This is a genomic window from Pedobacter alluvionis, assembly GCF_003664035.1.
GTDB lineage: Bacteria > Bacteroidota > Bacteroidia > Sphingobacteriales > Sphingobacteriaceae > Pedobacter > Pedobacter alluvionis.
In genome coordinates, this window is record NZ_RCCK01000014.1 from 332,981 (window position 1) to 563,666 (window position 230,686).

Consider the following 230,686-nt stretch of genomic DNA (forward strand, 5'->3'; position numbering starts at 1 on the left):
GTAGAACCAGAGGTATAGATTACATAGGCCAGATCAGCAGACCGGTTTGCACGCACAGGATTACTGGAAGGATAATTCCCTTCGAGCAACAGAAACTTCGCCAATTCCTGCGCATCAATCAGCACTTTACAGCCACTGTCTGCCAGCATATAATCAATCCGGTCCTGCGGATATTCCGTATCAATGTGGACATAAGCCCCGCCCGACTTTAAAATCCCGAGCATGGCCACTAAAGACCAGTGGCTCCGTTCGAGGCAGATGCCAACCAGATCATCGGCAAGCAAACCATATTCGCTGCGCAGGTAATGGCCCAAACGGTTCGCCTGTGCATTCAGGGCAGAATAACTCAGCGAATGCTCCTCAAAAACCAGCGCGATGGCAAGTGGAGTGCGTTTTTCCTGATCTTCGAACAGCGAAACAACCGTATCCTGATCCCCAACATGAGCCCCCGCAACAGGCCAGTGACCCATCAGTGCCGACTGCTCTTCTGCAGTCAGAAAATCAAGGTTCTTCAGCGCAACTTCAGGAAAACGGAGAACTGCTGATGCCAGCTGCTCGAGATGGGTACACATCGCTGAAACACGCCCTTCACTGTAAATATCACTATTGTAAATCAAACTCAACTGAAGTTCTTCACCTAATTCCTGAAAACTAAAGGTCAGGTCAAATTTACTGGCAACCTTCAGCTCCTCCTGATAGAGAGACAGGCTAGCATTGCCTGGTTTTTCTTGTACATTATTTTCTGCCAGTAACATCATTACATTGAACAACGCACTCCGGCTCCTGTCCTGTTGAAGCGGAAGTAAATTAACGAGCTCATCGAATGGAAATGACTGGTGTTCATAAGCATCTAAGGTTAGCTTTTTTGTTGCAGTAAGTAGCATCGAGAAATTGTCCTTTCCGCTAAAACGCATTCTCATTGCCAGCGTATTCAGGTAACAACCAATCTGATCTTCTAAACTTTCATGCTCCCTTCCGGCAATTGGGCTGCCAATTACGATATCTTCCTCGCTAGTATATTTATACAGGAGGGCACTAACCAGCGACAATAAAGTCATATACAGCGTACATCCCCTCTCTTTAGAAAATCTGATCAGCTGTTTTGCGGTAGCAGCATTTATATTTTTGCGAACTACTCCCCCATTATGGGTTTTTATCGCAGGCCTATTGTAATCTCCATGGAGTAAAAAAACAGGTATGTTCTCTGAGAATTGGTTCAGCCAGTAAGTTCTGGAGCCGGCCATTATATCAGTGTTTAACAAATCCTGCTGCCACACGGCATAGTCCTTATAATGAATGCTCAGTGCTTCTGGTCTATAGGCATTTCCGGAAATTTCTGATTGATAAAACAAGAGCAACTCCCTGTTCAGAATCTCCATTGACCAGCCATCGCTCACGATGTGGTGCATTACTGTTACAATAACCCATTTATCTGCAGAAATCCGTATTACACCGGCTCTTAACAAAGTATCTGCAGCAAGATCAAAAGGCTGCTGCCTTATTTTTTCTACAATATCGCCTAAAGAATTTCCAATTTCCAGAACAGCTGTAGAAATTTGAAAATCTACTTCTTCAGGTAAACGGATATACTGAAAAACATTTCCATATTCGTCTTCTTTAAATACGGTCCTCAAACTTTCGTGCCTTTCGATTAAAGCAGAAAAAGCTGCTGTTAAAGCGGCTATATCCAGTTCTGCTTCGTATACATGGATATCTGAAATATGATATGCAATACTGGTATCCGAAAACTGGCTCAAAAGCCAAAGTCTTCTCTGAGAGGAAGACAAGGGATAATGGGGATTAGGGCTGGTTGGCACAATGCCCAAATATTTTGTTTGCAGGTTTTTTCTGATAAATAAAGCCTGATCCGTCAGAACAGAATGATCAAAAATGTTTTTCAGCCCTATTTTTATTTTAAAGCTGCGCTGCATCATTCCTATCAGTCGCATTGCTTTAAGGCTATTTCCGCCCAGTAAAAAGAAATCATCATTGGCACTGATTTCCTTCCTGCCGAGTACTAATCCCCAGATGCCCGCCAGTTCTTTCTCCAGTTCATCTGCCGGAGCAACATATACCAATCCTGCTCCTATATAGGATTCCGTATTTCCCGCAAGGTACTGCCGGTCTATTTTTCCATTCTGGTTCAGCGGCATAGAGGCCAGCTGCACATAATATCCGGGAATCATATAAGCAGGGAGTTTCTCTGCCAAGAATGCCTTCAGAACAGGCACACTTACAGTTTCTTCGCCAACGAAGCAGGCAATCAGTTCCCTTTCACCGAAATCGTTTGCATCTGTAGCAATTACAGCAACCTCCAACAAACCTTCATAAGTGTTAAGCACACTCTCGATTTCGCCCAGTTCAACCCGGTTTCCACGGATTTTTACCTGGTTATCTTTCCTGCCCAAGAATTCAAGGTTACCTGAAGGTAGCCATCTGCCATAGTCGCCGGTTTTGTAAAGCATCCCCTCATGATGAAAAAGATTAGGTACAAATTTTTCTGTAGTTAGCTCCGGATTATTTAAATAACCCGAGGACAAGCCTGAACCAGCGATACAGATTTCGCCAGGTATATCTACCGGACAAATCTCATTACTGCCATTTACTACATAGATGTTAACATTGGCAATGGGTTTACCTATCGGAATATTAGGCAAGTATTCTGACACAAGAAAACTGGTGCTAACCACCGTGTTTTCTGTAGGACCATAATTATTAGTAACCTGATATTTTTGTTTAGTAAAAGATTTTAGTCTATCTCCTCCAACCAGTAAATGTCTTAAGGAGGAATGGTCAGCCTGCATAAATTGTTCAGCAATCTGTGTTGGTAAAAATGCGATACTAACCTGATGCAATTCCATGTATGCCCTCAGTTTTTCCATATCCAGCCGAATCTCTTCAGGTACCATAAAAAGGCCTGCACCTGTTAGTAAATAAGGGAACAACTCCCAAACGGCAGCATCAAAACCAAGGCCTGCATATAAAGTTGCGCGATCTTCGTTGTTCACCGAAAAAGCATCAATATGCCAATAGCATAAATTAACAAGTGCATCATTGTGAACCACTACTCCCTTAGGATTTCCGGTAGAACCTGAGGTATAAATCACATATACAGGAGTGGAAAGACTTCGTGAAGATGGGATATCAGCTATATCAAAGTCGTGCTGTTTAAGTAAAAAATCAGTTAATAAAGCCTCGTCTATGACCAATCTGCAACAGCTGTCGTTAATCATATAATCAATCCGTTCGGCCGGGGTATTGTGGTCTATAGGTAAATATGTAGCCCCGGATTTTAATACGCCGAGTATCGCCGCGACTACCCAGGCTGTTCTTGGCAGGTTAATGCCCGCCAGTTCTCCTGGTTGAAGATGAGCAGAAAGGCGCAGGTAGGCAGAGAATTGATTCGAGAGCTCATTTAATGTCCGATAGGTGAATGTTGTTCCTTCGTAAAAAATGGCTGTATTGTCGGGCGACAACTGCACTTGTTTATCAAATAAGCTGAGGATACACTGGCCCTTAGGGAAAGGAGCTGCTGCAGATGTAACCTGCTTTAGCATGCGCTGCTTTTCTAGCTCGTCAAATAAAGAAATCCTCTCAATAGAAACATCAGGTTTATTAGAAAGCTGCTCCAAAACAAAAGAAAAACGTGAAGCAAAACGTTCCATAGTTTCTCTGTGAAAAATAGCAGAGTTGTATTCAAAATGAGCGGTCAGCATGTCCTCTGATTCCGTGAAAGTGAGAACCAGATCAAACTTATTGTTTGGCACAACAACATCACCGGTATAATTGCTGATTATCAGATCGTCTGGCGTTTTCTGAGCAATACCCTTACCTTCCTTGTCTTGTTGGAGGGTAACCATCACATCAAAAAGAGGATTTCTACTTTTATCGTAGGGCAGATTAAGCTCTTCAACCAATGCCTCAAAAGGATATTCCTGATATTTGAATGCTTCCATTGAGGTATCGCTAACCTTTGCCGAAAGCTGACGATAGCTTTCGGTTTTACTAAATATGATTCTCAGTGCCAGCGTATTCAGGTAAATACCGATCTGATTCTCAAGATCAACATGTGACCTGCTTGACACAGGAGTGCCAATAATAATATCTTCCTGTTCGGTGTATTTATATAATAAAATGTATACGGCCGTAAGCAAACCAGTAAATAAAGTGCCGCCGTGTTCATGGCTAAGAAGTTTTATCTTTTCTACGGTACGCTGATCGACAAAACTTATAACGCTCCCCCCTTCATTCGTTTTAATTGCCGGCCGGATTTTATCTGTTGTTAACTCGAGTACAGGTAAGGCCCCTTTAAACTGTTTGAGCCAGTAAGACTTATAGCTGGTTAAAGCCGCTTCAAGCTGCTGGCGCTGCCAGGCGGCGTAATCTTTATAATGTATCATTAAGTCCGGACGCGAGTCTGGTACTTCATTTCCATGCACATGATAATAATACAACAGTTCATTGATCACCACATCCATTGACCATGCATCGCTAATGATATGATGCATCACAAATACAAAAATCCATTTGTCTTCTGCAAGTCTGAACAACACAGGCCGGAATAAAGGACCGTTCACCAGATCAAACGGAATTGAGGCACATTGCCCCAATAAATCAGGCATATCCGGATTTTCAATATTTCTGAGATCACTGTGCAGAATTTCTACATTACAATCCTCGGAATTCCGAATGAATTGCTTTGGCTCTCCCTCTTCATTTACAATAAAAACAGTCCTCAGAATTTCATGTCTGTTCAACAGGCTTTTCAAAGCAAGCTCCAGTTGCCCAGTTTGTAGATTTCCTGACAAATCCTTTACGAGGAAAATATTATGGGCAATATTTCCCTCCTCTAACTGACTCATCAACCAAATCCGCTTCTGACTGAAAGAAAGCTCATAATCTTCCTGAACACCAGTTTGAGGAATTGTAGAAGAACTCTTCTCCTTGCCTTTGAGCATCAGGATAATGCCCTCTTTATTTACTTTCAACGCTGTTTTCTCTTCCTCAGAAAGAAGACCTACCTGTCCTGATATTTTTAAATTATTCCCCGCAGGATCGGTATGAATTCTCACGCCCTTTTCCTTACAGCTTAATAATAATGCTAACAAGTGCTTCATTCTAAAAAATTATTTCATTGTCACCATCAACGATGGATTCATTTTCAGTTTCCATCCATTGTACAGTCTCCACATAGTCAGACAGATGTGCGATTGTGGCTTCTGTAAACAGGTTTTTCAGATCTACTTTTACACCAAACACCTCATGTATACGTGACAGTACCCTGGTTGCTTTAAGGCTATTTCCCCCCAGATCGAAGAAATTATCTTTGATTCCTATTTTTTCCTTTCTGAGCACCTCTTCCCAAATCGCCGTAATCCGCAGATCAAAATCATTGCGCGCAGGTGTATATTCAACAAGGTTCGACTTGGTTAGTTCCGGATTAGGCAAGGCTTTCTTATCTAGTTTTCCGTTCTGATTAATAGGAAATGCAGGTAGGTTGACTAAATAAGCAGGGATCATGTAAGAAGGAAGTACCTCAGCTAGTTCTTGGCGAAGAGGCAAATCGACTTGCTGAACGCTGATATAATAAGCTACCAGCTCATATTCTTCTTCCGCATTTTTGACCGGCAATACTATCGCGTCCGATACTCCCTCAATACGTTTCAATGCGGTTTCAATTTCTCCAAGTTCAATGCGATGACCAGCTATTTTTACCTGATCGTCCTGACGTCCGATGTATTCAAGATCTCCATTGGGCAAAATTCTTGCGAAATCTCCCGAACGGTACATCCTGTCGCCTTCTGTCAATACATTCCGGAGAAATTTCCCGGCCGTAAGTTCGGGTTTATTTAAATACCCCCTGGCAAGACCCGCACCACCTACATATAACTCTCCAATTACCCCGATAGGTACCTTCTTTAAATCACTATCCAAAACATAACAACTCAGCGTCGGAATAGGTAAACCCACATTACTTATATTTTCTTTAATGTCCTGAGACAGGATTTCCTTAAAGGTCACGTGTACAGTGGTTTCCGTAATTCCATACATGTTTATATTTTTACATAGGGGTACGAGATCATGCCATTCCCTCAATATTTCCGGAGCTAATGCCTCTCCACCAAAAATGAGGTACCTCAAGGTAACAGGGGGTACCGAAAGCCGGTCCCTGTTAATCTGCATTAAACTGCGAAAGGCAGTTGGCGTTTGATTCAATACCGTAATCCCCTGCTCCAGCAGGAATTCATAAAATGAAGCACTATTCTGTGCCACCTCTTTTGGTACAATAACCAATGTACCACCGGTTAACAAAGCACCAAACATTTCCCATACAGAAAAATCAAAGGCATAAGAATGGAATAAAGACCAGTTGTCGCTGACGTTAAAATCAAAAATATTTTCTTCATTATCGATCAGCCTGGTCACATTTCTGTGCTCAATCATTACTCCTTTAGGTTTTCCTGTAGTGCCTGAGGTATAAATAATATAGGCAAGGTTTTCCGGTTGCACATCGGCCTGGCCACCTTCACCGGTATATGATAAAGCTGAAATATCCAGGTACTGGATCAGCTCCTGATATGGCGTTAATTTTTCAGGAAACGTGGCGTCAGAAAGGATCAGTTTACTAGAACTGTCTTCCATAATGTAATCAATTCTGCTCAGCGGATAAGAAGGATCAACCGGAATGTAAGCTGCCGCCGACTTTAGCACTGCGAGGATACCGATGATCATCCATTCATTTCTCTCAAAATAAAGTGCCACCAACTGCTCAGGTTGTACCTTATACTCGTTAATTAGTACTGCGGCAAGTTGCCCGCTTTTCTCATCCAGTTCCCGGTACGTTAGTTTGATATTGTCTGCGATTACTGCGATATTCTCAGGGAAAAGCCTGGCCTGATGTTGAAAAGTGCTCACGATGGTGGCCGTTTGATAATAATTCACCATTGTCCGGTCGCAGGAAAGGTAAACTTCATTATCTCGGGCATCTGTTACACTAAGATCTTTAACCGCTATGTCAGGATTTTCAGTAACCTTTTCACATAAAGAAGCAAAATGCAGTGCCAGCCTGCTAATGGTTTCTTTTTTAAAAAGATCCCTGTTATATTCTACTTCCAACGAAAGCCCCTCGGCCGACTCCGAAAAAGAGAAAGTAAGGTCATATTTGGCAATGCCTGAAGGATAAAGAATACGTTCAAATTTAAGGTCATCTGTTATGCGCTGGGAAGCCGCTTCCATCAGCGTATCCCGATTCTGCAGCACAAGCATCACATCAAATAATGGTGATCGGGACTGGTCTCTTTCTAATTCAAGCGCTTCGATCAACAATTCAAAAGGGAGATCCTGATGATCAAACCCTTCAAGCATCAGCTCTTTCTCCAGCTTCAATAAAGACAAGAAAGAGTCCTTAGGATCTATGATGGTACGAATCGCAAGTGTGTTGACAAAGAAGCCGATTTGGTCTTCCAGTTCTTCATAATTCCGGCCCGCCACCGGAACGCCAATTACAAGGTCGTTCTGGTTGGTATACTTTTTAAGTAATACATTCATCACTGCCAATAAGGTCATGAAAAGGCTAACTCCCGAATTCGAGGATAATTGATACAAGCTGTTACTCAAGGCTGTTGTGAATTCGAGGTAATGAGTAGAGCCATTATAGGTTTTGACAGCAGGTCTGTTAAAATCAACAGGCAATTCAATTACTGGAAGCACTCCTGCAAACTTATTTTTCCAATACGCCAACTGCTTTTGGATCTGCTCAGCCTGCACTGCTGTTTTTTGCCAAACTGCATAATCTTTGTATTGCAGCGGTAGCCCAAGTAAACCTGCTATGCCATTTACAGATAGGTTATGATAGGCCTGAATAATATTCTTATACAATACCAAAACAGACCATCCATCGCTGATGATATGGTGCATGTTGAAGGAAAGTATCTGACGGCTACCTGTTGCTAATACAAAACAATTCAGTAAGGGACCTTTTTCTAGATCAAATGGGGTTTGCCACCTATTCTGCAGAAAACGTGCTTCTTCTTCAAGAGAGAGAGTACTTTCCAGAACTATCTCCTCAACAGAAAATCGGATGGCTTCAGGTTCAAGAATAATTTGCTCCGGTTCAAGTCCCTTATTCGAAAAAATGGTTCTTAATATTTCATATTTTCTGATCACCTCGCGAAATGCATCTTCCAGCAGATCAATGTTTAACTTACCAATAATTTTGAACGCAGCAGGCATGTTATAGGCCTTTGAAGCTTCTTCAAAGCTAATTAGTACCCACAAACGCTCTTGAGCATAGGAGATCGGATAATGATCAACAGCTGCTGCCCTGGATAGTATAACTCCGGCTGACTTCGGTTTTTGATCTATAATCCTGGCCTGCTCTTCTACAGTAGGGTAACTGAATAACTCGTGTAAAGTTAAGTCTTTGGCAAACGTTGCTGCAATCATCGTTCTTAATCTGGTGGCCTTTAAGCTATGTCCTCCAACGTCAAAAAAATTATTATTGACTCCCAAATCCCGAAAGCCAAGAATCTCTTTCCACAAATTAAGGAGTAGAACTTCAGTATCAGTCTCCGGTGATTTGATCACCAAATGTTCGCTAACAATTGCAATAGGATCCGGCAGCTGGCTTTTATCAACTTTGCCATTTGTATTTAAGGGTATGCTGTTCAGGTTGATGATATAATCAGGAACCATATACACTGGCAGCGTTTGTGTTAGAAAGTCTTTCAGCAATACCGAAGAAGGCATTTCATCTGATACACAATAAGCTACCAGATATTTATCCTCGCCTATTTGCCTGATTGCAACTACCGCTTCAGAAATTAAGGGATGTTGTTCCAGTTGAAACTGTATCTCTTCAAGCTCAATACGAAACCCTCTTAACTTAACCTGATCGTCTTTTCGCCCAAGAAATTCAACATTTCCATCGGCTAACCAGCGTCCGAGATCACCGGTTTTGTACATTTTAAACTCTGGAAGGAAAGGATTATCCAAAAACCTTTCAGCCGTAAGCTCCTCTTTATTAAAATAACCTTTCGCTACAGATTGCCCGCTAAGATAAATTTCACCCTCAATTCCGGGCGGAAGCAGGTTCTGATCTTTATCAAGAATGTACAGATGTGTAAAACCAACCGGCTTTCCAATTGGTACAAAATGATAATCATCCGGTTCAAACCGATAAATGGTACTGTAGGTCGTATCCTCAGATGGCCCATATAAATTTCTGACCGCTATATTTGAGTAATCAATTTCTTTTTTCACTTTAAAAGGAACTGCTTCTCCCGCCATATTGAGCGCAGCCACACCTGCCCAGTTGACCCCTTCCTCCAGTAAAGTTCTCACAACAGAAGGAACAGTATTGATCATCACCCTGTTCTCTCGTTTCAGATATTTGGGGATTTCTGTCCCTGACTGCAATATCCGAATCGTCTTACCATGAAGTAAAGGGAGGAAGAACTCGAATACCGAAAGGTCAAAGCAGTAAGAGGTTGCCGCATACAAAATTTCATAATCAATGGCTGCAAACTCGTCCATCGCCCATTTTAGGAAAGCAATAGTATTCCGCTGACAAATCTGAACACCTTTAGGTGTACCTGTCGAACCAGAGGTATAAATTAGATAAGCGGTATGCTCTCGGAAATCGGAGGAATCATTATTAATTTCACCAACGTCTCCTGACGTCTTCAGATAGTCAATATGTAATACCTTTCCCTTGTAATCTTTAGGAAGAAGTCCCATACCTTCATCATCTACCAGAATCAGGTCAAGCTCTGCATCCGCAATCATATAGTTAATTCTAGATGCAGGATAACGGATATCAATCGGTACATAAGCCCTTCCCGTCTTGAGGATGGCCATAATGCTGATAATCATCCATTCAGAACGGCTTAGTAACAAACCGATGTGTGCATTCATCGCTAATCCATCTATTTTTTCAAGATATCCTGCAGCGCGATGATAACAGGAAGCAAGTTCCTCGTAGGAAATGCTCCGTTCATTTGTTACAATAGCATTGTTGTTTTTATATCGCTTAAGCGAAGGCTCAAGTAATCCTGCTATATTTTGCTCATCAATAGTGTCTATCGGAGTATTATATTGATGAAGAATCCTTTGTTTCCATTCACTTGAAATGATTTCAATATTTTTAACGCGGCCTTCTGGATTGGCCAGTACCTGATAAATGATATGGACAAAAGCTTCAAAAAGCAGATTAATCTTATTTTTTTCAAAAAGCCTTGTGGAATATTCAATTTCGAGAAAATATTCGTTTTCCGGATCCTTGTCAAAGTAAAAACTGAGATCAAATTTCGCTGCTCTTTTTTCACCCTCAGACTTGTGATCATCATCATCCAAATAAGCATCTAACATGCCAAGCTCAAAACCATATTGCTGGGTAATATTAATCGTTCCGTCACTAATCGCGGTATTTTGAAGTACCATCATCACATCGAATAAGGGATTTCTACTGATGTCCCTTTTTAAATTCTGATCGTCGATAATTTTGTCCAGTGGATATTCTTGGTAATCAAAAGCTTTAAAAGAATGCGTAGAGATCCTGTTCAGAAAATCAATAAATGATTCATCTGGAATAATGGAGGCAGACAAGGGCAGGGTATTGATGTAAAGACCAATCTGATTTTCCAGTTCAAAATGGTTTCTTCCCGACACAGGAGTGCCTATAACGATGTTTTTCTGACCTGAAACTTTGTATAACAATACAGTAAGCACAGCGCGAAAGAAGTTAAAAACAGTGACGTGTTTAACTTTACAAAAGTCGCTTATAGAATTATAAAAATCCGCAGCGAAAAAGTATTTTGAGAAAGCACCTTCATAACTCTTAATATCCGGTCTGTTAAAGTCAACTGGCAAATTTATTGGCTCGGTTATTCCCTCAAACTGGCTCTTCCAGAAATTTTTAAAATCGGCTCCTTTTATACTGTTAATTTTTTGATCCAGCCAAGCGCTGTAATCTTTGTAATGCACTTGCAATTCCTCTAGAACAGGTTCGGTTTTTTCACAACACACCTCATAAAAATGCATTACCTCCTTTACAAGCACCCCTACCGACCAGCCATCTGAAACAATGTGGTGGATCCCAAAAATCATGGCGTATTCTTCAGGAGAAATCCGAAATAGTTTTACGCGCATCAAGGGACCATTTGCTAGATCAAAATCCCAGTTAACAGATTTTTCTACTTCGTATCTGAGGTATGACTTAATAGACTCCAGCTTACTAACGTCCTCATATTCAATTTGAAATTTCAAATCAGGTAAAATCACCTGTCTAGGTTCTCCGTCAATTACTCTAAAAACCGTTCTCAAACTCTCATGCCTCTGAACAGACATATGAAATGCTGCTTCTAGATGATTGGCTTCTACAAAACCTTTCAAATAAAATCCTTTTGTGATTGTGTAAGCAGTATGTCCCCCCTCAAATTGATCCATAACCCAAAGCCGATACTGTGCATTAGACAAGGGATAACTTTCCTGCACAGCAACTCGTGAAATTGGTGTATAAAGCAACTGATCGTTAGAATCTTTTAAAAAAGTAAACAATACATCTTTATTCTTCTTAATTTCTTCAATCAGTTCTTTCGTTAAGGACCTGGTTTCTCCAACCAACTTGAGTTGCCCATCCTCAAGCTTTGGAACTACCTTATGTTTTTTTAATATGGCGATGATCTCTAGTGCATTCATAGGATGATTTCCTTACCTGAAGATTGTTCATTTTTCAACCACAACATATTCTCAATTAAACCGATTAGACCTGGCAGTGTATTCGCCTGGAACATCAAGGTAGTATCGATATAAATGTTCAGATCTTTGTTTATTGTATTGATCAGTTCCATTGCCCTCAAAGAATCGAGTCCGGATTCTGTCAGATCCGAATTTTCATTCAAATCACTAATATTTAATCCATTTACCTTAAGTCTGATTACGAGCAAAAGGTATTTTTTTATACTTTCATAGTCCCCAAGCTGCTTTACTTCTTCGATTAACAGTCCAATCCCCGCTTCGGAAACAGGTTTTTCATGTTGATCAATCTTTGCCTTAATTATTTTGAAAAGGTTTTGATGATACAACTCGGCACATTTCGTTCTCTGTAGTTTCCCACTAGTTGTTCTGGGGATCCCAAGCGGGGAAATCAGCAAAATGTTATAGGGGTCAATCCCAAATATACCATTGACAATTCCATCGGCTTTTTTGATCAATGCCACTTTATCAAGCTCCTGAATTGCTGTTCTTTTAATCTCAATAGCAATTACCAACCTACTTTCGGTACCCGGAAGAAGAAATGCAGCTACTCCGTTTAAGCCAATAGCCTCATTGAGTTTGGACACATGCTGTTCTATGTCGCCAGGATAAAAATTCTGGCCACGAATAATGATCATTTCTTTTAAACGACCACTGATAAAAAGCTCATTATGAATAAGAAAGCCCAAATCACCCGTCCGAAGAAACCGGATTCCTTCAGCATGGTAAAACAAATGCTCTTCAGGTTTGTTCCAATATCCTTTAGTTACACTCTTCCCAGCGATACATACTTCTCCTTCAAGGTTTTCATCTGTTATTGACGAGCCTTCAGGAGAAAACAACCGTACATCCATCTCAGGTGCAACTGTTCCTGAACTAATTAGCAAACGGGTATTTTCACCAATAGTATCCAAAAGCGCTTTTCTATTATTTTTCGTATTCCTTGTGACGCGGATCATCTCCTGAGGCGATTTTTTTGCGTTCCTGCCAGATACTAAAAGAGTTGCTTCGGCAAGACCATAACAAGGATAAAAAGCATCATAGTCAAATCCGGAATCTTTAAAATGTTTAGAAAAGCGTATCATCGTATCATTAGAAACAGGTTCGGCTCCATTGTAGGCGACCTTCCAGCTGGATAAATCAATATCCTTACATGCAGATGCTGCAATTTTATCTACACATAAATCATAAGCGAAATTGGGTCCTCCACTGTGCGTGACTTTGTACATAGAGATGTACTGCAGCCATTTTAATGGCGTTTGAATAAAATCCATTGGAGGCATGAGAATACAGGTCGATCCTGTATAAATTGTATGTAGTATATTTCCAATCAGTCCCATATCATGGTGAAAAGGTAACCATGAGAAAATAACGGACTGTGCATTGCAGCCAAATGTTTCCTGTAGCAACTTTTGATTGTGTAACAGGCTTTCAGTTGAAACAATAACACCTTTAGGATTTCCAGTAGAACCGGAGGTATATTGAACAAACGATATTTCGTGATGAGGTACTGCAATCTCCCGGCCAACCAAACTTGAAATACTCAATTCATCTGTAGCAAGCAACAGCAAATCTTCTATTTCCTCAAACTTGAAAAGGCTGGATTCTATCGAATCACGGACTTTGGCATTACAAAGTATAGCAGCTGCATTGATGTCATGTTGAATAGGAACTAATCTTTCCAATTGCCTATCTCCTTTGAGATAAGGCAGAGGAACCGGAATCAAGCCTGCCTGCTGACAGGCAAGAAATGTAACTAGAAATTCATACGCGTCTTGATAGATCAGAAATACAGGCTTACCAACGCCAACAATTGCTGCAATTCCCATCGAAAGCCGACGTACTTTCAGGTACAGTCCAGCATAAGAAATACATTCTTCAGTAGCAATTGCTGATTTTAGAAATACGAATGCCTTCTTCTCCGGAGTCTCCTCAGAAAAATAGCTCAGACAATCAAGAATACTTTTACAGTTAACAGAAGTAACAGGCATTAATAAAATGGAATAAAAACTAATCGGCAACCGTTAAATATTCATATGGTAATGTTGCGGTAAGGCTCCTCTGCAAGACATTGAGTTGTACCAGAGCCAATGTGGAACCGTTCACTTCTATGAAATCGCAATACCTGCCCACAAATGGTCCTTTTTGTATCAGTAACTGCTGACCTGTAGAAAACCTGCTGTTTGAAACACTGATATTCTCTCCAAAATCCAAAAGCATTTGTATATCATTAATAACTTTTTCATTAACTCTTGATACGTTTTTTCCGGTTTTAAGAAAATAAATCACACCGTCGAGACCCGTGGCGGTATAGTATTGAGCCAGTTCCTTGATATAAACAAAGATATAAGAAGGGAAAAGTGGTGTTTTTACCATCTTCTTTCGATCACTCCAAGTCTTTATCTCATTTCTTACCGGAAGAAAGGACTCGATCTTTCGCTCTTTAAGTTGGTCTTCTACTTTTTTTTCGTGACGAGGCCTAGTATAAATAACGAACCAGCCGGGATTAAAATTATTCATAAAATATACAATATGGATGTTGGCTTATGATAATTTAAGGAAAAACCTGCTATTTTGACATAGCTATCGCTAGATCAAGTCACAATATAGTTCATAATTATGCGACACTTGACCTGTTTGGGATTCTGATTTGTATCAAATTTCTCCAAACGCCCTACTTTAAAAATTGCAATAGTATAATTCCTTATTTCTAATAAGACTATTATTTATTACCTGATAAATAGATTGTATTTTAACACAAATTCTTCTTGGCAACATTTTATTATCTAGTATTCTTAAACACGTTACATATTGTTAACCGAATCTAAATTACACGATGTTCCCATCGTAACAATATTAGTTAATCTACGTTTACATACCAGGTTTAGAGACAGACATAACTCCCAATTTAATAAAGTTTAAATTATCTAAGATATTTGCTTTTTTCAATTTTTAATATTATTTAATATTGCGCTAATGTTTCTCTCAGTTAACATATTGATTCATTATTCCCAAATTTCTATTCTTAAATTTTTTATTTTTGAACCTTTAATCAAATGAAAATTGTAAATAAAGAATACATAATAATTAGTCAATTAAAGATATTTTATGAATACAATTTATATAGTTATTTTTTAATAATGTTAAATGCATATATTTATACATTTCTTAAATTAAATTTAGACATTAAATAATAAGATATCCATTTAGATTTATCAAACGGGTCAAATCCGGTACGTAATGCTATTTTTTGGGGACGAAGCAAATCGATAGATTTTAATTAAAAAAAATGGAGCCTTAAATTATTTTTCCTGAGATTATCCAGCCGAATTGGTTTAATTAAAATGGAAATAAATTGATTACACCTATGCTAATAAAAATGAATTTACGGTTAAATACCGTGTATTATTAATCTTGACCAATTAGAATTTATGCCTCAAAGATGTATTGTGATTGATGACGATTTAGATGCGATAGAAGAAATAAATGAGTATATTATAAATACGCCGGAACTAAAATTGGTTAAAGCATTTTCCGATTCAATCGAAGCACTAAACTATATTAAGGAAAATGGTATGTTCAATCTGGTCTTTATGGATGTTGACATGCCAAAAATGAATGGTATCGAACTTTCGGGTATTATCAGAAATCAAACTGAAAAACTGATTTTCACTACAAGTCATGCAAAGTATGCGCTTGAGGCATTCGATGTAGAAGCCGATGCTTTCTTGTTGAAGCCTTTTAACTACTCAAAGTTTTTTTCCGTGGTCTCTAAGTTTCTAAAGCCAAAAGAACTGAATAAAAACATTGAAGAGGATTATTTATATATAAAAAACAAATCAGAAGATTTGAAGATGGTGAAAGTGAGGTTTGCTGACATTGTTGCCATAGAAAGTTTAGCTAACTACATCAAAATCTACACTGTTGATTCTAATATCGTAACCCATCTTAAACTGAAAGAAGCCAAAGAAATTTTTAGTAAATATAATAATTTCATGCAGCTGCACAGGAGTTTTCTAATTTCGAAGAACCATATTAATTCAATCGAAGGGAATATACTCACCATGAGCAACGGAAGTAAATTTACTATCGGGGAAATTTTCAGAAAAACACTAAGTAACTTTCTTCTTGAAAAAACATTAAGACCCATCCAGAATAAATAATGGATGGATCTTAGCTTTTAGCCTTGCAAAAGCCACCCGGTTGCAGTGTATGTCAAGGTATCAAGGGTAGGATCGGACAATAACCTTTTTTTCGTTCTAAAGGATTTAAAATAAAACAATGTTGTTTTTCTGATTTTCTTTGTTTTCATGGCGTTTTTTTTGAAACTTAAATGCTAAGAAGAATTAAGTCAACAAGAAGTGACAGACAGGATAGATTTTGGTATGAAACACTATATTACTGGGATGAGTAGATCCCTACGAAATTGGTTTTTGTTGCATAGAATACACATCTTTTTTTGGGCTGTGTACATACTATATGAATCGGGGCTGACAGGTATATTTGTTGGCAGATTTGGAAAAGCAGAAAATTATATTGTGCATTATCTATTAAACATTTCGCTCTTCTATTTTCATTCCCGCATGATGGATACTTTTGCAAAAGTACGCTTCTATATACTGGCAGTATTTTGCTTAATAATCGTAGAGATAACAATATATATTCCTGTATTAGCCACTTTAAATCACATTTTCACAGAATACAATCAATCAACTCCTTTAAGTGTTTTAGGGATAGATAAAAAATTTGTTGGCGGCGCTGTTTATAGATCAATATTTTTCATTATTGTTTCGACAGGATATTGGTTCTTGAGACAGTATCTTAAGGAGAGAAAAAAAGCAGAGGAACTTGAATGGGACCGATTGCAGCAGATTTTAAAAAAAGAAATTGCAGAAAGAAATTTTTTAATCGCAAAAAACGCACATCTGCGAGCGCAGGTTAGTCCACACCTACTCTTTAATACATTGACCTTTATCTATCGCCGGGTAAGAAGAAACGATGTGTTAGCTGGTGAGGCAATCATTTCATTAACATCATTGATGCGATATTCAATAGAAATAAACTATAACTCAGAATTAGTACCATTATCCGAAGAAGTTGCCCAGGTAAGAGATTTGAGTAAAATTCTTAAAATCCTTAAAGGCGATAAGTTTTATTTTGAGTTGAATATTGAAGAATGTGTTCTGGAAATTAAAATTATACCTTTACTCCTAATCACTCTTATGGAAAATATGTATAAGCACGGAGATCTTTCAAATCCAGAAAATTATGGAAAAATGAATATTTTTCAGAAGGATGATATGATCTGTATTCAGACCAAAAATATAGTTTCTAATGAAACTAGCACATCAAGTCTAAAAACAGGCCTGAATAATCTTCAGGCTAGGATTTTCGATTACTATGGAAAAAATTCAGGAGTTACTTTTGGAAAGTTTGAAGGGGCATTCGATGTTTCGATTAAAATACCTGTTTAAACGTATCCGTCCTACCAAGTACATCGTGATTAGCTAATTTTCCGGATTTAGCTTTGCCCATATGAATAATTTGAAAGAAAAGCACAACGCTATGACAGCCATGATTGAAGATTGGCAATCCAGAGGTAAGTCAAAGAAACAATATTGCTTAGAAAATGAGATCAATGAGGCGAAGTTTTATTACTGGTATTCGCGGATGAGGCGAAAAGAAGATACCCCGTTGGATTTATTCCAATAGAGAAGCCTTCAGGCACCAAAGAGATAGAAATATCTTACCCCAAAGGGGTCAAACTGAAATTTAATGGTGGCCTGTCACTTTTAGTTCAGTTGATCCGTCTTTACTGACATGTTCTCACTAGGATCTCCTCATCGTTTCTACCTTTATTCGGGGCATTGTGATATGCGCAAGAGTTTTGATAGGCTGTGTGGGTTAGTTAGCTTCGGGATGCAGCGCAATCCTACTAGTGGTGAAGTATTCGTCTTTTTGAACCGCAGTCGCACACATATCAAACTAATTGGAGCGGGACTTTGTCTTCTACAAGCGGAGGGAACAAGGTACTTTTCTTGCTCCAAAAGGCGGAGGGAATGAAATGTCATGGAGCGATCTGGTACTGATGGTGGAAGGTATCCATGTTGTGCAGCGTATTCAGAAAAAACGTTATTCATTAGTATAAAACAGGCTTTTTCCTTGTTAAATCACGGGTAAACCAGTATTTTTAACCTATGGAAACGGTACTGAAAAACCTATCGAAAGAGGATCTTCTAAAGGTTATTTCCAGTCGTGATGAAAAGATAGGTTATCTTGAATCCCAACTCGCCATGTACAAGCGGATGCAGTTCGGACAGGAACATGAGCGCTTTGAAGGTGACCCAAACCAAACGATGCTACCTTTTGAAGCTGATGCTACAGCTGTGGTGGAACAACAGGCAGAAAACAGGGAAAAGATTGAATACGTCCGCAAGCGCCCCAACCATCATGGCCGTGCAAAATTGCCAAGGCATTTACCTGTTGAAGAAATCGAAATACACCATGAAGGTAACCTCTCTGATATGGTGTGTATCGGTAAGGAAGTTACCGAAGAACTGGAATGTGAACCTGCACGGTTCTTTATCAAAAGGTACAACACCCGGTTGACACCAAAATAACATAAAGATACACAATACAATGAATTATATTTTTATGCCAATTCTCGTCGGGAGCACTAAACGAGACAAATCAGATTTGAGCTGTTTGTCTCGTTTTTTATTTTAAGCAAATCGCTATTATCAGATATATACTAAGAGCCTGTTTAAAATTAAAATAAAATTTATTTCATATGTCAATCTGCGCGTAGTCGAAGACCATTTCAACACATTAATAAAACAATCGACTACGCTCAGTGTGACAGCAAAAGACTATTGATATTTGTTGTAAAAATTTAAACAGGCTCTAAATGTTACTAACTGAATCGGCAACTCAGAACAATGAAGTTATAAAAAAAAGCGCCAGAATGTATCTGGCGCTCAGGAAACCTGCCTAATTAGTTTTGGGCAAATATTTCAGGCGAACCTGACTAATTCTCCAGAATGTACCATCTCCAGCCCCTTTATTTGGAACATTGCCAACGAAACCAAGCGACACTTTCTTTTCGGTAGACAATGTAAAGGTAATCTTATGCGTACCTGGTGCATTGGTCTTAGCGTAGGCCAATGAAGACGCGATGTTGCCTGTATTGGGTATCCCATCTCCGTCTGCTGCCACGGTGTAAAAGTCTCCCCCTGCGGTACAATCGGGGATATCCATTTCGAAGGTGTACAACCCAGCCGGTAAAACAGGACTTTGGTAAATTTTACCATCAGTAATTGTAACCATATTATCTGCTGACCATCCTGCTTCCATGGCCAGTTGAGGGCCGCCAAACCAGGCATCTACCCCACCATAAAATACGCCTGCTGCCTGCCTGAAATTTCGCACAGCATCGTTGGTTGTCCAACCAGTTGGGATTCCCCATCTGTCTCCCTTCACACTGGCGGTAAAGGGTATCCTGGTATTTAACATATACTGAGCAGTAACATCCTTTAAAACACCAACCTGAACAAATTCCGTATAAAAAGTATCTATACTTGATTTAGTGGGCAGATACAAGGTCCTGGTGCTAATTGTAGATGCCGTGCCTGCAAGATCATTCAATACGGTACGTTCGCTTGCTATAGGTACCCTGACCGTTTTTAATCCGGTTGTCGAATTGTACCGGATTTCAGTAGCGAAAGGTCCGGCCGAAGGATCAATGGTTAGCCAATCAATGGCAGTTTCACCATTGGCTTGGGTTGCGCTGCCAATTACACGATTGGTTAATGAAGCAGCATAACGTGGGCCATAAACCCTCCCTACAGCATTAACAGCAATAGAACGGTTCCCTTCAGCATCAAAAGTGTACACTAAAAAGCTGCGTACCCCTTCTTCAACATTAAAAATCTGACTGAATTTCCGGGAATCTGTATTCATATTTACCGAATATTCGATCGAATCTTTTTGATCATTCCAGAGGATTTTAATCCTGTTGATTTTCGGATCGGCTTTTAAAAGACCGGTCAACTGTACACGATTGTTACCTGGGTTAATTTTAACAGAATCCAATTTACCCGAGTAAAGGATATCTCCTCCATCCAGGTATTTTTTATAATCATCCGGCTTAGAGCAACCAAACAGCATTACTGCTGTAAGGAAAACAAGGACGGTTTTCTTTATTTTGTATTTCATCTCCTTAGTTCTAATAATGAATCAAATTGTTTACTGTACCGAGCCATAAACCTCTATTTCATTGATACTTTGCGCGGTTCCGCCTGCCCAATTTTCCAGGCATCTGATTCTCAGATAGCGTACTTTAGGTGCAGCGAGATTAATGTCCCAACTAAAACCAGCTGCAGCAGTGGCCTGATCTTCTGCATTATCGTTACCGTAAGGCAATCCAGAAGGTTTTTTAACCTCGTAGCTACCTAGCAGAATCCAGCTTGAATCTAAAGCTCCGTTTAGATTTGGGCTATTAGAACCATAGATTTCGAACCTTTTCATCGTAGTGAGATAATAATACCTTATTCCTTCAGGGAAAGGGCGAATCCAGACCCGGCTTAATTTCGCCGAAACGCCAGTATCAAAACTAACCATATGCGGCCCATTACCACCATTGATCTGATGGGTAAAACTTGTATAGGGCCATCCGAGCCTGCCATCCCAGGCATAATTCAGCGCAGCACCGTTGGTAACCTGAGGAGCGTCGCCAGGTAATACCAAAGCCCGGAAAAGTGATGGATTAAGCTTGGCTTCAAATATTGGATTTATTGTTTTGTAAAGCGTGTCGGAACTGTTTCCCCATTTGTCTTTAACAAAAATTGCCAATTCCTGCTTTGTGGTACTCAGCCCCCTGATTTTCGATAAAATTGAGTCAGTACGGGTAAATATGCTCCTAAAATTATCGACTTCAAATTGCTTAAAAACATTCATCTTCATTACAATTATGGAAATATTATCCCGTGTTGGATTTGTAGCCGCCAGATTATATCCACCAAAGGCATCGATAACCTGAATGCTTTTAAATGCTTTAAGGAATGGGGCTTCCAGGGGTTTTACTTTTACCATAGTTGGTTGCGAAAGTACTTCGCTCCTGCTTACAGAATACAGTGATACCTGATGCTCCAGCGTATCGGCAAATCCTTCAACTACAACAGTATCTTTATAAAAAGAGGATTTGGCTTCAAAATTAGTCCCATTGGCCAGTTTAAAAACTGCTTTTACATACAATAAATTCTTATCGTTTGGTAGCTTGTAGGTAATTCTGGCTTTACCGTTCAGATTCTCAACACGGATATTACTTACCATTTGCGGAACAGTTCCGTCATGCTCTGTTGGACCACCAAGTTCTTCCTCTTTACAGGAAAACAGAGCAAATACCAATGTGAACAGCAGTAAGTAATTTATTATTTTCTTTAATTTCATAATTTTTATCTTTAAAATAAATACTACCATCCAGGGTTCTCTACTAGTTTGGGGTTCTTTCTGATTTCATTGTCTCCAACCGGCCAAAAATAATCCCTGGGCGCTATAAATGTTTGGCTGAAAATAGTTCGTTCGATATTATAACTCTCAGCTGTCTTACCCAAAACACTTAGTCCCGTGATATCCTTATTGAGTTCCTCGCCAGATAGTTTCCATCTGCGGAGATCCCATAATCGTTGACCTTCGAATGCCAGTTCGATCAGGCGTTCTCTACGAATAATTTCCCGAAGGCCAGCCTGGCTGGTATACTTAGATGGACTCTTGGAATAATTTGTCCATGATTCTACAACACCTTTTAATCCGGCCCTGGTTCTCACGCGGTCTACATAGCTGATTGCAGTAACGGAACCGGGTTCCACTTCATTTAAAGCCTCAGCATACATCAAATAGAGGTCAGCCAGTCTTATTTCCGGCCAGGGATAGCTCTTCCAGCTTGGGGCATTACTGGTATTCGTAGTGGACTCCCAATGAACAAGTTTTTTAATAAAATAACCTGTCTCATTCCAATTGGTAAAATGACCAAATCCAGATCGCTCTGCATTTTTTGACTGGACGTATACCGAGTTTACGTCGCTACTTGTGCTGGTCGCATCCTTCATATACCATTTACTTCCATCAAACCCCAGATCAGCATAAAACCTTGGTTCACGGTCATAATTAAGTCTTGCTGTAGCAAATCCAGGTTCAATTGTAAAACGCTCTGAAGTATTGGCTACCCTGGTTTGCATATAATTGCCAAAATCCAGTGTTTTATCTTCTTCAATGGGTACACCGTTTTTGCTGTAAAACATTTTCGCAATTTTCAACGGCGCTCCCCAAACACCTTGTAACTGGAATCTATCCACATTTTCGATGCCTGCCATTGGCGGCATACAAAGGGCTTCATTCACAAAATAACTGTTTGAAAGTGCCCAAACATGTTCAGTACTCCATCTGGTGGTTACCGAATTGCGGATGTTCAATTGAGTTTTTGTTTCTGCGCTTAAGCCATACGAATCGTTAGTATAAGTATAAAGGGCACTGCCATTTAACTCCGCAGACTCTATTGCTGCTTTGGCTGCATCCCTTGCCTTTTCCCATTTTTTAAGATCGAACACCGGATTGAAAAACGTTGTATTTTCTTTATCCTTAAAGCCCGCATAATCCGAATTCCCATTAAATAGCGGACTTGCTGCCATTAAAAGGAGTTTTGCCTTGACAGCAAGCGCAATTGGTTTGGTTATTCTACCCAACTCTTTATTCTCATCAGAAATCCGTTGTGGCAGCTTTTCAGTCGCCGCATCTAAAAGTGCTGAGAGATAATTTACAGTCTCATCTATTGGGGCACGTTTATAATAAAGCCCTTCAGGGTCCGAGGATTCGAGTGTATTTACATCAATAAGCGGTATAGGGCCATACATCCTCATCAGGTAATAGTGGTAATAGGCCTTTAAAAATTCTACTTCTCCGATCCATCTTTCCCGTTCAGCTATTCCCAGATCGGGCGCTTTTGTTTCGTCTTTGATATTTTGAAGAAAGATGTTGCAATGGCGTATGGCCCTGAACATCTTGAGATAATTATTTCCTCCATTCGCTCCTTTTAAGTCTCCACCCCATTCGTTAAACAAGGGTCTGCTTCTATTTTGTTCCCCCTGGGCAATCTGAAAGGCTGGATGCCAATGTGCCTTGTCTGTTTGGGGCAACCAGATTTCATCACCCGACATCATTCCGGCATTGAACCAGCCATCTCCATTTTTGGGTAAGTAAGAATAACAGGTAAAGAGATATTTTTCGGCTTCGATACGAAGTTTGAATGCATTTTCGATCACGGCAACGTTATCAGGAACAATGTCCAGATACTTTTTGCAGGATGTTATGCTACAAAAGACTGTGAAAACGACAGCTAATGCAATTATTTTTTTCTTATTCATTTCCGTTAGATATTATATTATAAACTCACCTGTAAGCCTAGGTTATAAAGCGATTGGAGTGGATAGTTCATTCCATTGCCACGCATTTCTGCATCCCACATCTTGAACTTACTCAACATGAAAAGGTTAGTTGCCGACAAATAAAAGCGGATATTTCTCACATTCAGTTTTTTAATCTCCGAGGTGTATCCAAATTCCACATTTTTTAACCTAAGGAAATTGCCATTCCTCATCCACCAGGTTGATGTTACATTATTACTCGGCACCCTCCAGGTGCTTAATCTTGGCCAAAAGGCATAAAGATTAGGATTTGTCTCAGTCCAATAATTATCGGCAACTGCCTTTAGCAAACCTGTCTGATAACCACCACTTTGATAAAATGGCTGAACTTGTTCCGAGTTTATGAAAAACGAAAAGCGGGCCGATCCCTGGAAATAAAAACTAAAATCAAATTTCTTATACCTAAAGCTTGATCCGAAACCATAAGTAATTTCTGGTTCTGTAGGATAACCAAGAGCAACCTGATCATCCGTGTTGATGACCCCATCGCCATTTATATCCCTGTATTTAATATCACCTGCCCTGAGACCACGATCGCCAAACTGAACAGGTGAATTGGCAACTTCTTCATCATCAACAAACAACCGTTCAGCAATATACCCGTAGGCTTGATTAAATGCTGTTCCTTTTCTCGATAGGTAAGATAGTGATGCAGGGTAAGGAAGTTCATCAACCCTACCTATCTTAGTTGTAGCATAAGTAAAAGTACCCCTGGCATTGATCGAAAAATCACGGGAAATATTTGCCCGATAGCTTCCAGACATATCTACACCTTTGGATGTACCTTCTCCGAAATTAGAAAAAGTTGTTGCCATCAGGCCCGCTGCATTATCAATATTTGCTGCAGGTTGCAAGATGTTGGTTCGTTTTTGCTTGTAAACATCCACAATTACATCAATTCCTTTTCCTACTGTCAAATCCATCCCAATATTTAACTGCGTTGACCTCTCCCAAGAAATATCAGCATTTGCATATCTGGATATGGAAACACCAGGACGGCTATATAATGCAGCTCCGTCATTTCTACCAAAAGAGGCGCCATAACTATAGTCGTTTAAACTTACCCGCGACATGTAAAAGAAACGGTCCTCTACTCTTCCAATGGCATCATTTCCTGCAACACCGTATGTAGCCCTAAATTTAAGACTAGAAATTACACCTCTCAGTGGTTCGAAAAACTTTTCATTCGAAATCCGGTAGCCAATACCGGCAGAGGGAAAGAATCCCCATCTGTTACGCGTATCAAAACGCTCAGACCCGTTGTAACCAAAGTTAAATTCCGCGAGATATCTATCGTCATACCCATAAGAGAACCTTCCTGAAACACCTGCGTTTCTCGAAGGTAAAGACTGGATCAGCTCGTCAACATTGGCATTTTCATAATCTGAAAGATAAGAAACAAGCATCCCTCCAACCGCATGTTTATTATTAAAAGTCCTGTTATAATTAACCGAACCTTCCAGCCACATCCTTGAGTCAATATCTTTTGCATCCCTGCTAAAATTTAGTACTTCTGTTCCAACGGTACCTATCGAATTCTGTCCACCATCGTTTAATGCAGTTAAATTATAGGATTGATCCTGGGCATTAATCACTGCAGAATAAAAAAATGGATCGTAATTTCTATTTACCCTGTAAAAGGAAGTCCTCCGCAAATACCCCATTGCCCGTGCACTTAAGCCCGTTGTTAAAGCAGCCAGGTCCTGTTTTAATTCCAGCTGGGGCTGCAGGTTCGAGGTCTTATAAACCTGATACCCTTTTACCATCTCCGCATAAGGATTGGTATACAGGTTAGAACTTAAACTCAAGTCGGTATTGCGTGTTTGAGCAGAACCAAAAAGCGGATGCTCAATGAAGGGCAATTTGCCTGATGGATACACAGCCGGGAACATGACCGGATTTGCGTTTAACGCATTTCTAAAAGTTTGCTCACCGCCAGAGATACGCCTTGAACCATCAAACCCACCGATCGGCCCCTGGTAGTCATCAAACTGGCCATACATACGAATAACTAATACGGTTGATTTGGTGAGATCAAAATCTATATTCGTCCGGATTGAATAGTTTTTCAGGCGAATATTATTATTAAAATCATTAATCGGGTTCACTTTTAAGTTACCGTTATCCTGGTTTAAGGTACCTGCAATGTAATACCTGGCACGGTTGGTACCACCTGATATATTCAGGTTGTAGCCCTGGTTAACCGTTTGCTTTTTGATAAGCTGGTCTAACCAGTTATTGTTCGGGTATAGATATGGATCTTCACCAGCTGCAGTACTGTTTATTTTATTTTGAGAATAGGGCTCAATTCCATTTGGAGTACGTGTTATTGAAGCTTCATTCGCCATTTTCATATAGGTGATATTATCTGCAAACTCATAATCCCTGGTATTCCTCGATATTCTATTCTCTACCCTGAAATTAAACTGGGGCTTTCCGTTCACTCCCATTTTGGTATTAATAAGGACAACCCCATTTGCCCCCCTTGCACCGTAAACTGACGAGGCCGCAGCATCTTTCAGTACAGAAAAATCCGAGATATCATCTGGTTGCAGGCGCGCCATATCGGTAGCCGAGGATTCCACTCCATCAATTAAAATGAGTGGATCTCTTTTACCTGAGCCAAACGTAGATAAACCCCGGATATAGAAGGTCGAGTTATCAGTGCCCAATCCTGGCTCACCACTATTCTGGAAAGCGATCACTCCGGCAATACGCCCGGCAAGGGCATTAGTCAGGTTTGATGAAGGGGTTTTTAAATCCTTCACATTTACCGTCGTAATCGAACTAACCATACTCGCTTTTTTCTGGGTATTACCAAATCCCGTTACGGCAACTTCCTGTAACTCTGTGGTAGCACTTTCAAGTTTGATATCCAAAGTGATCACATTGCCTGCATCGACTGATTTTGAAGCAAGTGAAATTTGCCTTGGCTTGAATCCTATACATGTTATGGTGAGCATCGCCGACTTTGCAGCCCTAATTTCAAATCGGCCAAAATTGTCTGTAGCGACTCCTTGATTAGCAGCCCCTACAATTTTGATCACGGCGCCAGGGAGTCCACTTGTCGTATCCCTAACAATACCCTTTACCGTTATTGAATTCTGGGCCATGGAATTAATACTCAAAAAGATGAGAAAAAGCATGACATATTTTGCTAATCCCATACTGCTAAAACCCGATTTAATTTCCTTCATTTTTTGCTGCCTGTTCATCACTGGTGATAGCATTATTTTGAAAGACCCGGTCAATAAATCAGGCAGATTACGAATTTTTGGGCTTAACCCTTGTTTGTTACTCATAAAATTATTTGGTTAGTGGTTTAGATGGATTTAAACAGGCATAACATTCCCCATTCCTTTTCAAGATTAATTTTAAATGTCAAAACGACATTTATTATAATAAGCAAAGAAATATGGCATAAGACGAAATCTTAACCCATTTCTGTTTAAACATATCCCTTATCTGAAAAAATGATAGTGCTGACTTTTAAATAGGTGCTTGCCTATAGAGGATTCGACTTTGGTTCATATTAGTTATATTTGGTTAATAGTTAGTTATACTCATTATCACTTCAGAAGATAATAAGCATTTAATAAACGTCTGAAAAACGTTTATTAAATGTAAACACAATTGCAACATAATACTGACCGTATTTTAACATAAAATAACCGTATTTTAACCCATCTATATAAAATCACATGAAGTTGTTTAGCGTTTCTACTGGGTACGGGATTTTCTGCTGACATAATTAGACTGATGGTTAAGTTTAACAATAAACAATTATGTAAGTTGAATGATGTTACCTTCTCGTCCCATTATTTCCTGAAAATAAACTAACTCAAAAGCCATCTGTTGGCTCCCACCCTACAATCCTATATTTTTTTTAAAGAAAGAATGATTTATGTAAAAACTTGAACCAGTTGCAACCACAGATATCCGAAATTGTTAAATATTGTCAAGAAAGTTAAAAAGGGTTAATGATTACGCAGACGAAAAGGAAGTTAATACTTTCGGAGTATGAAAACTAAAATTACACTTCTTCTTATGTTATTTGGCGCACTGGGTGTGGGCAAAATAATGGCTCAAGACTCATTGCTTAAACATTCTGTTTACGTCGCTCCGTTTGTCGGTCTAAATTCAACAATTAAGGCCCCCGTATACGGAGCCGAGGTTGGATATGAATATCGGCTCAATAAACATTGGGGACTTACTGCCGGCGTAAATATCGCTTATACGCAAAAGAACAATCCTGCAATTTATGATGGTAATAATGGGGGGAAACAAGCAATAAATTCTAAACTCCTCCAAAATGCATTCTATGCTGGTGCAAAGTATTATATGGGTAAGTTTTATTTGGCTGCTGATTTTGGCTATCAGGACGCTTACACAACAATAAACTATCAGTATATGGGTACAGGATCCAGTTACAATTATGGCACCACAGCGTCAAACGGATTTTATCAAGCTTATGGTATTGGCTATCAAATGCCGCTTGCAAAAGGTGATAACATCGAGTTTTTTGCAAAAGGAACCAACGCAAATAGTAATACGAGTTACCTGATTGGCTTTAAGTATAATTTCGGGCTATTTAGAAGAAAATAACTCTTTGCCACTTAAACTTACCCAGGTATCGTTAATTAACCTGGGTGAGTTTAGGCAAACTTAAAAATAGAAATTCTATATCCTGCTAAAAAATTTTTAGCATGCATATCTGTAGTACTTATGGCAACTAAAAATAAGCGTCTCAAAAAACGAAGAATTCCTTATGCTTAAATAAGGAATCTGTTTTCTCAACCAGCCTGACCAACAAGGCTGTTAAGTGATCGCTGGTTTCGTATATGGAGATAACGATCAATTCGCCTCTTATTCTGTTGCTGCAACAAACTTGGATATAGGTTCATTAAAATATTAATCAGTAACATCACAATTGCAAATAAGTACAAGCCCTGTGATAATTTAATTACGATGAAAATCATCACAAATAGAAAAGCAAAAAGATGGTTTAGTTCAGCCTTTGTCATTTCCAATCTATATTCTCCCAGCTCATTTGCCAGGATTTTTTTAGTGACTGATAACCTGGGATTGAAATATTTAAAGAAGCTATGCATGATGATCCATTTGAACGGTGTTAGTCCAACTAATCCGTTAACCTTTTCATTTTTTATAAAATTTAGGTTGGCTAATCCATTCCTGTAAAAATTTGTTCTTGAAAGTAAGGCAGTTATGATCATGCCAACTATCCAGGAAATAAAAGCAATCGAAAAACTAAATGTAAAATACTTAATCATAAGCTGAGGCGTCGCTTTTATTCTATAAGCGTAACTTTAAATAACGAAAATAATAAATAACTATGAAATTGCATTGCACATCAAAGATTGCATAGCTTTTGCAGTCCATGGTGGCAGAATTAACAGTTCATCAATTTAAGATTGGGGATTTCAGGGATAGCGGGTCATCTTCAAATCCGCAATTCTCCTAAAATCTTCTATAAAAATTTTGTTATTGGTCTTGCCTGGTCCATCAACAAAAAACTATTCTTGAAATTTAGAGCCTGTTTAAAATTAAATAAAATTTATTTCGTATGTCGTCAGTCTGAGCGTAGTCGAAGACCATTTTATATTTAAGAGAAGCAATCGACTTCGCTCTTGTGACAAATTAGGAGAAGTAATGTAATTGAATAAAAATTTAAACAGGCTCTTAGAATAGTTTTAAAAAAAATTTAAAGAAGAGTTGTATTAATTAAAGCAATGATACATCACTTTTAGTTAAAATCACGATCTTTATTAACTCAAATAAAACAAACAGATATGAAAAAATTATTTTTAATATTCCTGCTGCTGCCTTTTATTGGTAGTGCACAGGTTAAAGGCACCCATTTTGAACATGGGCTTTCCTGGCAGCAGGTGAAGGAAAAAGCAAAGAAAGAGAACAAATTCCTTTTGGTCGACTGCTTTACTACCTGGTGTGGCCCTTGCAAATATATGGCCAGTACCATTTTCCCACAGGAGAAAGTTGGTGAATTCTTTAACAAAAACTTTGTAAATGTTAAGGTACAGTTCGACCAGACTAAAAATGACAGTGAAGAAGTTAAAAGCTGGTATGCAGATGCCAAGTCTATGAGCAAAGAGTTTAAGGTAAATGCCTATCCTACCTTTCTGATCTTCTCTCCACAGGGAGAGCTTGTTCACCGTATTGTAGGCGGCGGTGAGGCAGATGAATTTATTGCCAGAGCACAGATGGCGCTTAACCCTGAAACCCAGTATTATACACTGCTAAAAAAAAGCGAGTCGGGAAATCCTACTCCTGAAACCCTGAAACAATTGGCCGTTAGTGCAGAGGCCGCTTATGATGAGGAAAACTCCGAAAAATTTGCCAACGCTTATATTGATACACAAAAAGACCTCTATACAAAAGAGAACCTGGAGTTTATCAGCAGATACACCAGAAGCACTAAAAGCAAGGGATTTGAGCTGATGCTAAAAGATCCTGAAAAAACAGATGCGATTTTGGGAAAGGGAAAATCAAATAAAATCTTAAGCACTATTATCCTGGAGGAAAATATCTATCCTGCGCTTAGGAAACCCAACGCAAATATAGATTCGTTGGCTGCTTCCGCACGGGCGAAATACCCGACAGTAGACATAAGCGAACCTGTAGACCTGATGAAGATCCAGATTTTTCAGAGCGAAAAAAAATGGGACAAATTTCAGCCGGCAGTGTTAAGCTACATGAAAAAATATGGTACCGAAGTAACTGCTGAAATGCTCAATTCTTTTGCATGGACTGTTTTTGAAAACTGTAAAGATCCTGACTGCATTGCTGAGGCGTTGAGCTGGAGTAAACGCAGTGTAGATGAGACCCAGAGTAAAGAGCCTTCCTACCTTGACACTTATGCCAACCTGCTGTATAAGCTGGGTAAGAAGGACCAGGCGATCGCCATGCAACAAAAAGCAGTAGACCTGGTTGCAGCTGAAAATAAAGCGCAGTACCAGGTTACGCTTGAGAAAATGAAAAAAGGTAAATAATCCTTAAGACTAATGAAAAGGGGATGTAGCTATCGTGCTGCATCCCCTTTTTTGCTAATGCCCTGATATAAAGCATGAGCAACGAAGTTTCCTGTAAGCTAATTAAGTTAAGGGATAAATCGCAAAATGATGTCACCCTGAGGGATAATTTATTTATAAAAATCAATACAAGTAACATTTAATTGATTTCTTTTCCCCTTCGGCGCAGTCTTGCCTCGGCTCGCCGCCGCCGAAGGGCTCTTTCTTTTTGGCATCAAAAAGTAACAAAAAATGCCGGCTGAAAATTTTTCTTTCGAAGCTAGTAGGTTGGCTTAGGCAGTGCAGCCCGAAAAATTTATTAGGCCGGATTTAAGTAGAACGGGGATACTGTGCTATGGCCTAGCTGGATGGAAATGCGAAAGCCGTTAAAATGTTTATTTGCGAGGTCGGGATCATTATCAAAAAGTCTTCGACTACGCTCAGACTGACGACCCTAGTGCTTAACTTAATGACATTAAGCTAATCGCCTACCGAACTACGCAAAGAATAATCCTACTGTTAAGCAGTATACTACTTTAAAAGGCAATTTAAGTATCGCGGCGTTTGAACGCAAACAGACGAAAATCCATTAATTGCCGTTCTTTCAATTCACAGGATTTCTATGTCGCTAATATAATATGCTATGGGCGTGCTGGTGTCTTTTCAAAGCAAACCCTCATATGCATTTCGGCATATAAGGGTTTGCTTGAATAATGGTTTATCCATCCTGGGATAATTACATTTTATCTGGACATCTCTATCATGGTTGAAAGTTGCCTCACAGCAACCTCATTTGGCCAAAGCAATCCCAATTCTTTAAAGCGTATTTTACCATTGCCATCAATAATAAACTTTGCGGGAATTCCGGAAACACCAAATGATGATACCGCAGGATTCTTTTTTGTAACCGGATCCTTAGTATCCATATATAAAGGCAAATCCAGGTTATGGGTTAACAAGTAGTTTACAGCGTCAGGTTTTGGGTTTGGAACCGTTTCCCAGGTGTGTATAAACAAAAACTTTACCGTCGGGTCATTTTTATATTTGTTAACCATCATTTGCATCGCTGGTAACGACTTTTTACAAGGTCCGCACCAGGTTGCCCAGAAATCAAGAACAATTGTCTTTCCTTTAAAGTCTGACAAGGAGACTTCCTTACCGTTTATATCTTTTACCTTAAATTCCGGTGCCTGCTCCGACAGCATTTTGGCTGCTATTTCCGCTTTATATTTGTCATCAAACTGCTTGGTTAAGGCATGGAGGTAAGCATTTGCATCTTTCCCTGGATGCACCCTTACATAAGCATTTTTTAGTTCTGTCTTGACATCATCATTGGCCAGGCCTGATAAAACTGCTTTCTCCAATTCAGGAAGCGCTTCCTGATACCTGCCGCTTTTGCTCATCAAATAATAATACTGTGCAGTTAATCCTGCACTTTTTTTGCTAGCCTGCTCATAGCATTCTTTTATAGCAGCGAAAGCTTTCTCATGGTCGCCCAGTTTATCCGCCACCTGACTGTATAATTGTAGCAAATACAACCGCTCTTCCTTTGCGTTTGTTGAGTTGTTTAATTCTTGCTTAACCAAAGTTTCAGCTGCTTTCAAATCATAAGCCATTAAACCGGTAGTAACATTTTCAACATACATAATTCTTGCAGTTTCCTGGATCTGGTTGAAATAATATAAAGCCTTCTCAGAATTTTTTGCCACTACAAAATTATCTACGAGTATAGCCCTGTATTGATCAAAACTCTCGTTCGGATGGGCTTTGACCAGGCGGTTGAGAATGTCTTCTTTTTTTGAAAGATCGATAAAGAGTTTCATAGAATCGAGACTTGCCTGATAAGGTGGTTTTGCCTGCTGAGTAAATGCAGACTCTCCTATAGCCAGGATTGCTAGGAGTAAGACTATCTTTTTCATAGTAATATAATATTAAATAATTATCTAAAATTCATTGTGTTTACAAATTTTTCCTGGCAGGCGCAATTTGTACAATTTCACCAAAGCCGGTAAACTTCTTGGCATAGGTACTATTGTTAAATTCTCCCTGCGCATTAATGTCGAAATAATAAACTTCACCCGCTGCACCATTATTCACACCGATCACCAGTCGTTTACTGGTCGTCCGTTGCATTTCGATATCTTTTATTACATATCCAGCCGGGAAAGTGTAGATAAGTCGTGCAGAATTTGCAAGCATATCGTATAAATACACCCTATTATCAACAGTATAATAAAGTTGTTTTAAGATGGAGGAGGTTGCAAAGTTAGTTGCACTACCAATTTCCGGGCTATTTACCATTTGTTGATTAACCCCAACAAGGGTACTGCCAAATTGATCATACGTTAAAGACATTAGGTAGCGTCCGTTATTATCTTGCATGATGAAATACCACTCAATTTCTTCTTCGAATATCGTTGATATGCCACGATCAGACGCAATCATTTTTCTTCCCACATTTGCCATGTCAAATGAGCCCGTTGTTTTAGGTGCATCTTCCAGGATTCTGGAAAATATAGCCATCCGCATAAAGCGCATTTTAGCATTATCATAAAAATAGGTCAGGTCATAAGTGTTAGGAAACACACCCGGGTATAGGTCATAGTCGCCAGGAATGCGTTGGGTGAAGGGCTTGACGTTTTCCGAAGTCGAGCCTGAAATACCAGCATATAAGCTGCCATCGGCAACAATGAACTGGTCAAATTTGGAGGCGTCTAAGATAAAAGCAGGTGCACTTTTAAACGGAAGCGGTGTAGCCAAATTCGGAAGTATAGAACTTTTATCGCCAAGCTCCAGCCAGTCGTTCATATTAAACCGATATACATTTTGATCGCTGAAATAATAGAAGAAACCACCTTTACCAAAATTATATACGGCTAGTGCCTTACCTGGATAGCTTTTATTATTGGCCACTTCCATAGGGTTGTCAAAAAAGACATCATCTGTCCGGATGAGTGAAACTTTGCCTTTCCCATCCTTGTTATTCACGATATACCAGCCATCTGGATAGATTCCAGTGACGGTAACGGTATAACGCTTCAGCGTATAAATACCGTTTCTATTACTTGTTACTCTGTAAGTCATTAAATAGGTACCAGGACTTAAGGTTACTTTGATGCGCAAATTTTGAGATGTGGATATCACATTTGAGTCAATTTTCCAACTGTAGGTAAATGAATCACCCGCAGGCATTGTTTGTGACAAAGTTGGTGTAATGATCAGCGAATCCCGTTGAGCTACCGTAAAACTGGTGGTTGCATCCGTAATCTTAATGTCGTTGATTTGATCATATTTAAGCGATTGATTGTCTTTTTTGCAGGCAGCAAATGCGAGCACGATGACAATAAAAACCGGGCTGAGTTTAAAAAAATGTTTTAAATGCATAATATTTTAATTAAGGGAACGATATCTCTTGACCGTTCTCATCTAACAATGGACCATTTGCAGCTTCATAATCGGCCAGTGCATTTCTCAGTGTCACGGGGAAGTTGAGCAGACCGTCAGAACCGATACTATCTAAAGAGAAATCTGTTATACCCAGTACCTTAACCATGAACTTGTACTTAACAGCGCTAAATTCACCAAAATCTTCATCAAGAATATCCCAATAAGCAGGTCTAACATACATGCTGGATACATCGATCTTCAGATATCTAAAGTTTTCCTCGGTACGCAGATTGGCGGTGGTTGCTGGAGTCTGTCCGAGCGTACCTAAAGTAAAATCCTTGGTTTCTGCTGGCTCCAACACGATTCTATAAACATGGCTTGCCATTCCAACAGAGTTGATCAGTACAAGTGGATAATTAAATATGTATACTCCAGGTGGAATGGTCACTTCTTTTAGCTCAAAATCCACGCCAGCCGTTGCAGTTGTTCCTGCAGCTGTTTTTAGCAATACGGTACGTGGCTTATCGGAAAGCTTTCCGGTAAGCCTCAAGGGTATATACATGGTATCCCTTGTTTTTACCGTTTTTTGAAAGGCAAAAGAGTAACTTCTTACCGCTGTGGTATGTAATTGTTGATCGGTGTAAGCAAAAAAACTAACGCCATCTTTTCCCTGATAGGTTTCTACCGTTTCTTTCTTACAAGAAAACAGTGATAAGACTATCGTCACATATAATAGGTATTTCATAATACGAGTGTGATTAATTAGCATAATTCGGATTAAATTGAAGTTCAGAAGGTGGAATTGGGAGTATATATTGACTCTGTGCCATAGCAGGACCAAATTGCATTCTGGAGGCTTTAATACGCTTATAGTAAAAGAACAACTGCCCCTCTGCATAAAATTCCTTCTGATACTCTTTGGTAATTTCGGCTTTAAGCGTCGAAGCAGTGATCGTATTCGGTAAAACGCCAATTCCTCTGTTCAGGCGTATTGTATTTAAATAGCCCACGCCAATAGCAGGTGTTGATGCCGTTTCAGCCAGGATATAATACATTTCCGAAAGACGGATACCTGGTACATACTGATCCAGTAAATTGTCACTAATAGTGGTTGTAGACGTAGATGCCTGCCAGAATTTAGAAGGGAACGTGACTCCTCCTCCATCCTGCTCAAGGCGATAAGCATACCTAAAGTCTGTACCTCCGCCGCTGCTGGTTTCATAAAGTGTAGCAAAATTAGCAGCGCTACGTGTAAGCGTTTGGCTTGCCGACCCCCTGAATCTAAAGTAACGTTGTACCGTGGGCAGTATATCCCTAACCCTGATCATGAACACCTGCTCATTAAAATACAAGCGGTCACGTACCAACAATCCCTGATTAACAGCACCGGCTTGTGCCTGGGTTACAAAAGGATATTTCCCCGAATTGACCACCACAGTTGCAGCAGCAGCCGCACCGGCATTGTCGCCGCTATACAACATGATTCTTGCTTCCAGTGCTTTTACACCGTAGTAATTAAGCTTATTCCTCCTGGTCCGCAAATCGCTGGTCACAATCGGATCAACAGGCAACAGTAAACTTTCCGCTTCCTTAAGGTCGGCCAGCGCAAATTTTACCACATCCGCAGTTGTTGCTGGTGGATTTGCATTTTGATTAACTTCTTTTTTGTAGGGGATGGCTTTTAAATTGGCACCCGCAGTATATTCCGGCCCAAACATCCGTAATAAATCAAAATGCAAAAATGCTCTTAAGGCTAATGCCTCACCACGCAACAGTGCGTACGAATTATTGGATAGCACAGATCGGTTTGTTTCTGTATTTTCAATTATTTTATTTGCTGCAGCAATTGCACTATAACTGGACGACCAGATGGAATCGGTATAGCTTACGACTTCCGTTGAAGCATAGTTCAATACTTGTGTCTGTTGCAGCTTAACTGCCGATGCTTGATCAAGTGTCGCGTAATTTTGAGCAAGTGCGGAAACGAAGCCCATGGAAAGGTTATCTCCATAGAGTTTGCTACTAGCAAGCTGGCCATATACACCTGATAAAGCCTGTTGAAAACCAACTTCTGAAGTAAACAGCTGTTCTTCAGATAGGTTCGTTTTGGGTGTTACATCCAAAAATTTCTTACAACCGGAAAACATCGCAACTATTGCCAGAATTCCTATAATTAATGTTGTTCTTTTCATTGGGATATGAATATGTTTTTTGAATTAAAATCTTGCACTTAAACCAAATGTATATTCTCTGGCAAAAGGATTATCTGTACCACGTTCTATTTCAATGGAGCTAAAGGTGGCCAGGTTATTGGTTGTGGCACTAACACTTAAGTTCTGCAAGCCTAACTTTTTTACAAATGCAGTTTTGAACTGATAACTCAAATTAATCGAGCTGAGCTGAATGTTATTATCGCGTTGAACAAAGCGTGAAGTCAGCTTTGTAGGCGTCGGCGAGCCGGTAATTCTTCTGTACGGACTCACACTGCCAGGCCCAGTCCAACCCAGGTCATACGCCCTCCGGTCCACATTGTTGCTCGCATCCACCGCCTCTACCCGGTTTAATAAGGTACTGTTATACAAATCAGCACCATAATTATAATTGAAGCTGAAATTTAAGGCAAAACCTGCGTACAGGAAGTTTGAATTAATGGCTCCAGTCCATCTGGGGCGGGTATCGCCAACATAGGTTTTATCGTTAACGTCCCATACAAAGGTTGGGGTACCATCTGCTTTCAGGTAAACTTCCTGGCCGGTAACCGGATCAATGCCAAGTGACCTCACCGCATAAATTGCCGTTGTCGATTGACCTTCAATAAACTGCGCATTTTCAGCTGTTTGATCAGGATTATTCGCATTCAATGCGGCGTTGAAGGCTTTGAGTTTATCAGAAACTTCTTTTAACACCGATTTATTAGTGGCTGCGTTCACAGAAACATTCCATTTTAAGCCTTTACGAGGGTCAGATAGTATAGTATAACCGAGGTCGAGTTGTAATCCCCTGTTCTGAATTTTACCTAAATTTTCAGTGTACGAAGGGAAACCGGTACTAGATGCCAGCGAAACTGTAGTCAGCGCATTCTGCGTTATTTCGTTATAAAATTCTGCATTAAAAGTTAAACGGTTGTCCAGAAATGCTGATGCAATACCAATGTTAGACTTTAATACTTGTTGCCAGCTTAAATTCGGGTTTCCAAGTGCACCGGGAATAGCACCTACCTCGCCGAAATAACCGGTCGATGTACCCAGGTTGTACCTGAATTGTGCTGCATAAGGGTCCTGTACAGATGTACCTGTAGAACCGTAGCTACCACGAATCCTCAACAGGTTAACTGTTCTGCTATCCTTAAGGAATTGTTCATTATTGATGTTCCATCCTAAACCTGCAGACCAGAAATTACCAAATTTATTATTCGTTCCATAAGCAGAAGAACCATCTCTGGTATAAGTAAAATCGGTAAAATACCGGTTATCATAAGAGTAGTTTGCGCTTCCAGTATAGGAAAGATTATTAATTGTACTTTCCGTTCCGGTAGGCCTGCTGTTTAAATATTGTGCGGCAAACAGGATGTTGTCCAAACGATCAAAAGGGAAACCCTGTGTAGATACATTATATGAATTTAAACTTGTGCTGGCAAGCCTGAATCCTGCATATACCGTAACGCCATGCTTTCCAAAATTCTTGTTGTAGTTCACAGCACCTGTTCCGTCCATGGTAAAGGCCTCACTGTTGTCTTTCGAATAGGAACCCCGTGCACTTAAATCTGTTATACCATCAAACCGGCTATCTAAAGCGGAATAGAAATTATCTATCGTCCCATTCACTTTGGTGATGCCCAGTGCACCAGTAAACCACAAAGACTTACTATAGTCGTAACGAACAGTAGTGTTATTTCTTAAATTAAAGTTCTTATTTCTGTTGTTAATGGTATTGTATGTAATATCCATTAATGGGTTTAATACAACGGAACCAGGTATACCAAAGCCCGGGTTGATATTTTCGAGGTATTTGTTTACATTACCATTTTCGTCATAAGGTTTCCAATATGGGTTTAAATTCAGATATTGACTAAATTCCCCATAGGGTGAGTCATTGGAAATAACCTGGGTTGCGATCGTGTTATTCTGGAATGTTAAATTATTGGTTTTGTAACTCAGCTGAAAACTTCCCGAATAATTTTTCCGGTCCTGTTCTTTCATTACCCCTTGTAAAAGGTTTCCGCTAAAAGTAAGGTTGAAGGTCAAAGACTGATCACCTCCGCGTAATGATAAATTGGTTCTGTTGTTGATACCTGTTTGAACCGGAATAGATTTCCAGTCTGTATTCACACCGCTCAAAACGGCTTTATATCTTTCCGCATTAATAAATTGCCCGCTATAACTATTCAAAAAACCTACGCGGCGCTCAAAATCCAGTTTTTCTGATGCATTCAACATGTGGTATACAGAAAGATCAGGAGATGATAATGTTAAGTTATTAGTTATGGAAACTTCTACTTTTCCTCTCGGCGGAAGGATTGTTGTAACAACCATCACACCATTACCCCCACGAGATCCATACATTGCAGTAGCAGAAGCATCTTTTAATAACGTTACTGATGCAATTTGATTCATGTCCAAATCTGTGATGGCTTGTAATGAAACCTGAAATCCATCAAGAATAAACAATGGCGTGTTGGGATTTCCAACAAGTTCTGAACCCAGTGTTGGGTAGGAGTTTTGTCCACGCATGCTAATTTCAGGTAGCGCATTAATGTTACCCCCAATCTTATTGTTGGGAATAATTCTGAAAGAAGGATCAAGGGCAGCAATACCAGCAAATACATTTACCGGACTTACGGCCTTAAGCTCAGCTCCGGTTATGGTTTTGGCTGCTCCGGTGTAGGTGCTTACCTTCCGGTCGACCATTCCTGTGATCACCGTTTCATTTAGCGTCAACTCATTCTCCTGCATATAAATGGTATAATTCGAATTAGAGGAGATAGGCACCTCAACGGTCTTATAACCAATAAATCTGAACTCCAAAGACGTTGCACCCTGTGGTATGCTGATGGTAAACTTTCCATTCTTATCCGTCTGAACCGCAGACTTTGTTCCCTTGATTGACACTGTAACTCCCGGGATTGGCTTGTGTTCTTTGGCATCGGCAACAAAACCAGTAATAACTTCCTGGCTAGCCTTTGCACCTGCTTTAATAACTACCGTCTGGTTACGTATGGTAAAGTCTAGATTTTGTGCTGCAAAAATTTGCTTAAGCACAGCAGGCAATTCAGCGTCTTTAACATTGATGGTTACAGGTATTGAATTTTCCAATAGATTGTCCGCATAAAAGAAATTATAACCAGTTTGTTGGTTAAGTTCCTTAAAAACGGATCGAAGTGAAGCATTTGACTTGGTTAAAGTCACTTTTTGAGCGAGACTTGATGCACTTACCTGCATAAGGCACGCTATTATTATTACAATGGTTAGGCGCATGGTTAACAATAATTTGAGGTACAGCCGATTAGGTATACCAAATTTCCTTGATTTTTGATACATTTAGTAGTTGGTTTGTTTAAACAGTCTCTGATGCGTTGGTCCGTAGCAAGACTGTGGTTGTAAATTGATTTTCAATCGAATATTCCAGACTATGATCAGGTCCCGGCAGTTAAACGGGGCCTGTTTTTTTTGGATATCTTTAGTTATCGTATTTCTTTTATCATCTAGTTTGTTTAAAGGTTAAAATTCAGTTTATTATTCGTTATTTATTATTTTGATACATATACGGTTCGTCCTTTTAAATCGAAACGAGCTTCCCCTGTTGATTCCACGATTTCAAGCACCTTTGACAATTTATCAAACCTCGACACTTGACCACTGAAACGCTGGGTGGTTTTTTCACCGAGGTAAACAACCTCCAAATTATACCAGCGACTGATCATTTTCATAATTGTTTCTATGTTTTCACTTTCGATTACAAATTCATTATTTTTCCAGGCAACAGCCAGATCGGTATCCGTTTCACTAATCGTTATTTTGCCAGCGGATAGCTTTGCTTGTTGCCCTGGTCTTAGCAATTTGTAGTTACCCGATGCTGAGAGCTTCACGCTTCCTTCCAGCAAGGTGGTTTTTTCTACTTCATCATCTGCATAGCTGCTGATGTTAAAATGAGTTCCTAATACTTCTACTTCCTGCCGGCCTGTCTTTACAATAAAAGGATGTTGCTTATCCTTAGCCACTTCAAAATATCCTTCACCACTAAGGGTAACTATCCGTTTTCCGTTTTGAATGAGGGAGGTGGTATAGGTGAGGCTGGAAGCGGCATTTAAATATACAAGCGATCCGTCTGGCAGTCGCACCTGATAGGTTTCGCCACGGGCGGTAGACAGGGTATTGGTAGCATTTGGATCCGAAATATTTTCACTAACCTGGTACACCAGTTCGCCGTCGTCTGATTTAGTGATGATTATTCCGGATTCTCTTCCTATTTCACCTTTAGACGCATTTGCTAAGCTGACCTTCCTGCCATTTGCAAGGGTAAGTGTAGCACCATAGCCCCCTGACTTGATATCATATAAAGTAACTTTGGGAACAGAGGCAACCTTTTCCGGTTGGTTATTGAAGAAATAAACACCCAGGTATACTACAGCTAAAACTGCAGCAACAGCAACAATTTTTATCCAAAGTTTAAGTATTTTACTCTTACCTTCTGGTACGGCATGTGCTGATTCCTGAATCTGAACAAACAAATCCTGGTCAACCTTTTCCAATACCCCGGCAATGGCTAAATCATTTTCATAGTGCTCATCCTGGATTGCTAAGGCGCCAATGATGAGCTCTTTCAATACTTCCTGATCTTCATCAAGTTGAAAATAATTCATCAGATGCTGGGTTTCTTCGGGACTACAGGTATTATCCAGGTGTTTTTTGAAGAGTATATGAAGTTGTTCAGATGGTTTCAAGGTTCGATTTTTACAGCTAATACGGAGCTGCGCAAAAATATCCTTAGTCTGTTAACAAAAAATTAACAATTAATTTCCAAAAACAACGATCAGGATCAAAAGCCTTTGAATAAAACAGCCAAAACTATCGAAATGGTAAGTGTGGGAGAATCTCTAAAATAGGTTTTAAGAAATCTATTGGCCTGCAGCATGTGGCTACTGATGGTTTTAGCATTAATGCCCATAATCTGCTCTACTTCTTTATAAGATTTACCCTCTAATTTGCAGAGTGTAAATACCATTTTACGCTGTGGGGGCATCAGGTCTATGGCTTTCTGCAATTTTTGAGCATCTTCTTTACTCAGCAAATCTTCTTCAACGTGAAGATATAATTCTGAACCTGAAGCAACCATTTTAGTCAATAAACGTTTGTCTTTGGCTACTTTCCGAAAATAATCATGTACCAGGTTCTCTCCTATACGAAAGAGATAAGATTTAAAAGATTTTTCAGGGTCAATCTGCGTCCTTACCTCCCATATTCTAAAAAAAAGTTCCTGCAGCACTTCTTTTACCAGGTCGTCAGATTTGAGGAGTTTAAATAAATTTCCAGCAATCCGATATTTATAGTTATTGTATAGGATTTCAAATGCCCGCTCGTCACCATTTTTTAATTGAAGTAATAAAGACTTTTCATCGGTGTGATTAACGTTGATCATTCGTCTGGCAAATATACATTAACATGAAAAGACAAGGTAGTTATAATTTTGGAAACGCAGTACTGCGTTATTTAACTATAGTTATTTTTAAATTGATCAAATATTCCTCGCAATGGAGATGAAAGCCTAAACAACCTGGATATGCCTGAAGATCTATTTTTTGTGATCTTAGGCTAAGTAGTGAGGTTAATTAATGAACTTTAAAAAGCCAGTTCAAATTTGATTGTACACTTTAAATCCAATTTGGAATTAATTAATTTTTAATTGGGCATAGTGTTTAATAAACCAGATTAATGCCGTGTTTTTGTTCGATTCTTTATAAGCCAATACCACCTCTGTATTAACAGGAATGGCATTAATCTCAATAAAAGACACCTTTAACTGCGCGTATTGCTTTTTTAGTGATAATGGCAAAATAGATACACCCAGGCCCGCTTCTACCAATTGTAATATGGAGTGCACGTTGTTAGCCTCGTGGGTAATATCCGGACTAAAACCCATCCGCTGACAAATCTCGATGAGTTTCTGGTTATACTGGGGTGCAAAATCTTTATTAAAGAATATAAATGGACTTTTTTTCAAAAAATCTGCAAGTTCTTGCTGGTCATCAATTTTTTGTTCTGTTAAAGGAATAACCACCACAAATGGATCAAAAAATAAAGATTCTACTTTCAATTTCTCGGATAAAACCGGAGCTCTTAAAATCCCAACATCCAGGCTGCCATGTTCCAGTGCTTTAATTTGGGTGAGTGTAGGTACTTCAAACAAACTCGTTTTCAGATAAGGAAATTCCTGATGCATCAATTTTAAAATTTCTGCAAGGTGCGATTGGTAAACCGAACTGATATAACCGATCCTTAATTCGCCGCTAACGCCTTCATGAATTTTACGAACCACTTCTTTACTTTCTTCCTGCTTGTTAAACATGGCATCAACCTCACTCTTAAAATATTTGCCGGCGTTTGTTAATGCCACCCGCTTATTATTCCGAACAAACAGCTGTACACCAAGCTCTTCTTCCAGTTCTTTAATCTGCCTGCTTAAAGGCGGTTGCGAGATAAAAAGTTTGGATGCTGCTTTGGTAAAATGAAGTTCTTCTGCAACAGTTTTAAAATACAACAGGTGTCTGAGTTCCATAACTATAATACTTAACAGGTATTGATATATGCAAAAATTGATATTTTACAAATATGATCAACAGCACTAACTTTACAAAAAATTAAAGCAATGAATAAAGATTATTCGCATAAAGCAACCAATGAAGAAATCAAAACAAGGTTTGATAATGATGTAGAACGTTTCTCGAACTTAGAAAGCGGTCAACAAACCACGATCGACGCACCACTTACTATGGAGCTTTGCACCGGAGCAGCCAAATATATTAATCCGGATGCCCAGGAACTGTTGGATATTGGATGTGGTGCAGGCAATTACACATTAAAAATGCTCAGCAAAATCCCAAACCTGAACTGTACCCTTAACGACTTGAGTTTACCGATGCTGGAACGCGCAAGTGATAGGGTATCGGCACAAACTACCGGAACAGTAACCGTTATACAGGACGATATGCGTAACCTTAATTTACCAGATAACCATTTCGATATTGTACTGGCTGCAGCAACATTTCATCATTTGCGTACTGATGCCGATTGGGAACTTGTTTTTACTAAAGTTTACAGCGCCTTAAAACCCGGTGGCAGTATCTGGATTTCAGACCTCATTGCCCACGATTCTGCATTGATCGATAATCTTTTTCAGGATCAATATGGCGCCTATCTTGAAACACTTGGTGGTGAAGCCTATAAGCAAAAGGTATTTGATTATATTGAATATGAAGATACCCCCCGTTCTTTAAACTATCAGCTGGCATTATTACAAAAAGTTGGTTTCAGCGTTACTGAGATACTGCATAAAAACTCTTATTTTGCAGCCTTTGGTGCGATAAAATAAAACGATTCTGCCAGGTAATATTACAATCATTACCTGGCAGAATCTCCACTAAGATTAATGAATAGCAAGAATAATTCTATTTAAAAAAAAGAGAATCCCGGGTTTATTTTTAATAAAGGATTTAATTGACCTCCTACCAAATTAAGGGTAGCCAGGTTTAAAACTTTTAATTAATACATTTAATTCATCTTGATTGATCAGATTCGGATCTTCGAACTGTAGCTTTAAAAAGTTAACCGGAACTTTTAAAGTACCACTTGTAGTACGCGATATGCAAGCTTCTTCATTCGTAGTGGAGGATACATAATGACCGATTTCAGATTCAATTTCAGATAAACGGATTAACAATTCGTAATAGATGTAGAGTGGGATATTCACAACGCAAAGTTACCACAATAAAAAGCAAACATTTAATTATTGTTACATTAACGTTAATTCATCTGCTAACCATAAATTAACAGTAAGCATTTTTTCATTTAAGCTCATCAACCGGGGTTTAAAACTTAATCCCTGCTTAACAATAGTAGTTTTAAGTTTGCTGTTAAAATCCAGAAAGGTTATGAAAAAACGCTCAACTCACTTAATCAACTCACTTAAAAAGAATGGTTTATTTCGGATAACAATGCACCTGCAGAAGAGTTAAAAAACAACCACCCACTTTAACGTATTGATAACAATCATTTAACATTCAAAATGATTTAAATCAGTTACTTATTCATTTATTTACATCGCAGATATTGATCTGCACCATGAATATCCAAACTGATTTTATGCTGTCTTTCTGTACCGTTATACCCTTTTTAGGGAACACCGATTTAAGTACCCCTCTTGCCATCGTATTTATCGTTTGTCTGCTTGCCGTAGTCGGATTTGAGTTTGTAAACGGTTTCCATGATACGGCCAATGCTGTAGCTACTGTAATTTATACCAAAGCGTTAAAACCTGTTGTCGCCATCCCCTGGTCGGGATTTTGGAATTTCATGGGTGTATTTACCGGAGGAATAGCCGTAGCAATGGGTATTTTAAAACTCGTTCCGCTTGATGCTTTAATGAACCTTCCCGTTGGTGTTGGCGCCGCAATGGTTTTGGCAGTTTTACTGGCCTCTATCGCCTGGAATCTCGGTACCTGGTACCTGGGCATCCCCTGCTCGAGTTCGCATACGATGATCGGTGCCATGATTGGTGCCGGTTTGGCTTTTACCTGGTACTACGGTGGCCAGGGCGTAAACTGGGGCAAGGCCGAAGAAATCGGTTTATCGCTCATTTTATCCCCTATTATCGGCTTTGGTCTCGCCATGTTGCTGATGTACTTTTTAAAACATGTGGTTAAATACCATGCCCTTTTTCATATCCCAACGGGCGAGAACGACCGTCCACCCTTATTGATCAGGGGTTTACTGATTACCACCTGTACTTTGGTAAGCTTTTTCCACGGCAGCAACGATGGACAGAAAGGTGTGGGTTTGTTGATGCTGATCCTCATTGCTTTTCTACCTGCAAAATTTGCCGTGAACCACCATATCCCCAATGATAAAGTATTGTTCCAGCTTAACCAAACTGAACAACTGCTGCAAAAAACAGCAAAACTTAATCAGGGTAAAATACTCAATATTACCGCTCTTGTAAAGGAAATAGACCAAGCGAAATTCCACCTTTCCCTTAAAAATGAAACCGACAAGAAAAACACTTATCTTTTCCGTAAACAGATTGAAGAGGTTATTGTTGCTATAAAAACAGTAAGGGAAGATAAAACATTAGTAATTAACGCAACCGACGATCAGCTGCTTCATGATAATGCTTCCGAGTTATCGAAACTGGTCGAATTTGCACCACTTTGGGTAATTCTTGTCATTTCGATTTCACTCGGACTGGGTACCATGATCGGCTGGAAACGCATAGCGGTTACCATTGGCGAAAAAATCGGTAACGAGCATTTAAATTATGCCCAGGGCGCTACTTCAGAGATTGTGGCAGCTTCTACCATTGGCCTGAGCACTGCTTTTGGCTTGCCGGTAAGTACCACACACGTATTATCGAGCGGTATAGCCGGTGCAATGGTGGCCTCTGGCGGACGAAAAAACCTGAACAGTAACACGCTTAAAAATATTGGATTGGCCTGGGTGCTTACCTTGCCGGTATCGATTATATTGGCTATTTTGTTATTCATGCTTTTTCACCTGTTTATTTAACAGTTTAAAATATTATTCTCCAAAAAATGAAACAGATACTTGTAGCAACGGATTTTTCAAGAAGTGCCGGAAATGCCCTCTCCTATGCACTTGCCATGGCAAAAACGCTGAAAATGGAAGTTGTGGCTATTCATGCCATCCATCCTACCGAAGGTATAAATAACAGTACCTACAATGCCATTTTTATCGAATCTTATTACGGAAATAAAAGAGCTGCTTTAAAAGAATGGGCTGAAAACATCCGCGAAAGGGAAAACCTTAAAGATGTAAAGCTCGAAACAATATGTGATGTTGGTTTTTTAAAAACAGTAATTACCAAACATACCGAAACCAATCCGGTAGAGCTGTTGGTAATGGGCATTACAGGTGCCACCGGGATTAGCGGAATTGTAGGCAGCAACGCCAGCATGGCGGTTACCAAAATGCGGATCCCAACATTGATTGTTCCTTTGGAGAGCAGTTTTACCAACTTCCCGATTATTACGCTGGCCACTGACTACGAAACTGTATTATCGCCAAAAGATATTACTGCCCTTAGCGAACTGTTAAAAGCCTCTGGAACGAGGAAAATGCAGGTACTTTATGTAGCCGAAAAATCGGATGAAGTACATATACAGACGGGAGAAAAAAGGATCAGGGATCTTTTACCAGATACGGAGATCGAATTTAACTACATTATGGACAGCAGTGCCCCAAATGGCATTATGGATTTCATTAAAAGTAACCATACCGATATCCTTTGCCTTGTTAAACACCATCACAATATTATTTACCGCTTATTTACCAGCAGCACGGTTAATCAGGTAATGAACAAAACGGTGAAGGCTATTTTGGTGTTGCACGAATAGTTTTTTAGTCCAAAGTCGGGAGTCCGGAGTCTTTAGTTGATTGACGCTAAAGCAATGATAAAAAATCAATAAGCAATGAATGTTCTCCCTGGATACATTTCTTTCCACTCATTTGTCATCCTGAGCGCAGTCGAAGGATCTTTCAACATGGAAAATGTAAGAGGGATGATGGAAATGAATCACCAATGAGCAATTTTCAATGAGCAATTAGCAACCGCCATTAGAACATTACATCCTTTTTCGGCACAATCCCATCGATCAATTTGTCATCCTGAATGCAATGAAGGATCTTTAAGGATGGAAAATATAAGAGGGATGATGGAAATGAATCACCAATAATCAATTTTCAATGAGCAATTAGCGAGCGCCACTAGAACATTACATCCTTTTTCGGCACACTCCCATCGATCAATTTGTCATCCTGAATGCAATGAAAGATCTTTTTATAATGAAAATAATTAAATAGATCTTTTCGCTTTGCTCCGGTCGAGATGACAACTTTTCTAATGAAATCTCCAGCTTGTAAATTTTTAAATAAAATCTTAATGTCCTTAATTTCTTAATGGTCAAAACGATTAAGAACCATCAAATTACAATGACTAAATGGCAACTACTGCTTCAACAATTTAACAATGAAACAAATTGGCAATTTTCAGCTCCTGATAAACCAATGACTAATGAACATCTATCTCCTCACCTTCTTATAAAGCCTCTCGATTTTTTTAGCATCCTTTTTAAAGGTTTCGACATAATCTTCTATTTCCTTTTTAGATAAGGTTTCTACTTTCGCCTTAACGTCATCCTTAAAACGGCCTACAGCAAGTAGTTGGTTTTTATTATCGCGAAATTTCACATTAGGAAAAAGTTCTGTGATGTGGCGCTTATTCCTTTCCCTGATCTCGCTCAGTTTAGTAAAGGATTTTGGATGTTTGTCGCTGTTAATGTCTGTAAGTGAATCATAATAGTCGTAATCGCCGATATAATTGATAAGATTTAGGGTAACAATGTTCGGATCCATATTGTACATTTGTTTCAGTTAAATATAGGATTTTGTGTTCAGAATACAAGAAGTAACAGCATTTTTATAAGATAATTGGAGTTAATAATATGAAATTAGCAATGTCTATTATTGGGTGGTCTGGAGTGGTATTTTGCACCCTCGGATACCTTTTATTAAGTATGAAATTAATCCGCGCAGACTCAATCTTCTTCCAGACACTTAATATTATGGGTGGATTATGCCTCGCAGTTACTGCCCTTGATACCCAAGACCTTCCCAATGCGGCAGCAAATGTACTCTGGATGTCCATTGGTTTATTCGCTTTAAGCCGTCAGTTTAGCAAACGGGAGCAGAAACAACCTTAATTGGAGGTATGCAAAGCGTATCGTAGGCTTTTTGCTTATAATAGGCTAAACGTTCAGAATAAGCTTTTTTATCACTTTCCATCGAAAGATAAAAATAAGCCCCATCAACCATTACAAAAATAAAATCTGCAGCAACCTGTGGGTTATCAACATTTGTTATGCACAGTGCATTGCACTGTTCGATCAAAAGCGCAAGTCTATTGCGCAACGAATCCAGGATCAACTTATATTTTAGCTTGATTTTTTTTTCCCTGAATGCCAAAGCATAAAAAGTATAAAATAAACCGTCATCAAAAAGCAGGTTCCATTTTTTAGAAAACAACATTTCTATAGTTTTCTGTAAGTCATCCAGGCTTGCTTGTCCTTTATGTTTGAGGGTATAAATCAATAAATATCGGTCTAGTATGTGGTCGATCAATTCGTAAGTGAGTCCTTCCTTGGTTTCAAAATAATGAATAATAAGGCTTGGGTTAATATCCATCACTTTGGCAATCTTGGCAATAGATGTATTTTCATAACCTTCTTTTTTGGCTACCTGATAAAATACTTTAATAATTTCCAGTCGTCTGGTCTCTTTTAGGCTTTTGCGTCCCATTATGCAGTTAATTTAATTGAGCAAACTACTCAAAAATAGCTTGATTCTGCAAATCTATTTTAATTAATAGATTGAATGAACGTTCAATTAATATATTAATTGAATCTTAACTTAACCTTAATATGATATGTTCAATTTAGCACCGCTGAAAAGCACCTATCATTCCAAAACAAACAACTAAATATTAAGTAAAATGAAAAAAAAGCTACTATGGATGTTCACCCTGCTGATCCTATCCGCTAGCGCATTTGCTCAGGGGATTGCCATTAAAGGAATGGTCTCTGATGCAAAGACGGGAGAAACGCTAACAGCGGTAAACAAAGGGCTATGTTAGGAGTAGGCCAAATGGAAACCAAAAGAACAGGGTTCCCGATAATAGCTCCGAAAAACATTTAAAATTTTAACAAACAAATTAGCTTTTATGAAAAAAAGATTTACTTATCCAGCTTCGTTTAGCCTGAAGAAGAGTTTATGGGTAACCTGCCTATTTATCGCTATTTTCAATTCTGCTTTTTCCATTCCAAAAACGAATGAAGAAGGTGTTCCAAAGCCTTTGCAGCAGAAAAAAACAGCAGAAAACGCCAAGGTTATCAAAGGCCATGTTACTGATGAGAAGAAAATGGGTATTCCCGGCGTATCTGTATTGATAAAAGGAACCAATACAGGTACGGTTACTAACCAGGAAGGCGATTTTTCAATCAAGGCTGACGATGGCGATGTACTTGTTTTTAGTAGCATTGGATATGTGAACAAAGAAATCAAAGTTGATCATTCCGATACCTACCAGATCGTAATGACCGAGGATGCAAAAGCATTATCTGAGGTGGTAGTTACCGCTTTAGGTGTCAAAAAAGAACGATCAAAATTAGGCTATGTGGCGCAAACGGTGCAAGGCGAAAGTTTAGTGAAGGCAAGAGAGGCAAACCTAATCAGTTCGCTTACCGGAAGGGTTGCCGGCCTTAATATCACCAATTCTACTGATTTGTTCCAGGATCCGGGTATTTCATTAAGGGGCAGAAAGCCTCTTATTGTTATCGATGGAATACCAGACCAGTCTGCAGATCTTTTCCGTGTAAACGCAGATGACGTCGAATCGGTAACCGTATTAAAAGGTGCCAATGCATCTGCATTATATGGCTCTATCGGGCAAAATGGTGCAATTATGATTACCACAAAACGTGGCAAAGGGAATAATCTTAGCATTGATGTAAATAGTTCTACGCAAATACAGCCAAGTTTTATCAGGATTCCGAAGGTACAAACAGAGTATGGTGCAGGTTATAAGGGAAAATATACTTATGTTGATGGTTCAGGAGGAGGACCAGAAGGTTCTGGATGGATTTGGGGTCCGAAACTCGATCAACCCGATCCCACTACGCCGAGTGGCTTTTTTGAAACGCCTCAGTTTAATAGCCCAAAAGACCCGATTACCGGAAAATTGGTTCCGCTTCCATTCCTTTCGAGGGGAAAAAACAACGTAGAAGACTTTTTTCAAACCGGACTAATTTCAAGTAATAACATTAGCATTACCCAAAGTTCGGAGAAAGGTTCCTTCCGGGCTTCAGCTTCGCATATTTATCAAAAAGGTATTGTGCCGAATACCGATTTAAACAATAGTTCCTTTAATGTTTCTGGTAATTATAAACTCTCAGATGCATTTACAATTGATGCAAGATTGAATTACAACCGCCAGTTTACCAAAAACTTTCCAGAAACAGGATACGGACCAACCAACTACCTTTACAATTTAATTTTATGGACAGGGGCCGATGTAAGTGTGCAGGATTTAAAAGACTATTGGGTGCCGGGCAAAGAGGGGATTCAACAACGCAATTATAATGTCTCTTACTATAATAACCCATATTTCCAGGCTTATGAATATTTGCGGGGTTATGATAAAGACAATACTTATGGTTCATTAAACCTGAATTATAAAATCAGTCCGGCTTTTAGTGTTCAGTTTAGAAATGGACTAAACACTTATGGCCTAAACCGAACCTATAAAGAACCAATGAGTTATATCGGTTATGGTAATAAATCCAGAGGACAATTTACCGTTGCTACCCAAAACTATATTGACCTGGTTACAGATTTGATCGGAGACTACAACCATACTTTCAGCGATAAGTTTAAGTTACACGCGCAGGTTGGTGGTTCTAATTATTATAGAAATCACAAATACGGTTCTACAAATACTGATGGATTAAGCATTCCCGGTTTTTATAACCTTAGTAATTCTGCAAATCCTCTTCAGGGCAGTAATGCTGTTGAAGAAAGAAGAACAAGCAGCGTTTATGCAATTTTAGATCTGGAATTTTTAAATGGAATTTATTTAACTGCTACTGGCAGAAATGACATAATTTCTACGCTCCCAACAAATAATAACAGCTTCTTTTATCCTTCAATAGGTTCATCGGTCGTTGTTTCTCAGTTAACTAAACTGCCAGATTGGTTTAGCTATTTAAAAGCACGCGGTTCGTGGTCAAGAGTTTCAAGCGGTACGCTTGGTGATGATACTTATACCTATGGTTATCTTCCGGCATTTGATAAAGGAACGAGCTGGAACAGTACTCCCGCGCTAACTTTTGGCCGTTTGCTTAAACAGGTTAACCTTACGCCACAAACGTCCGACAGTTGGGAGGTAGGTTTGGATACCAAGTTTTTTAAGAACAGGTTAAGTGTTGAAGCCACTTATTACCAGACAAGCGACTTTAACAATATCGCTTCTCCGGATATTTCAATCACAAGCGGTTATGGTAGTCAGTTGGTTAACGGAAACGTTTATCAACGTAAGGGAATGGAGTTTGTGGTTAATGGAACCTTGTTAAAAAGCAACGATTTTCAATGGGATATGGCCGTAAATCTGAGCAAGTACCGCAGGTATTTAAAAGAAATTTATGGGGGTGCCGAAACATTGGGCAATCTGCGTGTGGGTGATAGGACAGACAGGATCTATGGTTCAGTTTATCAGACCAACAACCAGGGACAGATTATTTACGGAAGCAATGGTTTTCCATTAAATGATAATTTTTCAAGATTTATTGGAAATGAAGCTCCAGACTGGACTTACGGTATCGAAAATACTTTTAATTATAAGAGCTTCACACTAAAGTTTCTGGTTGATGGGCGAATTGGCGGATTGATGTACTCGACAACCAACCAGAAAATGTGGTGGGGTGGTACACATCCGGGTACAGTTAACCAATACCGCATTGATGCCAATGCAGGGAAAGCAACCTTTGTTGGCGATGGTGTTGTGGTTACTAGCGGAGCAGCTACCTATGATGCCAAAGGTAATATTACAAGCGATACCCGTGTTTTCGCCCCAAATGCTAAAGCCGTAAACTATATCGATTATATGATCGAGACCAGTAATGGTGCCTACAATAACTACAACTATTTTTCGCAAACCTTCCTGAAACTAAGAGAAGTAACATTAGGATGGCAAGTGCCAACTAAGCTGCTGGGCAAATCATTTGTTAAAGGTTTAGATTTTTCAGTAGTTGGCCGTAATCTTTTATTGTTCTCAAAAATGCCAAATATCGATCCTGATCCCGCAAAGGATAACCTCCAAACGCCTTCGACCCGTTCATTTGGTTTTAACGTTAACCTTAAATTCTAATCTGAATGTATATGAAAAAGACATTATATATTGTATTATTTGCAGCGATTGCACAAATGGGCTGCAAAAAATTTAGCGAATTCCAGGTAGACCCTAACAAAACTACTGCTGCAACACCCGATCTATTATTGAATGCCATTGAGCAAAAAGCCTTCCAGTCAACTAATCTTGATGTAGCGCTTGCTTCCCGTCAAATGATAAATACAGATGAAATTACCTTAAACCAATACTATGGCTGGAACCGGGGCAGCTATGCTACTTATGATACCCTGCGCCAGGTCGTGAAGATGGAACAAGCTGCCATAAACACAAACAAACCTCAGTATTTGCCACTTGTGAAGTTTTTTAAGGCCTGGAATTTTTTACAATTAACCCAGACTTTCGGCGATATTCCTTACAGTGAGGCTTTAAAAGCCGAACAAGGTATTGTTGCGCCAAAATATGACAAGCAGGAAGACATTTACTTAAGTATTTTAAATGAGCTTAAATCTGCCAACGGAATGATTGACGGAAATACTGCAAATTTACAGGGAGACATTGTGTTCGGCGGGAATATACAACAGTGGAAACGCGCAATCAACTCACTTTCCTTAAGGGTATTAATCAGTTTATCGGTTAAGGAAAACGACTCCAAATTTGAAATCAAGAAACGTTTTGCCGAAATTGTGAACAATCCAACGGATTATCCACTGTTTACTGGAAACTCGGACAATGCCCAGCTTAAATTTTACGATCTCCAGGGAAACCGCTATCCATATTTCAATAGTAACAGTATGCAAACCGCATATTATATGGATGAAACTTTTATCAATTTACTAAAATCGCTCCAGGATTCCCGTTTATTCCGCTTTGCCGATAAAGCACCAAAATTTGCATCGCTTGCCGCAACAGATTTTAAGGCTTACGGCGGGGGAAATGGTAGCGCACCAAAAGATGAGAATACGGCTCGTACGCTTTCGGGAGAAGTTTCTAAAATCAACCCTCGCTATTATAATAGCCCGGCAAATGAAGCAAGTATCGCACTGGGTTATGCCGAGCAGCAGTTTATTCTTGCGGAAGGCGTTGTAAAAGGATGGATTTCCGGAAGCGCAAATGAGTACTATCAAAAAGGTATCAGGGCATCTATGCAGTTTTATAATATCGACGAGGCCACTATAAATGCCTATCTGGCTCAGGCAACAGTGCAATTAAATGCTAATGCAAATCCTCTGGCGAACATTATTACCCAAAAATACATCGCATCTTTCATGAACAGCGGCTGGCAGCCATTTTTTGAGCAGAGAAGAACTGGTTTTCCGGTTTTTGATACGACAGGGGCCGGTGTGTTAAACAACAAACGCATTCCAAAACGTTGGATGTATCCGGAAGCTGAATTACGATTGAATCAGCAAAATGTTAGCGGGGCAATAGCAAGACAGTATCCCGAAGGTGACAACATTAACGGGGTAATGTGGTTATTGAAACCGTAAAACAGACCATAACAGCACCGCCAATTTTGCCGGTGCTGTTTATTTAACCGCAATCTCTAATTTCTACAAAACATAAAATGATTAAAAAAATTCTTTTCCTCTTCCTGATTTTGGTATCAGTAAATGGCTGGGCGCAGAAAATAAAAACTAAAAAAGTGGTGTATGTTATCGCCGACGGCATTCCTGCCGACGTATTGGAACGCTTAGAGCTGCCAAATTTTAAAAGGATAATTCAGGCCGGGTCTTATTCGCGCATGCACGTGGGTGGCGATAAGGGTACTTACAATGAAACACCGACTATCTCTGCCGTAGGCTACAATAGTTTGTTAACAGGCACCTGGGTTAATAAACACAATGTGCCTGATAATGCAATCAAAGCGCCTAATTATAATTACCAGCATATTTTTAGGCTTTTTAAGAGTCAATATCCTGCAAAGAAAACCGGCATATTCTCGAGCTGGACAGATAACAGGACAAAGTTACTGGGAGATGGACTTAACGAAACAGGTAATTTTAAACCGGATTATGTTGCAGATGGCTTTGAGCTGGATACGATGCGCTTTAAGCACGATAAAAAGGCCGATTATATGCATCTGATTGATGAGGAAGTGGTTAAGCAGGCTGCTGAAACGATTCAGACTAAAGCGCCCGATCTTTCCTGGGTTTACCTGGAATACACGGATGATATGGGGCACCAGTTTGGAGACAGCCCTCAGTTTTATAAGGCTGTAGGTATGCTTGACAAACAAATGGGTAAAATCTTCGATGCGATCAGCTACCGTCAGGCTAAATTTAACGAAGACTGGTTAATGGTGATCACGACCGACCACGGAAGAGATGAGCAAACCGGTCGCGCGCACGGCGGGCAATCTGAGCGTCAACGTTCTACCTGGATGGTGAGCAATTATAAAAACCTGAATACTTACGCCCATTATTTCGATGTTGGCATTGTCGATATCATGCCCTCAATTGCACGTCACCTGAATTTAAAATTCCCCCGGAACGTAGAACAGGAGGTAGATGGAACACCGTTTATTGGCCCTGTATCAATCACCGCTTTAAAAGCAAATTATGTTCAAAACCATTTAGACATTAGCTGGAAAGCACTGGAAAAGAAGGGAAAAGTAAAAATTTGGCTGGCAACCACCAACGCGTTTAAAACAGGAGGAAAAGATGATTATCATTTATTAGGCGAGGTTGACGTTAATCAGCAACATTATTTGGCAGACCTTAAAAACTACCCATCCTCTTTCTATAAACTCGTAATTGAAGCACCAGATAACATGCTCAACAAATGGATAAATGTTAAATAATTAGCTTCATTCTTATATTTTTTACGTCTAAGCCCAATAGCTGATTCTTTAGGATCGGATATTGGGCTTTTTTTTTTAATTACTTATTGCACTTATCTTAATTGAATAACACAAACAAAAAACATATTTTTAAACTTCGGGATATCGTACTTTTCAGCCAATTTTTAGGATATATAGACCTTTTTTAACAATACTTCTTGAGCGAAATTTGTACTAATTATCGGCAGAATCACGCTTATTGATTTTTCTAGCTGATGACAAATCCAAATTCAATAAAAAATGGTCAGTTCCACAATCTCATCAAGCCCCAGCGGTTTAAAAACTGCTATTATCCGATTTCTTGTTTATGGTTCAATAATGGTTTTATTGTCTGAATTTTTAAAGTGGAATGTGCAGCACGAAACAGGAAGTAATAAATTCAATGAAGAATCAATTGTAGAATATGTGCAGAGCTTGCTACTACTGCTAAGTGCCCTTACTTACCTTTATATTTCATTCAAACATAAATCATCATTCCCACTTGCTTTTGCGTTATTTAGCTTCACAATGGCATCTTTCATCAGAGAGCAAGATGCTTTTCTTGATGAACACGTTTATGATGGAGCGTGGCAAACCGGCGCTTTTGGTCTGCTTTTTCTTGCAGTTATTATTGTATACAGAAATAAAGGACTCTTTTTTGCTAACCTAAACGGTTTCGTAAATAAATTTTCCTTTGGGATACTGCTATCAGGAATCTTAACTACTTATATTTTCGCGCGTTTGTACGGCAGAAAAGTGTTTTGGATGGCCGTTATGGAAAATCAATATATCCGTGATGTGAAGAATGTATCAGAAGAATCGATCGAACTTTTTGGTTATACACTTATCCTTATCGCTAGTGTAGAATTTTATCTGCTTGCGAAAGCAAAAAGCAATAACCAGGCATTAACAATGCGCAGCAGCCAAACGAAATTTAACCTTTCCGCATAATATACTTAATATATCATTTAAACCGATCAATGCCTGATTACCTACCTAATGACTAATGGCATTGATCAGGTTTTTCCTAAGGCGCTTTAAACCTGTATTCCGCATTAAATAATTGAAAGAAATAATACCCAATATAGCGCAGCTTAGTCCGGCTAATACATCAAGCGTATAATGATGACTGGTATAAACAGCCGAAAACCAGATCCCGAGCATTACCGTAAAAAAGAAAATATTAATTTTCCCCAAACGGTTCTTTAAGCCATAATAAACAACAATAACGGGATAAGATGAGTGCAACGATGGCATTGCCGCAAATACATTAGAACCTTTGCTATATATCCCATGAAAAAGGGTAATGTTAAAATAATGATCGAAACGCGCCAATCCGGCTGTATTGCCAGCTGTTTTAGCTATAAACTCAAAGCCATGCTCCTGCACATACCATGGTGGTGCAGCCGGAAAAGCATAATATACCACAAAACCCAACAGGTTTACCCAAACAAAAGTGAGCGAGAACTGAACAAACTGTTCTTTATTTTTAAAGAACAGGTAAGTAGCAAAAGCCAGTGGAACAGGCACCCACATCAAATAGAAAAGCCCTGTTAATACATCTAAAAATGCAGTACTATTTATTTTCCAATACTCGTTAGGTGTAAGTATTAAGCCGTGATAGTGAATGCCAAACATTTTTCTTTCCAGCTCATATAAATCTTCAATATGCACTTGGTTAAAAAGATAGTTCGGGAAAGCTTTCATGTAATCAAACAGGATCCAGTAAACAATATAGATTGAAAAGCCGAGGATAAACTGCCGGGTTCCTTTTGAAATAAAGAACAATGTATTAAAAATAAAAATCAACACCAGCTGATCGGTTTTAAAGCCAACCAGCAGTACTGATAACAATAGATACGCAACAGATATAGCAACTGTCAGATAAATATTCCGAAGATTATAAAAACTTTTTTTAAGCAATACTTCTTGCTGCATATTATTTTTTATCAAAATTAGACCTAAAAATATGGTCCCAAAAAGTCCAGCTTACCCCATAACCTTTGGTCGAATCGGAATAGTGGTGAAGCATGTGGTGTTGCTTTAGCTGTTTCCAGAAACCGCTTTTAAAATTGGCATGATGAAGTGCGTAATGCACCATATCGTAAAAGAGATAACCGATCATAAAACCTGAGAAAAATGGATAAACTATTGTATCTGGCAACAACCAATCGAAAAGAAAGTAAAAACCCAATGCCATCGGGATACTGGCTGAAGGCGGCATGACCAATCTTTTGGCATCATTGGGGTAATCGTGGTGTACACCATGAAAAATAAAATGGATTTTCTTGCCCCATTCTACATCTGGTTCGAAATGAAAAACATAGCGGTGCAGGATGTATTCGGTGATGGTCCAGATGGCTAAGCCCAACAAAAACCAGCCTGCAAAATTTAAAACAGGCATCTGTATTTCTGCCAATGCTTTCCAAAAAAGAAAACCGATAACAGGTACATATACCACCAAAGGCACGTAAAATTGCACTTTTGAGAGGCTTTCTAAAAAGTCGTTTTTAAACATCCTGATGGATGATTTCGAATTTGAAACAAAATTCTTTTTCATTTGGTAAAATTATTTAACTCGTCGTGCTTTTATCTTTAACAATAGCCACGGATTCTCAGAGAACACGGATTATCATCTCTACTTTTAAGTATCTCCTGGGTTACGTCATCCTGAACTTGTTTCAGGATCTTCATAAAAAATTGTCCAACAGCTTCTATGTTCTTAGGTGGCTCAGGTGGTCAAGTTTAAACAGCGCATTTTATGACCACCTTAGTCACCTGAGCTCACTTTAGCTTTATACGTAGCGTTTTTCTAATGAGCCTTAACAAAAGATTCTTCGACTCCGATCAGACTGACAGAACGATATAGATTTTAATAAAAGGGTCGTCATTGCGAGGCACGAAGCAATCTTACAACGATCGCTATAACCCATAGTTTAAGATTGCTTCATCAGCTGAAAAGCTTTCTTATAATGACGGATTTTTGTCATTCTGAACGCAGTGAAGAATCTCTAATCTATAAAATACAGAACCTAACCTCATCCTTAAAGATTCTTCGTTTTACTCAGAATGACAATCAACGCCACCCGCAACACGCCCTTCGCTACACCTTAATTCTTTCAACTAACACCTTTGAAGGCTCTGAAGCATCAAAACCTTTTATCTCTACATATTTTACATTCGGAAACCAGAATGTACCACCTTCAATCCGAAGGAATATCCGTTCTAACTGCATTTTTTTATTGTTAATTGTCGCAAAAACATGGTATTTTTTGTCTGCACCCGATTTATTCAGATACATTGGCAATTTTTTATGCGAGGTAAACCGCAGTTCGAACTGTCCGTTACCCAGATTTTTGCTGATAATGCCATAGGCAAATTTCCGTTGGATATAACTCAATTCTTTCTTCTCGCCATTATCCCCATAACGCATCCAGAATACATTTACAGGTTGATCTTTATTCACTACTCCATGTTTGTCTATATTTAACTGGCAAATAATGGTATTGGTATTCGGATCGCGCTGTAGATAAAAAAGTTGGTTGCTGATGTCTTTAGGCGTTGGAAAAGTAATCGGCGAAGGATCACTTCCCTGTGCATTTGCATTAAAAGAAAGCAGACCACCTAAACTCGTCATCAAAACCAGTCCCGCAATTAATGCTGCCCTGTTATTTCCTTTTCTTTCGTTAAACTCTTGCGCCTCGAGACCTTTTTTGGCTTCCTGCAGCCGTTTTACTGCGGTGATGTTGGTTAATAAAGCCATTATGGTAATCGGCATGGTAAAAATCGACATCGTTTCAAAAACATGGAAGGATATGCCCGGCACATAAATTTTATAATCGCCACCAATAAAGTGCCCTGCGATACCACAGGCAATGGCAAAAACACCGATGGTGACCACGCGTTCCGGCCTTTGCATTAAACCACCTTTACACTCCACACCTAATCCCTCTGCCCTTGCCCGGGTATAACTCACCATCATTGAACCGATGAGTGCGATAAAAGCAAACAATGAACTTAAGAAATAATGATGTGCCACAAGGTAATAACAGATACCTAAAAACATGATCATTTCACTGTAACGGTCGAGTACCGAATCGTATAAGGCACCAAATTTCGAACTCATGTTTCCTAAACGGGCCACCTGACCATCAAGCATATCAAAAAGGCCCGCAAAAAGCACCAATGCACCTCCCCAACCGATATACGACATATCGCCACGGTTTGACTTTTCGGCACCTAGCACAAAAATGATTGCCACACCGATATTCAGGATCAAACCAATTGTGGTGACGGCATTTGGGGTTAAGCCAATTTTAATCAAGCCCTTAACAAAAGGATTGATCACTTTATAAATGCCCAGTTGCAGGCTGTCCCTTAATTTTTTTTCCATTGCATTTTTCTTAAAAATCAAATTTTACCCTTGCCCTTATTCCCCACTCCGAAACCTCCGGATGATTGAGGTAATTGAAGCGTTTTACCAGATCGACCCTTAACAGTTTAAAGATATTACCTACCCCAATACTTCCTTCCATATAAGGATCATTGCCCAATGCATAAGTCCGCTGTGCACCATTTTCATAAACAGGAAGTTGGTATAGACCGGATTGAAAATTCGGATTGTTCTCGTTCCTCAAACCACCATATAAGGCTTTGAACGACACCACTTCTCTCAACTTTAATTTTTTGATCAATGGCACTTTGTTAAAAAAGAAACCATTAAAATTATGGTCGATATTGATGCTCACATAATGATCGCTCACAAACTCAAGGAAGTTCATCAGGTTGTATGAGTTAAGCTGATAGGCGTAAGTTTGGTTGGCCCGGTGTATATCTAATAAAGGAAAAGGCACTTTTCCGGCAATATAACTGCCCTCTACCGTTACATCGCTATAGCCAAGTTGTGATAAATAAAAACGTTTATCAATGCTTCCCAACAGGTTGTGATAATTGTATTCGCCACCCAAAACACCTTTTAAACCAGCGGTATAACGTAAATTAAATACCGGATAACGATCGGCAATGGGCACACGGTATATTTTTCCCTGGTAAAATTTCTCATTCGGTGCGTATCTTAACTGTAGCGAAACTTCGCTGGTGGTTAACCTGTTTACCAGCTGATTATTTGAATTTAAATAATTCAATCCTCCGGCTGGTGTCTGACTCCATTTTTTAAAACCCAGGTTATAAGAAAAGTGGTTTTCGAACTCTTTAACATAATCCAGGCGATAAAAATCATTATAGAGCAACATATCATTTACCCCCCTTTTAAAAGACAGTAAAAAGTTGTCTTCCTGCACAAACTGGAGTTCTTGTCCGGGTATTTTGGTATCACGCTGAAAACTAGCCCTGATGTAGTTTTGAGGAAACTCGTAGATCGATTTATTATTCAGCGAATAGGTTCCGGAAAGAAAAAACTTCCATTTCTCATCTTTGATGCCGTATGCTAGGTAATTTTCGAAATAATAACGTTTGCTGAGTTCAGGTGTTGTTCGCCCTCCAAACCGCAGCCTTAAACCTTCTACATTGTTAAAACTATAAAACGTATTTACCGGACCAATTTCATAAGGGCCAAGATTCTGATAACCTGCAAATAAGAGAGTAACGATTTTCATCGTGCGTTTAAAAGATGGCAGATTTTGCAGGGTATCAATATTGCCATAAATCTTTAATTGATTCTTCGAAATGGTATCCAGTCTGTTTTTCTCCCAAAATTTGTCGTCTTTTTTTGCGGCATCAGCCAACACAACAGTGCTTTTCCCTTGAAAGATCGTATCAGGTAATACCGTATCGAACTGATAATTTTTGAAGGTCACGGTACGCTCGCCCGTAAAACCTATGCCCTTTGTTTTGCCAATACCGAAATCGGCCAATAGATTACTTTTGCTTAAACTGTATTTACCTTTGCTGTTGGCTTCGAAATCGAGATCGACTTTGAGTGCACGTACAAAGTTGAGGTTAATGTTTTTGTTAACGCCAAATGAAGCGCCAGTAACAGCATAATGACTATCATTGGTTACATAAATTTTCCCCTCGAACAACATATCATTTGTATTTCGGGGAGTAAAAGATAACTCAATGACTTCAGGTTTTTGATTTTTTAGCGTATCGGTGATAAAGAACTTATAAAAAGCAGGCGCACCGTCTGCAATCGGGCTTAAAAACTCGTTACTGATCACCGAAATGTTGTTTTTATAGATATCGATATCCTGATACATCCTATCGAAATAAGTTTTCATTCCTTTATTATCGATGTACCTGCTATCGAAGTTTACCTGCTTTTCGGCAATAACAACAGTTTTATTCTTTTCAGGATCTTTACTGAGGTAATGATCGGCCAGTTTCTCCTGAATATATACCGGTAACAGGTTTTTTCCGCCAATTAAGGTAGAATCCTGCTCCTGAAACAGAAACTGGTAATTCCTGAACATTCTTTTGCTCTTAAACTTCTCTGAAACATTACTCAGGGAGAACAACATCTTCTCATATTCCCTGAAAGATGCCGTATTATAACTTTTGATACGGTTTTCATCTTTATGGGCAATCACCTGGCGGATCAGCTCAACGGCAGGATTATCTTTATTCCGGTACTTCACCTTTTTACCGCCCACAATCACCACTTCATCCAGCGCCCTTGCATCGGGTACCAGGGAAATATCAAGTTCTTGTGTTGCAGCAGATACAATATTCTTAAAAACAGTTCGGTAGCCCACATAGTTGAAACTGAGTTCACTTTGTGGATTAGACGAAACGAGTGTATATTTTCCGTTCACATCGGTCTGTGTACCAATTTGGGTATCTTTAAAAAAAACAGAAACGTTAGGCAGTGTTTCTTTAGTTGCGGCGTCGCGTACTGTTCCCGACACTGCGGTTCTTTGGCCAAAAGCATTTACCTGCAAAATAAAACTGAGCACCACGAATAGAAAAAATGAATAGATCGGTTTCATTTAACTTGAAAAAATAAACTGCTTTTGCATGATATAATTGTAGCTTACCCCTGTTAAAATTGAGCTAAGCACTTTAGCGAGAACATAATTGAGATTAAAAAAATGGGTGAGCATAAATACACCCGCGGTTACGATAATCAGATTGCCTGTCCATACCAAAACGTATTTCAAGATCTGCCATTTAATTGCTGTAGATTTACTTTCAAAAACCCATTTCCGGTTCACATAAAAATTAACAGCTCCACCTGTAACCGTACCCGTAATACTTGCTGCCAGATACCACCAGCCAAAAAGATTTGCAGCAATAATAGTCATACCGAAATCTGTTGCCGAGGCCACTAATGATGATGCCTGTGCTTTTAGATAAGTGAACATCATGGTTAAAACAGTGCTAAAACAACAACCAGTTGCAGTATAACATTTGCATAAATCCCGGCCAGCACATCATCGGCCATTACACCCCAACCACCTGGCAATTCTTCAAGGTTTCTGATGTAAAGCGGCTTGAGGATATCAAAAAATCTAAAAAGAACAAGTCCAATAATGGTATACTGCCATTTTAAAGGCACAAATAACAGGGTGATGCACATTCCGGCTACTTCATCAATCACCACCCTGCCATGGTCTTTTCCCCAGATCTCTTCCACCCGATCGGCACTCATCACCCCCAACATCACGATGAGCATAGTGAAAAGTATCGGCCATAAATAAGGGTTGGTATAAGGGCTCTGGAAAAGATGCCAGCAGATGCAGGTTGCTATAGCAGCATAAGTACCTGCGCCCTTGCCGATATACCCGATTCCCAGAGCCGTTGAAAGAATTTTGTGGATAAACACTATACCGTTTCTATCAGTTCTTCTTCGTAATCCTGACCTAAATGGGTGATCAATTCTTCGCCCATAATGTAACGTAAGGTGTTCTGAAGTTTCATTAACTGTTTAAAAATGTCGTTCTCTGCAGGTACACCTGGAATAGTTTGTGGCGATTTTAAGTAGAATGATAACCACTCCTGAATACCCGACATATTTGAGCGTTTAGCCAGATCGATAAACAAAGCAAGATCCAGCACAATTGGTGCAGCTAAAATTGAGTCGCGGCAAAGGAAATTGATTTTGATCTGCATTTTGTAACCCAACCAACCGAAAATATCGATGTTATCCCAGCTTTCTTTGTTATCACCGTGAGGCGGATAATAGTTGATTCTGATTTTGTGGTACATATCGCCATATAAATCCGGGTTAACTTCTGGTTTAAAAATATCTTCCAACACACCCAGTTTAGATACTTCTTTGGTTTTAAAGTTATCAGGGTCGTCTAATACCAAACCATCGCGGTTACCTAAAATGTTATCAGAAAACCAACCATTTACGCCCAACGAACGTGCCGCCAAACCAGGTGCCAAAATCGTTTTCATCAAAGTTTGACCGGTTTTAAAATCTTTACCCGCAATTGGGGTATTGGTTTCTTTAGCCAGCTCGATTAATGCAGGGATATCTACTGTTAAATTTGGCGCACCATTAGCGAAAGGAATGCCCAATTTTAATGCAGCATAGGCATAAATCATGCTTGGCGCAATGCGTAAATCGTTATCTCTTAAACCTTGCTCAAACGCAGCCAGCGATTCGTGCACTTCTGATGCTTCAAAATAGATTTCAGTAGAACCACACCAAACCAGCACAATACGGTCGCAATTATTTTCTGCTTTGAAGTTTTTAATATCCTCCATTACGGCTAAAGCCAGTTCGTAACGGTTATCGATGTCTTTTACATATTTACCATCCAGGTTTTTTACATAGTTTCTGTCGAAAGCGGCACGCATCGGTTTAATGGCCTGCAATTCTTCACGTACATCTCGCAAAAGGTTTGCATCCAGTACACGGGCGTTTAACGCGGCTTCGTAAACATTATCTTCGTACACATCCCAGCCACCGAAAACTAAATCTTCCAGATTGGCTAAAGGCACAAAATCTTTAATTTTTGGCTCTTTTTTTTCTGTTCTTTTACCCAAACGGATGGTGCCCATCTGTGTTAACGAACCAATCGGTTTTGATATCCCTTTTTTAATTGCAGCAACTCCTGCAATCATGGTTGTTGCTACAGCGCCAAGTCCTGGCATTAATATTCCCAGCTTACCTTCAGCTGCTTTTACTTGTTGTTTCATTCTGTTTTTTATTTAAAATCTTATAACCAATTGTTTTTACGGTACCAGTTGATGGTTTCGTTTAGTCCCTGTTCCAAACCGAAACGGGGAACAAAACCAAAATCGTTCTGAATATTTTTAATGTCGCAGCCCCAGTTAAGGGCCGTGAGTTCTTTTATTTTATCTACATTTAAAGCAGGTATTTTATTAAATACGCCATACAGATGTTCCATCGACCATGCCAAACCTTTAATCAACGGCACAGGTACATTTACCCTTACCGTTTTTTTACCTAAAGCCTTACTTACATAATGAGCGAGCGATGAGCGGTTGTACACTGCCCCATCTGATATATTGTAAGCCTTGCCCGCCACTGCAGAAGCAAGCGCTTTAATGATGATATCGGCCAGATCAGTAGCATATACAAAACTGAGTTCCTGTTCCTGCTTGCCGATGTAAAGCTCCAGCCCAGCTTTAATGGTTTTGATCAGTATGAAAATGTCTTTCTCCCGTGGGCCATAAACCGCTGTAGGCCTGAAAATGATCAGTGGCAGATTGGAAATTTGCGCCAGATAAGTCTCAGCCAGCGCCTTACTGATGCCATACTGGGTTACCGGATTGGATGCACTTTTTTCCGTCAGTTTATCGTTTTTCTGCTTTAACGGACCCAGAGCCGCCAGACTACTGATAAATATAAATTTCTCTATCGCATGTGTTGATTTCGAAGCAGCTACAGCTAAATTCCTGGTATATATTGCGTTGATCTTATTGTAATCTCCTAAATTCTTTGCCTTAGTTACTGCAGCGGCATGTACGATATAATCGTATTTTTTCTCTTCAATATTTTCTTTTAACAGGTAAATCGATTCAAAATCGAGATCCACATAATTGATCTCAAAATCTTTAAGGTGAACTGCAGCAGCCTTTTGACGCACATTTGCATATACTTCCAATCCATTGTCTAAAGCAGATTTAATCAGGTGGTATCCTACAAATCCTGTTGCCCCGGTAATCAACACCCGCTTTTTCATATCGCTTTCTCTAAAATCCTGTATTTTCGGTACAGTTTGCCGCCGATGTCTTCTATCGGTTTATTGATCAGGTCGTTATGATCCAAAGTCCAGCTCGCCTCCGCATATTTCATTTTTTTAGCTTCGAAATGTTTGATAATCCGGCCATATAAACAGGCTTCGATGCCCATTTTGCGGTAACCATCAACCACACCAAGCAGTAAAATGCGGATACCATCTATTTTCTTTTTATTCGCTAAAAGTTTGATCAAACCTGTAGGAAACAGCCTTCCACGTTTAATTTTGATCAGAATTTGGTTGATGTCGGGAATGGCCAGTGCAAAACCCACAATTTTACCATGCTGCTCGGCCAGGATGCAAAATTCAGGATCGAGGATCATTTTTAGGTCTTTTGCCGTATAATCGAATTCTTTATCCGTCATCGGTACAAAACCAAGGTTTTTGTCCCATGCTTTGTTATATACGTCTCTTACCGCATTACATTCTTCCTTAAATTTCTTCATGTTGATTTTACGCAGAATGATATCGTTCCGTTTCAAACGGTCCTCTATCCTATCCATCAGCTTTACCGATCGGTCGCTGTAAGTGCCAGCAGTATACCTGTAAGCCCTTAAATCAACATTTTTTTGAAAACCCATTTGCTCCAAAAGTGGGAGGTAATATTGGGCATTGTATGGCATCATGGCTACAGGCGGACCATCAAAACCCTCAATCAGCAAGCCACATACTTCGTTAGTAGAAAAATTAACCGGGCCTAAAACTTTGGTCAATCCCTTTTCTTTTAACCATTCCTGCGCTGCTTCAAAAAGCTGTTTAGCTGCCGATGCATCATTGATACAATCGAAAAAGCCAAAAAAACCGTCTTTAGATTCGTAGACTTTATTGTGGTTGGTATTGTTGATTGCTGCAATACGTCCAATTACCCTGCCTTCATCATAAAGCAGAAAAAGCTGGATTTTGGAATGTTCGTAAAAAGGATGTTTGCCAGGGGTAAGCAGATCGCGCTGCGCAATAAAAAGTTCAGGAACGTAGTTTACATCACCTGCATACAGTTCGTGCGGAAAATCTACAAATGCCGCCAATGCTTTTTTACCAGAAACCTTTACCAGTTCTCTCATGATTGGCTTCCTACTAATTCTACGTTAACGGCCTTAAAAGCAGCACTTAATTGCTCAATCGCCGATTCAATCTGTTCGAAGCTATGTGTGGCCATTAAAGAAAATCTGATCAAAGACGAATCGGAAGGCACAGCTGGCGAAACCACCGGATTAACAAAAACCCCGTTTTGCTGAAGGATATTGGTGATCATAAAGGTTTTGGTGTTATCGCGGATGTAAATGGGTATAATCGGACTGTTGCTGTGCCCAATATCGAAACCTGCATTGAGTAAAAGTTTCTTCGCATATTCTGTATTGGCCCAAAGTTTATCAATCCGTTCAGGTTCCGATTCGATGATATTCAATGCAGCAATCACACTTGCCACGGCTGATGGCGGCATACTGGCACTGAACATCAACGAGCGCGCACGGTGTTTGATATATTCGATAGTCTCGGTACTGCCCGCAATAAAACCACCAAGAGAGGCAAGCGATTTGCTAAAAGTACCCATAATCAGGTCTACATCCTCTGTAAGATTGAAGTGTGATGCCGTTCCCGATCCATTAAAGCCAATTACCCCGAGGCTATGTGCATCATCCATCATGATGTTGGCACCGAATTCATTGGCAATTTCTACCATTTCAGGAAGATTAACTAAATCGCCTTCCATACTGAAAATACCATCAGAAACAATCAGTTTGGCGGCATCTTCAGGTAATCTGCTCAATTTGCGGCGAAGATCCTGCATATCATTATGCGCGTACTTAATGGTACGGGCAAAGGCCAAACGGCTACCATCAATGATAGAAGCATGATCATACTCATCAAGCAAGAGGTAATCATTACGATCTAACAAACAGGATATTACCCCTAAATTCACCTGAAAACCAGTGCTAAAAAGCACCGCAGCTTCTTTGCCTACATACTCGGCCAAACGGTTTTCCAATTCGAGGTGAATATCGAGCGAACCATTTAAAAACCGCGAACCAGCACAACCTGTACCATATTTTTCGATGGCGGCTTTTGCGGCTTCTTTTATTTGGGAATGATTGGTGAGGCCCAAATAGGAATTTGAACCAAACATCAATACCTTTTTTCCATTGATCACTACCTCTGTGTCCTGGGCAGATTCTATCGACCTGAAATAAGGATATAATCCCTTTTCTTTTATCACCGCCGCATCCTTAAAAGAGGCAATTCTATCTTGTAATTTTTTACGCATGCTGAACACTTATATTCTTCAGTTTTTAAACCCTGTTCTGAAAGTTTAGCCAGCAACTTGAATGCTACTTGTAGAGATTGAAATCAACCAGGTAGATTAAGACCGCATTAACCAAACGATTTGATAACACAATTTTAACGCGGAAATGAAGCCAAAAAAAGGTTCAAATGTAGGATATATTGGTCAAAAAGTAGGATCGACGAAATGTGACATTCAGATGAATTGACCAATTGACATTCTGACTTTTATTATAAAATAGTAAAAAGGTTAAAAAACAGGTAAAAACCTCCTAAATACGATATAAATACCTGTAATTAAACCGATTAAAATACGCAAAATTCTTAATCAAAACCACTAAAATCAATCAGAAATTAGTCATTTTAAAAAAATATTCTTTGAAAATTCATTACGAACATTACATTTGCCACAACAAAATCCGACAGATAAAGGGCGAAAAACTATCCGAAATAGGGTGGCTGAAATTGTTGTGCGAAAGAAGATGGAATCTGTTAAGAAATTATTAAAAAACGCTGAACGATTTTATGCAACAAGAGTTACTCAATAAAACTTTTTCAGAAAAAAACCATGAGGAAGCACTTTCTTTGAACGATGGCCTGATGGCAAAAATACACCACAGTAGCGATCCGAATTATTGCAGTTCGGAGCCTTTCCGTGTATCGAGTTACGCCCTAATCCTCATTACTAAAGGCAAGCTAAATATTAAGATCAATTTTGAAGATTATGTGCTCAACCACAGGGATATTTTACTGGTTTTGCCACATTCTGTTTATGAAATTGCAGATAATAGCAGTGTTTCGTTTATCAGTATCCATTTTAATAAGAGCTACCTTAAAAATAAGGGCATATTTTTTAACAATGGCGAAACATACCGGATGTCGAAAGATGTTCAATCACATAAATTTTCATTATCGAAAGAGGAATATACCTTTATCTATTACGATATGCTGGCACTCCACAAGAAACTTAATGTTTCAAAAGATACGCCACAGATCAAAAATATTGTACACAACAGCTTTTTGGAACTTCTTTATGATATTTTCCTCCTTAAAAACAAACAGAAAGATTCTAAACCATTAGTACATAACAGTCGCACGGAATTAACCAACCGGTTTTTATCGCTGGTCTCGGAAAACTTTAAAAAGGAAAAGCGTGTAATTTATTATGCCAATTGTTTGCGTATTACACCAAGGCATTTATCGCAGGTGGTGAAACAGGTTACAGACAGGACTGCTGGAGAAATTATTGATGAAATGGTAATCAGGGAAGCCAAATTGCTGTTAACCAGCCATGTAATGAATATTTCAGAGGTAGCCATGGAATTGCGCTTTAGCAACTCCTCTTTTTTTGGCAAGTATTTTAAAAAACAGACGGGAATTACGCCTTCTGAGTACAAAATGTCGAATAATATCGCTGTTTAGACCGATCTCATCACACTAATACAATAATTTCTTGAAGGAGCCGTCATAAGACTGTATCATATTTGCATTTCACTTCGAATTTGTCACGTTGAGCCCAGCCTGTGCTGAGTTTGTCGAAGCATCAAACGCCTTGTAAGACATTTAAAAGGTCTGTGGAATTGCAATTCCACTGGACTCTAATAGAGTGGTCGTCATCTCGACCGGAGCAACGCTAAGTGGAGAGATCTTTGTACCAAGTTATTGAAATCAAATTTAAAAGATTTCTCCACTGCGGTCGAAATGACGATACTTCGAGACCATTCACTTTCTTTATCCATCTGTCCATTTATATGGATTTTTATAAAATAAATTATCCATCAAGATGACAATTCCATACTTATAGGAAACAGACTCATCTTTTTTTGCTACAAAGACCCTGAAATAAACCCGATAGCTCCGGTTCAGCGTGACGACCGCAATCGGGAATAGCATTTCCGGCCGGGTTTATTTCACCCATAACAGCAGCACTATTCATGCCACCTAAACCCGATCGAAGCGAAATGCCAATTTCCTTCAAATTGGCAGAAGCGGGAGCGGGACTGAACCCACCCAAATGCTCCTGCAATTGCTTTCCAAAAAAAATAAAATATTTATCTTATGGATGTGCACTAGTTAATTTTTTACCAGCTATATCTTCCCACCTATAAAAATGAAAGGTTTTATCATCGCTCATCGCCACCAGCAAGCCGTGTTTAAAATCGCTATTCAAAGGAACGGAAACCACATCAATGCCATCTGTTTGATTAGCCGAATATTTAACTGTGGTTAACAGCGGGTGGGGCTGAGCAGTATTGGCTTTAGCTACCCTATCGTACACTTTTAATTGCCTGGCGCCCTGATCGGATACCAGGATATATCCTTTATTTCCTGAAGTTTTATAAATAGCTATTCCCTCATTATCAACAGCAAAATCGCCTTGTCCGAATAGCGCCAATTCTTTATTTCCTTTGGCGGGGTCTGCATAGTACTTGCGTACCCCTACCTGCTCATCGCAATAATAAACATACCCAAGTTCGTTATCAACGGCAATGGCTTCAATTTCTTTTTTGCCACTATACAAGCCGAATTTTCGCACCAAGTCTGCTTTAACATTGCCTTTTCCATCATCAGTTAACAAATATTGCCAAAGATAACCTCCATTTTTAGGTCCGGTTTTACGACCAACAATTGCATAAATTTTTCCGCTTGGATCGGTATACATCGAAATCCCCATCAAATCGCGGTACTCTGCTCCTGTTTCACCTACAAAAACCGGAATTCCGCCATTGTCGATTGCTTTCATATCGGGAAGAGAAAATATCCGCAGTTTATGCGTGTAACGTTCTGTTGTAACCGCAATATCTGTCTTTTTCCCAGCTAACTGTAAACCATAGGCAATATCAACGTTGTTAGGTCGCTTTAAGCCTTTTATGGTTTTTGATTTGATGATTTTACCTTTCAGATCGAAAACATACAAGCCTCCGCTGCTATCTTTATCGGTACCGATCACCAACGACTGTGCAGGATCTTTCGGGTTTACCCAGATGGCAGGATCATCGGTATCAAAACCAACAGGATCAGATACATATAAAGGTTTTACGGCTGTACTATTTCCGTTTTGCGCGCCTCCATTACAAGAAATGGTCAGGCTTAGAACCGCAAAAGCGGCAAGTTTTAATATATTATGCTTCATTTTATATCTTAGTTCCGTATGCACCAACAAATGTTGATGGTGAAGGTGAGCTATAGGTGATACCATTTTTCATTGTAATTCCGGCCTGGTAATGGCGGATAAAGTTAGTGGTGCCTTTACCCAAAGCCGGTGAGTTGCCTTGCAGGTGAAAATCCCATGCGGTATTAAAATCGGCATTGGTAACTGCTGTGTTTAAAGGATAGTTCACAAATTTAGGATCATTAGCTCCGGCAACATTGCTAATCACATCGTTTTTACCGCCCACAATATCACCAGTTGGCTGAAATTGATTTACAGTCGCCTGATCGAAACCATAATACCAGTTATTGCTATAAGCAGAACGGCTATCTTCAGGTTTTTTCGGGTCTCTTTTCACACCAAAACGGGTATTGGCGAAAAGGTTATTATACAGATCGGCACGTACTGTGCTCTCCAGCCAGATTGATCCGCCTTTGGCCGTTGGCCTTCTCCAGCCCGTATTCACCATGGTATTGTTATAGGCAATAATATAGGCTTGTGGTGTTTTATCTCCAGTGTTAGATAATTTTAAGGCATTGGTATTGGTGCTATAAACCAGGTTATAGGCCACATCTGCCAAACAGCCCGATTTAAAGTTCATGGCTTCTCCTCCTGTTACGCCAGTGGTATAAAACACATTATTGGCAAAAATAATCTTTCCACCATCAATGTAAGTACAATCTTCCTGGAGGTTTCTGAAGATGCTATTTTGAACCACTAATTTACCATTAGCATTGGCAAACCAGAGCGCGGGTAAGTTTTCTCCGGCCCTTGCTTTATAAAGCCCCATTTTAACCGATGTTGAAGCATCTGAAGTAGTTGATCCTGCATATTCGAGAATTACGTGATCAAGCACCAGTTCCTCACATGTTTGGCCGGCCAAAATACCTCCCCAAAGCTTTCCGAATTTTTTTGATGAGGTTTTATAGAATTCATTTACCGTAAATCTGATCGGATTTTCTGCAGTTCCAAGTGCATACAGATTACCTTTTATAATAATTTCTGGTTTCGCAACCGTATCCATCAGCACCGTTACGCCCTCTTCAATCGTTAGTGTTTTACCTTCCGGGATTACAATATCGCCTTTAATTACCTGCGTACTGCCTTTTGCCCAAACCCCGGAAACCTCTCCAATTGCCGAGCCATCAACAGCTGTAGTATCAACATCTATATTGGCTTTTTTACATCCTGCTAAGGCCAGCACAACAAGGATTAGTAATTTAAAAATCTGGTTTGATTTCATGTCTTTATTTCTTTAAATGCTATTAATTGAATTTATACCTAAAGCCAACAAGATAATTCTGGCCATAATAATCGCTTCTGATCAAGGTATTTCCATTTTTAACCAAATCTTCTTTGATATCGTTATTTGCCGGGTTTGTACCTTTTATAAATAGTTTTGTTGGTGTATTTAAGATGTTATTGGCTTTTACAAAAACACTGATCCCACCTTTAAAACGTTTCTCTGCAGATGCATCCACTTGAACAAATCCTTCCTGCCACAAATCGTTATTTAAGAATTGTGAAACGGTGTTGATGCGTGGTCCCGTATAGGCACCGGCAACCTGAGCATCCCAGCCTTTTTTGGTGTCTTTAAATAATAAAGACAGGTTGGCAATATGTGCAGACTGACCATAAAGCGGACGTTCCTGGTTTACATTGGCAGGCTCGGTATCTCCGGTAGTGCTATTAATAACCCTGGTGGTTTTGGTGGTGTTAATGCGAGAATGGGTGTAGGTATAATTGGCCTTTACACCTACTTTACTAAAATATTTGATGTAATCTACCTCTGCTCCATAGTTATTGGCTGTACCAAAGTTCCCTGGACTATAATAAATATCCTGACCGCGAACGGCATCGGCTTGAAAAGTATATTCAATTGGATTTTTTATCCTTTTGTAGAATGCACCAACCAATAATTGTTCTGAAGCGCCAGGAAAAAGCTCGTACCTTAAATCAAAATTATCAGCCAGTGCACGTTGCAGGTTAGGATTACCACGTTCTTGGAATTCTTCATTTACAACTTTTCCGGGTACAATTTCGTAAAAACCAGGGCGATTAAGTGCTTTGTAGTAAGAAGCATGCAACTGAGCTTTTTCAGTTAAAAAATATTTTGCAGTTAAACTCGGTAATACATCGGTATAAATCTGGTTTCCTTTTGGAAAAGATTCTCCTGCCGGAAAAAGAAGATTATAACCCTGATTGGTATGTTCTACTCTTGCACCACCAATTACTTCTAACTTAGCTGAAGTATATTTAAACATTCCATAACCGGAAGTAGTTTGCTCAGTTGCATCGTAGGTAAGGGAATTGGCTACTGCACCTGTTGGATTGCTTACTACCAGATTCAGGTCGGTATAATTTTGGAAATTTACACCATAAATATCATTTGCATGATCTGCTCCCTGAGCCAAATTGTAATTATTAAAGAAGCTGCTCCTTTGTTTATCGCGGTATAAACCTCCTGCCATAATATCAAGCTTATGGTCTCCTGATAAAACACGGTAAGTCAAATCAAGATAACCAGCTAAGTCCTCGTCGGTATTGCGTTCCCATCTGCGCGTAACCGGATTGGTATTGACTAAACTGGTACGTTTGCGTTGAAAATTCTGCTCCAATCCATTCAAACTGATACTGGTATTTTCCGGCACATCATTTTTGGCAGAAGAATAAACAGCCGACCATTGCACCTTAAATTTATCATCAAAAAATTTATGGTCGCCATGCAGCGTAGAATTGTAAATCTGCTGCTCCGTTAAACGGCTACGGGTATCAAAAACCAACTGTGCGTTTCCTGCTATAGGATCATAATCCTTGTTATAAGTTGTGGTTACGGCATCTCTAACCTGTTGGTTTTTCAGATTAACGTACACATTGTAAAAACTAATCTGATGGTCTTTGTTAAAAACATAATCAATTTTCCCGTGCAACCCGGTACGCTGCTGTTGTTCAGAAAACTCACGGTAACTTTTACTGGTAATTGTAGCATAAGCATCTGTACCAACAACCGAATTGTTGTAGAAAGTGCTATTACTTCCACGGTAGGTATTTTGATAACTTCCTGCTAACACTACGCCTAATTTGTTATCTAAAAAGCGTTTACTTAAAGATAAACTTCCGATTAAATTAGGTGCAGGGTTTTTATACTTATAATCGAGTGTACCCTTGCTAAAATCGTTCTGTGTAGCACTATAGTTTTTTCCGTTTACTTCGTAAGGAGATTTATAATTAATATCTGAAGCATTGTAACTGGTAAACTTACGATCGAAAAACAATTGGCTATAACCGGTAGAAACGTTGGCATTTACCTGCAACTGGCCGGGTGCATTCTTCATCACCATATTAATCGCACCGCCAATGGCATCGCCCTCTAAATTTGGCGTAAGTGTTTTGTACACCTCTAAACGGTCGAGTAAATCAGCAGGGAAAAGATCAAGCGGAACATAACGGTATTTATTATCAGGACTTGGGATTTTAACGCCATTTACCAAAGTATAATTATAGCGTTTATCCATTCCCCTTAATATGGCGTACTGTCCATCGCCGTTGCTATTGCGCTCAATAGACACCCCCGAAATGCGCTGCATTACATTGGCTACCGTTAAATCTGGTGAAATTTCAATTGCCCTCCCTGAAACGATATTCATTAGCTGAGGGGCATTTTTTTCTAAACGTCTTGCCCCCTGATCGGTAGAACTCACGGCATTTGACTTAATGGTGATATCGTCAAGGCTTTTCGAATCGCTCTCCATGTAGAACTTTAAGTGATCGTTATCCTCTTTCAATACCACTAAGGTCTTCTCAATGGTTTTGTAAGTAATGTAGCTTACACTAATTTTAGCAGCACCTGCTTTTACATCCTTAAATTCGAAGGTCCCATCTAATCCGGTATTCGTTACGCGCCTTGGGTTTTCTAAAACCACTGTTGCACCTACAATGGCTTCTCCAGTTTGCTTATCGTAAACGTGGCCTTTCAGTTTTGTGGCATTTGCTGTGCCTGCACAAAAAAGAAGTAAAAACAGAATTTGTAATAGTTTATTCATTGTGTTTGGTCATGTCTTTTTATTATCGACTGGGCAAAGGTGTATACACCATTTTACACAAAGAAATTATTGAGGTTACATAAAGGCAACAGCGTTACAACAAGCATATATCAAAAGGCAACACAAAATCACAAAACAATGATTATCAATAAACTAGCCAATCATAAAAGCGCCGTTATGCTTTCATTACCGTTACATTAACAAATTGTTAAGCCTTTAAAATCAAAAAACAGGTACTAATATTACAGCTGATGTAACGGTTATAATGCCTGGATAAATGCTGATAAATTATCGCCTTGTGCCAGATTCAGCTTTTTCCTTAGCCTATATCTTGATACCCTTAAGCTATCGGTAGATATACCGAGCAAGGTTGCAATATCAGCTGAATCGAGGTTCATTTTTAACAGTGCAATTAAGCGCATATCGGCTGAGGTAAGCTCGTGGCTATATTTTTTTAAGCTTTCGAGAAACTGATGGTGCACCTGTTCGAAAGCCAGCGTAAATTCTTTCCAGTTGCGTTCGTGGTTAAAACTCTGATTAATCTCGGCGAGAATCTGGTTCATCTGTTTTTTCTGATCCCGTTTATCCTCTTTCACCATCGCTTGTAAGGTACTTCTGAGATTTTCTAAAAATTGGTTATGCTTAATCAGATTTAACGTGTGGGTAGATAGTTCCCTGCTTTTAACCTCCAGCAATTGTTTCAGATTTTGTTCTTCGAGCTGAAGATTTTTAAGCTCGAGACTGGTCATATCGTGTTCTATCGCCTTCTGCCTCGCCAGCATCTGTTGATCTCTTAATTTTAAACGTTGTCTGCTGAAAATAACAAAACCTAAAACAACCAACAATATCACTACGATTGTGGCAGAAAAAGCAATAATCCTGTTCACCTTCCGGTCGTTTTTCAGTTTATTAATCTCCTCCGATTTTTTATTGATATCGTAAAGCACCTGCAAAAAGGCCACCTGCCGGGCACCATCTTCCGAATACAGATCAATGGTGTGCTTATAACCAAGTTTTACATAGTGGTAGGCGCTGTCCATGTTGTTCAACAGTTCGTATGCCTTGCCCAAATCTCTGCAGCAGGAACTCAACTGGTAAATATTCCCCATCTTTTGGGCCAGTTTCAAGGCTGTTTCGGTTTGCACAATGCTTTCTTTATAACGGCCGGTTTTACGCAGGATATCGCCGAGATTATTAATTACCTCAATACTTCCCAAATTATTATGATCTTCCTGGTAGAGATTTAACGACTGTTTAAAATGCACATAAGCAGAATCGTAACGCTCCAGGTCTTCATATATACTGCCCAGATTTTCGTGTATTTTTGCTGCTCCGCTTTTATCGTTAACCTGTTCGTTGATTTTTAAAGCCAATTTTTGATAGTAAAACGCACTGTCGTACAATTGCCTTTTTTCATATAGCTGTCCAATATTGCCCAAAACGGTTGCCTGACCGGTTAAATTATTCGATTTTTTATAAATACCAATGGCTTTGTTATAGCTATTCATGGCTTTATCTTTCTGCTTCATATAATAGTAGAGTACGCCAGCATCGTTAAGGTTAGCGGCCAATAAAAGCGATTGATTGGCATTGTTGAATATTTTATCAGCTTTTAAAAAGAACTCTAACGATTGACTGAAATGCCCCTGTGTATAACAAACCTTGCCCATTTGCTGCAAACATTTACCCTCCAAAAGTTCATCATTATCGTCGATGGCTTTAGCATATATTTTTTTTAATTGAGCCAGGGCTGCAGTCGGATCTTTTTGATTCAGCGCAATAATCGATTCGAATCTGTCGCCCCAGGCATAAGTATTCGAAATGAAGAATAGAAAAAATACAAGGACACAAATGGTTTTGATCATGTTAAAAGCAATTATATCAGGCAATTCCGGACAAAGAAAGAGCACCCATGTTAACTTAAGGTTAAGTTGAAGAATTAACCAGTAATGATCAATATCACATATATATTTCTGATGTCGTTTTTATTATCCTCTATAAGTATATTTTGTAATTTAGAGGATATGAATATTACCTATAAGTTAGATATTATCCCTCAGGCAGAAGAGGTGATTACTTTATTCAGCAAGGCGGGCCTTAAACGCCCTACTGAACCTGAAAGAATAACATTGATGCTAAAAAATGCCGATGTATTGGTTACTGCATGGCAAGAAGAAAAACTTGTGGGCATTTGTAGAACCATTACTGATTGGGCCTGGTGTGCTTATCTGTCAGACCTTGCAGTATTTACAGATTTAAAAAATTCGGGAATTGGCAAGGAAATGATTTCGATAACACGAGAAAAAATTGGTCCGCAGTGCATGCTCATTCTCTTATCGGTTCCTACTGCTTTTGATTATTATCCTAAAGTGGGTTTCAATAAAGAAGACCGCGCTTTCAGTATAGAACGTAAACAATAGTTTTATACGAATGAGAAAATTATCTTAAACCTTGCCGTTAAATTAGATGAATATAATGAAAGGCTTAATTTTTATCCTGTATTAACTGTTTTCATGTCAGATGGAAACATCCGACACCACAGATAAGTTTTTTTAACCACAGATGTACACAGATAAACACGGATTTTTATATCTGTGTGCATCCTTTTTATCTGTGGTTAAATATGCCTACCTGCGCGCTGCGGGCTTAACTTAATGACATTAAGCAGAGGGCAGAACTGATTTAACCGAAGCACCACCGGGTATTGCTTTCCTAAAAATAAAATGATTAAGCCTAACATTTTATAACTGCTTTAACCCTAATACCAAACATTTTTTCCGTGTCAGATGGAAACATCAGACACCACAGATAAGTTTTTTTAACCACAGATGTACAAAGATAAACACGGATTTTTATATCTGTGTGCATCCTTTTTATCTGTGGTTAAATATGCCTACCTGTGCGCTGCGGGCTTAACTTAATGACATTAAGCAGAGGGCAGAACTGATTTAACCGAAGCACCACCGGGTATTGCTTTCCTAAAAAAATGATTAAGCCTAACATTTTATAACTACTTTAACCCTGAATATCAAACATTTTTTCCGTGTCAGATGGAAACATCAGACACCACAAATAATCATCAGATTCAAAACCAAGCCTAACAAAAGGTTTGATTTTAATTTTTTAAATGTAACTTTGTTGCATTGAAACATTCAACGTACAAATATCGCCGCGAAATTTTTACCCGTATATGGGCGCTATTGGTATTGGCGGTATTTCTTAATGCAATGTTGTTAGAAAGCCTGCACCACCACGGAGCGAAAGAAATAACACATCATAATTCTCATTCAAAATACAATACGCAACTTGGCTCGGCAAAGTTAAAATGCAAACTCTGTGAGGTGCTAAAACACCAATCGCACTTTTTCTATCTGCCAGCACCCTTTGCATTGCTTTTACCACTAAATAAACCAGGTGTTAAACCTTGCGCTTATTTGATCAAGCACACAGTTGCTTATATCCTATCTTACGCAAATAAAGGGCCGCCAGGTTTATTGGCCTAATCATTAAAACCAGTTTTTTTTATTTATCAGACAAATTCATTTTGTTTAATGTGCAGCTGTGCCGGCATGCGCTATACTCTTATATTTTATGCTTCAAGCGATTTCATTATCTAAAAATTACGGGGCTTACCAAGCCCTGAATCAACTTAACTTAACAGTTAACCCTGGCGAGGTATTTTGCCTCTTAGGCCAAAATGGTGCTGGAAAAACAACGACCATTAATTTATTTCTCGGTTTTATTGAACCAAGTGCCGGTAAAATTTTAATTGACGGTAAGGAGTTGGACGCACATGATAGCGAGCGCCGCAAACACCTGGCTTATATCCCTGAAGTGGTGATGCTTTACGGTAACTTGTCGGCCATTGAAAATCTTGATTACTTTTCGAAACTGGCAGGTTTTGATTATGGCACCAAAAGCCTGATCGGTTTTTTAAACCAATGTGGCCTACAAGAATCTGCTCAACACAAACAGCTATCTGGTTTTAGCAAGGGGATGCGCCAAAAGGTAGGTATTGCAATTGCCCTGGCTAAAAATGCAAAAATCATTTTAATGGACGAGCCCACCAGTGGCTTAGATCCAAAAGCAACAGCAGAGTTTACACAATTGGTTAAACAATTGGCTGCCGAAGGTAAATCCATCCTAATGGCTACGCACGACATTTTTAACGCGGTAAATGTGGGTTCTCACATTGGCATCATGAAACAGGGCGAACTGATCCATACCCTTAAAGCCAGCGAAATTAATGCAACCGACCTTCAGGAATTATACTTACAAACCATCTAAAAAAATCCATTTCATGTACCCAAAATATAAGGCCCTTCCTGGTGTCGTTACAATTTGTTTGCTTTTTTTACTCAATTTATTTAACCTGCAGGCCAATGCCCAAATTAAGGTAAGCGGAAAGGTGATTAATGCCCAGGATCAAGGCGTCCATAAAGCCACGATTAAATTTAAAAATGGCAAAGATCAGTTAAATGCAATTAGCGATTCGTTAGGAAATTTCTCGCTTATCTTACCTAAAACTGCAAATTATGCTGTCACCGTTAGTGCCATTGGTTATAGCAGCTTTAATCAGATTTACCCTATCAATCAGACAGGCGATTTAAATCTTGATGCCATTGTATTGCAAACTTCAAATGAAGAACTACAAACTGTTGAAGTAGTAGGTACCAACGGCAAAAAATATTACGGCAATTATTCCTTCTCAGCTACAAAAACGGCCACTTTGAACAAAGACATTCCTCAGGCTATTTCTTCGGTCTCAAAAGAACTGATTGCCGACAGGCAGGCAGCTGTACTGGCTGATGCTGTTAAAAATGTAACAGGAGTATCGCAAAGCAGTTATTATAATCAATTCTCTATCAGAGGAATTAATCAGAATGAAGAAGGTGCTATTATTAATGGCATGCGTACCCATCAATATTATTTTAACCAACCGTTAACAAATAACCTCGAACGGATCGAAGTAATAAAAGGCCCTGCAAGTGCCACGTTTTCGAGTGTAGACCCAGGGGGAAGTATTAATCTGGTTACTAAAAAACCACTGACTGAAGACCGCAAGGAAATCAGCATCTCGGCCGGAAGTTTTAGTACAGTACGCGGAGCATTAGATTTTACTGGTCCGTTAAATTCGGATAAAACACTGCTTTACCGGCTCAACCTCGGCTATGAAGACAGCAAAAGTTTCAGAGACCTGCAATATAGAAAGGGTTATATTATTGCTCCTTCATTTTCATACATCCCAAATGACCGAACCAGTTTAAATGTAGAGGTTGTAATGAACAACAGCAATTCGAGATTAGACCGTGGACAAGCTATTTTTGGCGCCATCGCCAGGCAAACCGATTTAAAAAGCACACCAATCAGTTTCAATATGGGTGCCAGCAACGACCGTTTTAACAGTCAGGATTTAATGCTGATGACCAATTTTTCTCATCGTTTTAACCAGGATATTGTTTTCAATGTGGCTTATATGAAGCAAAACTGGAACGAAGATCTTCTGGAACATCGAACCACCAATGCTTTTGGTGTTGATGAAAACAATCAACCTATCCCTACCCTTGCGGCCATGCGGGCAGTTCAGCGTCAGCAAAAGTGGCGTACCGATAATCTAAGCACCTATTTCAGTATAAATGCCAATACGTTTAGCTTAAACCATAAACTGGTAATCGGCTACGATCGGATTAATACCCAGAAACTGCGTGGCGGTGGTGAAAATTCTGCACAGGGTTACCGGTTAAAAGACGGAACCATTGCAGCAAGGTACGATCCCACAAAAAAAGATCTCTATTTATTTAAAGTGGTAAACGGCGTAAATGCACCTGTGCCCAACGTAGAGCATTTTAACCTAGCCAACCCAAGTTATACGATTAAAAATTTAAGCGATTATATTTTTACCAAAACTGAAATACCACCGGCCTACAATTTAGTTAATGCCGTTTATTTTCAGGATCAGATCAAATATGACAAGCTTGCCTTAACCCTGGGCCTGAGACAGGAATGGTACGAAGATTACAGCAATTATGAACTGGCGACCCAGAAGAAAATTTATCAACATAAACTCTTGCCAAGAGTTGGGATAACCTATGCGGTAACCACGAACATTAATCTTTATGGAACTTATTTGCAAGGTTACCAACCGCAGGGCAATACTTCAACTCTGGTAATTGTTCCGCCGCCTGCAGGTTCCAATTTTAAACCATTAGAAAGTGATTTGAAGGAAATTGGTGCGAAATCTGAATGGCTGAATAAAAACCTGATGGTAAATGTTTCGGTTTTCGAAATTAACCAGAAAAACCTATTGATGAATGCAAACGATCCTTTAGATGTAAACCGCTTAATTGAACGTGGCGCACAACGCAGCCGTGGTTTCGAATTCGAAGCTTCAGGTTTCATCAGACAAAACTGGCAGTTTAATGCAGGTTATAGTTATGTAGATGCCATTATTAAGGATGATTTAAACCCGGCTTTAATCGGTCAGCGTGTGCAGAACACACCAAAACACAGTGCCAGCTTATGGACGCGTTATAATTTTGAAACGCAACAGCTGAAAGGTATTGGTTTTGGCACAGGCTTACAATATAGTGGTACTAAACTTCCATTATACATCAGAGATTTTACACTTCCGGCCTATACCCTTGTTGATGCCGCAGTTTATTATTCTCCTGCAGGTTCTAAAGTACAGTTGGCCATAAACATGAACAACATTTTAAATAAAACCTATTGGGTTGGGGCACAAAACTACCTACGCCTTTTCCCTGGCACACCAAGAAATGTAATGTTTAACGTAACTTATAGAATATAATGTCAGCTAGAATAAGCACTATTGCGAAACAAACTTTTAAAGCCGCCTTTAACAATAGCGCCACCTTAGCCTTAACCCTTTTATTGGGTTTATCGCTCTGTTTGGCCACTTATGTTGGCTGGCAAAACTTTAAAACGCAAAATAATCAACGGCTCCATTATAAGGAGCTGGTAAGGGCACAATGGTTAGCCAAACCAGATAAACATCCTCACAGGATGGCGCACTATGGCTACCTCGCCTTTCGCGAAAAACATGAACTCAGTTTCTTCGATTTTGGCATAGAAAGTTTCGCCGGGGTATCGATTTTTTTAGAGGCACATAAACAGAACACCGTCAATTTTAGTGAAGCAGGTTTTACGAACGGCATGTTAAGCTTTGGCGAAATCAGTGTAGCCATGGTATTACAACTGTTGGTACCCCTGCTCATTTTCTTTTTGGGTTATAACAGCATATCGGCAGAACGCGAATCAGGGACATTAAAAATCCTGTTGTGCCAGGATGTAAGCTGGAAACAACTCCTTTGGGGCAAAACTATAGGTATTATTGGCGTTTGCCTCTCCATATTTATCCCACTTATATTGCTCACCATCTTGTTATGGGCATCTTTAAGTCACTGGCAAATTAGTATGGATTCAGCCTTACGCCTGTTACTCCTGGTTTTGTCTTATGCCATTTATTTTTTCATTATTTCGGCCATTACCGTTTTGGTTTCGGCCTTTGCGCGCAGTTCTAAATCAGCCTTAATTACCTTATTGGCCTGCTGGATATTTTTCATGGTCATTATGCCCCGTATTACTCAGGCGGTTGGTGTAAAGATCCATCCTTCGCCTTCTAAAATAGAATTTGCCGATGCCATTGCAGCTGATGTTCATCGGCAAGGCGATAGCCACGATCCCAATGACCCACATTACGCGGCCATTAAAGATTCACTGCTTAAAGCTTACACGGTGGATGATGTAAAAAAACTCCCTTTTAACTATGGCGGTTATATTATGGCCGAAGGCGAAAAAATTACCTCAAAAATTTATAGTCAGCACCAAAATGAGCTGAACCATATTTTCGAAAAACAGAACAGCATTACTACCATTTCGGGTTTCTTAAACCCTTATTTATTGCTGAAACATATTTCGATGGCCTTAACCGCATCCGATTTTAATACCTTCGTCGATTTTCAGCATCAGGCAGAGACCTATCGCTATCAACTTGCTCAAAAGATGAATAAGCTGCAAATTGAAAAGATTAGCAATATTGCACCTGGAGAAGAAGAAAAACCTTTAGCCATCAGCAAGGCAAACTGGGCCGAACAACCCGATTTCAATTACCATTTCAAAAAACTAGGTACTGTTTTGTCGAATGAGTTATTAGCACTAAGCGCCCTAACCTTCTGGTTATTGGTTGCGGTTATGTTGCTTCAATATTCAACCAAATGGATCAAAACGATATCGTAATAAACATGAAAAAAAGTAGATATAACCTTGAATTTAAATTGTTTTTTAGAAGTAGTTCCTCATGGATTGGGATCGTTGTGCTCCTGATAACAGGCTTTGCTGGCCTGTATTTCGGCAAAACCTTCGTCGCCAGGCAAAAGGCTGTAATTGAAAAAGCAGCATTGCTACAAAAGAAAAACACCATCAATAATATTAATCACTTTGGCAAAGATATTGGCCTGTTTTTTTTCCATAATAAGTTTACGCTGGCCAACGCACCGAACAACTGGGCTGCTTTTGCCAATGGGCAGCGAGATATCAATCCTTATTTAATTTCGGTAACCATGTTGGGTTTAGAAGGCCAACTTTATGATACAGATATTAATAACCCTGTTAGCCTGCTTTTGGGCAATATGGATCTTAGTTTCGTTTATATCTTTTTATTCCCACTGGTTATTATTGCCTTTACCTACAATCTTCTTTCAGAGCAAAAGGAAAGCGGCATTTGGTCGCTCTTAAGAGCACAAACCAATCAATCATTTCAGGTAATCTGGCAAAAATTTTTAGTCAGGCTAGTGGTAATTTTTACTGTTGCGCTGTTGCTATTATTTATAGCGATGCTTTATTTAGAACTCCCCCAAGATTTCACTTTCTTGTCGGTTACCGTACTCATTTTACTTTATCTGACTTTTTGGTTTGCCATTTCATTTTTCTTCATCTCTCTAGGTAAATCTTCTAATTTTAATGCATCGGCGCTGATAGCAGTCTGGGTACTACTCTGCATCGTAATTCCTGCATCTTTCAATCTTTTCCTTACCTGGAAATACCCGGTACCTGAAGCTTTGCAAAATGTGATCAACCAACGCGAAGGCTATCATGAAAAGTGGGATATGGCTAAAGACGTAACCATGAAACCTTTTTTTGAACATTACCCCCAATTGAAGAAATATCCTTTTCCTGAGCAGAAAACCTTTAGCTGGTACTGGTATTATGCCATGCAGCAAATGGGCGATGACCAGGCAGCAACAAGCAGGTTTGCTATCGAAAAGAAACTCGCCAGCAGGCAATATTTCACCAATATCTTTGCATTTTTCTTTCCTACCATACAAACTCAACTTGGGGTAAATAAAATGGCAGGATCTGATCTGGATACACATCTCGGCTTTCAACAGGCGGTCAGAAAATATCACGAGCAGATCCGCTTACATTTTTATCCGGCAATTTTTCTTAATCAATCAGTTGATAATACAGACATTAAAAATTATAAACTGGAAAAATATAATCCGCAAGAGATTCCGTATATCTGGATTAACATGCTTTCGGTTTCACTACTAACCATAATGATTATTGGCGCCACGGCCTTAAATTTAAAAAGGTTCAATAATTAACAGAATGGTCGTCATTGCGAGAAGGCTTTTTCAGCCGACGAAGCAATCTTTATAGCAAGTATTGCTAGCATGAAAGATTGCTTCGTCGTTCCTCCTCGCAATGACGTTTTATCGCGGACATCCGCAACCTCAAATTCTACTAGCTAATCAATTGACTCTAAGGTATCAGATTTCCTTCAACCAATGACAAATGGCCAACTAACTAATGACCAATGAACCTCCCTTACAGCGGATAAGCGGTTTCACTTTTTGGCTCTGAAAGTACAAAATAGCTCTGCACGGTTGTAATATTGGGGAGTGTTGCTAGTTTATTCCGTAAAAATTCGTGATAGGCATCCATATCTTTAGTTGCAATACGGAGAATAAAATCGTGAGCCCCAGTCATTTGAAGGCATTCCATTACTTCGCCAAATTTAGAAACTTCGGTTTCGAATTCGATCAGGGTTTTAGCAGTATGCTCTTTCAGTAATACATGAGAGAAAGCAATCAGGTTTCTGTTTATTTTTTTCCGATCGAGAATTGCCACAATTCTTTTAATGTAACCTTGTTCCTTTAATCTCCTTATACGTTCGTGTATGGTTGCTATAGATTTATGCAGCTTTAACGATATCTCTTTATGAGTCAGGGCGGCATCATGCTGCAGCAATTTTAATATTTCGATATCAACCTGATCTAAATCTCCGTGTATCATGTATGCCTATGAATGAAAAAAAATATAATGGACATTAAAAAACTCAGCTTAAACTGAAATAAAAATCAATATTAGTCAAAAAAAACAGAAAATTTCCGTAAAAAACAACTTGTATTGACACAAATAAGAATAATAATGAATTTTACCGAAATTAAATTACTGAAAAGCTTTCTGTAATTGATTAAAAAAAATAGCCATGAGAACATTAACAGCAAATGAAATGACAGCTTCCAATATAGGGAAATTTGAACATTTATCGCTTCTGGTTGGTAACACACCAATGCTGGAGCTTACTTATACTTACCAGGGAAGTATAGGTAAAATTTATGTTAAATGTGAGCATTATAACCTGACAGGCAGTATTAAGGATAGGATGGCGCTTTACACCCTGAAAAAAGCTTATGCTGAAGGCAAAATCAAAGCCGGAGACCGTATAGTTGAGGCTACGAGCGGTAACACCGGGATTGCATTTGCAGCAATAGGCAAAGCTTTAGGTCATCCGGTAACCATCATAATGCCCAACTGGTTGAGCAAAGAGCGCATGGATATTATTAAAAGTTTAGGTGCTGAAATTATTCTGGTGAGCAAGGAAGAAGGTGGGTTTATTGGTAGCATTAAACTTGCAGAAGAGATGGCCGAAAACAATCCGGATATCTTTTTACCAAAACAGTTCGAAAATATTGCCAATCCAGAAGCACACGAACATACCACAGGTAAGGAAATCTGGGGCCAATTAAAATTGAAAAATCTATCACCCGATGCTTTTGTTGCCGGAGTAGGCACCGGAGGAACCATCATGGGCGTAGGTAATTTTTTAAGAAAGCAAAACGCTGATATTAAAGTACACCCACTTGAACCTGCAGAATCACCTACTTTAACTACGGGTTATAAAGTAGGCAGCCACAGAATCCAGGGCATTTCTGATGAGTTCATTCCAGAAATTGTTAAACTGAGCGAACTGGATGAAGTGATACAGGTAAATGATGGCGATGCCATACTAATGGCACAAAAACTAGCTGAGAAACTTGGTTTAGCGGTAGGCATATCATCAGGAGCCAATGTGATAGGTGCTATCAAACAACAACAAAAAATGGGAATTGACAGCTGCGTAGTGACCATCTTTTCCGATAGCAACAAAAAATATTTAAGTACCGATCTGATGAAGTTGGAACCAGTTAAAACAGGGTATATTACCCCTGAAGTAGATTTTCTGGATTACCAGGCCTTTAGCAGATTACATTAATCAACATAACCAATAAACCACAACATGAAAAAAATCATCTTTTTGTTCTGTACTGTATGCCTGATTAGCCTTAGTGCATATAGCCAAATTTTAAAACCCGTAACCTGGAGTTATGCCGCAAAAAAAACAGGTCCAAATACAGCTACTGTTTTCATCAAAGCTTCGGTAGATCAGGGCTGGCACCTTTATTCACAATTTGTTAAAGACGGAGGTCCTGTTAAAACAACCTTTACTTTTCCTGCATCCGGCGCTTATACCCTGGTTGGAAAAACAATCGAACCAAAAGCAATAACCAAGTTCGAATCTACTTTTAAAATGGATGTAAGCTACTTCGAAAAGTCGGTAGTTTTTCAACAAAAAGTGAAGCTAAAAGGTAAAACCGCAACCATTAAAGGCAATGTAGAGTTTATGGTATGCGATGATAAGCAATGTTTACCGCCAGAGCAGGTCGAATTTAGTATTCCTGTAAAATAATAGCATTACCAAGACTATGATATCCTTAAAAAAAATATGTCTCGGTTTGCTGTTCGTTTGTGCCATATCCTTAAATGGATATGCACAGGATAGCTCCGGCACCGACGACCTCACTTTTACAGAGATAAAGCCGGAAGCACCAGATAGCACAATTAAAGCACCAGATACTGTTGCCAAAATAGCAGCCGCAGCACCCGCCACTGTTAAGCAAGCTGTTGCGCCACCAAAAGAAGAACACAAAACTTTGTGGGGGATTTTTATTGCAGGCTTTGTTGGCGGTTTAGCAGCCTTGTTGATGCCCTGCATCTTCCCTATGTTACCCCTTACGGTAAGTTTTTTCACTAAAGGATCAGAAAAAGGGAAAGCCTTTAGGCGGGCAGCATTGTATGGTTTTTTCATTATCCTCATTTATGTAGTGCTTGGGCTTTTGGTTACCATAATTTTTGGTGCCGATGCCTTAAACAGTCTCTCTACCAATGGGATATTCAATTTCTTTTTCTTCTTATTGCTTGTTGTTTTTGCAGCTTCGTTTTTGGGTGCTTTTGAAATTACCCTACCCTCTTCATGGGTAAATAAAATGGATGCCAATTCGGATAAAGGCGGCATTGCAGGATTATTTTTTATGGCCGGAACACTGGCTTTAGTATCCTTTTCCTGCACCGGCCCTATTATAGGTACTTTATTGGTACAAGCAGCTACAACGGGGGCTTTGTTAGGGCCAGCAATTGGTATGTTTGGCTTTTCTTTGGCTCTGGCCATTCCTTTTGCCTTGTTTGCTTTATTTCCGTCTGCGATGAACAAACTACCAAAATCTGGTGGTTGGCTAAACAGTGTTAAGGTTGTGCTCGGTTTTCTTGAACTTGCCTTTGCCCTAAAATTCTTAAGCAATGTAGATCTGGCCTACCATTGGGAATGGTTTGACCGCGAAATATTTTTAAGCCTTTGGATTGTTATTTTCGGGATGATGGGTATTTATCTTCTGGGGAAACTAAAGTTTTCGCATGATAGTCCTTTAGCATTTATTTCAGTACCCAGGCTTTTTCTGGCTACTGTAGTATTGGCCTTTACCATTTACCTGATTCCGGGCATGTGGGGCGCGCCATTAAAGAGTATTTCAGCCTTTCTTCCACCTCAGGAAACACAGGATTTCGATTTATATACAGCCAATTTATTAGCAGGGAAACCGACTGCAACAAATGATGGTCCGCATAAATATGCTGATAAATTTCATGCACCATTAAAGCTGAATGCCTATTTCGATTATGATGAAGGTTTAGCTGCAGCTAAGAAACTGAATAAACCTGTACTCATTGATTTTACCGGCCATGCCTGCGTAAACTGCAGAAAAATGGAAGCCAATGTTTGGCCAGATAAAGACGTATATAAAATGATCAGTAATGATTATGTATTGATTCAGTTATATGTGGATGATAAAACAGCACTTGCTCCGGCTGATGTAACGGTTACACCTGAAGGAAAAAAACTCAGCACCATTGGTAAAAAATGGAGCGACCTGCAAGCAAGGAAATTCCAGTCAAATTCGCAGCCTTTTTATGTACTGCTTGATCCAAAAACAGAAGCACTATTGGCACCACCACAAGGTGCTGATTATGAAATAGCCAATTACCAAAAATTCTTAAAAAGTGGTTTAAACGCTTTCCACTAACAGATAGGACATAAAAGCGTTTATTTTAGTTAATGATGGAAGGACAGTACCGGATGGTCTGTCCTTTGTTTTGCCTTTTTTTTTCCACAGGTAAATCCACTCATTTACATACCTCAGCATTAATCTTTGCAAATACGTATCGCTTACAGGATGGGACAGGACGGATTAGCCGAATAAAAGTTCTAACATCGTATAACCAAGTATAAATCCATTCTTTTAATCATTACCTATATGAGCAAGAAAAATTACGCTAACATAATGCAATCGTTTGCATTTACTGATCTCATTATCGCCATTTTAGATTCGCGAAGCACATAAGAAGAAAAGCCAGGTGTAGCCAAACTAACTCATTTTTCATCTTGTACCAGGTAATACATCCAGATGCAATGGATTACTTGCTTAACCATACACCCTCAAAACAGATAGCACAGCACCTCCGGTATGCTATTACCAAATAACCAAATATTTACAAAACCAATTAAATTATGGGTCTTAATTTTTATCCAGAAAAGTTAAAGCGACGAAGAGGTTGTTCCTACAGGGCAATCCTGATCACTAGCATGTCTGCACTCTGCATGTTATGTGTCGCAAATAATGCAAATGCTAACCATCTGAAAACAGCACTTTCGTCAGTCACAACAAACATCTCCATGAGCAAACGAGACGTTACCCTGAAAGGAAAAATTGTTGACGAAAAAGGTGAAACCTTGGTTGGCGTGAGTATAAAAGTAAAAGGTACAACTATTGTAGCCTCTACCGATGCCAATGGTACTTTCTCCATTACTATTCCATCAACGGTGAGCAACCCGGTTTTGGTGGTTTCGTACATTGGATATGCCACACAAGAAGTACCCGTAGATGGAAAAACTACGATCAGCATACAATTAAAGAGTTCCACAAATGATTTAGATGAGGTTGTAGTTGTTGGTTATAACACCGTAAAAAAAAGTGATTTAACCGGCGCGGTGGTAAGCGTGGGTGCAGAACAGATCAGATCAAGGCCGGTACAAAATGCATTACAAGCCATACAAGGCAAAGCAGCCGGGGTTGATGTTACTTCAAACGAGCGCCCTGGTCAAGTTGGCTCCATTTTAATCAGAGGTGTACGATCTATAAATGCCAGCAATTCACCATTATACGTAGTAGACGGTATTCCATTTGCAGCAGGCGGTATTGAAGCCATCAATCCTAACGATATCGAAAGTATCGACATTTTAAAAGATGCATCCGCAACTGCAATCTATGGATCAAAAGGAGCAAATGGCGTTGTATTGGTTACCACTAAAAAAGGTAAAACAGGCAGGTTAACTTTAGATTATGTGGGTACGGCAACCATCGAAACCATCCAGAACAGAACACAGATGATGAATGCTGCCGAATACATCGAATTCCGCCGCGATGCTTACCGCCGTGTAGGTTATTTAAATCCTGCAGCTCAGGCAAGCACTACTTATCCTGTTATACCAACACAAGCAGATGATAACCGCATATTTCCTAACGATAGTTATGTAACGGCAAACATTGCACAAGGCTGGCAAAATGGTATTTACAATGGCAGCTTGGTGCCTACAACAAACTGGACCGATCTGGTTACGCGGACTGGTATTACGCAAGACCATGTATTAAGCGCCAGTGGCGGTACAGACAAATTAAAAGCTTATGCCTCATTTGGCTACTTAAACCAGATTGGTACAGAACTTGGCCAGGATTATAACCGTTATACTTCTAAGGTAAGTGTAGAACTGAATCCGGTTAAGTGGTTTAAATTCGGGGCTAACATTACTGCATCTTACGGCTTGCAGAACTATGGATTTTCAACAGGTAATGCAACCGGACCGAGCAGTTTGTATGGTGCAGCACTAGGCATGCTACCTGTTGCTGTACCTTTCGATGTAAACGGTAACAGGATCAATTTACCCGGTGCAGACATCAATATTCAAAATCCCGTGGGTGAAGATCAGTACAATATCAATTTACGTAAAGTGTTAAGAACAATCGGCTCTTTTTATGCTGAAGTAAGCCTTTTGAAAGGATTGAAGTACCGTATTAACTTTGGCCCTGATTTTTACAACAACTACAATGGAAGATACCAGGATGCAAAATCATTCAATCGTGGCGCGGGCGAATCAGGCTCTACCAATTATGCTCAGCTTAACCAAAACAACAGATTTGCCTATACGCTGGATCACCTGGTTTACTACGATAAAACAATAAAAAAACACAACTTTGGTGTTACTTTATTGCAGAGTTCATCACTCTTTAAAGAAGAGAGTTCATCAATGACGGGAACTAAAATCCCTTTAAGTAACCCACTCTGGTATGGCTTAGGCGGAGCCAATATTCCTAGCCTGGATGCTTTTAGTACCGATTTGAGCAGAAACACTCTTGTATCCTACATGGCCAGAGTTAATTACAGCTTTAATAGCAAATACCTGTTAACTGCATCTGCGCGTTGGGATGGTGCATCGCAATTGGCTGAAGGCAACAAATGGGACTTTTTCCCCTCTACCGCAATTGCGTGGCGCATAGATCAGGAAGATTTCATGAAAAACATCAAATGGGTAGACCAACTGAAACTTCGTTTAGGTGTGGGTAGCGTGGGTAATTCGGCCATTTCTTATGGAACAACTTTAGGTAAATTACAGCCCTTAACTTATACTTATGGTAGTTCGGTACAAACAGGATATGTAGCCTCTGATGCATCACTGGCTAGTCCTCCTACCTTACCAAACAAAGCGCTTGGATGGGAGCATACTTTACAATATAACCTTGGACTTGATTTTAGCTTAGTTAAAGGAAGAGTTGGCGGTTCCCTAGACTTATATAAATCTAAAACCACCGACCTGTTATTGCAGAAAGACATTTCTTCAATAAATGGTTATACTTCATCTTTCGATAACATTGGAGAAACCCATAACAGAGGTATCGACATTACCCTGAACACTGTAAACTTAAAAAACAAAGATTTTAACTGGTCTACAACCTTAAGTTTCTCGGCAAGTAAAGATAAGGTGGTTAAACTGGCCAATGGCGATGTAATTGGTAGTTTATTGTTCATCGGTCAAAGGGTTAGAGTAGCCTACGATTTTGTAAAAGATGGCATCTGGCAAAATACACCTGAAGACTTAGCTGAAATGGCAAAGTTTAATGCTAATCTGCCTGCAGCAAGCGCTTTTAAACCAGGCAGCATCCGGGTTAGGGATCTGAATAACGATTATAAAATTGACGCCAATAACGATAGAATGATTAGAGGAAGTTACACGCCAAGCTGGACCAGCGGAATGACCAATACCTTTAATTATAAAAACTTCGACCTTTCTATCTTTATTATTGCAAGATATAATTTTTTGATTGCCACGGGCGCCGAGTCACTACAAGGCCGTTTTGCCCAACGTTTGGTTGATTATTGGACACCAACCAACCCAACAAACGATTATCCTGCACCAAATTATGGAAGTGCAGCCGGCGATCCTTACCGAAGTGCTATGAACTACCAGGATGGATCTTTCGTAAAAATCAGAAATATCTCATTGGGTTATTATTTCCCGGAAAAAATTGCCAAAAAATTAGCATTATCTAAATTAAGGGTATATGCACAAGCCATTAGTCCGGGTTTAATTTATTCTAACGTAGGCTGGATTGATCCTGATTCGGGCATCTCATCCAACAATAGCGTTACCTCAACTTTTAACAGAGGTGTCGTATTTGGTGTTAATGTTAGCCTTTAATCCTTAATCGCTATTTAAAGAAATTGATCATGAAAAAGATTATAAATATATTATCGGGTGCTGCAATATTAGGAGGACTGATGATTTTCCCTACTTCCTGCAAAAAAAGCTTCTTAGATGAAGAAGTTGTTAATGCCCGTACCACTGCAGATTTTGTTACAACTGATGGCCTCGACGGTTTAAGCATAGGCATGTACCAGAGTTTAAAATTTCACTTTAATTATACCTGGGCATATACTACCACCAACTATGGAGTAGATGAATTTACAGTTGGTGGAGATAGAACCGAACAAATGTGGAATTCTTACGACGCAAGTTTGAATTCCCTTAATGCTGATGTAGCCAGTGTATGGGATAATATGTACGAAAACATAAATTCGGCGAATATTCTTATCAAAAACGTACCATTGTATTATCAGGGTGCAAGCAAAAACACTCGTCTGGGCGAAGGTTATTTTATGCGTGCTTTCGATTATTTCAAACTGGTAAAACAATATGGTGGTGTTCCGTTGAGGTTAGAAGCACAGGATTTCATTCAGGAAGAATTTACCAGGAACAGTGCAAAAGAGGTATATGAGCAAATAATTCAAGATTTTACACAAGCTTATAACTTTTTACCGGCTACAGTAACAGAAACCGGCCGCATTACCAAATGGGCAGCAGCACACTTTTTGGCAAAAGCGTATTTATTCCGTGCAAGCGAAATAAACAATACCTGGAATAGTGATACCAAAACCGCCGATCTTCAGAACGCTGTAAAATATGCCGATCTGGTGATTAACAGCGGTCAGCATACTCTGGCTACCAACTTTAGCGATTTATGGAATTTCACGACCATTGATGGCACAAACGAAACCAACAAAGAAATCATTTTAGCCGCCCAGTTCTCTGGCAATACAGCTACTCAGGGGCGTTATGGTAACCAGGTACATCTGTATTATCCGTCTATTTACCAAAATTTACCAGGCATGCAACGCGATATCCCTGGCGATCGTGAATTCCAGCGTTTAAGGTCTACAGATTATGCCCTCGATGTTTTTGACCGTGTAAACGACTCGAGATTCTGGAAAAGTTTTAAAACACGTTATTTATGTAACAGGCCTGCCGCAGCACCACTTTGGACAGCAGGAACAGCACCAACACCAGATCTTGTGGGTAAAGCAAAATTTGCCGGCGGTGAAGAATCTATTCTATATATCGTTAATAATGCAGGCGATACCAGGTATACACCTGCAGTTGCAAATGCAAACCCTGCACTTCCCACCGATATTAGTCGCCGTAAACCAAGTATGTATGTAAGGTACTTTGCTGGCCAAACTCAAAGTTATTTGGGTGGACATGGAAATTATGGTGTGAGTCAGTTTGTTGCTCTATCTAAATTTATGGATGGTTCAAGAAATGCTGTAGCCTCGCAATTTGGTCAACGGGATGGTATTTTAGCCCGCCTGGCAGAAACCTATTTAATTGCAGCTGAAGCTTACGGACGAATGGGCCAGTTTGCGCAGGCCATTCCATACTTAAATAAAGTTAGGGACCGTGCTGCATATAAGGAAGGTGAAGATCGCTCTGTTTATGTAGATGGTGGCGCATCATATAAAAACAATGCTGCTGCAAACACAGCGCAATTTGTTTCATATTCTGATAAAAACAGCTATTTCGAGTCGAATAACCTAACCGCTACAACTGCCACTACCCTAACCGGTATGCACTTAAACAGCGAAGCTGACATATTTAACTCCAATAAAGAGTTTTATGATAAAATTGGTGCTACCTCACAGGAAAATAAGTTTACCGCTTTTATCTTAAACGAACGCTCCAGGGAGCTAATGGGCGAGTTATTGCGCTGGGAAGATTTGGCACGCACCAAAACATTGGTTGCCAGAACAACTGCCTTTAACGATGAGGCAAAACCTTCAGAGAGCAAACATTACCTACGCCCAATTCCTCAGAGTTTCTTAGATGTGATTAAGAGCGGTGGAGCTGCATTAACACCTGAACAAAAACAGGCCATGCAAAACCCAGGCTGGTAAGCAAACTAAGCCTTAAAAAAGAGCAATTTACTTTCGGGTTTATTGCTCTTTTTTGTTTAGATATTATTATTTATTGTAGTGAAACCGGCACTGAATAACGGCACATTGTTGATCTTTTCCTTTAGTACCTGATATTTGATAAACCAGACGATGCTCCCCGGTAATCCGCCGCGACCAAAAACCCTTTAAATTATGCTTTAAAGCTTCAGGTTTTCCTAAACCATGAAATGGTGTTCTTGTTATATCTTTCAGGAGTGCCCTTACTTTTCTTTCCGCTTCGTCATCATTATCCATCCAATATTCAAAATCCTCCCAGGCTTCTTCAGTAAATAATATATTCATTGTTTAAAGCTCAACTGACTTTTCATCTTCTAAAGAAAATTGCTTCATTCTGCCGTTTTTTAAGCTCTCCATAGATTTCTCTAATCTTTTGCGGTTTGCTTCTGTCGACATTAAATGTGCAGTTTCGGTAAGCGCATTATATTCTTTAATAGAAATAACCACAATAGCGTCATCTTCATTATTATTTCTTGGAACAATTAAAACATCCTCCGTAGCACTTATCTCATCAAAATAGCCTTTCATATTTGTTCTAAGCGAAGAAATGGTTACTGCTTTCATATTTACTAATTTTGTACAATCAAATGTACATCATAATGCACAAAAAACCAAATAATGTAATCGCTATTCTTTTATCTTCATCATATAAATAATAGATTAATTAAACTACTTTGTCACCACTGGTTTCCCAAGGCAACTCCAATCAGGTTTAGGTTATTTACAGCTAATTGCAAAGCAATCAAGGAAAAACAATTATCATACCGTTAGTGGGCTCAGGAAAAGAAAAAGAAAACTCATATATTGGCCTAGAGGTAAATGGTAAAAACCTGATGATGGCGTTAACCATACTAAAACCAAATTAAAGGGTGATTTAAGTATTATTGAAGCAGAAATTTACGAGCAGCCTTAGGCAGACTTCTGAAGTTTACAGGCACGTTCCGTTGACAGATGCTAATAGAAAGGTCGTCATCTCGACTGAAGTGCAACGGAATGGAGAGATCTTTTAACCAAGTTATTGAAATGAAATTTAAAGATTTCTCCACTGCGGTCGAAATGACGACACTTCGAGGAGACAAATTAGCGCCTCAGATTGACATTAAAAACACAATATGAAAAAATTTAAAAAAGCTTACTTGCTGCTTTTTTGTTTAACCGCTTTCATCCATTCGGTTAATGGGCAGTCTAAAGCCAACATCGAAGTTAATTTCAACAAGAATATAGCGCCCATGAAACCCATTTGGGCCTGGTTTGGTTATGATGAACCGAATTACACCTATATGAAAGATGGTCAGAAGTTATTGACCGAACTTTCTAAATTAAGTCCGGTTCCGGTATATGTACGTGCGCATAACTTGCTAACTTCTGGCGATGGTACTCCTGCTTTAAAATGGGGATCTACCAATGCCTATACAGAAGATGCCAAAGGTAATCCGGTTTACAACTGGAAAATTGTTGATCAGATTTTCGATACTTACGTAAAAAGAGGTATGAAACCTTTGGCGCAAATTGGCTTTATGCCCGAAGCGCTATCAACCAAACCTTTTCCTTATCAGCATAAATGGAAGCCAGGCGCCCGGTATGATGAAATTTTAACCGGCTGGGCATATCCCCCTAAAGATTATAAAAAATGGAGCAATTTGGTTTACGAGTGGGTAAAACATTGTGTCGCACGATATGGCAAGGCTGAGGTAGAAAGCTGGTACTGGGAAGTGTGGAACGAGCCCGATGGCGCTTACTGGAAAGGTGCACAGGCCGAATTCTTTAAACTTTACGATTATGCTGCCGATGGACTAAAACGCGCCTTACCCACTGCAAAAATTGGTGGTGCCAATGTAACAGGTGGAGGAACAAAATATTTAGATGCTTTTATTAAACACTGCTTAAACGACACCAATTATGTAACCGGTAAAATCGGTTCTCCTTTAGATGCCGTACTTTTTCATGCCAAAGGATCGCCAAATGTGGTTAATGGAACCGTAGTAATGAATGTAAGGACTCAACTCCGCAATATTGATGGCAATTATAAGATCATCAGTAAATATCCCCAGCTTAAAAATATCCCTGTTATCATCGGCGAATCTGATCCTGAAGGTTGCGCTGCTTGTGGCATGAGTACCAATCCCGAAAATACCTACCGAAACGGCACCATGTATTCGAGCTATACCGCAGCCTCTTTTGCCCGGCTTTACGAACTTACGGATAAATATAAAATCAATCTGTTGGGCGCTGTTACCTGGTCGTTCGAATTTGAAAACCAGCCCTGGTTTGCAGGCTTTCGAGATTTAGCGACTAATGGTGTTGATAAACCTGTTTTAAATGTATTCAGGATGTTTGGCCAGATGAAAGGGAACCGTGTTGAGGCCATAAGCAACCGCATGTACAATTTAAATGCTATTTTGGATTCGAGCATCAGAAAACCACAAACCGATATAGGTGTTTTAGCCACTAAAGCTGAGAAAACCGCTGCTGTTCTGTTGTGGAATTATCACGATGAGGATAAAACGGGTTCGGGTGATCTTATTTCAATCCTGCTGAATAAACTGCCCGCAAAAACGGTAATGGTTACAGAATATAGCATTGATACAGAAAACAGCAATTCTTACTCAGAATGGAAAAAAATGGGTTCACCACAAAACCCAGATGCAAAACAAATTGCTGCATTAGAGAAATCCGGGCAACTTAAAATGATTGGTAAACCCAGAAAATTTGACACCACTGGTAGTGCTTTTGAAATGGAAATAGCCCGGCAAGGAGTAGTTTTGCTGAAATTGGATTGGTAACATTTTGTTTTTTTGCCACGGAAGCACGGAAATAAATAATCGTTTATAACGATATAATCGTAATATTATTTACGCACTCGTTTGGAAACGAGCGCGAGCAATAAAAGTTCCCGTGGTCTTTGTCCTCACAGACCAACTAAATATTCCTTTTTCCATTCTGTGAAGACACAGACTTAGGATATAGGCGTTTTGCTAACCAACTTTAATAAAGCACGGATTTTAACCAAGGACGCTGTCAATCCCAAGAGCCGGGGAAATCAAAAAACAGGTGCACAACAGTAAAAATAGCACTAACAAACTGAAAAGCAGTGGTTTTGTGTTCATAACCGATAATTTAATTTTAAAAAATATTGAACACAAACCCCGCAGGGCTCAATCAGACCAAAGAAAACACACACAACACCTGATTAAACGAAGTGTCGCTGTTTTTTTGATGCGCATGAGATTGTGCAAAAGGCTCATTGCTGGATTGACAAAGCGCTTTGGGTACTTTGGCGCTCCAAAGTACCATGCCCCGCGGCATAGAGCGATAGAAGAATGTAGAATTAATTGTGTCCACACGATAGGCATACGCGAGAATAACGACCGTTCTTTGCAATCGGTCATTGGTAAATGGTCGAGAACCTCATCCCTGGTCGGTGGCTCACCGAATAAAACGATTGTATATAACGATATAATCGTAATCCTATCTCTTGCACTCGTTTGGAAAGGAGCACAAGAGATAACAATATTAATTTGATTAAGGCTTAACCACCAATGGCGCTCCGTTTACTATTACGTTTTCAATTTTAACATCCTGATGCCTGTTTTTTAAAAAAGGTGTTTTGGTAGTTACTTCCAAATCTTTAAAAAGAAAGCCAGATACCTTATCTTCCGGGTTCCCATCCATTTCGCCAAACTTTGTTGCTTCTACTTTGATGTTTGACATCCTGATGTTTTTGATTGTACCAAATGGTTTTGCTGTGCTGCCTGCCAAATCGAAAAACTGTTTCCAGGGATTTAAGTCGATAATCGCACCGCATTTCCCGGTAATGTTTTCTACCGTAATATTTTCGTAAAGCTGAAAAGTATCTCCACGCATTTTCATTTTTAAAATGGGACAGTTATTTTCCACTTTACAGTTGCGCATGGTAATATTGCGCGCATGGATACACTCACTTCCCATCGTTAAGGTAGCATGTGCTTCGCCGATGGTACAGTTTTCAATTAAAATGTCTTCAACAATGCCATTTTCTGGCAGTTTCTGTGCATCGGGTCCTTTACCACCTTTAATACAAATGGCATCGTCATTTACCGAGATATAACAGTTTCTGATGATTACTTTTTTACAAAAATCAATGTCTATCCCATCAGTGCTGGGGGCTTTTACAGGCCTGAATGGTGAACGGATATCGCAATTTTCAATTAATACATGGTTAGATTGGTATAAATGTGTAGTCCAGAATCCTGCATTACGCAATTTTACCCCCTTAATATTCACATTGTTGCATCCCCAGATAAAAATTAACCGCGGACGGCTTACCTCCAGATTTGTAGATTCTCTTCCTAATTTTTTAAGTGAATCGAGATGTGCCCAAAATGTTTTCCAGAATTTAAGGCCATTTCCATCAATGGTGCCTGGTCCTGAAATACTAAAACCATCTACCTTTGTGGCATTAACCAATGCGGCAAAATATTTAAGGCTCCTGCCTTCCATCCGCGATGGTATGAATGGATAATCTTTTATATCATCAGAGCCCTTAAGCACAGCACCTTCCTGTAACAACAGCTTCGTTTTAGGCTTAAAAAAGAGTGCTCCGCTAAGATAAACACCTTTAGGAATTACAATCGTTCCTCCTCCTTTTTGGTAAGCCTTATCGATTACACTTTGAATGGCTTTGGTATTCAGTTTAGTGCTATCAGTACCTACACCAAATTTTGTGATGATATAATCTTGTGCCATGGCATTTATACCAATGAAGGTAAACAAATTGAGTATTAGGAGTCTTTTGATGATAAATTGCATATTATTTGTATAAGTTTTAAAATTCCGCGTGCCGGAGTTAATAATATATGTTTAGTTGAAAGCTGTAATGCTTACCTGGCCGATTAATCCCGAAGGCATTACCTTCCAACCTGAAGCATCAAAATCTTTATAATTAATATCTACAAAATTGATCTCATGATAATTTCGCCACTGGATTTTTTTAATATCCATATCACGGATCCGGTTCGCCATCAAATTAACCACTTCAATTTTTATGGTATTATGTCCTGCTTTTAAATATTTACCCACACGGGCCTGAAAAGGAATACTCCATAAAATGCCCACTTCCTGTCCATTGATCCATACACGTGCACTCTCATCTACCTGGTTCAGTTTTAAAACATATTCTTTGGCGGTTTTCGAACTCAGCGTAAAGCTTGAAGTATAAACACCTGTACCAGAAAAGGCCTGTAATTTAGGATCGTTTAAAGTAGTCCAGCTCACGAGTTTAGCTAACTGCTGATCTGCCGGAAGTTCTGGTCCACCTTCAGTAAAATCTAAATTCCAGGGTTGGTTGAGGTTAACAGTACTGGTAGCTTTGTTTAAATAAACCCAGGGCGTATTGATTGTACCATTACGCTCAACTTTTAAAAACAAACTCTCCCCCGGTTTAAGCTGTACACGAACCTTTTTATCGAGTATTGCCGCCAAACCCACATTCGAGCTTTGCGGATCCATGATTAAAACCTGTCCACTTTCATTTAAAGAAAGTTCGGTATCAATGTCTTTAGCGCTGTGGTTAACCAGGTAATAATATTTGCCCGTTGTTGTTTTCCTCCTGATAAACTGTAGTCCGGTATCGGTTAATGTTTCTCTGTTAATGTTTATCGAATTTAATGCTTTTTGCACATCCGCAGCCAATAAAATTACGCCTGTCCCAACTTTAAATTGTTTAATACCATTTGCCCCATCCGTAAAGATAAATTTTGCTAAATCAGCCTTTAGCTGTGCTCTTCTGGCTTCCAGGTTATGTAAACCTGGAGCATCTTTAGGCAGTGCCTGAAAAATCACTTTTGCTCCATTACTGGCCAGTTTTATCATCTGATCTAGCGTTTCCGGGCTCATCATTTCGCATTGCGGAACAATTAATACCTGATATGGCGAAGCGTCTGCGTTGGTACTGATTAATGCATGGTTAACCGTTGATTGCTTTAACAAGCGATCGGATGCAAAATCGAACGAATAACCCGATTTAGAAAGATCTTTTGATAATTTATAAAAGGCCGTTGGATGTAACCACTCGTCAACATCATGTACTTTTAGGGCCATATCCAAACCTTTCGCCTTGTTCCAAACATCATAAATTGGCCAATAAATTAATAGTTCGTTGTCTGGCTTTCCTGATTGAAGAATAGATTGACAACGGGCTATATAATTATTCAATCCTTGTGCCTGTGGCCATAAACTGTTGTTTGGATTCATTTCTACCGAAGCGTAAAACAGCCATCCCGGCCAGGGCACATTTGCTGGCGAATTGGTGGTTCCATGGTAAAAAATGTGATTAATTCCTGCCAAAAACAATTGCTCCGCTTCTGGTTTGCATTGCGAAAACGAGGTTTTAAAATGTTCTGTAAGCCAGGTAAATGTTTCGGAAGAAACCAGTTTTTTGCCGCCAGTATGCGCTGCAGAAGAAGCAAATTTGAACATCATCGGATCTGGATCTACGTTGCGGATATCCGCTGGATCACGCCTAAGCCCTGGAATCGGAAAGTAACTAGAACCAAAGGTTTCTGTTTCGGGAATATCAACGGCTCCATAAAGATCGAGCAGATTGCCTGGCGAACCATGCGACTGGTTTTTGGTAACCGATTTAAACTGATGTGCCCAATTGGTCCAGTTTTGTGTGAAATTATGGAGCAAAAGCTCATCCATGGTTTCCCGGTAATCAGATTTTAAACGCGCAATATCTGCACTTGTTGAATCTTTACCGGTTAATTCTTTAATATGAGCCGCAAGGTCGTACCCCCTATTTTTCTTAAATTCCTGAAAGAAAGTTGGTGTCCAGGTAGCGCCATACACTTCATAACTATCATTAAAAAATGACCGGACGCCTTGTGGTTTTCCTCCAAAAGCATCTGAAAATCTTTTCAGGTAAACATCAACTGCATTTTTATCGAGGTGATCTAAAGTAAAACCTTCCCCCCCTGGCGCTGCGCGTTTAACCATTTGCCGTGTTTTACCTGCAAATGCAGCATAAATATCCCAGCTGCCACTCGTTGGCGACCAACTTAAAGCTCCATCGGCCTGAACTTTGGAAAGCAGATTGAGCACCTCACCTTTTGGCCCATAAGCGGTTAAAGCCTGTAACTGCGCGAAATCCTGTTTCGCTTCTTTAACTTGAATGGTTTCGGTTAACTTCTCTCCCACCTTGAGTGTATATTGATGGGTAATTAGTTTGGTGGCGGCATTTTCGGGCTTAATCTGCGGACCACCAAAAGGCCAGCCTGTACCTGTATTCATGTCTACTCCTAAACCCAAAGTATTGGCTTTATTTACCGTATAGTGTAATATATCCATCCACTCTGGCGATAAAAATTGTAAATACTGCTTTTCAAAACCCTTGGCGCCATAAATCGGTGTAATTTCTACTCCACCGAGTCCAGCATCTGCATATTTTTTTAAAACAAGGTTCAAATTCTGCTTGTCTACAGCATTTCCCATCCACCACCAGCGGGTCCAGGGTTTCATTTGCTTTTCGATAACGGGCCAGCTACCTGTCTTTTTCACAGGCTTTTGTGCTTTAGCTAAACTAAAAATCAATGTACTAAGCAGCAGAACAGAAAAGAATCTATTTAATTGCATATTTTAATCTAAATGGAATACCATTTCTAAAGGAAATGTTTTTGGAGAATTATCGGCATTGGTTTCCATAATATCGGCCATGTATGCCCACCATTTCTGCAGGATCCGGGTGCTACCTAAATCCTGAGAGGAGCTGCCATTTTGTTGTTGCACAGCAAAAAGTGTATTGGTTTCTTCATCTAAAAAAATAGAATAATCGCTGATCCCATTTTCCTTTAATAAAGCAGATAGTTCTGGCCAGATCTCATCATGGCGCTTTTTATATTCTGCTTTAAAACCGGGTTTAAGCTTCATTTTGAATGCAATTTTCATGTTTTTAATTTTATTTTTAATGAGTTTTAGTAACCAGCCCTGTCATTCTTAATGCAGTAAAGAATCCAGAACCGATAAGCACTCAAACAGAGTTCTTCATTTACATTTTGGTTCAGTGTTTTTAGCTAAACCTGTGTTCTATGCTTAAAGATTCTTCACTATGTTCAGAATCACAAATATTCATGGCCTGTGTTTTTCCTAAATCTCTGAAATTCATCTCAGTTACTTTTTAAGCTTATATACCTCTGTTCCGGCCAATAGGAAACAACCCAAACCATAATCTTCAAAATCAGGCATGCTGGTGTAACTTACCGGCTGTCCGTCTTTTGGTTCCTTACCTGTTCCCTGCATAAAACCGATAAAACCATTTTTTTGAACGGCATCTTTCGTCATGGCCTTCCAGGCTTTAGTAATAATCGGCAGATAAGTAGTCTTATCTAAAATACCCTGATTTACACCCCAAGCCATGCCATATACAAACAAAGCAGTGCCCGAAGTTTCCTTACCGCCAAAATGGGTCGCATCGTGCAAACTTACATTCCAGAAACCATCAGTACGCTGGATGGCCGCCAAAGCTTTGATCATTTCTTGATAGGTTTTTAAATATTCGTTGCGATGAGTTTCATTTTCAGGAATAATCTCTAACACACGTACCAATGCGGCCACCACCCATCCATTCCCCCTCGCCCAGTAACAATCTTCCCCATTTGGTTCTTTATAAGGGGGCACAAAATCTTTATCGCGCCACCAAAGGCCATCTTTGGCATTGTACAAGCCACCACCTTCGGTATTTTTAGAATGCATATACATTTTGTACATGTAATTGTAATAGGTGGTATCGTTGTATAATTTACCCAGTCTGGCAAAAACAGGCATCCCCATTTGTATCGCATCAATCCAGGTCCAGTCATTTACTTTGCCCGATTTGATTACCAGATTGATAGAAGCTTTAATGTCTTTAATGCGTTCGGGTTGTTTATCGATCAGATAAAGATCAATATAGGTTTGTCCACAGGCCTGATCGTCGGCATTTTTTGTAGTAATACCATTTCTTAGGCCCCAGTTGTGTTTTTCGCCCCATTGAACCGCATAATCGTAATATGCTTTTTCAGGATGAATTTTATAAAGATTCATTAATCCTTCGTAATACACTGCCCTCGTCCAGATGTTGCTTGGCCGCTCCCTATTGGTTATGATCGACTTCCCGGCATCAGGCCATTTATTCATAAAATAAGCATTTGTTGATTTCAATACTTTTAAAACCTTCTTTTTATTGGAGATTTTTTGTGCAAAAAGCACCTGTGTAAATATGCTGAGAATCAGAGCGGAACTGAATATAAATTTCTTCATGGTGATATTTCGCTTATCGATTAATTGGAATTAGGTTTTGGTTTTAACTCATCCGGACTATCTTTTGTAAAGGTATCAAACTGAATTTTCGAAGGACTTTCGAAGATATCTTTTACGGTATTAAAAGCCACTTCATATTTTGGATTAAACTGATCAGACATCATATATTGCTGTAAGCTGAAATAAAGTTGTTGTGAAGCAGGAGTATCTTTTAAATCAGGTGAAAGATTGGCACTTGAAACCACAAGTTTCCCCTTACCCACTTTTGCTTCGAAAACCAATGCCAAACGGCGGTTCAAAAACCAGGTATCGATTGGTTGAATAATAGGCCTAAATCCAGAGGGAAAATCTTCGAGGTTCATCACCTGCGATTTGTTTACAATTTCCCACCATTGCATCTCACTGTGATAATCGGTTGGAAAATTTTTAAAAGCAGCATGTTTTGGATCACATAAAATCCCTAAAGTATGTGGTGGACGCATTTTAAACCAGGAAGTATTCCAGAAAACAGGAAGAAAGCTTTGCACCACCTCTTTTCCTTTTACTATTTTGCCAGCTGCATTGAGAAAAACATTGCCACCATCTGCTAAAACGGACCGGGCTTTATCATCTAAACTGGTGCAATAGTACACATTGCTTTTAACCGCTGGCAAATGCGCAGGATAAACCCAGAAATTCCAATCGTTGGCAAATTCAGTTCCATCGATGGTAACTTCCAGTTTCAGTTTTGCTGCTTTTGTAATACCACTTAAGGGAAATTTAATTTCTCCTATGGCAATACAATTAGTAACAGCTAAGGCTTTAGGATTGAAATTGCCTTTGGCTACGTTTACGCCGCCCTCATCGTTGAGTGTCCATGAGAGTTTTGCATTTTCAATTGGCGCTTGCCCGAAATGCGCCACTTCTACAGCAGCTTCCAGGGTTTCATTATTGGTAAAAACAAATTTTGAAACTTTTAGCAAAGGTACCGTGCTATTAGAAAAGCGCTTAAATTCCTTAGCGGTAATATAACCTTTCTCATCCCAGAAGGCATCTAAAACACCTACAAGTGCGGTTCCCTGCCCAGGATAATCATTTAGCGATAATAACTGGTAGCCATTATAATTTGGTGTGCGTAATGCTTTTTCAATTTCATTTTTATAACAAAGGGCTTGTAATTTACCCGAAGCCATTAAAAAATCGTGCCCCTGATTGGCCATATCGTGGTCTTTGAGATCTTCCTGAAACATTTCGAAGTTCTTTGCGCGATAAACACCTGTGTATTTTTTTATTTCATCGAAATTAGGAAAGGCACAATACTGCCCCATTTCGTGTGCTACAAAAGGTACGGTAAACTGCTCGATCTGTTTGGCATAGGTTGAAATACTTTCCGGCTTTCTGCCCCAATCTAAACCTCTTGCACCAGCACGAACCATATATTCGTTGTTTGGAATAACCGGCCAGCTACCACCAACTGAAGCGCCTGTGTATAATCTTCTCGAATCTTTTGCTTTCCAATAATTATTAAACTTAGTAAGATATTCAACCTGTCTGCCGCGCGGTTCGTTACCATAGGCCATCATACAAAATGATGCATAATTGCCATAGTTTTTGGTCATGCGGTTGGTTTCATCGTAAATAAACTGGTCGATCGGTTTTCCATCTCCGATAGACGTACCATGGTTCGCCCAGCTTGGTCCTTCTGGCTGAAGGTAAAAGCCGATTTGATCTGCAGCAATAAAAGCAGCTTCGGGTGGGCAAAACGAATGGAAACGCATGTGGTTTAAGCCATGGGCCTTCGAAATTTTAAAAATGCGTACCCATGCGGCAACATCCATTGACGGATAACCGGTTAACGGAAATTCGCAATTGTTAACCGTACCGCGTAAAAAAACCGGACGACCATTAATTTCAAAAGTTCGGCCTACAGCTTTAAACTCGCGCATGCCGAATTGCACTTTTTTCTCGTCTTTTTTGCCATCTTTCGATAGTAAAGTTGCTGTTAAACGGTACAATGCCGGATCGAACTCATCCCAGGTGGCTATTTTATCGCCCATTGGCAAATTGATTTCTAAGCTACCTTCGCCGTTTGTGATCTGATAAGTTGCTGTTACGGGTTTTACCTGCAGTACGTTTTTGGTATTGAAACTGCTGGCAGAAAGTATAATTTTCCCTGCAGAAGATTGATTGGCACCAGCCTTAAGTTGGATTTTAACCTTCGCTGACTTTTTCTTTAAATCAGGGTAAACCTGGATATCTTCAAAATAAACAGGCGAACCTGCAATTACCTCCATTTTACCGACTACACCATTCCAGTTTCCTTGAGTATGGTCGGTTAAACTATGTGAATCCTGCCCTACATTGATCGCTTTGATGCGATTGTCGATTAATAAAGTGATGGTATGTTTTCCTGCTTTTAAATTTGCCGGGAGTTCAAAATTCTGCGCAACCACAAAGGTATACTGTGTTCCGATTTCAATATCGTCTATCCAAACCCTCGTTTCTGAATGGGGGTATTCCAGAGATAACACCATTCTTTTACCCTTCCAACTGGCTGGAATTACGATATCTTTCTGGTACCATGCCGCGCCAGTATAATGTTTGGCGGGGGTTAACCAGAAAGGCATTTTCAGGTTACCAGGTTTTCGATATTTTTCTAAGCGGGGATGAAAAAAGTACGAGCTATCGTAAATACTTCCTGTCCATTTTGTTTTTAAGGTAATGTCGTCGCCCTTTAGGTTTCCGGCCATTGAACCTGGCAGATGAACAGATTCCGGAAGAATGGCGGAATACCATTTTCCTTTAATGCCTTCGTCTTTAGCATCAATTTTGAAACGCCATTTACCAGCAAGCGAAATGTTTTGGGCATGTGTTTGCGTGATGCTTAAAAATATAAAAGCAATGCTCATCAGCACTTTGAAAACTCGGTTAACCTGTATCTGCATAAAATTGAACGGTTTATCACCGCTGGTATTTGGTTAGGCTGTTAAAATAAGACAATATCTTCAGGAAAGCATCCTGTAGTATCCTGCTCCATGACTTATTTCAGGTAGCTATTCAGTTTATTGTGTTTTAATTTATTCAGGCCTTCTACAACAGCAGCTGCATTTAACTTCGCTCCTGCCTCATTGGTATGCGTATGGTCTTTCTCGGTAAAAAATGTCTTTACCTCAGTTGCACTTAAAGCGGCATATTTATCTTTAATAATTTGGTTCAATGGAATAAAATCGACTTTTTCGGCTTTTGCAACTTCTTCTGCCCAGCTGGCATAACTGTCGTTGGCTAAAACTACAGCATCATCTTTAACCGGATTGCGTGGAATTGGTGAGCAAACAATAGGTGTTGCGCCCTTAGCTTTAATATCGCTGATGAATTTGCGCAGGTACCAGCCATAAGTATAAACCACTTCCTGCTTTTTCTTAATCGGGTTATAAATCTCTTTACTTTCCGTTCCGATACCTTTTATGGTACCACGGGCACGGGCAGTATCGTCTAATGGGCTACTATCGTTATGGCCAAACTGCATCATTACGAAATCGCCTTTTTTTACTTTTACCAAAACAGCATCCCACAAACCATTGGTTTGGAAAGTACGACTGCTGGTACCGCCAAGTGCATCGTTTTCGACGTTGATTTTTTCACTGTTGAATAAATCTCCGATAAAACTTCCCCAGCCCCATAAAGCACCATCACCTTTACCTTTTCCATTTTTAACAGTCGAATCGCCGATAAGGAATAAAGTGGGTTTTACCTGCTGTTTTAAGATGATACAGGAAGAAAAAACAAGAAAAGAAGTTAAGAGAATGAGGGGTAGGAATTTAGTCGATTTCATTGTTATTGCCTTCGGGGTTGATTATACGGATTAATTGATTACAACCTTCGGGATGGTTACACCGATTGTTGGATTACACAGATTTATATTGCCTTTGGTCTTTTAGTTTTAGTCTTTCTCCTTTATTTAAGAAGATACTTTTTCAAATTACAGTCTTTTAATTCTTTAATTCCTTCTACAACAGATGCAGCGTTAACTTTTGCGCCTTCTAAATTGGTATGGGTATGGTCGCCTGGAAAATACAGTTTTACCTTATCCGGACCGAGCGCATCATATTTATCGGCTGTTATTTTATTCAGATCAACGAAACAGGCATTTTCTTCTTTGGCAACATCAGCGGCCCATTTTCCAAAATCGTTATTGGCTCGAACCACTTTGCCATCTTTAAAAATGTTCCTTGGGATCATGGAAATTACAATTGGTGTAGCACCTTTTGCTTTGGTTTCGCGTACAAATTTGCGGATATACCAGCCATAGGTATGCACCGTTTCTACTTTTCCATCCGGCCAGGTTAATACTTTAGTGTCTTCGCCGATTCCTTTTAATACACCTCTTCTTCCTGTTTTTGTTGTATCAGGTACGCTTCCGTCGTTATGTCCGAACTGCATGGCAACGAAATCGCCTGGCTTTAATGTTTTCAAAATCTTCTCCCACCTGCCTTCCGACAAGAAAGTTCTCGTGCTCCTTCCGGCCATGGCGTTATTTTCTACATCAATCCTGGTGCTATCAAAAAGAGAAGCAATCGGTGTTCCCCAGCCCCAGGTTTCTTTGTTCAAATTACGGACAGTAGAATCACCAATGATATGCAAAACGGGCTTATGTTGAGCGATAAAGGCAGCAGAACAAATAATGATGATCATTCCTGCCAGGATAAAGCTATATTTTTTCATTTTATAATTATTATTTTTTGGGTTCTACAAGTGTGATATTGGGTTTTGGTGCTTTCTTCATTCCGAAGCCGAAATAAAAGCCGGTATGTGGCGGTTGGTTGTAGCCATCATTTTGCCAGGCGATACTTAAACGGTACTGCGGATCGTGCATTAAAGTATAATTGCGGTGTACTGTCGGTATTGTGGTGGTATAAATGCGTAAACTTTGGTTGTCATACGACCTTAAGATCAGTTCTTCACGCCAATCGCCAAAAATATCGGCACTTAATGCTGGTGTAGATTTGGTTCCGTTGTTAGCAACAGCTCCATCAGCCGTAAAAAGCCTGCCGCCATTGTATTTATCAATGTGGTTTGCATCTAAAAGTTCTCTCGATAAATCACCGTTCCAATAAATCAAAAAATTAGTTGATCTTGGCTGATCCCCAATTCTATTGCCTTTTATATCATATAATCCGTTCGATCCCGACCACCACATCTGCGCACCGAAACGGCTATTGTCAATATTATCAGCCACTCCCCGGCCTACATCCTCGTCGGGTGATCCTTTCCATAATATTTTGCCGGTTTTCGCATCGTAAACGGCCACACCAGGCCCCTTTGTACCTTCTTCTATTTCATGTATACCAAAAACTTCTAACCCAGGGTGTTCCGGATCAAGATCTGAAACATGAATGGCATCACCATGCCTCAATCCTGTGGTATATAATCCTTTTCCATTATCATCCACACACATTGAACCGTAAATAATTTCGTCTTTTCCATCGGCATCTACATCTGCAACTGTAAGATTGTGATTGCCCTGCCCGGAAAAAGAGTTTTTACCATCTTTACTATCAAATACCCATCGTGAAGTTAGTTTACCATTGCGCCAGCCCCAGGCTGCCAAAACCGTTCTGCCGTAATACCCCCTGCACATCACTACACTTGGATGAATTCCATCTAAATAGGCCACGCAGGCATTAAACCGATCTACCCGGTTACCCGTATTATCGTTTTTTCCGTTTCCACCTTTGCCTCCCCAGGCGCCAATATTTCCACGGGCAGGAATATAATCTGTTGTGGCTAAAGCCTCTCCGGTTTTACCGCTAAACACAGTTAAAAATTCAGGACCATCCAATATTTTACCGTTCGCGTTGCGCCAATCTTTAGTCGCATCGCCAATTACTTTTCCTTTGCCATCTACTGTTCCATCGGCAGTTTTACATACCATTTCGGCAATGCCATCGCCATCCAGATCGTACACCATAAATTGAGTATAATGGGCACCTTCGCGGATGTTTTTCCCTAAATTAATTTCCCACAAAAAGGTTCCATCTAATTTATAAGCCTGAAAAATCGGTGGATCGGTAATACCGTTTGATGAGTTATCCCTGCTCCGGCCAGTTTGATGCAATACAATTTCATATTCACCATCTCCATCTAAATCGCCTACAGAAGCATCGTTAGGCATGTAACCTGCTGGTGTTTTTAAAGGAATCGTTAAATATTGCTGAATAGATGGCTTAGCTGGTAACGTAAACGATTTACTGGCTTCCAACTCACTGCCTTTTAAAATCGGTTTTACAAAATAGCTGTTCGGAAGATCGAATTTAACCCCTGAATCAACAAAATTAGTGCTTTTGGTAATGGGATTATGATTGAGTTTTATGGCTTCATTATTCCCTGATTTGCGGTATAAGTTAAAGGCAATTTCATCGGCATCAGTACCCAGCATCCGCCAACCTACATAAACAGAATCGTTATTTTGCCGGACTGCAATTACACCACGGCCCAGTTTTTCCATTTGGCGCTGGCCGAAAAGCTTAGTCGCAAAGAACAAGCAAATTATGAAGCAGGAAACTGTAACGATTTTGGTCATCATGGCTTGTGTACAAGCTTAATTAAAAAATGGAATCGATTCATGGTTTATTAAACTTTAAAGGCTGTTTTGACTGATATAGCTACTCCTTTATCTGTAATTACAACCGGCTTGATCAATACCAGAATATCTGAGAAACGAAGGATCATCAATGCATAATTTGGCTAGTAAATTTAAGAACTGCCGGGTAACCGCTATTAAAGATTCATGTCCAATGTAAATAGTATATTTTTAAGGCGCATCCTGTAGTATCCTGCTTTTCGAAAATGACAGTAAGCTATAATAAAGATTTCTGCTAAAAAAATTTAAACATTAAGCAAAATTCACTTTACTGAAGCCTTTACACTTTCCATTTATATTTCTTTGCTTATCTTATTTTCGTTAATGCAAAGATTGTAGAATTTAAAAACAAAATAGCTGAAAAAGAAAAAAAATAAATGTTTAGTTAACGTTTATTATTTTAAATATTTTACTTTTACCTTTAGGATCTTCCAAATATTAAACCGTATGAAATTAAATTACCCTGTAAAAAGTGTGTTTTCGGCATGCATAGCGTATGCAATTGGAATTGGCTATACTACAGAAGTGCAGGCACAAACTGCAAAAGTGATCAAAGTTAAAACAGACCATTCTATTGCCAAAGTGCAACCGAACATGTGGGGTGTTTTTTTTGAGGATATTAACTTTGGCGCCGATGGCGGTATTTATGCCGAACTCATCAAAAACCGCTCTTTCGAATTTGCAAAACCGCTAATGGGCTGGACGATCCAGCGAAAAAAACAGCAAGAAGGTGAAATATTGGTGGTAAACCGTAAAGAGGTAAACACTGCAAATCCCAGATATTTACAGGTAAAAAAACAAACCGACGATTTTGAGCTCGTAAACGAAGGATTTAAAGGTATCGGTGTAAAAAAAGGATTACGCTACGATTTTTCATTGATGTACCGTCAATCAACTCCGGGAGTTAAACTTGTGCTGTTGTTAAAAGATGCGAACAATAAAATTATTGGACAAGGAAGTTTAACACCTGATCAAACGGGTAGCGACTGGAAAAAACAATCGGCAAGTTTTACCGCTACTGAAACCGATCCAAAAGCTAAATTCTCCATTCTGTTTCAAGGAAATGGAAACATCGATCTTGACATGATTAGTCTTTTCCCTGGCGATACCTGGAAAAACCGTCCACAAGGGTTAAGGGCAGATATGGTGCAGTTACTGGCCGATATGAAACCCGGTTTTGTCCGTTTCCCAGGCGGCTGTATTGTAGAAGGAACCGATCTGGCCAACCGTTACCAGTGGAAAAAAACCATTGGCCCGATTGAAAACAGACAACTGATTATCAACCGCTGGAATACTGAATTCGCAAATCGTTCAGCACCAGATTATTACCAGAGTTTTGGTTTAGGCTTTTTCGAATATTTCCAATTGGCAGAAGATATAGGCTCAGATGCCTTGCCAATATTAAATTGCGGTATGGCCTGCCAGTTCAACTCTGCTGAGGTAGCTTCACTTGACGAACTAGATCCTTATGTACAGGATGCGCTAGACCTGATCGAGTTTGCCAATGGCGATGTAACAACTAAATGGGGAAAAATGAGGGCTGATTTAGGACATCCAAAGCCTTTTAACCTTAAAATGATGGGGGTTGGCAACGAAAACTGGGGACCACAATACCTGGAAAGGTTAGCCATTTTCACTAAAGCCATAAAAGCCAAATATCCTGATTTTAAACTGATCAACAGCTCGGGAACGGATCCTGAAGGTGATCGCTTTAACTTATTGAATACTACTTTAAGAAGCAATAATGCTGACTTTATTGATGAACACTATTACCGCTCTGCCGATTGGTTTTTAAAAAACGCTGGCCGTTACGATAATTATCCCAGAAACGGATCGAAGGTTTTTGTTGGCGAATATGCAGTACATGCAGACAATAGTATAGTTGGAAGTAACCGCAATAACTGGCAAAGTGCATTAGCTTCGGCTTCGTTAATGACAGGTTTGGAGCGTAATGCAGATGTGGTACAAATGGCCTCTTATGCCCCGCTTTTTGCTAATATTGACGCCTGGCAGTGGGCACCCGATATGATCTGGGTAGATAACCTGAAATCGTACGGAACACCTGACTATTATGTACAGAAACAGTTTTCTATGAATAAAGGAACGGATGTAGTTGCAATTACGCTTGATGAGAAGAACATTATCGGTCAGGATGGCCTTTATGCTTCTGCGGTAACCGATCAGGCCAAAAAAGAACTGATCATTAAAATTTCTAACAACTCCGATCAATCGCAGAATATTGATTTTGACCTTGAAGGAAAAATAAAATTAAAAAATAAGGCTACTAATGAGGAAATAGCGAACAACAACCTTAAACAGGTTAATTCTTTCGAAAATCCTGAAGCGGTAAGCCCGAAAAAAAGCACGATTAACCTAAAAGGCAAAAAATTAAACATCGCGTTAAAACCTTACTCTTTTAACGTGATCAAAATCCCATTTAACCAATAGACTTAACGAGACCATGATGAAAAAACTTCTTTTATCTGCAGCCCTATTCTGCAGTTCGATTTTAGTGCATGCACAAAATGAAACCCAGTTAACCATTAAACCTGCAGGCGATCAAGTGGTGAGCAAGCACATTTACGGTCATTTTTCGGAACATCTGGGCCGCTGTATTTATGATGGCTTCTGGGTGGATGAAAATTCGACTATCCCTAATAAAGGTAGAATAAGATTAGATATTGTTGAGGCATTAAAAAAGATAAAAGTTCCGAACCTGCGCTGGCCGGGAGGTTGTTTTGCTGATGAATACCATTGGAGAGATGGCATTGGACCGAGAAACCAACGTCCAAAAATGGTTAACACCAATTGGGGCGGCGTAACAGAAGACAATAGTTTTGGTACACACGAATTTCTAGACCTCTGCCAGATGCTCGATTGCGAACCTTACATTGCAGGAAATGTAGGCAGCGGAACCGTTGAAGAAATGGCCAAATGGGTAGAATATCTGAATTTTGATGGCGTAAGCCCAATGACGGCTATTCGCAGCCAAAATGGAAGAGAAAAACCATGGAAAGTTTCTTTCTGGGGTGTAGGTAACGAAAGCTGGGGTTGTGGTGGTAACATGACACCTGCTTATTATTCTGATTTATACCGCAGGTATGCCACTTATGCACGCAACTATCCGGGTGCTCCGCTAAAAAGAATTGCCAGTGGAGCTAATTCAGGTGATTACAACTGGACAGAAACCTGTATGAAAAATATTGGCGACCAAATGTGGGGATTAACTTTACACTATTACACTATCCCAACAGGAAACTGGGGCAAAAAAGGATCAGCCACTAAATTTGATGAAGCACAGTACTTTTCGACCATGAAAAACTGCTTACACATGGAAGAACTGGTTAGCAAACACTCCGCCATAATGGATAAATATGATCCTAAAAAGAAAGTTGCTTTAGTGGTTGATGAATGGGGAATCTGGACAGATGTAGAGCCTGGAACTAACCCTGGTTTCTTGTATCAGCAGAACAGTTTACGCGATGCTTTAATTGCAGGAACGACCTTAAACATCTTTAATAACCACTCCGATCGTGTTAAAATGGCTAACCTGGCACAAACTGTAAATGTGCTGCAGGCTTTAATCCTAACTGAAAAAGACAAGATGATCCTTACCCCTACTTATCATGTTTTTGATCTGTACAAAGTGCACCAGGATGCCAAATATTTACCAATTGCCTTTACCAGTCCTGATTATGTTGTAGGAGGTCAAAAAATACCTGCCTTAAACGTTTCTGCTTCTCAGGATGCCAGTGGTGCCATTCATATTTCTTTGGTTAATTTAGATCCTAACAAAAAAATTGTACTAAGTACGGTTTTAGATGGCTTGAAATGGAGCACAGTTACAGGACAGATTTTAACTTCAGCTAAACTAACTGATGTAAACACATTTAACGATTTGAACAAAGTGCACAATGCAAAATTTACGGGTGCAAAAAAATCAGGCAATTCATTAAAAGTAGAATTACCTGCTCAATCTGTTGTTGTATTGGAATTAAAATAATTTAATCAGGACAAGAGAGTTTAACACCTTGTCCTGATTCATGAAAAAATTAATATGCCACATTCCGTGGTCTGTGCCCCCCACAGACCATTTAGATTCGTGAAAAAGATTTCTCCATTTCGTTGCACTTCAGTCGAAATGACGCCATACTTAATAAACCCATCGTTCAGACTACATCAATTTACCCTCCACATGTCCTGCTGAACTTGTTTTACTGCGTAGCTTTCCGCTTCGCTACAGGTTAGCATCTTTATAGTCTAACATACCCACTTAAAAACCTTCATAATAGATCCTGAAACAAGTTCAGGAAGACGATTGCATTTGAATAACGCTAGTGGTCTGTGAGGACACAGACCACAGAATAAGATCACGAAAATCAGTCCTCCTTGTGCCATGGTCTGTGTCCCCACAGACCACATCAGCATAAATCTATTTCACCAACCTCACTTCATATATATTGGCAATAGCCGATCCCTGATCGGCAACAAATTTTACTTCTACATCTGCTTTTAACAGCGCTTTTGGAATCTGATATTCCTGAGTATAAAAAACATCACCCTTGCTCCCATCTAACTTTACATTTTCAACTGTAACACCGTTGATCAGGATAGAGAAACTTTTGTTCTTTTCCTTTCCAAAATATGTTAAACGGAGCTTATTTCCGGATAGGCCTTTATTTTTAAGTACATAACTAAACCATGCTTTCCCATTCCTGAAATGCCTTTCCTGAAACGTTCCGTTATCGGTTTGTTCACCTTTAAAATTGTGGTCAGATTCTGGCTGCTGCTCTCCCGTATTAATCAGATCGACGGTTTCCTGTTCAATCTTCATCTTTTCTTCTTCAGCCAACTTAATCGCCTTTGCCCGTTCCGGCAATGCCGCAGCGCTGCTGTAAGGAAAATAAACCACATACCGTTTTTCGGCCAGGGTATAAAAAGGAACTAATTTTAAGGATTTGTATTTTGGTTGATAGATTGCATTCCGGGCATTAAAAGTTAAACTCTTTTTATCGGTCAACGTAATTTCATTTGCCAGCATATTTTTAGCCCCGGTAACCAATGGTGCATCGCTGATCGGAAATAAAGTACCCGAAGCAATATGCCCCATCCTGCTGCCATCAGCGGTTAAATTGGGCTGTTTTAAAGTATCCATTGCCGCAGCAAGTACAATCGGTCCACGGAGAAAGGCTACCCAATCAGAACCATCGGGCATAAACTCAGTAGTGGTATGCATCGGCAGAGCAATATTAACAACATCGCCTGTACTCCAGATACGATCGATACTGGCATAACCATTTGCCTCGCTTTTAACTGTTACTTTTTTTCCGTTTACCAGCACAGCCATTTTCCCATGTCCTACCCAGGCAGGCTGACGAAAATGTAAGGCAAAGCGTTGTTTGTTTTTTAACTGCAGTTTGATTGTCGTGTTCTCAGCATCTGGAAAAAGTGTTTGCTGTATAAGCTGAATACCTTTTTCTTTCCAATTTAAGGTTGAGGGGATAAAAAGATTCACATATATGTCATTTGCACGGTGTGCATAAATCAGTTCTCCATATTTGCCATGGTTCTCCAATCCTGAACCTACACAGCACCAGAAACTTTCCTGCGGATTAGAATAGGTACGGTAATGTCCCGGCCGCATTGGAGTAAAATACACAAAACCACCTTCCGGCCTTTGCGAAGAAAGGATATGATTGTAAAGTGTACGTTCGTAATAATCCAGGTAAGTGTTTGAAGGATCTGCTAAAAACAACTGCTTGGTAAGCTTCAACATGTTATAAGAATTGCAGGTTTCTGGGCCTTCGCGCGATTCTGTCATTGAAGAAAAGTCATTGGCGGGATGAAAATGTTCTCTTACGCTATTTCCACCAATGGCTACCGTTCTATGTTCAACTACCGTTTTCCAAAAAAAAGCAGCTGCATTTGCCCAGGCAGCATCTTTATCCAACAAAGCAATCTGCTCAAAACCAATCACTTTCGGAATCTGCGTATTTGCATGTAAACCGTTCAGGGCATCTGTATTTTTTAATAGTGGATTTAGGATGGATTGATCCGAAAATCGTTTTGCCAATTGAAGATACTTCTGGTTGCCAGTTATCGCGTAAACATGAGCGAAAGTTTCATTTAATCCACCATGCTCACTTTTTAATAATTCCTGTATCTGCTGATCGGATAAATTGGAAACCATGTCTACACACCAATCTGTTAGTTTAATCAGCATCTGCTTTGCTTTGGCATTACCCGCAACTGCATAAGCATCGTATAGCCCGGCATAAATTTTATGGATATTATACAGGGGTACCCATTTTCCATTTAACGAAAAACTGGATGATTTAATGTTTCCGGCTTTAATCTCTTTCCAGATTTCCTTGCCACCCGGGATACCCGCCAGGTATCCATCTCCATTTTGGCGCTGACATTTATCCAATTCGGTGATCATATATTCCATCCGCTCTTTCACCTTTGCATCGCCGGTGGAAGCATACATTAAAGCCAGCGCCGACAAATAATGCCCACCGATGTGCCCGTCTAAACCGGTGTTTTCCCAATTACCATAAGATGCTGCTTTGGGTTTTAGCCCCGCCTCCCTTAAATATGGCGCCAGAAGCCGGTCTGCATCCAGCGATAACATGTATTTTTTATCGGTTTCCTGGGCCTGTTTAAAGGGGCCTTCAAGCAAACGGACTTCTGATAAACTAAATGGCTGCAATGCAGTTTGACCGAAAACAGTTCCGCATAGAGCGGTAATTAAAACGACTGTTATTATTTTCTTCATCTTTTTAGGTAATATTTTGTTCTAATTTCCATCTGGCTTAAGCACACTACTTTTAGGGCTCTCCGGCCAGTGCCAGTTTGCAGGATCATCAGGTTTTGCAAGATCGAATTTTGGTAAATCATTTACCAGATATTTTGCAATCCCCAATTGCTGTTCTTTAATGCCTAAGATTATACATTGTGCAATTTTATAAGCGCCATAAGGGTTAAAATGCGTGTTATCGGCCAATGCTTTATCCTGGCCAGGATAACTGTTGGCCGGATAATGGACAAACGCCTTTTTTGAGGGCTCTTCCCCTAATGCATTAAACAAAACTGATGTCATAGCATTCAGGTCAATTAAAGCAACTTTCTCTTCCATAGCTACCTTCCGTGCTGCGTCAGGAAAATCGCCTAGAGAATTTACAATTTTCCCATCTGCACCAAAAGATCTTCTGCTGGTTGAGGTAACCACAACCGGAATTCCGCCTTTTTTCTTCACTTCCGAAATAAATGTTTTTAATCTTTCGGTATACAATTTATATGCCCCATCGGCTGGTCCTTTGTCTTTTTGATCGTTATGTCCAAATTCGATGAACAGGTAATCGCCAGGCTTCATTACACTTAAAATCTTGGCTAAACGTTTGCTACCCAAAAATGAACCCAGTGTTAAGCCAGATTCAGCATGATTGGCAATGGCAACTCCTGATTTAAAAAACCTCGGAATCATTTGCCCCCACGATGCCCAAGGTTCATCATCCTGGTTCACCACTGTCGAATTCCCCGCCAGGAAAACAGTAATCTGATCCTCAACTTTCGTAATTTCGAGTGCCTGTAAGGCCGTTTGATGGTCAAACTCCAACGTCAGTTTGTCATCCCAATCAAGTTTGGTGAGTTCCCGCGGCTTTAGTGAAACCACTTGCCCGCCCGCAATATGTTTATCTTTAACATTTACAATAAATGTTTTCGTTATCGACTGCCCTGCCCTTGTTTTTACATCTTCAAGCATCAACCTTCTCGATTCGGCTTTTACTGTAGTTAACATTGCCTCCTTCTGATCGCCAAGTGTTACCTTGATTTTGTAATTTCCTTCAGGCACCGAAACCGAAAAATAAAATGGTTTATTGCTTTTTACCAGATCTGAAGTTAAACGATTCTTCCCGTCATAATTTATACCTTCAACTTTCGAATCAAAATCAAAACCAAAGCCTTTTTCTTTACTGTAAGCATCATCAGGTAAAACTTGTGTATAACCTTTAACAACCTTAGCAGGTCCGAAATCGAATTTGTAACTGTTCTTTTCCTGCGCCTGTGACAGATTGGCTATCAAACCAAGAAAAACAAATGGTTTAATAAACTTTTGAATGCTCATATCGTTCGGATTTGCTGCAAGATCTGGCACAATGGTTTTATCCATTCAGACCGTTTTCTCATAAAAATTGACATCTGGCTAATTAAACGTCATAATGAGGATTATCATACGAATATATAAAAACAATTTCCATTTAAAATAAGAACGAACAGCATATTTAAAATTTTACGCGTTTTTTCATTAAATGTGTATCATCGATAAACACAAAAAACAACAAACACCCTACTTAAAACACTAATTAATAATACAAAAATAATCAATTCATAATGTGATATAAATTTCTTCAATTTTTAATTAAAAATTTCTAAGCTTAAGAAATATTAATAAACAATACGAAAAGCTCCATTTCACCAACTTAAATCAATAAAAATTTATTTTTTTTAAAAAAAAATCAACACAAAATGTATAAAATCAAGCAATTACAAAAAATAATTCATAAATTAACCCATTATTAATATTAACTCAACACAGTCTCGATTCTTTTGTATATAAAATTTATATAAAAAATAAAAAGAAAGACAATTGAAAATATTAACAAGAATTTTGTTCTAAAAATTCATTTTTTAATGAAAAAACAAGGTATTTTTCAAGCTATTGTTCAGTTCATTCATTTATAAATTTTTAAAATAATTGACTTATAATATCACTATATTAGTGCTATTAATCATACAAATTATTTTTAGCCCTAAAAAGCTTGGTAATTCTGTATTACGGCCGACATAAAGAACCATTATGTTCCGCTTAAATCATCCACCAAACAGAAGATTAGAATCAAAATCTAAAGCCATGAATAAACACGCCATTATTGGAGTAACTCCCTTCGAAATTCCTGATAGTAGATTGGTTTCCAATTTACAAAAAGCAGATTGCTTTCCGGTTCTCAGTCTTGGACATAGCAAAAATGAAGCTAAAAAAGCCCTTAAAGAAGTTATAGAATTAGCTATTGCAGATTTCGGCGTAAGCATCAATTCATTAGAATTAGCAGACATTGATCTCCCCACCCAGGTAAGTTTAATTATTTTACCGTATGATTTCGTACTAAAACGTAAAACATCAGCAAAAATTTTCTATCAGGTTTTTGATCTGGAGTCCGCACGGGTTGCACAAGCTAACGGTGCCCATGGGATTATAGTAAAAGGTAATGAGGGTACTGGTCGTGTGGCTTACGAATCTTCTTTTGTTCTTTTTCAGCGGATTATTAAAGAAATCACTTCCATTCCGGTATGGGTTCAGGGTGGCGTGGGTATTCATACAGCTGCCTCTTTAATGGCTCAAGGCGCAACAGGCATCATTTTAGATAGTCAACTCGCGTTATTCCCTGAATGCTCAGCTCCTGAAGATTTAAAAACTGTTTGTGGTAAATTAAGTGGAACTGAAACAAAACTGATCGATAACTGCCGTGTATTGGCCCGTCCTAATTCACCAGCATTGGCAGAGGATATAAATTATAATGGTCTTCAACAGTACTTTAAAGGTTACGACCTGGAAGCAAACTACCTTCCAATGGGTCAGGACATCAGCCTGTCGATTGATCTGGTAACGAAATACAAAAAGCTCGATAAATTGGTTTTTGGCATAAAAGAAGCCATTTATGGCCACTTAAAACAAGCCAAAGCCATTAATATCATCAAGGCAGACAATCCATTAGCTAAAGATTTAAACATCACCTACCCTATTGCACAGGGTCCAATGACCAGGGTAAGCGATGTAGCGCCATTTGCCAATGCTGTTTCAGAAGCTGGCGCCTTATCGTTTATAGCGTTATCCTTGCTAAAGGGTGCATCGGCAAAAAACCTGATCGAAGAAACTAAAAAACTGGCTGGTGAAAAAACCTGGGGCGTAGGTATTTTAGGTTTTGCACCACAAGAGCTTAGAGATGAACAACAGGAATATATATTAAATGCGAAACCTCCCGTATTACTAATTGCGGGCGGAAGGCCATCGCAGGCTAAACCCTTCGAAAAAGCAGGGATCAAAACTTTTCTTCATGTGCCCTCTGCTTCTCTTTTAGATATGTTTTTAAAAGAAGGCGCTAAACGTTTCGTATTCGAAGGTCGGGAATGTGGCGGACATGTTGGCCCACTATCCAGCATGGTGCTGTGGGAAAAACAGATCGAACGTTTATTAAAAGAAGAAAATCCTGAAAGCATTAGTGTTTTCTTTGCCGGTGGCATTCATGATGCTTTTTCTACCGCTTTTATTTCGGTAATGACTGCTCCTTTGGCTGCCAAAGGAATGAAAATCGGTGTATTAATGGGCACCGCTTATTTATATACCAGAGAAGCCGTAAGTACTGGTGCAATTTTAGATAAATTCCAGCAGGAAGCCATGCAAGCGAACGAAACCGTTTTGCTCGAAACTGCTCCGGGACACGAAACAAGGTGTTTAAATTCGTCATTTGCCACTTTCTTTAATGAAGAAAAAAAGAAACTTCAGGCAGAAGGTATGGATAAAAAAGAAATCTGGGCAAAACTGGAAACCCTGAATGTTGGACGTTTACGTATTGCTGCAAAAGGAATAGAAAGACGTGGCGATGAACTCGTAAAAATTAATGAGACTGAACAAACTGATTTGGGCATGTACATGATCGGTCAGATTGCACCTATGCATAAAGAAGTGATGTCATTGCTCGATCTTCATCAGGATGTAGCAGGCAATAATTACACACATATTTTAAGCGCTAAACTTTCTTCACCTCCTGAAAATAAAACCAAAGCTTTGGATGTTGCCATTGTGGGTATGGCTTGTATTTTCCCCGGAGCAAAAAATCTTGAAGAATACTGGCGCAACATCATTTTGGGCAAAGATTCGGTAACAGAAGTACCAGATGAAAGATGGAACAAAGAATTGTATTACAATCCCGAGTCTACTGCTGGCGATATGTCGCACTCTAAATGGGGCGGTTTTATTCCGAGAATAGATTTTGATCCTTTAGAATTTGGCATTCCGCCACAATCGCTTGCGGCCATAGAACCTACCCAATTGTTAACCTTAATGGTGGCTAAACAGGCCATGCAGCATGCAGGTTATGGCGATGGCGGTGTGGATAACGAAAATGTTTCGGTAATTATCGGTGCAGAGGGCGGAAACGATCTGGCTAACAGTTATAGTTTCAGGGGCTTTTACAAACAGGTTTTTGGCGAAATGCCTGCCGAGTTAGACGCGGCCTTACCAAAAACAACAGAAGATTCTTTCCCCGGCATTTTGGCGAATGTAATTTCGGGCAGAATTACCAACAGGTTAAACCTTGGTGGCAGAAATTACACCGTTGATGCGGCTTGTGCTTCCTCTTTGGCAGCAATCGATCTGGCCTGCCAGGAGCTATTTTTAGAGAAATCGGATATGGTTTTGGCCGGTGGAGCAGATCTTCACAATGGCATCAATGATTACCTCATGTTCTCGAGCACGCACGCGCTATCTAAAAAAGGACGATGCGCCACTTTTGATGCAGAAGCTGATGGAATTGCACTTGGTGAAGGGATTGCCATGATTGTATTAAAAAGATATGATGATGCTTTACGTGATGGCGACACCATTTATTCTATTATTAAAGGTGTTGGAGGATCGAGTGATGGAAAAAGCCTTGGTTTAACTGCTCCACGCAAAAATGGACAGGTAAATGCTTTAGAAAGGGCTTACAGCCAGGCTGGAATTACCCCGTCACTGGTTGGTTTGGTAGAAGCGCACGGTACAGGTACAGTTGTAGGCGATAAAACTGAAATCAGTGCATTGACCGATATGCTTAATCAATCGGGTGCAACCGCCGGGCAAACACATTTAGGCTCTGTAAAAACGCAGATCGGCCATACCAAATGTGCCGCGGGAATTGCCGGTTTAATAAAAGCAGCCCTATCCGTTTACCATGGAATAAAACCACCAACCATTAATTTAAAAACACCAAATAGCATTTATAATGCACAAACCAGTCCTTTCGCTTTCCATACTGAAGCGGGTTTATGGATGGAAGAAAAACGATATGCAGGCGTAAGTGCTTTTGGTTTCGGTGGAACAAACTTCCATGCAGTACTGGAAAGTGCTCAGAATACAGAAAATAAAAATTCGATCTTGAAATCATGGCCTTCCGAACTTTTTGTTTTCAGGGGGAATACCTATGAAGAGGCCAAAAACCACGTGATTTCGGTAAAAACCCTCTTAGAAATAAACGATCAGATCGAACTGAAAGATATTGCATATAGCCTTGCAACAGTCGATAACAAACCTGTTCAACTGAGCATCGTTGCCAACCATGCAGAAGACCTGGTCATGAAAATCGACCTGGTTTTATCTGGCGTAGAAAGCAAAGATACCTACCTCACTAAAAAACAGGACGGTAAAGTTGCCTTTATGTTCCCAGGGCAAGGTAGCCAACGCGTAAACATGGCCAGAGATCTTTTCGTTGTTTTTCCGGAAATGAGAAAACTGCTGACTGCTTATCCTGAATACGAAAAAATCCTTTTCCCGAATACTGTATTTAATGAGGCTGATGCAAAAGCACAAAAAGAAAGAATTAAAGACACCCGCATGGCACAACCGTTATTGGGTATCGTCGATCTTGCAATCGCTAACTTCTTAAAATCATTAGGAATTGTTCCTGATATGGTTGCAGGCCACAGTTATGGCGAATTGCCTGCACTTTGTTTTGCTGGTGCTTTTGAAGACGAAGCTTTGGTTTACCTGAGTGCTGAACGGGCACAATCTATTTTGAATGCCGTAGAAAACGGCGATCCGGGCACTATGCTCGCCGTGAGTGCAAAACAGGAAGATCTTTCACAATACATGGGCGGCATCAAAGACGTTTATCCGGTAAACTTTAATGCGCCAACACAGTGTGTAATTGCAGGTAGTACTGCAGCCATTGGCCAATTGGCAGCAGTGCTAAAAGAAGCTAAAATTTCTTTCCGTCCGCTTGAAGTGGCCTGTGCTTTCCATAGTCCATTGGTGGCCAAATCGAAAGCACTTTACCAGGAAGTACTATCTGGTATAAACTTCAGTGATCTGAAAATTCCCGTTTGGTCTAACACCACGGCAAAAGAATACCCCGTTAAAGCTGCAGCAGTTAAAGAACGTTTAACTGACCATTTGATAAAACCTGTCCTTTTTGTTGATGAGCTAAGGGATATGTATGCTGCCGGAGCCAGGGTTTTCGTAGAAGTTGGCCCTGGCAAGGTGCTAAGCGGTTTAACCAAATCGTGCATCGGTAAAGATGAAGTGATTTTACACACCGAAGATCAAGGCCAGAACAAATTGAGCAATTTATTGGGCACGTTGGCTGGCTATATGGCTACAGGCCGTGAAATCAAGCTTGAAAAATTGTTCGAAGGCCGCTCAGTTAAAACCATCAAGCTGGAAGAGCCTTCAGCCTATAAAAAAAGTCCTGCCATCTGGTATGTAAACGGCCAACACGCTGTTCCATCAACAGGTAAACTTCCGGCAAATGGTGCATCCCCTATTACTAAACCGATTATCCTTATGAATAACACCTCTACACTAACTGAAAATCAAACCACTAATGGCTCTGCCAAAGACTTAATGATGCAGGAGTACCTGCATAGCATGAAAATGCTGATTCAGGCACAACGCGATGTGATGCTTTCCTTTTTAGGACAGGCTCCTGCAATGCCTTCACAAATCATTAATCAACCCCTGGCCTCCTATCAGGCACCCCAACCGGCCCGCATTGAAAATCAGATCATGGTAAAACAGGAAGTGCCGCAAGCGCAAACCATCGAAGTAATAACACCTGTGGTTGCACAAAAAGATTTAAAACTGGTGCTTTTACAAATTGTAAGCGATAAAACTGGCTATCCGCAGGAAATGCTGGGTATGGAAATGGATCTTGAGGCTGATTTAAGCATCGATTCGATTAAACGTGTAGAAATTATCGGTGCTTTGCGTACAGAATTGGGTGGTTTTTCTCAATTGAGCCTTCCAGAAGATAAAATTATGGAGCAGCTTGCAGGCCTTAAAACCTTAAGCAGTCTTGTAAACTGGATGACCGAAAATACCGAACAGCCAAAATCAGCTAACGCTCCTATTCTGGTAACCCCGGCAACAAGTCAGGCCGAACCTGCAAAATTTTCGTTAGACCAGTTAAAATCAGCTATTCTTGATATAGTGAGTGAAAAAACCGGCTATCCAAAAGAAATGTTAGGCATGGAATTAGATCTTGAAGCCGATTTAAGCATCGATTCAATCAAAAGAATGGAAATTATCGCCTCTCTTAAAGAAAAAATCGGATTTGGTTCACAGGGCGATCAGGCTGACGATTTAATGGAGAAACTGGCTGCAATTAAAACTTTAAATGCGCTGGTTAACTGGATTGCTAATGTTGAAGCAGAAAGTTCGGAGGTGCTTACAGAAGCAAAAAAGCTTATTGAGGAGAGCATAGACAATCAAACGGTTAGAGAAAAATTATCCCGTTTAAGATTTGAGCTGACTCCTGCTGCGCTTACCATTACTGAAGCAGCCATTTTAAAAGGGCAACGATTTGCCTTAACTGACGATGGTGGAGGCCAGGCGATCAAAATCAAGAAAGTGCTGGAAAAACATGGTGCCATTGCCGATCTGGTGAACTTTGAAGATTCATTGGATGGCTATCAGGGCCTTATTATCCTGAATATGTTCGAAGCACAGCAAAAAGTGGGTATTCTCGATCATTTCGCCACCATTAAAAAACTAAACTTTGATACCGTAAAATGGGTGTACCTGATTGCGGATACCAAACAATATTTTAACGATCAATCGGATATTTCTTTCTTGAGAAATTACCAGGGTTACTCAGGTTTCTTTAAAAGTTTAGATCGTGAATACGAACACACCAAATGCCGTTTCATCAGTCTGGAAACCAAAATGTCGCCAGATGAAATCACCAATATTACCTTAAATGAAATCCTCAATCCGGATAAACCTTCGGAAATCATTTACAATGACCATAAAAGGCACATTATGGAATTGGTACCACACCAGTTGAGCACCGAAACCGATGCACATATCCACTTGGATAAAGATGCCGTAGTAATGGTTTTAGGTGGTGCACAAGGGATTACGGCTGAATTAATGATCCACTTTGCGAAAGATTATCCTTGCAGATACATATTAGTAGGCCGTTCGGCAAACCCGATCGCCTCTGCAAACGAAGCCAGTTCTTCATTAAAAACCAAAGATGAGATCAGGCAATATGTAATTAAACAGGGTGAAATTAAAAAACCTGCCGAAATAGAACAGGAAACAAACAGAATCTATAAAAACAACCAGATTTTACGTTGCATTGCAACTTTAGAAGAAGGTGGATCTACGGTAGTTTACGAATCGCTGGACCTTAAAGATGAAGAAGCTTTGACCCGCTTAATCAACCAGGTTTATGAAGATTACGGACGTATTGATGGTGTAGTACATGGTGCAGGTTTACTGGAAGATAAATTGTTCCATAATAAAACTTCCGAATCATTTGGACGTGTTTTCGATACCAAAGTAACCCCATTAAGGGTATTGGCCGAACAATTACGACCAGAAACCCAGTTTGTAATTCTTTTCTCGAGTATTGCTTCTGTTTATGGAAATCGCGGACAAACCGATTATGCTGCTGCAAACAGTGTGATGGATAAATATGCCTGGGCCTTAAAACAGAAGATTCAAGGTAAGGTAATGGCCATAAACTGGGGTCCGTGGAAAGGAGCAGGTATGGTTTCGCCAACCCTAGAGAAAGAATATCAACGCAGGGGAATTGCCCTGATTCCTTTAGAGGATGGTATGGAAACTTTCCTGAACGAACTTAAATATGGTAAAGAAAGCCAGGTATTAATCATGGCCGGAAACACCTGGACATAAAAACCTGAGTTCGATGACTAAGATGCATTTAAAAGATAACCTGTCGATATTTTTAGCTCATAGCCGTCAGTCATACTGATCCGATAGCTATAGAGCCGCATGACGATCGCGTGAGTTAAACAGGCTAAAAATAGTCAGTACAAATAAATTAACAGAACTAAGATTAGAAGATTCCCTTAAGCAAACAAGATGAAGAAAAGCGACGTAGCAATTATTGGAATGTCATGCATTTTTCCGGGTGCGAAAGATATGCAGACCTTTTGGGAGAACATTATCAACCGGGTAGATTCTACACAAGCAGTTCCGTCCGACCGGATTGATCCTGTACATTTTGATAAAACGGTAAGCGGGGTAGATCGTTTTTATTGCAATCGGGGTGGTTTTATACCCGATCATCAGTTTGATCCGCAACGTTTCGGCATTTTACCGCTGGCTGTTGAAGGTACCGAACCTGATCATCTGATAACCTTAGATCTTGTTCATCAGGCATTGGAAGATGCAGCCGTATTTGAAAAAAAATATTCCCTTGATAAAACAGGGATCATTATTGGCAAAGGCAATTATGTAGGGCCCGGGGCAACCAGAGCCATCGAAATTGTAAGAACTGGCGAACAGATTTCGAGCGTTTTGAAAGATTTGATGCCACAACTTACGGAAGCCGAAATCGAAAAGGTGAAACACGAATTCCAATTGCGTAAAGGTCGCTTCAGTGCCGATACCGCAATGGGCCTGATTCCTAATTTAGTGGCCTCACTGGTAGCCAACCGCCTCAATTTAGGGGGACTGGCCTTTACTTTAGATGCTGCCTGTGCCAGTTCACTTATTGCAGTTGACCATGGCGTACAGGAGCTAAATAGTGGCCGTTGCGACATGATTGTTGCAGGAGGTGTGCACCTAGGTCAGAATGCAGCCTTTTGGAGCATATTTTCTCAACTGGGTGCTTTATCAAAACAAGAAAAAATTAAACCATTTGACCAAAGCGCCGATGGATTGATTATTGGCGAAGGTTGTGGTTTTGTCGTGCTTAAACGATTAGAAGATGCCATCAGGGATCAGGACAAAATCTATTCGGTAATTAAAGGCGTTGGCATCAGCAGCGATGGCAGCGGAACCAGTGTAATGAGTCCATCGGTTAAAGGCCAGTTGAAAGCCATCACAGAAGCGTGGAAAAACGCAGAACTGGAAAGTAAAAATATTGGCTATTTAGAAGCTCACGGTACAGGTACACCACTCGGCGATAAAACCGAGATAGAAAGCTTAAAACAGTTTTTCGGTCAGGATGCCGATCTGCCAAAGGCCGGTATCGGTTCTGTAAAATCAAATATCGGCCACGCCATGCCCGCAGCAGGTATTGCAGGCTTGATTAAATCGAGTTTAGCACTCTACCATGGCATTATCCCGCCTACTTTACATTGCGATGAGCCTGTAGCAAAGCTGGCCGAAACCCGTTTTTCTGCTGTGCAAAACGCTGCAGACTGGAATCAATCAGGCTTACCAAAACTGGCAGCCGTAAATGCATTCGGTTTTGGCGGAATCAATGCACATGTGGTTTTAAGTGCTTACGAAACCCCTAAAAAAGATGAGGTTTTGGTTATGGCAAGGCCTAGTCATGAGGCTTTGATCGAGTCATTAGAAGATGGAAATTACAGCAATGGGGATGGAAATTTCCGCCTGGTATTATTTAACCCTAGCCCTGAAAGAATCAAAAAAGCCTTAAAAATTGTAACTAAAAATTCTCCCTGGAGAAATAAACAGGATATCTGGTATACCAATTCACCGCTATTGGCGAATGATGGAAAAATAGCTTTTGTTTTCCCGGGTTTAGATGGACTTGCTGGCGGAGAAATTAAATCGGTAGCGGATTATTTCAAAATTAATATCGACGAAAACGAAAAACAGGAAGGTCTTTTAAGCGAGGCACTCAACATACTCAATAAAAGCAGCGTTTTAGATCAGGCTTTAAAGCAATTGGGTATTAAATCTGATATGAATGCAGGCCACAGCCTTGGTGAATGGCTTGCGGCAAGATCTTCAGAATTGGCAGAAGAAAGTTCGGTAATGAATTTGCTGAATGTGCTCAATCCAGAAACCTTTGAACTGAAAGATTCGCGTTTTATTGCTGTGGGCTGTGGTTTAGATACCCTTCAACCCATTATCGAAAGCATTCCTGACTTATACCTTTCTAACGATAACTGCCCGCAACAGGTCATCCTCTGTGGCAGTAAAATGGCGCTGGATGAACTGGTACCGATCTTAAAAACGAAACAGATTTTCCATCAGATTTTGCCATTCCAATCAGGTTTCCACTCGCCATTTGTAGCTGATAAATTGGGATTGATCCTCGAGGGTATGCAGGATATGCAGTTCCGAAAAACCACTACGCCGCTTTGGTCGGCTACTACTTTAGAAACTTACCCCGAAGGTTTTGAAGCCATCCGCCAGTTAAGCGCTGAACATTTAATTAAACCGGTACGTTTTCGTGAACTTACCGAAAAGTTATATGACGAAGGTGCACGTGTTTTTATCCAGGTGGGTTCAGGTGGTTTAGTCGGTTTTATCGACGATACTTTAAAGGGAAAAGAAATCAGCACCATCAGTGCCAATGTGCCGATCCGTTCGGGCATTACCCAGCTGCAAAGAGTTTTGGCTGCACTTTTTATTGAAGGAAAAGAAATCGGCCTGAGTTATTTGGGCAACATCAAATCTACTCCTCCACAAAAAAACAAAGGTATTAAACTTGATTTGGGTTCGCCGATTATCCATAACCTGCAAACACTTAAGGGTCTAACCATTAAACAAACTCAACCTGTACAACCCAAAACTTTTGTCGAAGCCAAACATCCGGTTTTACAGGCTTTTAATGAGAATGTATTGGAAATGATCAATATGCAAAGTGAAATGATTGATCTTTTCGAAAATGCAGCGTTACAAGTCGATCAACCGAGTAACTGGGCACCAGCCAAACCAATAAAGCCTGTAAGGCAGCCCTTTAGCCAAAAGCTTGATGTGAGCCTGGACAATTGTCCTTACCTCATCGACCATTCACTCCTGAGGCAACCAAAAGGATGGCCAACGGTTGAAGATATGGATCCGGTAATCCCAATGACCATGATTTTCGAAGTATTTGCTGAGATTGCCAATGCGCAATCGCCCGGAGAAAAGGTACAGAAAATCATGAATATGCGGGTTTTCCAATGGATGAATGTGGTTAAACCTTTTCAGGAAACCGTAACTGGCGAATGGAAAGACGAGCAAAGGGTTTACCTTAATCTGGAGCGTTTTGCCAATGCAGAAGTGCAGCTGGCTTCACAATTAAATCCTGCTCCGGATAGAACTTTCGATATTGGAAAATTATTGGAAATCGATCGTACTTCCGAACAGATTTACGATGCCCACATGTTCCACGGACCGGACTACCAGGGCATTAAAAAACTGATCGCCGTTGGAAAAAAAGGAATTACGGGTGTTATTGAGGCATCAGGCGGCAAAGGTTCCTTGCTTGATAATGCTGGTCAGCTATTTGGTTTATGGCTTCAGCTCACTTTAGAAAAAGACAGGATTGCTTTCCCGGTTAAAATCCAGGAGATAGAATTTTTCGGCGATATGGCCGACCAGAAAGGGCAATTCGAATGTACCTGCGTACTCACTGAAATTAACGATGAATTTGCCACTGCCGATCTCGTAATGAAACGAGATGGCATTACCTGGCTCATCATTACAGGCTGGCAAAACCGCAGGCTCGAAATAGACGAACCACTTTGGAACGTTTCGATGTCGCCGCTCCACAACCGTTTATCAGAAGAAGTGGCACCTGGCGTTTTTCTTTTTGGCAACGCTTACTCGCGTGTGGTATCGTGGGATTTTATCCTTAAAAGATATTTCAATCAGACAGAGAAGAAGCATCATCAAAACCTTTTACCCAATAAAAGAAGAACCTGGATGATCAGTCGCGTAGCGGCAAAAGATGCCGTTCGGAATTTATTAAATACACAAAAAAATCAGGCTTGCTACCCCATCACTTTCGAAATTTATTCTGATGAGCACCGCAAACCTTATGTTAAAGGTGGGTTAACAGAAAACATCAATATTTCCATTGCCCACAAAGGAACTGATGCTGTTGGCATAGCCCGTTTTAACGAAGCCGTTGGTATTGATATCGAACATATTGAAGAACGCAGCGCTGGCTTCTTCGACCTTGTGTTTAATGATCATGAAATGGCCTTGCTTGAAAGCCGCGACAAAATTGAATGGGCAACCCGCTTTTGGGTGGCTAAAGAAGCCTATGGAAAATACCTGGGAAAAGGTTTACAGGGCAATCCAAAAGCCTACACCGTTGAAGAAATTAACGGCGAAGAATTATGCATCAATAACATCAAAATCAAAACAATCAAACATAAAAACTATATCATCGGATGGACACTATAACGACAAAATTAAGCAGCGAAGAAATCTTCAGCCTCATGAAACAATTCATAACAGAAGTAATCGGCGAGGAATTTGTTGAAGAAATGGATATTACCCCTGAAAGTTCTTTCACCAAGGATCTGGAAATGGATAGCATCGAAATTGTATCTTTTTCCGAAAAAATCAAAGCGCATTTTGGCGATCAGATCGATTTTACAGGCTGGTTATCATCAATGGATCTGGATCAGTTGATCAACTTAAACTTAGGCATGATCATCTCTTACATCGAAGAATGCCAATCGTAACGGTAAACGGCAAATCGGTTCACGTTCAGGAGCTCAATAAAGAAGCTACTGAAAGCATCGTCCTGATTCACGGGATGTTTAGTAACCTGTCTGTCTATTATTTTAGTATTGCACCCCTACTCGCCACAAAATATCACGTGGTACTTTATGATCTGAAAAGCCATGGCATGAGCGAAAAGGCTTTAACAGGCTACGATCTGGAGAGCATGACCAACGACCTACTTGCATTGATGGAAGAATTAAAGCTGCAAAAAGTGCATTTGGGTGGTTATAGTTTCGGTGGATTGATTGCTTTAAAAATGGCTATCCGCTTCCCCGAACGAATTAACAAACTGGCCGTGATTGAAGCACCAGATCCTAATGACGATAAAACAAGGGGAATAATTGATGAGTATAGTCGTGAGTTTTTAGAACATTACGTCGAAAACTTTACCGATACCACTAAAGTAAAAATGGGTAAAAGGCAAATGGAGCGTAACCACCGCATGTACGAGTACCTCTTTTATCAAACTTCGATTAAAACCGACATGGAGCTGGAAAAAGATTTTTTTGACAGCCCGGAGATCGAAACTATAAAAAAGGCCACCCTGTTGCTTTATGGTACCGATTCTAATTGTCTCCATGCAGGCAAACAGTTAGATGGGGCGATTGAAAACGCATCTTTAATTGCCGTCCCAGGTGACCATAATATTCCGATCCAGCAACCATTGGTAATCGCCGAAGCATTGTTAAACTTTTTTCAGGAAACATAAAATTAAACACGTATGGCAAAATTCGTATTCGTTGTTCCGCCCCTAACCGGCCATATTAACCCTACACTAAGTATGGGTACTACCTTAATCGAAAGAGGTCACCGTGTAGGATGGATTACTTTAGATGAATCATTAGGCGATAAACTTCCTGGAGGTGGCGAACTCCTTGTGATCAGATACAATCAGAACGACCAACAGAAAAAAGATTCAGAAAAATACCTTGATATCATTACCAAAAAAATTGTTTACGGCATTGATAGCATCAAATTTTTGTACGAAGAAGTATTGATTCCGCTCAACAGGCATAGTTACGAAGGTATTGCCGGTTTACTTGATCAGTTTAAGCCAGATCTGGTGATTACTGATCATCAGATGTTTGCAGGAGCCATTGCAGCAACGAATAAAAACTATCCCTATGTAACCTCAGTTACTGCACCTGCGGCGATAAAAGTAATGGATGAATTGCCAAAAGTACACGAATGGGAAGTGAACCAGATTGTGGAACTGCAAAAAGAATTCGGCATTAGTACAACCGGCTCTATTGCCTGTTCTGATCTTGCCACCTTGGTATTTACTTCGCGGGATTTTTTCGGGGAGATGGATTTACCAGAACATTTTAAGTTTGTAGGCCCCGTTTTTAACCGTCGTAAAAATAAAATCCCTTTTACATGGGAAGCATTTCATACCAGCAAACCAAAAATACTGGTCAGTATTGGCACCACCTTCGATCATGAGCATAAGAAAAACTTCTTCGCCAAAGTAATCGATGCTTTTGCTGATGAAGACCTGCAGGTGGTTGTGGTTTCAGACCCTGCTCTATTTGAGGAATGGCCGGCTAATTTTACGGTACAGCGCCAGGTGCCACAATTGGAACTTTTGCCACACCTCGATGCCGTGGTTTGCCATGGAGGGCACAATACTGTTTGTGAAACCTTGATGAATGGCCTCCCTATGGTAGTTATTCCTATAGCCTACGATCAGAGCCATGTAGCCGGGCGTGTTTTTAGAGTTGGTGCAGGAGAACGTTTAAATTTTAACCGCTTTAAAGCCAGTCACCTTAAAGAAGCTGTAAACAAAGTGCTGCAGAACGACAGTTACAAAATAGCTGCAGAACAAATTAAACGGTCCTTTATTCAAGCTGGCGGAACAGAAAGCGCCGCCGATTTACTGGAGGCATTAAGCAACAAAACCTCAAACGTATTCATCAGTTAAATTATAATCTTATGTCAAAATTCCTTTTCGTTGTCCCGCCCTTTTTCGGCCATATTAGCCCAACATTAAGCATTGGTGCAAGTTTATTGGCCAGAGGCCATGAGGTAAAATGGCTGGGTATTACCCCGCTTGCAAAGGTGCATTTACCAGAAGGTGGTGAGTTTATTTACCCGGAAGAAGATTTAGCCGAATATGCTGATGAGATACAACGCATTCTAAAACGTCAGGATGATGGCCCGACCTGTTCTGGTCCGGAAGTGATGAAACTTGCGCTCGAAGAAACTTATGTTCCTTTTGCTAAAATGATGATGAAAGGGCTGAACAACCTTGTTGATGCCTGGAAACCCGATGTAATGATTAATGACTGCATTACTTTCGCTGGTGCACTAAGCGCACACTTAAAAGGCATCCCATCGGTTACCACTACACCGGTTCCACCAGATGTAATGGGCGATACGGCTAACAGTGCTCCTAAAATATTTGAATGGCAACAGAATCTGATTAAAGGTTTACAAAGGGAAGTAGGTATTTACAGCGACGATATCCATATCCATTCGCATAAATTGAATATGGTTTTCACTTCACAGGCTTTTGCAGGTTTCGAAGAGAAACCACCACACATGCATTTTGTTGGTCCGGTAAAAGGCCGGCCAAATCTGGCCCCTTTTGATTGGGAACGTCTGAGTAAGGCAACCACGCCTAAGGTTTTTGTTTCCCTGGGCACCTTATTGGTTGATATCCGTAAGGAATTTTTCCAAAAACTGATTAATGCCTTCGAAAATCAACCCGTAACTATTGTAGCGGCAACCAACCCTGACATCTTCGAAAAATGGCCTGATAACTTTATCGTAAACGGTTTTGTGCCGCAATCAGAACTAATGCCACAGATGGATGCGGTAATTTGTCACGGTGGTTTCAATACTGTAAATGATACTTTCACCAACGGTTTACCGATGTTAATCACACCAATTGCCTATGATCATTTTCATACGGCCAAACTAATTGAACAGGCAGGTTGTGGGGTTAGCATCCGTTACAAGCGACTACGCATCAGCGATTTAAGAAATACCGTTTTCGAACTTTTAGAAAACCCTAAATACCGTCAGGCCGCACAAAAAATAAAAGAAACATTTATCGAAGCCGGTGGTAACGATAAAGCGGTGCAATTGTTGGAAGATTTTGCTGAAGTTCATAGAGTTGTCGACTTTGATAGCCCCCTCGCCTAGAAGTTATGAGTGGTCAACTTTCATAATACGATCGCCCGAAAGTTGACAACTTTGGGAGTAAATCGCAAAGTGTCCGTCATTTCGATCCCTTGCTCGGTCGTCACCCTGAATTTATTTCAGGGGCTTAATAACAGGAAAGATGCTGAAACGAGTTCAGCATGACGAAACCTTTATAATACCAAAAAATGAAAAGAAAACTGCTATTCGGCGAAAGGATGTTATACGGAGATGGGAAAAGTCCGTTTAATCTTGTGCTACCTTTTAAAATCAAGGGCGAAATACAGGAAGATGACCTAAGGTTTGCCTTATTTAAAATTCAAAAAAAACACCCTTGGTTAACTGCCTCAATACATTTCGATGAAGATAAAAGGCCTTGGTTCGTAACCAATCTTACTGAAACTTTTAGAATCCCCGTCCGCATTGTAAACAGGTTAAATGATGAGCATTGGGAAGAAGAATCTACATACGAGTGGGAAACCGTTTTTGACGCTTCCATTGCACCACTTTGCCGCATCACATGGGTTAAAGGCAAATCCGTTTCTGAATTTTTGATGGTATATCACCATTGCCTTTGTGATGGTACTTCTGTACTTTCTATTTTAACAGAATTGCTTCAGCTTTTGGATGATCCGGATGCCAACATTGGGAAAGAGATTCCGATTATGGGAATGGAGGATGTAATCCCTAAAAAGATATTAAAAAGTTACCGGAATAGAACTAAAAACGGATTGATTGGTAAAATTGCTACGCTTGCACTTTGGGTGATTCCGATCAAAAAGGTAGCTGTAGAACGTAAAAAGGATTTTATGCTCCACTGGAAGTTCGATCAGGAATTCACCAAACAGATTATCCGGTTTTGCAAAGCCAATCAGTTTACGGTAAATACACTCTTAAGTGCCGCGGTTTTAACCGCATTTAGAGCGGTGAGAAAAGAAAAAGCATTTAACAAAATATCATTACCGGTAGACATCAGGAACTTTAACCCGATTATTAAAAAAGACCACATTTTTGCCTTTGGATTAATGATTGTACTTTCACTATTGCCTGAAAAAGACTTTTTAGACAACGTTAAAGTATTACAAAAGGACGTAAATGAGAAATCGGCTAAACTTAATCCTTACAGTTTGATGATGATGATGGAAGCGTGCCATCCAGCGCTTAAGAATTTCACTAATTTCTTAAAATATGGCAAATCGAGCAACGATTGCATGTTTTCTAACCTTGGTAAAATCGACATCCCGTACCAATATCAAAACTTTGAAGTAGAAACCATTTTCAGTCCCTCGGTAATGGGCCCATTGGGCAATACCACCACCATGCTCACCTCCACTTACCGCAACCAAATGGACTTTACCTTTGTGGCCAGTGAAGGTTATATTCCATTTGTAGAAGCAGAGGCCATCAAAGAAAAAGTAATCACTATCCTTAAAGAACAAGTTGCAAAACAAATTGAGATTTAACTGCTACCGCATGAAAAGAAGATTAATTTTAGGAGAAAGAATAATGCATGTAGATACCAAAACACCGCTAAATTGTGTTTTTGGCGCTAAAATATCAGGTAAAATCAATGAAGAAAACCTACATAAGGCATTGCACAAAATTCAGCTAAAACATCCCTTATTGCAGATGAATATTGACGCCACAGGCAAAGAACCTTACTTTGTATTAAACGAAAATATCAGCAAAATACCAGTTAGGATTACCAGTCGTCCAACAGATCAGAGCTGGCTAACTCAATCGAAAACAGAGTGGTACAAACTTTTTGATGCCCATAACGAACCATTGGCAAGAGTAGTGTGGCTAAAAGGCGAAACAGAATCTGAGATTTTACTTGTTCTTCCACATTGCATTTGTGACGGAACTACTATTTTAAATTTAATGCGGGAGCTCATGACTTTAATAGATAATCCTGAACAAGATCTGGCTCCATATCCTTCATTTCGTTCCGTTTATGACCTCCTGCCAGAAGATTTTAAGATCACTAAAGCAGCCCATTTTAAAGGAAAAGTCTTCGCAGCGCTTGGTCGTTTATTCTTCTTTTTTAAAGCTACTTCCAATAATAATGTAGACCAGAGCAATTACGTTGTTCACTGGAAAATTAGCACCGACGATACCAAACAACTATTGGTTAAGTGTAAAGAAGAAAATACTACTGTTCATGCCGCCATCTGTGTAGCCTTTATGGAGGCCTTTAAAAGTGTACGGGGTACCAAAGCACACGGCAAGGTCATTTGCCCTGTTGATATCAGGCGCTTTGTAGAGGCTATTAAACAAGATACCATGTTTGCTTTTGCACCCATTGCAGAGTTAAAGCTAGAAAAAAGTGAAAATGATTTCTGGACAAAAACCCGAAAATTAAAAAGCGATCTGGAAACAAAGGTAGCTGAAATGAAAGTTTACGATCTGTTAAACATGAGTGAATATTTCCATTCATCCGTAAATAAAATGATCGGATTTTTAAAAACAACCAAGGGTACACACGATGTTACACTGAGTAATATGGGAGTTTTAAACATCCCTAAAGATTATAAAAGTTTTGTATTAAAAACCATTTACAGTCCTACGGTTGCTTTCCCATGGAAAAATGCAAATACATTAGTTTGTAGCACTTTTAATGGGCAATTGGATTTCTCATTTATGTCGAACGAATCGTTCCTTCGCGAATTTGAAGCCTGGCAGATCAAAGACAGGGCAATGGAATTTATTAAAGAAAATTTAAAGGAGCTGGTCAATGTCTGATTACCTGGAGCATAATAAGCAGACAAAAGTATCGAATTGGAAGAAGTTTGTACGAAAAAACCTGCTGTTACACCTTATCCCTAACACCATATTAAATACTATTGTGCCTTACTTTGCTTTTAAAGCACAAAATTCGGTTCATTTATTTAGTGGTGAGCAAAATCTAGCCAGGTTTTTATTGCCCATGTCTCTACTACTCCCATTTATGATTACGCTCGACATTTTAAAGAAAATAAAACTGCTTCAAAACTCAGGTGCAATTAATTACAAGGTAGACGAGAAAATTTCGGGTTATCCTTTTATCTTGAAAAAAGCAGGCCTTAATGGTTTGTATAGCATCGCCATTGTATTTTCCATAATGCTTATACTGCACTTCTCTTTCCCTAAAAATCACGATTTCGGAATCACCACATCTGCAGTATGTGCGGGATTATTGGCGGGATTATATTCCATTACCTTTTTTTATCTCGCAATTAGGCGGTTTAAAAATGATGCGGTAACATATTTTCCTTTTGAAAGCACTTGTCATTCTGAACGCAGTGAAGGCTCCACTCAATCATAGGCCTTTCTCATACATCCTTGCTGCAAGCGACGAAGATTAAAAGTTTTAACACCAGCATTACGCTCCAAAAGCAATGACTGTAAAACTATTCCAACCAAACCATTTGCGTAAAAGCACCATTGGTAGCAACGTCCCAGGCCTCTACCCTTACCCACTTACGGCCTTTTAAATTAATTGCCCAACTGTAATCTTTTGTCCCAAAAGCCTGGGTAGTGTTTAAATTAATACGGTTACGATAGACCTTTAACCCGTCACCCGATACAATTTCAACAAAACTTAAGGGGAATGTCCAGTTGAGTTGCATATTTATTTTTGCTTTACCACTATGATCAATCTTTAATGTTTCTCCTGCTCCTTTTCCATTAATGTTAAACTTTGGAATCAATACCTCTCCCGTAGAAACAAAAAATTTGCCTTCCCGCATTACGTCCAGAACAGGCTTCCATCCTTCTGCATAGTTTGGCAACTTATCCATCTGTAAATAATTCACGTTTAAGTGTGCGTACATTTCATTTTGCTCGGTAATAGTAAAGATGTCAGCTTCAGAAATGATATGTTTTTTCAGCCCCCAATTCGCCATATCGTCCATTAAGTTCAATACTCTTTTACTTAAGGTTGGTAAGGAAAGATCTCCCGGAATCGCCTTCCAGGCTGCCCCCATAAAGGTTTCCGATTTAAAAAAATCTTCCTCCTTATATTTATCCGGATAACCGGTTGAAGCCTTAGTCCGGGCATGGGCTGTCCACGCCAGGCCTTGCTCCTGTTCCAGTAATTTCAGCATTTCAGCCTTATTGCTAACTCGGTAAACTTTCCCATACTTTGGATCATTGGTTTCGAAAGGCAGATCGCTTTTTCGCGACATAATCCAATAAATTGGTTTAGGAAAAAATGCCAGCCAATGTCCACCATAAAAATTATTGGCTTCTTCTCCCGGTAACAGTAAAAAATTAGCATCAGATAACCTTTTGGTTTGTTTAAACAAGGCATCTAATTCTTTTAAACGGATCGAATCTGGTCCTTTTGGATGTCCCGGTCCATGAAATTCGGCAAGCTTAACAATATTTAAACCTGCTTTTTTTAATACGTCAACAAATTCCGGTTTTTCTGGGATGGTTTTTCCGCTTAGCACTACATCCGAAATAAACTCGTTGTGAAAATGGCTAGCCATTGTTTTAAAGCCAGCCAAGGGCACATAAGTATCGTGATTTGTAAACTTTTTAACTGCTGTCAAAACTGTTTCTGCTTTCCCTGTGCTTAACAAACAGAAGAAATTAAGGCGTTGCCGGGTATTGGGAGGTGCATTAAACCATGGTACATAACGTTTATCTCCTAAAGGATCCTGACGGATGCCAATACCAAAATCGGGAATCAGGTTTAAGTAATTGCTCCCTTTCCAGGTAAATTTGAGGTTAAAAGCTTCATCCAGTGGATAAAAATATTGATGTGGGGCAGGAAAAACAGCCAAACTTCCACCTTTATTTTCGCCGATAACAGTACGGTATTTTACTTCCAAATTTTTAGCTGGATCCGCTTTGGCTGATTTCTCCCGCTGAAGATTTCCCTTTACATCAGACCAGGCTACATTAGACCAGGTCTCTTTTTTACTTATCAATCCGGCATCGTACAAAATAGCTGTTGAATCTTTTGGAGTAGATACTACAGCTGCTACATTAAATAATGGGCTTCCATTATACAACGTTATTTCTAAAGCACCACTAAATGTTTCACATTGCACTCCATTTATTCTCACTACAGTTTGGGCACCTTTCGTAAAAACACTGGTAGCTCCCTTAGCAAACTTTACAACATTTGTGGTGTATGGCCTGGTTGGAACACGATCGAAAAAAACATCCCAGCCGCCACTGTTTGGGCTTAAGGTACGTTTACCTATTCTCAGCACAAATGCAGGATCGAGATGAGCAGCTACTTCTTTTAAAGCGCCTGGTTTCCCCATCTGCAAACTGTTGAACAGTGGTTTGCCTTTTTCCAGATCAAGAACCATTTTCCCAATAGCACTATTGCCAACCGGCCAGCTTACCACCAGTCCTTTTTGCCTTAGAGAAACAATTGCTCCATTAGGTTTAAAACCATTTAAATTAACCTGAGCAGATGCATTTAGAAAGAACACACAAATAATAATAAAAAATGGAAGTAACTTTTTCATCAAGGACATTAGTTTTTTTGGTTAGCAGATCACATGCAAGATAATGATTATGAGCAAAATATACACTTTCCCAATATTGAGTTAATTATTATAATCATTTAATTTTTCATTTTTAAAACCTTAAGCACCTCAACTTCGTAATAATAAAAACCAACAAACATTTGACCGTTAAGAAATTAAGAACATTAAAATGGAAGTCGACTGCCTGTTCACAGATTAAAACAGTACGTTTTGTTCATTTTTTATTTTTTTATAAAAAAACCGTTACATTGTTTAATTTGATCATAAATTTTAAACTCAAACATTGTGCATCCTGTACTGCTTAGAAATAATGTGAAAATCCTTGGCGAAGGTAGCCAGGTTATTGTATTTGCCCACGGCTTCGGCTGTGCGCAAAGTTCCTGGAAATTTATTACAGATGCTTTTCTGAAAGACTATAAGGTAATCCTATTTGATTATGTAGGATCAGGTGATTCAGACCTAAGCCAATATGAGCAACGGAAATATGCTACTCTTGAAGGATATGCCTGTGATGTAATTGAAATCATAGAAGCACTTAATTTGAAGAACATTATATTTGTTGGACACTCAGTTAGCAGTATGATCGGCATGATTGCCGCATTACAAATGCCTGAAGCATTTAAAAAACTTGTTTTTATTGGTCCTTCGCCAAGATATTTAAACGATCATAACTATATCGGCGGATTTAATGCAAACGATATTGAAACCATTTTTGAACATATTGCCCATGATTATGTAGCCTGGAGCAAACAATTTGCGCCAATGATGATAGACAGCCCTTCTAAGCCCGAACTAGCTGATTTTTTAGAGGAGTGTTTTGAAGCTACAGACCCAAGTGTGGCCCTGGCCTTTGCAATGGCCACCTTTAAAGCAGATTACAGAGACAAATTAAAAAACCTCGAAGTACCAAGTCTTACCTTGCAAGGTACTAACGATGTCATAGCTCCTTTATCGGTTGCAGAATTTATTCATAAAAATACGCCAGACAATTTTTTGGTTGTTATGAAAGCCACTGGTCACTTTCCACATATTAGCGAACCAGAAGAAACAATAAAGGAAATAAAGAACTTTATAGAAGATCTCAGTTCAAAATCAGCATCAGATCATCGGCATACGCCAGAAAATTTCGCTCATCATTAATTTAAAACATGGTAACAAAGAAAGTATAGGTTATGGACCAAAAATGCCTTCACTTCTTTTCTAAGCTTTTTGCATAATCATCGCAATTAATTATATCCAATGAGGCTATCTTATAAATATAGAACTATCATCCTGAGGGTTAATTTATTTTATAAAAATCAATATAAATAACAGTATTACTATGCGTACCCCCTAGTTACCGTCATTTCGAGCGGAGTGCAACGCAGTCGAGAAATCTAACTAAATAGATCTCTCCACTTCGCGTTGCTCCGGTCGAGATGAAGACCACTCTATTGGAGTCTGTCAATGGTAGCTTATCGAAGGGCTTGTTTTAAATGCTTAACAAGGCGTTTCGATACTTCTTCAAGCTCAGTCCATGCTGAGCTCAACGTGACAAATTCAAGTGAATTACAATTTATGATACAGCCTCTAACCCACCGTCCTCAATCGCCTGCAAACGTACATTTAGTTTAGCCTCCACCATTAACATAAATGGTTAAAAACAATTTAAAGGCAATACCTTTAGTTTTTCATATACCCCTTACTGCCAGATAATTATTAATCATTTCTTTAGATGTAATGCTAAAAAGTTCCCCCTCGTGGCATAAGTCATAAATAGAATAACGCATAATTAACTGACTATACAATGAACAAAATGAATAAAATATATATTTTCTGAAATCCGACCCAGTTTTCTTCACGTATATAAGCCCATTCGTCTCTGATTTCTTGTCATTATTTACTTTAATAAATACCCAGGAACTAGTCAGAACTTATATTAATTCAACATTATTCAATAAAATGTATCCTATTATCCATAAAAAATAAAATGAACAGAATTAAAACAATTGCAATTTTGGCCTTTGCCATCTTCTCGGCTTATACAGCTGGAGCACAAACATTTAAGGAGCCTGTAAGCTATAAACTTAAAAATGGCATGAACATTATCATCTCTGAAAACAACAGGTCGCCAAAGGCTTATTCCAGCTTTACTTTAGATGCTCAAGCATTCAGTAATCAAAAAGATGGCGTAGTTGAGTTATTAAATGCCGTATTAAATGAAAATGTGAGCAAAAATGCGAACATCAGTTTTAAAGATAACAGTGGCAAACTGGCTACCGCCAATGCCGATCTTACAAAAGATTTAACTGAAATGGCTTCTTTGATCCGGAATGCCACAATCGATCAAAAAACTTTCAATATTGCAAAAGCTAAATTGATAACCAGCTTACAAACAAACGATTATGATTACGATCAATCGGTAAATGAAAATTCGATCAATGCATTAACTTTAGCGGATGTAAAAAGTTTTTATAGCCAGATATCTCCGGAAAAAACGTTTTTAACCATTGCAGGTGATGTAGAATTAAATACAGCCAAAGCTTCAGCAAAAAAAGCTTTTGGCAATTGGAACCGAATACAAGAACCTGCATTAACTGCAGCAAAGTAATATTAAAATTAAATTCAGGCCCTTTGATTTTGCTCAAAGGGCATTTTTATGCCCAAAATGTTACAAGAGATTGAATTTAAGCGACACGTATTCAAGAAATCATTCAATATATTCGTTTTAAATAAAGCATCATTTCTGAAAACCGACAGATGAAAAAAACATACTCACTCCTAATTTTTTTTACCATAAGTGTATCTCTACAGGCCCAAGTTGTTGTTAACCGAAATCAGGATATCGATACGATGGTTAAAAACGTAAATCAGGATTCGCTAAAATCATATATCAGTAAAATGGTTTCTTTTGGAACCAGAAATACGCTTAGCGATATTAAAAGTAAAACCAAAGGAATTGGAGCCGCCAGAAATTGGGTGGTAAATAAGTTTAATCAATTTGCAAAGCACAGTGATGGCAGGCTTACCGCGTACCTGGATACCATTACATTTAAACCTGATGGAAAAAGAATAGACCAACCCACACTTTTGGGCAATGCTGTAGCTATACTAAAGGGCACTGATGCAAACGACAAGCGCGTTTATGTAGTGAGCGGACACCTCGATAGCCGGGTTACCGATGTAATGAACAGAAGCAGTGATGCACCCGGCGCCAATGATGATGGCAGTGGTGTTGCCGGTGTAATTGAAGCTGCAAGGATTATGAGTCAGTATAAATTTCCGGCCACCATCATATTTGTAGCCGTGAGCGGTGAAGAGCAATCTTTATTAGGCTCCGGTTTTATGGCTGCAAAAGCAAAAAAAGAAAACTGGAATGTAGATGCCATGTTAAACAATGATATGATTGGCAGCAACAACAGTAGCGAGACACAAATCATAGACAATACCAGGCTCCGTGTATTTAGTGAGGGTTTACCAGGTTTCGAGCTGGATAAAAATGCAAAATCTATCCGCCAGTTTGGGTTAGAGAACGATGGTAAAAGCCGTCAGCTGGCCCGATACGTTAAAGAAATAGGCGAGCGTTATGTAGATCAGTTGGAAGTTAAATTAATTTACAGAAATGACAGGTTTCTGCGCGGTGGAGACCATACCCCATTTGTAGAAAATGGATTTACCGCGGTACGCATAACCGAAATGAACGAAAATTTCGATCACCAGCATCAAGACCTTAGAACAGAGAAAGGCATTAGGTATGGCGACCTTCAGGAATTTATGGATTTCGAATATTTACGTAAAAATACAGGTGTAAATATTGCAGTTTTGGCCAATCTGGCCAAAGCGCCATCTAGCCCAACCGAAGTAAAAGTTGATGTTAAAAACCTGAGCAACTCTACTTTTTTATACTGGAAAGCACCACTTAATGGCACAGTAAAGGGTTATTATGTTTTAATGCGCGAAACCAGTAGTGCCGTTTGGGAAAAGAAATTTTTCACTTCAGCTACTGAATTGAGATTGCCTTATAGTAAAGACAATTACTTATTTGCTGTACAAAGCGTTGGGAATGATGACAATGAGAGCTTGCCTGTTGTCCCAGGCATTGGCCGGTAATAAAACATTTAGGATTTACCATTGTTTAAACTCAAATTTATAGCATGAAATTTAAACCGGTAGCTTTTGTTATCAATATTGCCATCACGCTGGGTATAGGTGCTTTAGGTGCATGGGCGACACTTCAATCTGTCAAAACCTGGTATCCAACATTAAAAAAACCTTCTTTTAATCCGCCAGATTGGCTTTTTCGCCCTGTTTGGACAACGTTGTATGTACTTATTGGTATTGCAGCTTATCTGGTCTGGATAAAGCGCGACAAAATTGTTCATTTTCCAAGAACGGTTGCCATTTACCTCATCCAGTTAATTTTAAATTTAGGCTGGTCTTTCATTTTCTTTTACCTACACGAAGTTGGCTTTGCGCTGGCTGAAATTATTTTACTGTTAATTTTCATTATCATCAATGCAGTTATGTTCTATAAAATAAACAAATGGGCAGGACTGATTTTTATTCCATATTTCATTTGGGTAAGTTTTGCCACAATTTTAACTTATAACATTTTCATATTGAACTAATTTTAAAAGAAAACCCTATTTTTAGAGAGTGGTAACTTTTAAAAGATATTTGCTGATACTGTTCGTTCTGTGCTGTAGCCAATTGCAGGCGCAAAAGGTAGGTCTTGTATTTAGCGGAGGCGGTGCGAAAGGATTGGCGCACATTGGCACGTTAAAGGCTTTAGAAGAAAACCACATCCCCATTGATTACATCACCGGCACATCGATGGGTGGCATTGTTGGTGCTATGTATGCTGCAGGTTATAGTCCTGCAGAGATTGAAAAAATTGCGTTGAGCAATGACTTCCAAAATTGGGTAAATGGCCGGTACACAAGCGACTATACCTATTATTTCCAGAAAAATGCGCCCAATGCCTCCATGCTAACTGCAAAAGTGGCTATTGATACCGGTTTTCATTTTAGTTTCCGCTCTAACCTGATTAATGATATTCCATTAAATTTTGCTTTTCTTGAGCTTTTCTCTCAGGCTTCTGCAGTATCAAAAGACAATTTCGACAACCTTTTTGTTCCCTATCGCTGTATGGTGGCCGATGTGCTTTCGCAAAAAAGCATAACGGTAAGCAAAGGAAGTTTAGCTGAAGCAGTTAGGGCAACTATGACAGTACCCATTATCTACCGCCCAATTAAATTAGACGGAAAATATGTTTTTGACGGTGGACTCTATAATAATTTCCCTGCCGATGTAATGGAAAGAGATTTCAAACCCGATTATGTAATTGGTGCCAATGTTTCTTCTAAAACGTATAACGAGTACCCTAAAAACATCGACGATCGTTTAATGAACCGTTTTCTGGTATACATGTTTCTATCCAAATCAGACTCTACCATGATCGGTAAAAATGGTGTATACATTCAGCCCGATTTAGCTACTTATAGCACAACTAATTTTGCCCCAGTAGAAGAGCTGATCAAAAAAGGATATGATGCAACCATGGCCGATATGCCAAGAATTAAAGCGTTAATCAGCAAAAGAGTAAGCGATGAAGAAATGGCAAAAAGAAGAGAAAAATTTAATGCAAAAAAACCTGAATTAAAGTTTAGCAACGTTACCGTATCAGGGGTTAATGCACAACAAAAAAAATATGTAGAAAGGCTTTTTAAAAGTGACAAAACCACTTTCGATCTAAAGGATATCAGAAGGGGCTATTACAAACTGGTTGCCGACCAGACTTTCGAGACGGTGTACCCTAAAATTTCTTATCAGGCCGCCACAGACAGTTATACCTTTGAGGTGGTTGCACAACCTAAGAAGAGCTTTAAACTCGAACTAGGTGGCAATATATCCACCAGGCCCATCAGCAATGTTTTTTTGGGTGCCCAGTACAATTACCTCAACCGGAAATCGTACACTTTCGGAACCAGCTTTTACTCCGGTCGTTTTTACGAATCGGTACAGGTAAATGGCCGGGTAGATTATCCAACCAGACTTCCGTTGTTTCTCGCAGGCGAGTTAACCTACAATCACTGGAATTTCTATAATACCAGCCAGATATTTATCGAGAACCCACATCCTATTTATATCGAACAATCAGACCGAAAGATTGACCTGATGATGGGAATGCCCCTGAATTACAACACTAAAGTCGTCCTCCATGCTACATTTATCAACAACAACGACCGTTATAGTCCAAATAATACTTTTGCAGTAGGCGATTTATTAGATCAAACGATATTTAATGGCTTCAGAGGCTCATTAAATTTAGAAAAGAACTCCCTTAACCGGAAACAATATGCCACCAACGGGCAAAGTTTCTCATTAACTTTTAATTATACCACGGGCCGTGAGAACTACAATCCAGGTAATATTTTCCGCAATACCGCGGGTTTTGTAAAAATTCCCGGGAGTAGCCAGCTGCAACATTGGGGAAGCATTAAGCTTAGTCAGGAAAACTATTTTTTACACCTTAAAAAATATACTTTGGGTTATATTGTTGAAGGCGTTATTTCAAACCAACCCTTATTTAGCAACTATTACGCAACACTTTTAACCGCTCCGGCCTTTTACCCGCTGCAAGATAGTCGCTCACTATTCCTGGATAAGTTTAGAGCCAGCACCTATGCCGCCGGTGGAATAAAAAACATTTATAATGTTAAAAAAAATCTCGATTTTAGATTGGAAGGATACTTATTTTTGCCACATAAAGAGTTTGAGCTAAACAATTTCCAGGATGTAGATTACGCAAAAGCGATTACAAAATTACGCTATGCGGCCACTGCAGGTTTAGTTTATCATTCTCCACTTGGCCCCGTAAGCTTAAGTTATAATTTATATAATGATGCGGTTAAAAGAAATGGTGTATTATTGCATATCGGTTATTTAATTTACAATAAACGTTCTATCGAATGAAACGAATCTTAGTCTTATTATCCCTGTGTTTAATCGGCTTTTCCGGCTTTGCCCAAAATGCAGCAATCAATAATTTTCTGGTAAAAGAAAACCTGCTTAAAAACAATAAACTAGCCATTATTGCAGCCGATTCGTTGAATAACCCAAACGAAAATATAAACGGAACCTACACCTTCAGCGTAAGCGGTTTCACGCAGATTTTAAAATTTAACGATGGTATTGCCGTGCTGCCACTGCCAATCGATAAATCTACATTCGTTTACATTAAACACCAGAACGATACCGGTACACACAGCAAATTGGTATATGTGTATAAAAAAGATACCGATTTAAGTCCTTACGCCATAAATAGTTTGTGGCTATTTATCATTCCCATAGCACTCATTATCATTGCCTTCGCCTTCCGCAAACTGATTATATTTGTGGTGATTGTATTTTTGGTATTTGTATATTTTAACCACAGTAACGGGCTAAACCTTTCTACCTTTTTCGAAAGTATTTTTGATGGGTTGAAGAACCTCGTCTGATGGTTTTATCTGTGGTGTCTGATGTTTCCATCTGACACTAAAAGAAATATAAGCATTAAAAAACAAGGAATTGAAATAGTAGCTGAAAGCTCGTAATGGCTACATCTATTTTTTTTAGAAAAGCTGCTGCTGTGGTTCTTCGGTTCCGCTAGTCCCGCCCTTTGCTTAACCCCGATAAATCTTCGAAAAATTAAATTGCACTTAATCGGGATAACGCTGTCGGTCGGGTTTATTTCACCCCGAATAGTAGCACATTTTAAGGCCCTTAAACCCGATCGAAGCGGGATGCCGATTTTTCATCGGCAGAAGCGGGAGCGGGACTGCTGTAAGCTAAAAGCTTCTGAAATTGCTTTACAAACAAAATGGGTTCAGCAGACAGCAATAATCAGTCTCGATTTACTAATTTTTTTAGTAAATTTGATTTATGGAAAATCTATTTTTAGTGTGTATAGTCCCTCCAATTTCTATTGCAGAAGACATCAACGAGATCAGAACCTACATTTCAGATAAATTTAATGTGCATGAATCATTAAAACGCCCGGCTCACATCACCTTATACCCTCCGGTAAAACTTTCAGCATATAATGCAGAAAAAAGTTTTTTCAAAGCTTTAACAGATGCTTCCTTTCATCAACCCTTTACACAAGTGCTCCGAAATTTCAATTCATTTCCGGAACATACCTTTTATATCGACGTTGAACAAAATGAAGGATTAATCCTCCTGGAAAAACAGATAACCAAAGCACTACAACCTTTAAAATTGATCGAAAAAAAAGAAAAATTCAATCCACATTTAACTTTGGCTTTCAGAGATGTAAAACCACCCGTTTTCAAACAGATTTCTGCTGAATTTAAAGACCGTAAATTTAAACGGGAATTCCTGGTTTCATCCTTTTCTGTTTACAGGCATATGGATAAAAGATGGCAGCCCTTTAAAGAATTTTCTTTTAAAGATGCCGATACAAAACCCAAAGCTTTAAGCCTTTTTGGTTAATTAAAATGGCATACCTATACCAAAATTGTACTGTATAAAACGATAGGTATCAGGCCCATGTGTAGCATTATAAGTATCTTTAAAATCTCTCGCTCCGGATAAAAACTTACTTATCACCCATTGATCCGAACCCGAGAACTGGGGGTCTTTAAGCTTTAAGCCCACATCAAACCTAAATACAAAATATTGCACATCGTATCTCAGTCCTACACCTGTTCCAACAGCCAGCTGTTGTGCAAATTTACTTAATTTAAATACGGTTTGTTCATCAAGTGTTGGAGTTGCAACGAGAATTGATTCGCCTTTACGTAGATTCCATACGTTACCAATATCAACAAAAGCTGCGCCTTTTAGTGTTGCCCCAAAAAATTTCTTGGCCACGGTAAAACGGTATTCAAAATTCGTCTCGATCCGCATGGTTCCAAGCTGATCAAGGCCAAAAAATGCCCGTCTTAGTGTATCACTCCTTAAAAGCCCCCTATCGTAGTTACCAGGCCCAATGGTTCTTGCCTGCCAGGCCCTTATTCCGCTGGATCCACCAGCAAAAAACTGCTTTTCGAACGGAATACCTGTTAACACCGAATTTCCATAGGCATAAGCTACACCTGCGTTTAAACGGGCAACAAACTGCCGCTCCCCGCCCAGGTGTTTGTACCACCTCAGGTCAACCTCAGGGCGCATATACTGGTTAAATGGCAAGCCCAATATTTTTGCAGGATCGTTGTTTGCAGGATCGTTTTTATTTCCGCTTAATTTGGATATGCCCTGCAACATATTTCCCGCAATGTCCATCCCTGCCCTTAAATAAACAAAAGACCGGTATTCATTTAGCTTATTTGCATTTAAGGTATAAGTATATTTCATTCCCAGGGTTAAATCTTTACGCCCTAACAATGTTGAGTAGTACAGGTTATTCAATACGGTTTGAGCATCAACATTAGGATCTAAATTACCAAAACGGTATTCGAAATTTAATGGGGTAAAAGAGTGTAACTTAGATTTGGTTTCAAACCAATCGTAAGTGATCGAATTGATAAAAATTCTTCTTACTGATACATCTTTTTGCAAAGCATAAATATAACTGCTTGAAAAAGTAGTGTGCGGCATTCCATTGCCACCCAAAACCGGATTGTAAAAAGGAATCATTAATCTGGGTACCGTAATACTGGCACTGATTGAAAAATCGCGCTGATAAATATCACTAAAGGGCTTAGCGCCGTTGCCAATTCTTGATTGCAAACCACCTTTTACCTGAAGTTCAAATCGTTCTGCTCCTCTGAAGATATTGTTATTGGTATAGGTATTTCCTAGCGTAAACCCTACTGTACCTCCATTAAACGGCACCTCACCTTCAACACGGTTAGTCATTACTTTTTGTGGAATAAGCTGGATTACAGCATTTACTTTATTTGAGGTACTGTCTCTCCTGAAATAATCGATTTTTACATTTTTAAAAATATTGAGTTCATATAATCGATCGTAAGTGAGGTTTTCATTTCGGATATCGTAAAGTTCGCCCTGCTTCAGAAAATCATACCTCACAATCGGGTTTCTGCGGTAGCGTTTGGAAAAATCCGTAAATATGATGCCGTTAACCGTGTCTTTGCTGAGCTTATAACGCACCGAATCAGGAAAACCATCAGGGTTAGGTGCAATAATCATGTGGGTATATCCAATATTGAACTGCTTATGTTCGCCATCATTAGGGTTGGCTACATTCAGGTTGAGATCAATTTTATTGGTTTTAGAAGTAGGCTCCGCACCGTAAACGTCGAAATTCACATACGGCCTTAAGAAATAAAAATATCCGTTTTCTTTCATGATGCGGTAAATCTGTTCCCTTTCATACGTTAAAGAGTCTTCATCGTACTGCATTCCCTTGTGTAAATGGGTTATTTTAGCCTTATTCGATTCGTAAAGGTTTTTAATATTTGTATTTGGTATCGAATCGGAAAGTTTATCAATAAGATAAGCAGGCCCGGGTTTTGCACTGAATACAATTTCAGCCTTTTTATCTGCAATCTTTATAGCAGAAGTTACTTCGGCCTGGCGGTAGCCCTTACTTTTTAAAAATTTCTGTATCTGTGTTCTGGAAATTTCGACCAATGTGCTATCTAAAATGGCTGGAGGCGTACCAAACGGCTTAATGTCACTGGTTTTATACCGGCCATCTTTAGTATTAAACAGGTTATATAACGGCACCTGAATACTCAGCTTAGAAGCCGGCCTGATATCTTTCTGAACATAGTTATAAGCCTGTTCTTCAAATTTAGCATCAACACTATCAATAGTTACCTTTTTCACTATCGATTGATAGTCGGCAATGTATTTAGTTGATGAGCAGGCCTGAATTAAAACAATAATAAATAGTAATATTGCAGTGCTTTTCAGTTTAATATTTATTGAGTTTTGGTATGCTTTCAAAATCACAGATTAGTTTTATAAAATCGTTACATCAAAAAAAATATCGTAAAGAACATGGTTTGTTTATTGTTGAAGGTATAAAATCCATACAAGAATTTTTCCAATCAAGCTACCAGATCCACACTATATTTTACAACAGCGAACAATACAATTTGTTACCCAAATTACCCGCAAATATAAACTTATTTGAAGTAAAGAACGTCGAATTAGACAAGATTAGTACGCTGCAAACACCACAAGGCTTTTTAGCGTTGGTCCACATCCCCAAAAACAAGGAATTAGATCTAAAAGAGTTGAAAAATGAGTTCACTTTGGTGTTGGATGGTGTTCAGGATCCAGGCAATATGGGCACCATTATCCGTACGGCAGATTGGTTTGGTTTTAAAAATATCATCTGTTCTGCCGACTCTGTAGAAGTATTTAATCCAAAAACAGTACAGGCCACCATGGGCTCTTTGGCACGGGTAAATATTTATGAAGCAGATTTGCCAGCATTATTAGAGAAGAATACCATTCCTGTATTTGGAGCACTGTTAGATGGGGAATCGATTTACAAAACGCAATGGGGAACTGAAGGATTGGTGATTTTAGGTAATGAAGGAAAGGGAATATCAGCAGAAGTGATCAAAAAAATAAATACACCGGTTACCATTCCAAAAATTGGGGAAGCAGAATCTTTAAATGTAGCCGTAAGTGCCGCAATCTTTTGCGCTGAGTTAGTGAGAGTTCGAAATTAAATTGAGATATTATTTGCAGGCTAACTAATAATTGCTATTTTTGCAGCCTTGAATTTAAGGGTCGAGTGGCCGAGTGGCTAGGCAGAGGTCTGCAAAACCTTCTACAGCGGTTCGAATCCGCTCTCGACCTCCATTTGTACAAATAAAATAATTAAAAGGTTATTACCATGGCAGTTACCAGATTAAAAAGAAAAGACAGAAGAAATAAAAATACAGCTCACCAAGAGGTGGCTTTTTTAAAGAGAGCAACTAACATCGAGTTAGGAAGCCGCTCTGCACAACCTAAAAGCGATCAATTAGCTAAAAACAATGCTGTTTTAGCTGCTTTGGCAAAATAGTTTTTAGAAATTTCTTCTTAAAGATTTAAAGCATCCTTCTGATCAAAGGATGCTTTTTTTATACGTTAGTATTTTTGATACTCACAATATTAATTGTAATTCCAAGCCTCTTTTCTAATTCAATCGTCATGCTGAACTTGTTTCAGCATCTTTCCTGCAAGATAGACCCTGAAATAAATCATCTTTGGTGAGCTCGCTAAGGCTCGGTTCAGAGTGACGACGTATGCCAACAACCTAAAATCTTAACTTTATTCTATTAGATTTACGAATAGATTTACGAAGACACATGAATCTTACAGAAACTCTTTCAAAATTAGAATCGCTCGGCGAAGAAAAAGTCCGTGCCATGCACGTAAAAAATGGTGCAAGAGAAAATATTTTTGGCGTTAAAATGGGCGACATCAGGACGCTAGCCAAAAAGATCAAAACCGACCACGCGCTTGCGCTTCAACTCTGGGAAACAGAAAATATTGATGCAAGGTTGCTGGCCATTTTAATCCTTAAACCAAAAGCGCTGTCTGCAGAACAGATTGAGCAAATGGTAGCATCAGAAAATTTTACCTGGGCAGCCGACTGGTTTTATAATTATGTGGTTAAAGAATATCCTGAAAAGGAACAGTTCAGGGAAAAATGGATGAATTCAGGCAATATTATGCTGGCCCGTGCAGGCTGGAGCTTAACCAGCGGACGTATAAGCAGAGCGCCCGAAGGAATAAACATTGCATCAATTCTCGACCGGATTGAAAATGAAATGCCTAAAGCAGCTCCAGAAATCCAATGGACGATGAATACCACATTGGCTCAGATTGGCATTAACCATCCTGACTATAGAGAAAGAGCTATAGCCATCGGCGAAAAACTTGGCATATATCGTGATTACCCTGTTTCTAAAGGCTGTACTTCGCCGTTTGCACCAATATGGATTAATGAAATGGTAAGCCGTCAGAAGTAGTTTTTTTGCCTCGCAGAGCAATATCATAAGTTAAGCTGAAAACAAAAAACATTGACATCCTAACGGATAATTTATTTTATAAAAATCAATATGATTGACAGAGGGTTCTATTACTATCTTCCGGCTAGGAATCGTCATTGCGAGAAGGCTTTTTCAGCCGACGAAGCAATCTTACAACGATCGCTAACAGCGTGCGCTTTAAGATTATTCATTTTTGCAGTTGCTTTTAAAGGCCTTCATGAACTCACTTCGTTCGGTTATCTTCGTACCTCGCAATGACGACCTTTCTTTAAGATATGTCAACACTAGCCAGCATACGCTGAGCAAAGTCAAAGTGAAGGATTTTTTTGCTGTTTTAGACTAGTTAGGCCCTAAATAAGCTATCATTGACAAATTCTAAATCAGAGCGTCATCTCGACCGAAGCAACGCGTAGTGGAGAGATCTTTGAACTATATTAAAAGATCTCTCCACTACGGAGATGACGATTTATTGTAAACCAGGCATCCAGTTCATTTGTTTATTGACTAAATGTAACTTATATCATTGACACATTCATTAAGCAACATTATAAATATCTATAATTAACCTAAGTAGATTGAATAGCATATTACTAACACAAACCTTTCATTATAAACCCGATAGTAGCGTAAAACCCGCAGGCGAGGAACGAGCCAAGGCTTTGAAGCGATAGCGGGACTATCACCTCCCATGGAATACTGACATTCATTTCCAAAACCTGAAAGCAGTTGGTTTTATAAAATAAACTAATCGTCACACCAAGAAAACGTATAGTAAGATTTTTTTTTACGAAAACAAAAAGAAGCCTTCAGACATTAATACCTCCAGATTAAACTATAAGGCGCTCTTAAACTAACGCTTTACAGATGCTTTTGATTAAACCTGGCCCCTCATATATAAAACCAGTATACAATTGAATTAAAGATGCACCAGCATCTAATTTCTCTTTTGCATCTTCTGCCGAATGTATCCCACCTACCCCAATAATCGGGAAAGCTTTGTTTGATTTTTCTGATAGATAACGAATGACTTCAGTAGAGCGTTCTTTAACTGGTTTCCCACTCAATCCGCCGGTTTCAGCTTTTAAATGCTGTTCAGTGGCCAGGTTTTCCCTGCTGATGGTGGTATTGGTGGCAATAATGCCTGCAATCTTCGTTTCTGCTACAATCTCTATAATATCGTCTAATTGCGCATCAGTTAAGTCTGGCGCAATTTTTAACAGAATCGGACGTGAAATATCGTTTTTACGGTTGCGCTGTTGTAAGGTATTCAGAATTTTCTTCAGGGGCTCTTTTTCCTGCAGTTCGCGTAAACCTGGCGTATTTGGCGAACTTACATTTACCACAAAATAATCTACCACATCAAAAAGACGATCGAAACATTTAATATAATCGCTTACCGCATCTTCATTTGGCGTAGCCTTGTTTTTACCGATATTTCCACCCACTACAATATCAGGATGTTTATCTTTTAACAAGCGCAAACGCTCAGCCATTACATCTACCCCTTTATTGTTAAAGCCCATCCGGTTGATTAAAGCTTCATCATTAGGTAAACGGAACATACGGGGTTTATCATTTCCGGGCTGAGGCATTGGTGTTACCGTACCCACTTCGATAAATCCGAATCCTATATTACTAAGTGGTTCCACATATTCACCGTTTTTATCAAATCCGGCAGCCAGGCCAACGGGATTTCGGAACTTTATTCCAAAAACCTCACGTTCCAAACCTTTAATGTGTACATCAAAACTGCTACGGATAATGGTTTTACCTAGTGGAAATTTATCATTAAACCACTTTAACCGCTTGACTACAAAATAATGTACATTTTCAGGGTCAAATTTGAAGAATATTGGTTTAATAAGGCGATACATGGCACGAAGATAAGAACTTAATGGGAAAAAGGAAAATGGGACAGTTTTCAGTTATCAATTCTCAGTTATCAGTGAACTAATGACTAATGAACCAATGAACAATTAAACTCCTCATCCATTTTCCTTTCCATCATTCTAATATCCTGCTGTAAACTGCTCCTGGTGATGTGCTTTATTTTCCAGCTCATCAGCAATAACAATCGCTAGATCTTCTACAGATAAAATAGAACGGCCTTCTTCATTAAAAACCGGGCTTGTTTTACCCAAACGGTACTTACCGGTACGACCAGTGGTGATACCCTGGTGCATCTCAATAGCCGGACTAAAAAACAACCAATCTAATTCTTTCTCTTGCTTTAGCGTATTAAAATAATCTCTTACTGCTGTTGCACCTGGCTTGTATTCGGCAGGGAAGTTCGGCCCATCTACGATTTGGTGCCCATCAATCTGCAAAGTACCTGCTCCACCAATAAAAATATAACGTTTAACGCCCGATGCTTTTACAGCAGCCTGAATGGCATTTGCACCCTCTACTGTATCGTTATATAAATTTGGATTGGTCCAGCCTGCGTTAAAAGCACTTACCACCGCATCAACTCCTTTCAAAGCTGCTGCTAATTTTTCGGTTTCTAAAACATCGACAGCGATTTTAGTCACTAGATCATCGTTATTTTCAATTTTGGCGGTATCGCGTGCAATGGCGATCACTTCATTTCCACGACTTACTAATTCGTTCAAAATGGCTTTGCCTACAAATCCGGAGGCTCCAATTAATGCTACTTTCATATTATTTAATTTTTATTAATGTATTATGTTAAATTGTAATGTTTTTTATTACAGTTATATCCAAAAAAAAATTAGTCAAATGCCGAGGCAAAATCTGCCAATGTCTGTTTTGATAAATTGGCGATCAGTGCATTCTCTGCATTGCTATACAGGGAATCTAAATGTTGATTGATCTGTCTACCGATCGGACATTTAGGATTCGGTCCATTTTTATGTTGCCCCAACACATTGCTGCTTCTAACCGATTGGTACACTTCGCCCAGATTAATATCTTTGGCACTTTTAGCCAGAAACGAACCTCCACCCTTACCTTCTTTACTTTCAACAAAACCATGTTTCCGTAAATTCATAATTTCCTTGCGTACCAAAACGGGATTGATATTGATACTTCCGGCCAGGTACTCTGAACTCACAACACCACCTTTCGCCTCATTTAATAAGGTTAAAATGTGTAGGGAGATTGGAAACCGGCTATTGCTCATTCTGTAATTATTTTTATTACAGTACAAAAGTAAGAAGGTTTTATCAGAATCAAAATTTATTTTGCAATTCTAATAACGCTTCGTCACTGCGTTCAGGAGACAGTTTTTCCTATTTGACTTTCCGCCTGAAAAAAGCCTTTAAATTTCGTACTTTTGCAGCCGAAATGATTTCAATAAATAATTTAACTTTCCTGATTGGCTCAAGGGCCTTGTACGATGACGCGAACTGGCACATAAAACCTGGCGATAGAGCCGGTTTAATTGGCGCCAATGGAACAGGAAAATCAACACTTTTAAAAATAATTGTAGGCGAATATGCACCGAGTTCGGGTACTGTTTCCATGTCGAAAGACCTGAAAATTGGCTACTTAAACCAGGATTTACTTTCTTATGATTCGCACCATAGCATTTTGCACGTGGCCATGGAAGCTTTTGAGCGCCAAAACCAGTTGCATGATGAAATTGAAGAACTACTTAAAAAAATCGAAACTGATTATAGCGAAGAGGTTTTATTTAAATTAAGTGATAAACAGCAAGAGTTTGAAGCTTTAGATGGCTATAACATCGAATATAGGGCTAACGAAATTCTGGCTGGTTTGGGTTTTAGCACGGCAGATCAATTACGTCCGTTAAATACCTTCTCCGGAGGGTGGCGTATGCGGGTAATGCTGGCCAAAATATTATTACAAACCCCTGATATCTTATTACTGGATGAGCCTACCAACCACATGGATTTACCTTCCATTAAATGGTTAGAAAACTATTTAATGGGTTTTGAAGGTGCCATTGTAATTGTATCTCACGATAGGTATTTCTTAGATAAAATTGTAAACCGTACGGTCGAATCGCGTAAGGGCAAGTTAACTGTATATGCAGGTAACTATAGCTTCTATGTGGAAGAAAAAGCCTTACGTGGCGAAATCCAGAAGGGTGAATTTAAAAATCAACAGGCAAAAATTAAACAGGAAGAACGTTTAATTGAACGTTTTAAGGCGAAGGCGAGCAAGGCTAAAATGGCTCAATCGCGGATGAAAGCTTTAGACAAGATGGAGCGTATTGATGATGTTGATGATGATAACCCAACCGTAAATTTTGCTTTCAAATTCTCTAAACCATCAGGCAGGCACGTGGTGCGTATAGAGCATGCCAATAAGAGTTATCCAAATGTGCATATTTTAGATGATGCTGAAGGTGTAATTGAAAAAGGCGATAAAATTGCCTTAATTGGTGCCAATGGTAAGGGTAAATCTACTTTATTAAGAATGATTGCCGGAACTGAAAAATTTGAAGGTTTCTGCGAAACGGGTCATAATGTTACCACCACTTTCTTTGCGCAGCACCAGTTAGAGTCGCTACATTTAGAAAATTCAATTTTAGAAGAATTACAGGCATTTGCCCCAAAACATAGCGATACTGAATTACGGAGTATTTTAGGTTGTTTCCTTTTTACCGGTGATGATGTTTTCAAAAAGATCAAAGTGCTTTCCGGAGGAGAAAAATCGCGTGTGGCTCTTGCTAAATCGCTAACAACAGATTCGAATTTCTTGATCCTGGATGAGCCGACGAATCACCTTGATATCCAATCGGTAAACATCCTGATTCAGGCACTGGACCAATTTGAAGGTACTTTTATTGCCGTATCTCACGATAGGTATTTCTTAGATAATGTGGCCAACAAAATCTGGTTTATAGAAGGTGGAAAAATTAAACAATACCCTGGTACTTATGCCGAATATGAAGAGTGGAATAGCAAAAGGGTAATTCCTGCTGCGAAACCTATTCCGGTTAAGATGCCGGAGAAGCCAAAAGCAGAACCAAAACCGGTTACAGCCAATACCACCAACCAGTTGAAAAAACTGAATGAAGAGCTGCAAAAAACAGAGAAACTGATTACCGAACTGGAGCAGAACGTTAAAAACATTGAGGCAGAACTGGCAGACGAAAATGTTTACGCTAAAGCCGATAAATTAGCAGAAGCCAACAAACGTTATTTAGCAACTAAACAAGAGTTAGATAACAGCCAAAGTAAATGGGAAACACTGGCTGCTGAGATTATGGAGCTGGAGGGTTAGTTTTAATGTGCAGTCAGATGTTACCATCTGACTATTAAGTGATCCTTAGAAAACCCAAAAAATAGAATTTGAATGCAAATTAAGATCAGTGTCAGATAGTAATATCTGACCCCACGAGAAAAGCATATTAAGGCCACAGAAATTCTGTGGCTTTTTTTTGTTGCCACGGAAGCGCAGAAACACGGAGATTAATATTTTCAAGTTATGTCATGCTGAGGTACGAAGCATCTGCAACTCAGGTGTGCAGCCTGATGTTACCATCTGGCTGATGAGCAGATTTAGCATTAAATAAAATTGTTATTCAGTTACCCATTTAGTGTCAGATAGGAATATCTGACACCACGAGAAATATGGGCCTTATGATGTAAAATCGTGACGGCTTTTTTGTGCATTAGTTGCTACGGAGTGTATGGATTTAGTTAAACCCTTCGTTGCGTCATCTCGACTGAAGCGCAGCGAAACGGAGAGATCTGTTCAGTAGATTTTGCTTCGTAGAGCCTTCGGGTTCTCGACTGCGTTGCACTCCGCTCAGGTGTGCAGCCAGATGTTACCATCTGGCTGATGCATTATATTTAATCTGAGAGTTGTCAACTTTCAGGCCACCTCGCTATTCAAGTTGACAACTCTGAACAAATCAAACTTCCATGAAAAAGATCTCTCCGCTACGGTCGAGATGACGACCCAAGAGAAATACAAACTGAAACAAAAAATCTTCCGTGTTAATCCGCGCATCTGTGGTATATTGTCAAAAACCTGATGATGGCGTGTCAGATAGTAATATCTGACACCACGGCTAATCCGTGCCAACCAAACGCTAACCCAATTTTGCCACTTCCCAATAAAACTTTACTTTTAGCCATGCAGAAAATATTAATTCCGGTTTTATTTTTCATCTCTACTTTAGCTTTTGCACAAAACGATACAAAGTTTACCAACGAGAATAAAATTTATCTTCCAAATATTAAAACTGTGCTTTGCTATAACAGCAATAAAGAGCAAAGTTTACCTGTAATTATGCTCAATTCGTCAGAAACAATCACTTTTTCTTTCGATGACCTGCTGGCAGGCACCCAAAATTACTGGTATACCATTGAACATTGTACCGCAGAATGGGAGACTTCGAAAATTTCGAGCATTGATTATCTGGGGAGTTTTAATGATGACCGCATCATCAACTATCACTACTCTTCTAACACCACACGAAAATACACCCATTACGAAATCAGCTTACCCAATACCCAAATTCAACCCAAAATCGGCGGCAATTATATATTAAAAGTCTATTTGGATGGCGATAAAAACAAACCGGTTATTTCGCAGCGCTTCTACATGCTCGATAATCAGGTTGCCGTAGCGGCAGAAGTAAACAATTCCATGCAGGTAGAAAACAGGAATTACAAACAAAAAATCAACTTTACCATTAATCATACTTTCCCCATCCCTAACCCCTATCAGGATATAAAAGCGGTGGTGATGCAGAATTTTAATGCGAATACCATTCAGGTTAATACCAAACCAGCCTTTGTACGGCCAAACCAATTGGTTTATAACGACCTCAATACAAATGATTTTTGGGGAGACAACGAATTTAGAAAATTTGATACGAGGAGTTTGCGTTACAAGGCAGATAATGTGAAGGATATTTATCGAGATAATCAATCCGTAAATATTATACTTTTCCAGGATGCATCCAGAACTGTAGGTGCATTTGCCAACCAGTACGATGAAAACGGAAACTTTTTTATCCGCAATACCGACGGGCGCGACGATAAAACAGAAGCAGAGTACATGAGTGTTTTATTCACTTTAAATGCCCCGGCACCCAGCCCTAACGGCGATGCTTATGTTGTTGGCCGGTTTAACAATTTTACCATAAGCAATGAAAATAAACTCCTCTACGATGCCAACAGGAAACAATTTTATGGCAATGTGATCCTCAAACAAGGCCTCTACGATTATGAGTATGCCTGGTATAATAAAGATACCAAACTAATGGAAACCAAACCTTTTGAGGGTGCATTTTTCCAGACTGAAAACAGCTATCAGATCTTCGTTTATTATCGTCGCCCTGGTGCGCGTTGGGATACCCTGGTTGGTTATACCAATTTAAGCAATAAAGTTTCAGACAGAAGATAACCAACTGGACCGAAGCGAAATAGTAATTGTCAACCTGACTTTTAATATTGCAATACTTACCTTTATTGTTACATAATTTTTCTTTGTTTTAAATGTGGTTTTTTACTTTAGTGTTTCAGAAAGCTAACCAGATAAACACCTGGAAAATTAAGTGTTTCTAACCAAAAATTATGTTTAAAAAATTAATTGCCGCAGCATTAATAGTCTATCCCTGTGCACATATTTCAGCACAAACTTCTACTGATTCCTACACACAATCCATTAATGGAACAAAATTAAAATTCGATATGCAGGCTATACCAGCAGGCAAATTTAAAATGGGAAGTAAAACAGGAAAACCAGATGAGCAACCTGTTCATGAGGTTAAACTCGATGCTTTCTGGATTGGGAAACATGAAGTAACCTGGGATATTTTCGAACCTTTTCTTTACCGCGATTATGAAAAACAAGCCAGTACAAGCGCTATTCCTGCTGAAGTAGATGCCGTTACCAGGCCCACAAAACCCTACCTCGATATGACTTTTGGTATGGGCAAAGCGAACCAGCCAGCGGTAGCCATGACACAATATAATGCCATCCAATTTTGCAAATGGCTTTACATGCGTACGGGTGTTTTTTATCGGTTACCAACAGAGGCAGAATGGGAATATGCCTGTAAAGCCGGAACAGAAAGCAATTATGCTTTTGGTGATGATGCGACTAAACTAGGCGATTATGCCTGGTATAAAGATAACAGCGACAACAAAACACACCAGGTAGGACAAAAAAAACCAAATCCATGGGGATTATTTGATATGCACGGCAACGTTAGCGAATGGACCTACGACCAATATCTTGCCGATTTTTATAGTAAGAGCAAAGGTAAAACTGTAGAAAATCCTGTAGCAGTACCCGAAAAACTCTACCCCAATGTAGTTCGTGGTGGTTCTTATGATGAAACACCAAATAATTTAACCTCAACAGCCAGATTGGCTTCTGATCCATCGTGGAAACAATTAGATCCACAAATCCCGAAAAGCAATTGGTGGTTCCCCGAAGCTCCTTTTGTAGGCATGCGACTGGTACGGCCTGTAAAAACGCCTTCAAAAGCTGATATAGATGCGTATTACAATAAGCAACCGATAAAAGACCTTTAAAAACACAACCCTAACCAAAATAAAATTAAACACATGAAAAAACCAATTAACCAACAAGATCGTCGCGATTTTCTAAAAGCAACAGCCATGCTGGCCGGCGGGGCCATGTTAAGCAGCATTCCACTGGCCGGAGCTTATGCATCAGGATCTGATACCATTAAAATTGCCCTAATAGGCTGTGGCGATCGTGGTACCGGAGCAGCTTTCCAGGCCTTGAGCACTAAGTTTAATATTAAACTGGTTGCCATGGCCGATGCTTTTCAGGATCGCTTAGATAGCAGTTACCAATCTTTGAGTTCGAAATTTGCAGCAAAAATGGATGTTCCGAAAGAACGTCAGTTTGTTGGTTTCGATGCTTATTTAAAAGCCATTCCACTAGCTGATGTGGTGCTGTTAACCACGCCTCCGGGCTTCCGTCCTATTCATTTTGAAGAAGCAGTTAAACAGAATAAACAAATTTTCATGGAAAAACCTGTTGCTGTAGATGCACCGGGCATCAGAAAAGTATTGGCCGCAGCCGAAGAAGCGAAAAAGAAAAAATTAAATGTGGTAGTAGGTTTACAGCGCCGTTACCAGACCAACTATCGCGAATCGATGAAACGCATTAACGATGGTGCCATTGGCGATATCATGTCGGGCCAGGTATATTGGAACAGCGGTGGCGTTTGGGTACGTCCGCGTAAAGCAAACCAGACCGAAATGGAGTACCAAATGAGAAACTGGTATTATTTCAACTGGTTGTGCGGCGATCATATTGTTGAACAACATGTACACAACATCGATATTGCCAACTGGATAAAAAACGGACATCCGGTTTCGGTACAGGGAACGGGTAGCCGTGCCTGGAGAACAGGAAAAGACTATGGAGAGATTTATGATAACCACTCTATCGAATTAACTTATGCCGATGGTGCGGTAATTAATAGCCAATGCAGGCATTTTGAAGGCATCAGTAACCGTGTGGATGAAACTTTTCAAGGCACCAAAGGCAAAATTTACCTTTCAGGCAGCAACCAGGCCATTATGAAAGATTACAGTGGTAAAGAATTATATAACCACAATACCAAAGGAAATGCAAATCCATACCAAACAGAGCACGACGAACTGTTCGATGCGGTTTCTAAGGGAGAATATAAATTCAGTAATGTAGACTATGCTGCTACAAGCACATTTTCTTCAATTATCGGTCGTTATGCTACTTATTCTGGCCAAACCATTAAATGGGATGAAGCTTTAGCATCGAACATCAGTTTAATGCCTGAGCGTTTTGCATGGGATGCTAACCCAAGGTTAATGCCTGATGAAAAAGGACTATACCCTATTGCCATACCCGGACAAACCAAAGTAATCTAAAATTAAATTGATGCGTTACAGGTTTTTGCTTTTCATTTTACCATTGATTTTTGCTTTTTCCCTGAAAAAAGAAGTGAAGCAGTATAAGATTAATGGTTTTGCGCAGGGAACCGATTATGCCATTATGTACTATGCCAATGATAGTTTAGCCACTAAGGCTGGTATAGATAGTTTATTGAACGAAATTGATTTATCGATGTCGCTTTACAAAAAGGGATCATTGATAAATCAATTTAATGCTGCCAAAAAAGAAATTAAAACCGATCGATTCATGAACGACGTGCTGAAAAGGAGTTTTGAGATCAACCAGGATACAAAAGGCATTTTCGATATTACCGTTGCCCCATTGGTACAAGCCTGGGGTTTTGGGCCAAAAGAAGCTAAAAACGAACCCGATCCGGCTGTCATTAAATCGATATTGGCCTGTGTAGGCATGAGAAACCTGAAGCTAAAGAATGGTTTATTAAGCAAACTAAAGCCCTGTATACAAATCGATTTAAATGGAATTGCACAAGGTTATAGTGTCGATTTAATTGCCGCTTATCTCGAACAAAAAGGAATTAAACAATATGTGGCCGAGCTGGGAGGTGAAATTCGGATTTCAGGACCTAAACCCAATGGTGAAACCATGAAAATTGGCATTGAAGGTCCGGATAAGGATGGAACCCCGGTAATCAGGCATATCGCTGCGATAAATTCTGGTGCCATTACCACTTCGGGCAACTACCGCAAATTCCACCAAAGCGGCAAGAAAAAAATTTCTCACCTGATCGATCCTAACACAGGATATCCTTTAGATAATGAGATGATTAGTGTAACGGTATACGCCAAAAATGCCATTACAGCCGATGGATATGATAATGCCCTAATGGCCATGCACCTTAAAGATGCCATTGCCTTTGTAGAAAGCAGAAAAAACCTTGAGGCTTATTTTGTGTACCATCAAAAAGATGGCAAAGTAGCCGATACGTTAACTACAGGATTCAAAAAATTAATTACACACTAATATCTGTTAAAACTAAACCGATGAAAAGAAGTGAGTTTATAAGAAATAGCCTGCTTACAGCTGGTGCCATTACTACAGGAGCAGGATTTACCAATACTTTTGCTGCCGAAAAAACAAATGATACATTAAGCGATAAAACTTTTAACCTCGATTATGCACCGCACCAGGGCATGTTCCAAAACCATGCCGGCAAGAGTTTTCTAGATCAGATCCAGTTTATGTACGATAAAGGTTTCCGTTCCATCGAAGACAACGGTTACCTAAACCGCCCTGTAGAAGAACAGGAAAAAATTGGAAAACTTTTGGCAAAATTGGGCATGCGCATGGGCGTTTTTGTGGTAGATGGTGGCGATAACTGGAAGACCTCCTTAACCACTGGCAAAAAAGAATTTAAAGACAAATTTATCGAAACCTGTAAAAAATCGGTAGAAGCTGCAAAACGCTGTAATGCCAAATGGCTTACCGTAGTGCCAGGTTTTTACGAACGTAATTTACCTTATGGCAATCAATTTGCCAATGTAATCGATGCCATGCGTGCAGGGGCCGAGATTTTTGAACCCCATGGTTTGATTATGGTCTTGGAAACCCTGAGCGATACCCCGGAACTTTTCCTTCAAAAAACAAATGAAACCTACGCCGTTTGTAAAGCGGTTAAAAGTCCTTCGTGTAAAATTCTTTATGATATTTACCACATGCAACGTACAGAAGGCGATTTAATTAAAACCCTCGATCGTTGCTGGGATGAAATTGCCTACATCCAGATCGGGGATAATCCAGGCCGAAAAGAACCAACAACCGGGGAAATTAATTATAAAAACCTATTCAAACATCTGTACACCAAAGGCTACAAAGGCGTAATGGGCATGGAGCACGGCAATTCTAAAGGCGGAAAAGAAGGCGAACTGGCTGTTATTTCTGCGTATAGGGCTGAGGATAATTTCCTATAGATATACTTTCAAATATCCAATGGTTGGTAAGAATTCCTCTAATAAAATCTGTCATTCTGAACACAGTGAAGAATCCTTATCAGTAAGACCTCCATTCTGACAAGCCTATTGGACTAAAGTCTGTTCAATAAAGATCCTTCGCTGCGCTCAGGATGACAAATAACCTATCCAATGGTTGAACACAGATATAAAAATCCGTTTTGGAATTATAGATAATGGTCTGTGCGCCACAGACCTTGGAATTGGAAGGCGACTTAATTAAAACCATCGATCGTTGCTGGGATGAAATTGCCTACATCCAGATTGGGGATAACCCCGGCAGGAAAGAACCGACAACCGGAGAAATTAATTATAAAAACCTGTTCAAACATCTGCACGCCAAAGGCTATAAAGGCGTAATGGGTATGGAGCACGGTAATTCGAAAGATGGAAAAGAGGGTGAGCTGGCTGTTATTTCGGCTTACAGAGCTGAGGATAATTTCCTGTAGATATACTTTCAAATATCCAATGGTTGGTAAGAATTCCTCTAATAAAATCTGTCATTCTGAACACAGTGAAGAATCCTTATCAGTAAAACCTCCATTCTGGCAAGCCTATTGGGCTAAAATCTGTTTAATAAAGATCCTTCGCTGCGCTCAGGATGACAAATAACCTATCTCCACGCCGTGGTCTGTGTCCCCACAGACCACAATGTTATCTCTTCTCCTACCCCACCTTCAACACCCACACCGAAACACTGCCAGCATTGCAATGAAACTCTGCCCAACCATTTTCATCAATAACTACTTCCTGCTGGCGATAGCCTAAGGCATCAAAAAAGGTTTTTCCGGCAAAGTGTTTGCCTATTTCCATTTCTTTGAACCCTTCTTCTCCTGTACTCAACAATACGGCTAAACCACTATTTTCATGCTCTTCATCACCGGCACGGGTCCATCCTACACAAATGCCATGGTCAAAATAATCACGTTGCTCACCGTAGGCTAAGGCTGTACGGATTTTACTCATCGTTTCTACCGAAGGGATGGCCACTAGTTCAACATGTACCTCATCACCTTCTTTATCTTTATCATCATAAATCCCTCCATACAGATCAGGAAAGAATAAACAGGGAATGCCTTGCATACGCAACAAGATCATGGCATAAGCCAAAGGCCTGAACCAAAAATCGACATAAGATTCCAGCGCCTGCAAAGGTTGCGAATCATGATTATCAACAAATGTTACTGCCAGATCAGGCTTTACCTGTACCAGCGTTCCATCAAAAATCGTCCGCATATCAAATTCCTCGTTCTTACTGGCCAGGAAAAAATTATGGTGTAACAACGAATCAAATATTTGTGTCCTTCCGCCGGTAATTTCAATATAGTTCAATTGCCCCGCAATATCCACCACATTCCAATCTTCGGCTACAATAAAAAATTCCCTGTTAAATTTCTGGTTCAGGTGATCGATCCACTCTACAATAAAATCCGGATTGATGTGTTTAACCGCATCTAACCGAAAACCGTCTACTTTGGTCGTTTCAACCACCCATTCGCCCCAGTATTTTAATTCTTCAACTACAGCCCTGTTGCGGTAATCGATATCATTGTACATCAGGTAGTCGTAATTGCCGAATTCAGTAGATGGAACCTCCTCAAAACCTTCGCCTAAATAATTCTGAATCGAATAGATCGCAGTTTTTTTGAGGTCTTCTGCCCAGTCCACCCCACTAAAACACTCATGATTCCATATAAATTCAGAATATTTACCCTTTCGCCCGGGGAAAGTAAACTTCGTCCAGGCTTCTATTTCGAAAACATCGCTGGTAAATTCGTTTCTATCTTCTGGGTTAACAGTTCTAACGGCTATCTTCTCGAGTTCATCACCACCAGCTTTATGGTTAAAAACGGCATCGGCTAAAACTCCAACCCCATTATCGTGCAGTGCTTCAATTGCTTTGATATATTCGTCTTTAGAGCCATGTTTGGTACTTACACTTCCTTTCTGATCGAACTCGCCCAAATCGAACAGATCATAAACCGCATAACCAACATCATAAGCGGCGTTGTTGGATTTATAGGCTGGTGGCAACCAAACGGATGTTACGCCAATTTCTTTTAAATGACTTGCTTCAGCAGCTACTTTAGTCCATAAATTTTGTTCTTCGTTATAATACCAATGAAAAAATTGGATCAGGGTCTGGTTTTGCATTAATTAGATTTTTTGTATGGATAACATGAGAGCTGATGAATTTGTTTTTGGATTGAAGATCTTCACAAGTTCTTTCCCGCTGATCTCGCTGATGCCCGCAGAAAAACAACTTAAATCTGCGAAAAACCCTTTGATCTGCGGGAACAATCTTACTCATGCTTTCCCCCTGATCTCGCCAATCCTCGCAGAAAAACAAATAATAAATCTGCGAAAATCTCTTGAATCTGCGGGAACAACCTTACTCACGCTTTCCCGCTGATCTCGCCGATCCTCACAGAAAAACAAAATAATACATCTGCGAAAATCTCTTGAATCTGCGGGAACAATCTTACTCATACTTTCCACCGATTTCGCTGATCACCGCTGAAAAACAAAATAATACATCTGTGAAAATCTCTTGAATCTGCGAGAACAATCTTAGGCATGCTTTTCTCGCTAATTGCACAGATCACCCCTGAAAAACAAAATAATAAATCTACGAAAATCCCTTTGATCTGCGTGAGCAATATTACTCATGCTTTTCCCGCTGATTTCGCCGATCACCGTAGTAAAACAAAATAATACATCTGCGAAAATCTCTTGAATCTGCGGGAACAATCTTACTCATACTTTCCACCGATTTCGCTGATCACCGCTGAAAAACAAAATAATAAATCTGTGAAAATCTCTTGAATCTGCGGGAACAATCTTACTCATGCTTTCCCCCTGATCTCGCCAATCCTCGCAGAAAAACAAATAATAAATCTGCGAAAATCTCTTAAATCTGCGGGAACATTACCCACGCTTTTCCCACTAATTGCGCAGATCACCTCCGAAAAACATCTGCTAAATCCACCAGAATCTATTTGCAATACAATCTTAACCACATTTTAACTACTTTTGCCCTTAATGAGTTTAAAAAAGAAATTTGCCAGAGAAAGTTTTACCATTATGAACGAATTGGTATTACCAAATGATACCAATACCTTAAATAACCTGATGGGTGGGCGTTTGCTTCACTGGATGGATATTGCAGCGGCAATTTCGGCTCAAAAACACTGTAACCGTATCGTGGTGACCGCTTCCGTTGATAATGTTTCTTTTAAACAGCCCATTAAATTAGGTGATGTAATTACCATCGAAGCCAAAGTAACCCGTGCTTTTAATACCTCGGTAGAAGTGCGTTTAGATGTATGGGCAGAAAATATTCCGAGTGGTGCAAGGCAGAAAAGCAACGAAGCTTACTATACCTTTGTAGCGCTTGATCAGAGTGCACGAACCATTCCCGTACCAGAACTTATCCCAGAAACGCAGGAAGAAATTGATTTGTTTGATGGTGCCCTGCGCCGCAGACAGTTACGTTTGGTTTTAGGTGGCAAAATGCATCCTGATGACGCCAGCGAACTCAAGGCACTTTTCTTTAAAGCATAATTTTTACGTTAAATTTCTTTTCAGCTTAACATGATTGTTTTATTTTAGCGGTTTACCTTACGCTGAAAAATATGACAACTTATACCATTCTTATTATTTTAAGCGGATTAGTAATATTCTCTTATCTGTTTGATTTAGTGGCGAGTAAAACCAAAGTACCATCGGTTTTATTGCTGCTGCTTTTAGGTATTGGTTTACGTTTACTGGTAGATAACCTAAAGATACAAACCTTCAATTTCCTATCTATTTTGCCCACATTGGGTACTGTAGGTCTAATTTTAATTGTTTTTGAGGGCTCACTCGAACTTAAATACGATCAGCATAAAAACAAGGTCATTAAAAGCGCTTTTTTTTCGGCCTTAAGTATTTTACTCGGTACCACCAGCGTAATTACCACCATCATTTACCAGATTTCGCACCACGATTTATATACCTGTATTGCCAATGCCATCCCTTTTAGTGTGATTAGTTCGGCCATTGCCATTCCATCGGCCGCAGCCTTAAACAATAAAGATAAAGAGTTTGTGATCTACGAATCCTCTTTCTCTGATATCCTGGGCATCATCATTTTTAATTTCACCATTACCAACCATTCGGTCACTACCTCCGCATTTATAGGCCTGGGCTTAAGTACCTTTCTCATCCTTTTGCTATCGGCCATTGCCTGTGTAGTATTGTTGTACATTATGGGCCGGTTGGTACACCACATCAAATTTTTCCTGATTATCGCCATACTCATCCTGGTTTATGCCATTGGTCAGTCTTACCACCTCTCTTCGCTGGTGCTGATCCTGAGTACAGGTTTATTCCTGAACAATGCCGATACCATCCAGAACGTTTGGTTCAGGAGTATTTTTTTATACAAGAATTTAACGGCCGATTTATCGCAGCTTTACCAGTTATCGGCAGAAAGCGCCTTTATTTTGCGGACTTTTTTCTTTGTTATTTTCGGTTTTACGATGAACATCGGCGAACTGAACAATAAGATTGTACTGGCCAATGGATTTTTTATTCTGATTACGATATACCTCATCAGGATGCTCTTCCTTAAAATATTTAAAAAGGATACTTTAGGTCCGATTTTATACATCGCTCCCCGCGGACTGATCAGCATTTTACTTTATTTCAACCTGCCCGCCTCACTAAAAATACAGGAAGTGGGTACGCCGTTTTTATTCCTCGTGGTATTGGGCTCTAGTATTGTAATGACGCTGGGGATTACGCTGAGTAAGAGAAATAGTGTGATTCAGTAGTTTATTGGTTCACTGGCCATTAGTCATTAGTTGATTGGGTTAATCGTATAAGCTGGTTAATGGTTTATTGGCTGATAGTTCATGGTTGATAGCCTGAAGCGATAGATTAACAACTTCGGACTAAAATAGGTTTATCGACTATAGACTTCCGACTAAGGACTTCGGACTCCCCTAGCGCTAAGGCTTAACCGTAGAAGAAATAGATTTCAGCTGCTGCAATTCTGCCAGCACATCTGGATTGGCCTGGTAATAAATAGAATAATAACTGAGTTCGTTAAACTTATTTTCATCTATCTTATTAAAGTTAAACCGTGCAAGGTTCGGATTAATGGCATGGATGGGCAATGCAACAGCATTTGCCATTGCAGTAAAAACAACAGAAAATGCCGTGGCCGATACATCTTCCTTAAAACCCGGCTCTTCCTTGCCCCATTTATCAACCATTTTACCAGCTGCATTCATTTTATACTCTTCTGCCCTATCTTCACCGATTTTAACAAAACTCATTCCTTTATAACCTTTCTTAACCGTTCTGATCTGTACCGTTTTAATTTCATTGATGGGAACCTGAATAAATTCGCCGTCATGATTCAGAATCACATTTACCGAATCAACTTTATATAAAATCCCTTTGTATTTTTCATTTTGGGTTTTCAGAATGGCCATGTAAGGTTTAACGCTTTGAGCCATTGCGAAGCTTAGGAAAAAGAAAAAGATGAGGGTAAAATAGATAGACTTTATCATGTTATTGGTTCATTTGGTAAATTGTATAAACTGGTTAATCGGTTAATTGTCTCTAAGCACGGCAGTAAAACTTTCAACAAGATCCTTCCTTGCGCTATCAATGACAGATTTAAAAAATCGCCGTCATTTCGACTGAAGCGCAGCGAAATGGAGAAATCTTTGAACTATGTTAAAAGATTTCTCTACTGCGGTCGAAATGACGCCTCTCGTATACCTGTCACCAACACTCCGATGTATTTGAAAAATTCTAACCTCTATCATTGACGTTATTTTACATATATATACTAATCAACATTTTAACTACTTTCGCATTTCCATCCATCTAGGCCACAGTACGGTATCCCCGTTCTACTTAAACCCGGCCTAACAAATTTTTCGGGCTGCACTGCCTAAGCCAACATACTAGCTTCGAAAGAAAACGGCGAAGCCCTCATGAATGCAGTTGAAAGTTATAAACAACAAATGAATAAATTTTCAGCCGGCAGTTTTTGTTTTTTCATGTGTGTTTATATTTTTAATGGCATTCAAGCTAGCTTCGCTGGTCTTTTTGATGCCAAAAAGAAAGAGCCCTTCGGCGGCGGCGAGCCGAGGCAAGACAGTGGTGTATGGCAAAAGAAATCAATTGTACGTCACTCATATTGATTTTAAACAATTAATTAACCCTCAGGATGACAATTTCTCAAATAAGCCAACTTCACTGATTAATGAGTAACCGGTTAATTGTTTAAATCGGTTTAACTGAGGCAAACTCCAAACTAGTAAATCGACTCAAGACTGCCGACTCGAGAATCGGACTAAAATCGATCAATCGACTCCCAACTCCAAACGCCCAACTCCAAACTATAACCCCTCGTTCAATAGACTCCAAACTTCCGACTATGGACTTTGGACTACAGACTAAGGACTTCAAACTACGCCCCCATTTCCAAAATCTTATCAAACTCAGTGGCTTTAAGCGGCATTACCGATAAACGCCCTTGTCTAACCAATGATATATCAACCAAACTTGGCTCAGCTTTGATCTGCTCCAGCGAAACCGGATTTTTCAGGCTTTCTACAGGCGATAAATCAACCACTACCCAGTTGGCATCATCAGTAGTAGGGTCCTGGTAAAACTCTCTTACCACTTTGGCAATACCCACTACGTTTTTCCCTTCGTTACTGTGGTAAAAAAGCACCAAATCGCCCTCTTTCATAGCTTTCAGGTTATTCCTCGCCTGGTAATTACGAACGCCATCCCAAAAGGTACGGCCATCTTCATTAAATTTTTCCCAACTGTATTTAAAAGGCTCTGATTTTACTAACCAATGGTTCATCTTATTCTTTATTTAAGGCTCAAAACTAACAAAACAGAACGGATTAGAAAATAGGTTGGAAAGAATGCTGGAAACATAATATAGCATGATGTAAGAATTATTAGCTTGGGTTATTCACCCAGGCTAATTTTAACTTTTTATTGAAAGGTGACTCTCGTAAAAAATAAAAGGATGTTGCTATATTAGTTTTTACGAGGGCAATCTTTTGGCATATAAAAATGAAATCGAAATATCCCAAATTAAAAACTACCTTTAAATACAAGAGTATTTTTTTTGGTATCTCTTTTACAAATATTACTATATTAGCATACTAAATTAATTATCATGCTCAGCTCATTGGTCTTGTCAATTTAAAGATTGATAACTAGTTTAACATAGGCAAGACTTTCATAAAATAGGCAACTATTTAACTAAAAAATCATTCTAATTATCCCATATAGTAGATTTGTGAAGTGGAGTTACGAATGTTTTTTATCTTACTATAAATATTAATTAACATCATAGATAAAATGAGTTTTAGACTAAACAAATGTCAAATTGAAGATTCGGAGTTTGAAACAGAAGAAATTGATTTGATTAATTTTAATAATGATTTAAATACAAATCATTTCACAGTAATAGTTGGAAATAATGGTACTGGAAAAAGTCGACTTCTTGGAAGCATTGCCAATGCATTAAAAAATGACTTTCGTTCTAGAAGTTCAAAATATTATTATTTTTCAAAATTTGAAAAGTCGAGTGAAACCTCCAGAGTTATTTCGGTATCAAACAGCTTAAACGATAAGTTCCCGATAGATAATTTTTTTAATCCTTTCAGAAGAGATACTATTGAATATTCAAATCAAAATTACATTTATTTAGGAACAAAAACTCGATTAGGTTCTACCAATAGACTTTTAATAAGAAGAGCAATTGATATTTTACTGGAAAACTATTCTAATAAATTTGTGGCAAAATGTTACAGACACATCTTTGACTATTTAGACTTTCATCCAATAATCAAATTAGAGTACAACATTAGTTCAATAAATAGTCTCCTTAATATTAAGAGCAGTAAGCCAATCACGAAAAAAGATTTAATTGACTTTGTTAAACATAAAACCACCTATGGAAGTGTAAATAATGTTATTTACACTAAATTCTTAGAAGAAAATGAGAGTAATCTGCAGAAGATTAGTGATTTTCTTAACAAATTAAATGAAAAGAAAGACTTTAGTCTTGAAATCAATTTCTCAAATTCAAATATTCAAAAAATCGATAAAAACAACTCGATATATGAAAATGATTTGAAATCTTATGAAATTTTAAATTTACTTAGAAAGTTGAATTTAATTAGATCATTTGACATCCTACTATTTAAAAAAGATACAAATAGACCATTCAATATAAATGATGCTAGCTCAGGTGAAGCGAGTATTCTGATTACTTTAATTGGATTGATCCCATTAATAGAAGATAATTGCTGCGTATTAATTGACGAACCAGAAATTAGTCTCCATCCGAGTTGGCAATACAGATATTTAGATTTGCTCAATCAAATCTTTGAAAATTTCAAAGGATGTCATATTATTATCGCAACACATTCTCATTTTATTATTTCAGATTTACCATTAGAAAGCTCAACAATATTAAGTCTAAAAAAAGTCAATAATAAGATTACTTCGACAGTATTAAAGTTTAATACATTTGGATGGTCTGCAGAAGATATTTTATTAAATGTCTTTGAAATGCCTACAACAAGAAATTACTATATCTCAAATATCGTAACTGAAGCTCTAAAACTAATATCAGTCAATAAAACAAAAACAAAAAGATTTAAAGAAATCATTGGAACTTTGCTAAAGTTAGAGAATCAATTTAAAGAAGAAGACCCTTTAAAGCTTGTCATTCAAACTATTATAACTATTAATAATAAGTATGAGTGATAAAATTAACAACCATTATATATTTGATAAAGAAGATAACTCAATTATTAAAAGTAATTTTAATAATTACTTAGATTGGGATAAGTCTTGTTTTGATACGGTAAAGGAGAAAATCAAGAAGTTCTTGAGGAGTGAACAAAACAATAAATGTTGTTACTGTAAAAAGGAACTAAAATTTGATTTGAAAGACGTCGATATTGAACACATAATTCCAAAGTCAGCTTATAGTAAATTCACATTTCACAAATATAACTTAGCATTATCATGCCCAGCCTGTAACACAATTAAAGGTAGTAAAGAAGTTGTCAAAAAAATAATTGTTAACTACCCAAGAGATTCTAAAAATATTAAAATTATCCATTCGCATTTTGACAATTATTCTGAAAATATTAAAATCGAAAATGATTGCGTATTTATACCTTTAACAAAAAAAGGGAGCGAAACTATTACAGTATGTGAATTATATAGATTAATAACGGTAGAGCAAAAGGCAAAAGAAAGTTTAATTAAAAAAAGTGATGGCAAATTGCTAAGAGATGCTTTAAGATTATCCAAAAACGACAAAATGGAGCTAATCAATGAGTTATTACAGCGCGGCCTAAAATAACTATCGGTAACATCGGTTTGCAAAATGACAGATCAAGTGCTAAATTGAACATTCCCATTACTAGCGCAAGTCTTATGTGCTGGGCAATGTGACTAGCTGACTTGTCCTTTCATTATTAATCTTGATAATACTGCCAAGTCAGGCCAATGCTTAAAGCAATGGGCACTAAGACTTGCGCCAGAATAAGGTAAAATAAGTTAATTATGAAAAGAGAGTTGATTATCATTCTTGTCATTGCTTTTGCTATTTGTGGGTGCAGCAAAAAGCAGAAACAAAAACCCTACATGCTAACTATGTTTGTGATGAAATATGAAAACAACGGCAATCTTTTCTATTTAGAGCGTAATCGAGAGCCAATTTTAGCGTCAGATGATACTACTGCCTTTAATCAAGCCATCAAATTGTTTTACTTAGATAGGATTAATGAGATGAAATTGGATGCTAAACATTTTGAAAAAACAGTGAGATTTGAACATAAGGATGGATTACGAAACGTAAATGTTGATTTAACACAAAAAGTTGTTGATAGCCTTCATTTGGATTACCAAAGGTTAAATCCAAAGGTACTTACAGCTTTGCATTCATCCTAAATAATTATATAACATAACTATCCTTGTAGCAATTCAAAACCTAGCCATGCAGATATTAGATTGACCAATCAATTAAAAGATGGTGGTAAACTTTTAGAAATTGTTATTTGGGATCATCTAATAATTTCTAGCGATAGCTATTACAGTTTTGCTAATGATAGCATGATGTAAGAATTATTAGCTTGGGTTATTCACCCAGGCTAATTTAATTAATTAGAAAGATGTTTCATGAATTCAATTTGCCCCAATAGTCAAGGATTAAGTAACTGGCAATTCATATATTTGTTTATTATGAAACCTAGAAGATCTTATAAAAAATTCGCGATACCTAATAAAACTGTTGCTCAATTGGAATCAAGTGATGGAAATAAGAAATTCTTTAATTTTAAAAATGAATTTGGTTGGGGTGAGGCAATTTCAGTTTTGGCACTAGTTGTTGCAGGTTTGGCATTTTATTGGCAAGTCGTTGACAGTAAAGCAGAAGTTTCACTGGTAAATATAGATAGATCCGGCTCTTCCTTCGTTGACAAAGATAAAAAGAACCTGCTATTTGGATTAACAAAAGCAACAGTAATTAATAACAGTAATCGGGCAGTAACACTACTCGGTATTAAACCTCGCCTTTACTTGGGAACAGGAGACGAAAGACTTGATACTATAGTAAACCCACAGAATCATTCTATTGCTTACAACATTTTTATAATACCCGACTCAATATCACCAGACACTTTTTTCGTAAATCATCAATATATAAACAACTTTAAAAATAATCAGTCAAAACATTTAGCATCAATAAATAAAGTCATAAATTCAGGAGAAGCATACACAATATCTTTGGGGACTCTATTTGATTTAGCAAACTTTAAAAACTACTCTTCTATAAGCTTTTTGGCTGATTTGGAATTTTCAAATAAACAAATCCTCGATTTTGCTATCTGTACTCCATGCTTGACAAACCCCAGTTTTAAAAAAAAAGAGAGTGAGACAATTATACAACTTGGCAAATAGATCTTAAATCAACATCCCAATGTAAACGATTGAATATTTAATATTTGGCAAATTATGAGAATCTTAATCGCTATAGTATTGATAATTAACGCCTTTTCTTTTTAACATTGACAGACCAATGCCCTCATATAGAAACTAGTAAGCAAAATGCCCAGAAATGAGTAATTTATTTATAACTTCAAGGATTAAGATTTTAATTGCGGGATGCATCGAAATTAGAATTTATAAAAAAAATAACAAATGAATATACAAGGAGAATTTTTTGAGCCTATAAATAAAATATCCACAGATGTCACTGTAAGTGATGACAAAATTAATGACAAATATTTAAAAGGTGAAATACCCCCTCGCTGGCGCACGCGTGCCGCGTGTGCATTTGATACTGGTGCATCCTAATCTTTATTTCACACCATTACTAGCGCAAGTCTTAGTGTCTAGGCTAGCGCGCTGGATGACTTGTGATGTGATGAAGATTACCGATACTAGTGCAATCCTTATGGCCAGGCCTATGCTTAAGGCAATGGGCGCTAAGACTCTCGCTGGAATACGGTTTTTGAAATTACGGCCTTTGGCATACCTTATCCTTTCTTCGAAAAACAATTCCCTCCCCACCACGTTGAAGCTTATAAAAACAAAAACTCTTTTAAAAACGACCAATGAAATTAACCGACAAACAAATAGAATTTGGTTTCAATTACTATTTTAAAGAAGAACATGATTTGATCAAATCGGTTGTGGAAGTTTCAGAATATAATGAAGAAGAAAAACTCATTATTAATTGTACGCAATTGGGCGATTCCTTTACACCTCAATACAAAACCCCAAAAGACAAAAAACGTGTGGTAACTGAATGGTGTGAGTTTTTAACACAGAATCAAACAGCCTTCAAAGAGTTACATTTTGGAACAAGGATGCCTCAGGAACTTTTTGATGCGGTTTGTAATCAAAAGCAATTAAAGCGCCTTGAGATTAAGTGGGGCGGCTATAAGGATATTTCTGCAATTGAAGGATTACCCCATATCGAATTATTGCATATTGGTTCCGGAGCAGGTGTTGAATCGATAAAACCTTTAACAAAACTTAAAAATCTGATAGGTTTATCGGTCGAAAACTTTCAAAAAATAACTAACTATGATGAATTTTCAAATCTATCTACACTCGAAAGTTTGAGCATTGAAGGTGATGGTTTCGGACCGCAATACATCAAAATTGAGCAAATAGATTTCTTAAATAACATGCCTCAACTCAAGTTCTTCCGCCTTTTAACGGAAAGACTTCAAAGCAAAGACTATAGCCCAATTTTATCACTAAAAAACATAGTACACCTTTCTTTAAGTGGAAATAAACAAGTTAGGGCACTTTATGATGAGATCTTTGAATTACCTAAGTTAAAATGGGGAATGATCAAAACCAGGCCTGAATTGTATAAGAACTAAAAGTATAGAACTACCAACTGCAAGTATAATGTTGTTAACTGCAAGTATAGAACTATCAACTGCAAGTATAAACCTACCAACTGCAAGTATAAACCTACCAACTGCAAGTATAATGTTGTTAACTGTGCTGATAGAACTATCAACTGCAAGTATAAACCTACCAACTGCAAGCATAATGTTGTTAACTGCGCTAATAGAACTGTTAACTGCAAGTATAAACCTACCAACTGCAAGTATAAAGTTGTTAACTGCGCTGATAGAACTATCAACTGCAAGTATAGAACTATGAACTGCAAGTATAGAACTGCGAACTGCAAGTTCAGAACTATGAACTGAAAGTATATAACTATGAACTGCAACGCCTGAACTATGAACTGCAACCTCTGAACTATCGACTGCAACCTCTGAACTATCAACCGCAAGGTCTGAACTATGAGCTGCAAGTATAGACCGGCCCTCATTTATGCATTATTTGAGCAAAAAGATTTCGTGAATTATTTAATTGTGTTTATCTTAGTAGTGCAGAACAGTAATTAACAATATCTTTTAACTTAATCGGAGAGACATAAAATAAATTAAAAATTTCACAATATTCCTGAGTGAGCGGCTTAGACCCGCATCTTTCAATATCTCTGAAAAGAGTTAATTGTTGTTCTGCAGCACTCAGGAACTTTTTTTTCAAATGTTATGCAGAACAACAATTGTAAAAACCCAAACACACAGCTCCCAAATCAGGTAGCAGCTGTAACAGAATTCCGGAAACTGATTGAAGCCTATTTCGATATGATTGGTTTATCGGATGTGAATCAATTCCTTACTGAAATGCTTAGCGCAGCTATCGGGCCCGATCCGCGCTCGGGCAAACACAAGCCCATTACTATTGCCAACGCCCTTTATGATGTAAACAATATCATCAGCCTGCTTACCAAAACAAAACTTTTGGCCAATGAAGAAACCTTTCAGCGTTATGCCATAAACCTGGGTGATAACCTACAAGCTGTTGGCCAATTTGATGTAGAGCATCTTTCTGAACTATTATATGTTGGATTAAATGCCTACATCTTTCAGGAGGATGATTTTGAAGGCGCAACCTTAAAATTTTCTGCCGAAATTACTGCTGCCTATAAAATGATTTATGATTGGCTATCAGACTGCGATGCCTGGTGTAAGCCTGTTGAGTGTGATGAATATAATGAAACTGCCGGTTTAGCAGCTACACCATAAACGTTCAAATTTTAATTGGCCATTTACCCTATACAGCTATGAGGGAAAACTCCCCTCCTAATTTAGGCTATCGTGTGGACACATCTTTTTGAGTTTAATTTTTTATGCGTTTTGCTAGCTTCCTTAAATAACCCATTGTTTTAACCGAAGAACGCCGTCAATCCCAAGGGCCGGAGAAATCAAAAAAACAGGTGCAGAATAGAACAAATAGCATTGCCAAACCTGAAACGCAGTGGTTTTGTGTTCATAAACGCTAATTTAAAGTTTTAAAGAAGTATTGAACACAAAACGAAGTGCCGCTGTTTTTTTGATGTGTATAGGATTGTGTAAAAGGCCCATTGCTGGATTGACAGAGCGCTTTGGGTACTTTGGCGCTCCAAAGTACCATGCCACCGCGGCATAGAGCGGAAAAGACAATGCTTGCTTAATTAATGTTTTGGAAATAAATGCCTTTTTATAACTGGAAAGATGCTGAAATAAATTCAGCATGACGACCGCCTTAATGAAGTACTAAAAAAACATATATATAGGTAACAAAAGATGTGTCCACACGATAGGATTTAGAAGGGTTGCCCAAAGGGCGGGGTGGTTACTAGCGGTTATATCATTTAATTTCGGTAGGTGAGACACCAACCGATAGATAAAATGAAACTGCCGGTTTAGCAGCTACAGCATAAATGTTCAAATTTTAACTGGCCATTTACCTTATACAGCTATGAGGGAAAACTCCCCTCCTTTTTAAGGAGGGGTGCCCAAAGGGCGGGGTGGTTAAGGTTTTTAACCACAGATGCGCACAGATAAACACGGATTTTTATATCTGTGTGCATCCTTTTTATCTGTGGTTAAATTATTTTCATTACTAGCGCGAGTCTTAGTGTCTAGGCTAGCGGGCTTGATGACTTGTGCTTTGATGAAGTAATTTAATTGAGCCTTTTTTTTCTAATACAAGTCAGGCCAAGTCTTAGCACTCATAGCGTTAAGACTGGAGCTAGAATGAGAAGCTTAACCTCCTAAATTAGATTGATCAATAAAACCTGATTTAAAAGATCTCTCCGTTTCGCTGCTGCCTGAAAAAGGCACGCGATCCAGTTGAGAAGACAATTTAACCCGTAGGTTAATCAAAAGATGAGTGATTCTATCAAAAGACACCTGTTATAGAAGATCATTTCAGACTACTCCATCTTTTTCTAATCACCTGAAGAGCCTTTTTCAACACTAAATCTTCTCGCTTTTCAACTGAATTTCTGGATTGGCTAACATAAATATCCGGCAGAACCCCTTTTAGGTGATGCTTGCTCCCATCAGAATTTTTAACCAACATCCCGGAGTAGTACACAATTAAATTACCCGGGAGATAAGCTATATTTACATCTCCATTTGTACCTGCAGTCGCGTCTCCTACAATTATCCCCAGTTTAAAGTCTTTTATCAGTCCCAATAAAGATTCTGAAGCACTCATGGCAGATGCGTTGGTCAAAAATATTACCTGTTGTGTTAATCTATTTTTAATATCAGGAAAATATATCTCGGAACCCGGCTGAAAACTCAAATGCTCAAGATCAGGGTAAAGAATTTTTGGGTTAAAGAAGCGTACGGTCCTGATGGTGTCCCTTGCCAAAGCAGGAATCAAATCTGTACTGATTGTCTGATCGAAAACATATCCCCGAAGATCAAACACTATCGACCTGGCAGTCTTTAAAAGTTCAAAATTCTGATCTGTCAAAGAATTTCGTGTGAGATCAAAATAATAGATATCCGGTGCAACCCAGCCATTTCCCTTTTGTAAATAACCTGCATTTCCCGGCGTGTAATCTTCTGATACTTTTGTTCGCTCAATTGCAACCTTACGGGTATCTCCATGTCGAAGTACTGTAACTTCTATTTTTTCATTTTTTTTCCCATTGAACAGCCGGTTAACTACAAGCAGATCTTTTTTTTGCTTTGATCCCGACACATATTGAATTAATGTATCAACCTGCTTACCGACAGGAATTCCATTAACCTTGACAATAATGTCACCTGGAAAAATACTATCCATGAGTCGTTTATCGGAAACTTCCTTAACTACAATTTTATTATCTGCCCGAACAAGAGAAATTGGGAGCGTGTAGTAAGGCTCCATTCCCATAATCGAAATAAACATGTGTGCATCATTATAAAATGAACACATTCGTTCAATCACCTTGATGTAGGTAGTGTGGGTTTTGGCTAAACTGGCTTCCTGAAGTATTTCAGCTAAAAGACGTTCCTGATCAATTTTTACATCGTCCATGTATGGAAAGGAATGTCTAAGTATGTTCCAGAGCATAATTACATCTGCAATCCTTAATTCCTCATGTTCAAATGCCGAAATCTTGTTATAGTTTAGGTCGGTATGATCGTTTACTTTGTTTGTTGCAATGGGGAAAGTGGAAGATTTGTTGCCTAATAAAACAAGCGGCATTACGACACTGATGCCCTTAACAATTTCTTTATCGAGGTACTCGCCAAATTTAAGCTTTTGGCTATAAAGTACATAGTTTGGATCTGTTATTTCGAAAGTAATCTTTGTTAGTTTGGCAGATGTTTTTTGGGTTGTATTTAAAATTTCATGAGGGCTAAATGATCTGTCGCCATCAATAATCTTAAAAACAGGTTTATCAATCGAAACTGGGAGGTTTGGGTCTGTTGCAAGTTCAAATGCGATCAGTTCAGCTGAACTGTTTATAGTGCCCGTGAAGTGATGGATCTCAGGTATGTTGTTTTTAAGTTCTATTGAATCCTTTCCATTCACTATTTTTAATTCAGCAGGTTCACCATCCTTTTTGTTTACACGCGTGGTGAGGCTAAAATCATATTTTAATCCCCGGTAACCTGATACATCATATACGCCGGTCAATGGTATTTGTATATTGCGATCATTTCCTACAATTGGAGTACGATTTAATCTGATACTCTTATAAGGCCTTTCTAAGATACCGCTATAAAGATTAAATCCGAGGTGCTGCCATGATATCTCTTTATAACCACCAGGGATATTCGGCTTCAGTTTATCTATATCAAAACTTTCTTTTTGACCAGTTAAGGTAATTTTGATAGTGGGAGCAATTGGAAGAAATATTTTTCTCAGTTCATCAATAAGTTCATCATCATTACTCACCTTTAACATAGCTCTACTTCCGTTTATCGCCACCCCTTCCCATATTTCCAGTTTGTTTTCATCTGAAGGATGAAAATATTGGACGTAGCCGTAGATTTTCGAAAATGCTGTTAGATTCCTGATTTGGCGGTTACTCAACTGTCCTAGCACCAAGACTGGAGATAGTAAAAGGAATAGGGTTAGTATTTTCTTTATCGGCATGTAAGTTGTGAATAACGTTTCTTAATTCTTTTTTACCTTCTTCAATATTCTTGTTTTCTGAAGTTATTGAAGCTGTATATCCTTCATTTGTAATAACAATATCACTGTTCTGTCGAAATTAGTTGTTCGAATATTAGCCGAACTCTGATACCTATAAACTCGCCCTAACTATTTTCCAACGCCTCTGAGCTTAGATTGAGATAAAGATACCTCCTTTCTTAATCAAACCAGCAATTTGATCGTTTTTCCACCATGTTTGATCATTCTAATTGATTATTTCAATACTGCCCTTAAAGGCGATTTTACATCATTCAACGCTACATCACCACTTACCTTCCCACAGCGAAAGGTTTGTTCTTATTACACCTTTTCCCTAAAGATTTACGATAAGAAACCTCGTTAACACCGACCTCATAAAAAGCTAAAATGCTTAAATATAGGTACTGGAATTTTAAATAATAAGGCTTATACTTGTACAAAAAGACGCAAGGAACAATATATTGCTCACGCCAGTAAGGACAATTAAAGATGCTGGCAATTCGTAGTTTCGCATATTTGTGAACCAACAGTGATTTTAAAAAGATACTTCAAATGACAAAATCATAATATTAAATGGAATTCCTGAAAAAGATCTTTTCAAAAAAGACAAAAGAGAATGATATACCGATACCAGAAAGGTATCCTGAAAATTCCGCTGGAGATTTTTATGTAGAGAACCAGGTTTGTATTGCCTGTGGTGCACCTGAGGCAGAAGCACCGGACTTAATGGAACATTCTAAAATTGAATATGGACACTGTTATTTTAAGAAACAACCTACTACTGCTGACGAATTAGACAGAGCAATTAATGCAATGGAAGTCTCGTGTATTTCAGGCATTAGATATGGCGGTAAAGACAAAGCAATACTTAAGCGGCTTTATGATTTAGGTATGCAAGCAGAATGCGATTATAAACTGGAGAATTTAGAATGATACACTACATGCGCAAGTCTTAGCGTCTACGCTAGTGGGCTGGATAGATTGTGTGTAGCTGAGATTTAATTGACGGATTTATTAAGTACAAGTCAGGCCTATACTCTGACCAGGGGCACTAAGACTTGCGCTAGATGTGGCCAATAATATTATAAAAGAAAAATTAAAGTGTAAAAGCTATGGATCAAAAATCAGAAAATTTTAACGACTTAGTGAAATACCTTGAGAAAGAAACAAAACAACATCAATCAGCTTGTAGAGTTAAGAATGTTTTAGCTCAATTATTGTTTTTAATTACTATTATATTCAGTGCATTAGGCTTAGTTAATACAGGAACAAATTGGTTTAACTTAAAAGAAATGTCAGCAATTGCTGCAATGCCAGGAATTATTTTGATTTTTTCAAATACTTTCAAGTTCGAAGCACGGTCAAAATGGAACAAACTAAAGCAAAGAAAATTAGAAGGACTACTTAGCAAATTGAAATTTGAAAATGCTACTGTTGCAGAAATTTCTAAAGAAATGCGAGAGGAGCTAGAAAAACTTGACGAAATGAGAGTTCAATTAGAAAAGCCGATTGCAAAATAAATCCATTACTAGCGCAAGTCTTAGCGTTTACGCTAGTGGGCTGGATGACTTGCGCTTAGTATAGATTTAATTGAGAATTTTTAAAACACAAGTCAGGCCTTCGCTTTTGGCCCAAGCGCTAAGACTTGCGCTAGATATGTTTAATAACACATTTTTAAATCAAACAAAACCCTATTCCCCACGCGTCAACACCTCATCTATCATTCCAAATTCCTTTGCTTCGATGGCGCTCATCCAATAATCACGGCTGGCTATTTCATTGATCCGCTCATAACTTTGTCCGCTATGTTTCGCCAAAATATGGTACAGATCTGATTGTACTTTTAACACTTCTCTGATCCTGATATCCATATCAATGGCGGTTCCCTCTGCCCCACCCGAGGTTTGATGGATCATAACCCTGGAGTGCTGCAGGGCCGAACGTTTACCGGCAGCACCGGCACACAACAATACCGAACCCATAGAAAGGGCGATGCCTGTGCAAATGGTGGCCACATCAGGCGCGATAAATTGCATGGTATCATAAATGCCAAAACCTGCATATACCGATCCACCGGGCGAGTTGATATACAATTGAATGTCGCTTTTGGTATCAACCGACTGCAAAAAAAGCAATTGGGCCTGTATTACATTTGCATTCCGCTCATCAACGGCTTCCCCTAAAAAAATAATCCTGTCCATCATCAGCCGCGAGAAAACATCCATTTGTGCCACATTCAGCTGGCGTTCTTCGGTAATGTAGGGCGTCATGGCAACAGGCAGGGTATAAGCAGCGGTTCTGCCCATATACTGATCTACATAAAGGCTATTTAAGCCCTGGTGTTTTACCGCATAAAGGCGGAATTCTTTGTTAATATCCATCGTATTGATTTTAAATTTCAGGCATAGCGATGCCCCTGCCCCATAATGGCGCATGATGTATAAATTAAATTGATTGTTTATTTACGGAACAAACGCATTACCTTTTGCCTGAAAGTTTGATGCTCGGCGGTATTAAACAGCGTTTCGTGTATGTTATTGATTTCATTTTTCAGCTGCTTCCGGCCATAATCACGCACCATTAGGTAGGTTTTGTTCTGCCAGTACACCTGTTGCTTTAGTTCAGGTTGCAGGATCATTTTGGCTTCGAACAGGAAACTTTCTCCATCCTTAACGTCCGACAGCAGGTAATGTTCTATTAAACGGAGCTCATTCAACGATGTCTTCATATTTTAAGGATTTTGCTTTAACGGTTTCTTTCACTTTTTCGAGGCATTTAAATTTCTGAGCCGTTGCAGAGCGTGCACCCGAAAAGCCAAAACGCCCGGCTAGTGTTTCCATATCCAGCTTTTCATAATAAAAAGCACTGAGCAATTGCATACATTTCTGTCCGGCCTGCTCCAGTAAATGCATCAGTTTCCCTGAAGAAACTTCCTCGTACCCGGTATCTGCCAAATCAATCTCTTTATTAAAAACAAGAGCAAGCGAATCAAGGGTAACATGTTTGTCGTTTTCCTGATAACGTTTGATCCATAAGTATTTCGCAATCCCAAATAAATAGGCTTTTTCCTGGTACTTCAGCTTCAGTCCTGAAACCTGCACTTTCTCATAATACACCACCAGTGCATCCTGAAAAATGTCTTTCGCTTCCTCAAATGATCCACCCATCTTGCTTACGTGCCTTGCTACCAAAGGGAAAGCTTCTTTGTAGAGTTTCATAAAAAGGGCTTCGCGTTGGCTGGGCTTCTCTTTGATGGATGTTACCGTCATGATTACTATGTTTATATAGTATGTGGAAATTTTTGATCAGATATCACCTAAAATTAGTAATTATTTTTTTGGGGCGTTAACCTATTGTTCGGAAACATATTGTAAAAATTGTCTGGAGCCTAATGCCAGCTTGCTTAGAAAAAACACAACCCTTACCGAAACAATATTAATACTACCTTGTGGACAATTCTCTTTTAAGGAAAGTTTAGGCATTATGCTAGCTTGCTTTGAAATAACACAGCCCTTAACGAAGCACGCCCGTCAATCCCAAGAGCCGGGGAAATCAAAAAAACAGGTGCAGTTCAGGTAAATTGGCACTGACAAACCTGAAACGCAGTGGTTTTGTGTTCATAACGATGATTTAAATTTTTAAAAAAATATTGAACACAAAACGAAGTGCCGCTGTTTTTTTGATGCGCATGGGATTGTGCAAAAGGCTCATTGCTGGATTGACGAAGCGCTTTGGGTACTTTGGCGCTCCAAAGTACCATGCCCCCGCGGCATAGAGCGGAAGAAGAATTCATACTGTACCGCATTAATCAATTCCCATCTTAACCTTTCAACTTACCCGGCGTTACGGCAAATTTCTTTCTAAAGGCGTTGCTAAAATGCTGTACAGAGGAATAACCGAGCATAAATGCCACTGATTTTATGGATAGGCCTTCCAGCAGTAGCTCTTTTGCATGGTTAAGCCTGTAATCGCTCAGATAACCGAATATGCTATTGTCAAATAACCCTTTAAAACCTTGTTTAAGTTTAAACTCATTAAGGCCGCATACTTTAGCCAGTTCTGCAACGGATGGTGGCTGGTGGATATTCTCGATGAGGTAATCCCTCGCATGATAAATGCAATCCCTATCGTAAGCAGAATGTAAAGCTGCAGGTTCTTTTTGCTTATTGGCCCGCTCAAAAGCTTCGGCCTGGAGCACAAGCAGCTCAATACATTTCGATTCGATAAACATATGTTTCAAGCCTTCCGGATAATCACAATCGAGAATATCGCGGATGCAGTGCTGCATGGCCCATGAAATAGGGAGGTTTTGCTCCCCAAGCTGTGTATAACAACCAGTATCTACATGATCTGCCAGAACCTGTAATGCTTTGGTAGAGTGCTCTGCCAGTTGCAAAAACTTTTCTTTAGCAAAATGCACTTCAAAAAAGCGGTAGCTCTGGCCGGTATCGTATTGGCCTGTACCATCAAGTTCAGGCATGTAAATTATATTCTGCTGGTTAGCATTAAAGGTGTATTGCTGTTTATTTACGTCGTTAAAGATGGTCCCATTGCCAGAGAGCGTAAAACGCAGCTTAATCATATCCGGCACATCATAGGTAGGCCTGAAATACATCTGGTGTTGTTTAAACAGGATGTCGCCGTACACAATATAAATACCAGGGATATTGATCTGCACCAATTCCGCATCGCTAAAAGAAAAACTGTGTTTCTCCTTTCTTTCTGTAACCAATCCCCCACTTACGGAAAGATCATCAAATCTGCCCCCTACCTTTTTCCAGGCCCCGTAATTCTTCCCAACATTGATTCCCATAATGGCAATTATCACAAAAAAAGCCGGAATAATGCTATTGGGTTATCCACAATTCGATTTTATGTAAAAGAAAATCCTTTTGATGTAAAAGCGTACAGCAGCTATTTTTCAATTTTGCCCCAATTGCGAAATGCACCGCAAGATGTTAATTACTTTATCATGGAAGAGCAAGAAGACCAAAATACATTAACGCTAGATAAAAAAATTGACACTCTCCCACCTAAAAACAGTCTAATTTTTAAACTTTTACAACATTTACCCTTAAAAAAGGATGCAAATGTATTAGAAATAGGCCCAACGAACACCGAACACCTCTCTTACCTGTTCCAAAAGGTAGAGAATTTAAGTTATACAGGCACTTATTCTTCTGAAGCTGGAATAAAAGAAGCCTTTTCTATAGTTGAAACTAATGGTAATCCGGTAGATTTGATTAAAATAACAGATAATGAACTCAATTTACAGGATAATTCCTTTGATTGTTGTTTCACAGCCAACACCATTTATTTATGGCCTGATCCGCTAAAATACTTATCTGAAAGCTACCGCGTATTAAAACCAGAAGGAAAAATGAACCTGGCCTTTGTTGAAAAAAACTTTGGTGCCGGCCTGCCCTGGACACAGCTCGATTTTACATTTTACGAGATTGATGAAGTAAAGTCGTTTTTCAAACAATCGGGATTTGCAAAAATTGAAGTAAAGAAATTAACGGAAACGATAATCGATCAGAACGGAAAGGAAATCACCAAACCGTTTATCATGGTATCAGGTCAGAAACAATAGTTGATCTGGTGATATTCACATAAAGCACAAGTCTGATATCATTAAGTTGATGGATAAATTGCGAAAAGATACCTTCGACTACGCTAACATTGACAGACTCCAATAGAATGGTCGTCATCTCGACCGGAGCAACGCGAAGTGGAGAGATCTATCTGGACAGATTTCTCGACTGCGTTACACCCCGATAGCCATCGGGTCCGCTCGAAATGACGACCCCGTGCCTGTCCATAGCGTTCCGAAGGGCGCTACGGATTAATAATAGAAAAGAGTCTGTGACTCGTTTTAATTGAGTTTATACACTCAATTTTATTCTTGCATCCATAGAGACGCTATGCTTAACGCTACACACAGAGTGGGTTTCTTTAACCAGGCTGCTCCGACACAGTGATACAACAACAATACCTTAAGATAACTTTCCCTTTACCTATTATTTAGCTATTATTAACCTGCCGATCTAAAGCGACGTAAATCTTTGATCTACCTGATCTCAACCAGGGGTATCACTTAACCAAAGCAAGGGTTAAGCAGTGTGCAAGCAGGTGTAAGGCAAGCCTGGCCGGAAGGTGGCATAAACGTGGGGTAAATGTGGCATAAAGGTGGACTTGGAATATTTTTTTTTAGGGGATATTTAATCAGACGGATTGATTTGGGTTATCATCGCTTTTGATTAACCTAATATAAAAAATTATGGTGAAGCGGGCAAAAAAGAGCTTCGTAGTTTTTGGCACGGGCAGCAGAATGCAATTTGTTCGTGTCTGTCCGTAGCGTTCCGAAGGGCGCTATGGATTAATAATAGAAAAGAGTCTATGACTCGTTTCTATTAAGTTTATAAGCTCAATTTTATTCTTGTATCCATAAAGACGCTATGCTTAAACTACGGACATAACGGGGGTAATTCATTGTATAAAATCAATATAAATGACAGTAGAATTTAATGGAAATAAATCTCCCCGCAGGATCGTCATTGCGAGAAGGCTTTTTCAGCCGACAGCCTGCCCCGATTTTCGGGGAAGCAATCTTAAAACGATCGCTAATAGCGTGCGCATTAAGATTGCTTTGTTCCTTATAATGACGATCTTTTTTTAGAGCATTACACAAAAGCAACTACATTAAAAATTAAGGTATAAAAAAAGCAGATTAAATGTTCAAATCAACATTCAATCTGCTTTTTGACATTCTGCTGTTAAGCGCTAATGTTATTTAATCACTTTAATCTGGCCTTTCATCACCATATAATGGCCCGGATAGGTACAAATAAAAGGATAGGTACCAGGTGTTTTAGGTACTGTAAAATAAATCGTATCTGATTTTCCGGGCTGTAGCAATACCGTATAGGCCAGCACCTTAGGTGTTGCAGGAACAAAATCGTACTTTTCGCCATCAAGGCCCATTTTCAATGCCATTTCACCTACCGCATTACCCGATCCAGGTGTGGTAAGCACAAAATTATGCAACATATCATCCACATTCTTAAAGGTTAATTTTACTTTGGTACCTGCCTTTAGGGTAATATTGGTGATGTCGAATTTCAGCCCTGGCTTGGTGCCCAATACAATATTTTTATCAGGTCCTTTAGTCCAGTTTTCTGGTTGCTCGGTAACATGTTTCCCAACATCGGTATTGCCTTTAACTGCGCCACCGGCTGCTGGCATATTGCCCATTTGGTGATGGTCCATGCCCTCCTTATGGTGTGCGGCCGGCGCATTGCCTATGGGTTTATTTTCGGCAGTTAGCGCCATCTTTTCTCCATCGGGAATTTTGTTCATGGTATAATATCCATAATCGTGCAATAAAGGGATATTGCCATTTTCAGCACGTAATCCTTCCATTTTGATTTCGTGAATGTAGCCTTCTTTTAAGCTATCCAACACCAATCGCACCCGTTTATGATCAGGAGAAACTACAATGGCTTTAATGCTACGTGCCGATTGATTGATTACCGGACTCCCATAAATGTGGTGGTATTTATAGGTAAAAGTGGAGAGTTTATAAGTGCTGGCATCGCGGGCTGTTTTTTCATCAACCGGCATGGTAAATTCAAGCTCGAAACCATCGGGCTGGGCCTTTACCGTCTGCACCTCAAAGGGCATAATACCCGACCAGGTTAAACGCTGCAGCCCGTATTCGGCTTTTCCTGTAGATGACCATCCTCTTGAAGTCATCCCCACCAGCATACTACCATCCGAGCCCCAGTTCATTCTGAGAATGCCCGAAGAAAATCCCCGGCGAAAAGGAAATACCACACCTTGGTATACACCTTTAACTTTTTCTAAAAATACCCTGTTGATGTTACTCTGCGATTGGTCGCCTACAAAAAGTTGTCCTTTAAAAGGCCCCATATTACCATTATCAGAATAATTCAGAATGCCGGATGTTGAGTTACCCATAATCGAATGCGGAATCCATACAGAAGGGGTTTTTAGTCCCGGTACCCTTTTGGCAACTTCGAATTCGGGTTCGCCGGTATCAGGAATATCCTTCTTGTGCAACTTAACCGGAGACCCTGGCTCATCTGACCATTTTAAACCAGCCGGATTGCCTACAAAATCGCCTTCCTCTACATGCATAATGCTGCCCGAGCCTACCCAGTCGCCCTGGTTCTCAGCGTAAAATATTTCACCGTCACTATTTAGCGCCATTGCTGCAGGCGAGCGGAAACCGGTTGCAAAAGGCTTTAACTTAAAATCAGGGGTGAATTTGAGCATCCAGCCATGCCATTTAGATAAACTGGCACCATAACCAATCCAGCCCAGGTTAAGGGTAACCACCATATTGCCATCTTTATCCAGGATGGGACCATACGCATATTCATGGTAATTGCCTGATAATGGCCACGAGTACATGGTGCTATATTCATCGGCTTCTCCATCGCCATCCAGATCGCGCAGGCGCGTAATCTCAGCGCGCTGAGTGAGGTAAATATCTCCTTTGATATAATTTAAGCCTAATACTTCATGCATGCCGTGTGCAAACAAGCGGTATTTGGGTTGTTGCCCATTTTTCATGTATGGGTTGGTAATAATCCAAACTTCACCTTTGCGGGTAGCTACAGCCAGCTCATCATTAGGTAAAAAGGTCATCCCACCAACTTCAAGTGCTATCTCTTTTGGAATTGGAACGGTTACTATGGGATAAATCTGTTTCTCTGTTTGTGTTTGTGCTTTTACCGTTACCAGGCCAGTTCCCAGTAACAAAAGCGACAATAAGTATGTTGATTTTTTCATGTCTTAATTACCAGGTTAGTGAATAGGTTAACGAATCGGTAGCATTGGCCAGCAGTACCAGTAGCTCTTTGCCTTTTTCGGTTTTCCTGATAAAAGCTTTGGTGCCATCAGCCAGTTTTAGGGTATAAGCTTTATCGCCAACAGTATAAGTATTGTTTTTGTGTGCTTCAATGTCTGGTCCTACTGCAATACGACAATAAAGCGGCTTCTTGCTATTGTTAATAAGAATCGTACGGCTGAGTGCTGCACCGCCATCTAAAACAACTATTTTATCAATTACATCGGCGCCATTAGCCGTATATAAAAATGCAGGCATTTTGCTCTTGTCTAAAACATAACCCTTATTTTGAAGGTCGTCAAAAGCGATAGAATCAGGCCATGCAGCATCCTTATCAGCCAGTGCGGCAAGGGCAGGTGCAGCAGAAAGTGGCAAGACAGTACCTAAAGGTTTGGCAATCTGAGGTTCCCCCCTGTCTTTCCACATTTCGGTCGCATCAATAAAATCTCCGCGCCATACCTCCAGCAAGGCACCCTGTTTTAAATCGTAAGCATAGTTTACCTTTTCGGGCGTACCTACAGAAATCACGTGGGTACGTTTTTTTCCTTCAAACATCAGGAAGCTTCGCAATAAATAGGGTTTGTTTGCTGCGTTGATGACATAGGGGTTAACATTTTGGGCCATAGAATAGGCTGCACAGCAGGTGAGAAGTGCGAGGCAGCACATCATTCGTTTATAGATCATAATTTTATCTGGTTAAGAAGCAACAAAACAATCGGTTGCATAACAAATATATCATTAGCATGTTAGTTTACAAAAATTCTGTTAAAACAATTATCCCTAAACTACACAAAACATTAATTTTCAGAATATTAAACTTAAATGCAAACGGTAGCAGCGGCTTAATGCCATTAGGTTAAGCACTCCATAGTTTTAGACTCTTGAGATCGATAAATCGCAAATGAATGTCCTTAGATTACTTTACCATTGAAGTTATTCCACAAATCGTTATTAACCAACAACTTAACTCCTTTTTGCATTTCCATCCAGCTAGGCCATAGCAAGGTACCCCCCGTTCTACTTAAATCCGGCCTAACAAATTTTTCGGGCCGCACTGTTCTGGCCGAACAACCGGCTTCAAAAGAAAAATTTTCAGCCGGTGTTTTTTGTTTCTTTTTGACACCAAAAAGAAAGAGCCCTTCGGCGGCGGCGAGCCGAGGCAAAGATCGTGACGTATGGCAAAAGACATCAGTTGTTCGTCATTTATATTGATTTTTATAAAATAAATTATCCCTCAGGGCGACATCTTTTTGCGAATTTATCCCTTAACTTAATGAGACAGGGCAGCAGCTAGAAGACTAATTATTAAAATCTTATATTGTTATCAGATTAACCCACAATAATTAAGGATTTAGCGCAGGTAGACTTCTCCGCTAAGGTTGAAATGATGATCTTAGGATGGGTTTGTAATGTTGAGCTCAGCTTGTCGTGAGCTTTATTTAATAATTTTCGCTTAACATCTTTTAAAACACATTATATTTTCAGCATATGCTGTCGCTTCATGATTAGTGAACGATCTTGAAAACCAGCTCTTTTAAGAGTTCTCCATCATCAACATTGCCGGTACTGTCTAATCCTTTGCTTTTTAAATCATATTCACGGAGTAAACCGATCACCTGGAAAACTTTCCCCGTGTTATAATTTCTGGCCGCTACCTCATAATCTTTAATAAAGAATGGCGGTACACCCAATGCTGATGCAGCATCGGCCTTATTAGGGATATAATGGTATTTTAGAAGTTTAGTAAAATAACCGCCTAAATTGGCCAAAACCATTACTGTTGGATTGGCTTTAGGGTTGCTGGCGAAGTAATTGATAATTTTATTACATTTTAGCACATCGCGGATGGCCAGTGCCTTCTGCAATTCGAAAACGTTATATTCTTTACTGATGCCTATATTTCTCTGAACCAGGTCGGTATTAATGGTTACCTCCTTCGAAACATTGAGCATTAACTTTTCGATTTCGTTGGCAATTTTGGATAGATCGGTACCCAAATATTCGGCCATTAAAGCCGAGGCCTGCTGATCGATCTTGTAACCTTTTTCTTTGATAAATTCTTCGATCCAGGGCACCAGTTTATAATCGCGCACAGGATCTGACTGAAAAATCAGTCCACTTTTATTAATGGCCTTATAGATTTTTTTTCGTTTATCGAAATTGGCATATTTATAGGCCAGCACCAAAATGGTACTCGGTAGCGGTTTTTCGAAATAATTGAGTACAAATTCGCCTTCTTTTGAACTGTCTTCCTTGCCCCACTTTAAATCCTGCGCTTCTTTAACAATCACCACCTGATAATCAGACATCATCGGGTAACGTTTTGCAGCACCCAAAACCGTAGCCATATCAGTATCTTTTCCATATAAAACCGTTTGATTGAAACCTTTTTCGGCATCATTCAGCAGCTTATCTTCGATATAGTCAGTCACCTGATCGATGTAATAAGATTCTTCACCATGCAATAAGTATACAGGTTTGAACTTTCGGGCTTTGATATCTTTAATAATTTCGGCAGCAGTCATTGCCCGTAAAATTACAATTTAGGTTTAAGGATTTGGGTAAATGTTTATAATTTATAGATATGAGATTTGAGACATTAGACTGGAGACTTCATGGCATAATCCAAAATTAACTAACTTTGAAGCTGCAATAATTGATAAATTGTTTTATTGTTGCATTGTTAAGAGACATACAACTGTTAACTGCAAACTGAAAACTGCCAACTGAAAACTGAAATGTTCACTCCTACCCCGCTTAACCTTCCGCCCTACCCATTTAAAATTACTCAAAAGGATGATGTGGTATTTATTTTCGATGAGTTGAGAAAGAAACACCTGGTGCTTACATCCGAAGAATGGGTGCGTCAGCATTTTATACAAAACCTGATCTTAGAGAAGAAATTTCCACGTACATTGATCCAGATTGAAGGTGGTTTGGTATTAAACCAATTACAAAAACGAAGCGATATTTTGGTTTACAATACCGCTGGCGAAAAACTGATGTTGATTGAATGTAAGGCACCAAAGGTAAAAATTACACAATCGGTTTTTGATCAGGCCTCGCGGTATAATTCGATACATCAGGCCAGGTGGATTGTGCTAACCAATGGTTTGCAGCATGTTTATGCCAGGATGGATACGGAAAAGGGCAGCTTTAATTTTGTAGAAGAAATGCCAGAATATTTGGGGCTGTAGTGCAAGAATTTCCTTTTTTGTCATCCTGAACATAGTGAAGGATCTTTATTGACCGTTATTACGAATCACGAAGCGATCTTAAAAAGGTATTAATGTATTATAATGCTTTTTTTGGAAAGCAGAAAACAGTAGCATTTAGGTTTATTCAGTCCCGCTCCCGCTTCTCCCGACTTTAAGTCGGGATCCCGCTTTGATCGGGTTTAAGTGGCACAGCCAGCATTGCTATTAGGGGTTGCAAATAGCAAAATAGCGCTCTTTTTAAATCATGCTATTCAACCTTCAATAGCAGCAAAAGCCTTCCGAATCTAAACCTGATTGAAATGTAAAGCCCACAGCGCAGCGAGGACTTGTAATGAAAAGCAGGACTAACTTTAAAACCAACCACAACAATTGCTTTCCAAAAAAAATCATGAGTATTTCATCTATCGGTTGGTGTCTCACCGACCGAAACTTATTAGCATATGCAAAATAAAAGGAGAATAACAGTTCTCTCTGGTTGGTGGGGCACCAATTATTAGAAAAATGAAGAGCTTTTTTCTAAGAAAAACTCGTCATCTCGACTGAAGCGCAGCGGAACGGAGATATCTATCTGAATAGATTTCTCGACTGCGTTGCACTCCGCTCGAAATGACGATCTTTTGCAGACTGTATTAGATGATAATTCCTATATACTATATTCATCTATCGGTTGGTGTCTCACCGACCGAAACTTAAAGATTCTTCACTTCGTTCAGAATGACAAAAGAGAATATGATCTAAATACTGTATTCCGGCTTCCAAACCTGTTTGTTACCACTATAAATCGCCTCGTTACACATGGCCACGCAAATAGCCGCCTGGGTTCCGGTATTGATATTTGATGCGGGTTCTTTCCTGGTGGTTATCGATTTGTAAAATTCATCCAACGCATAATTCGTACCATCTATGGTGGCTTTATCTAAAATCGGGATTCCGCCATCTTTATTCACCACGATTTTTGTAGCCCCGGTTACCCCATCAACAATACCTAACTCTTTTTTGGTACTTTCTTCAGGATAAAATAAGCCGGTATTGGTAAGCAAAGAAACCGAACCTTTGGTACCCTTTATTTTAAACAGATAACCATCATGCGCGTTGCCACAAGTGGCCCCAAAGTTGCCAATCATGCCTTTTTCGTTATACCGCAGAATGGCTTGGATGTTATCATAAGTTTCGCGGCCATCCTTAAAAACATCTATGCCTCCCGAACCCATAATTTCATCAGGTTGGGTTTCGAAAGCCCAATTGATAAAATCGATCTGGTGCGATAACAGTTCGGCCGCTAATCCGCCAGAATATTCCTTATACATACGCCAGTTGATTTTACGCTCTAAAGCCGGATCCGGAACAGCCCTGCGCCAATTTCCATTACGGTCCCAACGGCAATCGATCTGGCTAACCTTACCTAAATAACCACTTTGAATCATATCTTTCACCTTAAAATACAGGGGCGAATAACGATACTGATAGCCCACCTGAAAAACCAGGTTGGGATATTGTTTAACCAGCTTTTTAAGTTCGAGCGCCTGGACAATATTGTATGTCATGGTTTTTTCTACATATACATGTTTACCGGCCAGCACTGCATCTTTTGCAATCCTGAAATGTTCACTTAAAGGCGTGGCAATAAAAACCGCATCAATTGTTTTATCGTCTAAAACTTTGCGGTAGTCTTTTAAAGGTTTTGCATCAGCAGGAACATATTTTTCGGCCTCTTTAAGCCTAAAGTCGAGTAAATCGCAATAGGCTTTGATATTATATTTTGCAGGCATTGATTTAATTACCGACAAAACTCCTTTGCCCCGGTCGCCACAACCGATCATGGCTACATTAATGATTTCACCAGCTACTAAATTTGCAAAACCCTGATTGCCCAAAAATAAACCGGAACCTATTAGGGCTGATGTTTTAACAAAAGATCGACGACGCATGATATAACAGTATTAAAATATTTTATTTCTTTACAGGTAGAAACATTAACCACAGATAAAAAGGATACACACACAGATATAAATCCGTGTTAATCTGTGTACATCTGTGGTTAAATTGTCCAGGCTACTTGCACTCATTTTCAAATCAAAAACTTATAAATTCTTGATTTTAATGGTCCTGAAATCTACTTTATTGCCATGATCCTGCAGCAGGATATGTCCTTTTGGTGCTTCGCCAAAGTTTTTCCAATCTTTATACTTGCTGATGGCAACCAATTTTTTAAACTCTTCAGAGCCACGCGTATATTCTAACACTTTAACCCCATTTAAGTAGTGTTCTACCTTTTTATCAGGATAAACCACCAGACGTCCATTGTTCCAGCTGCCGATTGGGCGTAGATAACGGGCTTCTTTTTTCGAAGTCATTAAATCGTATAACGAAGCTAAGGTTCTGTTTCCATCTCTGCCCAGTTTTGCGTCAGGGTGCAATTCATCATCTAAAACCTGGTATTCCAGGCCAATGGCCGAGCCTTTGTTCTTTTCGCTCAGGGTAACAAAATATTTTACACCGCTATTGGCACCAGGCGTTAGCTTAAACTCGAAAGACATATCAAAAGCAGCATATTCATCTTTAGTTACAATATCGCCGCCGTTGGTCGATTCTGCGCCCCCAGATGGTTCAACACTGATTACACCACCGGCAATTTTCCATCCTTTGGCAGGAAAAGTAGTTTTATAAGCACCAACCCAACCTGCACTGCTTTTACCATCGAACAATAGTTTATAACCTTCCGATTTTTCGTAAGCAGATAAAGTATTTGGCATTAAATTAACCGTATAAATTCCTTTTGGAAAAGCTTTGGCCTTTAGCCCTTCAGTTTGAATGTTGATATTTTTGAAATAAACTTTTTTACCATCATTATCGAGGTTATTGCCAATGCCATGCACCTGCAGACCGATAAATCCTGATTGATCCAAGGTGTCAATCACATAGGCAACAGGTGTTCCATTTACCCAGGTTTTGGTTTCGTTACCAATACATTCGATTTTGTAATGGTTAAACTCATTCTTTTTATACAATGGTTTTGCCGATGGGTTAAGTTCTAAAGGATAAAGCCACAACCTTCTGGCTTCGTCGTAAATACCACCTGTCCATGCTCTTGGTGTAGGGTCTATTTCTACCTGCCTGCCAAAAACCAATCCTTTACCATTATTTCCTTCTGTTTTAATATGGCTACGGGTTTGCACGCCAGAATTGGTGGTTTCACCTTCGAGTTTTACATCCAGTTCCAAAATGAAATCGCCGTATTCTTTTTCGGTGATTAAAAATGAATTTGGTGTGCCTTTGGTCATTGTTCCCACAATCATTCCATCTTCAACCTTGTATGGAGCAGCGCCAGCAACAGCCTTCCAGCCGGTAAGTGTTTTACCATCAAACAGTGGTTTTGCTTTTTGAGCAGCGGCTGATAAACTAATTAGCGAAAGGGCTAGAATACTGTATTTTTTAAAATTTAACATGATAGGTTTTATTATTTAACCACCTAAGTCACCTGAGAACATCTTAACCAAGTGTTCTATTGGGGCATAAAGCGTATTGTATAGTTTTAATAGGTTAATACTTAAATACTTTTCCGTTTGCTATTACTTCTTGTCTGCCTTCATCGAAAACTGCTTTTGCACCTGTTCGTACCGCAGCATTGGTCATGATATTGGCAATAGAGTGTGAATAACCAGCTTCTACAGGTGCGTTTGGTGTTTTACGGCTACGTACACATTCCATCCAGTTGCGCATGTGGCCAGAGGTTAATCCATCACCGCCCATATTGGCACCTGTGGCTGCTTTAATTTCGCTTTTACTTAAATCAAACTCAGGCAAAAGATTAGCCTTCAATCCCATGGCTGCAGCTTCTTTTTCCCTTAAACCACCTTTTGGCGATACTTTATTCGTAATCAGGTTGAGCTCGCCACCATTCGAGTAATAAACCTCGCCTACATCGCCCACACTATTCTGCATCCTTGAAGTAAAAGTAACCTGGAAGCCATCGGTAGTATCTGGCTGGCCATAATCGAATACGGCAACCATCGAATCCCAGTTTCTACGGCCATCTTTCCAGGTATAAATACCGCCGTTTGCCACTACACTCCGTGGATGTTTTAAATTGGTAAACCAATGCACGGTATCAATCTGGTGGCTCATCCATTGCCCGGGCATACCTGATGAATAGGGCCAGAATAAACGGTATTCTAAATATTTTCTCGGATCAAAAGCCTCGTTCGGACGGTTTAACAAAAACCTTTTCCAATCAATATCTTCTTCTTTTAATTTAGCTACTAAATCTGGTCGGCGCCACCTGCCGGGCTGGTTTACATTCCACACTAAATCTACAGCAGTGATCGGCCCGAATTTTCCATCCTGTATAAATTTTGCCGCATTGATATAATTTTCTCCACTCCTTCTCTGCGAACCTATTTGCACAATCTGCTTGCTGGCCTTAACGGCTTTAAATGCAGCTTTGGCATCGTCCATGGTTTCGGCAAAGGGCTTTTCTACATACGCATCGCAATTGGCTTTTACCGCCTCTATGGTATGAAGTGCGTGCTGAAAATCGGCGGTACTGATAATTACAGCGTCAAGGTCTTTTGTAGCATAAAGCTCATCGTTGTTACGGCAGGCTTTAATATAGTGACCAAATTTTTCTTTTAAATGGGCAATCCCTAAATCTCTACGGTAGTTCCATAAATCAGAAAGACCAACGATATCGAAATTGAGTTCCTTGTTGTGGTTAAGGAAACAAGGCAAAAGGGTGTCTTTAAAGCGATCAGAAAATCCAACAACACCAACACGTACCCGATCATTTGCACCGATGATGCGTCCATAACTTTTGGCGCTCATGCCCATGGTACCTGCATAGGTTGCTGCAGCAAATACTGCTGATTGTTTAATAAATTTTCTTCTGGAATTTTCCATAGAATAAAACGGTTTAAATAAGGTTAGATAGCTTATGCGTTAAACGATTTATAAGATGTTTAACAGCATCCAAATTAGGACTTTTAGTTTAATAAAAAGGACCGGCTTTGGTAACAATTTAGAAAGGAAATGGAAGATGGGGAATGGATGAAAAAGACAAATCCCTTTAGAAAAAATTCTAAAGGGATTATTTAAGACCTATAAGGTTTTAAAAACCTTATAGGTCTGTGAGATTATTATTAGCCCAAAACCGCTAAACTTTCTTCAATAATTTTGATTTTAGCCTCAGCATCGGCTTTTTTATTGCGTTCATTGGCAATAATCTCGGGTTTTGCATTCTGCACAAAACGTTCGTTGCTTAGTTTTGAATCAACAGATTTTAAGAAACCTTTAAGATAAATTAAATCGGCATTTAAACGTTCGCGTTCTGCTTCTACATCAACGTTTTCGGTTAGTGGGATGAAAAATTCATCTTTCCCTGCCATAAAAGCAGTTGCACCAACAATTTTATCGTTTACAATCTCCGCTTCTGATACATTGGCCAGTTTAAAAACGATGTTTAACCATTTTTCGTAATCAAGATCAGAATTTACCTTAATGCTTAACGGCAACGCTTCTTTAGGAGAAATCTGCTTCTGGTTTCTTACATTTCTAATTTCGGCCACCACAGTTTTAATTACCTCGGCATCTTTCAATAATTGTTCATCAAAAGTTCCGCCTTTCGGAAATTCGGCCACAATACAGCAATCCAGTTCACCACGATCTGCAAACAGATCATCATGCCATAACTCTTCAGTAATAAAAGGCATATTAGGATGCAATAACTTGATGATATTTTCGAAGAACGCAATAGTTGCTTTGTAACTATCCGCATCAATTGGCTGTTGATAGGCAGGTTTAACCATTTCTAAATACCAGGCACAGAAATCATCCCAAACCAGTTTGTAAGTGATCATTAATGCTTCTGATAAACGGTATTGTTTGAAGTTAGCTTCAATTTCTACCAAAGCTTCGTTAAAGCGGTTTTCGAACCAGGATATGGCCTGAGTATTAGGGTTAACCAGATTTTCGTCAACTTCCCATCCTTTTACCAAACGGAAAGCATTCCAGATTTTGCTGGCGAAATTACGCCCTTGTTCGCAATAGCTTTCATCGAACATTAAATCGTTACCAGCAGGCGACGACATTAACATCCCAACACGAACAGCATCAGCACCGTATTTTTCAATCAATCCAATCGGGTCTGGTGAGTTACCCAACGATTTAGACATTTTACGGCCTAATTTGTCGCGAACAATACCCGTTAAATACACATTGGTAAATGGTTTTTTGCCCATAAACTCATGCCCGGCCATAATCATACGGGCCACCCAGAAGAATAAAATTTCAGGCGCCGTAACCAGGTCATTGGTTGGGTAATAATAGTTGATATCTTTATTTTCAGGGTTTTTAAATCCATCGAAAACTGAAATCGGCCATAACCATGATGAGAACCAGGTATCCATTACATCATCATCTTGTCTTAAAAACGGCTCCAACTGATGTTTGAACCCTGCTTTTTCAGCATCCGAACAACTTTCGTCCAGATGTTTTTTCTTCCAGAATTCTTCTAAGGCCTCATCTTTGGTTTTGGCAACCACCCAGTTTCCTTTATCGTCGTACCAGGCTGGGATTCTTTGCCCCCACCATAACTGCCGACTAATGTTCCAATCGCGAACATTTTCCATCCAGTGGCGGTAGGTATTTTCAAATTTATTCGGAATCAGGTTTACCTCGCCATTCAATACGTCATCCAAAGCTGGCTGCGCCATTTCTTTCATCTTTACAAACCATTGCATCGAAAGTTTTGGCTCAATGGCGGCATCGGTACGTTCAGAGAAACCAACCTGTGATTTATAATCCTCCACTTTCTCTAAATGGCCAGCCTCTTCCAGCATTTTGGCGATTTTTTTACGCGCAACAAACCTGTCTTCGCCCACTAAAATAACGGCTAATTCATTTAAAGTTCCATCATCGTTTAAGATATCGGTAACTGGCAAATTGTGTTTTACACCAAGTTCATAATCGTTTAAATCGTGTGCTGGTGTAACTTTTAAACATCCCGTTCCAAATTCGATATCTACATATTCATCCTCAATAACCGGAATTTCGTGGTTAACCAAAGGCACGAAAACTTTTTTACCTTTTAGGTGCGTAAAACGCTCATCGTTCGGATTGATACAGATCGCCGCATCGGCCATAATCGTCTCCGGACGCGTAGTCGCTATTGTTAAAAACTGATCGTCCGTTCCCGAAATCAGGTATTTAATGTAATAGAGTTTCTGGTTTACTTCTTTACGAATCACTTCTTCATCAGAAACAGCTGTTTTACCAGCAGGATCCCAGTTAACCATACGGATACCCCGGTAAATCCACCCTTTTTTATATAAATGAATAAAAGAATCAATAACCGCTTCAGAAAGATCTTCTTCCATGGTGAAACGGGTACGGTCCCAATCGCAACTTGCACCCAATTTCTTTAACTGTTCTAAAATAATACCTCCGTATTTCTCTTTCCACTCCCAGGCATATTTCAGAAATTCTTCACGCGAAAGATCTTTTTTATTGATTCCCTGTTCTTTTAACATCGCCACAACCTTTGCTTCGGTCGCAATTGAAGCGTGATCGGTTCCTGGTACCCAACATGCATTTTTGCCTTGCATACGGGCTTTACGGATCAATACATCCTGAATGGTATTATTGAGCATGTGCCCCATGTGCAGTACACCTGTAACGTTTGGCGGTGGAATTACGATGGTGTAAGGTTCGCGTTCATCGGGTTCTGAATGAAAAAACTTTTTAGATAGCCAATAGCTATACCATTTATCTTCTGTTTCTGCAGGATTGTACTTGGTGGATATGCTCATGAATGTATTAAAAATTCAAAAATAGCTAATTAAGCTGAAAGACCAAAGCCAGGTAAGCGGAAAGCTGAAAGTCTAAAGCAGGTAAACTTCAGATGAGTGTATGTAAAAGATATGCGCGTTAGTTTTTGGAAAGCAGGTGCGTATTTTGATTTAGCCTTGCTTTTGGTTTTTAGCCCCGACGTGAAGTCGGGAGCTACCACGTCAATCAGGTTTAGAAAAGTTGGTTCTTGCAAAACAAGAACCATAATGAAGTTTTATTAAACGATTACTCTACGTCATCAAAAACATCATCTAATGCCAGCTCAAAACCAGGCAATATGGTTGACGTAATTTTTTCGCTTAAGGTGAATATTTTAGAGGGCTGAAATTTACCCATCTCGTTTAGGGTATATATCAAAATGCTTTGATCACTCTGGCTCACCACCCAATATTCTTTAACACCAAACTCTTCATAAACCTTATACTTATTTAGCAGTTCCATTTTAGTATTTCCTGGTGATAAAATTTCGATTACCAGATCAGGCGCACCGATACAGCCACGGGCATCAAGTTTGCTTTTATCGCAGATTACGCAGATATCTGGTTGGAGAACAGTAAATACATCTTTATCAGCTTTGCTTTCCTTTGGAAAACGGACATCAAAAGGCGCTGCATAAACCTTACAGGGTTTACCTTTTAAAAAATTAATTATTGGATTTAACAAATTAATAGAAACACCTTGGTGCACCCTTGATGGCGCAGGACTCATTTTAAAGATTTTGCCTGCAATCAACTCTACCCTTTCAGGGAAAAGCCAGTTTAAATAGTTAGAATAGCTATAAGTTAACGATGCATCAAGTTCATTGAACTGTCTGACAGGCTCATCATCGTTTAAAACAGGATATGGAACAGGTTTAGACATAGTCTAAGATACTAAAAAAAGTAGTAATCTGAAAAATATTTATGGATTTTATAAATCCTCAAAAACATCATCCAATGCCAGTTCAAAACCTGGCAATACGGTTGAGGTAATTTTTTCGCTTAGGGTAAATATTTTAGAGGGTTGGAATTTACCCATCTCATTTAGAGTGTATATCAAAATGCTTTGGTCGCTCTGGCTCACCACCCAATATTCTTTAACACCAAACTCTTCATAAACCTTATACTTATTTAGCAGCTCCATTTTGGTATTTCCCGGCGATAAAATTTCGATTACCAGATCAGGCGCACCGATACAGCCGCGGGCATCAAGTTTGCTTTTATCGCAGATTACGCAGATATCTGGTTGTAAAATGGTAAAGATTTCATTATCATCTTTGCTCTCTTTCGGAAAGCGCACGTCAAATGGAGAAATAAAAACCTTACAGGATTGTTTTTCAAGAAAGTTACCTAATCTACGGTATATTTTGCCTGTGATCACTTGGTGAAAACTTGATAGCGCAGGACTCATTTTAAATATTTTACCTGCAATCAGCTCTACCCTTTCAGGGAAAAGCCAGTTTAAATAGTTAGAATAGCTATAAGTTAACGATGCATCAAGTTCATTGAACTGCCTTACAGGCTCATCATCGCTTAAAACGGGATATGGAACAGGCTCAGACATAATCAAATATACTAATTTTTATAGTAATCCGACTTTCTATTTTTCAACATATCTTAATACCATTAAGAAATTAAGGACATTAAGTTTTAGGCAATTACTTAACTATTTTAATTTTCTTAATGGTAAAAATATAAATTTACTAAAACTTCATCTTCTGAATTCTCACCGCATTTAAAATCGCCAGAAGTGCCACACCAACGTCGGCAAAAACCGCCTCCCACATGGTTGCTATACCTCCTGCCCCTAAAATTAAGACAATTGCTTTTACCGCAAATGCCAATACAATATTCTGGATGACTACATTTTTGGTTGCCTTACCAATTTTAATTGCGGTTGCAATCTTAGAAGGCTGATCGGTTTGAATCACTACATCGGCTGTTTCAATAGCCGCATCGCTACCCATTGCGCCCATGGCAATACCAATATCGCTGATCGCTAATACTGGTGTATCGTTAATTCCATCTCCCACAAAGGCCACCACCTTACTTTTGTCGCTTTTAATTGCTTCAAGTCTGGCAACTTTATCTTCAGGTAATAAATCCCCAAAATAGGTATCAATTCCTAAACTCAAGGCTACTTTTTTAACAATTGAAGTTTTATCACCACTTAACATCACAACCTGTTTTATTCCGTTTTCGTAGAGCTTTTTAATGGCTTCGGCAGCATCTTCTTTTATTTCATCTGCAATCAGAACATAACCAACATATTTCTGGTCGATAGCAACAACAACGATACTTTCTTTTATCGATGCAATTTCAGGCTCAAAATCAATATTAAATTTCTCCAAAAGTTTAACATTACCTGCTAAAACCTCTTTACCATTAACCAGGCCCTTTAAGCCCATTCCAGCAATTTCCTCGATGTTTTCGGCAGGATGAATTTCTTTTTCACCAGCATATTCTACAATGGCCTTCGCAATTGGATGGGTAGATTTGGCTTCAACAGCCGTTAATAAGTTTAAAAATTCTGCTTCATCAATGCTGCTTTCTACTTTCTGAACACTGAAAACACCTTTTGTTAAGGTTCCGGTTTTATCCATTACAACCGTATTCAGTTTGGTAATCAGATCAAGGAAATTAGAGCCTTTAAAAAGAATGCCATTTGCCGATGCCGCACCGATTCCGCCAAAATAACCCAATGGAATAGAAATGACCAGTGCACATGGACAAGATATAACCAGGAAAACCAGCGAACGATACAACCAGGTTTGGAAATGATATTCGTTTCCTAAAACCAAAATTGGGATAGTAACCAGCGCAAGGGCTAAAAAGAAAACAATTGGGGTATAAATTTTCGCGAATTTGCGAATAAAAAGTTCGGTCTTAGCTTTGCGGGTAGTGGCATTTTGAACCATTTCCAAAATGCGGGATAATGCACTATCGGCAAAAGCTTTGGTCACTTTAACTTCGATTACTTTATCCAAATTAAGCATCCCTGCCAAGATCGATTCGCCCTTATTAATTGTACGCGGTTTGCTCTCGCCAGTTAAAGCAGCAGTATTAAAACTGCTTTTATCACTTATCAATTCTCCATCTAAAGGGATTTTCTCTCCAGCCTTTACTTGTATTGTTTCGCCAATTTCTACCATTTCAGGATTAATGTCTTCGTATTTTCCGTTGCGCAATACATGCGCTACATCTGCACGAACATCAAGTAATGCTTTAATATTCCTTTTGGCACGGTTTACTGCAGCCATTTGAAACAACTCGCCGATAGTGTAAAAAAGCATTACCGTTACGCCCTCAGGATATTCACCAATGGCAAAAGCACCGATGGTAGCGATAGACATTAAAGAAAACTCGGTAAAGAAATCTTTGGCTTTAAAAGTTTCCCAAACCTCGCGTAAAACCGGAATACCCACAGGTAAATAAGCCACGATATACCAATAAGGCCGAATAATTTGAAATACAGGAACCGTAAAAAGGTTATCAAACGCAATTCCAATCAGCAGCATAACCAATGTTACGATGGCTGGCAAATACGTTTTAAAGGCTGATGGATCTCCACCATGGTCGTGGTCATGTTCCTCGCCTTCTTCATGTTCGTGATCATGATCATGGTTATGTTTTGGTTCGGAATGTGCTTTATTACTGCAACAGCTATCTTCTTTATCGTGTGAGTGGCTCATTATAATTTATAGTATGCTAAACATCATTTTTATTGTTAACGATAAAACCTTGCGGGCTTAGATAACCGTTTTCAAATTTATGGAAAATAAAATGTTTTATCCCGAATCATTATTAATAGCAATAATTTTTACAAGCGCACAATAAATTTTGTTAAAAAATGTTAATAGTGGTATAAAAGATTTAAAATCATGAAATCTATTAAAATTTCTTTTTCAGCATCAGAACTTATCAGGAGGCTTGGCTTAGCAAAAATATACTACTGGTTTAACAAGTAATATTCTTAATATATAACACCAGTATTAATTAGTATTTCATAAATTTCGCATCATTATTAACTTATTAAGCGAATGAAATACCAAAATTTGAAAAGATATTTTGCAGCGCTAGGTATAGTCGCTGCCGGCTTTTCTGCAAATGCACAAACCAAAAAATTTATCGACCCTGCCAATATGGATCTTTCCGTTAAACCAGGGGACGATTTCTACACCTACGCAAGTGGTACGTGGATAAAAAACAATCCGGTTCCCGCTAAAGAAACGCGTTGGGGTTCATTTAACGAGCTTCGCGATTTCAACATCAACGCGGTAAAATCTTTAGTGGAAGATGCAGCAGCTGACAAATCTGCTCCTGCAGGTTCGGTTAAGCGTAGAGTTGGCGATTTTTATACGGCTGCTATGGATAGTGCAACCATTGAAAAATTGGGTTATACTCCAATAAAAGCCGATTTAGCAAAAATTAAGCAAATTAAAAATATTCAAGGTGTACTGGATCAGGTGGCTTACATGCGAACCAATGGTTTGGGTGGCGGAATGTTTGGCTTGGGCGTTGGCCAGGACCGCAAGAATGTAAACAAATACATGGTGAATATTAGTCAGGGAGGCACAACACTTCCCGATCGCGATTATTACCTGAAAGATGACACACGAAGTGTTAAGATCCGCGATGCCTACAATACCTATATGGTTACTTTATTTACCTTAACAGGAAGTACACCTGAAGAAGCAAAACTAAAAGCAGCAACTGTTTATAAAATTGAAAAGCAATTCGCTGAAGCACAGATGAGCCGCTTAGAAATGCGTGATCCTTACGCAACCTATAACAAACTTACCGTTGCCGAACTGAACCAAAAAACACCAGATATTAACTGGACAACCTATTTGCCTAAGTTCAAAATCAAAAATCAAGATACTGTTCTGGTTTCTTCGCCTAAATTTATGGTAAGCCTTGATGGAATGTTAAAATCAGTTCCGGTTAGCGATTGGCAAACTTATCTGGAGTGGAACATTTTAAAAGGTTCGGCTTCTAGTTTAAGTTCTCCATTTGTGAAAGCGAGTTTCGCTTTCACGCAGGCTCAAACAGGTCAGAAAGTACAAACACCACGTTGGCAACGCATGTCATCTTTAACAGATGGCACTATTGGCGAATTATTAGGTCAGCTCTACGTGGCCAAATATTTTAAGCCGGAAGCTAAAGAACGCATGAATGAGATGATTGTGAACTTGCGTAAAGCATTCGAAATCAGAATTAATGGTTTAGAGTGGATGACCCCTGAAACCAAACAAAAAGCATTAGCTAAATTACATGCCTTTACACCAAAAGTGGGTTATCCTGAAAAATGGAAAAACTACGATGGTTTAGTGATTAATAAGGATACTTATTTCCAAAACTTACGCAATGCAAGTGTTTGGGGCTATAAAGAAATGGTTGATCAGTTAGGTAAGCCTGTTGATCGTAAACGTTTTGGTATGACACCTCCAACAGTTAATGCTTACTACAGCCCTACACTGAATGAGATTGTTTTCCCTGCTGGTATTTTACAGTTCCCTTTCTTTGATCCAAATGCCGATGATGCCGTTAATTATGGTGGTATAGGCGCAGTGATTGGTCACGAAATGAGCCATGGTTTTGATGACAGCGGAAGTCAATATGATGCTGCCGGTAACTTAAAAAACTGGTGGACTGCGGAAGACAAAGCTAAATTTGACGCTAAAACAAAAGCTTTAGGCGAGCAGTTTGATGCTTATACCGTATTAGATACCATTCATGTAATTGGTAAATTAACGATGGGCGAAAACATTGGCGATTTAGGAGGTTTAAATGCCGCTTATACTGCTTTCAAAATGACCAAACAAGGTCAAAGCAATGAGAAAATTGATGGTTTTACACCAGATCAGCGTTTTTTCCTAGCCTGGGCCCAAGTATGGAGAGGTAATATTTTACCCGAAAGTGCTGCTCAGCTAATTAAAACAGATCCGCATTCTCCAGGTCCGTACCGTACCATTGGTGCACCTGTAAATATGGACGCATGGTATAATGCTTTTGATGTTAAACCTGGCGATAAGTTATATAAAAAACCAGAAGACAGGATTAGAATGTGGTAGTTTTGAGGTTGAAGGCTGGAAGGTGGAGGGTGTAAGGCTTTTCCTCTCGATAGTTTTAATTAAGATAGAAGGCTTAAGGTTTACTTTCCTCAACTTTAAAATTCTATTATTTTATTATCCCTATATTAAAAGCGCCCCGATTTATTTGGGGCGTTTTGTTTTTATTAGCGTGGTGTCAAATGTTACCATCTGACACTAGCTGAAATTATCAATTCAATTCATCGAATTAATCAATTCTTTTTAGATATTGAATAAATCAGTCGGATGATAACATCCGATTGTATGATTATCCAACAATTAAACTCAATTTTTCTTCCACCGCCTTGGTTCGTGTCTCCACGAACTAACAATTACTCCAACTTCAATATTTATCCCAAAGTAAAATTAACGTAACTCCTTTCGGCAATTCTTAATTATCATTCTATCTTTGAAAAAACATAAGCCCCTTTTCATGAGAAGCGCATTCAAAACAATTCTTATCCTAAATTTAACCTTACTCTCTTCCATAAGCTTTGCTCAAGACAATAAGTTAATCAGTCTTGAAGCATTGATAAACAAAACTGATCCGGCCTGGCCATTGGTAAAAAAGTGGATCGACTCTGCAAAAAACAAGGTAGAAATCCTGCCTGTTGATTCTGCAAAAGCAAAAGAAGTTTTATACAACTCGCAAATGACGACCTATGCTACACTTGGTTCGGTAATTTACAACACCGGAGGCATAATGGTTGATAATGGCTGGATTAGAATTTTAGGTTCAGGCAGCGAAAGATTAAGCCGGAATGTTGCCGAATGGAATAAAGGAAAAACCATACAAGAATATGGCGATAACATTCCTTACCTTTTAATTGCCGATGATGCTGTAGGTGGTTTCTTTGCAATTAATTACGGCGGTTTGGGTAAAGACATTAAAAACGTGTATTACCTTGAACCAAACAGCCTAACCTGGCAGCCACTTGGAGCGGGTTATGGCGAGTTTCTTGTTTTTTGTTTCGATAGTGATCTCTCTAAATTTTATAAAGGTTTACGCTGGAGCAATTGGAGCCAGTTTATTGCGAATCTAGATGGCACCAAGACTTATAGTTTCCGTCCATATTTATGGCAAGAAGGAACCGATATTGAAAAGTGTACCAGAAAACTGGTAGGCATTGAAGAAATGTATCGTTTTAATATCATGAAGTCGAAAGAACTGAATGCTGATAAAGGCATAAAAAAAGACGATACACAAAAGAAAGAAACCAAAAACGAGCAATAAATCGCTGTTTACAAAACAATTCGATGCCTGATACACTCGCTACCATCACTCAGATTAAAAATACCAGGGCTTTTGTTCTGGAATTAGTAAAAGATTTAACCACAGAGCAGTTAAACAAAATCCCTTCGGGTTTTAACAATAACATGATCTGGAATATTGCCCATTTAACCGCTGCACAGCAAAACCTGTGTTATGTAAGATCGGGATTAACGGTAACGGTTACAGAAGAACATTTTTCGCCATTTTTAAGCGGGACAAAACCAGAAAATTTTATTGAGCAGACAGAGATTGATTCCATTTTTGATACACTCTTGAACAGCATGGATCGTTTAACCACCGATTATTTGAGTGGTATTTTTTTAAAGTTCGATCCTTGGGACAAACGTTATGGTATGAAACTAAATTCGATAGAAGATGCGATAAACTTTATCCCTTTCCACGAGGGGATGCATATCGGTTATATCATGGCATTGAAGAAATTGGTCTAGCCCTGAAAACTTAAGCGTACTTAGCCTGTGTTTTCTTCGGTAATTTAGCCAAAACCATTGCCCTCGAATTGGCCACCCTACTTTTTAGTTCTTTATCATTCAGTACATCCAAATTTTCAATCTGGATCCATTGCCGCTTTGCCATATGATAGGCCTGCGCAATGCCGTCTCTGGCAGCGAGTTCATCAAATTCATCCGGATTGCACTTGATAGAAAAACGGTTACCCTCATCAATAGCAATAATCACATAAATTTTCTCTTCTATCATAAAACACAGATGTTCCCATTTCATACCTTCTGTAGTGCCGGGTAAACTCAAACAATATTCCCTGAAAGATTCGATGTCCATATTTAGGGTTTAGGTGATATCAAAGCTAATAACAAAAGATTAAAGCGAAAAGTATAAAGACACAAGTAGAAAGGTAAAAGTAGCAAGACACAAGTATCAAGACAAATCTGATCTTTGAATAGTTAATTCTTACTCATTGAATCCTGGAACCGTACATTGACCTTGAAAATCCAAAAATCCTATCAATCCTGTTCCTATATTTGCATCATTACCTTGAAAAATTAAATAATCCAAGCTCATGAATATTATAACGCCTACTGCTGATGGTTCGAATACACTTTACAACGAAACCATAGGCGAACATTACCATAGTAAACATGGCGCACTCCAAGAAAGCAAACACGTGTTTATTGATGCCGGATTAAAATTTGCTTCGACTAATTTAAATGAAGTTTCCATTTTGGAAGTTGGTTTCGGCACCGGACTGAACTTTATTTTAAGTTTCGAATATTGTGCGGCAAATAACATTAACCTTAACTATACCAGCATTGAGGCCTTTCCGCTTACTACAGCTATCATTGAGCAGACTGGTTATGCAGCGTATGTTCCTGCAGAAATATGGACTGATTTTATTTCAAATTATACTGAGGCATTAAAAACGCCTCAAAAATTAACCTCGCTTTGCACCTTAGAAATTCCGCATACCACATTGGCAGAATACGGTAGTGACCAAAAATTTGACCTGATTTATTATGATGCATTTTCAGTACAGCACCAGCCCGAAATGTGGAGCGACGAAATTATTGCACATGCCTGCAGTTTCTTAAAACCTGGCGGAACTTTTGTTACCTACGCCATTACAGGGAAACTGAAAAGGGCCGTTAAAGCTTGCGGATTTACCATCGAAAAATTACCTGGCGCCCCTGGAAAAAGGGAAATGCTAAGAGCAATTAAGGCGGAAGGTTAAAGATTTAGGTCATAAGGTTTTAGTTGATTATGGTATAAGATTGCCTCGACACGCGTTTGTCTGACCCCACAATAACGGTTTGTTGTTTAGAAGCTAAAAAACAAATCTTAACTTAAGCTTCTTTTTGTGAAAAGCTTAGCAGAAGCTATTGGCGCTCTGCAGTCCCGCTTCTGCCGATGAAATATCGGCATCTCGCTTCGATCGGGTTTAGGAGGCTAAAACAGTACTACTATCTGTGGTAAAATAAACCCGACCGACAGCGTTATCCCGATTTAGGTGATTTTTCTATTATCGTTTGATTTAATCGGGATTAAGCAAAGGGCGGGACGGGTATAACCGAAGCAACACAGGCCTTGCTTTCCAAAAAAATAAACTCATTTTAATACAATTCGATCTCCTGCAAAAACCACATCATCCTGATTTTGTTAAAATATCATTAACTTTCATATCATGGAAAAAAGAACCTTAGGAAAAACCGATTTAAATATTGCGCCAATAGCATTTGGAGGAAATGTTTTTGGCTGGACGATTGATGAAAAAAAATCGTTTGAAATATTAGACCAATTTGTAGAAAGTGGTTTCAATTTTATAGATACGGCCGATGTGTACTCACGCTGGGTACCTGGAAATAATGGTGGCGAATCGGAAACGATTATTGGTAATTGGCTTAAAAAACAGCACAAACGCCATGATATTATTATTGCTACCAAGGTAGGCTCAGATATGGGCCAGGGTAAATCACTAAAAAAAGATTATATCATTAATGAAGTTGAACACTCCTTATCGCGCCTGCAAACCGATTATATCGATCTTTATTTCTCTCATTTTGATGACGAAAGCACGCCCGTTGAAGAAACATTAAGTGCCTACGAAACTTTAATTAAAGCAGGCAAAGTCCGCTGGATCGGGGCTTCAAATTTTTCTGCCGACCGCTTAAAAGAGTCATTACTTTATTCAACCGAACATAGCTTACCGCGTTACGAAGTTTACCAACCAGGATATAACCTTTATGATAGAGAAAACTTTGAGCAGGAACACGAAAAAATCTGCCTGGATTATGGTTTGGGGGTAGTGACCTATTATTCGTTGGCAAGTGGTTTCTTAACCGGAAAATACCGTAGTGAGAACGATTTGAATAAAAGCCAACGCGGTGGCAGTATTAAAAAATTCCTGAACGAACGGGGTTTTAAAATTTTAAATGCGCTGGATCAGGTTGCTGAAAAGCACGGTGTTGAGCCAGCTTCAGCAGCACTGGCCTGGTTAATTTATCATCCTTCAATTACAGCACCAATTGCAAGTGTTACCGATTTAAGCCAGTTAAAATCGTTCACTGAAGCCGCAAATCTAAAATTATCTCCCGAAGACATTTCCCATTTAGATAAAGCGAGTATCTATTAAAAATAATCTCTTATATTTAAATGCCCGATTGATGAAACAATTAATCGGGCATTTTGTATTAAACAGGATTTAAAATTATATGAAAGACAAACTATCGTTCCTACCCAAGCTTGCCCTGGTTCTTTTCTGTTTAATCAGTTTAACATACATCGCCATTTTAGGCCATTCTTTATTGGCTCCCCTACTTTTTTCTTTTTTAATGGCCATCTTATTATTACCTGTTGGCAATTTTTTAGAACGCAGATTAAAATTCAAAAGGAGTTTATCAACCCTGGTTTCAGTAATTTTGATGATTGCTGTAATTGGAGGAATTATTTATTTCTTTGGCAATCAATTAAGCGATTTATGGGCAGATTGGCCTTTACTTAAAGAGAAAGCGAATGTTTCTTATCACGAACTTCAAAAATGGATTTCACACACTTTCGGCATAAATTCTCAAAAACAACTCGATTATTTAAATGATAGCACAGAGAAAGCTTTGGCTACTAGTGCAGCAATTGTAGCGACAACCTTATCTACGCTATCTTCTACGCTGTTATTTTTAGGTTTCACACTACTATTCACTTTTTTTATTTTAAACTACCGGAGAGTTTTATTTACTTTTTTAACTTCGGTTTTTAGTGAAGAACACAAAGAAAAAGTTTCAGAAATTGTAAGTCAGATTCAGTACATTATTAAAAAATACATCATAGGTTTATTCTTACAGATGCTTATTGTTACGGTATTAATGATTACTGTTCTGAGTTTACTAGGCGTTAAATATGCCGTTCTTTTGGGTCTGGTAGCTGGTATTTTTAATGTAGTTCCTTATTTGGGAATATTCTTTGCCCTATTAGTAAGCTGCCTGATTACTTTTGCAACTGCAGGTGCAGGTAAAATGCTGCTGGTTTTGATTGCCTATGTTGGTGTACATGCCATAGATGGAAATGTACTGATGCCATTAGTGGTGGGCTCGAAAGTAAAAATAAATGCACTATTTGCCTTTATTGGGATTGTAGTAGGTGAAATGATTTGGGGCATTTCAGGCATGTTTTTATGTATTCCTTACCTGGCCATGCTAAAAATAATATTCGACAGAGTAGATAGCTTAAAACCTTGGGGCATTTTAATGGGAGAAGAACATAAGCCTGATAAAAAGAAGCGTGTTTACCGGATTACAAAAAAGATTAAATTAGAAGAAAAAGATTAAAATGGCCGAAAACAGATCGCCTCATATTTTAAGCACTTCTGCCAATCTTTTGGGTATTTGCTTTATTGTGCTTACTTCTTTAAAAAAACTCGCACTTACCGATGGTTCTTTAATTGACGAATTTGCTGTAGCAGCTGTAATGTTTTTTATGACCAGTTGCATCTTATCTTTTATCTCGATGAGGAGACAACAAACGGCAAGTCAGCGGCTGGAAAAAGCTGCTGATCTCATCTTTTTAGCTGGTTTGTTGGTATTGTTTCTTGCTACAATTTTAATTGCCTTTAATTTGATCAAGTAAATTAAAAATTATAATAAATGAAACCTTTATTTGTATTACTTGTCGTGTATATTGCCCTATTAGCCTTTGGTGGTCATACCACCTTTGATAAAGGAAATATTTTTGCAGGCAATATTGCCATCGGCGTGATGTTACTTTTTACCGCTATTGGGCATTTTAAGTTTAAAACCAGTATGGCCGCCATGATCCCCTTGTTTATTCCTAAAAAAGTAGAAATTGTACTTTTAACAGGTGTGCTGGAAATCTTATTTGCCATTGGCTTAGCGATTGAAAGCACCAGATATTTTACCGGGATAGCCCTAATTATTTTTTACATTGCCATTTTACCTGCCAATATTTACGCGGCCAGACACCGTATCAACTACGAAGATTTGCATAAGCCAGGACCGGGGCTAAAATATTTATGGTTCAGAATACCCTTTCAGCTTTTCTTAATCGCCTGGGTTTGGTACTTTAGCGTTCGATAAACATAGTTCAACCATAAAACATGCCTAATAATCCAATTCCGGCAAGCGCCAATAATCCAGCTGATGCCTTTACACGTTTACTAACCGTTTTAGATACATTGCGTACACAATGCCCATGGGATAAAAAGCAGACCATGGAAACCCTGCGCCATTTAACGATAGAGGAAACTTATGAATTAAGTGATGCCATTTTAGAGGGCGATTTAGACGAAATTAAAAAGGAACTTGGTGATGTAATGATGCACCTGGTTTTCTATTCGAGAATTGCTTCCGAAACCAACGATTTTAACATTACCGATGTTTTAAACGGGGTTTGCGATAAACTGGTAAACCGGCATCCACATATTTATGGCGATGTTGAAGTACAGAACGAAGAAGATGTAAAACGAAATTGGGAGCAGATTAAACTAAAAGAAGGCAATAAATCGGTATTGGCCGGTGTTCCATCTTCATTACCAGCTTTGGTTAAAGCAGCCCGTATCCAGGAAAAAGCCCGTGGCGTAGGTTTCGATTGGGAAGATAAAAACCAGGTTTGGGAAAAGGTAGAAGAAGAGCTGCAGGAATTTAAAACCGAATTTAATGTTACCGATAACACGGCCATTGACATCGAAAAAGCAGAATCAGAATTTGGCGATGTACTTTTCTCACTGATCAACTATGCGCGTTTCATCAATATCAATCCTGAAAATGCATTGGAAAAAACCAATAAAAAATTTATCAAACGTTTTCAATACCTCGAAACCAAAGCAAAAGAAAACGGAAAAGCCCTGGCTGATATGACACTTGCAGAAATGGATGTGTATTGGAACGAAGCAAAGAAATTATAGCTAAAAGGAGTAAAATCGCAAATTTAATATAAATTTTGCGATTCAATTCGCAAAATTTATATTAAATTTGCGAATATGATTTCCAGAGCCATATCGAATTCTATTGAAAAACATATAAAAGATGAAAAAGCAATCATTCTTTTAGGCCCAAGGCAAGTTGGAAAGAGCACCCTTTTACAGCAACTATCTTCAAAATTTGCCAAACCGATTATGTGGTGGAATGGTGATGATGCAGACGTTAGGACAATACTAACCAATACTACCGCAACATCATTACGTGCTCTTTTAGGAAAATCAAAAACATTAGTAATTGATGAGGCACAAAGAATTGATAACATTGGCCTATCTATAAAATTAATTATCGATCAACTTAAAGATGTAAAAGTAATTGCTACTGGTTCTTCAGCTTTTGAGTTGGCCAATCATATTAACGAACCACTTACGGGCAGAAAATGGGAATATAATCTGTTTCCTTTTTCATTCGGAGAAATGATAGAGGAGCATGGCCTGCTTACCGAAAAAAGATTGTTACATCACCGCTTGGTTTATGGCTACTATCCAGAAATTGTAAACAATCAAGGCGGAGAAGAAATACGCTTAAAGCAGTTATCAGATAGTTATCTTTACAAGGATGTTTTAATCTGGAAAAAAATACAAAAACCAGATAAGATGGAAAAATTAATTCAGGCTTTGGCTTTTCAGGTAGGCAATGAGGTATCATACAATGAACTTGGGCAGTTATCGGGCCTGGATAATCAAACAACGGAGAAATATATCGATCTGCTCGAAAAGGCATTTATTGTATTTAGATTGGGCTCTTTAAGTAGAAACTTAAGAAATGAATTAAAGAAAAGCCGCAAGATCTACTTTTACGACAATGGGATCAGAAACGCTGTAATTAATCAATTTAGTCCAGCTGTACTGAGACAGGATATTGGTGCCCTTTGGGAGAATTTCGTCATTAGTGAGCGGGTTAAACTTCTTGCCTATAAACAGATCAACTGCAACCAATACTTTTGGCGCACCCACGCACAACAAGAAATAGATTATATTGAAGAAAGAAATGGATTAATGAATGCTTACGAATTTAAATGGAATCCAAAATCCAATGTGAAATTTCCAAAAACATTTTTAGATGCATACGAAAATGTGGAAACCAAAGTAATCACACCTGATAACATAAGTGAGTTTCTTCTATAGATAAAATTCCCCGTCCACATAATACCACTTGCCATCTTCTAATTTGAAGTTAGATTTTTCATGCAATATTTCAGTTTGGAACTTCTTATTCAGATAATAGGCTTTAAACTCTACAACATCAAAATCTGAAAAAACGATTTCGAGTTTTAGCCATTTGGTATTTTTCGCACTGCTTAAATATTCGCTTTTTGAATGGTTATTTCTTTTACTACTATGTGTAGTTTCATAAAGATAATCCACATCAGCTACTACGAAAGCCGAATATCTGGAACGCATTAAGGCCTCTGCCGTTGGTGCCGCTTTCACTTTTAAATGATAAGGCTGGCAACAATGGCTAAAGGCAGTTCCACTTCCGCAAGGACAGTTTATTAAATCCATGATTAAAATTTACCACACAAAAGTATGATTTAATATTCCTGCTGCTAAAATTTCCGTAAAATTGCAGCTGAAAAATGAGGTATTTCTTTCACATTGCATATCAAGGCCAGTACTTTAGTGGGTGGCAAAAACAGCCTGGGGTAAAAAGCGTTCAGGAAGTTATTGAACAAACCCTATCGAAGATTTTAAAATCACCGACTGCTATTAACGGCTGCGGGCGGACCGATGCACATGTACATGCTAGTCAGTTTTTTTTCCATGCTGATATTGAAAAAGAGATTGATTTCGATCTGCTCTACATCCTGAATAAAGCTTTACCTTATAATATCGCCGTATTCGACATTATTAAAATGGAAGGTAAACCCCATGCCCGGTTTGATGCTGTACAGCGGAAATATGATTATTTTATCCATACCTATAAAGACCCTTTTTTAAGCACCCAAAGTTCTTTTTATCAATTAAACAATCTAGATTTTGATAAAATGAAAGCCGTTGTAAAACTATTACCGTTATACAAAGATTACAGGGCTTTTTGTACGCATCCTGATAAATACGAACATACCATTTGCAATGTAATGGAAGCCGATTTATTCGTAAACCCAAAAGGCGACAGGCTAAGGTTCCACATTGCCAGTAACCGTTTTTTGGGTAAAATGATTCGCATCATTGTAGGTAAAATGTTAATGGTAGGTAAAGGAGAACTTAGTTTTGACGAATTTGAAAGCGAACTGGTTACCCTACAACCTTCAAAATTATCATTGCCTGCACATCCTACTGGCTTATACCTTTCAAAAGTCACTTATCCGTATTTAAACCTCGAACCACGGACTGAATTTATCCATAGTACTCAAGGTATAGACTGGATTTCAATTTAAGTGTAGCGTTTTGATTTTGAACCCCGTTTAAGGGGTATGAAAGTCCAAATCTGTATTTTACTTTTTGCCCTGATCTTATCTCTGGGCTGTAAAAAAACTACAAACATAAATGTTTTACAGGATGGTAATTATACAGGTGTATTGGTAATTACCAATAGTGTTAAATCTGTTCCTGAAACCCGCCCAATTTCAATTTCGTTACGGGATGGAAAATTCAATATTACGCCAAGTGCCGATACTAAATTAAAACCATCAGGAGGAAAAGGAACCTATTCATTCAAAAAAGGTATAGGCTATTTTGAGGATGCAGGTGTTTGGACAGCAGATTTTGATTGGAATATGGTTTTAAATGGCGAATACGATATCAGGAGTAGTGGAGTGGATTTAACCCTTAGAAAAAGGTTAAATGCAAAAACAGATTTGTCTCCGGCTACCTCTTACGCTACCATAGATTATGAATACATTTTAAAAAGAAGTAATTAATCCACGTATAAATGAAAAATTTAATATTCTTATTTATCGCCCTATCTATTTTTGTTTTTGGATGTAAGAAGAAATCTGAAACAAAAACAACGAATTACGATTTTGAAATCAATATGTCAAAATCAATTGGCGCATCTACATTAGCATTAAAATCGATTAGTGATAACCGTTGCCCAATAAATGCTGATTGCGTTAGCGCTGGAAGTGCAAAAGCAAATTTCAAATTAACAGGCAATAATATTGATCAGGAAATTACTTTATGCAAAGGTGGAGAATGTGGCACATTAGAAAGTGTAGCAAATATTAAAATTAATGGCATAAATTATTCACTCAAATTAATCGACATCACACCATATCCTCAGTTTCAGAAAAGTAATATTACAAAAACTGTAAAAGTTGAGTTGACAAGAGTTTAAGTTTAGGTTTGCTTGGGCATCGGGAAATGATCTGTCCGGTGCTCCAAGTTTTTTTATTTAAATCTGATCGCCTTAAGCGGAGAAACCTTGCTGATTAATAATGAAGGGATAATCAAAACCGTTAAACACACCACTATCGTAACGATATTAAGCAGCAGCACATCAATAAAATGAAATTCTATAGGTGCGTAGGCTAAAAAGTAAGACGCCTGATTAAGTTTAAAAATGTGAGTGGACTGTTGCAAGAAACCAAGTCCTAAGCCCAGAATATTCCCAAGTAACAAGCCGATACCAACCAAATAAACTGCGTTGTAAAGGAAAATTTTCATAATGCTCCAATTACTGGCCCCAAAAGATTTCAGCATCCCGATCATATTTGTTTTTTCTAAAATCATGATCAATAATGCGGTAACCATGTTAATCACACCTACAATTAACATCAGGATTAAAAGCACGTTGGTGTTAACATCAAGAAGGCCTAACCAGGTAAAAATATTAGGAAAATTTTCTTCAATAGAATAAGAGCGCAAATGGCGGGGAAGCTGTTCGTAAATATTATCGGCAATGGGCTTAAGCCTGTTAAAATCCTTAATCCTGATTTCTATGCCACCAATTTCGTTGGCTTTCCAGTTATTCAGCCGTTTAATAATATTAAGATTACCCAGCACAAAACCCTTATCGATATCTTCTACGCCAATATCATAAATACCTACAATTTTAAATTTACGCGGGCGTAACTGGTTTTGAACAAAGTACATGATAAAATCATCACCTGTTTTGAGTTTTAAACGATTAGCCGTATAATTCGAGATGAGCAGTTCCTGCATGGCAGCCGTACTGTCGGAAAAGTCGATGATGGTTCCGCTTATAATATGCTGTTTAATGTAATCCCACTTGTAGCTTTTGTCTATCCCTTTAAAATTAATGCCTTCAATTTCATTATTGGCCGAAAGGATGGCAGGTTTTGTAGCAAAAGGATAATAATATTCTATATCCCGATTATTTTTGAGCATTTTTTTGGTTTCTCCATCAAGCACAAAAGGAGAATGCTCAAATGAATTGTTCAAATCGTAACGGGTAATCTGTACATCACCTAAATATCCCCTTACTTTATCCTGTATTTCCGTTTTAAAGCCTTTAATAATGGCTATGGAAAGAATCATAACAGCCAAACTCAACATCACGCCTGCTATTGCAATGCGGACAATCAGCTTTGAAAAAGTACGCTCAGATTTAATGGCTATCCGCCCTGCTATGAAATATTCGAAATTCAATTTAATCAATTAGTAAGTAACAAAAATGCTCAATTCCTTTTTAAAAATGGCATTTTCGAAAATAAATAACCAACTTTAAACATCAGTCATGAAGTTATAGCAAGAAATACCAATAGCATAAATAAAATATGTTATAAATTGTTTTGTTATAACACCAAGATTAGAATAAAAAGAAAATGAAAAATTACATCAGCTTTACTTTAACCAGTTTAATTGCATTATCGGCCTGCGGACAACCCAAACCACTTGAACAGGAAGCTTTGGGAAAGAAAAGCCCGGAAAACAGAAAACTGATGATTAAGACTGTTAAACTGCCAACGGCAATTAAAACCGGTGCAGAACAGACTGAAAAATATCTCCCGCTGTTAAAAGGTAAACGTGTTGGTATGGTCGTTAACCCTACATCGGTTATCGGTACGCAGACTTCGGTTGATAGCCTGCTGAAAAGAGGTGTTAAAATCCAGAAGATATTTGGTCCTGAACATGGTTTTAGAGGCAATGCGAGTGCCGGCGTTACCGTTAACGATGATGTTGATTCCAAAACAGGTATAAAAGCCATTTCACTTTATGGCAAACACAGCACGCCTACAGCTGAAGATTTAGCAGATATTGACATTATGGTATTCGATATCCAGGATGTTGGGGTTCGTTTTTACACCTATATCAATACCTTACAGCACGTTATGGAAGCTTGTGCTGCAAACAATAAAACATTATTGATTTTAGACCGTCCAAATCCGAACGGCTATTTAATTGATGGGCCGATTTTAGATCCAAAATTTAAATCAGGCATAGGTGTGCAACCAATCCCTATTGCGCACGGCTTAACGGTTGGCGAATATGCACAGATGTTAAATGGCGAAGGCTGGTTGAAAAATAAAGTTAAATGCAAGATTACCATCATCAAAAACGCAAATTACAATCATGATATGGCGTATACTTTACCGGTTAAACCCTCTCCAAACTTAAATACGCAGCAATCTATTTTACTTTATCCATCTACCTGTTTATTTGAAGGTACTTATTTAAATCACGGCCGCGGAACAATGTTTCCTTTTACTGTTGTTGGGGCACCTTACCTTAAAGGTAAATTCGATTTCAGTTTTACGCCAAAAAGCATAAAAGGAATGTCTGAAACACCATTATTTCAAGATCAGGTTTGTTATGGCTTAGATTTAAGAACTTACGACACTTCAAAACTGGTAAAATCGAAACAGGTAAATATCAGCTGGTTAATCGACCTATATCAGGCATCGCCAAGAAAAGAAGATTTCTTTAATACCAAATTAAGTAAAGAAATGGGTGTTATCGAAAGATTAGTTGGGGTGGCAGATTTCAGGCAACAGGTAATAAATGGAAAAAGTGAAGCAGAAATCAGGGCGAGCTGGGAACCCGGCCTAAGCGCGTACAAAACTATGCGTAAGAAATATTTGCTATATAATTAATTATTGAATGTGAGAATGATTGAATGAGAGCAGGATTGAATTGCTCTTGCAATTATTTTCAAACTTAACAGATAGAGGTTTGTTATTATTTGTAATTGATAAGCGTTGTGCTATTCAATAATCCAAAAATCAATCATTCAATAATTATAAGTATGAGCGGTCCAAAAGTGAAAAGCGATAAACCCGGGAGCAATTACCAGGAAGAGGTACCAAAAGGCAGAGAACCTGTTGACCATAAAACAGTAAGAAAAGAAAACGACAGTACACCCACTAAGCCTGTTCGGACGAATAATCCGGCGAAACAGCGTGAAAACGAAGAACAACCTGTTCATCCGATAAAAAAGGCACCTAAAGAATAATACAGGATAAACAATTACACCAGTTAATTATGAATTGGTGTAATTAAATCTTTAAGGCAAAGCAAAATGAGGCACCCTGTCCCTCTTCACTTTCCACCCAAATTCTGCCCTTTTCATTTTTTATAATTTCTGCTGAAATATAAAGCCCAAGACCTAGGCCCGGATAGGTATGTTGCAGATTTCCGCCCACGCGATAAAACTGATCGAAAACCTTATGCTGCTGCACTTTCGAAATCCCAATTCCATAATCCCGTACACACAAAATCACTTCCCCGTTCAACGCATAGGTACTCACATCAATCTGATTGGCATCAGTAGAATATTTAATAGCATTTGATAAAAAATTGGTGATCACCTGGCCAATACGTTCCCGATCGACATAAACCATGGCATTGCTGTTTAAATCGGTTTTGATGCAATGTTTAGAGGTGATATGTTGCATTTCGTCGACGATTTCTCTTACCGCCTGGTCAAAATCAAATTTTATCGGATTAAAAGTCATTTTTCCTGACTGTATTTTGGTTACATCAAGCAAATCGCCAATTAAACCTGTTAAACGGTTCAATTGTAAATCCATTTTGCGTACCATATCAGCCTTTTTCTCATCACCATCATTTCTGATCATCCTTTCCAATACCTGTGCATAAGCTTTGATACTGGTTACCGGGGTTTTAAGTTCGTGGCTCGCAATGCCCAAAAATTCGTCTTTTTGCTGCTGAAGCCGAACTTGCTTAGTTACATCCATTGCAGCATGTAAAATGGCATAAACTTTCCCTTCAGCATTCATTAAAGGTTTATAAGTAAAATTGAACCACAACTTTTCCATTTTACCATTAACAGGCAATAATGCCTCTTGCTGATCGGCATGGTAAGGAATTCCTGTACGATAAACCTCTTTTAAAATATTGATAAAAGGTTGTCCTTTTAATTCAGGTATCGCCTCTTCTATCGGCTTTCCGATTACACTTTTATCTTTCCCCCAAAACCGCAGCATTTCATCGTTAGCAAGAGAGATTATAATATCTTCTGTTTCGTAATAGCCTGTGGCCATCGGAGTATCCAATAATAAATTCCTGAAACGCTCTTCGCTTTTGGCCATTTCCATCCGAGAATGTACCAACGAGGTGATTTCGTTGGCAACCACCATAATCCCGGTCACCACATTGTGCTGATCGCGTATTGGGTCGTATACGAAATTGAAATAATAATCCTGAAGCACACCATATCTTTCCAATCTCGCCATGGTTTCGTAACCGTAATGCGGCACCCCTGTCTGGTAAACCTGAGTTAACAAATCGGGAAAGGGCTGTCCCTTTAGTTCGGGCAAACCATCAATTAAATAGAGACCGACAACCTCTTCTGTTTTACCCCATAATTTTAAAAGATCCGCATTTGCCTGTTCAATTATAAAATTTTCGCCTCTCAAAATACCAATGGCCACAGGTGCATCCTGAATCATCTTCCGAAAAAGTTCTTCACTGGCTTTAATCTTTAATCGGGCATTTACCAGTTCGGTAACATTAGTAGCATTATTCAAAATTCCCCATACATTTCCATCATTATCCTTTAGGGGCTTATAAATAAAATCGAAATAGAAAGTCTGTAAAACACCATCATTAATTAGCATTACCCTATCCTCTTTAGTTTCGTAAGCAATTCCGGTTTTACGAACATTTTGAAGGATTTCTAAAAAAGGCTGTTCTTTAAGTTCGGGTAAAGCAATAGCGAGTTCTTGCCCAATAACCGAATTATCTCTTCCCCATGCCTTAAGCATTGCTTTATTGGCAACTTTGATGTTCATATTCTCCCCGATATACAAGCCAATCGGCATCGGAGACTCTTCGATCAATGTAAAATAAACAGCAACGTTATCATCAAAGTTAATTTGCATACAGGAATAAAAAAACAAATATAATGGGTTTTCTATTTACTACCCGATTTTAAAAATGATATTAAAACTTTCTCATCATGTGTTAGACCTAATTTACCATTTCCTTTGTTATTATTCATTTTTTTCATGTATTTATCAAGTTCATTGTTTTCGTAAGCGGTGAGCAATAACGGATACACGTAGGAACTCTTACAAACCGCTCTGGTATTGCCTAATTTTTTTGCTACACAATCTAAAACCGATACAATTGTTTGTTTCGAATTAAGGTTAAAATTTTCATCAGCACTGCACTTCGAAAACTGGCGCAATGCTTCTAACGTTCCGCCCCAGGTTCTAAAATCTTTGGCCGTAAAATCATCTCCTGTAATTTCTTTAATGTAAGCGTTAATTTTACCAGAATCGATGCTTTTATGTTCTTTCCCATTTGAATAATACTGAAATAATTCCTGCCCGGGGATATCCCTGCATTTCTTCACCAGTTTCGCAAGCGACCGGTCGTTTAATACCACTTTCTGTCGGACACCTTTTTTCCCAACAAAATCCATCGTAATCTTACTCCCCTCAATTTTAACATGTTTATCACGAAGTGTAGTTAAGCCGAAAGAACCATACAGCTGCTTATAACTTTCATTACCCACACGAATTAGCGTTTTTTGGAGTACATCTACCGAAATGGCCAATACTTTACGTTCGTCGAAATCTTTTCTGCGAAGGTCTTTTTCGAGATTTTTCCGGGCACTGGGCAGTGCTTTTCCAAATTCCAATAAACGAAAATACTTATCTTCCGATCGGCGGTTTGTCCACTTTGCATGGTATTTATATTGTTTCCTGCCCGCAGCATCTATACCAGTAACCTGTAAGTAAGCATTAGGTTTATTGGCTATCCATACATTTTGCCAGGCTGGAGGAATGACCAATGCTTTAATTCGGTCGAGGTGTTTTTCATCAGTGATTTTATTACCATGCTTATCTTCATAATGGAATTTACCTGGCTTTCCTTTCCGGTAAATCCCAGGCATAGTATCTGTTACGTATACCAATCCACTTGCTTTAACAACATCTTTGCCTTGTACCATTTTTGCCTATAAGTATGGGTTTATTTTTAGTTATTTTGCAAAACTTTAACGCGGGTAGCCACGTTATTTTTAGAAACACAACACTTTCTTTATGAAAATAGTTTTTATGGGTACGCCCGATTTCGCAGTAGCTTCTTTAGATGCCTTAGTACAAGCCAGTTTCGATGTAGTTGCAGTGGTTACTGCACCAGACAAACCTGCTGGCCGTGGCCAAAAACTGAATGAAAGTGCAGTAAAAAAATATGCTGTAGAAAAAGGAATTCCCGTTTTACAACCTGAAAAATTAAAAAATCCTGAATTTATTGCGGAATTAAGATCTTACCAAGCCGATTTACAAGTAGTGGTAGCTTTTAGAATGTTACCCGAAGTGGTATGGAATATGCCTCCAAAAGGCACCATTAACTTACACGGATCGCTTTTGCCCCAATACCGTGGTGCCGCACCAATAAACCACGCCATTATAAACGGAGAAAAGGAAAGTGGTGTAACAACTTTTTTCCTTACACATGAAATTGATACCGGTAATATTATCCTCAGTGATAGTACCGCCATTGCCGATGATGAAACCGCCGGCGACCTGCACGACAAACTGATGTACATTGGGGCCAACCTGCTGGTAAAAACGCTTAAAGCAATTGAGGCTGGCGAGGTTAACGAACAACCGCAGCCGCAAAGCGGAGAACTAAAGCATGCACCTAAAATTTTCAAAGACGATTGTAAAATCGACTGGAATAACCAAGCGCATACGGTTTATAATTTAATTCGCGGCCTGAGCCCATATCCCACTGCTTTTACTTTTTTAAATGATAAAACCCTGAAGGTATTCAAGGCCGAAATAGAAGATAAAGAACCAGGTATAGTTGCCGGCGGCTTTTTAACAGACGGTAAAACTTATTTAAAATTTGCCGCAAAAGATGGTTTTATCAAACTTTTAGACATTCAATACGAAGGGAAAAAGCGAATGCTGATCGAAGATTTCTTGAGAGGAATGCGGTTGTAGAAGATACGTCATTTCGAGCGGAGTGCAACGAAGTCGAGAAATCTATTTAGCCGTATGGATATGAATCAACTTCAAAGATCCCTCCATTTCGCTGCACTTCAGTCGGGATGACGACCCACTCAGGTTATTCTTTTTTTGGAAAGCAGTAACAGTAGCTTTTAGGTCAATACAGCCCCGCTCCCGCTTCTGCCAATTTGAAGGAAATTGGCATCCCGCTTTGATCGGGTTTAAGTGGCCACAAAGTGCAACTATTTGGGTTTAAATTGCGGAGTAGAACTATCCCTTGTTAAATAAACCCGACCGAAAGCGTTATCCCGATTAGGGATTTGTTTCTCTTGTGAAGTAAATTTCATCGGGATTAAGCAAAGAGCGGGACTAAACGGAACCGAAGCACTACAAGCTTTGCTTTCCAAAAAAAGAAATGAGTTAAATTTGAAGCGATCCAATCAGCTAGTATTTACAAAGTGTAAAATGTGATCTCTTGACCAGCGCATGATTAACGCTAGAAATTATTCAGCTTCTCAATCAAAAACTTAGATACTTCGTTAAAATAACGCTTTCTACCGTAGCCCATTACCCATTGTATGCCTTGCGTAGCATTGGTGATAAAAACTTCTTCAGCTTCTTTTAATATTTCGGGGTTGATCTGTGCCTCAATCAAAGGCATATCATTCATTTTGCACAACTGCATAATAGCCGTCCGCATTACACCACTTATGCAACCTTCAGCCAGTGAGGGCGTATAAATCTGCTTGTTGTACACCACAAAAACGTTAGCGCTAATGCTTTCGCAAAGAAAGCCATGTTGGTTCAGGATCATGGCCTCATCAAGGCGGTTTTGACTTTTAAAAAGCCCGGCCATAACATACAGAAGCGCATTGGCTGTTTTAAAATTCGAGAGTTTATTCACCGGCTTGGTCATTTCGTCAAAAACATCAATAATCAAACCTTTGCTGTTTAACTCATAAGTGGATGCTTTTAAGGGAATGCCTTCTAAAATATAACCGGCTTTATTTATTTCGGGCGTATAAACACCTGCTCCTCCCCTATAAACTGAAAGACGGAAACGAACATTACCGTTCCATTTGTTGCGTTTTGCCAGATCGGCTGTTTTTTGGCGCAGAAAATAATCATCCATTAAAGCGTGACCGTCTATTTTTAGCGCTTTCATACCTGCTGTTAATCTATCGGCATGTAGGTCGGCAAATTGCAGCTTATTATTAATCATCCGCATGCTTTCGAACAGTCCATCGCCAAATTTGAAGCTTCTGTTGGAAGCTGTCAAAATCGGGTCATCTACCGCCTGAAATTCATCATTAAATAAAAGGTACTCCTGAAGCATATTTTATGATGTAGCGATATAATTTTCCCATTTGGTTAAGCCAGCCTTAAAATCGGGCGGCAATGGCGATTCAAAATAAATATACTCCTTGGTGCTGGGATGGATAAAACCCAAACTTTGTGCATGTAAAGCCTGACGGGGCAACAATTCGAAACAGTTATCTACAAACTGTTTGTACTTATTAAACGTAGTTCCTTTTAAAATCTTATCGCCACCATACATTGCATCGTTAAAAAGTGGATGACCAATGTGCTGCATGTGTGCCCTGATCTGGTGCGTACGGCCAGTTTCAAGTTCACAACTGATTAAAGTAACATAACCCAAACGTTTTAATACTTTATAGTGTGTTACAGACCATTTCCCTTTTTCTTCATCATCGTAAATATCCATCACTCGACGGTCTTTCACACTTCTGCCAATATAACCGGTTACCGTTCCATCGTTTTCGATATCGCCCCAAACCAACGCAATATATTTACGGGTAATGCTGTGATCAAAAAACTGACGTGCAAGGTGCGTAATCGACTTTTCATTTTTACTGATTAGCAGTAAACCCGAGGTATCCTTATCAATACGGTGCACCAGGCCCGGGCGACCATCATTGCCCGGCAGTTGAGGGAGTTGTTCAAAGTGGAATGCCAAAGCATGAACCAAAGTTCCGGTATAATTGTTAAAACCTGGGTGTACAACCATCCCGGCAGCTTTATTTACGACCAAAAGATCGCTATCCTCGTAAATGATATCCAATGGCAAATCTTCAGGATAAACTTCGGTATCGCGCGGTGGGTGCGGTAAAACGATAGATATTTCATCATGAGGTTTAACCTTGTAACTCGCTTTGATCTGTTTCTGGTTAACCAGTACATTCCCTGCATCAATTGCATTCTGAATACGGTTTCGGGAAGCATTTTCTACGCGCACCATCAAAAATTTGTCGATACGCAGCAAAGACTGCCCCTTATCGACAATAATTTTTAAGTGTTCATATAATTCCTGCTCTTCTGATTCCTGCAATTCGACCACATTTTCCATGGGGCAAAAATAAACTTTTAACTTCAAGAATTTTTTAATCATTACAGTTTTAAAGAAAACAACTCTATCTTTAGACAAAGAAATCATCCTAAATCGTTTATATGAAGAAATATTACATTTTAAAGGCTTTATGTGCCTTATTTTTATTGGCAACGGCTGAAAAAGCAAGTGCTCAACAAGATGTTGGAGACTTGTTTGTTGGCGGACCAGCCGATGCAACCAAATTGGTTAATGCCTATTTCGATCCTTTATACAAAGGCTTAGGACTGGGTTTAACCGATGGATGGTCTAACACTGCCCAATCAAAAGGTTTTTTAAAATTCGATGTCAGGGTTTCAGCCTCCGGGGCTTTTGTTCCACAATCGGCCAGAAGTTACGATGTAAATACATTGGGTTTAAGCAATATTAAACCAGCACCCGGCGCTTCTTCAATAGGCCCTACTGCTTTTGGAGATGATCGCGAGGGTGGTAAAATGGAAGTATACACCAGCAACGGTATCCCTACAGGTAAATTTTTCAACCTGCCACAGGGCGTGGGTTTCCATGTAGTACCTTCAGCACAGATACAGGCTACACTAGGTTTACCAAAAAACATTGATGTTACTTTAAGGGCAATGCCTAAAATAAAACTAGGTAACGACTTAGGAAGTTTATCCATGATCGGTTTTGGTGCAAAAGTTGAACTTTTACCTTTGTTTATGGGATCAACAACGGAGAAACTGGTTCCGGTAGACATTGCAATCGCAGGAGGATTTACCCAGTACAAATATAATTTGCCGCTGAATATCAATAATACTGCAAACTCTGATCAGCGTATAGATGCTAAATTCAATGGTGTAAACTTTGATGCCATTGTTTCTAAAAAAATTCTGTTTTTCACTCCTTTTGCCAGCATCGGTTACCAAACCTCGAACACCAATTTAAAAGCGCTTGGTACTTATACATTTGAAGACGGCATAAACAATACAACTTATGTTGACCCAATTTCGGTTAAACAGACCGATATTGATGGTGTGAGGGCAAGTTTAGGCTTTCAGCTAAAATTTGGTTTCTTTAAGTTTTATGGTTCGTATACCCAGGCAAAATACAGCATGGTTAATGCGGGTATTGGTTTAGGTATCGGTAAATAACAAACGATTAAATATAATTATGTTTAAAGTGGTTGTATGATAAAGGCAATTCAACCTAGATGCTGTCATGTTAAGCCTGTCGAAACACCTTAAAGAATATTTAAATAGGCCCTTCGACAGGCTCAGGATGACAAAATCTATATTTATGTGATACAACCTCCTTTATTTTTACACGTGTTCGAAGAAATATATAGCCCGGTACAAAAAATAACATTTGCGCCTTTCAACAACCTGTTTGTTAAACGGGACGATCTTATTGATCCTTATATTTCTGGCAACAAATGGCGGAAGCTTAAATATATTTTAGCAAAGGCCAAAGCAGCGCACAAAACACATCTGGTTACCTTTGGTGGGGCTTACTCTAATCACCTTGTAGCAACTGCTGCTGCTGCATCAAGATCAGGGTTAACCGCTACAGCTTTTGTACGTGGAGAAGAAGTACAAAATGAAATGTTATTGCTATGCAGTTTATTCGGGATGAAACTCATTTTTACCGACCGTGAAAGTTATAGGGATAAACACAAATTGTTTCAACAGCATTTTGCCAACGATCATCAGGCTTATTTTATTGATGAAGGCGGGGCTTCTGCAGAGGCCATCATCGGCTGTGCAGAGGTAATTAAAGAACTGGCTGAACCATACGACCACATTTTTTGTGCCGCCGGAACAGGAACCACTGCGGCAGGTTTATTAAGCGGAATTCAGCAAAACGGTTTAAATACGAAACTTCATATCATACCCGTGTTAAAAGGTGCTTCCTTTATCAAAGAGGAAATAACGAAATACACACCTCTATCGCATCACCTAATACTTCACCTCGATTATCATTTTGGCGGATACGCAAAAACTACGCCTCAATTAATCAGCTTTATCAAAAACTTTACTGCAAAAACCGGACTACTTTTAGACCCTGTTTATACCGCAAAAATGTTTTATGCTATTCAAAATCTACAGCAACAGGGAAATATCGGTAAGGATGAAAAAATCCTGGCCATTCATACCGGAGGATTAATGGGCCTCTTTGGGATAAAGGATAAGTTTTAAATATTAAACTTTAATCTGTAAACATATAAAAAAGGGTTCCTCATCCTTAAGGAACCCTGATAAGATTGCTACCTCCGCTCATTAAAAACCTGAAATTCTGCAATTGATGGCGTTTCTTTGGCATGTGTAATGCGGATGCGGACTTTACTGGTCCAGACACGATCGAAACGATGAATTTTAATGCGGTCTTCATTTTTTCCGTCAAAAGCTTTTTTCCATTCCACACCGTTCCAATATTCAAGTACATAAGTGTCGATGTTTTCTTTTTGTTCGGCCACCACAATCATATTTATAGCTTTTTCATTCTTAAAATCAACTTCATACCAGGGATTGGTGACCGCACTGTTCGATTCCCATGAGGACTTGTAGCTATCATCATTTGCAAAATCCATAATATTCATGTCGTTGCTCCAACTTGAGTTGCTTGCCTGGTTTTTGGCGAGGTTACTGGAAATAATCGGCAAACCCAATGGCGGAAGCGATTTGGTTGGCCCTTCATTCTTCCATAATTGACCAACTTCTTTCAAGGCAGCGAGCGCATTATCATCAATTAAACCATCTCTGTTTGGCGCCACATTTAAGATAAAATTACAACTTGCTGCGTTTAAAGGTTTAATCAGGTCTTCTACAATTTCTTGTGGCTTTCTTACCGGAACCGTTGGAAAATCTGTTTTCCAAAACCATGAAGTATTAATGGGTAAGCAGGCTAAAGTTGGCATCACTTTACTTTCTTTAGGCATGCGTTGACCAGCGCCCATTTCGTAAGTTTTAATGTCAGTATAATAAAGTCCTTCTGAAGGGTATTTTGCTCCATTTAAATCCATTACAAGACAGTCAGGCTGCAATGTTTTGATCAAAGTATAAATATCCTCGAATGGTACATCATCATAAGAAATCCTCGACCACGGAGCATCCCAGCCGTCAATAATTAAAGCTTCTATTTTGCCATACCTGGTCAATAGTTCGGTTAATTGCTGTTTAATCATATCGATATGTCTCGAAGTAATCTGATTGGGCCTCAATTTATGATGTGTATCTAAAATGGAATAATAAAGCATTACTTTTAATCCATTTGCCCGGAAAGCATCGGTAAACTGCTTAACCACATCTTTTCCGTAAGTACTGTTCATTACATTATAATCTGTGCTTTTAGTATCCCATATACAAAATCCGCTGTGGTGTTTGGTGGTTAAACAGCCATAACTCATGTTAGCAGATTTTGCTGCTTTAGCCCACTGGTTTGCGTCGAGCTTTTTAGGGTTGAACAATTTTGGAGAAGCTTCAGGATCGGGCCAATCTGCATTTGCATAAGTTGGAATGTTGTAATGGATGAACATACCAAACCGGAGATCTACAAATTGCTGTTGAAGTACATTAAGTTTCTTTGATGCATCAGCGTTGATCCCTTGGGCGAAGGTTCCGAACGAAAACAACATTAAAGTCAATACTAAAACGTTTTTCTGAATAGTTACAAGTTTCATTTTGTACGAAATAAATGTTAAGAATTTGAAATGGTTTTCGGTAAAGTTAATTTTCTTTGATGATATTGCACAACATATCCAGATCAAAATACTTGATTAATGCAACTTTCCCGAAATTGATTCTATAATGAGTTGGTTGCTTAAATTTATGGACAGCCAATCAGAAAAAGATAACACTCGCCAGTTGGGTATGCCGGGGGAAAGCAAAGGCAA

The 230,686-nt window shown here is 39.1% G+C and carries 168 protein-coding genes, 1 tRNA gene and 1 pseudogene; 91 read left to right on the top strand and 79 right to left on the bottom strand.

Translation table 11 applies throughout. The features are described from left to right. The 4 genes from BCL90_RS20890 to BCL90_RS20905 all read right to left on the bottom strand — a co-directional run. Positions 1 to 5,117 (bottom strand): non-ribosomal peptide synthetase (locus tag BCL90_RS20890; protein ID WP_121286853.1); only part of this gene is annotated, 5,117 nt, incomplete at its 3' end. Between the two features lies 1 nt (position 5,118). After that, positions 5,119 to 11,697, bottom strand: coding sequence for a non-ribosomal peptide synthetase (locus BCL90_RS20895; protein WP_121286854.1), 6,579 nt, complete (start codon positions 11,695 to 11,697; stop codon positions 5,119 to 5,121). After that, entirely contained in the window at positions 11,694 to 13,745 is a 2,052-nt protein-coding gene (locus tag BCL90_RS20900; RefSeq protein WP_121286856.1) for an AMP-binding protein, read from the bottom strand. The genes BCL90_RS20895 and BCL90_RS20900 overlap by 4 nt, the downstream gene beginning before the upstream one ends. A 19-nt stretch (positions 13,746 to 13,764) precedes the next feature. Then, positions 13,765 to 14,274, bottom strand: a complete 510-nt coding sequence (locus BCL90_RS20905; RefSeq protein ID WP_121286858.1) for a UpxY family transcription antiterminator — start codon at positions 14,272 to 14,274, stop codon at positions 13,765 to 13,767. Positions 14,275 to 15,185: 911 nt separating this feature from the next. Between BCL90_RS20905 and BCL90_RS20910 the strand changes: the two genes are divergently transcribed. From BCL90_RS20910 to BCL90_RS20930, 5 genes are all read left to right on the top strand, one after another. Then, on the top strand, positions 15,186 to 15,917 hold the full coding sequence (locus BCL90_RS20910) for a LytR/AlgR family response regulator transcription factor (protein ID WP_121286860.1): 732 nt from the start codon (positions 15,186 to 15,188) through the stop codon (positions 15,915 to 15,917). Positions 15,918 to 16,139: 222 nt separating this feature from the next. Then, on the top strand, positions 16,140 to 17,228 hold the full coding sequence (locus tag BCL90_RS20915) for a sensor histidine kinase (protein WP_121286862.1): 1,089 nt from the start codon (positions 16,140 to 16,142) through the stop codon (positions 17,226 to 17,228). Positions 17,229 to 17,328: 100 nt separating this feature from the next. Next, positions 17,329 to 17,466 (top strand): IS66 family insertion sequence element accessory protein TnpA, encoded by a 138-nt coding sequence (tnpA, locus tag BCL90_RS26285; RefSeq protein WP_394341718.1) that lies wholly within the window; start codon positions 17,329 to 17,331, stop codon positions 17,464 to 17,466. A gap of 108 nt (positions 17,467 to 17,574) precedes the next feature. Beyond that, positions 17,575 to 17,817, top strand: coding sequence for an IS66 family insertion sequence element accessory protein TnpB (gene tnpB, locus BCL90_RS26290; RefSeq protein ID WP_121286864.1), 243 nt, complete (start codon positions 17,575 to 17,577; stop codon positions 17,815 to 17,817). Between the two features lie 134 nt (positions 17,818 to 17,951). Further along, positions 17,952 to 18,374: an IS66 family transposase gene (locus BCL90_RS20930; protein WP_244095115.1), complete on the top strand. Its 423-nt coding sequence runs from the start codon at positions 17,952 to 17,954 to the stop codon at positions 18,372 to 18,374. Between the two features lie 370 nt (positions 18,375 to 18,744). Here the strand turns inward: BCL90_RS20930 and BCL90_RS20935 are convergent, their stop codons facing one another. Genes BCL90_RS20935 through BCL90_RS20950 form a run of 4 tightly spaced genes read right to left on the bottom strand, consistent with a single transcriptional unit; the run spans position 18,745 to position 26,428 of the window. Next, complete coding sequence (locus BCL90_RS20935; protein WP_121286866.1) at positions 18,745 to 19,968, bottom strand: DUF4998 domain-containing protein; 1,224 nt, start codon at positions 19,966 to 19,968, stop codon at positions 18,745 to 18,747. A gap of 30 nt (positions 19,969 to 19,998) precedes the next feature. After that, complete coding sequence (locus BCL90_RS20940; protein WP_166792244.1) at positions 19,999 to 21,201, bottom strand: DUF4959 domain-containing protein; 1,203 nt, start codon at positions 21,199 to 21,201, stop codon at positions 19,999 to 20,001. Between the two features lie 23 nt (positions 21,202 to 21,224). Next, positions 21,225 to 23,171, bottom strand: a complete 1,947-nt coding sequence (locus BCL90_RS20945; RefSeq protein WP_121286870.1) for a RagB/SusD family nutrient uptake outer membrane protein — start codon at positions 23,169 to 23,171, stop codon at positions 21,225 to 21,227. A 17-nt stretch (positions 23,172 to 23,188) separates the two neighbouring features. After that, positions 23,189 to 26,428 carry a SusC/RagA family TonB-linked outer membrane protein gene (locus BCL90_RS20950; protein ID WP_208647490.1) on the bottom strand — a complete coding sequence of 1,080 codons (3,240 nt, stop codon included), beginning with the start codon at positions 26,426 to 26,428 and terminating at the stop codon, positions 23,189 to 23,191. An 823-nt stretch (positions 26,429 to 27,251) separates the two neighbouring features. Here BCL90_RS20950 and BCL90_RS20955 point away from each other — a divergent pair. After that, positions 27,252 to 27,836: a hypothetical protein gene (locus BCL90_RS20955; protein ID WP_121286872.1), complete on the top strand. Its 585-nt coding sequence runs from the start codon at positions 27,252 to 27,254 to the stop codon at positions 27,834 to 27,836. Between the two features lie 188 nt (positions 27,837 to 28,024). Here BCL90_RS20955 and BCL90_RS26295 read toward each other — a convergent pair whose 3' ends face one another. Further along, on the bottom strand, positions 28,025 to 28,522 hold the full coding sequence (locus BCL90_RS26295) for a glycosyl-4,4'-diaponeurosporenoate acyltransferase CrtO family protein (RefSeq protein ID WP_121286874.1): 498 nt from the start codon (positions 28,520 to 28,522) through the stop codon (positions 28,025 to 28,027). 519 nt (positions 28,523 to 29,041) lie between these two features. Here BCL90_RS26295 and BCL90_RS20965 point away from each other — a divergent pair. Then, positions 29,042 to 30,259 (top strand): thioredoxin family protein, encoded by a 1,218-nt coding sequence (locus tag BCL90_RS20965; protein ID WP_121286876.1) that lies wholly within the window; start codon positions 29,042 to 29,044, stop codon positions 30,257 to 30,259. A 761-nt stretch (positions 30,260 to 31,020) separates the two neighbouring features. On the opposite strand, the gene BCL90_RS20970 is transcribed toward BCL90_RS20965, so the two are convergent. From BCL90_RS20970 to BCL90_RS21005, 8 genes are all read right to left on the bottom strand, one after another. Further along, complete coding sequence (locus BCL90_RS20970; protein ID WP_121286878.1) at positions 31,021 to 32,196, bottom strand: redoxin domain-containing protein; 1,176 nt, start codon at positions 32,194 to 32,196, stop codon at positions 31,021 to 31,023. Between the two features lie 40 nt (positions 32,197 to 32,236). Further along, positions 32,237 to 33,661, bottom strand: coding sequence for a PKD-like family lipoprotein (locus tag BCL90_RS20975; protein ID WP_121286880.1), 1,425 nt, complete (start codon positions 33,659 to 33,661; stop codon positions 32,237 to 32,239). A 10-nt stretch (positions 33,662 to 33,671) separates the two neighbouring features. Then, positions 33,672 to 34,409 (bottom strand): DUF4843 domain-containing protein, encoded by a 738-nt coding sequence (locus BCL90_RS20980; RefSeq protein WP_166792243.1) that lies wholly within the window; start codon positions 34,407 to 34,409, stop codon positions 33,672 to 33,674. 13 nt (positions 34,410 to 34,422) lie between these two features. Then, positions 34,423 to 35,856, bottom strand: a complete 1,434-nt coding sequence (locus tag BCL90_RS20985; RefSeq protein ID WP_121286884.1) for a RagB/SusD family nutrient uptake outer membrane protein — start codon at positions 35,854 to 35,856, stop codon at positions 34,423 to 34,425. 24 nt (positions 35,857 to 35,880) lie between these two features. Further along, positions 35,881 to 39,102 carry a SusC/RagA family TonB-linked outer membrane protein gene (locus BCL90_RS20990; protein ID WP_166792242.1) on the bottom strand — a complete coding sequence of 1,074 codons (3,222 nt, stop codon included), beginning with the start codon at positions 39,100 to 39,102 and terminating at the stop codon, positions 35,881 to 35,883. Positions 39,103 to 39,410: 308 nt separating this feature from the next. Then, a complete protein-coding gene (locus BCL90_RS20995; protein ID WP_121286888.1) occupies positions 39,411 to 40,604 on the bottom strand; it encodes a FecR family protein in 1,194 nt (397 codons plus the stop codon). A 95-nt stretch (positions 40,605 to 40,699) separates the two neighbouring features. Next, on the bottom strand, positions 40,700 to 41,299 hold the full coding sequence (locus BCL90_RS21000; protein ID WP_121286890.1) for an RNA polymerase sigma factor: 600 nt from the start codon (positions 41,297 to 41,299) through the stop codon (positions 40,700 to 40,702). A 249-nt stretch (positions 41,300 to 41,548) separates the two neighbouring features. After that, complete coding sequence (locus BCL90_RS21005; protein WP_121286892.1) at positions 41,549 to 42,436, bottom strand: LysR family transcriptional regulator; 888 nt, start codon at positions 42,434 to 42,436, stop codon at positions 41,549 to 41,551. A gap of 90 nt (positions 42,437 to 42,526) precedes the next feature. Here BCL90_RS21005 and BCL90_RS21010 point away from each other — a divergent pair, with 90 nt between their 5' ends. Next, positions 42,527 to 43,249 (top strand): class I SAM-dependent methyltransferase, encoded by a 723-nt coding sequence (locus tag BCL90_RS21010; RefSeq protein ID WP_121286894.1) that lies wholly within the window; start codon positions 42,527 to 42,529, stop codon positions 43,247 to 43,249. 141 nt (positions 43,250 to 43,390) lie between these two features. On the opposite strand, the gene BCL90_RS21015 is transcribed toward BCL90_RS21010, so the two are convergent. Then, on the bottom strand, positions 43,391 to 43,627 hold the full coding sequence (locus BCL90_RS21015; RefSeq protein ID WP_134380724.1) for a hypothetical protein: 237 nt from the start codon (positions 43,625 to 43,627) through the stop codon (positions 43,391 to 43,393). 371 nt (positions 43,628 to 43,998) lie between these two features. Here BCL90_RS21015 and BCL90_RS21020 point away from each other — a divergent pair, with 371 nt between their 5' ends. Together BCL90_RS21020 and BCL90_RS21025 are read left to right on the top strand one after the other, a co-directional pair. Beyond that, entirely contained in the window at positions 43,999 to 45,438 is a 1,440-nt protein-coding gene (locus BCL90_RS21020) for an inorganic phosphate transporter (protein WP_244095114.1), read from the top strand. A 26-nt stretch (positions 45,439 to 45,464) separates the two neighbouring features. After that, entirely contained in the window at positions 45,465 to 46,286 is an 822-nt protein-coding gene (locus BCL90_RS21025; RefSeq protein WP_121286897.1) for a universal stress protein, read from the top strand. Between the two features lie 685 nt (positions 46,287 to 46,971). On the opposite strand, the gene BCL90_RS21030 is transcribed toward BCL90_RS21025, so the two are convergent. After that, the gene (locus tag BCL90_RS21030) at positions 46,972 to 47,304 is read right to left on the bottom strand and encodes a hypothetical protein (RefSeq protein ID WP_121286899.1); all 333 of its coding nucleotides are present in this window, start codon (positions 47,302 to 47,304) and stop codon (positions 46,972 to 46,974) included. A 101-nt stretch (positions 47,305 to 47,405) separates the two neighbouring features. On the opposite strand from BCL90_RS21030, the gene BCL90_RS21035 reads away from it, so the two are divergent. Continuing rightward, on the top strand, positions 47,406 to 47,651 hold the full coding sequence (locus BCL90_RS21035; RefSeq protein ID WP_455430280.1) for a CBU_0592 family membrane protein: 246 nt from the start codon (positions 47,406 to 47,408) through the stop codon (positions 47,649 to 47,651). On the opposite strand, the gene BCL90_RS21040 is transcribed toward BCL90_RS21035, so the two are convergent. Further along, positions 47,623 to 48,246, bottom strand: a complete 624-nt coding sequence (locus BCL90_RS21040) for a TetR family transcriptional regulator (protein ID WP_121286903.1) — start codon at positions 48,244 to 48,246, stop codon at positions 47,623 to 47,625. The two genes, BCL90_RS21035 and BCL90_RS21040, sit on opposite strands and share 29 nt — an antisense overlap. Positions 48,247 to 48,667: 421 nt before the next feature. On the opposite strand from BCL90_RS21040, the gene BCL90_RS21045 reads away from it, so the two are divergent. The 4 genes from BCL90_RS21045 (at position 48,668) to BCL90_RS21060 (ending at position 55,619) form a co-directional block, all read left to right on the top strand. After that, positions 48,668 to 51,868 carry a SusC/RagA family TonB-linked outer membrane protein gene (locus BCL90_RS21045; RefSeq protein ID WP_121286905.1) on the top strand — a complete coding sequence of 1,067 codons (3,201 nt, stop codon included), beginning with the start codon at positions 48,668 to 48,670 and terminating at the stop codon, positions 51,866 to 51,868. 11 nt (positions 51,869 to 51,879) lie between these two features. Beyond that, positions 51,880 to 53,337 carry a SusD/RagB family nutrient-binding outer membrane lipoprotein gene (locus BCL90_RS21050; RefSeq protein WP_208529899.1) on the top strand — a complete coding sequence of 486 codons (1,458 nt, stop codon included), beginning with the start codon at positions 51,880 to 51,882 and terminating at the stop codon, positions 53,335 to 53,337. A 77-nt stretch (positions 53,338 to 53,414) separates the two neighbouring features. Further along, positions 53,415 to 54,650: an alkaline phosphatase family protein gene (locus BCL90_RS21055; protein WP_121286909.1), complete on the top strand. Its 1,236-nt coding sequence runs from the start codon at positions 53,415 to 53,417 to the stop codon at positions 54,648 to 54,650. 279 nt (positions 54,651 to 54,929) lie between these two features. Beyond that, positions 54,930 to 55,619: a hypothetical protein gene (locus BCL90_RS21060; RefSeq protein WP_121286911.1), complete on the top strand. Its 690-nt coding sequence runs from the start codon at positions 54,930 to 54,932 to the stop codon at positions 55,617 to 55,619. 45 nt (positions 55,620 to 55,664) lie between these two features. On the opposite strand, the gene BCL90_RS21065 is transcribed toward BCL90_RS21060, so the two are convergent. The 10 genes from BCL90_RS21065 to spt all read right to left on the bottom strand — a co-directional run bounded on the left by BCL90_RS21065 (position 55,665) and on the right by spt (position 67,106). Further along, the gene (locus BCL90_RS21065) at positions 55,665 to 56,606 is read right to left on the bottom strand and encodes a phosphatase PAP2 family protein (RefSeq protein ID WP_121286913.1); all 942 of its coding nucleotides are present in this window, start codon (positions 56,604 to 56,606) and stop codon (positions 55,665 to 55,667) included. Position 56,607: 1 nt separating this feature from the next. Beyond that, on the bottom strand, positions 56,608 to 57,228 hold the full coding sequence (locus tag BCL90_RS21070) for a sterol desaturase family protein (protein WP_121286915.1): 621 nt from the start codon (positions 57,226 to 57,228) through the stop codon (positions 56,608 to 56,610). Positions 57,229 to 57,771: 543 nt separating this feature from the next. Further along, positions 57,772 to 59,061 (bottom strand): DUF4833 domain-containing protein, encoded by a 1,290-nt coding sequence (locus BCL90_RS21075; protein ID WP_121286917.1) that lies wholly within the window; start codon positions 59,059 to 59,061, stop codon positions 57,772 to 57,774. Between the two features lie 10 nt (positions 59,062 to 59,071). Then, positions 59,072 to 61,615, bottom strand: coding sequence for a DUF5686 and carboxypeptidase-like regulatory domain-containing protein (locus tag BCL90_RS21080; protein ID WP_121286919.1), 2,544 nt, complete (start codon positions 61,613 to 61,615; stop codon positions 59,072 to 59,074). Beyond that, a complete protein-coding gene (locus BCL90_RS21085; RefSeq protein ID WP_121286921.1) occupies positions 61,616 to 61,993 on the bottom strand; it encodes a GtrA family protein in 378 nt (125 codons plus the stop codon). Positions 61,994 to 61,995: 2 nt separating this feature from the next. After that, positions 61,996 to 62,451, bottom strand: a complete 456-nt coding sequence (locus BCL90_RS21090; RefSeq protein WP_244095113.1) for a phosphatidylglycerophosphatase A family protein — start codon at positions 62,449 to 62,451, stop codon at positions 61,996 to 61,998. Continuing rightward, positions 62,451 to 63,776: an inositol-3-phosphate synthase gene (locus BCL90_RS21095; protein ID WP_121286924.1), complete on the bottom strand. Its 1,326-nt coding sequence runs from the start codon at positions 63,774 to 63,776 to the stop codon at positions 62,451 to 62,453. The genes BCL90_RS21090 and BCL90_RS21095 overlap by 1 nt, the downstream gene beginning before the upstream one ends. 20 nt (positions 63,777 to 63,796) lie before the next feature. Next, positions 63,797 to 64,786: an NAD-dependent epimerase/dehydratase family protein gene (locus tag BCL90_RS21100; RefSeq protein ID WP_121286926.1), complete on the bottom strand. Its 990-nt coding sequence runs from the start codon at positions 64,784 to 64,786 to the stop codon at positions 63,797 to 63,799. Next, on the bottom strand, positions 64,783 to 65,904 hold the full coding sequence (locus BCL90_RS21105) for a hypothetical protein (RefSeq protein ID WP_121286928.1): 1,122 nt from the start codon (positions 65,902 to 65,904) through the stop codon (positions 64,783 to 64,785). The genes BCL90_RS21100 and BCL90_RS21105 overlap by 4 nt, the downstream gene beginning before the upstream one ends. Next, positions 65,901 to 67,106, bottom strand: coding sequence for a serine palmitoyltransferase (gene spt, locus BCL90_RS21110; protein WP_121286930.1), 1,206 nt, complete (start codon positions 67,104 to 67,106; stop codon positions 65,901 to 65,903). The genes BCL90_RS21105 and spt overlap by 4 nt, the downstream gene beginning before the upstream one ends. A 542-nt stretch (positions 67,107 to 67,648) precedes the next feature. On the opposite strand from spt, the gene BCL90_RS21115 reads away from it, so the two are divergent. Then, a complete protein-coding gene (locus BCL90_RS21115; RefSeq protein ID WP_121286932.1) occupies positions 67,649 to 68,545 on the top strand; it encodes an AraC family transcriptional regulator in 897 nt (298 codons plus the stop codon). A 634-nt stretch (positions 68,546 to 69,179) separates the two neighbouring features. Here the strand turns inward: BCL90_RS21115 and BCL90_RS21125 are convergent. From BCL90_RS21125 to BCL90_RS21140, 4 genes are all read right to left on the bottom strand, one after another. Beyond that, positions 69,180 to 70,256: a phytase gene (locus BCL90_RS21125; protein WP_121286936.1), complete on the bottom strand. Its 1,077-nt coding sequence runs from the start codon at positions 70,254 to 70,256 to the stop codon at positions 69,180 to 69,182. Position 70,257: 1 nt separating this feature from the next. Then, complete coding sequence (locus tag BCL90_RS21130) at positions 70,258 to 71,517, bottom strand: right-handed parallel beta-helix repeat-containing protein (protein WP_121286937.1); 1,260 nt, start codon at positions 71,515 to 71,517, stop codon at positions 70,258 to 70,260. 22 nt (positions 71,518 to 71,539) lie between these two features. Continuing rightward, entirely contained in the window at positions 71,540 to 74,317 is a 2,778-nt protein-coding gene (locus tag BCL90_RS21135; protein ID WP_121286939.1) for a TonB-dependent receptor, read from the bottom strand. 260 nt (positions 74,318 to 74,577) lie between these two features. Beyond that, on the bottom strand, positions 74,578 to 76,182 hold the full coding sequence (locus tag BCL90_RS21140; protein WP_121286941.1) for a tetratricopeptide repeat protein: 1,605 nt from the start codon (positions 76,180 to 76,182) through the stop codon (positions 74,578 to 74,580). 84 nt (positions 76,183 to 76,266) lie between these two features. On the opposite strand from BCL90_RS21140, the gene BCL90_RS21145 reads away from it, so the two are divergent. The 6 genes from BCL90_RS21145 (at position 76,267) to BCL90_RS21170 (ending at position 83,940) form a co-directional block, all read left to right on the top strand. Next, positions 76,267 to 76,737 (top strand): GNAT family N-acetyltransferase, encoded by a 471-nt coding sequence (locus tag BCL90_RS21145; RefSeq protein WP_244214199.1) that lies wholly within the window; start codon positions 76,267 to 76,269, stop codon positions 76,735 to 76,737. Positions 76,738 to 77,460: 723 nt separating this feature from the next. Next, positions 77,461 to 77,820, top strand: coding sequence for a hypothetical protein (locus BCL90_RS21150; RefSeq protein ID WP_121286945.1), 360 nt, complete (start codon positions 77,461 to 77,463; stop codon positions 77,818 to 77,820). 88 nt (positions 77,821 to 77,908) lie between these two features. Continuing rightward, positions 77,909 to 78,604 (top strand): ABC transporter ATP-binding protein, encoded by a 696-nt coding sequence (locus BCL90_RS21155; RefSeq protein ID WP_121286947.1) that lies wholly within the window; start codon positions 77,909 to 77,911, stop codon positions 78,602 to 78,604. A 13-nt stretch (positions 78,605 to 78,617) separates the two neighbouring features. Further along, positions 78,618 to 81,125, top strand: a complete 2,508-nt coding sequence (locus BCL90_RS21160) for a TonB-dependent receptor (protein WP_121286949.1) — start codon at positions 78,618 to 78,620, stop codon at positions 81,123 to 81,125. Continuing rightward, complete coding sequence (locus BCL90_RS21165; RefSeq protein ID WP_121286951.1) at positions 81,125 to 82,573, top strand: ABC transporter permease; 1,449 nt, start codon at positions 81,125 to 81,127, stop codon at positions 82,571 to 82,573. The genes BCL90_RS21160 and BCL90_RS21165 overlap by 1 nt, the downstream gene beginning before the upstream one ends. A gap of 5 nt (positions 82,574 to 82,578) precedes the next feature. Then, positions 82,579 to 83,940 carry a DUF3526 domain-containing protein gene (locus BCL90_RS21170; RefSeq protein ID WP_166792241.1) on the top strand — a complete coding sequence of 454 codons (1,362 nt, stop codon included), beginning with the start codon at positions 82,579 to 82,581 and terminating at the stop codon, positions 83,938 to 83,940. A 223-nt stretch (positions 83,941 to 84,163) separates the two neighbouring features. Here the strand turns inward: BCL90_RS21170 and BCL90_RS21175 are convergent, their stop codons facing one another. Next, entirely contained in the window at positions 84,164 to 84,631 is a 468-nt protein-coding gene (locus tag BCL90_RS21175) for an Lrp/AsnC family transcriptional regulator (RefSeq protein ID WP_121286955.1), read from the bottom strand. A gap of 196 nt (positions 84,632 to 84,827) precedes the next feature. Here BCL90_RS21175 and BCL90_RS21180 point away from each other — a divergent pair, with 196 nt between their 5' ends. From BCL90_RS21180 to BCL90_RS21200, 5 genes are all read left to right on the top strand, one after another. Continuing rightward, positions 84,828 to 85,874, top strand: coding sequence for a PLP-dependent cysteine synthase family protein (locus BCL90_RS21180; protein ID WP_121286957.1), 1,047 nt, complete (start codon positions 84,828 to 84,830; stop codon positions 85,872 to 85,874). Between the two features lie 24 nt (positions 85,875 to 85,898). Beyond that, positions 85,899 to 86,348: a protein-disulfide reductase DsbD domain-containing protein gene (locus BCL90_RS21185; protein ID WP_121286959.1), complete on the top strand. Its 450-nt coding sequence runs from the start codon at positions 85,899 to 85,901 to the stop codon at positions 86,346 to 86,348. Between the two features lie 16 nt (positions 86,349 to 86,364). After that, a complete protein-coding gene (locus BCL90_RS21190) occupies positions 86,365 to 88,014 on the top strand; it encodes a protein-disulfide reductase DsbD family protein (protein WP_121286961.1) in 1,650 nt (549 codons plus the stop codon). 650 nt (positions 88,015 to 88,664) lie between these two features. After that, the gene (locus tag BCL90_RS21195; protein WP_208529897.1) at positions 88,665 to 91,742 is read left to right on the top strand and encodes a SusC/RagA family TonB-linked outer membrane protein; all 3,078 of its coding nucleotides are present in this window, start codon (positions 88,665 to 88,667) and stop codon (positions 91,740 to 91,742) included. Positions 91,743 to 91,771: 29 nt separating this feature from the next. Then, entirely contained in the window at positions 91,772 to 93,772 is a 2,001-nt protein-coding gene (locus tag BCL90_RS21200) for a RagB/SusD family nutrient uptake outer membrane protein (RefSeq protein WP_121286965.1), read from the top strand. Between the two features lie 66 nt (positions 93,773 to 93,838). Here BCL90_RS21200 and BCL90_RS21205 read toward each other — a convergent pair whose 3' ends face one another. Both BCL90_RS21205 and BCL90_RS21210 read right to left on the bottom strand, forming a co-directional pair. Continuing rightward, positions 93,839 to 94,114: a Txe/YoeB family addiction module toxin gene (locus tag BCL90_RS21205; RefSeq protein ID WP_121286969.1), complete on the bottom strand. Its 276-nt coding sequence runs from the start codon at positions 94,112 to 94,114 to the stop codon at positions 93,839 to 93,841. Between the two features lie 3 nt (positions 94,115 to 94,117). After that, complete coding sequence (locus BCL90_RS21210; RefSeq protein ID WP_121286971.1) at positions 94,118 to 94,393, bottom strand: type II toxin-antitoxin system Phd/YefM family antitoxin; 276 nt, start codon at positions 94,391 to 94,393, stop codon at positions 94,118 to 94,120. A 548-nt stretch (positions 94,394 to 94,941) separates the two neighbouring features. Here BCL90_RS21210 and BCL90_RS21215 point away from each other — a divergent pair. Further along, positions 94,942 to 96,612, top strand: coding sequence for a GH39 family glycosyl hydrolase (locus tag BCL90_RS21215; protein ID WP_121286973.1), 1,671 nt, complete (start codon positions 94,942 to 94,944; stop codon positions 96,610 to 96,612). Between the two features lie 739 nt (positions 96,613 to 97,351). Here BCL90_RS21215 and BCL90_RS21225 read toward each other — a convergent pair. The 8 genes from BCL90_RS21225 to BCL90_RS21260 form a co-directional block, all read right to left on the bottom strand. Beyond that, positions 97,352 to 98,554 (bottom strand): glycoside hydrolase family 28 protein, encoded by a 1,203-nt coding sequence (locus BCL90_RS21225; protein WP_244214200.1) that lies wholly within the window; start codon positions 98,552 to 98,554, stop codon positions 97,352 to 97,354. Between the two features lie 114 nt (positions 98,555 to 98,668). Continuing rightward, the gene (locus tag BCL90_RS21230; protein ID WP_121286979.1) at positions 98,669 to 101,440 is read right to left on the bottom strand and encodes a glycosyl hydrolase; all 2,772 of its coding nucleotides are present in this window, start codon (positions 101,438 to 101,440) and stop codon (positions 98,669 to 98,671) included. Between the two features lie 3 nt (positions 101,441 to 101,443). Continuing rightward, positions 101,444 to 101,752: an L-rhamnose mutarotase gene (gene rhaM / locus BCL90_RS21235; protein ID WP_121286981.1), complete on the bottom strand. Its 309-nt coding sequence runs from the start codon at positions 101,750 to 101,752 to the stop codon at positions 101,444 to 101,446. Between the two features lie 222 nt (positions 101,753 to 101,974). Continuing rightward, positions 101,975 to 103,102 carry a glycoside hydrolase family 88/105 protein gene (locus BCL90_RS21240; RefSeq protein ID WP_121286983.1) on the bottom strand — a complete coding sequence of 376 codons (1,128 nt, stop codon included), beginning with the start codon at positions 103,100 to 103,102 and terminating at the stop codon, positions 101,975 to 101,977. A gap of 20 nt (positions 103,103 to 103,122) precedes the next feature. Continuing rightward, positions 103,123 to 106,026: an exo-beta-1,4-galactosidase gene (locus tag BCL90_RS21245; RefSeq protein ID WP_121286985.1), complete on the bottom strand. Its 2,904-nt coding sequence runs from the start codon at positions 106,024 to 106,026 to the stop codon at positions 103,123 to 103,125. A 95-nt stretch (positions 106,027 to 106,121) separates the two neighbouring features. Further along, entirely contained in the window at positions 106,122 to 106,913 is a 792-nt protein-coding gene (locus BCL90_RS21250; protein WP_121286987.1) for a rhamnogalacturonan acetylesterase, read from the bottom strand. 122 nt (positions 106,914 to 107,035) lie between these two features. Further along, positions 107,036 to 107,803, bottom strand: a complete 768-nt coding sequence (locus tag BCL90_RS21255) for a rhamnogalacturonan acetylesterase (RefSeq protein WP_121286989.1) — start codon at positions 107,801 to 107,803, stop codon at positions 107,036 to 107,038. A gap of 10 nt (positions 107,804 to 107,813) precedes the next feature. Then, positions 107,814 to 109,586, bottom strand: coding sequence for a rhamnogalacturonan lyase (locus BCL90_RS21260; RefSeq protein WP_244095112.1), 1,773 nt, complete (start codon positions 109,584 to 109,586; stop codon positions 107,814 to 107,816). Positions 109,587 to 110,168: 582 nt separating this feature from the next. Between BCL90_RS21260 and BCL90_RS21265 the strand changes: the two genes are divergently transcribed. Beyond that, on the top strand, positions 110,169 to 112,169 hold the full coding sequence (locus BCL90_RS21265) for an alpha-L-arabinofuranosidase C-terminal domain-containing protein (protein ID WP_121286993.1): 2,001 nt from the start codon (positions 110,169 to 110,171) through the stop codon (positions 112,167 to 112,169). 13 nt (positions 112,170 to 112,182) lie between these two features. Then, complete coding sequence (locus tag BCL90_RS21270) at positions 112,183 to 113,724, top strand: alpha-N-arabinofuranosidase (protein ID WP_244095111.1); 1,542 nt, start codon at positions 112,183 to 112,185, stop codon at positions 113,722 to 113,724. Between the two features lie 429 nt (positions 113,725 to 114,153). Here the strand turns inward: BCL90_RS21270 and BCL90_RS21275 are convergent, their stop codons facing one another. Both BCL90_RS21275 and BCL90_RS21280 read right to left on the bottom strand, forming a co-directional pair. Next, complete coding sequence (locus BCL90_RS21275; RefSeq protein WP_121286997.1) at positions 114,154 to 116,499, bottom strand: glycoside hydrolase family 127 protein; 2,346 nt, start codon at positions 116,497 to 116,499, stop codon at positions 114,154 to 114,156. A 21-nt stretch (positions 116,500 to 116,520) separates the two neighbouring features. Then, complete coding sequence (locus tag BCL90_RS21280) at positions 116,521 to 117,894, bottom strand: rhamnogalacturonan acetylesterase (RefSeq protein ID WP_244095110.1); 1,374 nt, start codon at positions 117,892 to 117,894, stop codon at positions 116,521 to 116,523. A 741-nt stretch (positions 117,895 to 118,635) separates the two neighbouring features. Here BCL90_RS21280 and BCL90_RS21285 point away from each other — a divergent pair. From BCL90_RS21285 to BCL90_RS21325, 9 genes are all read left to right on the top strand, one after another. Further along, complete coding sequence (locus BCL90_RS21285) at positions 118,636 to 125,676, top strand: type I polyketide synthase (protein ID WP_121287323.1); 7,041 nt, start codon at positions 118,636 to 118,638, stop codon at positions 125,674 to 125,676. A gap of 189 nt (positions 125,677 to 125,865) precedes the next feature. After that, the gene (locus tag BCL90_RS21290; RefSeq protein ID WP_121286999.1) at positions 125,866 to 130,101 is read left to right on the top strand and encodes a type I polyketide synthase; all 4,236 of its coding nucleotides are present in this window, start codon (positions 125,866 to 125,868) and stop codon (positions 130,099 to 130,101) included. A gap of 35 nt (positions 130,102 to 130,136) precedes the next feature. Further along, positions 130,137 to 130,385, top strand: a complete 249-nt coding sequence (locus tag BCL90_RS21295) for a phosphopantetheine-binding protein (RefSeq protein WP_223833381.1) — start codon at positions 130,137 to 130,139, stop codon at positions 130,383 to 130,385. Beyond that, positions 130,373 to 131,137, top strand: coding sequence for an alpha/beta fold hydrolase (locus BCL90_RS21300; RefSeq protein ID WP_121287002.1), 765 nt, complete (start codon positions 130,373 to 130,375; stop codon positions 131,135 to 131,137). Before BCL90_RS21295 ends, BCL90_RS21300 begins: the two co-directional genes overlap by 13 nt. A 12-nt stretch (positions 131,138 to 131,149) precedes the next feature. Further along, on the top strand, positions 131,150 to 132,349 hold the full coding sequence (locus tag BCL90_RS21305) for a glycosyltransferase (RefSeq protein ID WP_121287004.1): 1,200 nt from the start codon (positions 131,150 to 131,152) through the stop codon (positions 132,347 to 132,349). A gap of 11 nt (positions 132,350 to 132,360) precedes the next feature. Then, positions 132,361 to 133,575, top strand: coding sequence for a glycosyltransferase (locus BCL90_RS21310; RefSeq protein WP_121287006.1), 1,215 nt, complete (start codon positions 132,361 to 132,363; stop codon positions 133,573 to 133,575). A 185-nt stretch (positions 133,576 to 133,760) separates the two neighbouring features. Continuing rightward, positions 133,761 to 135,035: a condensation domain-containing protein gene (locus BCL90_RS21315; RefSeq protein WP_121287008.1), complete on the top strand. Its 1,275-nt coding sequence runs from the start codon at positions 133,761 to 133,763 to the stop codon at positions 135,033 to 135,035. 10 nt (positions 135,036 to 135,045) lie between these two features. Further along, complete coding sequence (locus BCL90_RS21320) at positions 135,046 to 136,314, top strand: condensation domain-containing protein (RefSeq protein ID WP_121287010.1); 1,269 nt, start codon at positions 135,046 to 135,048, stop codon at positions 136,312 to 136,314. Continuing rightward, positions 136,307 to 136,876, top strand: coding sequence for a hypothetical protein (locus BCL90_RS21325; protein ID WP_121287012.1), 570 nt, complete (start codon positions 136,307 to 136,309; stop codon positions 136,874 to 136,876). Before BCL90_RS21320 ends, BCL90_RS21325 begins: the two co-directional genes overlap by 8 nt. A gap of 85 nt (positions 136,877 to 136,961) precedes the next feature. Here the strand turns inward: BCL90_RS21325 and BCL90_RS21330 are convergent, their stop codons facing one another. Beyond that, positions 136,962 to 139,040: a CehA/McbA family metallohydrolase domain-containing protein gene (locus tag BCL90_RS21330; RefSeq protein ID WP_121287014.1), complete on the bottom strand. Its 2,079-nt coding sequence runs from the start codon at positions 139,038 to 139,040 to the stop codon at positions 136,962 to 136,964. A 306-nt stretch (positions 139,041 to 139,346) separates the two neighbouring features. Between BCL90_RS21330 and BCL90_RS21335 the strand changes: the two genes are divergently transcribed. From BCL90_RS21335 to BCL90_RS21365, 7 genes are all read left to right on the top strand, one after another. Beyond that, positions 139,347 to 140,201, top strand: a complete 855-nt coding sequence (locus tag BCL90_RS21335) for an alpha/beta fold hydrolase (protein WP_121287016.1) — start codon at positions 139,347 to 139,349, stop codon at positions 140,199 to 140,201. Positions 140,202 to 141,030: 829 nt separating this feature from the next. Further along, positions 141,031 to 141,651 carry a peptidase M16 family protein gene (locus tag BCL90_RS21340; protein ID WP_121287018.1) on the top strand — a complete coding sequence of 207 codons (621 nt, stop codon included), beginning with the start codon at positions 141,031 to 141,033 and terminating at the stop codon, positions 141,649 to 141,651. 149 nt (positions 141,652 to 141,800) lie between these two features. After that, on the top strand, positions 141,801 to 143,150 hold the full coding sequence (locus BCL90_RS21345; RefSeq protein ID WP_121287020.1) for a M28 family metallopeptidase: 1,350 nt from the start codon (positions 141,801 to 141,803) through the stop codon (positions 143,148 to 143,150). Between the two features lie 44 nt (positions 143,151 to 143,194). Beyond that, a complete protein-coding gene (locus BCL90_RS21350; protein ID WP_121287022.1) occupies positions 143,195 to 143,668 on the top strand; it encodes a TspO/MBR family protein in 474 nt (157 codons plus the stop codon). A 49-nt stretch (positions 143,669 to 143,717) separates the two neighbouring features. Continuing rightward, positions 143,718 to 146,015, top strand: coding sequence for a patatin-like phospholipase family protein (locus BCL90_RS21355; protein WP_244095109.1), 2,298 nt, complete (start codon positions 143,718 to 143,720; stop codon positions 146,013 to 146,015). Next, positions 146,012 to 146,542, top strand: coding sequence for a hypothetical protein (locus BCL90_RS21360; protein WP_121287023.1), 531 nt, complete (start codon positions 146,012 to 146,014; stop codon positions 146,540 to 146,542). The genes BCL90_RS21355 and BCL90_RS21360 overlap by 4 nt, the downstream gene beginning before the upstream one ends. A 424-nt stretch (positions 146,543 to 146,966) precedes the next feature. Continuing rightward, entirely contained in the window at positions 146,967 to 147,536 is a 570-nt protein-coding gene (locus BCL90_RS21365; RefSeq protein WP_121287025.1) for a 2'-5' RNA ligase family protein, read from the top strand. Here the strand turns inward: BCL90_RS21365 and tamL are convergent, their stop codons facing one another. Next, entirely contained in the window at positions 147,537 to 149,960 is a 2,424-nt protein-coding gene (gene tamL / locus BCL90_RS21370) for a translocation and assembly module lipoprotein TamL (protein WP_121287027.1), read from the bottom strand. On the opposite strand from tamL, the gene BCL90_RS21375 reads away from it, so the two are divergent. From BCL90_RS21375 to BCL90_RS21390, 4 genes are all read left to right on the top strand, one after another. Beyond that, on the top strand, positions 149,951 to 150,697 hold the full coding sequence (locus BCL90_RS21375) for a TrmH family RNA methyltransferase (RefSeq protein WP_121287029.1): 747 nt from the start codon (positions 149,951 to 149,953) through the stop codon (positions 150,695 to 150,697). The genes tamL and BCL90_RS21375 overlap by 10 nt on opposite strands. A gap of 59 nt (positions 150,698 to 150,756) precedes the next feature. Continuing rightward, positions 150,757 to 150,830 (top strand) — tRNA-Cys (locus BCL90_RS21380). A 34-nt stretch (positions 150,831 to 150,864) separates the two neighbouring features. Then, positions 150,865 to 151,035 carry a spore protein gene (locus BCL90_RS21385; protein WP_121287031.1) on the top strand — a complete coding sequence of 57 codons (171 nt, stop codon included), beginning with the start codon at positions 150,865 to 150,867 and terminating at the stop codon, positions 151,033 to 151,035. A gap of 286 nt (positions 151,036 to 151,321) precedes the next feature. Next, positions 151,322 to 151,987 (top strand): DNA alkylation repair protein, encoded by a 666-nt coding sequence (locus BCL90_RS21390; RefSeq protein ID WP_121287033.1) that lies wholly within the window; start codon positions 151,322 to 151,324, stop codon positions 151,985 to 151,987. 866 nt (positions 151,988 to 152,853) lie between these two features. Here BCL90_RS21390 and BCL90_RS21395 read toward each other — a convergent pair. From BCL90_RS21395 to BCL90_RS21405, 3 genes are all read right to left on the bottom strand, one after another. Continuing rightward, positions 152,854 to 153,882, bottom strand: a complete 1,029-nt coding sequence (locus tag BCL90_RS21395; RefSeq protein ID WP_121287035.1) for a quinone-dependent dihydroorotate dehydrogenase — start codon at positions 153,880 to 153,882, stop codon at positions 152,854 to 152,856. Positions 153,883 to 154,017: 135 nt separating this feature from the next. Next, a complete protein-coding gene (locus BCL90_RS21400) occupies positions 154,018 to 154,668 on the bottom strand; it encodes an NAD(P)-dependent oxidoreductase (protein WP_121287037.1) in 651 nt (216 codons plus the stop codon). A gap of 71 nt (positions 154,669 to 154,739) precedes the next feature. After that, entirely contained in the window at positions 154,740 to 155,150 is a 411-nt protein-coding gene (locus BCL90_RS21405) for an Rrf2 family transcriptional regulator (RefSeq protein WP_121287039.1), read from the bottom strand. Positions 155,151 to 155,314: 164 nt separating this feature from the next. Here BCL90_RS21405 and BCL90_RS21410 point away from each other — a divergent pair, with 164 nt between their 5' ends. The 7 genes from BCL90_RS21410 to BCL90_RS21440 all read left to right on the top strand — a co-directional run bounded on the left by BCL90_RS21410 (position 155,315) and on the right by BCL90_RS21440 (position 164,288). Continuing rightward, complete coding sequence (locus BCL90_RS21410; RefSeq protein WP_121287328.1) at positions 155,315 to 157,222, top strand: ABC-F family ATP-binding cassette domain-containing protein; 1,908 nt, start codon at positions 155,315 to 155,317, stop codon at positions 157,220 to 157,222. An 858-nt stretch (positions 157,223 to 158,080) separates the two neighbouring features. Continuing rightward, positions 158,081 to 159,358 carry a type IX secretion system plug protein gene (locus BCL90_RS21415; RefSeq protein ID WP_121287041.1) on the top strand — a complete coding sequence of 426 codons (1,278 nt, stop codon included), beginning with the start codon at positions 158,081 to 158,083 and terminating at the stop codon, positions 159,356 to 159,358. Between the two features lie 170 nt (positions 159,359 to 159,528). Next, complete coding sequence (locus tag BCL90_RS21420) at positions 159,529 to 160,494, top strand: formylglycine-generating enzyme family protein (protein WP_121287043.1); 966 nt, start codon at positions 159,529 to 159,531, stop codon at positions 160,492 to 160,494. 33 nt (positions 160,495 to 160,527) lie between these two features. Next, on the top strand, positions 160,528 to 161,847 hold the full coding sequence (locus tag BCL90_RS21425) for a Gfo/Idh/MocA family oxidoreductase (RefSeq protein ID WP_121287045.1): 1,320 nt from the start codon (positions 160,528 to 160,530) through the stop codon (positions 161,845 to 161,847). A gap of 10 nt (positions 161,848 to 161,857) precedes the next feature. Then, entirely contained in the window at positions 161,858 to 162,853 is a 996-nt protein-coding gene (locus tag BCL90_RS21430; protein WP_121287047.1) for an FAD:protein FMN transferase, read from the top strand. A gap of 20 nt (positions 162,854 to 162,873) precedes the next feature. Next, complete coding sequence (locus tag BCL90_RS21435; RefSeq protein ID WP_121287049.1) at positions 162,874 to 163,800, top strand: hydroxypyruvate isomerase family protein; 927 nt, start codon at positions 162,874 to 162,876, stop codon at positions 163,798 to 163,800. 215 nt (positions 163,801 to 164,015) lie between these two features. Beyond that, positions 164,016 to 164,288: a TIM barrel protein gene (locus BCL90_RS21440; protein ID WP_244095107.1), complete on the top strand. Its 273-nt coding sequence runs from the start codon at positions 164,016 to 164,018 to the stop codon at positions 164,286 to 164,288. Positions 164,289 to 164,505: 217 nt separating this feature from the next. On the opposite strand, the gene BCL90_RS21445 is transcribed toward BCL90_RS21440, so the two are convergent. Beyond that, on the bottom strand, positions 164,506 to 165,993 hold the full coding sequence (locus BCL90_RS21445) for an alpha-amylase (RefSeq protein WP_121287051.1): 1,488 nt from the start codon (positions 165,991 to 165,993) through the stop codon (positions 164,506 to 164,508). Between the two features lie 16 nt (positions 165,994 to 166,009). On the opposite strand from BCL90_RS21445, the gene BCL90_RS21450 reads away from it, so the two are divergent. The 3 genes from BCL90_RS21450 to BCL90_RS21460 all read left to right on the top strand — a co-directional run bounded on the left by BCL90_RS21450 (position 166,010) and on the right by BCL90_RS21460 (position 168,656). Then, complete coding sequence (locus tag BCL90_RS21450) at positions 166,010 to 166,252, top strand: hypothetical protein (RefSeq protein ID WP_121287053.1); 243 nt, start codon at positions 166,010 to 166,012, stop codon at positions 166,250 to 166,252. A 629-nt stretch (positions 166,253 to 166,881) separates the two neighbouring features. Next, positions 166,882 to 167,403 carry an acyl-CoA thioesterase gene (locus BCL90_RS21455; RefSeq protein WP_121287055.1) on the top strand — a complete coding sequence of 174 codons (522 nt, stop codon included), beginning with the start codon at positions 166,882 to 166,884 and terminating at the stop codon, positions 167,401 to 167,403. A 71-nt stretch (positions 167,404 to 167,474) separates the two neighbouring features. Then, positions 167,475 to 168,656, top strand: a complete 1,182-nt coding sequence (locus BCL90_RS21460) for a cation:proton antiporter (RefSeq protein WP_121287057.1) — start codon at positions 167,475 to 167,477, stop codon at positions 168,654 to 168,656. Positions 168,657 to 168,833: 177 nt separating this feature from the next. On the opposite strand, the gene BCL90_RS21465 is transcribed toward BCL90_RS21460, so the two are convergent. Continuing rightward, complete coding sequence (locus BCL90_RS21465; protein WP_134380718.1) at positions 168,834 to 169,400, bottom strand: hypothetical protein; 567 nt, start codon at positions 169,398 to 169,400, stop codon at positions 168,834 to 168,836. A gap of 432 nt (positions 169,401 to 169,832) precedes the next feature. Here BCL90_RS21465 and BCL90_RS21470 point away from each other — a divergent pair, with 432 nt between their 5' ends. Next, entirely contained in the window at positions 169,833 to 170,042 is a 210-nt protein-coding gene (locus tag BCL90_RS21470) for a hypothetical protein (protein ID WP_121287060.1), read from the top strand. 269 nt (positions 170,043 to 170,311) lie between these two features. Here the strand turns inward: BCL90_RS21470 and BCL90_RS21475 are convergent, their stop codons facing one another. Next, complete coding sequence (locus tag BCL90_RS21475) at positions 170,312 to 170,716, bottom strand: EVE domain-containing protein (protein ID WP_121287062.1); 405 nt, start codon at positions 170,714 to 170,716, stop codon at positions 170,312 to 170,314. A gap of 509 nt (positions 170,717 to 171,225) precedes the next feature. Here BCL90_RS21475 and BCL90_RS21480 point away from each other — a divergent pair. From BCL90_RS21480 to BCL90_RS21520, 8 genes and pseudogenes are all read left to right on the top strand, one after another. Beyond that, the gene (locus BCL90_RS21480; protein ID WP_121287064.1) at positions 171,226 to 172,641 is read left to right on the top strand and encodes an ATP-binding protein; all 1,416 of its coding nucleotides are present in this window, start codon (positions 171,226 to 171,228) and stop codon (positions 172,639 to 172,641) included. Continuing rightward, positions 172,634 to 173,248, top strand: coding sequence for an HNH endonuclease (locus BCL90_RS21485; protein ID WP_121287066.1), 615 nt, complete (start codon positions 172,634 to 172,636; stop codon positions 173,246 to 173,248). Before BCL90_RS21480 ends, BCL90_RS21485 begins: the two co-directional genes overlap by 8 nt. Positions 173,249 to 173,451: 203 nt before the next feature. Continuing rightward, positions 173,452 to 173,838 carry a hypothetical protein gene (locus tag BCL90_RS21490; protein WP_121287068.1) on the top strand — a complete coding sequence of 129 codons (387 nt, stop codon included), beginning with the start codon at positions 173,452 to 173,454 and terminating at the stop codon, positions 173,836 to 173,838. Positions 173,839 to 173,862: 24 nt separating this feature from the next. After that, positions 173,863 to 174,009 (top strand): annotated as a pseudogene (locus BCL90_RS26300) (JAB domain-containing protein); the annotation flags it as partial. A gap of 120 nt (positions 174,010 to 174,129) precedes the next feature. After that, positions 174,130 to 174,846, top strand: a complete 717-nt coding sequence (locus tag BCL90_RS21500; protein WP_121287072.1) for a hypothetical protein — start codon at positions 174,130 to 174,132, stop codon at positions 174,844 to 174,846. A gap of 240 nt (positions 174,847 to 175,086) precedes the next feature. Then, a complete protein-coding gene (locus BCL90_RS25805; RefSeq protein WP_166792239.1) occupies positions 175,087 to 175,242 on the top strand; it encodes a hypothetical protein in 156 nt (51 codons plus the stop codon). Positions 175,243 to 175,502: 260 nt separating this feature from the next. Further along, the gene (locus BCL90_RS21510; RefSeq protein WP_121287076.1) at positions 175,503 to 176,282 is read left to right on the top strand and encodes a leucine-rich repeat domain-containing protein; all 780 of its coding nucleotides are present in this window, start codon (positions 175,503 to 175,505) and stop codon (positions 176,280 to 176,282) included. A gap of 687 nt (positions 176,283 to 176,969) precedes the next feature. Continuing rightward, positions 176,970 to 177,506 carry a hypothetical protein gene (locus BCL90_RS21520; RefSeq protein ID WP_121287080.1) on the top strand — a complete coding sequence of 179 codons (537 nt, stop codon included), beginning with the start codon at positions 176,970 to 176,972 and terminating at the stop codon, positions 177,504 to 177,506. A gap of 258 nt (positions 177,507 to 177,764) precedes the next feature. On the opposite strand, the gene BCL90_RS25810 is transcribed toward BCL90_RS21520, so the two are convergent. Both BCL90_RS25810 and BCL90_RS21530 read right to left on the bottom strand, forming a co-directional pair. Continuing rightward, a complete protein-coding gene (locus tag BCL90_RS25810; RefSeq protein WP_121287082.1) occupies positions 177,765 to 177,995 on the bottom strand; it encodes a hypothetical protein in 231 nt (76 codons plus the stop codon). 673 nt (positions 177,996 to 178,668) lie between these two features. Beyond that, positions 178,669 to 180,846 (bottom strand): S41 family peptidase, encoded by a 2,178-nt coding sequence (locus BCL90_RS21530; protein WP_121287084.1) that lies wholly within the window; start codon positions 180,844 to 180,846, stop codon positions 178,669 to 178,671. A 612-nt stretch (positions 180,847 to 181,458) separates the two neighbouring features. Here BCL90_RS21530 and BCL90_RS21535 point away from each other — a divergent pair. Further along, complete coding sequence (locus BCL90_RS21535) at positions 181,459 to 181,818, top strand: ferredoxin (protein WP_121287086.1); 360 nt, start codon at positions 181,459 to 181,461, stop codon at positions 181,816 to 181,818. A 179-nt stretch (positions 181,819 to 181,997) separates the two neighbouring features. After that, positions 181,998 to 182,405, top strand: a complete 408-nt coding sequence (locus tag BCL90_RS21540) for a hypothetical protein (RefSeq protein WP_121287088.1) — start codon at positions 181,998 to 182,000, stop codon at positions 182,403 to 182,405. Between the two features lie 171 nt (positions 182,406 to 182,576). Here the strand turns inward: BCL90_RS21540 and BCL90_RS21545 are convergent, their stop codons facing one another. The 4 genes from BCL90_RS21545 to BCL90_RS21560 all read right to left on the bottom strand — a co-directional run bounded on the left by BCL90_RS21545 (position 182,577) and on the right by BCL90_RS21560 (position 185,698). Continuing rightward, positions 182,577 to 183,266 carry an ATP-dependent Clp protease proteolytic subunit gene (locus BCL90_RS21545; protein WP_121287330.1) on the bottom strand — a complete coding sequence of 230 codons (690 nt, stop codon included), beginning with the start codon at positions 183,264 to 183,266 and terminating at the stop codon, positions 182,577 to 182,579. A gap of 77 nt (positions 183,267 to 183,343) precedes the next feature. Beyond that, positions 183,344 to 183,613 (bottom strand): hypothetical protein, encoded by a 270-nt coding sequence (locus BCL90_RS21550; RefSeq protein ID WP_134380715.1) that lies wholly within the window; start codon positions 183,611 to 183,613, stop codon positions 183,344 to 183,346. Continuing rightward, positions 183,594 to 184,154 (bottom strand): RNA polymerase sigma factor, encoded by a 561-nt coding sequence (locus tag BCL90_RS21555; RefSeq protein ID WP_121287091.1) that lies wholly within the window; start codon positions 184,152 to 184,154, stop codon positions 183,594 to 183,596. Before BCL90_RS21555 ends, BCL90_RS21550 begins: the two co-directional genes overlap by 20 nt. Positions 184,155 to 184,705: 551 nt before the next feature. Further along, on the bottom strand, positions 184,706 to 185,698 hold the full coding sequence (locus BCL90_RS21560) for a helix-turn-helix domain-containing protein (protein ID WP_121287093.1): 993 nt from the start codon (positions 185,696 to 185,698) through the stop codon (positions 184,706 to 184,708). Between the two features lie 159 nt (positions 185,699 to 185,857). Here BCL90_RS21560 and BCL90_RS25815 point away from each other — a divergent pair, with 159 nt between their 5' ends. Next, positions 185,858 to 186,478: a class I SAM-dependent methyltransferase gene (locus tag BCL90_RS25815; protein ID WP_166792238.1), complete on the top strand. Its 621-nt coding sequence runs from the start codon at positions 185,858 to 185,860 to the stop codon at positions 186,476 to 186,478. 1,196 nt (positions 186,479 to 187,674) lie between these two features. Here the strand turns inward: BCL90_RS25815 and BCL90_RS21570 are convergent. The 3 genes from BCL90_RS21570 to holA all read right to left on the bottom strand — a co-directional run bounded on the left by BCL90_RS21570 (position 187,675) and on the right by holA (position 192,285). Next, the gene (locus BCL90_RS21570; RefSeq protein WP_121287095.1) at positions 187,675 to 189,702 is read right to left on the bottom strand and encodes a plastocyanin/azurin family copper-binding protein; all 2,028 of its coding nucleotides are present in this window, start codon (positions 189,700 to 189,702) and stop codon (positions 187,675 to 187,677) included. Positions 189,703 to 189,709: 7 nt separating this feature from the next. Continuing rightward, the gene (locus tag BCL90_RS21575; protein WP_134380712.1) at positions 189,710 to 190,444 is read right to left on the bottom strand and encodes a hypothetical protein; all 735 of its coding nucleotides are present in this window, start codon (positions 190,442 to 190,444) and stop codon (positions 189,710 to 189,712) included. Between the two features lie 821 nt (positions 190,445 to 191,265). Then, the gene (gene holA, locus BCL90_RS21585) at positions 191,266 to 192,285 is read right to left on the bottom strand and encodes a DNA polymerase III subunit delta (RefSeq protein ID WP_121287101.1); all 1,020 of its coding nucleotides are present in this window, start codon (positions 192,283 to 192,285) and stop codon (positions 191,266 to 191,268) included. A 213-nt stretch (positions 192,286 to 192,498) separates the two neighbouring features. Between holA and BCL90_RS21590 the strand changes: the two genes are divergently transcribed. Next, entirely contained in the window at positions 192,499 to 192,957 is a 459-nt protein-coding gene (locus tag BCL90_RS21590) for a type I restriction enzyme HsdR N-terminal domain-containing protein (protein WP_121287103.1), read from the top strand. Positions 192,958 to 193,712: 755 nt separating this feature from the next. Here the strand turns inward: BCL90_RS21590 and BCL90_RS21595 are convergent. From BCL90_RS21595 to BCL90_RS21630, 7 genes are all read right to left on the bottom strand, one after another. After that, positions 193,713 to 194,906, bottom strand: coding sequence for a Gfo/Idh/MocA family protein (locus BCL90_RS21595; RefSeq protein ID WP_121287105.1), 1,194 nt, complete (start codon positions 194,904 to 194,906; stop codon positions 193,713 to 193,715). Positions 194,907 to 195,059: 153 nt separating this feature from the next. Beyond that, positions 195,060 to 196,424 (bottom strand): 3-keto-disaccharide hydrolase, encoded by a 1,365-nt coding sequence (locus BCL90_RS21600; RefSeq protein WP_121287107.1) that lies wholly within the window; start codon positions 196,422 to 196,424, stop codon positions 195,060 to 195,062. A 94-nt stretch (positions 196,425 to 196,518) separates the two neighbouring features. Continuing rightward, a complete protein-coding gene (locus BCL90_RS21605; protein ID WP_121287109.1) occupies positions 196,519 to 197,874 on the bottom strand; it encodes a Gfo/Idh/MocA family protein in 1,356 nt (451 codons plus the stop codon). Between the two features lie 239 nt (positions 197,875 to 198,113). After that, positions 198,114 to 200,780, bottom strand: a complete 2,667-nt coding sequence (locus tag BCL90_RS21610; protein WP_121287111.1) for a valine--tRNA ligase — start codon at positions 200,778 to 200,780, stop codon at positions 198,114 to 198,116. Positions 200,781 to 201,045: 265 nt separating this feature from the next. Beyond that, the gene (locus BCL90_RS21620; RefSeq protein ID WP_121287115.1) at positions 201,046 to 201,681 is read right to left on the bottom strand and encodes a Uma2 family endonuclease; all 636 of its coding nucleotides are present in this window, start codon (positions 201,679 to 201,681) and stop codon (positions 201,046 to 201,048) included. Between the two features lie 48 nt (positions 201,682 to 201,729). Then, positions 201,730 to 202,362, bottom strand: a complete 633-nt coding sequence (locus tag BCL90_RS21625; protein WP_121287116.1) for a Uma2 family endonuclease — start codon at positions 202,360 to 202,362, stop codon at positions 201,730 to 201,732. 139 nt (positions 202,363 to 202,501) lie between these two features. After that, entirely contained in the window at positions 202,502 to 204,490 is a 1,989-nt protein-coding gene (locus BCL90_RS21630) for a heavy metal translocating P-type ATPase (protein WP_121287118.1), read from the bottom strand. A gap of 348 nt (positions 204,491 to 204,838) precedes the next feature. Here BCL90_RS21630 and BCL90_RS21635 point away from each other — a divergent pair, with 348 nt between their 5' ends. From BCL90_RS21635 to BCL90_RS21645, 3 genes are all read left to right on the top strand, one after another. Continuing rightward, positions 204,839 to 206,872, top strand: coding sequence for a M13 family metallopeptidase (locus BCL90_RS21635; RefSeq protein ID WP_121287120.1), 2,034 nt, complete (start codon positions 204,839 to 204,841; stop codon positions 206,870 to 206,872). 451 nt (positions 206,873 to 207,323) lie between these two features. Further along, on the top strand, positions 207,324 to 208,124 hold the full coding sequence (locus tag BCL90_RS21640; RefSeq protein ID WP_121287122.1) for a DUF2625 domain-containing protein: 801 nt from the start codon (positions 207,324 to 207,326) through the stop codon (positions 208,122 to 208,124). A 23-nt stretch (positions 208,125 to 208,147) separates the two neighbouring features. After that, the gene (locus BCL90_RS21645; RefSeq protein WP_121287124.1) at positions 208,148 to 208,612 is read left to right on the top strand and encodes a DinB family protein; all 465 of its coding nucleotides are present in this window, start codon (positions 208,148 to 208,150) and stop codon (positions 208,610 to 208,612) included. 10 nt (positions 208,613 to 208,622) lie between these two features. On the opposite strand, the gene BCL90_RS21650 is transcribed toward BCL90_RS21645, so the two are convergent. After that, positions 208,623 to 208,961: an MmcQ/YjbR family DNA-binding protein gene (locus BCL90_RS21650; RefSeq protein ID WP_121287126.1), complete on the bottom strand. Its 339-nt coding sequence runs from the start codon at positions 208,959 to 208,961 to the stop codon at positions 208,623 to 208,625. A 238-nt stretch (positions 208,962 to 209,199) separates the two neighbouring features. Here BCL90_RS21650 and mnmD point away from each other — a divergent pair, with 238 nt between their 5' ends. The 7 genes from mnmD to BCL90_RS21685 all read left to right on the top strand — a co-directional run bounded on the left by mnmD (position 209,200) and on the right by BCL90_RS21685 (position 215,247). Further along, positions 209,200 to 209,868, top strand: a complete 669-nt coding sequence (mnmD, locus tag BCL90_RS21655; RefSeq protein ID WP_121287128.1) for a tRNA (5-methylaminomethyl-2-thiouridine)(34)-methyltransferase MnmD — start codon at positions 209,200 to 209,202, stop codon at positions 209,866 to 209,868. Between the two features lie 450 nt (positions 209,869 to 210,318). Further along, positions 210,319 to 211,266 (top strand): aldo/keto reductase, encoded by a 948-nt coding sequence (locus BCL90_RS21660; protein ID WP_121287129.1) that lies wholly within the window; start codon positions 210,319 to 210,321, stop codon positions 211,264 to 211,266. A gap of 79 nt (positions 211,267 to 211,345) precedes the next feature. Beyond that, entirely contained in the window at positions 211,346 to 212,455 is a 1,110-nt protein-coding gene (locus tag BCL90_RS21665) for an AI-2E family transporter (RefSeq protein ID WP_121287131.1), read from the top strand. 1 nt (position 212,456) lies between these two features. Next, on the top strand, positions 212,457 to 212,753 hold the full coding sequence (locus BCL90_RS21670) for a hypothetical protein (RefSeq protein ID WP_121287133.1): 297 nt from the start codon (positions 212,457 to 212,459) through the stop codon (positions 212,751 to 212,753). A gap of 17 nt (positions 212,754 to 212,770) precedes the next feature. After that, positions 212,771 to 213,220 (top strand): DoxX family protein, encoded by a 450-nt coding sequence (locus tag BCL90_RS21675; protein WP_121287135.1) that lies wholly within the window; start codon positions 212,771 to 212,773, stop codon positions 213,218 to 213,220. Between the two features lie 20 nt (positions 213,221 to 213,240). Beyond that, positions 213,241 to 214,047, top strand: coding sequence for a nucleoside triphosphate pyrophosphohydrolase (mazG, locus tag BCL90_RS21680; RefSeq protein WP_121287137.1), 807 nt, complete (start codon positions 213,241 to 213,243; stop codon positions 214,045 to 214,047). A 75-nt stretch (positions 214,048 to 214,122) separates the two neighbouring features. Beyond that, positions 214,123 to 215,247 (top strand): ATP-binding protein, encoded by a 1,125-nt coding sequence (locus BCL90_RS21685; protein WP_121287139.1) that lies wholly within the window; start codon positions 214,123 to 214,125, stop codon positions 215,245 to 215,247. On the opposite strand, the gene BCL90_RS21690 is transcribed toward BCL90_RS21685, so the two are convergent. Beyond that, positions 215,242 to 215,625 carry a YchJ family protein gene (locus BCL90_RS21690; protein ID WP_244095106.1) on the bottom strand — a complete coding sequence of 128 codons (384 nt, stop codon included), beginning with the start codon at positions 215,623 to 215,625 and terminating at the stop codon, positions 215,242 to 215,244. The two genes, BCL90_RS21685 and BCL90_RS21690, sit on opposite strands and share 6 nt — an antisense overlap. 74 nt (positions 215,626 to 215,699) lie before the next feature. Here BCL90_RS21690 and BCL90_RS21695 point away from each other — a divergent pair, with 74 nt between their 5' ends. Genes BCL90_RS21695 through BCL90_RS21705 form a run of 3 tightly spaced genes read left to right on the top strand, consistent with a single transcriptional unit; the run spans position 215,700 to position 217,399 of the window. Beyond that, a complete protein-coding gene (locus BCL90_RS21695; protein ID WP_121287141.1) occupies positions 215,700 to 216,500 on the top strand; it encodes a tRNA pseudouridine synthase A in 801 nt (266 codons plus the stop codon). 36 nt (positions 216,501 to 216,536) lie between these two features. Continuing rightward, entirely contained in the window at positions 216,537 to 216,983 is a 447-nt protein-coding gene (locus BCL90_RS21700; protein ID WP_121287143.1) for a hypothetical protein, read from the top strand. Positions 216,984 to 216,994: 11 nt separating this feature from the next. Beyond that, positions 216,995 to 217,399: a hypothetical protein gene (locus BCL90_RS21705; protein WP_121287145.1), complete on the top strand. Its 405-nt coding sequence runs from the start codon at positions 216,995 to 216,997 to the stop codon at positions 217,397 to 217,399. 53 nt (positions 217,400 to 217,452) lie between these two features. Here the strand turns inward: BCL90_RS21705 and BCL90_RS21710 are convergent, their stop codons facing one another. After that, positions 217,453 to 218,673: an ABC transporter permease gene (locus BCL90_RS21710; RefSeq protein WP_121287336.1), complete on the bottom strand. Its 1,221-nt coding sequence runs from the start codon at positions 218,671 to 218,673 to the stop codon at positions 217,453 to 217,455. 293 nt (positions 218,674 to 218,966) lie between these two features. Between BCL90_RS21710 and BCL90_RS21715 the strand changes: the two genes are divergently transcribed. Together BCL90_RS21715 and BCL90_RS21720 are read left to right on the top strand one after the other, a co-directional pair. Beyond that, positions 218,967 to 220,118 (top strand): exo-beta-N-acetylmuramidase NamZ family protein, encoded by a 1,152-nt coding sequence (locus BCL90_RS21715; protein ID WP_394341719.1) that lies wholly within the window; start codon positions 218,967 to 218,969, stop codon positions 220,116 to 220,118. A 152-nt stretch (positions 220,119 to 220,270) separates the two neighbouring features. Next, a complete protein-coding gene (locus BCL90_RS21720; protein ID WP_121287149.1) occupies positions 220,271 to 220,477 on the top strand; it encodes a hypothetical protein in 207 nt (68 codons plus the stop codon). A gap of 43 nt (positions 220,478 to 220,520) precedes the next feature. On the opposite strand, the gene BCL90_RS21725 is transcribed toward BCL90_RS21720, so the two are convergent. Next, a complete protein-coding gene (locus BCL90_RS21725; protein WP_121287151.1) occupies positions 220,521 to 222,368 on the bottom strand; it encodes a PAS domain-containing sensor histidine kinase in 1,848 nt (615 codons plus the stop codon). 32 nt (positions 222,369 to 222,400) lie between these two features. Further along, entirely contained in the window at positions 222,401 to 223,444 is a 1,044-nt protein-coding gene (locus BCL90_RS21730; protein WP_121287153.1) for a DNA topoisomerase IB, read from the bottom strand. A 91-nt stretch (positions 223,445 to 223,535) separates the two neighbouring features. Between BCL90_RS21730 and fmt the strand changes: the two genes are divergently transcribed. Beyond that, positions 223,536 to 224,444: a methionyl-tRNA formyltransferase gene (gene fmt / locus BCL90_RS21735; protein ID WP_121287155.1), complete on the top strand. Its 909-nt coding sequence runs from the start codon at positions 223,536 to 223,538 to the stop codon at positions 224,442 to 224,444. A 502-nt stretch (positions 224,445 to 224,946) separates the two neighbouring features. Here the strand turns inward: fmt and BCL90_RS21740 are convergent. Together BCL90_RS21740 and BCL90_RS21745 are read right to left on the bottom strand one after the other, a co-directional pair. Next, positions 224,947 to 225,786: an aminotransferase class IV gene (locus tag BCL90_RS21740; protein ID WP_121287157.1), complete on the bottom strand. Its 840-nt coding sequence runs from the start codon at positions 225,784 to 225,786 to the stop codon at positions 224,947 to 224,949. Positions 225,787 to 225,789: 3 nt separating this feature from the next. Beyond that, on the bottom strand, positions 225,790 to 226,818 hold the full coding sequence (locus BCL90_RS21745) for an RluA family pseudouridine synthase (protein ID WP_121287338.1): 1,029 nt from the start codon (positions 226,816 to 226,818) through the stop codon (positions 225,790 to 225,792). Between the two features lie 101 nt (positions 226,819 to 226,919). Here BCL90_RS21745 and BCL90_RS21750 point away from each other — a divergent pair, with 101 nt between their 5' ends. After that, positions 226,920 to 227,948 carry a DUF6588 family protein gene (locus BCL90_RS21750; RefSeq protein ID WP_121287159.1) on the top strand — a complete coding sequence of 343 codons (1,029 nt, stop codon included), beginning with the start codon at positions 226,920 to 226,922 and terminating at the stop codon, positions 227,946 to 227,948. Between the two features lie 174 nt (positions 227,949 to 228,122). Next, complete coding sequence (locus BCL90_RS21755; protein WP_121287161.1) at positions 228,123 to 228,992, top strand: 1-aminocyclopropane-1-carboxylate deaminase/D-cysteine desulfhydrase; 870 nt, start codon at positions 228,123 to 228,125, stop codon at positions 228,990 to 228,992. A 68-nt stretch (positions 228,993 to 229,060) separates the two neighbouring features. On the opposite strand, the gene BCL90_RS21760 is transcribed toward BCL90_RS21755, so the two are convergent. Continuing rightward, on the bottom strand, positions 229,061 to 230,473 hold the full coding sequence (locus tag BCL90_RS21760; RefSeq protein ID WP_121287163.1) for an alpha-L-fucosidase: 1,413 nt from the start codon (positions 230,471 to 230,473) through the stop codon (positions 229,061 to 229,063). Between the last annotated feature and the right edge of the window lie 213 nt (positions 230,474 to 230,686).

Bases quoted from the DNA above. Each gene is read 5' to 3' on its own strand.
- BCL90_RS20895 (WP_121286854.1), bottom strand. From the start codon at position 11,697: ATGAATGCACTAGAGATCATCGCCATATTAAAAAAACATAAGGTAGTT.
- BCL90_RS20900 (WP_121286856.1), bottom strand. From the start codon at position 13,745: ATGCCTGTTACTTCTGTTAACTGTAAAAGTATTCTTGATTGTCTGAGC.
- BCL90_RS20905 (WP_121286858.1), bottom strand. From the start codon at position 14,274: ATGAATAATTTTAATCCCGGCTGGTTCGTTATTTATACTAGGCCTCGT.
- BCL90_RS20910 (WP_121286860.1), top strand. From the start codon at position 15,186: ATGCCTCAAAGATGTATTGTGATTGATGACGATTTAGATGCGATAGAA.
- BCL90_RS20915 (WP_121286862.1), top strand. From the start codon at position 16,140: ATGAAACACTATATTACTGGGATGAGTAGATCCCTACGAAATTGGTTT.
- tnpA (WP_394341718.1), top strand. From the start codon at position 17,329: ATGATTGAAGATTGGCAATCCAGAGGTAAGTCAAAGAAACAATATTGC.
- tnpB (WP_121286864.1), top strand. From the start codon at position 17,575: ATGTTCTCACTAGGATCTCCTCATCGTTTCTACCTTTATTCGGGGCAT.
- BCL90_RS20930 (WP_244095115.1), top strand. From the start codon at position 17,952: ATGGAAACGGTACTGAAAAACCTATCGAAAGAGGATCTTCTAAAGGTT.
- BCL90_RS20935 (WP_121286866.1), bottom strand. From the start codon at position 19,968: ATGAAATACAAAATAAAGAAAACCGTCCTTGTTTTCCTTACAGCAGTA.
- BCL90_RS20940 (WP_166792244.1), bottom strand. From the start codon at position 21,201: ATGAAATTAAAGAAAATAATAAATTACTTACTGCTGTTCACATTGGTA.
- BCL90_RS20945 (WP_121286870.1), bottom strand. From the start codon at position 23,171: ATGAATAAGAAAAAAATAATTGCATTAGCTGTCGTTTTCACAGTCTTT.
- BCL90_RS20950 (WP_208647490.1), bottom strand. From the start codon at position 26,428: ATGAAGGAAATTAAATCGGGTTTTAGCAGTATGGGATTAGCAAAATAT.
- BCL90_RS20955 (WP_121286872.1), top strand. From the start codon at position 27,252: ATGAAAACTAAAATTACACTTCTTCTTATGTTATTTGGCGCACTGGGT.
- BCL90_RS26295 (WP_121286874.1), bottom strand. From the start codon at position 28,522: ATGATTAAGTATTTTACATTTAGTTTTTCGATTGCTTTTATTTCCTGG.
- BCL90_RS20965 (WP_121286876.1), top strand. From the start codon at position 29,042: ATGAAAAAATTATTTTTAATATTCCTGCTGCTGCCTTTTATTGGTAGT.
- BCL90_RS20970 (WP_121286878.1), bottom strand. From the start codon at position 32,196: ATGAAAAAGATAGTCTTACTCCTAGCAATCCTGGCTATAGGAGAGTCT.
- BCL90_RS20975 (WP_121286880.1), bottom strand. From the start codon at position 33,661: ATGCATTTAAAACATTTTTTTAAACTCAGCCCGGTTTTTATTGTCATC.
- BCL90_RS20980 (WP_166792243.1), bottom strand. From the start codon at position 34,409: ATGAAATACCTATTATATGTGACGATAGTCTTATCACTGTTTTCTTGT.
- BCL90_RS20985 (WP_121286884.1), bottom strand. From the start codon at position 35,856: ATGAAAAGAACAACATTAATTATAGGAATTCTGGCAATAGTTGCGATG.
- BCL90_RS20990 (WP_166792242.1), bottom strand. From the start codon at position 39,102: ATGCAGGTAAGTGCATCAAGTCTCGCTCAAAAAGTGACTTTAACCAAG.
- BCL90_RS21000 (WP_121286890.1), bottom strand. From the start codon at position 41,299: ATGATCAACGTTAATCACACCGATGAAAAGTCTTTATTACTTCAATTA.
- BCL90_RS21005 (WP_121286892.1), bottom strand. From the start codon at position 42,436: ATGGAACTCAGACACCTGTTGTATTTTAAAACTGTTGCAGAAGAACTT.
- BCL90_RS21010 (WP_121286894.1), top strand. From the start codon at position 42,527: ATGAATAAAGATTATTCGCATAAAGCAACCAATGAAGAAATCAAAACA.
- BCL90_RS21020 (WP_244095114.1), top strand. From the start codon at position 43,999: ATGAATATCCAAACTGATTTTATGCTGTCTTTCTGTACCGTTATACCC.
- BCL90_RS21025 (WP_121286897.1), top strand. From the start codon at position 45,465: ATGAAACAGATACTTGTAGCAACGGATTTTTCAAGAAGTGCCGGAAAT.
- BCL90_RS21030 (WP_121286899.1), bottom strand. From the start codon at position 47,304: ATGGATCCGAACATTGTTACCCTAAATCTTATCAATTATATCGGCGAT.
- BCL90_RS21035 (WP_455430280.1), top strand. From the start codon at position 47,406: ATGTCTATTATTGGGTGGTCTGGAGTGGTATTTTGCACCCTCGGATAC.
- BCL90_RS21040 (WP_121286903.1), bottom strand. From the start codon at position 48,246: ATGGGACGCAAAAGCCTAAAAGAGACCAGACGACTGGAAATTATTAAA.
- BCL90_RS21045 (WP_121286905.1), top strand. From the start codon at position 48,668: ATGAAAAAAAGATTTACTTATCCAGCTTCGTTTAGCCTGAAGAAGAGT.
- BCL90_RS21050 (WP_208529899.1), top strand. From the start codon at position 51,880: ATGAAAAAGACATTATATATTGTATTATTTGCAGCGATTGCACAAATG.
- BCL90_RS21055 (WP_121286909.1), top strand. From the start codon at position 53,415: ATGATTAAAAAAATTCTTTTCCTCTTCCTGATTTTGGTATCAGTAAAT.
- BCL90_RS21060 (WP_121286911.1), top strand. From the start codon at position 54,930: ATGGTCAGTTCCACAATCTCATCAAGCCCCAGCGGTTTAAAAACTGCT.
- BCL90_RS21065 (WP_121286913.1), bottom strand. From the start codon at position 56,606: ATGCAGCAAGAAGTATTGCTTAAAAAAAGTTTTTATAATCTTCGGAAT.
- BCL90_RS21070 (WP_121286915.1), bottom strand. From the start codon at position 57,228: ATGAAAAAGAATTTTGTTTCAAATTCGAAATCATCCATCAGGATGTTT.
- BCL90_RS21075 (WP_121286917.1), bottom strand. From the start codon at position 59,061: ATGGAAAAAAAATTAAGGGACAGCCTGCAACTGGGCATTTATAAAGTG.
- BCL90_RS21080 (WP_121286919.1), bottom strand. From the start codon at position 61,615: ATGAAACCGATCTATTCATTTTTTCTATTCGTGGTGCTCAGTTTTATT.
- BCL90_RS21085 (WP_121286921.1), bottom strand. From the start codon at position 61,993: ATGATGTTCACTTATCTAAAAGCACAGGCATCATCATTAGTGGCCTCG.
- BCL90_RS21095 (WP_121286924.1), bottom strand. From the start codon at position 63,776: ATGAAACAACAAGTAAAAGCAGCTGAAGGTAAGCTGGGAATATTAATG.
- BCL90_RS21100 (WP_121286926.1), bottom strand. From the start codon at position 64,786: ATGAAAAAGCGGGTGTTGATTACCGGGGCAACAGGATTTGTAGGATAC.
- BCL90_RS21105 (WP_121286928.1), bottom strand. From the start codon at position 65,904: ATGAGAGAACTGGTAAAGGTTTCTGGTAAAAAAGCATTGGCGGCATTT.
- spt (WP_121286930.1), bottom strand. From the start codon at position 67,106: ATGCGTAAAAAATTACAAGATAGAATTGCCTCTTTTAAGGATGCGGCG.
- BCL90_RS21115 (WP_121286932.1), top strand. From the start codon at position 67,649: ATGCAACAAGAGTTACTCAATAAAACTTTTTCAGAAAAAAACCATGAG.
- BCL90_RS21125 (WP_121286936.1), bottom strand. From the start codon at position 70,256: ATGAAGCATAATATATTAAAACTTGCCGCTTTTGCGGTTCTAAGCCTG.
- BCL90_RS21130 (WP_121286937.1), bottom strand. From the start codon at position 71,517: ATGAAATCAAACCAGATTTTTAAATTACTAATCCTTGTTGTGCTGGCC.
- BCL90_RS21135 (WP_121286939.1), bottom strand. From the start codon at position 74,317: ATGAATAAACTATTACAAATTCTGTTTTTACTTCTTTTTTGTGCAGGC.
- BCL90_RS21140 (WP_121286941.1), bottom strand. From the start codon at position 76,182: ATGATCAAAACCATTTGTGTCCTTGTATTTTTTCTATTCTTCATTTCG.
- BCL90_RS21145 (WP_244214199.1), top strand. From the start codon at position 76,267: ATGATCAATATCACATATATATTTCTGATGTCGTTTTTATTATCCTCT.
- BCL90_RS21155 (WP_121286947.1), top strand. From the start codon at position 77,909: ATGCTTCAAGCGATTTCATTATCTAAAAATTACGGGGCTTACCAAGCC.
- BCL90_RS21160 (WP_121286949.1), top strand. From the start codon at position 78,618: ATGTACCCAAAATATAAGGCCCTTCCTGGTGTCGTTACAATTTGTTTG.
- BCL90_RS21165 (WP_121286951.1), top strand. From the start codon at position 81,125: ATGTCAGCTAGAATAAGCACTATTGCGAAACAAACTTTTAAAGCCGCC.
- BCL90_RS21170 (WP_166792241.1), top strand. From the start codon at position 82,579: ATGAAAAAAAGTAGATATAACCTTGAATTTAAATTGTTTTTTAGAAGT.
- BCL90_RS21175 (WP_121286955.1), bottom strand. From the start codon at position 84,631: ATGATACACGGAGATTTAGATCAGGTTGATATCGAAATATTAAAATTG.
- BCL90_RS21180 (WP_121286957.1), top strand. From the start codon at position 84,828: ATGAGAACATTAACAGCAAATGAAATGACAGCTTCCAATATAGGGAAA.
- BCL90_RS21185 (WP_121286959.1), top strand. From the start codon at position 85,899: ATGAAAAAAATCATCTTTTTGTTCTGTACTGTATGCCTGATTAGCCTT.
- BCL90_RS21190 (WP_121286961.1), top strand. From the start codon at position 86,365: ATGATATCCTTAAAAAAAATATGTCTCGGTTTGCTGTTCGTTTGTGCC.
- BCL90_RS21195 (WP_208529897.1), top strand. From the start codon at position 88,665: ATGAGCAAACGAGACGTTACCCTGAAAGGAAAAATTGTTGACGAAAAA.
- BCL90_RS21200 (WP_121286965.1), top strand. From the start codon at position 91,772: ATGAAAAAGATTATAAATATATTATCGGGTGCTGCAATATTAGGAGGA.
- BCL90_RS21205 (WP_121286969.1), bottom strand. From the start codon at position 94,114: ATGAATATATTATTTACTGAAGAAGCCTGGGAGGATTTTGAATATTGG.
- BCL90_RS21210 (WP_121286971.1), bottom strand. From the start codon at position 94,393: ATGAAAGCAGTAACCATTTCTTCGCTTAGAACAAATATGAAAGGCTAT.
- BCL90_RS21215 (WP_121286973.1), top strand. From the start codon at position 94,942: ATGAAAAAATTTAAAAAAGCTTACTTGCTGCTTTTTTGTTTAACCGCT.
- BCL90_RS21225 (WP_244214200.1), bottom strand. From the start codon at position 98,554: ATGGCACAAGATTATATCATCACAAAATTTGGTGTAGGTACTGATAGC.
- BCL90_RS21230 (WP_121286979.1), bottom strand. From the start codon at position 101,440: ATGCAATTAAATAGATTCTTTTCTGTTCTGCTGCTTAGTACATTGATT.
- rhaM (WP_121286981.1), bottom strand. From the start codon at position 101,752: ATGAAAATTGCATTCAAAATGAAGCTTAAACCCGGTTTTAAAGCAGAA.
- BCL90_RS21240 (WP_121286983.1), bottom strand. From the start codon at position 103,102: ATGAAGAAATTTATATTCAGTTCCGCTCTGATTCTCAGCATATTTACA.
- BCL90_RS21245 (WP_121286985.1), bottom strand. From the start codon at position 106,026: ATGCAGATACAGGTTAACCGAGTTTTCAAAGTGCTGATGAGCATTGCT.
- BCL90_RS21250 (WP_121286987.1), bottom strand. From the start codon at position 106,913: ATGAAATCGACTAAATTCCTACCCCTCATTCTCTTAACTTCTTTTCTT.
- BCL90_RS21255 (WP_121286989.1), bottom strand. From the start codon at position 107,803: ATGAAAAAATATAGCTTTATCCTGGCAGGAATGATCATCATTATTTGT.
- BCL90_RS21260 (WP_244095112.1), bottom strand. From the start codon at position 109,586: ATGGAAAAACTGGGCCGTGGTGTAATTGCAGTCCGGCAAAATAACGAT.
- BCL90_RS21265 (WP_121286993.1), top strand. From the start codon at position 110,169: ATGAAATTAAATTACCCTGTAAAAAGTGTGTTTTCGGCATGCATAGCG.
- BCL90_RS21270 (WP_244095111.1), top strand. From the start codon at position 112,183: ATGATGAAAAAACTTCTTTTATCTGCAGCCCTATTCTGCAGTTCGATT.
- BCL90_RS21275 (WP_121286997.1), bottom strand. From the start codon at position 116,499: ATGAAGAAAATAATAACAGTCGTTTTAATTACCGCTCTATGCGGAACT.
- BCL90_RS21280 (WP_244095110.1), bottom strand. From the start codon at position 117,894: ATGGATAAAACCATTGTGCCAGATCTTGCAGCAAATCCGAACGATATG.
- BCL90_RS21285 (WP_121287323.1), top strand. From the start codon at position 118,636: ATGAATAAACACGCCATTATTGGAGTAACTCCCTTCGAAATTCCTGAT.
- BCL90_RS21290 (WP_121286999.1), top strand. From the start codon at position 125,866: ATGAAGAAAAGCGACGTAGCAATTATTGGAATGTCATGCATTTTTCCG.
- BCL90_RS21295 (WP_223833381.1), top strand. From the start codon at position 130,137: ATGAAACAATTCATAACAGAAGTAATCGGCGAGGAATTTGTTGAAGAA.
- BCL90_RS21300 (WP_121287002.1), top strand. From the start codon at position 130,373: ATGCCAATCGTAACGGTAAACGGCAAATCGGTTCACGTTCAGGAGCTC.
- BCL90_RS21305 (WP_121287004.1), top strand. From the start codon at position 131,150: ATGGCAAAATTCGTATTCGTTGTTCCGCCCCTAACCGGCCATATTAAC.
- BCL90_RS21310 (WP_121287006.1), top strand. From the start codon at position 132,361: ATGTCAAAATTCCTTTTCGTTGTCCCGCCCTTTTTCGGCCATATTAGC.
- BCL90_RS21315 (WP_121287008.1), top strand. From the start codon at position 133,761: ATGAAAAGAAAACTGCTATTCGGCGAAAGGATGTTATACGGAGATGGG.
- BCL90_RS21320 (WP_121287010.1), top strand. From the start codon at position 135,046: ATGAAAAGAAGATTAATTTTAGGAGAAAGAATAATGCATGTAGATACC.
- BCL90_RS21325 (WP_121287012.1), top strand. From the start codon at position 136,307: ATGTCTGATTACCTGGAGCATAATAAGCAGACAAAAGTATCGAATTGG.
- BCL90_RS21330 (WP_121287014.1), bottom strand. From the start codon at position 139,040: ATGAAAAAGTTACTTCCATTTTTTATTATTATTTGTGTGTTCTTTCTA.
- BCL90_RS21340 (WP_121287018.1), top strand. From the start codon at position 141,031: ATGAACAGAATTAAAACAATTGCAATTTTGGCCTTTGCCATCTTCTCG.
- BCL90_RS21345 (WP_121287020.1), top strand. From the start codon at position 141,801: ATGAAAAAAACATACTCACTCCTAATTTTTTTTACCATAAGTGTATCT.
- BCL90_RS21350 (WP_121287022.1), top strand. From the start codon at position 143,195: ATGAAATTTAAACCGGTAGCTTTTGTTATCAATATTGCCATCACGCTG.
- BCL90_RS21360 (WP_121287023.1), top strand. From the start codon at position 146,012: ATGAAACGAATCTTAGTCTTATTATCCCTGTGTTTAATCGGCTTTTCC.
- BCL90_RS21365 (WP_121287025.1), top strand. From the start codon at position 146,967: ATGGAAAATCTATTTTTAGTGTGTATAGTCCCTCCAATTTCTATTGCA.
- BCL90_RS21375 (WP_121287029.1), top strand. From the start codon at position 149,951: ATGCTTTCAAAATCACAGATTAGTTTTATAAAATCGTTACATCAAAAA.
- BCL90_RS21385 (WP_121287031.1), top strand. From the start codon at position 150,865: ATGGCAGTTACCAGATTAAAAAGAAAAGACAGAAGAAATAAAAATACA.
- BCL90_RS21390 (WP_121287033.1), top strand. From the start codon at position 151,322: ATGAATCTTACAGAAACTCTTTCAAAATTAGAATCGCTCGGCGAAGAA.
- BCL90_RS21395 (WP_121287035.1), bottom strand. From the start codon at position 153,882: ATGTATCGCCTTATTAAACCAATATTCTTCAAATTTGACCCTGAAAAT.
- BCL90_RS21400 (WP_121287037.1), bottom strand. From the start codon at position 154,668: ATGAAAGTAGCATTAATTGGAGCCTCCGGATTTGTAGGCAAAGCCATT.
- BCL90_RS21405 (WP_121287039.1), bottom strand. From the start codon at position 155,150: ATGAGCAATAGCCGGTTTCCAATCTCCCTACACATTTTAACCTTATTA.
- BCL90_RS21410 (WP_121287328.1), top strand. From the start codon at position 155,315: ATGATTTCAATAAATAATTTAACTTTCCTGATTGGCTCAAGGGCCTTG.
- BCL90_RS21415 (WP_121287041.1), top strand. From the start codon at position 158,081: ATGCAGAAAATATTAATTCCGGTTTTATTTTTCATCTCTACTTTAGCT.
- BCL90_RS21420 (WP_121287043.1), top strand. From the start codon at position 159,529: ATGTTTAAAAAATTAATTGCCGCAGCATTAATAGTCTATCCCTGTGCA.
- BCL90_RS21425 (WP_121287045.1), top strand. From the start codon at position 160,528: ATGAAAAAACCAATTAACCAACAAGATCGTCGCGATTTTCTAAAAGCA.
- BCL90_RS21430 (WP_121287047.1), top strand. From the start codon at position 161,858: ATGCGTTACAGGTTTTTGCTTTTCATTTTACCATTGATTTTTGCTTTT.
- BCL90_RS21435 (WP_121287049.1), top strand. From the start codon at position 162,874: ATGAAAAGAAGTGAGTTTATAAGAAATAGCCTGCTTACAGCTGGTGCC.
- BCL90_RS21440 (WP_244095107.1), top strand. From the start codon at position 164,016: ATGGTCTGTGCGCCACAGACCTTGGAATTGGAAGGCGACTTAATTAAA.
- BCL90_RS21445 (WP_121287051.1), bottom strand. From the start codon at position 165,993: ATGCAAAACCAGACCCTGATCCAATTTTTTCATTGGTATTATAACGAA.
- BCL90_RS21450 (WP_121287053.1), top strand. From the start codon at position 166,010: ATGGATAACATGAGAGCTGATGAATTTGTTTTTGGATTGAAGATCTTC.
- BCL90_RS21455 (WP_121287055.1), top strand. From the start codon at position 166,882: ATGAGTTTAAAAAAGAAATTTGCCAGAGAAAGTTTTACCATTATGAAC.
- BCL90_RS21460 (WP_121287057.1), top strand. From the start codon at position 167,475: ATGACAACTTATACCATTCTTATTATTTTAAGCGGATTAGTAATATTC.
- BCL90_RS21465 (WP_134380718.1), bottom strand. From the start codon at position 169,400: ATGATAAAGTCTATCTATTTTACCCTCATCTTTTTCTTTTTCCTAAGC.
- BCL90_RS21470 (WP_121287060.1), top strand. From the start codon at position 169,833: ATGAATGCAGTTGAAAGTTATAAACAACAAATGAATAAATTTTCAGCC.
- BCL90_RS21475 (WP_121287062.1), bottom strand. From the start codon at position 170,716: ATGAACCATTGGTTAGTAAAATCAGAGCCTTTTAAATACAGTTGGGAA.
- BCL90_RS21480 (WP_121287064.1), top strand. From the start codon at position 171,226: ATGAGTTTTAGACTAAACAAATGTCAAATTGAAGATTCGGAGTTTGAA.
- BCL90_RS21485 (WP_121287066.1), top strand. From the start codon at position 172,634: ATGAGTGATAAAATTAACAACCATTATATATTTGATAAAGAAGATAAC.
- BCL90_RS21490 (WP_121287068.1), top strand. From the start codon at position 173,452: ATGAAAAGAGAGTTGATTATCATTCTTGTCATTGCTTTTGCTATTTGT.
- BCL90_RS21500 (WP_121287072.1), top strand. From the start codon at position 174,130: ATGAAACCTAGAAGATCTTATAAAAAATTCGCGATACCTAATAAAACT.
- BCL90_RS25805 (WP_166792239.1), top strand. From the start codon at position 175,087: ATGAATATACAAGGAGAATTTTTTGAGCCTATAAATAAAATATCCACA.
- BCL90_RS21510 (WP_121287076.1), top strand. From the start codon at position 175,503: ATGAAATTAACCGACAAACAAATAGAATTTGGTTTCAATTACTATTTT.
- BCL90_RS21520 (WP_121287080.1), top strand. From the start codon at position 176,970: ATGCAGAACAACAATTGTAAAAACCCAAACACACAGCTCCCAAATCAG.
- BCL90_RS25810 (WP_121287082.1), bottom strand. From the start codon at position 177,995: ATGCTGAATTTATTTCAGCATCTTTCCAGTTATAAAAAGGCATTTATT.
- BCL90_RS21530 (WP_121287084.1), bottom strand. From the start codon at position 180,846: ATGCCGATAAAGAAAATACTAACCCTATTCCTTTTACTATCTCCAGTC.
- BCL90_RS21535 (WP_121287086.1), top strand. From the start codon at position 181,459: ATGGAATTCCTGAAAAAGATCTTTTCAAAAAAGACAAAAGAGAATGAT.
- BCL90_RS21540 (WP_121287088.1), top strand. From the start codon at position 181,998: ATGGATCAAAAATCAGAAAATTTTAACGACTTAGTGAAATACCTTGAG.
- BCL90_RS21545 (WP_121287330.1), bottom strand. From the start codon at position 183,266: ATGGATATTAACAAAGAATTCCGCCTTTATGCGGTAAAACACCAGGGC.
- BCL90_RS21550 (WP_134380715.1), bottom strand. From the start codon at position 183,613: ATGAAGACATCGTTGAATGAGCTCCGTTTAATAGAACATTACCTGCTG.
- BCL90_RS21555 (WP_121287091.1), bottom strand. From the start codon at position 184,154: ATGACGGTAACATCCATCAAAGAGAAGCCCAGCCAACGCGAAGCCCTT.
- BCL90_RS21560 (WP_121287093.1), bottom strand. From the start codon at position 185,698: ATGGGAATCAATGTTGGGAAGAATTACGGGGCCTGGAAAAAGGTAGGG.
- BCL90_RS25815 (WP_166792238.1), top strand. From the start codon at position 185,858: ATGGAAGAGCAAGAAGACCAAAATACATTAACGCTAGATAAAAAAATT.
- BCL90_RS21570 (WP_121287095.1), bottom strand. From the start codon at position 189,702: ATGAAAAAATCAACATACTTATTGTCGCTTTTGTTACTGGGAACTGGC.
- BCL90_RS21575 (WP_134380712.1), bottom strand. From the start codon at position 190,444: ATGATCTATAAACGAATGATGTGCTGCCTCGCACTTCTCACCTGCTGT.
- holA (WP_121287101.1), bottom strand. From the start codon at position 192,285: ATGACTGCTGCCGAAATTATTAAAGATATCAAAGCCCGAAAGTTCAAA.
- BCL90_RS21590 (WP_121287103.1), top strand. From the start codon at position 192,499: ATGTTCACTCCTACCCCGCTTAACCTTCCGCCCTACCCATTTAAAATT.
- BCL90_RS21595 (WP_121287105.1), bottom strand. From the start codon at position 194,906: ATGCGTCGTCGATCTTTTGTTAAAACATCAGCCCTAATAGGTTCCGGT.
- BCL90_RS21600 (WP_121287107.1), bottom strand. From the start codon at position 196,424: ATGTTAAATTTTAAAAAATACAGTATTCTAGCCCTTTCGCTAATTAGT.
- BCL90_RS21605 (WP_121287109.1), bottom strand. From the start codon at position 197,874: ATGGAAAATTCCAGAAGAAAATTTATTAAACAATCAGCAGTATTTGCT.
- BCL90_RS21610 (WP_121287111.1), bottom strand. From the start codon at position 200,780: ATGAGCATATCCACCAAGTACAATCCTGCAGAAACAGAAGATAAATGG.
- BCL90_RS21620 (WP_121287115.1), bottom strand. From the start codon at position 201,681: ATGTCTAAACCTGTTCCATATCCTGTTTTAAACGATGATGAGCCTGTC.
- BCL90_RS21625 (WP_121287116.1), bottom strand. From the start codon at position 202,362: ATGTCTGAGCCTGTTCCATATCCCGTTTTAAGCGATGATGAGCCTGTA.
- BCL90_RS21630 (WP_121287118.1), bottom strand. From the start codon at position 204,490: ATGAGCCACTCACACGATAAAGAAGATAGCTGTTGCAGTAATAAAGCA.
- BCL90_RS21635 (WP_121287120.1), top strand. From the start codon at position 204,839: ATGAAATACCAAAATTTGAAAAGATATTTTGCAGCGCTAGGTATAGTC.
- BCL90_RS21640 (WP_121287122.1), top strand. From the start codon at position 207,324: ATGAGAAGCGCATTCAAAACAATTCTTATCCTAAATTTAACCTTACTC.
- BCL90_RS21645 (WP_121287124.1), top strand. From the start codon at position 208,148: ATGCCTGATACACTCGCTACCATCACTCAGATTAAAAATACCAGGGCT.
- BCL90_RS21650 (WP_121287126.1), bottom strand. From the start codon at position 208,961: ATGGACATCGAATCTTTCAGGGAATATTGTTTGAGTTTACCCGGCACT.
- mnmD (WP_121287128.1), top strand. From the start codon at position 209,200: ATGAATATTATAACGCCTACTGCTGATGGTTCGAATACACTTTACAAC.
- BCL90_RS21660 (WP_121287129.1), top strand. From the start codon at position 210,319: ATGGAAAAAAGAACCTTAGGAAAAACCGATTTAAATATTGCGCCAATA.
- BCL90_RS21665 (WP_121287131.1), top strand. From the start codon at position 211,346: ATGAAAGACAAACTATCGTTCCTACCCAAGCTTGCCCTGGTTCTTTTC.
- BCL90_RS21670 (WP_121287133.1), top strand. From the start codon at position 212,457: ATGGCCGAAAACAGATCGCCTCATATTTTAAGCACTTCTGCCAATCTT.
- BCL90_RS21675 (WP_121287135.1), top strand. From the start codon at position 212,771: ATGAAACCTTTATTTGTATTACTTGTCGTGTATATTGCCCTATTAGCC.
- mazG (WP_121287137.1), top strand. From the start codon at position 213,241: ATGCCTAATAATCCAATTCCGGCAAGCGCCAATAATCCAGCTGATGCC.
- BCL90_RS21685 (WP_121287139.1), top strand. From the start codon at position 214,123: ATGATTTCCAGAGCCATATCGAATTCTATTGAAAAACATATAAAAGAT.
- BCL90_RS21690 (WP_244095106.1), bottom strand. From the start codon at position 215,625: ATGGATTTAATAAACTGTCCTTGCGGAAGTGGAACTGCCTTTAGCCAT.
- BCL90_RS21695 (WP_121287141.1), top strand. From the start codon at position 215,700: ATGAGGTATTTCTTTCACATTGCATATCAAGGCCAGTACTTTAGTGGG.
- BCL90_RS21700 (WP_121287143.1), top strand. From the start codon at position 216,537: ATGAAAGTCCAAATCTGTATTTTACTTTTTGCCCTGATCTTATCTCTG.
- BCL90_RS21705 (WP_121287145.1), top strand. From the start codon at position 216,995: ATGAAAAATTTAATATTCTTATTTATCGCCCTATCTATTTTTGTTTTT.
- BCL90_RS21715 (WP_394341719.1), top strand. From the start codon at position 218,967: ATGATTAAGACTGTTAAACTGCCAACGGCAATTAAAACCGGTGCAGAA.
- BCL90_RS21720 (WP_121287149.1), top strand. From the start codon at position 220,271: ATGAGCGGTCCAAAAGTGAAAAGCGATAAACCCGGGAGCAATTACCAG.
- BCL90_RS21725 (WP_121287151.1), bottom strand. From the start codon at position 222,368: ATGCAAATTAACTTTGATGATAACGTTGCTGTTTATTTTACATTGATC.
- BCL90_RS21730 (WP_121287153.1), bottom strand. From the start codon at position 223,444: ATGGTACAAGGCAAAGATGTTGTTAAAGCAAGTGGATTGGTATACGTA.
- fmt (WP_121287155.1), top strand. From the start codon at position 223,536: ATGAAAATAGTTTTTATGGGTACGCCCGATTTCGCAGTAGCTTCTTTA.
- BCL90_RS21740 (WP_121287157.1), bottom strand. From the start codon at position 225,786: ATGCTTCAGGAGTACCTTTTATTTAATGATGAATTTCAGGCGGTAGAT.
- BCL90_RS21745 (WP_121287338.1), bottom strand. From the start codon at position 226,818: ATGGAAAATGTGGTCGAATTGCAGGAATCAGAAGAGCAGGAATTATAT.
- BCL90_RS21750 (WP_121287159.1), top strand. From the start codon at position 226,920: ATGAAGAAATATTACATTTTAAAGGCTTTATGTGCCTTATTTTTATTG.
- BCL90_RS21760 (WP_121287163.1), bottom strand. From the start codon at position 230,473: ATGAAACTTGTAACTATTCAGAAAAACGTTTTAGTATTGACTTTAATG.